We start from the raw sequence: 226550 nt of genomic DNA on the forward strand, positions 1-226550 counted from the left end.
GGCGCGGTAGACAGCCTCGCGTTCGGCTTGGGAAAAAGTGCTGTCTGTCATGGCCGATTCGCGAGCAGGCTCGCTCCCACACTGGCAGGCGTCGTACTGGAGGTCACACCATCCCCTGTGGGAGCGGGCCTGTTCGCGAAGGCTGCTTCTCGGTCCGGCGCAAACAAAGCGGCAATCGCCCTCGGATTGGACGGAAAATAAAAATGCACGTACGAAGCCGTCATCCGCCCTTGTCGGAAAACCGCCTCCGCCCCTCGCCCGCCATTGGGGCTATGCCCACGGGCAATCGGCTCAAGCGTGGTGCTGGTCAAGGAATGATGATAGGTATGCCCGCGCAGGTTGCCTTCCGGCAGATCCACCGATTGCAGCGCGAGGGCCGCCAAGCGTTTTTGCATCTGCGCATCGCCGCTCAGCATACCCAGCAGTTCGGCGCGCGTGCCTTCGACGTCGGTGAGTGAATCGAGCAGGTACAGCATGCCGCCGCATTCGGCGAGCAAGGGCTTATCGGATGCATGGTGGGCGCGGATCGCCGCCAGCATGGGCGCGTTTTGCGCCAGGGCAACGTGGTGCAGCTCGGGATATCCACCGGGTAGATAGAGGCTGTCCGCCTCGGGCAATTGGGTGTCGTGGATCGGCGAAAAGAAACTCAACTGCGCGCCCATGGCTTGCAGCAGATCGAGGCTGGCGCCATAAGTAAAGGCAAATGCCTCATCACGGGCCACGGCGATGCGGACGCCGTCGAGCCACCGCTCAACGGCCGTCAGTTCCGGCGCCGCGAACTCCACCGAAGGCGGCAATGCCACTTCACAACTGCCCGCCAGCGCCTCGGCGGCGGCATCGAGACGCACGTCCAGGTCATTCAATTCGCTGGCCTGCACCAGGCCAAGATGGCGGCTCGGCAGCTCGATGCCGGTTTCCCGCGAAAGCGCGCCGTACCAGCGCAAGCCTTCAGTCAGGCTCCCTTCGAGCAATTGCGCGTGGCGCAAGGTGCCGACCCGATTGGCCAAGACCCCGGCGAAGGGCAAATCCGGCTGATACCGTGCCAGGCCCAAGGCCAAGGCACCGAATGTCTGGGCCATGGCCGTGCCATCGATAACCGCCAGCACCGGCACGCCGAAATGCCGGGCCAGGTCGGCGCTAGACGGTGTGCCGTCGAACAGCCCCATCACGCCTTCAATCAAAATCAGGTCCGCTTCTGCGGCGGCTTCCCACAACAACCGGCGACTTTCCTGCTCTCCGACCATCCACATGTCCAACTGATAGACCGGCGCGCCACTGGCTCGCTCAAGGATCATTGGATCGAGGAAGTCGGGACCACACTTGAACACGCGCACCTTGCGCCCCTGGTTGCGGTGCAACCGGGCCAGAGCCGCGGTGACGGTGGTCTTGCCCTGGCCTGAAGCCGGGGCGGCAATCAAGACCGCCGGGCAATGGCGGCTGGCGGTCGACACTCGGCTCACAGTTCGACGCCTTTCTGCGCCTTTATCCCGGCCTGGAAAGCGTGCTTGATCATGCCCATTTCGGTCACGGTGTCGGCCAGCTCGATCATCTCGGGCTTGGCGCCGCGGCCTGTCACGATCACATGTTGCATGGGCGGACGAGCCTGCAGATCACTCAAGACCTGATCCAGGTCGAGGTAACCGTGCTTGAGGGCGATGTTCAGTTCGTCGAGCATCACCAGCCCAATGGACGGGTCGCTGAGCAACTCACGGGACACCGCCCACGCGGCTTCGGCGGCGGCAATGTCGCGCTGGCGATCCTGGGTTTCCCAGGTAAAGCCCTCTCCCATGACATGGAAGCGCACCTGCTCCGGGAAGCGGCGGAAAAACAGCTCCTCGCCGGTGCTGTTGCGACCCTTGATGAATTGCACCACGCCACATTGCATGCCGTGCCCCATGGCCCGGGCCAGCATGCCGAACGCAGAACTGCTCTTGCCCTTGCCGTTGCCGGTCAGCACCAGCAGAAGGCCGCACTCGTTGGGCGAATTGGCGATGCGCTCGTCAATCACGGCTTTCTTGCGCAGCATGCGCGCCAGGTGGCGTTCGTCGCGATCGGGCGTGTCGGTCATGGGGGAGCTCTCCGTTGGGACTGGATAACGGCGGGCGGGCATAAAAAAGGACGGCAACGAGCCTGGCATCGCCCACCGTGATGCCGTTGGATGAATCAGGCCGGTCTCCGGGCTCATGAGCGGCGTAACGCCTGGCTGTGCGCCTTCCCATGTCATGCGACACAGTGGCCTATACGCAGCCTTGACTCATTTACCGTTGCGGGGGCAGCGCCGGGTTTGTGTGCACGCACCGGCTTCCCTGTTTCACCCTATCGGCCATTGCCATAGAGCACCTGAAACAAGCCGCGAAGGTTAGAGGGTTGGGGGTTGAGCGTCAATTAAAGCCGCGATGGGCAGCGCAATGGATATTGGCCGGGATCAATAAGCTGACGTCAATCTTGTGTGATCCTGCGGCAAGTGATATCAAAGAGACACTACGACCCGATATCACAAGAACAAGAGGGCAAATGCGATGCAAGGCATGATCATCAGCAATCCGAAACTGGAATTCCTGCGCCCGGTGCTGGAACGCTGGTTCGATTGTATCGACCGCTACAACGCCGTGCGCGGCGATAACGACACACCCTATTGGCACAATGAAAAAGCCAATCTCGGTCTGCTGTCGGCCGCAGCCTGGATGGCGGAGATGGTCACGCTGCAGGACGCAGCGACTCGCAAGCAGAATGAAGAAGGCGAACGTAATGTCAGCGCCGATCTGTTGATTGCCAGCAGCGATGAACGCGCCTACATCCAGAGCACGCAGCGCTGGCCGAAGGTCAACAACCTGAACCTGACCCAACCGTTGCTGGAAGCCACCAGCGACGCCAAGCGGATCAGCTACGCCAGCGACCTGAAACTGGGTTGCCTGTTCATCGCCCCGCAAAAAGCCCAGCAAAGCGCGACGCCAGAAGAGTTGCAGGACATGATCGATGACCTGCAAAAGGAAAACACCTGCGCCGTGGCCTGGTACTTCCCTTATGCCTACCGCAAGTTGCGCAACGAGGCCGGACACTATCACCCAGGGGTCGCGGTGCTGTTCAAGCAGGCTCATGGTTGATTGTGGCAGCGAGCCTGCTCGCTAGACGGGGGAGCAACCCGCATTTCACTGCCAGGTTGACCTGCTTTCGCGAGCAGGCTCGCTCCCTCAGGAAATTCGTTTGCCAGGCGGGTCGCCCCACCGTTGAACCATCCCACGTCTACGCTTCTCTATGAGTAATCACATGCACTCATAGGGAAGTCCGCATGCTCAAGCCAAATCACCTGTTGATCGCCGCCCTTGCTACAGGGCTTGTCGCTTGCGGCGAGTCGTCGACATTGCAGGTTTCCGACGGCATCGGCCCGTCACCGAAACTCCCCAAGCCGAACAAGACCCTGATGCCCACGGTGAATATCGCTGAAGCCATCGGATGGCCGGACGGCGCCAAGCCAACCCCGGCCCCAGGCCTGAAGGTGGTTGCCTTTGCCGAAGGCCTGGATCATCCGCGCTGGCTTTACGTGCTACCCAACGGCGATGTGCTGGTGGCCGAAACCAACGCTCCCCCCAAGCCCGACGATACCCAAGGCATTCGTGGCTGGGTCATGAAGAAAGTCATGGACCGCGCCGGCGCTGGCGTCCCCAGCCCCAATCGCATCACCCTGCTGCGGGACGCCAATCACGACGGCGTCGCCGAAACCCGGACGATTTTCCTGGAAAACCTCAATTCCCCGTTCGGCATGACGCTGGTGGGCAGTGACCTCTATGTGGCCGACACCGACCGGTTGATCCGTTTCCCTTACAAGGAAGGCGATACGCAAATAAAGGCGCAACCCACCAAGGTTGTCGATTTGCCCGGCGGCCCCCTCAACCACCACTGGACCAAGAACGTCATTGCCAGCCGGGACGGTAGCAAGTTGTACGTCACGACCGGCTCCAACAGCAACGTCGCGGAAAATGGCATGGACGCGGAAGAAGGCCGCGCGGCCATCTGGGAGGTGGATCGGGCCACCGGCAGTCACCGCATCTTCGCCTCAGGGCTGCGCAACCCCAACGGCCTGGCCTGGGAGCCTCGCAGCGGCGCCCTGTGGACGGCGGTCAACGAACGGGATGAGATCGGCAGCGACTTGGTGCCGGACTACATCACCTCGGTGAAGGACGGCGGCTTTTATGGCTGGCCGTACAGCTACTACGGGCAGAACATCGACGTGCGCGTCGAGCCGCAAAATCCCGAACTTGTGGCCAAGGCCATTGCTCCCGACTATGCCGTCGGCCCTCATACGGCTTCATTGGGCCTGACCTTCGCCGAAGGCAGCACATTGCCCGCGCCGTTTACAGAAGGCGCCTTCATCGGGCAACACGGCTCCTGGAACCGCAAGCCCCACAGTGGTTACAAAGTAATCTTCGTCCCGTTCAATGCCGGCAAACCCGTGGACCAGCCCGTGGACGTGCTGACCGGTTTCCTCAACGCAGACGAAAAAGCCCAGGGGCGGCCGGTGGGCGTGGTGATCGATAAACAAGGTGGGTTGTTGGTGGCTGATGACGTAGGGAACAAGATCTGGCGGGTATCGAAAAATTAACGCTCAAACCGATCCCCGTGGCGAGGGAGCAAGCTACCTCGCCACAAGAGCGATCCAGCGTCGCAAAAAATCAATCGTCAGGGTCAGGGATTACGCGCCAGATGTTCCGGTTGCAACACCCGCTTGGCACCGAGGTAGGCCTTCTGCCAATAGGCCTTGGACAGACTGTCGAGCTTGACCGTGCCGCCGGTGGCCGGTGCGTGGACGAAACGTCCCTCCCCTACATAAATCCCGGCATGGCTGACCTGGGATCCACCATTGGTGGCGAAGAACACCAGGTCGCCCGTCTGCAACGCATCTTTGCCAACCTCTGGCGCGTGCATGCTGATCATTTCGCGGGTGGAACGCGGCAAAGAGATCCCGGCAGCGTCACGGTACACATAGCCGATCAAACCGCTGCAATCGAAACCTGAGTCCGGCGTGTTGCCACCCCAACGATAGGGCGTCCCCACCAAGCCCAGCGCACGGAAAAGCACGTCTTCAGCGGCGGGAGAAAAAGTCTGGGAGGGCGCGAATACCACTGGAGCCCGCACCGGCGCGGGCGGTGGGGTGCGACTGGCGCAGGCGCTGAGCAGCGCGGCAAGAACAATCAGAACGAGGCGGGCCGACGTCGACATATGCGGAACAATCCTGATCTGGATGCGGCTTTTCTGCCGTGGAGATGGAAACAAATCCGCCCGCGTAGTACGCAGGCGGATCGCCATCAATCAATGATCTAGGATTCTAGCGGCTATGGGACAAACTTCAAGTAAGACTTTAAGTTTGCCCTACAAACTGTGCGCTTACTTGCGAGCCGTGACCACGGTCGGTGCCATGGCAAGGGCACGCTTGGCTTCGATGAAGGTCTTGCTCCAGTAGCTGTCGCCCAGGCTGTCGATTCGCACCCCACCGCTGCGGCGGCTGCTGGAGTGGATGAACTGGTTGTCGCCCAGGTAGATACCGGCGTGACTGACCCGACCGCGACGACCATTGGTGCTGAAAAACAACAGGTCGCCAGGCTCAAGCTGGTTGCGAGCAACCAGCGGGGCATTTACGTTGATCATTTCGCGGGTGGAACGGGGCAGGTTCATGCCCGCCTCTTCACGAAACAGGTAACCGATGAAGCCACTGCAATCGAAGCCGGCCTCGGAGGTACCGCCAAAACGGTAACGAGTGCCGATCAAGGACATGCCGCGTTCCAGGATGCTGTCCGCCAGCACCGGAAGCTGATAAGGCTTGCTGCCGGCGAAGTCTGCCAGCTCTTTATCGGAGGCCACTTCTTCCTGGAACGCAACGGAGGAAGATTGGGCAGTTACAGAACTCTTGACTTGGGGTTGCTGCGCTTGCTGGGACACTGGAGAGTGGGCAGCGCAACCGAACAACAGGGTAACGAGTGCGAGAGGCACGAGGGGTGCGAAGCGACTGAGCATGGGCACGACCGTGGCTGAAGTAGTAAAGATGGCGAGACTATGCCTTCTATCAACCTCATTTGCAAATTCAATCGATGCAAATGTGACTTCTCGGTTTTGCGTTTACATCTAAGCGCTTAAGCCCATTTTGAACGGTGCCGAGGGAGCTTGCTCCCGCTGGGCCGGTCCGACGCCTCGGGCGCAGTGGCCCCTTTTATGAGCGCTCCGCAGCTCAAGCGGAAGCAAGCTCCCTCGCCACAAAAGATCTCGTCCAAAAAATTTTCACCACCCCAAGGTTTCTTTCAAAAAAGGAATCGTCAGCTTGCGCTGGGCCTGGAGCGATGCCTGGTCGAGGCGTTCGAGCAATTCGAACAATGCGCTCATGCTGCGCGTGCCGCGGGTGAGGATGAAATGACCAACCTCGTCGGTCAGGTGCAGGCCACGTCGCGAAGCACGCAGTTGCAATGCCCGTAGCTTGTCCTCATCGGAAAGCGCACGCATCTGGAAAATCAGCGCCAGGGTCAGGCGCGATTTCAGGTCCGCCAGCTTCACCGGCAATTCCCGTGGCGAGGTCGATGCGGCGATCAACAGGCGTCGGCCGCTGTCGCGCAGTCGGTTGAACAAATGAAACAGCGCCTCTTCCCAGTCCGCCTTGCCGGCAACGGCCTGCAGGTCATCCAGGCAGACCAGTTCGTACTGCTCGAGGTTGTCGAGGATTTCAACGCCGCGATCCATCAGCTCCGCCAACGGCAGGTAGACGGCCGGCTCGCCCAGCTGCTCGAACCGCAAGCAGGCGGCCTGCAAAAGGTGCGTGCGCCCTACTCCGTCCTTGCCCCACAGGTATATCAGGCTTTCGGTCCAGCCAGCGTCGGCTTCGCAAAGCCGCTCGACATAGCCGAGTGCAGCGGCATTGGCGCCTGGGTAGTAGTTGATAAAGGTGGCGTCATCACGCAGACGCACACCAAGGGGCAGCTGAATCGGTTTCATGCTGACTGAACGGCTCCAAAGGAACCATTAGTGGCCTCTGTGTAAAGTTTGCAAAGTTTATACCCGTGACGCAGACCGCACAATGCGCCGGACCACGAGCAAAATCAAAGGTTTGCAGCGACAAGGGAGCGAAGCGTCAGTTTCCCTGACGCCCTGCCCTGGATTTAACCTACAGTTCAGGGTCTTCAACGCCGCTGTAGATGTCCGAATCCTTGTACAGATCGTGCATATGCCGCACCAGCACCATGATCACCGCCGCCACCGGCAGCGCCAGCAGGATCCCGGTAAAGCCGAACAGCTCGCCCCCCGCCAGGATCGCAAAGATCACCGCCACCGGATGCAGGCCAATACGATCACCCACCAGCAACGGCGTCAGCACCATGCCTTCCAGGGCCTGCCCGACCATGAACACCGCCACGATACCAACCATGGGATACAGGTCCCCGCCAAACTGGAAGAGTCCGGCGATCAACGCCGCGCCAATTCCAATGACGAAGCCCATGTAGGGCACGATGGCCGCCAATCCGGCGATCATGCCAATCAGCAACCCCAGCTCCAGCCCTACCAGCATCAACCCCGCCGCATAAATAAAGCCCAGCGCGACCATGACCAGCAGTTGCCCGCGCACGAACGCCCCCAACACTTCATGGCATTCGCCGGTGAGCGTCATGATGCGTTCTTCACGGTGACGCGGCAGCAGGCTGCGGATCTTGGCCATCATCAGGTCCCAGTCGCGCAGCAGATAGAACGCTACCACCGGAATGAGCACCAGATTCGCCAGCCAGCCGATCAACGCCAGGCTCGAAGCCGTGGCCTGGCTCAACACCACGCCGACGATGTCGGTGGTCTGTCCCATATGTTCGCTGATGGCCGCCTTGACCTTGTCGAACTTCCAGAAGCCATCGGCCAGCCCCAGTTTCGACTGCACCCAAGGCACCGCGGTGTGTTGCAGCCAATCAAGCATCTGCGGCGCCAGCTCATACAGGCGCAACAGTTGCTTGGCGAGCATGGGGATCAATACCAGCAATAGGGCACTGACGATCAAGGTGAACAGCGCGAACACCGCCACCACGCCCCACGTCCTGGACAAGCCGAGTTTTTCCAGGCGATCCACCACCGGATCGAATAGATAGGCCAACAGCAGCGCAACCAGGAACGGCGTGAGAATCGGGTGCAGCAAGTAGATAAACGCAATCAGCAGGGCGACCCCACCCAACCAGAACCAACGCCGCGTATCGCCCATGAACCACTCCTGACTCTATAAAGGAAGAAATCCTACCAGCGAAACCGCAGGTTCGGGATCGGCGCCGGTGTTGGCTGCGCGGGCGAGATTGTTCCATCGGCAGCAGGCTGAGCCACGGTCGGCGGCGCGACAACCTCACCGGCGGGTACTTCCTGGAGTTTCGCCAAGGCCAGTTGTGCCTTCAACTGCTCGGCGCTGCCATTGACCTTGTAGACGATCACGTCGCCTTCGACCCGCTGCAACTGCCCACCGAACGGTTCGAGCAACCGCCCTAGCGCCGCGTAACGTTCGAGGTTCATGCCCTGTACTTCGAGCAATTGTTCCGTCGCCACCCCCGGCTTGGCCACGAAGCGCGGCGCCAGGCGCTGGCTCACCGCCAACATCACGGCGTCGGCCAGTGCGGCAGGATCGCCGCCCTGGGCACTGCCCTGCTCGCGCTGGTCGCCCAGCCACAGGCGCCACGTCGCTTGCCACTGCCCACCCTCTTCCTTGGCGTGGACCGCCAGCAACGCGTCGGAACCATAACGCTCCGACACCTCGCGCAACGGCGCCGGGTCGTTGCCTTCAAGGTTCGGCGCAGTGGCGACAATCTGCTCGCTCAAGTCCGCCAGCGGCAGGTGCAGCGGCAAGCCCCGGTGCTGGGCAGCGCGGCGCAACGGCGTGGCGCTGGCCTGTCCATCCCCCACCAGGCTGGAACCTTCTACCGAGTCGTTGAGCCACCAGCCCAGGATCGAGGGGCGATTCGCGCCCCACAGCGACAACCCCGCCGAACGCAACGCCCGGTCGGTGCTGGCGGGATCGAAATCCACCTGCAGACTTTCCGGCGGGCCGGCGTCGTAGCCGTATTGAAGAATGATTTGTTGCGGGTCCTTGCGGATCGCCGCCAGGCCAGGGTTCTGCGCGGCCTTGGTGTCGCCGGTCAGGCGCAGCACCAGGGTATCCAGCGCTCGCAAGGTTGCCTGGTTACGCTCGTCCGGTGCCTGGCTGCTGACCGGTTCACGTACCTGATAAAGGTTGTTGAGGGTTTCGGCATGGCTCGCCAGGCTGATCAGCGACAGGCAGCCAACAGACAAGAGTTTGAACAGACGCATGGAAAATTCCCGGACAAAACGGCTGGCACCGGCCGTGTGGAGAAGACTGAGCATGGCTGTGACACGGCGCCCGGCAAAACATTCAGCCGCCCGAGGCAAGTTTCGACACTGTCACAACCACAGTCGCTTACCGCTACACCTTATACAGACGCGCCGTGCAGTACCAACAGAAGAAATATCGGTTTTTTTGGCGGATATGACCCTGCCCGTCGGCGCGAGGATGGCCGCTGCCCCACAAGCCTGATAAAATCGCGCGCCTTCGCAGACCGGCAATGGCTGGGCATCCGGAATAATCGTACATCGGTTATCCAAGGGCCCCGGCGATCGGTCGTTACCCAGAATTCCCCCCTTTAAAGGCCTGGATCATGAGCAAGCAACCTTCCCTGAGCTACAAGGACGCCGGTGTGGACATCGACGCCGGTGAAGCATTGGTCGAACGCATCAAGAGCGTCGCCAAGCGCACTGCGCGCCCGGAAGTCATGGGCGGCCTGGGCGGTTTCGGCGCCCTCTGCGAGATCCCGGCCGGCTACAAGCAACCGGTACTGGTCTCGGGCACCGACGGCGTCGGCACCAAGTTGCGCCTGGCCCTGAACCTGAACAAGCACGACAGCATCGGCATCGACCTGGTGGCCATGTGCGTGAACGACCTGGTGGTCTGCGGCGCCGAGCCGCTGTTTTTCCTCGACTACTACGCCACCGGCAAACTGAACGTCGACACCGCTGCCCAGGTCGTGACCGGCATCGGCGCCGGCTGTGAGCTGTCCGGCTGCTCCCTGGTGGGCGGCGAAACCGCTGAAATGCCTGGCATGTATGAAGGCGAAGACTACGACCTGGCCGGTTTCTGCGTAGGCGTCGTGGAAAAAGCCGAAATCATCGACGGCTCGAAAGTTGCCGCCGGCGATGCCCTGCTTGCCTTGCCTTCTTCCGGCCCGCACTCCAACGGCTACTCGCTGATCCGCAAGATCATCGAAGTCTCGGGCGCGGACATCGAGAACACCCAGCTCGACGGCAAGCCGCTGGCCGACCTGCTGATGGCCCCCACCCGCATCTACGTCAAGCCGCTGCTCAAGCTGATCAAGGACACCGGCGCCGTCAAGGCCATGGCCCACATCACCGGTGGTGGCCTGTTGGACAACATCCCGCGCGTGCTGCCAAAAGGCGCCCAGGCCGTGGTCGACGTGGCGAGCTGGACCCGCCCGGCCGTATTCGACTGGCTGCAGGAAAAAGGCAACGTCGACGAAACCGAAATGCACCGCGTGTTGAACTGCGGCGTGGGCATGGTCATCTGCGTGGCCCAGGAGCACGTCGAGACTGCCCTGAACGTGCTGCGTGACGCAGGCGAACAGCCTTGGGTCATCGGCCAGATCGCCACCGCGGCCGAAGGCGCTGCGCAAGTCGAGCTGCAAAACCTTAAGGCACACTGATGTCCGCAACCTGTGACGTGGTGGTGCTGCTGTCCGGCACCGGCAGTAACTTGCAGGCCCTGATCGACAGCACGCGGACCGGCGACAGCCCGGTCCGTATTCGCGCGGTGATTTCCAACCGCGCAGATGCCTACGGCCTGCAACGTGCCACGGACGCAGGGATCGACACCCGCGTCCTGGATCACAAGGCATACGAAGGCCGCGAAGCCTTCGATGCCGCGTTGATCGAACAGATCGACGCCTTCAATCCGCAACTGGTGGTATTGGCCGGTTTCATGCGCATCCTCAGCGCCGGCTTCGTGCGTCATTACCAAGGCCGCCTGTTCAATATCCATCCTTCGCTGCTGCCCAAATACAAAGGGTTACACACTCACCAGCGGGCGCTGGAGGCCGGAGACACGGAGCATGGCTGCTCGGTGCACTTCGTCACCGAGGAACTCGATGGCGGACCACTGGTCGTACAGGCAGTAATACCGGTAGAGTTGCACGACACGCCGCAAAGCCTGGCGCAACGGGTCCATGCCCGCGAGCACCAGATCTACCCGATGGCCGTGCGTTGGTTTGCCGAAGGCCGGCTGGCCCTCGACGATCGGGGAGCCTCACTGGACGGCCAGTTGCTCGCCGCCAGCGGCCATTTGATTCGATACTAGGAGATTTTATGCGTCGCGCCCTGCTCTTCGCTTGCGCTCTGCTTGCCCTGCCCCTGGCACAAGCGGCAGACCTTCAACCGTTCTCCGCCAGCTACACCGCCGACTGGAAGCAGTTGCCCATGAGCGGCACCGCCGAACGCAGCCTGACCAAAGAGGCCAACGGCATCTGGAAGCTGAGCTTCAAGGCTTCGATGATGATCGCCAGCCTGACCGAAGAAAGCACCCTGACCCTGGACAAGGACACTCTCCTGCCACAGTCCTACCACTTCGAGCGCGGTGGTCTGGGCAAGGCAAAGAAGGCTGATCTGGACTTCGACTGGAACACCAAGATGGTCACCGGCACCGATCGCGGTGACGCGGTCAAGATCCCGCTGAACCGGGGCATGGTCGACAAATCCACTTATCAGCTCGCCCTTCAGCATGACGTCGCGGCCGGCAAGAAAAGCATGAGCTACCAGGTCGTTGATGATGGCGAAGTCGATACCTATGACTTCCGCGTGCTGGGCTCGGAGAAAGTCGACACCAAGGCCGGCCAGATCGACGCGATCAAGGTCGAGCGCGTGCGCGACCCGACACAGAGCAAGCGCATCACCGTGCTTTGGTTCGCCAAGGACTGGGACTACCTGCTGGTACGCCTGCAACAGGTCGAGACTGACGGCAAGGAGTACAACATCATGCTCCAGGACGGCACGGTCAACGGCAAGGCTGTTAAAGGCAGCTGATCCACATCAACAACACGAAGCCCCGCATACGCGGGGCTTTTTTTTGTTCGCTATTCCAAGCCCACCACCTACCCCTGTGGGAGCGAGCCTGCTTGACGACATGAAAACTTCTTCATGAAAAACCACCTGCGACCGAATGCCGCGCACCGCCTGGCCTCCAGGATCGTTGGACTTTCCATGAAAACTTCTTAACGAACCGAGGGATTTACCTAGCACGCTATCAAAATCTATAACAAAACCCTGCACACGCCTTGCTGCAGATAACAGAGATTGGAGCTTGCAAGATGACTGTGAAAGTAACTGAACGCGACGACGCCCACATGTCCCACGAAGGCATTGCCGCCGGCATCCGGATCTGGGATGTGCATCAACAGGATTTGCTGGTGGGGATGTTCCACTCCGAAACAGATGCCCGCAGCTATAAGGCCGAGCTGGAGCGAGAGGAACTGCAGCGCTTGCGTGAGACCGTGCAATCCTGAACCACACAAAACACCTGTGGGAGCGAGCTCGCTCGCGATAGCGTTGTATCAGTCAATGTCTCTGTCACTGATATACCGCTATCGCGAGCAAGCTCGCTCCCACAGGTTTTGTGTTTCAGCTCAATGGAATCGCGTCCCGCTTACCACATCAAATCATCAGGAATCTGATAAGCCGCGTACGGATCATCGGCATCGACTTCTTCAGTCTGGGTGTTGAGCTGGACGATGCGCTTGGGATCGCGCTCCTGGATTTTAAGCGCCGCTTCACGCGGGATCACTTCATAGCCGCCGGCGTGGTGGACGATCGCCAGGGAGCCGCTGCTCAGCTTGTTGCGCATCAGCGCGTTGACCGAGATGCGCTTGACCTTCTTGTCATCGACAAAGTTGTAGTAGTCGTCAGTGGTCAGCTTTGGCAGGCGCGAGACTTCAATCAATTGCTTGATCTGCGCCGCACGGGCTTTCTGCTCGGCCTTTTCCTGCTGCTGACGGTTGAGCTCCTGGTCGCGCTTGACCTTTTCGGCCATGGCTTCCTGAGCCGCCCGCTGCTGGGAATCATCCAGTTCGACCTGGCCTTTGTGGGCCAGGCGCTGCTGTTTCTGTTTCTCTTTGCCGACCTGCTTGGCCTGCTTTTGGTTGACCAGCCCTGCTTTGAGCAACTGGTCGCGAAGGGAAAGGCTCATGGTGCTTACTCACTTAGGCAACGGCCTCAGCCACAGCTGGGCAAATTCTTTTCCTGACGTTTGGCTTCGCCCCACAAGGCGTCCAACTCTTCGAGGGTGCAATTTTCCATGGGACGACGGGTGTCGCGCAATGCCTGTTCGATAAATCGGAACCGTCGCTCGAACTTTGCGTTGGCGCCACGCAGGGCAGTCTCGGGATCGACCTTGAGGTGTCGCGCCAGGTTGACCACGCTGAACAACAGGTCACCCACCTCGTCATTGATGGCAGCCGGATCATTGTCCGCCATGGCTTCGAGCACTTCGTCCAGCTCCTCGCGAACCTTGTCCAGTACCGGCAACGGCCCCGGCCAGTCGAACCCCACCTGTGCGGCACGCTTCTGCAACTTTGCCGAACGGGACAAGGCCGGCAGCGCCGCTGGCACATCGTCGAGCAGCGACAATTGCTCGGGCGCCGACGTCTTTTCAGCTCGCTCCTGTGCCTTGATTTCCTCCCAGCGCTGCTTCACCTGCTCTTCGCTCAGGCGCGGAATATCCACGGGCGCATACAACTCACCGGTGGGAAACACGTGGGGATGGCGACGGATCAGCTTGCGGGTGATGCTGTCGACCACGCCGGCGAATTCGAAACGGTTCTCCTCCCGGGCCAACTGGCTGTAATACACCACTTGGAACAGCAGGTCGCCCAACTCACCCTGCAAATGATCAAGATCGCCACGCTCGATCGCGTCAGCCACTTCATACGCTTCTTCCAGGGTATGGGGAACGATGGTGGCGTATGTTTGCTTGATGTCCCAGGGGCACCCGTACTGCGGGTCCCGCAGCCGGTTCATCAGGTGGAGCAGGTCTTCGAGGCTGTACATCAATCCGTCCCGTCACAAAAAAACATGTGGGAGCGAGCTCCCACATCAACCAAGACAACCAGCGATCAGCCCGGCGTCCGATTACGCCGGGTCTCGATGATGTTCGGCAACTGGGAAATCCGCCCCAGCAACCGCCCCAACGCGTCCAACCCCGGAATCTCGATGGTCAGGGACATCAGCGCGGTGTTGTCTTCCTTGTTCGAGCGGGTATTCACCGCGAGCACGTTGATGCGTTCGTTGAGCAATACCTGGGACACGTCACGCAGCAAGCCGGAACGGTCGTAGGCGCGGATGACGATGTCCACTGGATAAGTGAGCACCGGCACCGGGCCCCAGCTGACCTGGATGATCCGTTCCGGTTCGCGACCCGCCAATTGCAACACTGACGCACAGTCCTGGCGGTGGATACTCACGCCGCGACCCTGGGTGATGTAGCCGACGATCGCATCCCCCGGCAGCGGCTGGCAGCAACCGGCCATCTGGGTCATCAGGTTGCCCACGCCCTGGATCTGGATGTCGCCGCGTTTGCCCGGCTTGTAGCCGGTGGCCTTGCGCGGAATCAGCTCCAGTTGCTCGTTGCCCCGCTCCGGCTCCACCAGCTGCTGGGCCAGGTTGACCAGTTGCGCAAGGCGCAGGTCGCCGGCACCAAGGGCGGCGAACATGTCCTCGGCGGTCTTCATGTTGGCCTTTTCGGCCAGCTTGTCGAAGTCCACCTGCGGCAGGCCCAGGCGACTCAGCTCGCGCTCGAGCAAGGTCTTGCCGGCGGCGACGTTCTGGTCGCGGGCTTGCAACTTGAACCAATGGACGATTTTCGCCCGTGCCCGCGAGGTGGTGATGTAGCCCAGGTTCGGGTTCAACCAGTCGCGGCTCGGCGTGCCGTGCTTGCTGGTAATGATCTCGACCTGCTCACCGGTTTGCAGGCTGTAGTTGAGCGGCACGATCCGCCCGTTGATCTTGGCGCCACGGCAGTTGTGGCCGATCTCGGTGTGCACCCGGTAGGCGAAATCCAGCGGCGTCGCGCCTTTGGGCAAGTCGATGGCATGGCCGTCAGGCGTGAAGATGTAGACCCGGTCCGGTTCGATATCGACCCGCAATTGCTCGGCGAGGCCGCCGATGTCGCCCAGTTCCTCGTGCCATTCCAGCACTTGGCGCAGCCAGGAGATTTTTTCTTCGTAATGGTTGGAGCCGGACTTGACGTCGGTACCCTTGTATTTCCAGTGGGCACAGACCCCCAGCTCTGCTTCCTCGTGCATGGCGTGGGTGCGGATCTGCACTTCCAGCACCTTGCCCTCCGGGCCGATCACGGCGGTGTGCAACGAGCGGTAGCCGTTTTCCTTGGGGTTGGCGATGTAGTCGTCGAATTCCTTCGGAATGTGCCGCCACAACGTGTGGACGATACCCAGCGCGGTGTAGCAGTCACGCATTTCAGGGACCAGCACGCGAACGGCGCGAACGTCGTAGATCTGGCTGAATTCCAGGCCCTTGCGCTGCATTTTTCGCCAGATGGAATAGATATGCTTGGCCCGGCCGCTGATATCGGCTTCCACGCCGGTGGCCTGCAGCTCTTCGCGCAACTGGGTCATGACGTCGGTGATGAAGCGTTCGCGATCCAGGCGTCGCTCGTGCAGCAACTTGGCGATCTGCTTGTACTGGTCGGGCTCCAGGTAGCGGAAGGACAAATCCTCCAGCTCCCACTTGATGTGACCGATACCCAGTCGATGAGCCAGCGGCGCGTAGATGTCGAATACTTCCCGGGCAACGCGATTGCGCTTCTCGTCGTCGGCGGATTTCACGGCGCGGATCGCGCAGGTGCGCTCGGCGAGCTTGATCAGCGCGACACGCACGTCGTCGACCATGGCAACGAGCATCTTGCGCAGGTTTTCCACCTGGCCCTGGGTGCCCAGCACCATGGACTGCCGCGGGCTGAGGCTGGCGCTGATTGCCGCCATGCGCAGCACACCGTCGATCAGCTTGGCGACCACGGTGCCGAAGCGCTGGCTGACGACCGGCAGTTGGATCTGCCCTTCGCGCACGCCGCGGTACAGCACCGCGGCGACCAGCGAATCCTGGTCCAGCTTGAGGTCGGCGAGGATCTCGGCGATCTCCAGGCCCGTCTGGAAACTCGAGGTGCCTTCGGACCACAGGTTCTTCGCCGCATTGTGTTGCTGCTCCGCCTCTCGAGCGAACTCGCAAGCGGCCTTCAAGGCTTCGCGATCCAGTGCCGTGTCGATACTGACCGCGTGATCGAGCCAAGCCTCGAGATTGATACTGCCGTCAGTGTTGATCGGCTGGTGTGCTCTCACCTGTACCATCTTTACTTACCTTCCCTACGACGCAGATTCAATGCGTCAACATCGCTGACCTTCGTTGCCCGTGTTTCCGCCCAGGGCCGTGGCGGAGTGCACGAACGGGTCAGTCGGACAAGCCATCCTGGCTCGCTTCAAATAACGCCATGGCCTCGACATGCGCCGTCTGAGGAAACATATCGAGAATCCCGGCACGTTTTAACCGGTAGCCCTGCTTGATCAATTCGACCGTGTCCCGCGCCAAAGTTGCCGGGTTGCACGATACATAAACCAACCGTCTGGCACCCAGGGATGCCAGCTTGCGCACCACCTCGAAAGCACCGTCACGGGGTGGGTCCAAGAGTACCGCAGAAAAGCCTTCGCCGATCCATTCGGCACCCGCCAACGGCTGGGATAAATCGGCCTGAAAAAAAGCAGTGTTATGCAAATTGTTGCTGACGGCGTTGGCCGCGGCACGGTCGACCATGGTTTGCACGCCTTCCACCGCCACCATCTCGCGCACGCTTTTGGCCAGTGGCAAGGCAAAGTTGCCCAGGCCGCAGAACAGGTCCAGCACCCGCTCTTCGGAGCGAGGCGCTAGCCATTGCAAGGCCTGGACGACCATCGCTTCGTTGACGGCGGCGTTTACCTGGATGAAATCCCCTGGCCGGTAAGCCAGGTCCAGGTCCCAGGTTTCCAGGCGATAGCCCAGGGAGCGTCCCGGATCGACCGGTTGCGGCTCGCCTTCGCCATGCAGCCACAGTTGTGCTTCGTGGAACGCACAAAAATCCTTGAGGATCGTCAGGTCGGCTTCCGACAGTGGCGCCATATGCCGCAACAGCAGCGCGAGGGACGAGCCGGCGAACAATTCCACATGGCCCAGCGCCTGGGGCTTGCCCAGGCGACGAAGCATCTGGGGCAAGCGGCTCATGATCGGTTGCAAGGGCTGTACCAGCACCGGACATTGGTCGATGGCGACAATGTCCTGGCTGCCGACGGCACGCAAACCCACTTCGAGCTTCTTCGCTTTCTGATCCCAACGCACTGCCACCCGGGCTCGACGCCGGTAGCCAAACTCCGGCCCGCTCAAGGGCTCGGCCCATTCTTGCGGCTCAACGCCCGCCACCCGTGACAGCTGCTCGGCGAGCATGCGCTGTTTAAGGGCGAGTTGTTCGTTGTGGGGCAGATGCTGCACGCTGCATCCACCGCAGCGACCGGCATGGACACACGGCGCGGCACGACGCAGCTCGCTGGGCGAAAACACCCGTTCAGTGCGGGCCTCGACCACCTTGCCGTGGGCACCGAGCACCCGCGCCTCGACTTCTTCACCGGCCAGGGCGCCGATGACAAACCAGGTGCGCCCGTCGACAAACGCAATGCCCCGGCCATCGTTGGCCAGGCGTTCGATGGTCAAGCGCTGCTTTTTACCGGTGGGCACTTGCGGGGCCCGGCTTCCGCCGCTGGGCTGGAAGCGCAAGCCTCTTTCTTGCTTGGCCATCAGTTGGGCGCGTCGAAAATGCCGGTCGACAGGTAACGGTCGCCACGGTCGCAGATGATCGCGACGATCACCGCATTCTCGACTTCCCGGGACAGGCGCAGCATGCCCGCCACGGCACCGCCCGAAGACACGCCGCAGAAGATGCCTTCTTCCCGCGCCAGGCGCCGGGTCACGTCCTCGGCTTCGCTCTGGGCCATGTCGATGATGCGGTCCACGCGGTCGGCCTGGTAGATCTTCGGCAGATACTCTTCGGGCCAGCGGCGGATGCCGGGGATGGCCGAGCCTTCCATTGGTTGCAGGCCAACGATCTGTACGTTCGGGTTCTGTTCTTTCAAATAGCGCGACGTGCCCATGATGGTGCCGGTGGTGCCCATCGAGCTGACGAAATGGGTGATCGTGCCGTCGGTCTGGCGCCAGATCTCAGGGCCGGTGGTGGTGTAGTGGGCTTCTGGATTGTCGCCGTTGGCGAACTGATCCAACACTTTGCCACGCCCCTCGGCCTGCATGCGTTCGGCCAAGTCCCGGGCGCCCTCCATGCCTTCTTCCTGGGTTACCAGGATCAATTCGGCGCCATAGGCTGTCATCGCGGCCTTACGCTCGGCGCTGGAATTGTCGGGCATGATCAGGATCATCTTGTAGCCCTTGATCGCCGCCGCCATCGCCAGGGCGATGCCGGTATTGCCGGACGTCGCCTCGATCAGCGTATCGCCGGGCTGGATCTGGCCCCGCAATTCGCCGCGGGTGATCATCGACAGCGCCGGTCGGTCCTTGACCGAACCCGCCGGGTTATTCCCTTCGAGCTTGAGCAAAAGCGTATTGCTGGTCGCGCCAGGCAGGCGCTGCAGGCGAACCAGCGGAGTGTTGCCGACGCAATCGGCGATGGTTGGGTACTGCAAAGTCATGGCGTATTCGCAATCCGGACTGCGGGGGCGCCTATCATACCGGCAAACCGGGCGAGGCCATATCACGCAAAGTGAGGGGGTTATGGCTTAAGGGAATAAGCCTTTAGGAATCGGTGCAGTCCCGTGGCGAGGGAGCTTGCTCCCGCTGAGTGGCAAAGCCGCCCCAATCGGGACTTCGCGGTATTTCAGGCCGTTTGTAAGGGGCCACTTCGCGCCCCAGCGGGAACAAGCTCTCTCGGCACGTCGGCGGTGTGCGGCTCAACGGCCAGCAGCCGCAGATTCAAGCGCAACCCTCTCACGCCATTGTGCGCCCACACCCGCCCGCCTTGGCGCTCCACCGCGTTGCGAGCGATGCTCAACCCCAATCCAAACCCGCCGTTCCCTGGCCGGGAGCCATCCAGGCGGATGAACGGATCAAAGATGCGGTTGAGATCCTGCTCGGCCACGCCGCCGCCTTCATCTTCCAGCCACAGCAACCAGAACCCATCCTCACGCCGACCATCCAGGCGCACAATGCCGCCGGGCGGTGAATGGCGAATAGCGTTACGCAGGATGTTTTCCAAGGCCTGAGCCAAAGTATTGAGGTTGCCTTGCACCCAGCAGCTGGCGTCGACGGCGCATTGCAACTGGCTCGCCGGCCAGCCGGTTTCGTAGCAGGCGTTTTCGGTGAGCATTTCCCACAGCGCCTGGACCTGGATCGCCTCGGCGGGCAACGGCGCCCGGTCGGTATCGAGCCAGGCCAGTTGCAAGGTGTCTTCGACCAGCCCCTGCATGCAGTCGACTTCCCGGGCGACGCGCTCGCGCAGGCGAATCAGGTCCTGCTCACTGTCGCCCGCCACCTGCAAGCGACTCAAGGGCGTGCGCAATTCATGGGACAGGTCTCGCAGCAGTTGCTGTTGCAGGGCGACGGTGGATTGCAGGCGTTCGGACATTTGATCGAAAGCGCGGCCCAGTTCGCCCAGTTCGTCGGCTCGATCGGTGGTACGGGCAGGCAGGCGCACGTTCAACTGATCGGCGCGCCAGGCATTGGCCTGTTCGCGCAGCTGATTGAGCGGCACCACCAGCAAGCGATACAGCCCGACACACAGCAGCAGGGTAAACAGCCCAGGAATGACACCGTTGGTGATCACGCGCCAGAACACTCGATAACGTCCCGGCAGGAAACGCTCGGGCAGTTCGATCACCAAGCTGCCGATGGACGGATTCTCTGGGAAAGGCACCCGCAACCACGGCCGTCCCTTTTTGTGGATGGGCCAATCGAGGCCGCGCAGAAAGGTGAGGCGCTCGATTTCCCTGTCCGTGAGCGGGTGTTCGCTCAGTGACTGCAAGTCACCGCCAATCACCCCTACCCAGCTCGCTTCACGATATTGCATAGCGTAGACCCATCGATCAACGCCCATGCTTCCATCGGTCAGCCACGCCTGCTCAGCTTCGGCGGCGTATCGCGTGAGGGTGCCGCGGGCTTCGTCCGACAGGAACTGATTGCGCACTTCCATGTAGCGCCCCCAGGACCAGCTCAGCCAGATCATCAGCAAGCAGAACGCTACCAGCAGGCATGCCAGCTTCCAGAACAGCGAGTGCCTGCCGGGCAGGTCAGACCATTTCATCGACAACACTCAAGACATAGCCTTTGCCCCACACCGTGCGCAATTCGCGCTGGGTATAGCCGATGGCCTTGAGCTTGCGGCGTATCTGGCTGACATGCATGTCCAGGCTGCGATCGTGGGGGGCGTAACCGCGCTGTAACACGTGCTGGTACAGGAAGGCCTTGCTCAACACTTCTTCGCCGCTGCGGTGCAGCACGTCCAGCAAGCGATATTCGCTGCGCGTCAACCCCGCCCATTGTCCCTGGACCTGCACATCGCTGCGCTCTTCGTCGAAACCCAGATCCTGGCTCTGGCGCAGGATCGCCACCTGGGCCGGACGTCGGTCCAGCGCGACTCGCCGCAGGATGGCCTCGATGCGCACCCGTAGCTCCACCATGCTGAAGGGCTTGGGCAAGTAGTCGTCAGCACCAAGGCGAAAGCCACTGATGCGATCCGCTTCGGCGCCCAGCGCGGACATCAGCAACACCGGCGTCGCCTGGCGCTTGCGCAAATGCGTCAACACCGCGAGACCGTCCAGGCCGGGCAGCAGGATGTCCATCAACACGACGTCAAAAGCCTGCCGGCAGGCGATTTCCAGGCCTTCCTGGCCGTTCTGGCACCAAGTGACGTCGAACCCGCTGCGGCCCAGATGCTCATGAACATAAGCACCCAGTACGGGGTCGTCTTCTATGGAAAGGATACGGGGCGGCACGGTGGCGTGGGGGCTCATCAGTTTCTGCAAATAATTCTCAGTTGAGCAATTATTCAAGATCGCTTCCCTACAGGCAACCGCCGCGTATCGCCCCGCTCAATCCTGGCAGCGACGCGGATGCACGGCGACATGAATTTTACGGAGAAGGCTCGCCTGCAAATCGCTACACTGCGCAGGTGTTGCGTGCCGGATGCGCGCAAAGCTCAATCAGACCGCTGGATGCAGGAGACAAGGTGTGCTCAAGAAACTGGGAATCAAAGGCCGCGTGCTGTTGCTGACCCTGTTGCCAACCAGCCTGATGGCGCTGGTTCTGGGCGGCTATTTCACCTGGATGCAGCAATCGGACCTGCACGCCCAACTGCTGCAAAGGGGCGAAATGATCGCCGAACAGCTGGCGCCGCTGGTCGCCCCCGCCCTTAGCCGCCAAGACACCGAACTGCTGGAGCGCATCGCCACCCAGTCCCTCGAGCAAGCCGATGTCCGGGCCGTGACCTTCCTGGCCCCCGACCGCGCTCCGCTGGCCCACGCCGGCCCGACCATGCTCAACCGGGCACCGGAAGGCAACAGCAGTCAACTGCTGCAACGCACCGGCAACGACGCCACCCGCTACCTGCTGCCGGTGTTCGGCAAGCACCGCAACCTGGCCGGCGAACTGATCCCCGAAGAGGCCGACCGCCTGCTGGGCTGGGTCGAGCTGGAGTTGTCCCACAGCGGCATGTTGCTGCGCGGTTACCGCAGCCTGTTCGCCAGCCTGCTCCTGATCGCCGCCGGGCTGGGATGCACCGGGCTATTGGCCTTGCGCATGGGCCGCACCATCAACCGTCCGCTGAGCCAGATCAAGCAGGCCGTGGCGCAGCTCAAGGATGGGCACCTGGAAACCCGCCTGCCACCGCTGGGCAGTCAAGAGCTGGATGAATTGGCGTCGGGCATCAATCGCATGGCCGGGACCTTGCAGAACGCCCAGGAGGAATTGCAACACAGCATCGACCAGGCCACCGAAGACGTGCGCCAGAACCTGGAAACCATCGAGATCCAGAACATCGAGCTGGACCTGGCCCGCAAGGAAGCCCTGGAAGCGAGCCGGATCAAATCCGAGTTCCTGGCGAACATGAGCCATGAGATCCGCACGCCGCTCAACGGCATCCTGGGTTTCACCCATCTATTGCAAAAAAGCGAACTGACCCCGCGCCAGCTCGACTACCTGGGCACCATCGAAAAATCCGCCGACAGCCTGCTGGGCATCATCAACGAAATCCTCGACTTCTCGAAGATCGAGGCCGGCAAGCTGGTGCTCGACAGCATCCCGTTCAACTTGCGGGACCTGTTGCAGGACACCCTGACCATCCTCGCCCCCGCCGCCCATGCCAAGCAATTGGAATTGGTGAGCCTGGTCTACCGGGACACGCCGCTGTCGCTGGTGGGCGACCCGCTGCGTCTCAAGCAGATCCTCACCAACCTGGTGAGCAATGCCATCAAGTTCACCCGGGAAGGCACCATCGTCGCCCGCGCGATGCTCGAAGACGAGCACGAAGACAGCGTGCAGCTGCGCATCAGCATCCAGGACACCGGTATCGGCCTGTCCAGCCAGGACGTTCGCGCGTTGTTCCAGGCGTTCAGCCAGGCCGACAACTCCTTGTCCCGGCAACCCGGCGGCACCGGGCTGGGCCTGGTGATTTCCAAGCGGCTGGTGGAACAGATGGGCGGCGAGATCGGCGTGGACAGCACGCCAGGCGAAGGCTCGGAGTTCTGGATCAGCCTGCGCCTGCCCAAGACCCGCGACGACGCCGAGGATCTCCCCGGCCCGCCGTTGCTGGGCCGGCGGGTGGCCGTCCTGGAAAATCACGAGTTGGCGCGCCAGGCTTTGCAGCACCAGCTCGAAGACTGTGGCTTGCAGGTCACGCCGTTCAACACGCTGGAGAACCTGACCAACGGGGTCACGGTTGCTCACCAGACCGAACAGGCCATCGACCTGGCGGTGCTCGGCATCACCAGCAACGACATGCCACCCGAGCGCTTGAACCAGCACATCTGGGACTTGGAACACCTGGGCTGCAAAGTCCTCGTGCTGTGCCCTACCACCGAACAAACGCTGTACCACCTCTCCGTCCCGAACCCCCACAGCCAATTGCAGGCCAAGCCGGCCTGCACGCGCAAGTTGCGGCGGTCGCTTTCCGACCTGGTCAACCCGCGCCCAACGCGCAACGAACCCAATGAACCGGTGGCCAGCCGAGCGCCAAAGGTGCTGTGCGTGGACGACAACCCGGCGAACCTGCTGTTGGTGCAAACCCTGCTCGAGGACCTGGGCGCCCGGGTGCTGGCGGTGGAAAGCGGGTACGCCGCGGTCGAGGCGGTGCAACAGGAAACCTTCGACCTGGTCCTGATGGATGTGCAGATGCCCGGCATGGACGGTCGCCAGAGCACCGAGGCGATCCGCCAATGGGAAAGTGAGCGGCATTGCACACCGCTGCCGATCGTTGCCCTCACTGCCCACGCCATGGCCAACGAAAAACGCGCCCTGCTGCAAAGCGGTATGGATGACTACCTGACCAAGCCCATCAGCGAGCGGCAGCTGGCCCAGGTCGTGCTCAAATGGACCGGCCTGGCCTTGCGCAACCAGGTGCCGGACCGGGGCGCGGACGCCCATCGCAGCGGTGAGCTGCTGGTGCTCGATCATGAAGAAGGCCTGCGCCTGGCCGCCGGCAAGGCCGACTTGGCGGCGGATATGCTGGCGATGCTGCTGGCATCCCTCGAAGCCGACCGGGAAGCGATTCGCCAGGCCAGCGAAGCCAACGATCACAATGCCCTGATCGAGCGGGTCCACCGCCTGCACGGTGCCACGCGCTACTGCGGCGTACCGCAACTGCGCGCGGCCTGCCAGCGCAGCGAAACCCTGCTCAAGCAGAAGGATCCGAAGGCCGCGGCGGCCCTGGAAGACCTGGAGCTGGCCATCAATCGCCTGGCCAGCGAGGCTCGCATCAGTGCCTGACCCACGAAGCGTTGGCCGCCATCGCCACGACCACACTGGATAACATCGCAGCCTGGGCCGCCGGCGCGCCGCAGAACCTGATAGATAGCTGACTCGCCTTTCTTTGAAGCGAGCTTGCTCGCGATAGCAATGGATCAGCCAGCTTTGAAGTGACTGACACACCGCTATCGCGAGCAAGCTGGCTCCCACAGTGAATGGAGTTTCGTCGGCCAACCTTTCATCGAGTCCATGCCCCAGCCATGCCCCGTGCTAGCATGTCGCGCCTATTTGGAGGACCCATGGCCGAACACGATTTTCGCTACACCCTGATGAACCCGCAGCACACCTTGACCGAGGTCCGCGCCCTGGCGCCAGGCCGTTACCAGGTCACTGGCAATGGCGGTTCGATCCAGGCCAACGACGTATTGCTCGTGACCCTCAAGGGCAGCAAGGACCTGTCCATGCGCCTGACCGTGGACACCGTTCGCCATCTGCTCAAGCCAATGGGCCAGTGGACCGCCATGACTACCGGCCCGGTATTCGGCGAACTGGCGATCCACACCTGGCAGGTCAATTGCGACCGCTGCACCAAGGAACTGAGCTTCGAATTCGCCGTCGATGCCAAGCTCGGCACCAAGGCCCAGAAACCGGCCGCCACCGCGCGCATTGCCGAGCTGGGCTGGCAGACGGTCGGCGAGAGGCATCTGTGCCCCCAATGCCAGGAAGCCGCTTGATGAAACGCCTGTTCCTGGCCACGCTGGTCGGCGCTGGCCTGATGGGTTGCGCCGCCGATCCGGTGCAGCTGCAGCAAAACCGCAGCTATATTCTTGAATGGATCGGTGAGCGGCCATTGATGGACTACAGCCACCTGACCATCACCCTCGGCGATGATGGCCGGGCCTATGGCAATGCCGGCTGCAACCATTGGTTTGCGCCCTACACCCTGGAAGGCGACCGGCTGAGTTTCGGCAAGATCGGCAGCACCCGCAAACTCTGCCCCCCGGCAGTGATGGAGCAGGAGACGCGATTCTTGCAGGCGCTACAGAAAGTCGAACGCTGGGATGTTTCCCCCATCGAACAGATGCGTTTCTGGCCCGCCCAGGGCAAGCCGCTGCGCTGGTGGTTGGAGGAAGGCTGAAGCCTTGCCTGACCAGGCACTGGCGAGGGAGTTGCTCCCTCGCCACTGAACCCGCTATTTCAGCGCCTGCAACGCCTCCAGCTTCGCCATCACCGCCGCCGCCGTCTGCTCCCCAAGCAATTGCTCACGCACCTTGCCCTGGTTATCGATGATGTAGGTCACCGGCAATCCTTCGCTGCGAGGGATATCGAAGAATTCGGCCGGGTCCTGGGCCAATACGCTGAAGCGAATCCCCATTTTTTCGCTGGCGCTCCTGAGCTCTTCACCCTGTACCTGATCGAAGTTGACACCGAACACGCCCACGTTTCGACCCTTGAGCTGCTCGGCGAGCGCGTTGAATTCCGGAATTTCAGTGCGGCAGGGTGCGCACCATTCGGCCCAGTAATTGAGCACCACCCATTGTTTGTCCAACCGCTTCGAAGCGATTGGCTGGCCGTTCTGGTCCACCCCATAATCGTTTCCACAGCCGGCGAGCAATAGAATGCCGAAAAAAGCCAGTGCCGCCGCCAATCGCCTTGTCATGTGCCAATCCTTGTCTGAAATGTGAACGCTGGCCGCCCATCACGTGCTAGGCGCCGCGCTGCACAGTAGAATAGCCGCCACCTTACGCAAGATGCGACCTGCTCATGACTGATCTGACGCTTTATCACAACCCGCGCTGCTCCAAATCCCGCGGTGCGCTGGAACTGTTGGAGGCCCGCGGCCTGACGCCCACCGTCATCCGTTATCTGGAAAACCCGCTCGACGCCGCGCAGCTCAAGGGCTTGCTGGGCAAGCTTGGCATCAGCGCGCGGCAATTGCTGCGCACCGGCGAGGACGAGTACAAGGCGCTGGACCTGGCCAACGAGAACCTGGGCGAGAACGATCTGATCGCTGCCATCGTCGCCCATCCAAAGCTCATGGAACGGCCGATCCTCGAAGCCGGCGACAAAGCCGTGATCGGCCGTCCGCCGGAAAAGATTCTGGAGATCCTGCCGTGAGCGCGCCGTACATCCTGGTGTTGTATTACAGCCGCAGCGGCTCTACCAACGAAATGGCCCGGCAGATTGCCCGGGGCGTCGAGCAGGCCGGCCTGGAAGCGAGGTTGCGTACGGTGCCGGCGATCTCCGCCGAGTGCGAGGCGGTATCGCCGGACATTCCGGAACAAGGCCCGCTGTACGCCACGCTCGATGACCTGAAAAATTGCGCCGGCCTGGCCCTCGGCAGCCCGACCCGTTTCGGCAACATGGCCGCGCCGCTGAAATACTTCCTCGACGGCACCAGCAACCTTTGGCTCACCGGAGCCCTCGTCGGCAAGCCGGCCGGCGTGTTTACCTCCACCGCAAGCCTGCATGGCGGCCAGGAAACCACCTTGTTGTCGATGATGCTGCCACTGCTGCATCACGGCATGCTGATCACCGGCCTGCCCTACAGCGAGTCGGCCTTGATCGACACCCAGGGCGGCGGTACGCCCTACGGGCCGAGCCACCATGCTGGCGCCGATGGCAAAAGCGGCTTGAACGAACACGAAGTTGCCTTGTGCCGCGCCTTGGGATTGCGCCTGGCGAAAACCGCCCTGTTGCTGGAGAACGGCCGTGGCTAAGAAGCCGAAAATCCTGCCGCCCATCCAATGGCTGGAGCCACGCGTACGCATCGCCCGCGCCGTCAGCCTGCTGTGCTTTTTCGGCTTGGTGGGGTTGCTCAGCGCGTATTACCTGCTCATCGCCGACCTGCACGGCGCGCGCCCGTGGGTGATTTTGCTGATCGAATTGGTACCCCTGCTGATCCTCGCGCCGGGCATGCTCAGCGGCAGCGCCCGCGGGCATTCCTGGATGTGTTTCGTGGTCAATCTGTATTTCATCAAGGGCGCCCTGGCCGCCTACGATCCGAACCGGCATGTGTTCGGCTTGCTGGAAATGGCAGCGAGCGTGGCGGTGTTCTGCTCGGCGTTGCTGTACGTACGCTGGCGGTTTCAGTTGAATCGGCGGTTGGCTGGCGAAGGCGATATCGCCGTCGCCTGATACGCCGCCTTCGCGAGCAGGGCTCGCTCCCACAGTGGACTTGTAAACGCTGAAAATCCCCTGTGAAAGCGAGCTTGCTCCGGGCGGCGATCCGACGATGGCCGCAACCCGGTCTCAATGATTCACGGTATAAGCCAGCATCATCGAAATCTGCGACATCGGCCGCCCGCCACTCTCTTCGTGCCACTGGTTGAAAGCTGCCTGCACCGTCGCAAGATCCCGAAGGCTCGTGGGGGCTTTGTCGATGATGTCCTGGGCGTTGAGCGCCGCTACCACGTCATAACTGGGCACGAATGTGTCCTTGCCCATCATCCGCAGGAAACGCGGTGCCGACAGGCCGCCCAGTTGATGGCCGTGTTTCTTCAGATAAGTCCACAGGCCCACGATGTCAGTCACAGGCCAGTCGGCGACCAGCGCCCCAAAGCTGCCCTTTTCGTGGGCCACGTCCAGGATCAACTGCGCGTTGCGCGGTACGCTCTTGAGCTTGCCCAGGTGGCGAATGATCCGCGCGTCCTGCATCAGCCGCTCCAGGTGCTCGGCGCCCATCAGCACGACTTTCTCCGGATCAAATTTGAAGAACACCTCTTCAAACGCCGGCCACTTGGCGTCCACCAGGCTGTGCTTGAGCCCGGCGCGAAACACCCGCAGGGCCATGGTCGAGAGGTAGCGGTCGTCGCTGATCTTGCGCAGTTGCGCCGGGGTCTTGGGTACAGGCAGGTGGGCTTCCAGTTCAGCCGCCGAACCGAAGCGGTTCAGACAATACTCGTGCAGCCACTTGTAATCGCGCATGCCCTCTCCTGGTATTGAAAAAGAAACGGCGCTCGCAAGCGCCGTGGATAAAACCGGTTGGCAACCTTACAGGTTCACCACATTGACGAACCGCGGCGTGGCGTTTTCGTCGATGCGCAGGTTGGTGAAGTCGAACAGGTTGCGGTCCGCCAGTTGCGACGGGATGACGTTCTGCAAGCCGCGGAAAATGCTCTCGGTACGGCCCGGAGTCTTGCGCTCCCATTCCTGGAGCATTTCCTTGACCACCTGGCGCTGCAGGTTTTCCTGGGAGCCGCACAGGTTGCACGGGATGATCGGGAATTGCTTGAAATCCGAATAGGCCTGGATGTCCTTCTCGTTGCAATACGCCAACGGGCGAATCACCACGTTGCGCCCATCGTCGGCCCGCAGCTTGGGTGGCATGGCCTTGAGCGAGCCGTTGTAGAACATGTTGAGGAAAAAGGTCTCGACGATGTCGTCGCGGTGGTGACCCAGGGCCATTTTGGTCGCGCCAATCTCGTCGGCGAACGTGTAGAGCGTTCCGCGGCGCAAGCGTGAGCACAGCGAACAAGTGGTCTTGCCTTCGGGAATCAGTTCCTTGACCACCGAATAGGTGTCTTTCTCGACGATGTGGTACTCGACGCCCAGCGACTCGAGGTAGGCCGGCAGCACATGTTCCGGGAACCCAGGCTGCTTCTGGTCCATGTTGACCGCGACGATGTCGAACTTGATCGGTGCAACCTTCTGTAAATGCATCAGCACGTCGAGCAAGGTGTAGCTGTCCTTGCCGCCGGACAGGCAGACCATGACCTTGTCGCCGTCCTCGATCATGTTGTAGTCGGCGACCGCCTCACCGGCCAGGCGGCGCAGGCGCTTTTGCAGTTTGTTCTGGTTGACCGTAAGAGTGCCCATGACGCGAAATCCGTGAGGTGTGACGAAAGGCCGGCATTTTACGCAAAAAACTGGCTGTCGGCGAAGGCTGACGACAGGTGCCTTTATGGCGAGGGGATTTATCCCCGTCGGGTTGCGCAACCCTGCGCACAGACCTAACGGCGATTAGCGTTCCCCGCTACAGCGCGATTTGCTCTAAGCGCCCCATCCCCTTGAGGGCCACTCCTTCCTATACTGCGGCATAAGGTCGCACACACTTACAGACCTTTACTTACCTGGCCAATTGGCCCGTAGGCGCTCCGTTGGGGGGCGATGGCAATAACAAAGGAGTGACTGACTATGATCCATCATGTCGTGGGGCTCTTTACCCACCCTGATCAAGAATGGAAGGAAATCCGTGGCGATCAGGAGGAAAGCATCAGCCACATGTACCTCACCCACACGCTGATCCTGGCGGCCATCCCGGCGGTATCGGCGTTCATCGGTACCACGCAGGTAGGATGGGTCATCGGCAATCGTCCACCGGTCATGCTCACCCAGGAAAGCGCCCTGTGGATGACCATCATGTCTTACCTGGCCATGTTGGGCGGCGTGGCGGTGATGGGAGCGTTCATCCACTGGATGGCTCGCACCTATGACGCCAATCCGAGCCTGGCTCGCTGCGTCGCGTTCGCCACGTACACCGCGACACCGCTGTTCATCGGCGGCCTGGCGGCGCTCTATCCCCACATGTGGCTGGGGATGATCGTCGGGACCGCGGCGATCTGCTACACGGTCTACCTGTTGTACGTAGGGCTGCCGACCTTCATGAACATCCCTCAGGACGAAGGTTTCCTGTTTTCCAGTTCGGTGCTGGCCGTGGGTTTGGTGGTGCTGGTGGCGATCATGGCGTTCACGGTGATTGTCTGGGGGCTGGGCGTGGGCCCGGTCTATACCAATTGAAGGATTATTGAAGGATTAAGGCTCTCCAACCAAAATCGATCTGCCACCACAGGCCGCCGCAAGGCGGCCTTCCTCTGTGCGTGGTTCTGCCTGGACGACCGCTGGGCGCCTCAACGATTCGCAACGGCCAACGCTTGCGGCATACTCGGCTTTCTGGAGACCCGTAAAGCATGCTCGAGCAACTCAATACCCGCGTCGAAGAGTGTTATCAACAAGCTGAATCCTTTTTCAAACGTCCTTTCAAACGTCCGGTGGTCAGCCTCAAGTTGCGCGGCCAAAAGGCCGGTGTCGCGCACCTTCATGAAAATCTGCTGCGCTTCAATCCACAGCTGTACCAGGAGAACGCCGAGGATTTCCTCAAGCAGACGGTGGCCCATGAGGTCGCGCACCTGATCGCCCACCAACTGTTTGGCGACCGTATCCAGGCCCATGGAGAGGAATGGCAACTGATCATGCGTGGGGTCTACGAACTGCCACCCAACCGTTGCCACACCTACGAGATCAAACGCCGTACCGCAACCCGGTACATCTACAAATGCCCTTGCGACGGCAGCGACTTCCCATTCACGGCGCAACGCCACCGCCTGGTGCGCCAGGGGCGGCGGTACTTGTGCCGTAGCTGCCGCAATACTTTGGTGTTCAGTGGGGAGACGCGGGTCGAGTAGCTGTTTCTTGTAGTGTCCAGGCTGACGCTTTCGCGAGCAGGCTCGCTACCACGCTGGATTTTCGGCGTTCACAAATCACCTGTGGGAGCGAGCCTGCTCGCGATGAGGCCAGAAAGGACGCTACACAACGACCCTGTCATCACGCAGCCCGGCAATCCGCTCCTCACTGAACCCCAACTCCCCCAACACCTGGTCCGTGTGCGCTCCCAGCCTCGCGCCGATATGCCGAGGCTCGGGCAGTCCTTCGGAAAACTTCAACGGACAGGCCATCTGCGCCTGAGTCGAACCATCCCCTCGGGGCACCTGCTTGACCAATTCCCGAGCCTGCAATTGCGCATGCCCCACGGCCTCCTCCAGGCTCAGCACCGGCTCGACGCAGGCGTCGACCCTCGCGAACAAGCGGCACAGCTCGTCAAAGTCGTGTTTCTCGAACTCGGCTTGCAATGCCAGTTTGAGGGCCTGTTGCTGTTCAAGGTTGGGCGATAGCCCCTGGACCGCCAGTTCCGGCCGCCCCAGCGTCTCGCAAAGGGCCCGCATGAAGACCGGCTCCAGGCTGCCCACCGACATCCATCGCCCGTCGCGTGTACGGTAATAGTCATAGAAGCTGCCGCCGTTGAGCACATGATTCTCCCACCCAGGCATCACATCGCAGGCCAGGTAACCGGCGCCAGCCAGTGCGTTCAGGCTGAAGACGCAATCGGTCATGCTCACGTCCAAGTGCTGCCCCTGCCCGGTCTGCTGACGTGCAATCACCGCGGCCAACAGCCCGATCACCCCGTGCAAAGAGCCGCCGGCGATGTCGGCCACTTGCATCCCCAGCGGCAACGGCCCGCTGCCGACACGCCCGGTGTGGCTCGCCAGACCCGCCAATGCCAGGTAGTTGATGTCATGACCGGCACGCGCCTGATAGGGGCCGGTCTGGCCGTAGCCGGTAATCGACACATAGATCAGCCGCGGATTGATCGCCTTCAGGGCTTCATACCCCAACCCCAATCGCTCCATCACGCCGGGACGGAACTGCTCGAGCAGGATGTCATGGTCGTCCGACAGTCGCTTGATGATTTCCAGCGCCGCCGGTTGCTTGAGGTCCAGGGCCAGGCTGCGCTTGTTGCGGTTGAGGTAGGCATGGCTGGCCGAGACGTCCTGGTCATGGGGCGGCAGAATCCGCAACAGATCCGGACGGTCCGGCGACTCGATCCGCAGCACCTCGGCGCCCATGTCTGCCAGCAACAGCGAGGCGAACGGCCCCGGCAGCAGGGTCGAGAAATCCAGTACCTTGAGCGATGCCAGTGGGCCTTGCATGGAAAATCTCCGCTTCGGATGTGCATCCAAGACTAGGCAGGGGCTTGCGTTGAGGCAATTACCAAGCGTGTCGTTTAGGCTGACAAATCCGCTCAATCCAGAGGGCCGTCGTGGCGAGGGAGCTTGCTCCCGCTGGGCTGCGCAGCAGCCCCTTGCGTATTACGCGAAGCCCCTCAGTGGCAGGTACATCCTGGGGTCGCTCCGCAACCCAGCGGGAGCAAGCTCCCTCGCCACAAAAAGCACTTCACCCGGAAAGCACGGCCCAACAAAAAACCCGCCGAAGCGGGTTTCTTGTTACGGGCTGAAGCTTACTTGGTTGGCAGCGCGGTTTCGGCCGTTGCAACCGCGTCGTCGTCTTCACGCACGTCGGAGATACCGCGACCACCGGAGGCCAGTTCGGTCTGCAACTGGTCTTCGTCCAGCTCCTTGACCCACTTGGCGACCACGATCGTGGCAACGGCGTTGCCCACCAGGTTGGTCAGGGCACGGGCTTCGGACATGAAGCGGTCGATACCCAGGATCAGCGCCAGGCCCGCCACAGGCAGATGGCCCACGGCCGACAGGGTTGCCGCCAGCACGATGAAACCACTACCGGTCACGCCGGCAGCGCCTTTGGACGACAGCAGCAGGACCAGCAACAGGGTGATCTGATGCGTGATGTCCATTGGAGTGTCGGTGGCCTGGGCGATGAACACCGCGGCCATGGTCAGGTAGATCGAAGTACCGTCGAGGTTGAACGAGTAGCCAGTCGGGATCACCAGACCCACCACGGATTTCTTGGCACCCAGGCGCTCCATCTTGATCAGCATGCGCGGCAGGGCCGATTCCGAGGAGGAGGTACCCAGCACGATCAGCAGTTCTTCACGGATGTAGCGGATCAGCTTGACCACGCTGAAGCCGTGGGCGCGGCAGATGGCGCCCAGCACCACCAGCACGAAGACCACGCAGGTGATGTAGAAGCAGATCATCAGCTGGCCCAGTTGCACCAGCGAACCGACACCGTAGGCGCCGATGGTGAAGGCCATGGCGCCGAACGCACCGATCGGGGCCAGCTTCATGATCATGTTGATGATGATGAACATCACGTGGGCGAAACGGTCGATGAAGTCCAGCACCGGCTTGCCATAAGAACCCAGGCGATGCAGGGCGAAACCGAAGAGCACCGAGAACATCAGCACTTGCAGGATGTCACCGTTGGCGAACGCGCCGACGATGGTGTTAGGGATCACGTTGAGAATGAAGGCAACGATGCTCTGGTCTTTACCGGCATTGATGAAGCCGGCGATCTTGCTGGTGTCCAGGGTCGTTACGTCGATGTGCATGCCGTTGCCCGGTTGCACGACGTTGACCACGACCAGGCCGATCAGCAGGGCAATGGTAGAGACAATTTCGAAATACAGCAGCGCGTAGCCGCCGGTCTTGCCGACCGACTTCATGTTTTGCATGCCGCCGATACCACTGACGACGGTACAGAAGATGATCGGGGCGATGACCATCTTGATCAACTTGATGAACCCGTCACCGAACGGCTTGAGGGCAACGCCGGTCTGCGGGTAGAAGTGGCCGAGCAAAATGCCGATGGCAATGGCTACGATTACCTGGAAATACAGGGATTTGTACAAGGGCTGACGAGTCGTCATGGCAAACCTTCCTCAAGAGTCCCGTATGACAACATCCACCTGTTGTCCACGACACCTCAATTGCGAACCCTCCTGCACTGGAGGGATTTGTTTTGTCGGCTGCACGGGGCAGACCTGCACAGGACATCGCAAGGCCCGTGCCATTTTTAAGAAATGCCCTACAACCCGCGTCCCATAACGTTTTTGTTTATTCATCGTCGATTAAACAGGTGGCGAAGGATGGCGGATTCCCGCCAAGACTCCATTTCTCACTCCTGGATTTGGCGGATATCCGCCTTGTCCAGCGCAGACGCCCTGCTACCATCGCTCGCCTAACGGACGGATCTATGCCTCATGCGCCAACGCACAATTGCCAGCCATTTCGCCCGCGCAGCCCTGGGTGGCGCGCGCCGGCAAGGCTTTGACTATTCGTCGCTGCTGCAACAGCTGGGCATCAGCCCGGAGTTGCTCGACGAGCCGCGGGCACGCATCGCGCCCGAGCAGTTCGCCCGCCTGTTGCAGGCGCTGTGGGTGGCGTTGGGGGACGAATACCTGGGATTCGGCAGCGCCCCGAGTAAACCGGGGACGTTTGCCATGATGTGTCACACGTTGATCCACTGTCGGACCCTGGGCAAAGCCCTGCAACGCGGCCTGTTGTTCTACAGCCTGTTTCCCGATGCGCCGAGCCTGATCCTGGAGAGCGAAGGCGACCGGGTACGGTTGACCCTGGACGAGTCGACGCTACGCGACCCTGATCACTTCCTGGCGGAAAGCCTGCTGGTCATCTGGCATCGCCTCGGCAGTTGGCTGATCGGCCAACGGATCGGCCTGGAACAGGCCACCTTCAGCTACGCCAAGCCCAGCCACGGCGCAGAATACGACCTGCTGTTCCCTTGCCCGCTGGTCTTCGAGGCCCGACGCAGCAGCTTGTTATTCCATGGTCGCTACCTGGAAATGCCCTTGCTGCAGGACGAGCGAACCCTCAAGCATTTTCTCGAACGCTCCCCCGCCGACCTGCTGTCGCGCCCAGACGACGGCCACAGCCTGACCAGCCAACTGCGCCGCCTCCTCAGCCGCGACACGGCGCGCTGGCCCGACCTGAACACCGTCGCCGCACACCTGCACATCAGCGCCCAGACGCTGCGCCGGCACCTTCGCGAAGAAGGCACCAGCTTTCAGGAGCTCAAGGATCAGTTGCGGCGGGATATCGCCATCTACCATTTGGGCCGGGCGGATCTGTCGTTGCAGCAGATTGCCGAACAGTTGGGATTCTCCGAGCCGTCGGCGTTTCATCGGGCGTTCAAGAAGTGGACCGGGGTGACGCCGGGGGCTTATCGGGAGTTGGAAAACTGATGGGGGATATCCCACTTCTGTGGTGTGCTGCCCTGTGGCGAGGGGATTTATCCCCGCTGGGCTGCGAAGCGGCCCCCTGCATTCTGTCTGACACACCACCGCCACCCATTTGGGGCTACTGCGTAGCCCAGCGGGGATAAATCCCCTCGCCACAGGGGCTCGCGACACACTGAAACGCCACTCAAACCACCGGAAAAAGAATCCGAAACGCCGCGCCGCCCAACTCCGAATCCCCCAGGGTCAATCGCGCGCCGTAGCTTTCGATGATGTCCTTGACCACCGCCAACCCGATTCCCTGCCCCGGATGCTGGCGATCCAATCGCTCGCCCCGTTGGAGAATCCGCGCACGCTGGTCCGGTGGCACACCCGGGCCGTCGTCCTCGACGCTCAACTCCGTACCGCCGAGGGTCTGGTGCATGCTGACCCGAACCTCCCCCAGGCATAGCCGATAAGCGTTCTCCAAAAGATTGCCGAGCATCTCCAGGAGGGCGCCCTGTTCGATCGGCACCTGGCCCTGCTCAGGCAGATCGAAATCGACCCGAACGCGCTTGTCGCGATAGACCTTGTCGAGGGTGTCGCACAAGCTTTGCAGCACTGGACGCAAGGGCACCTGGTGCCGCACCAGACCGCTTTTACGCAGGCTGGCGCGCTGCAACTGATAGCCGATCTGCTGGCTCATGCGTTCGATCTGGGTTTGCAGCACCCACGCCTGTCCACGGTCCTGGGGGCGCCGGGCCATGTCTTCGCTGACACCTTGCAACACCGCCAGCGGGGTCTTCAGGCTGTGAGCCAGGTCATCGAGGGAGTCCCGATAACGGCTGCGCTGCTCGCGCTCGCTGTGCAACAGGCGGTTGAGGGAGCCGGTCAGGCGCAACAGTTCGCGGGGGTGGGCGGAGCTGAGGCTTTCGCGGGTGCCTGCTTCGATTTCATCCAGCTCCTGGCTCAGGCGCCGCAAGGCGCGCAACCCCCAGGTCAGGCCGATCCACAACAGCGCCAGCAATACCGCCAGGGCAGCGCCAAACCCCAGATAAAGATTGTCCCGCAGTCCTTGCAAGGTGACCTCATAGTCGCGCACCGGCTGCAGGGTAACGATACTGAACGCCGCGCTCTGGCCGCCCAACAACTTGACCTCGACGTCATAGACGAAGAACTCCTGGCCGTTATCCTCGCGGATACGCGCGAACTGGTTGCCCTGCCCGTCGTAGCGCGGCACGTAATTGATGCGCTCTTCCTGGGTCGCCTTCGAACGCCAGACCAGGCGTCCGTCGCGATCATAGATGTAGCCCAACAGCCGGGCATCGGCGAGGTTGTAGCGTTCGTCGGGCAGTTGCGCCGGCATCTTCAGTCGATTGTTTTCCACCCGGGCGGCGGAAATCAGCGTGGTCACATCCGACGCCAGGCGTTGCTCGATGGATTCCTGCAACGCCAGGCTGAACGCGCCTTGCATCGCCGGCAGCAATGCCAGCATAAACAACACCGCCAGGGTCATGGCGGCCAGCATCAAGCGCAGCCGCAGGGAACGAATCACTGGCAGCGCTCGTTGAACAGATAACCCAGGCCCCGCACGGTGTCGATCGGCTTGAAGCCGGCCGGGGCTTCCAGTTTGCGGCGCAAGCGGCCCACCAACACTTCGATGACATTGGGATCGCGCTCGTCGTCATCCGGGTACAGCTGCTCCATCAAGCGGTCCTTGGCGACGACCTGCTGGTGATGGCGCATCAGGTATTCGAGGATGCGGTATTCGTAGGCCGTCAGCGCCAGCGGTTCTTCATCGAGGGACGCCTGCTTGCGGTTGAGGTCGAGCAGCAATGGCCCGGCGACGATGGTCGACTGGGTGAAACCGCTGGAGCGGCGCAGCAGGGCGTTGAGCCGGGCCTCCAGCTCTTCGAACTGGAACGGCTTGACCACATAGTCGTCGGCCCCGGCGGCGAGGCCTTCGACCTTGTCCTGCCAGTTGCCGCGGGCGGTCAGGATCAGGATCGGGAAGGACTTGTCCTGGGAACGCAGGCGGCGAATCAGTTCCAGGCCGCTGATACCCGGCAGGCCCAGGTCGATCACCGCCAGGTCATGATTGAACTCGCGGACCTGATACAAGGCCTCTTCGGCATTGGCCACGGCCTGCACCACATGGCCGCTGTCGGTGAGACGGGTTTGCAGGTGATGACGCAACAGCGCTTCGTCTTCGACAACCAATAGTTTCATGGGCCTCTCCCAGGCGATTCAAGACAGCAAGTATCGAACAAGGCGCCGGGTCGTCTTGGGCCGACCCGGCTGCACGTCTCCATTGCCTGCCGCCTAGAACGTGTAGTTCGCGGACAGGTAAGTCTGGGCGCTGCTGGTCAGGTCCAGGGAGCCGACCTTCGCGCCCCCGTGCGGGCTCATCTCAGTGCTGGCATTGCTGCGCAGGTAACGGTACCCCAGTTCCACCGAGGTGTTTCGCGAAATTTGTTGCAGGACGCCGCCCTGCAAGCCAACGGCGTAGCCGATGTCCGTGTCGCGGCTGAAGCCCGGGGAGTCCTGGGTCAACTTGGTCAGCCCCGCCGTGCCACCGCCGAACAATTTGGTGCTGCTGGTCACTGGATAAAACACATCGTAGCTACCCAGCAGGTTTTCCTGGCGCAGCTTGATGCCGTTGTGGCTGCCCGACACGTTGTCATAGGTGGCGTAGTAGCGGCCTTGATCGTTCTGCCGGCCCAGGCGCAGGCCGTAGGTGGTGTCCTTGCCAATGACGCCATCGGCGTTCGGATTGCCCAGGTTCCGGTCCAGCGCGTTGGATTTCTTGACCTTGTCACTGGTCTGGCCGAGGGTCAGGCTGGCGAAATTGTCATCGGCATGGGCCATGGCAGTGGCACCCAATACAGTGAATGCAAGCAGCAGTTTTTTCATATGAGTCATGATCAGTTCCTTTTGAAGCAAGGGTTGTGTGAAGTCGCCGCCACGATAGCCATTGCTCCCTGAACCCTCCTTGAACGTTCTCTGAACCTGGGCTGAATGAATCGGCTAGTCTGTGTGCACCCACTTTTTTAAGGAGATCGATCATGCGCAGATTGCTTGCCGTTGTACTTCTGGCCTTGAGCAGCGCCAGCCACGCCGCCATCCAGACCCAGGAGATTCCCTACACCAGTGCCGACGGCACGAAGCTGATCGGCTATTACGCCTACGACGACGCGGTCAAGGGCCCGCGCCCGGGCGTGGTGGTGGTGCATGAATGGTGGGGACTGAATGATTACGCCAAGCGCCGCGCCCGCGACCTTGCCGGCCTGGGCTACAGCGCCCTGGCGATCGACATGTACGGTGACGGCAAGAATACCGAGCACCCCAAGGACGCCCTGGCCTTCATGCAGGCCGCGCTCAAGGACGGCAAGGCGGCCAGCGCGCGCTTCCAGGCCGGGCTCGACCTGCTGAAGAAACAACCTCAGACCGATCCGGACAAACTTGCCGCCATCGGCTATTGCTTCGGTGGCAAGGTGGTGCTGGACGCCGCTCGCCAGGGCGTCCCATTGGCTGGCGTGGTGAGTTTCCATGGCGCCCTCGTCACCAAAACCCCGGCCACCCCAGGCAGTGTCAAAGCCAAGATCCTGGTGGAGCACGGCGCGCTGGACAGCATGGTCACCGAAGACAACGTGACCGCGTTCAAGAGCGAGATGGACAAGGCCGGCGCCGACTATAAGTTCGTCAGCCTCGACGGCGCCAAGCACGGCTTCAGCAACCCCGACGCCGACCGCCTGAGCCATGGCGAGCATGGCGGGCCGGACATCGGCTACAACAAGGAAGCCGATGAGAAGTCATGGGCGGACATGCAGAAGTTCTTCAAGAAGATTTTCTGACACCCCGTGGCGAGGGGATTTATCCCCGCTGGGCTGCGAAGCGGCCCCTTCGTCAGGCCTGACACACTGCGGAGGCCGATCGATTGGGAGCGCTTCGCACTCCAGCGGGGATAAATCCCCTCGCCACAAACGACAGCCATGCTCCACACAAACGTCCCCACTACCCAGCCTCAAGCCAACCCGGCAAAATGCCGGGCATGAACCCACTCCCCGCCCTGCCCGCCTGCTGCTCGCCTCTGGATGAACAGTGGCTGCTGCCCGATGCCCTGGCCGATACGGTGCTGCTCAGTACGCGTTTCGATCCGCTGCTGCTCGTCGCCGCCGATTTCCCCAACAGCGCTATCGAGCCGCCAGCGAGCATCCAGCGCTCGGTGGCCAAGCGCCAGGCGGAGTTCCTCGCCGGGCGAGTCTGCGCCCGGGCGGCCTTGCATCGGCTTGATGGAATCGCCTGTATTCCCGCCATCGGCGAAGACCGCGCACCGGTGTGGCCCGCCCATGTCAGCGGTTCGATCACCCACAGTACCGGCCGGGCGGCCGCCATTGTCGCGAAGAAGCAGCGTTGGCAAGGGCTGGGCATGGACCTGGAAAACCTGCTCGACCCCGAACGCGCCGAGCGCCTGGCGGGCGAGATCCTCACGCCTGCGGAACTGCTGCGCATGGCGACCGTCTCGCGCGATGATCGTGCGCTGCTGGTTACGCTGACCTTCTCGGTCAAGGAAAGCCTGTTCAAGGCGCTGTACCCGATCGTTGGGCAACGTTTCTATTTCGAACATGCCGAGGTGCTGGAGTGGTCCCATGATGGGCAGGTGCGGCTGCGACTACTGACCGATCTTTCGCCCGAGTGGCGCCATGGCAGTGAGTTGCAAGGGCAGTTCGGGGTGAAGGATGGGCAGTTGTTGAGCCTGGTGGGGATCGAGGCCTGAGACCTCCAGTGCCTGCTCGCGAAGGGGCGGCATAGGCGCCGCACCTTTCAGGACCGATCCTGATGCCTCGGCCAACTCAAGCTGAAACACGCCCCGCCCAGGCTTTTGCTCTTGTTGATCAAGGCCCGGCCGTCATGCCAATGAATGATCCGGCGCACGATCGACAGCCCCAATCCATGGCCACCCGAGGCGCGGGCCCGGCTGTCGTCCAGGCGCAGGAACGGCTTGAATACCCGTTCCCACGCGGCCTCCGGCACTCCCGGCCCGTCATCCTCGACGTCGACCCGGCAGCGCAACTGGCCCACCTGGTAACTCACTGTCACCCGTGATCGGGCATGGCGCATGGCGTTGCCCACCAGATTCTGCAGGGCGCGATGCAGGAAGCGCGGCTCAGCCTCGACCCAGGCGTCGTCGCAATCGGCGGCCGACAGGCACAGGCCACGCTCCACCGTGATCCCGGCGCGTAAAGGTCCCAGTTCTTCTATGACCTGATTGACCAGCGCATCCAGATCCACCCGCTGGAAGTTCAACGCCGGCGACCCCTGCTCCAGGCGCGCATACGTCAGCATTTCATCCACCAACCGATCCAGGTCTTCGATGTCGTGGTCCATGCCCGCCAGGTATTTGTCCCGGGCCTCGGGCGTGCTGGCGCTGCCGAGCATTTCCAGGCCGAAGCGCAGGCGCGCCACAGGCGTGCGCAATTCGTGGGACACCGCGCGCACCAGCTCCCGCTGGATCGCCAACAACTGCTGCAAGTGCTCGGCCATTGCATTGAACGCAGCGGCCAGACGCCCCACCGAGTCAGCGCCCCTGGCCGGCACGCGGGTCTCCAGGCTGCCCTGGGCAATCTGGGTGGCGGCCGATTCCAGGCCGCGCAGCCGTCGCTCCAACTGGCGTACCAGCAGGTAGACGATCAAACCGATCAGGCTCAAGCCCAGCGCCGCGATCAGCACCAGCCATTCGGGCGGGTACGGATTCATCTGGTACAAGGGGCCGATTTCCAGGACCCACGGCGTGCCAACCATCCCGGCGAATACCCGGATCGAGTCGCCGCCCTTGCCCAGGGCCATCACCGTATCGCCCTCGGACACCCGACGACGCTGGTCTTCGTCCATGTCCGCCTGGTCGACGGTCATCAGGCGCAGGTCGAAACCGAAGCCCTTTTCCTGTTTGAGTTGTGCAAGCCGCTCGGGCTGCTCGGCCACCGGGTAACGCACCAGTTCGTCGGCCAGTAAATAGATTGTCGCCCGGGCCAATTGCTCACTGATCTGGCGAACCTCCCCTACCAATGTCAACTGCTCGCCGTCGCTGACCAGCCGATAGACCTTCGCCGCGTGGGGGCCGGTCTGTTCCACCAGGACCTGCCCGCGCAGCACGCGGGTGCGCTGGCCCAGGTCGAGGTCGGCCTGGCTGAGCGCCTGCAGTTCCAGCGGGATGCCCAGCAGGCGCGCCCACACCGCCAGGGCACGACGGCGCTCCGTGCCGTTCATCGGCCGCAGATTATCGGCCATCAAGGAAAACGTGCCATGGGCCAGGCGCTCGCGGTACTGCTCGGCACGCGTCTGGTTGAGCTGATGCAGCGCCAGTACGCCCAGTACCGCGACCAACACCAGGGCCGCGCACATGCCGCCATAGATGCGCAGGAAGATCGAGTTCACGGAGCGGCGTCTACGCAAGCTTCGGGAACGAACAGGTAGCCTTTGCTGCGAATGGTCTTGATCAACCGTGGATGGTCGGGGTCGTCACCGATCTTGGGGCGGATGCGCGAGATGCGCACGTCGATGGAGCGGTCCTGGCCGTCGTAGCCGATCCCGCGCAGGGCAGTGAAGATTTCCTCGCGAGACAGGATGCGCCCGGCATTGGACACCAGCAGCCACAGCAGGTCGAATTCGGCGCTGGTCAGCTCGATCCCCTTGTCCTGCAACCAGGCTTCGCGCAAGGCGTCGTCGACCACCAGCGGCCCGAACTCCAGGCGGCGCGGTTTCTGCGGCACGGACGGCTCCGGCTCGCTGCGCCGCAACAGAGCCTGGATGCGCGCCAGCAACAGGCGTGGCCGCACCGGCTTGCAGACATAGTCATCAGCCCCAAGGTCCAGGCCCTGGATCTGGTCGGTGTCGTCGGTACGCGCCGTCAGCATGAGGATCGGGCCGTCGTAGTGCTCGCGCACTTTGCGGCAGATGCTCAGGCCATCTTCGCCGGGCAGCATCAGGTCGAGGATCACCAGGTCCGGCTGCTCGTCGATGATCCGCTGCGCCGCGACCGCGCCGTTGCCCTCGATGGCGACGCGAAGGCCATTGCTTTCCAGGTATTCGCGGGTCAGCTCGGCCAGACGCTGGTCATCCTCGACAATCAATATCTGCCAGGCTTCTTGTTCCACTGGGGGCCTCTTATTGTTGTGGGGCACATGGAACTCTGTGGGAGCGAGCTTGCTCGCGATGGCGGTGGGTCAGCCAGCATCACCGTTACCGGTCCGACGCTATCGCGAGCAAGCTCGCTCCCACAATGCCCACCGCCCCTCCATCGTTTGTCATGTTAAAGGAGGATAAACACGCCCATGCACCGGCCGATTGTATAAACGCGGCTTGCGCAGAAAACAAGCGGACAAATGCGTTCGGTCGGGCTGGATTTGTGTGGTAACGTCCGCGCCCGCAAAAAACTCCGGCCGGTTTTCGAGTCGTCAGAATCGTTGAAAAAAGGCTCGCTCCAGCTAGGTCGCGGCCTACAGAGGAGTTCCTCGTTTCGCACACAAATTACGCACAGGCTTATCCACAGGCAGCACGTTGATTCATGTCCGAAAACGCATTATCTTGTAGCCCGCCGCGTAAAAAACCCTACATGTAGGGTTTTCGGCCAAAAACCAAACACAAGTCGGATAGAGAATTCAAGCGCTTTTCTCGCCTCTGTCCTTCTGCAACACCGCTGTTTCACAAGTCCAGACCGCCCCTGCGGATGGCAACCGTTTCCAAAGTCGAAAACGACCGGAACGGTACGGGTGTTGCAGTCCTTTGCTGCCACCTTGATAAACCAGGTTCCGAGCCCAGGCTCGCGATCCAAGAACTTCGGATGGACGCGACGCCGCAGGCCCGCGCCCTACTGTCCCGAAGTTGTTATACCCGGCGCCAGTCGGTTGTAGTGCTTCAGGACGGAACGGTGGGCACCGTGATGGTGCCCAAATAAACATAGAGAACGTGGAGACACCCATGCACACCGACACAACTCGCGAGAACCCGCAGGGCACCGCGCCGCTGGCCGCCGATTCGAGCCCGGATCTGTCCGCCACCGCGCCGGGCCAACTGCGCGTGATCAAGCGTAACGGCACTGTCGTTCCCTACACCGATGACAAGATCACCGTCGCCATCACCAAAGCGTTCCTCGCAGTTGAGGGCGGCACCGCTGCCGCCTCGTCGCGAATCCACGACACCGTCGCCCGCCTGACCGAACAGGTCACCGCGACCTTCAAGCGTCGCATGCCTTCGGGCGGCACCATCCACATCGAAGAAATCCAGGACCAGGTCGAACTGGCCCTGATGCGTGCCGGCGAGCAGAAAGTGGCTCGCGACTACGTGATCTACCGTGACTCCCGCGCCAAGGAGCGCGCCACCCGCGCGCCGGCCGACGCGCCGGTCCAGGCTCACCCTTCGATCCGCATCGCACGCGCCGACGGCAGCCTCGCGCCGCTGGACATGGGCCGGCTGAACACCATCGTCACCGAGGCCTGCGAAGGTCTGGAAGAAGTCGATGGCGACCTGATCCAGCGCGAAACCCTGAAGAACCTCTATGACGGCGTCGCCCTCAAGGACGTCAACACCGCCCTGGTGATGACCGCGCGGACCCTGGTGGAACGCGAGCCGAACTACTCGTTCGTGACCGCGCGCCTGCTGATGGACACCCTGCGCGCCGAAGGCCTGAGCTTCCTGGAAGTCGCCGAGAGCGCGACCCACCACGAAATGGCCGACCTGTACGCCAAGGCCCTGCCGGCCTATGTCGCCAAGGGGATCGAGTACGAATTGCTGAACCCTGTCCTGGCCGAATTCGACCTGGAAAAACTCGGCAAGGCGATCAACCACGAGCGTGACCAGCAATTCACCTACCTGGGCCTGCAAACCCTGTACGACCGTTACTTCATCCACAAGGATGGCGTGCGCTTCGAACTGCCGCAGGTCTTCTTCATGCGCGTGGCCATGGGCCTGGCGATCGAAGAGAAGCAGCGTGAAGACCGTGCGATCGAGTTCTACAACCTGTTGTCGTCCTTCGACTACATGGCCTCGACCCCGACCCTGTTCAACGCCGGCACCCTGCGTCCACAGCTGTCGAGCTGCTACCTGACCACCGTGCCGGACGACCTGTCGGGCATCTACGGCGCAATCCACGACAACGCCATGCTGTCCAAATTCGCCGGTGGCCTGGGCAACGACTGGACCCCGGTCCGCGCATTGGGCTCGTACATCAAGGGCACCAACGGCAAATCCCAGGGCGTCGTGCCGTTCCTCAAAGTGGTCAACGACACCGCCGTTGCGGTCAACCAGGGCGGCAAGCGCAAGGGCGCGGTCTGTGCCTACCTGGAAACCTGGCACATGGACATCGAAGAGTTCATCGAGCTGCGCAAGAACACCGGTGATGATCGTCGTCGTACCCACGACATGAACACCGCCAACTGGATCCCTGACCTGTTCATGAAGCGCGTCTTCGATGACGGCAAGTGGACCCTGTTCTCGCCGTCCGAAGTGCCGGACCTGCATGACCTGACCGGCAAGGCCTTCGAAGAGCGCTACGAGTACTACGAAGCCCTGACCGAGTACAACAAGATCAAGCTGTTCAAAGTCGTCCAGGCCAAAGACCTGTGGCGCAAGATGCTGTCGATGCTGTTCGAGACCGGCCACCCATGGCTGACCTTCAAGGACCCGTGCAACCTGCGCAGCCCGCAGCAGCACGTGGGCGTGGTCCACAGCTCGAACCTGTGCACCGAGATCACCCTGAACACCAACAAGGACGAGATCGCGGTCTGCAACCTGGGCTCGATCAACCTGCCGAACCACATCGTCGACGGCAAGCTGGACACCGCCAAGCTGCAACGCACCGTGAACACCGCCGTGCGCATGCTCGACAACGTGATCGACATCAACTACTACTCGGTGCCGCAAGCGAAGAACTCCAACTTCAAGCACCGTCCGGTCGGCCTGGGCATCATGGGCTTCCAGGACGCGCTGTACCTGCAGCACATCCCGTACGGTTCGGACGCTGCGGTCGAGTTCGCCGACAAGTCCATGGAAGCGGTCAGCTACTACGCGATCCAGGCTTCCTGCGACCTGGCCGACGAGCGCGGTTCGTACGAGACGTTCCAGGGTTCGCTGTGGTCCCAGGGCATCCTGCCGCTGGACTCGCAACAGATCCTGATCGCCCAGCGCGGCGAGAAGTACATCGACGTGGATCTGAAGGAAACCCTGGACTGGGCACCGGTTCGCGCCCGTGTGCAGAAAGGCATCCGTAACTCCAACATCATGGCCATCGCACCGACCGCCACCATCGCCAACATCACTGGCGTGTCGCAGTCGATCGAACCGACCTACCAGAACCTGTACGTGAAATCGAACCTGTCGGGCGAATTCACCGTGATCAACCCGTACCTGGTTCGCGACCTCAAGGCCCGCGGCCTGTGGGACTCGGTCATGATCAACGACTTGAAGTACTACGACGGTTCGGTGCAGCAGATCGAGCGCATCCCGCAAGAGCTCAAAGCGCTCTATGCGACCGCGTTCGAAGTGGACACCAAGTGGATCGTAGACGCCGCCAGCCGTCGCCAGAAGTGGATCGACCAGGCTCAGTCGCTGAACCTGTACATCGCCGGCGCCTCGGGCAAGAAGCTGGACGTGACCTACCGCATGGCTTGGTACCGTGGCCTGAAAACGACTTACTACCTCCGTGCCTTGGCCGCCACCAGCACCGAGAAGTCGACCATCAACACCGGCAAGCTGAACGCGGTTTCCGCTGGCGGCAACCACGGTGATGACTCAGTCCTGGCTGCTCCAGCAGGACCTGCGCCAGTGCCAAAAGCCTGCGCGATCGACGAGCCGGATTGCGAAGCTTGCCAATAAGCTGAGCGGGTGGGCGCGTAAAGGCGCCCGCTGAAAGAAGCCCCCGATAGACCGCTGGTTTATCGGGGGTTTTCTTTTGCCTGGCGAAAAGTAGGCGCCTGGGCCTGCCTCTTCGCGAGCCTGCTCGCGAAGAGGCAGGCCCAAGCAATACAAAACTGAAGCTCATGAAAAAGCCCCTCTTTCGAGGGGCTCCTTGTGCAGCTTTCAAGCGACCTTCGGCATCAAGCCATCTGAATGATGGTCTGCATGATGGTGCTCTGGGTAGAGATGGTCTTGGCGTTCGCCTGGTAATTGCTCTGCGCCTTGATCAGCTCGACCAGTTCGTTGGTCAGGTTGACGTTGGACTCCTCCAGGGAGTTGGAGACGATCGAACCCAGGGTGCCGGTCTGTGGAGCATCGTAGCCCGGGATACCCGAGGCGAACGTTTCCTTCCAGCTGGTGCCGCCTACTGGCTGCAGGCCTTGCTCGTTGGTGAAGCTGGCAAGGGCGATCTGGCCGATCGGCTTGGTCTGGTTGTTGCTGAAGTTGGCGAGCATCACACCGCTGCCATCGATGGTCAGGTTGGTGATCTGGCCGGTGGCATAGCCGTTCTGGGCAGGAATCGAACGAGCGGTGTCGGCGTTGAACTGAGTGGTGTTGCCCATCGAAATCGTGATGGTCGGTGCGCTGGCGGCGCCGTTGGCGGTCCAGGTTCCGTTGGTCACGGTGCCCGGAACCCAGCCGGTCAACACCAGATCGCTATTGACGGTCGCTGGCGGAGTGGTGACCGTGGTCAACTTGCCGCTCGAATCGAAGTTCATGGTCGAAGGAACAGGCGCGGTCGCACCGGTCGTGGTCGGCAAGCTGCCATCGAGGTTACGACCATCGATCAAGGTATAGACGTTCCAGGTATTGGAGCCTGTCTTGACCATGTATTGGTCCATCGAGTGCTGGTTACCCTGGGTGTCGTAGATCGGGGTGGTGAACTGCTTGGTAAAGGTCGCCGTGTCAGCCGGGTTGAACGCGGCAGTGATCGGCGTCGCCGTCGAGTTCAGGTTGATGGTCGACGAAACCAGGCTGGTGGCTTGCGGCGGCAGGTTCGAGGTGTCGATGCGCAGGTCGGTCAGGATACCGTTGAGGATCTTGCCGTTGGCATCCACGCCATAGCCCTGCAAACGAGCCGTGCCATCGCTGTTGGTGACGTAGCCTTCCTTGTCGGTCTTGAAAGTACCGGCACGGGTGTAGCTCAGGGAGCCGTCGTTGCTCAGGACAAAGAAGCCCTGGCCCTGGATCCCCATGTCCAGCACGTTGCCGGTGTTGTTCACGTCACCCTGGCCGAACTGCTGAGAAACGTTGGCCAGGCGCACTCCGTTGCCGACGGTCTTGCTGCCCGAACCCAGCTTGGTGGCCGAGTAGACGTCTTCGAATTCCGCGCGGGACGATTTGAAACCGGTGGTCGCCACGTTGGCGATGTTGTTGCCGGTCACGTCCAGCTGTTTGTTGGCTGCATAGAGACCGCTAAGGCCGATGTTGAAAGACATGTTGACTCCTTTTGCCGGTTAGTCGGCTCTACATACCAATAGTTTGTACTTTGGACAGGGCGATGCTGCCCAGCCCGGCCAGGTTGAGCATCAGCTCACCGCCCGTCTGGCTGATCGTCACGCTGCTGACCGTGGCCGGCAGGTTGGTGATCAGCGACGTGGCCTTGCCATCGATGGTGGTCGAGGCCGCGAAGGTGTACGTGCCCGACTCTACCGTCGTGCCCGCGTCGTTCTTGCCGTCCCAGATGAAGGCAGAGTTGCCCGACTTCTGGCTGCCCAGGTCGATGGTGCGGACGGTCTTGCCATCCTTGTCCATGATCTTGACGGTGAGGGAGGACACCGCCGCCGGAACCACCACGGTGCCGTTGAGGCTCTTGGAGGTGTCGACCACGGCCTTGTCACCCGGAGCGATCACCGAGCGGCCGACCAGGGACGAAGCCTGCAACGCTTGTGACGAGTTGTAGTTGCCGGCAATGCCGCTCACGGTTTCGTTGAGCGTGGTGATGCCTTCCAGGCTGCTGAATTGCGCCAGTTGGGCCACGAACTCACCGTTGTCCTGGGGTTCCAGCGGGTTCTGGTTTTTCAGCTGGGTCACGAGCAGTTGCAGGAACGCATCCTTGCCCAATTCCTGGTTGCCACTCGCCGCATTGGTCGCCGCACCCAGGCCATCGGCCTTGGTATTGGTCTTGACCGAGGAGTTGGCCAGAATCTCGTTGAGGCTCAAACCGCCTGTTGTATTGGTGACGCTCATATGAATCGCCCCTTATCACTGACCGAGGGTCAGGACCTTCTGCATCATGGTTTTGGCGGTGTTCATCATTTCGACGTTGGTCTGGAACGAACGACTGGCGGAAATCATGTCGGCCATTTCTTCGACGACGTTGACGTTCGGGTAATAGACATAACCCTTGGCGTCCGCGGCCGGATGGTTTGGCTCGTAACGTGCTTCGAGGTTGCTCTGGTCTTCAACGACGCCGAGCACCTGTACGCCCTGCCCCGCCGCGTCCTGGTCCTGGAACAGCGAATCGCTGCCGCCGGATTGGCCACCCTGGAACATGGTGGCGAACACCGGGTGACGGGCGCGGTAGGTCTGGTCGATGCTTGACGAAACGGTCTCGGCGTTGGCGATGTTACTGGCGACGGTGTTCAGGCGAGTGGTCTGGGCACTCATGGCACTGCCGGCGATGTTGAAAACGCTCGCGATCGACATGACTTACTCTCCACGCAGGGCCGATACCAGCCCTTTGAATTTACTGTTGAGCAGGGTGAAGCTGGCCTGGAAGTTCACGGAGTTTTCCGCGTAGTTGGACTGTTCCAGTTGAGCGTCCACGGTGTTCTGGTCGACCGAGGGCTGCATCGGCGTGCGATACATCAACGATTCGTCGCCGCTGCCTACGCCTTCGGCTTCGATATGACGGCTGTTGGTCATGTTCAAGGCGAAGTGGCCGTTCTTGGTCTTCTCGTTCTGCTCGGCGAGTACCTTGGAAAAGTCCAGGTCACGGGCCTTGTAGTTCGGCGTGTCGGCGTTGGCGATGTTGTTGGCCAGGACTTCGGCACGCTGGGCGCGGAAGCTCAGGGCCTGTTCGTGGATACCGAGCGCTTTATCGAAGCTGATGCTCATGTCGGAAACCTTTGGGTGACCAGAATGTACGTACGAAGGCTTTAGCAAGCGCCGTGCCACTTTCCGAAAGCCCGTAAACCGGGGCTTTGCGGGCAACGGCAAAGCGGCAATGCCAGAAAAGCGGCAATCGGTTTCCGCCGCATGCCGCTTTTCTGCCGCTTTCATCCAGGCAAAGGAAATCAAAATGTGGGAGCGAGCTTGCTCGCGATGGCGGTCTGTCAGTCAACGTTGATGTCGTCTGCAATACCGCTATCGCGAGCAAGCTCGCTCCCACAGGGGACAGTGGTGAATGAATATGAGCACGCAAAAAAAAACGGGAGCCCCTAGGGACTCCCGTTCTACCATCCAAGCCAATCACTTCGCCTGGTAAATGATCCCTGGGCTGCACTGGACCATCTGGTAATGGTCCGGCAAGCCGTTCAACGCCTCGGATGCACCCAGGAACAGATAACCACCCGGTTTCAGGGTGCTGTGGATGCGCGTCAGGATGTCCTTCTTCACCTCAGCGGAAAAGTAGATCAACACGTTGCGGCAGAACACGATGTCGAACTTGCCCAGGCTGGCGTAACTGTCCAGCAAGTTGAACGAGCGAAACTCCACGCGGCTCTTGATGGGCGCCTTGACCACCCATTTGCCCGGTCCCTTGGCGTCGAAATAACGTTGCAGGCGATCGGGCGACAGGCCGCGGCCGATGGCCAGGCTGTCGTACTCGCCGGTCTTGCAGTTGTTGAGCATGGTCCCGGACAGGTCGGTGGCGACGATCTGCACGCCGCCTTTCAACTGGCCAATGTTGGTGCGCTCGAACTCATCAATGGACATCGACAAGGAATAAGGTTCCTGCCCCGACGAACAGGCCGCCGACCAGATCCGCAGGCGCTGGCCCGGGCTGGCCTTGATGGCCGCCGGCAATACCTTGTTCTTCAATACCTCAAAGGGATAGGTGTCACGAAACCACAGGGTTTCGTTGGTGGTCATGGCGTCCACGACCATCTCGCGCAAGCCACTGCGCGGCTGGGTCTGGATACGCTGAACCAACTCGCCCAATGACTTGATGCCCTGTTGTTCCATCAACTTATTGAGACGGCTCGACACCAGGTACTGCTTGTTTTCACCAAGCAAGATGCCACAGGCTTTTTCCAGGAAGACCCGGAACTGTTCGAAATCCAAATTACCCGTAGACAAAATACCGCCTCTTTTCACTGTATTGACTTGCCGGGCGCACAACGCGCCCGACCTTTAGCCTGCTGACTTGATTCGCTCGACGACTCGGGAAGCGAGGTCATCGGGCCGGAACTTGGCCAGGAAGTCATCGGCGCCGACCTTCTTGACCATTGCCTGGTTGAACACCCCAGACAACGAAGTATGCAAGATGATGTGCAGCTTTTGCATGCGCGGGTCGCTGCGGATTTCCGATGTCAGCGTGTAGCCGTCCATCTCCGGCATCTCGATGTCGGAGATCATCATCAGGAACTCCTCTTCCGGCTTCTTGCCTTCGTCGACCAGGTTGCGCAGGTAATCCAGCGCTTGCCGCCCATCGTTCAGCGCAATCACTTCGACGCCGACCGTTTGCAGGCAACGTGTGACCTGCTTACGGGCCACCGAGGAATCGTCGACGGTCAGCACCCGCAGGGAAACCGCCTTGTGCTGGGTCTCGGCATCTATCACGCCAACGGAAATCGTTTCCGGGGTCGGCGCCACTTCGGCGAGGATTTTCTCCACGTCGATGATTTCCACCAACTGGTTATCGACCCGGGTCACCGCCGTGAGGTAGTGGTCGCGGCCGGTCCCCTTGGGTGGTGGATGGATCTCTTCCCAGTTCATGTTGACGATGCGCTCCACCGATCGCACCAGGAACCCTTGGGTCTTGGTGTTGTACTCGGTGATGATCACAAACGGATTGCTCTGGTCCAGCAGTCGGCCGGAACCGGTCGCCATCGCCAGGTCGAGAATCGGGATGGTCGCTCCCCGGATATTCGCCACACCGCACACGACGGGACTGGATTTCGGCATCAGGGTCAGCTTGGGGCATTGCAGCACCTCGCGAACCTTGAACACGTTGATCCCATACAATTGTCGGCCGTCAAGACGGAACAACAACAGCTCCAGGCGATTCTGACCTACCAGCTGTGTGCGCTGGTTTACCGAATCCATCACTCCCGCCATGCCCTGACTCCTACCTAACGCTAATGTGTCCGACGCGCATTCATCACTAAACGGCACGGGGCTTGCTATTGAACCGGCATGAACGCACAAACGACATTTTCTCGACGCCTGACCACTCACTGCCGCCACTGGCTCGGTGCACTGCTGGCTGCCTGCCTGCTCGCTTCGGGCGGTCCTGCCCTTGGTGCCGCTGCGGTAACCTTGCCTGATCTCCTTATCGGCGTCACTCAGGGCTTTCTTGAGTTCACCGTAGAAGACTATCTGGCAACCAGTCAAACCGAAGGTCGCTACGAGATTGAAGTCAACCAGCTCGACCCGCGCCTGCGGATGCCGATGTGCGACAAGGAATTGACTGCCTCGCTGGAGAGCCCGGCCAGGCCCCTGGGCCGCGTCACGGTGAAGGTTCGTTGCGATAGCGCCGCGCCCTGGACGGTGTTCGTGCCCGCTCAAGTGCGCCTGTACCGGGAAATTGTCACCACCACTCGCCCACTCAAGCGGGCCGGGATCGTCGAGCCGCAGGACGTGGTGCTGCGTGAGCGCGACGTCAGCCAGATCAGCCAGGGTTTCCTGACGTCCGTCGATGAGGCCATTGGGCAGAAACTTGTCCGACCAATGGTCGCCGACCAGGTGGTGACCCAGGTGCATCTGGAACAGGCCGAGGTGGTTCGCAAGGGCGACCAGGTGGTCATCACCGCTCGCAGCGGCACCCTGGCCGTGCGGATGCCCGGCGAGGCCCTGGCCAACGGTGGCATGCGCGAACAGATTCGGGTGAAAAACCTCAATTCCCAACGGGTCATCAAGGCACAGGTGATAGCGCCTGGCCAGGTGGAAGTGGCTATGTAGGAGGCTGTAAGGAGGGTAGACAGGCTGGCGCTTGACCTCGGTGTTCCCTAGACTGTGCCTTGTACGAAGGCAAGCGCGGACGTGCGCTCGTTCATTTGAAAAATGAGCCTAAAGTATTTTTGGGGATGGCCGAAAACATGGCAAGCGTCCAAATACCCAGAGGTTTTTTACCATGGTCATCGATTTCAATCGTTTAAACAGCTCCTCGCCCCTGACAGGCACTGCGCGCACCAGCGCCAGCAAGGAAACCGTCGAAACCGACAAATCCAAGCCAGCCGACCAGGCCGCCACTGTCAGCAACGGGGAATCGGTACACCTCAGCAATGAGGCTCAACAGTTGCAGAAGGTCACTGACAAGCTGCGCGATCAACCTGTCGTCGACAACGCCCGCGTGGCCGCGTTGAAAGCAGCAATCGCCGATGGCAGCTATCAAGTCGACAGCAACCGTGTAGCCAGCAAGCTGCTCAACTTCGAAGCCCAGCGCTAGGCCCCCGCCTGCGCCAGGCTTTTGGACGCTTAAGACCCAAGGCCAGCCATGCACGACACTCATTTATTGCAACTGATCATCGACGACTTTGCTCCAGCGCAACAATTGTTGGAGCTGTTGCAGACCGAAGCCCTGGCATTGCACGGGCGGGACATGCCCCTGCTGGAAAATATTCTGGCGCAAAAGCAGGCATTGATCATTTTGCTCGACCAGCATGGCCGCAAGCGCAGCGAAATCCTCGCCAGCCTCAACCTGCCCGTCGATAACAGTGGCCTTGAGCAATTGGCCAGCCAATCGTCGATCGGCGATCAGCTGTTGTCGCAAAGCGCCGTGCTCAACGACCTGCTCAACCAGTGCCAGGCCGCCAATGCTCGAAACGGCCAGTCTATCCTGATGCAACAGGCCGCCACCGCCAATCAGTTGCGTATTCTCAATGGCGGCGAAATCCCGACGCTCTATGACGCTCGCGGCTCGACCGCGAAAATGGTCAAGCACCGCCCGCTCAGCCAGGCATGAAGCGAACGATGCCGGAGCACTATCAACGCGCGATACATGCTGGCAAAATGCTGGCTCTTTGTAGTCGTATTTTGCCTGGAGATTGACCCACCGTGTTCAATGCCTCAAACGCGGATGATGCTCCGCAGCCGCCCAAGGTCCTCGCCACCCCTCTGGAAATCTCCGGCAATCTGCGGATGCTGCAAGACAGTCACGACCCGCTGATCATCACCTTCCACGAGCGCAGCCAGCGGTTCCAGAGTTACCTGGTGGATGTCGATCGCGAAACCAACACCATCGCCCTGGACGAAATGATTCCTCGGGACGGTGAACGTTTCCTACTGGCCGGCGAGCCGTTTCGCGTCGAGGGTTTCCATGACGGCGTGCGCATCGCGTGGGAGGGCAACGGCCCATTGACCATTCAGGAATCGAGCGATGGCCGCTGCTATCGCGGCGCCTTGCCTGAAGAAGTGGTTTATCACCAGCGCCGCAACGCCTTCCGGGCCGCATTGAAACTGGCGCAACTGGTGAACGTGGAGTTGGGTGGCGACAAGCTCAAATCACCGGTGAATGGCAAGCTGCTGGATATTTCCGCAACCGGCTGCAAGCTGCGCTTCGATGGCGATATCACTGAACGGCTGCAGCTGGGCCAGGTTTACGAGCGCTTCATCGCCGCCCTACCGTTTGGCAGCATGACCGCGCCGGTGGAGCTGCGCTACCTGCATTTCGAAGAGCGGATCAACACCACGTTCGCAGGCGTGCGCTTCCATAACATCAGCGGCCTGGTACAACGCCAGGTGGAACGCTTCGTGTATCAATTGCAGCGTGAAGCCCGTCGGTTCGATAAAGACGACTTCTGATTTCCGGCGCGCTATAAAAAAACGGGCAATCCCTTTGCAAGGATTGCCCGTTTTTTTTATGCCGGTCTCAGGGCCTGGCCTGGGTGAAATCGGACGGTGGCAGTTCGTCGTCGGCGCCTTCGGTGACCGGCTCCAATTCAGGTTGAGGCTCGGGCTCGACGTCCGGATTGGGCGAGGCCTGCATCTGCTCCTGCACCACTTGCTCGTCGACCCGCGGATCGAGGCACGCCACCAAGGGTGAACTGGTCATGTTGTCCGGCATGGCCACGTGATGCAGCGGCGCGTCGTCGACCTGGTGCAGGTTGGTGACCGCTTTCGGCCGGATCCGCCATACCAGCAGCAACGCAAACAGGGCAAAAAAGCCATAGAGCATCTGGCTGCCGTACAGCTTCATCAGCACCCCGGCCACCAACGGGCCGATGCTGGCGCCCACGCCGTAGGTCACTAGCAGCATCGCGGTGAGCGACACCCGGCGATCACCCTCGACGTGGTCATTGGAAAACGCGACCGCCAGCGGGTACAGGCAAAACTGCACCAACGAACAGCAGAAACCGGCGATGAACAATACTTCCAGCGGCGCCTTCGACAGGATGGCCAGCGGCAAGGCACACACCACCAGGGCCAGTGCGAAGCAGCGGATCAACAGGGCCCGATCGTAACGATCCGACAGCCAACCCAGCGGCCATTGCACCAGCAGGCCGGCAAAGATGCAGCAGCCCATGAACAAGCCGACCTGCTCGGTACTCAGGCCCTGCTGGGAGGCGTACAGCGGTGCCAGCCCGTAGAAGGAGCCGACGATCAGCCCGGAGCCCAACACCGTGGTCAACGATTGCGGTACGCGCTTGATAAAGAAGCGCGGCTCCATCGGCGCCGGATGCAACGGCGCCGGGTGAATCCGCCGGGTCAATGCCACCGGCACCAGGCACAGGGCGAAACACAACGCCACCAACATCAGCAATTCAAGGCCCAGAGCCGGATGCATGACCAGGATCAGTTGGCCCAGCACCAGCCCCAGGTAAGAAGCAATCATATAGCCGCTGAACACTACCCCGCGTTGCTTGGCATCGGCCTGCTCGTTGAGCCAGCTTTCGATAACCATGTACTGGCACATCATGCCCAGGCCGACAATCATCCGCAGCACGATCCAGGCCGGCAGCCAGTTCACCAGGCCATGGCCCAATACCGCCGCACCGACGATCCCGGCGCAAGCCGAATAGGCGCGAATATGCCCGACGCGGCCAATCAGCCGGTGGCCGATCTTGCCGCCCAGCACCAGGCCGAAATAGTTCGCCGCCATCAGCGCACCGACCCACAGGCTGTCCACGTTGTCGGCGGCCAGGCGCAGGGCCAGGTAAGTACTCAGAAGGCCTGAGCCGATGAGCATCATCAGCGAGGCGAAATAAAGCGCTCGAAAAGGTTTCCAGATTTGGCGCATCGGCGTTCCGAGCGGCTCCTTGAGGTAAGTAAGGGCTATCTTTGGAAGATAGCCCGAATGCGACGGTTCGTTATGCCTGGGCCGCCAAAACGCGCCGCTCCCAGGGCGTGATTTCGTCAAAGAAACTGGTCAGTTCCAGGGTTTTCGAGGCAACGTAACCTTCGATGAACTCGCTACCGAACAGTTCCTTCGCCAAGTGGCTACGCTTGAGACGTTCAAGCGCTGCATGCAAGGTACATGGCAAAGACAGATTCTCCGGCACCTCGAACTCGCCCTGGATCGCGGCACCCGGTTCCAGGCGATTCTCGATGCCATGGAGCCCCGCCGCCAGACTGGCGGCAATCGCCAGGTAAGGGTTGGCATCGGCTCCCGGCAAGCGGTTCTCGACCCGCCGGGCTACCGGCGCACTCGCAGGAATGCGCAGCCCGGCCGAACGATTGTCATGGGACCAACAGGCATTGTTTGGCGACGCGAATGGATGGCAGAGGCGGTGGTAGGAATTCACGTTTGGCGCGAACAGCGCGGTGAAATCCGCCATGCCGGCCTGCTGCCCGCCAATGAAGTGCCGGAACGTCGCGGTCGGCTCGCCCGCATCGTCGCTGAATACATTGCGCCCGCTGCCCAGCTCGACGACGCTCTGGTGAATGTGCATCGAACTGCCCGGCGTTCGCGCCAGCGGCTTGGCCATGCAGACCACCGTCAGGCCATGCTTGAGGGCCACCTCCTTGAGCAAATGCTTGAACAGGAACGTCTGGTCGGCCAACAGCAGAGCATCGCCGTGGAGCAGATTGATTTCAAACTGGCTGACGCCCATTTCATGCATGAACGTGTCGCGCGGCAGGCCTAGCGCCGCCATGCATTCATAGACTTCGGTGAAGAACGGTCGCAGGCCGTTGTTGGAACTGATGCTGAACGCCGATTGGCCATCTTCGCGACGACCATCCAGGCCCATCGGCGGCAGGAATGGCTGGGAAGGATCCGGGTTGGGCGCGAACACAAAAAACTCCAGCTCCGTCGCCACTACCGGCGCTAGCCCGAGCGTCGCATATCGAGCGATCACGGCCTTGAGCTGACCGCGCGTCGACAAAGGTGAGCTTTCGCCGCTGAGCTCATCGGCGTCGCAGATCGCCAAGGCGCGCGGCGGATGGCTCCACGGCAGCCGGTGGATCTGCTGTGGATCGGCCACCAACGCCAGGTCGCCGTCGTCACTGCCGTAAAAGCGCGCTGGCGGATATCCGCCCATGATGCATTGCAGCAGCACACCGCGCGCCATCTGCAACCGCCGGCCTTCAAGGAAGCCCTCGGCGCTCATTACCTTGCCCCTGGGTACGCCATTCAAATCCGGCGTGACACATTCAATCTCATCAATGCCCGTCAATCGCTGTGCGAGTGAACACTGGCCATCGGTCGTCATGACGCAATCCTTGTTATGTGCGAGCCGCGAACGGCAACCCGTACAAAATAGGCTCCGGCTGTTCGGAATATCAAGCATCCCGAGACAATAAACATCTGACGGGGATATGGACAGCTCAGGGCAGGTAAAGCCTGAACACCCCACCGCCCAGCACACCGCCATTGGCAATCTCGGTATGCCCGCTCAAGCCGCCACGCTGATGCAACCCGGCGATCCTGGCGGCGAAATACAGGCCAAGGCCGGTGCTGCCGGTGCTGTGGTTGATGCCCTGCACATACTCGGCCTGGCGCTCGATCATTTCGGCCGGGTAGCCTTCGCCGTCGTCATTGATGGTCAGCACCAATTGCCCAGCCTCGTCGCTCACGCTGATCAACAACGCCTGGCGCGCGTGGCGAATGGCATTGTTGATCATGTTGTCGAGCACCGACGCGATCAGCTCACGGTCGAAGAAACCCAGCGGGCTCAGCGGATCGACCTCATAGGTGGCCATGATCCCGCGACTGCGGAACACGTCCTGATGGCCGGCCAACTGCGCTTCGATGAAGTCATCCAGTTCGTGGTAGGCCGGATGCAGCGGCAATTGATTCACGCCCAGCTTGTATAACCCGAGCAACTGCACCAGCAGCCCATTGAGATGGGCAAACTCGAACTCCATCACGCCCTGCTCCGAGGTCTGCCGCGAAGGTTCCGGCAGGCGCTCGAGCCATTGCGTATGAGCCTGCATGAGCAGGGTCAGGGAGTTTTTCATGTCATGCACGGTAGACGCGATCACCGTGGAGAAATCGAGAGCTTGTTCGCTGTCATTCATCGCCAAATGCCTTGCTTCGCAGTTTCTGATAACGCGCAAAACGCGCATCGGTGTCGGGCATCATGCCCACCAGTTTCAGGCAGGCACGGCATTCCTGCAGCAGCTGCGATTCAACACTGGTATCGGTGCCGTGCAGCAGGGATTGCGCCATGTTCAGGGCAATACTGATGTTCTTCGGCTGCAGCTTCAGTGCACGCCGGAACAATTCCCGCGCCTCGGGTAACGCGCCGGTCTTGTAGACACGCACGCCTTCGCGATTCAGCTCGGCGGCGGCGTTGCCCTGGTTAAGGATATTCGGGTCGTCGGTGAGCTTGGCAATGCCCTGCATCACCGTCGGATCATCGCCATAGATCTCCGCGCAGTTCTTGAGCATCGATTCGCCGGCGCTGGTCTGGCCGAGCATCTGTAGCTGCTTGGCCACCAGCAGCGCGGCTTCGGCACTCATGAACTGTTCCATGCCGTCGAGACGCTGCAAGGCTTGCTCGGTGAGCTTTTCGGCGGTTTCGGCATCATTGAGCAACAGGCTCGTTGCTTTCATCAGCCGCGCCCGGACCTGCAGGCCCGGATCGCTGGGGTTATCTTTCGCCACCGCGCTAAGCGTGGTGTTGATTTCCAGCCTCGTCCGGGTGTCCAGGCCCTTCTCGCTGCCCTTGCTGATCAAGGCATGGGCCAGGCCAAGGTTGCTCTCCGGATCCTTGAATCGCGATTGCGCCCCCTGCCCGACCGCCTGGCGATAGGCTTTCGACGCGGTCTCGTAATCCTCGTTGGTCATCGCCAGCTTGCCCAGCAGTGACTGCCGACGCACCGCCAACGGCGACAACCGCACCGCTTCCTCCAATACGTTCTGGGCCTGCTTCGTGTCGCCTTCAGCCACCAACACGTCGGCCATGCCGTCGTACAGGGCCGGCATCATCGGAAAGACTTTCAGGGCCTTTTCATAGACAGCCTTGGCTTCGCCTATCTGCCCGCGCTTGAACAACAACTTTCCCAACCCCGCGTACGCCCACGGCAACGGGCGATCCGCGATGATGGAGTTGTACAACCGCTCAAGGGCCTCGTTCTGATTCAAGTCGCGCAGCGCATCGGCCCGATAACGCAGGCACAGTGGGCCGTAGCGCGGGTCCTGCTTGCACAGGGCGATGCAAGCATTGAGCACTTCCATCGGCTTGCCACGATCGAGCGCCTGCAGGATCGGTTTGAGCAACGTTTTGCGCTGCTCCAGGCGCTCCAACCGCTGGGCCAGGCCGGAGCGATTGAATGGTTTTGTCAGGTACGCATCCGGCTCATGTTCCAGGGCGCTGAGCACCATGGCCTGGCTGGTCTCGGCGGTCACCATGAGAAACACGCTCTCATGGCTGATCAACTTCTCGACCATCAGGTCTTCCAGCACCTGCTGGCCGTTCTTGCGCCCGTCGCCCAGGTGATAATCCTGCAAGATGAAGTCATAACGCTTCTGCGAACACATGCGCAGCGCTACTTCACCGGTATCGGCGGTGTCCACGTCCTTGACGCCCAACTCCCGCAACATCGACCGGACGGAGCTGCGGAAATCCGAGAAATCATCGACGATCAGAAAACTTTTTTGGTGGTACGCCAGCATCGAGGATGTCCAGGCAAATAAGAAAATGAACTCAATGGCAAAACAAACGAAACACCGCCTCCCTGCCGGCAAAGCGCGCAGATGATAGACAGCCGCGACGCATACCGCGAGCCGTTCCAGGACGCCGGGACGTCAGGAAAGGAGACTCATCGGGTTATCGGCCGCAAACGGGGTTCCGTTAGAAGATCGTGGGGACTTGCAGGGCTGCGGGATAATAATGGTGTCCCAGGGCAGGTTCGAACTGCCAACCTTCCCCTTAGGAGGGGGATGCTCTATCCAATTGAGCTACTGAGACACGGGTCGACCACGAGAAACGCGGTGCGTTGGACGGCGAGCATGTTAACGGCCACTCTCGCGTTTGTCATGTCGTCGCTGCCTATTAAGTGTAGGCAAATAGTACGACCCTTACGCCACGCCAAGGGAAGGCCGCCCAAATATGGCGCCATTCATCTATCCACAGCCTCCGGGCCTAGTAAATCGGCCTTTTGCCACTATCCTATACGTAACTAGAAACGCAGACGTTTAGTTGCGTATCGGTTATCCGCCCAACGGTATGGCACAACGACACGATGCAGTGGTCACAAAATGCGGAACCTGTGTGTTTTTCAAACCAGTCCGCATTTTTTGAGAAGAGTACTGGCATAACGCCTTTACCCGGATCAGAATTTGTCACAGAATTGGCGCCAATGATCTGGCAATTTTGAGGCATGATGCGGCCTCTAAACATTCAGGTTGAACATTTGGCAACGGGCCTTGTCCTATCGACATCCTGCGGCCAATCCCCAGAACCGCTCCCCTGAACTAACCGGTTAAATAAATATGCGCCCATTGAAACAGGCAATTTATTCCAGCCGTACGGCTGACAAGTTCGTCGTGCGTCTGCCAGACGGAATGCGGGAACGCATTGCCGAGGTGGCTCGTAATCATCACCGCAGCATGAACTCTGAAATCATCGCGCGCCTTGAGCAAAGCCTGATTCAGGAAGGTGCGTTGGGTGAAGAATTGAGCATGCGCCTGGACAGCCCGGAGCTGTCGCTGCATGAGCGCGAGTTGCTTCAACGCTTCCGACAGCTCTCCCATCGCCAGCAGAACGCCCTCGTTTCGCTGATTGCTCATGATGCCGAAATGGCCGCTGACGCGTCCTGATCGTGTCCAGGGTAATAAAGCCAGCTTAACGCTGGCTTTTTTTTCGCCCGGCGTTTGGCGACCTGGGGGGGCGGGGAAACCATCACCCAGAAAAAAACCCGCCAGTCAGGCGGGCTTCTTGATAAGCCACTCAGAGCAGGAAAATCGTCGCCAAGCCCAGGAAGATGAAAAACCCGCCGCTGTCCGTCATGGCGGTGATCATCACGCTCGCACCCATTGCTGGGTCGCGCCCCAGGCGCGCCAGGGTCATAGGGATCAAGACGCCCATCAGCGCGGCCAACAGCAGATTGAGCGTCATCGCCGCAGTCATGACCACGCCCAGCGACCAGCTGCCATACAGCAAGTACGCCACGACCCCGATCACCCCTCCCCAGATGACGCCATTGATCAACGCAACGGCCAGTTCCTTGCGCATCAAACGCGATGTATTGCCGGTACTGACCTGGTCCAAGGCCATGGCGCGGACAATCATGGTGATGGTCTGGTTGCCGGAGTTACCACCGATACCGGCAACGATGGGCATCAACGCCGCCAGTGCGACCAGCTTTTCGATGGAGCCTTCGAACAGGCCGATGACGCGGGACGCGACAAAAGCCGTGATCAGATTGATCGCCAGCCAGGCCCAACGGTTACGCAGGGACTTCCAGACCGAGGCGAAAATGTCCTCCTCTTCCCGCAGACCCGCCATGCTGAGGACTTCGCTTTCGCTTTCCTCACGGATCAAGTCCACCATTTCGTCGATGGTGAGACGGCCGATCAGCTTGCCGTTCTTGTCCACCACCGGCGCAGAAATCAGGTCGTAACGTTCGAATGCCTGGGCCGCATCGTAGGCGTTTTCGTCAGGATGGAAGCTCACAGGGTCGCTGGCCATCACCTCGGCCACTTGCTTCTCCGGATCGTTGACCAAAAGACGCTTGATAGGCAGAACGCCTTTGAGCACGCCGTCATAATCGACCACAAAGAGTTTGTCGGTATGGCCCGGCAATTCCTTGAGTCGCCGCAGATAACGCAAAACCACTTCAAGGCTGACGTCCTCGCGGATCGTCACCATCTCGAAGTCCATCAGCGCACCGACCTGCTCCTCGTCATAGGACAATGCCGAACGCACACGCTCGCGCTGTTGACCATCAAGAGCTTCCATCAGCTCATGGACAACGTCCCGTGGCAATTCGGGAGCAAGGTCGGCGAGCTCGTCGGCGTCCATCTCCTTGGCCGCTGCGAGAAGCTCATGGTCATCCATGTCTGCGATCAGGGTTTCACGAACCGAGTCGGACACTTCGAGCAGGATGTCGCCGTCGCGATCGGCCTGGACCAATTGCCAGACGGTCAGACGCTCTTCCAGCGGCAAGGCTTCAAGGATGTAGGCAACGTCGGCCGAGTGCAGATCATCGAGCTTACGTTGCAACTCGACGAGATTCTGCCGATGTACCAGGTTCTCGACCCGATCGGAATGCGGACCTTCCTGGCGATGCGTGAGGTCTTCCACGACGCGCTGGCGATGCAACAGCTCAACGACTTGAGCGAGGCGATCCTGAAGGCTTTCCTGCGTTTTTTTTACTTCTATTTCAGTCATAGGCGAACTCCACTCCCAGCAGTGGAGCACGCCGGAAGGATCAATCAGTTAATTCATGATTGGCAAAAAGAGATATTGAGTAACTACTGGGTAAGTCCATGAAGATATTCCAAAGCCCCGGCGGGGCTGACGGGCGCAATCATACACCGCTTGGCGCCGTAACACGTTAAAAAATCATGGCAAGAACAAGTGCTTGCGAGACAAACCTGAACACAGGCTGAACGTCTGTTTCTACGACGACTTATCCTGAAAAGAAAACACAGCCCCAGGGAGAAATGTCACAGCTATCCTTTTTTATTTACCGTCAAGGAGGACGGCAGCATGCCCGTAAGCCGCTATCTGTTTCTGCTCGCCACCCTGCCCTGCCTGCCTCTCTGGGCTGCCGATCACGTTGTGCACCGCTGCGAAAACAGTGCTGGGAAAATCACGTTCACAACCCTCAGTTGCGAGCCGGGAGAAACCCTGACAATGCAGCAGGTTCATACATACAGCCCACCCCCTATCGAGCCGATGCTGCCCGAAGCCGAAGGTCGGCAAACATCCAGCAACAAAACCAGACGCAAGGAACCGACCATTGTTGGCCAACTCGAGGACAGCTGTGGAAACCAGATCAACACCAACCAGCGCCGCGAAGCCATCCTGAAGCGACGAATCGTTGTCGGCATGAGCGAACAAGACGTCGTCAGCGCGCTTGGCAAACCGGATACGATCAAGGTTCGAAATTCGAGCACTCGGTACACCTACAAGACACAGAAAGGTCGGAGCGCAGAGGTCGTGTTCGACGAGAAGGGATGCGTGAAAGGCAAATCGTAGACAGCAAAAAGCCCGCGTTAAACGCGGGCTTCTTGGTGTATGGTGCACTCGACAGGATTCGAACCTGTGACCGCTCGGTTCGTAGCCGAGTACTCTATCCAGCTGAGCTACGAGTGCAAGTTGTGGTTTTATACCAGATCACAACTGGTTGAAGCCAAGTTATTTGCATTGCTGCAAGCAACTCTTAAATGGTGCACTCGACAGGATTCGAACCTGTGACCGCTCGGTTCGTAGCCGAGTACTCTATCCAGCTGAGCTACGAGTGCATTTGTTGCCGCGCATTATAGGTCGCCGAATCTTTTTGTAAAGCGCTTTTTTCAGTAATTTCAATCACTTACCGATCAAGCAAGATAACAGCGCACTAAACGAATAATGGCGGAGAACGGGGGATTCGAACCCCCGACACCCTTTTGAGGTGTACTCCCTTAGCAGGGGAGCGCCTTCGGCCACTCGGCCAGCTCTCCGCAACACGGGGCGTATATTAACCACCTTCATCCCCGTTTGCAAACATAAAAATCGATAAAAATTAATGGCTTGGTTCGTCGTCCTTCTCTTTCTTGATACGCAGGTAGATTTCCTCCCGGTGCACAGCGACCTCCTTCGGCGCATTGACGCCGATACGCACTTGGTTTCCTTTGACGCCGAGCACGGTCACGGTGATTTCGCCATCGCCAATAATCAGGCTCTCTGCGCACCGACGGGTCAGAATCAGCATACGTTTCTCCTCACGCGATTCAGTTCAGGAACAACAGTCTGCAAAAAAAGGGCATGGGTCCTACAACCGAAACGCTCGCGGCCCACAGGCCTAGTATTGACCAGCGGGTGCAAAAGAACAGTTTTGGAACATGCCATTCAGAAAAACAAAGGGCGCGGTCGAAGCCGCGCCCTCAGGCAACGCCTTACTCGCCCTGTCGGGCTGCGGCGTCGAGTTCAAAAGCCGTGTGCAGGGCGCGCACGGCGAGTTCCAGATACTTCTCCTCGATCACCACGGAAACCTTGATTTCCGAGGTGGAGATCATCTGGATATTGATGCTTTCCTTGGCCAGGGACTCGAACATGCGGCTCGCCACGCCCGCGTGGGAGCGCATGCCAACACCAACGATCGAGACCTTGGCAATCTTGGTATCGCCCACCACTTCCCGGGCGCCAATCTCGTCGGCCGTGTTCTTGAGCACGGCTTCGGCGGACTGGTAGTCGTTGCGGTGCACGGTAAAGGTGAAGTCGGTGGTGTTATCGTGCGCAACGTTCTGCACGATCATGTCGACTTCAATGTTGGCGGCACTGATCGGACCTAGAATCTTGAAGGCCACACCGGGGGTGTCTGGCACGCCACGGATGGTCAGCTTGGCTTCATCGCGGTTGAAAGCGATGCCGGAAATGATCGGCTGTTCCATGGATTCCTCTTCATCAATAGTAATGAGGGTGCCCGGACCCTCCTTGAAGCTGTGCAGGACGCGCAGCGGAACGTTGTACTTGCCGGCGAATTCAACCGCGCGGATCTGCAATACCTTGGAACCGAGGCTGGCCATTTCCAGCATCTCTTCGAAGGTAATCTTGTCCAGGCGCTGAGCCACGGGCACAACCCGTGGGTCGGTGGTATAGACGCCATCCACATCGGTGTAGATCTGGCACTCGTCAGCCTTGAGGGCTGCTGCCAGCGCGACACCAGTGGTATCGGAACCGCCACGACCAAGGGTGGTGATGTTGCCGTGCTCATCCACGCCCTGGAAACCGGCGACAACCACGACACGACCGGCCTTCAGGTCACCACGAATTTTCTGATCGTCGATTTGCAGGATACGCGCTTTGTTATGCGCGCTGTCCGTCAGGATACGGACTTGGTTACCGGTGTAGGACACCGCCGGCACGCCACGCTTGATCAGCGCCATGGCCAGCAAGGCGATGGTCACCTGCTCACCAGTGGAAACGATCACATCCAGCTCGCGGGGGACCGGTTGCTGGTCGCCGCTGATTTGCTTGGCCAGATCGATCAGACGGTTGGTCTCGCCGCTCATTGCCGACAGCACGACCACCAGGTCATCGCCAGCGTCACGGAATTTCTTAACCTTGTCGGCGACTTGTTCGATTCTCTCGACGGTGCCGACCGAGGTGCCTCCAAATTTCTGTACGATCAAAGCCATTTCAAAGCCGCCTCTGCCCGTGAAGGGCGCCCAAATAATCACTCAACAGCGGCCGGGTCCGCCTTGGCGAACCCGGGGCGCCGCCTTAAATACCCTGCTCTACAAATGCAACGGTCTGGGCCAATGCCGCGTCCAGGGCGCCGGCATCGGTACCGCCGCCTTGCGCCATGTCTGGACGACCACCGCCCTTCCCGCCCACTGCCGCAGCGGCCTGCTTCATCAAATCACCGGCTTTGAGTTGGCCAGTCAGGTCTTTGGTCACGCCTGCGACGAGAACGACCTTTTCCTCATGGACACCGCCGAGCAGGATCACTGCGCGGCCGAGTTTGTTTTTCAGTTGATCGACCAGCGCCAACAAGGCCTTGCCGTCTTGGCCGTCGAGACGCGCGGCCAGCACTTTCATGCCCTTGACGTCCACGGCCTGGGCCGACAGATCGTCGCCCGCGGCGCTGGCGGCCTTGGCCTGCAACTGCTCGAGTTGCTTTTCCAGCGCGCGGTTGCGCTCCAGCACAGCCGACAGCTTGTCGATCAGGTTGTCGCGACTGCCCTTGATCAGGCTGGCCGCTTCCTTGAGTTGTTCTTCCGCCGCGTTGAGGTACGCCAGCGCCGCTGCGCCAGTGACGGCCTCGATACGTCGCACGCCGGAGGCAACGCCGCCTTCGCTGATGATCTTCAGCAGGCCGATGTCGCCGGTGCGATTGGCATGGATGCCACCGCACAGCTCAACGGAGAAGTCGCCCATGCTCAGTACACGGACACTGTCGCCATACTTCTCGCCGAACAGCGCCATCGCGCCCTTGCGCTTGGCGGTCTCGATATCGGTTTCTTCGGTTTCTACCGGTGAGTTCTTGCGGATCTGCGCGTTGACAATGTCTTCCAGCGCCTTGATCTGCTCAGGCTTGATGGCTTCGAAGTGGCTGAAGTCGAAGCGCAGGCGCTGGCTGTCCACCAAGGAGCCTTTCTGTTGGACATGCTCGCCCAGCACCTGGCGCAACGCTGCGTGCAGCAAGTGCGTGGCGGAGTGGTTCAGGGAAGTCGCGTGGCGAACCTCGGCATCGACATGAGCGGCCACTGGGGCGGCGATCATCAGGCTGCCGGAAGCCAGCACGCCGTGGTGCAGGAAGGCACCGCCGGTCTTGGTGGTATCGCGTACATCGAAGCGCGAATTGCCCGCCTGCAGGTAACCGCTGTCGCCGATCTGGCCGCCGGATTCGGCGTAGAACGGTGTCTTGTCCAGCACGATCACGCCTTCCTGGCCTTCGCTCAGGATGTCGACCGACTGCCCATCCTTATAGATGGCGACGATCTTGGCCGAACCGGTGGTCGCGGCGTAGCCAGTGAACTCGGTCGCCACGTCAACCTTGACCAGGCTGTTGTAGTCCATGCCGAAGGAGCTCGCGGAGCGCGCACGCACACGCTGGGCTTCCATCTCGCGCTCGAAACCTTCCTCGTCGAGGGTCAGGTTGCGCTCGCGGGCGATGTCGCCAGTCAGGTCCATCGGGAAGCCGTACGTGTCGTACAGTTTGAACACCACATCGCCCGGGACCACGTTGCCCTTGAGTTCGGCCAGGTCCTGCTCGAGGATCTTCAGGCCTTGCTCCAGGGTCTTGGCGAACTGCTCTTCTTCGCCCTTGAGCACGCGCTCGATATGCGCCTGTTGGGTCTTGAGTTCCGGGAAGGCTTCGCCCATCTCGGCCACCAGCGCCCCGACGATCTGATAGAAGAAACTGCCCTTGGCGCCCAGCTTGTTGCCGTGGCGGCAGGCGCGGCGGATGATCCGGCGCAGCACATAACCGCGGCCTTCGTTGGAAGGCAGTACACCGTCGGCAATCAGGAAGCCGCAGGAACGGATGTGGTCAGCGACTACTTTCAGCGAAGCCTGGTTGTCGTTGGTGCAGCCGATGGCCTTGGCCGACGCGCTCAGCAGGCTCTGGAATAGGTCGATTTCGTAGTTGGAGTGAACGTGCTGCAGCACCGCGCTGATCCGCTCCAGGCCCATGCCGGTGTCCACCGACGGTGCTGGCAGCGGATGCAACACGCCATCGGCGGTGCGGTTGAACTGCATGAAGACGTTGTTCCAGATTTCGATATAGCGGTCACCGTCTTCTTCCGGCGAGCCCGGTGGGCCACCCCAGATGTCGGCGCCGTGATCGTAGAAGATCTCGGTGCAAGGGCCGCATGGGCCGGTGTCACCCATGGTCCAGAAGTTATCCGACGCGTAGGGCGCACCCTTGTTGTCGCCGATGCGCACCATGCGCTCAGCCGGGACACCGACGTCCTTGGTCCAGATGTCATAGGCTTCGTCGTCGGTGGCATAGACCGTTACCCAAAGTTTTTCCTTGGGCAGGTTCAGCCATTTGTCAGACGTGAGGAACGTCCAGGCAAAGGTAATGGCGTCACGCTTGAAATAATCACCGAAGCTGAAGTTGCCCAGCATCTCGAAGAACGTGTGGTGACGAGCGGTATAGCCGACGTTTTCCAGGTCGTTGTGCTTGCCGCCGGCGCGCACGCACTTCTGGCTGCTCACCGCACGGGTGTAGGCACGTTTTTCCTGGCCCAGGAAGCAGTCCTTGAACTGGTTCATCCCCGCGTTGGTGAACAGCAGGGTCGGGTCGTTGCCCGGAATCAAAGAGCTGGAGGCTACTCGGGTGTGGCCTTGCTCTTCGAAGAAGCGAAGGAAGGCTTCACGGATTTCTGCGCTTTTCATTAGGTTCTTCCACGGAGGCTGCGGCCAAAGGCCTGTGCAAAACGTCAACAGACGGAGCAACGGCAAAGGGCCGCATTATATCGGCCCTTCGCGTGGGGTACAGCGTGTTTATGCGATAGAAACTATCAATTACCCCGGTTCCCGGGTCATTGGCGGGAAAATTCGACGAAAGTGGTGATCACGTGAACGATTTGCGCCGCGCTCACGTCCATGTGCGTCACCATTCGCAGCCGTGAAGCCGCGCTGAGCTTGACGCCCCGCTCATCGGCAAACGCCTTGATCGCCTCGGCCCGCTCACCCATTTGCACGTAGACCATGTTGGTATGCACCGGCTCGACCTCGTAGCCCGCCGCGCGCAAGCCTTCGGCGAGCCTCTGAGCATTGGCGTGGTCATCAGCCAGGCGCTGGACGTTATGGTCCAGGGCATACAGCCCCGCCGCAGCGAGGATCCCGGCCTGGCGCATCCCCCCGCCAACCATTTTGCGCAGCCGGCGGGCCTTGCGGATCAGCTCGACCGTGCCGCACAGCACCGAGCCCACCGGAGCACCCAGCCCCTTGGACAGGCACACCGACACCGAATCGAAATGTTGGGTGATTTCCCGGGCATCGACATTCAGCTTGGCGGCGGCGTTGTACAACCGTGCCCCGTCCAGATGAAGGGCAAGCCCATGCTCCTGGGTAAAGCGCCGGGCTCGGGCCAGGTAATCCAGCGGCAGCACCTTGCCCTGCATGGTGTTTTCCAAGGCTAGCAGTCGCGTGCGGGCAAAGTGGAAATCGTCGGGCTTGATCGCCGCCGCGACGTGCGCCAGGTCTAACGAGCCGTCCGCCTGCACTTCGAGAGGTTGCGGCTGGATCGAACCAAGCACCGCCGCGCCGCCGCCCTCGTATTTGTAAGTGTGGGCTTGCTGGCCGACGATATATTCGTCGCCGCGCTCGCAATGGGCCATCAACCCCAGCAGATTGCTCATGGTGCCTGAGGGCACGAACAGTGCCGCGGCAAAACCCAAGCGCTCGGCGAGCTCGGCTTCGAGACGGTTGACAGTCGGGTCTTCGCCATACACATCGTCGCCGGTCGGCGCGCTGGCCATGGCATCCAGCATGCCGGCGGAGGGTTGGGTGACCGTGTCGCTGCGAAGATCGATAACACTCATGAATCTGGCCTCGGGTTCTGGTGGGGAAAATTCCCTTTCTAAGGGCAATTACTGCGGGCATGGCGCGGAATAATCAAGCCCAGGACCACACGGACCATCCAAATCACCTGTGGTAGCGAGCTTGCTCGCTCCCACAGGGGTTATGTGTTAAAAATCCTCCGCCGTCACAAAATGTGTCGGCAAAACGTTCTCAGGGCGGGGTGCGATTCCCCACCGGCGGTAATTGCGCGCAATGCGCATAGCCCGCGAGCGCTTGGCACTACACGGCTTTCGCGGTGCAGCGGCAAGGTCAGCAGACCCGGTTTGATCCCGGGGCCGACGGTCATAGTCCGGATGAAGAGAGAACGGGATCGACACCCAAGGGCCGACTGCGACTCTGTGCGCGGCGTACCCTCGAATCCCCTTCGATTCATGACGCCCTGTTTTTTACACAAACAGGAACCAGAACATGCAACCCACCGCAATCGACAGCAAGACCAAAACCCATCCGGGCGAGCGCGTCGCGTTCATCCAGGCCTGCTGGCACAAGGAAATCGTCGACCAGAGCCGCAAAGGCTTCGTCGCCGAAATGATCAGCCAGGGCTACCAGGAAAGCGACATCGACTTCTTCGAAGTCGGCGGTGCCTTTGAAATCCCGCTTCACGCCAAGTTGCTGGCCAAATCCGGCCGTTACGCCGGTATCGTCGCTGCCGGCCTGGTGGTGGATGGCGGGATCTACCGCCACGAGTTTGTCGCCCAATCGGTCATCACCGGCCTGATGCAGGTCCAGTTGGAAACCGAGGTACCGGTGTTCTCGGTCGTGCTGACGCCGCATCACTTCCATGCAGGCGAAGAACACCAGAAGTTTTTCTTCGAGCACTTCGTACACAAGGGTCAGGAAGCGGCGAAGACGTGTGCCGATACGCTGCATAAGACTCGGGCGTTGCGTCGCAGTGAGCAGCGGGCGGTAGCGGTTTAAAAGCCGCTAAAAAACCTGTGGGAGCGAGCTTGCTCGCGATAGCGGTGCTCCAGCCGACATCCTTGTCGCTGACACTCAGCTATCGCGAGCAAGCTCGCTCCCACAGGGGTTCAGCGGCGTGCGTGAGATTCGGGTCAGGCCAAGTTTTCGTCAGTCGCGGGCACGATCAGGATGCCGGCCCGCAAACCATTCTTCACCTTAGGGTTAGGGAAGATGATCCGGGCGCCCTCTTCTTCGATCACCCAGCGGGTCTGGGCGATGTCTTCGGCCAGCACATAGCCTTTATCCAGCTCCGAGAAATTCTCGATGTCCGCGGGCAGATTCAGGCGGAAGCTGTCGCTGTGCTTGATGATTTCCCGCGCCACGCTGAACAGTTGCAGGCCGTCCAGGCTGTCCTCCAGCTCGGGCTCATTGCCTTCGATGATCTGCTGCAGACGGGTTTCCAGCAAGTTGACGTTGACGCCGTCGTTTTGCCCGAACGGCCGGGCCTTGCCCAGTTCCAGGGTGAAGGACTCGGCACCGAGCTGGTCGTAGGTGTAGGCGCTGAATACGATGGAGGGCTTGTTCTGCAGCAACACTGCTTCCATGCCCGCCGCGCGCAGGCGCGCCAGTTCACGGCGTGAGTGCTGGCGGCCTTCTTTCCAGGGGTACAGGGCGAACTGCTCGATCCTCGAGCCGCGAATGGCGGTGTGCAGGTCGTAGTGCAGACGGCTGCGGTCCGGCACGCTGAAAAAACTTGCGGCCAGGCGCTCCAGCTCACAGGCGCGCAACGCCTCGGGCCCGCCACTCAACTCATGACGACCATTGAACAGCCGGTTGACGTCCTGCTCGACAAAGCGCTCGCCGCGACGGATTGCCTCGGGATTTCCGAACAGGAACAGAATGCGCGCCCGGGGCTTCAGGTCGCCACGGGCAATGTCATGCAACAGCCGGTCAAGCAATTCGATCGGCGCGGTTTCGTTGCCGTGAATACCCGCCGACAGCAGCAGGTCCAGGCCATTATCCCGGGCTTCGGGCGGCTTGACCTCCAGCGCGCCCTCGCTCAGCCAGCGCATCCGTACGCCTTCGACAGTCAGTTGAGTCTTCTCCGCCGGTTCACGGCCGGCGAGGGTCAGTTCAAGCAGTTTGCCGAGGGCGAGCATAATGCGGTTTCCTTAATGGTCGTGGCCGCAATCCGGGCCATGGACATGGTCATCGTCGCCGACGTCCGCCGGTTCCATTTCCAGTTGCAGGCTGACCAGGTTGGTCGCCAACGGACGCAACAGCAGGTTGGCGTATTCCTCGTCTCCTTCCTCCACGTCGACGCCGATCAGCAACTGACCACGGCCGTCCTGCTGGATCCACAGCTCCTTGCCCTGCCACATCACCGCGACGCGGGTGCAGGAGGTTTCCAGTTGCGTGCCGTCGGTGTCTTCAAGAATCAGCTGCAGGGTATCGCTCATGTTTTTACATTCTCGTCTGGGGATAAGGCAACGCGCCCTGCTTTGACTGTAGTCAGGTCGCGCGCGCTTTCAATTGATCTGGAAAGGATAGACCGAGCCAAGTTTAAGGATTTGTGTCAGCTCATCCAGGGCCGACCGGCATTCAAGCAGCAACTGCGGGTCCGCCAGGTCGTTTTCGGCCATGCGGTCGCGGTAGTGGCGCTCGACCCACTGGGTCAGCGAATCGTACAGCGGCGCGGTCATGATAACCCCTGGGTTGACGGCGGCCAGCTCGGTTTCGTTCAACGCCACGCGCAACCGCAGGCACGCCGGGCCGCCACCGTTCTGCATGCTTTGCTTGAGGTCGAAGACCTTCACTTCCCGGATGACCCCGCCAGAACCCGTCAGGCCTTGCAGGTACTGCCAGACGCGTTCGTTGCTGCGGCACTCTTCCGGCACGATCAACAGCATCGAGCCATCGGGACGCGAAAGCAATTGGCTGTTGAACAAGTAGGAACGCACCGCGTCATCCACGGTGACCGCCGAACGCGGTACACACACCGACTGAAATTTCCCACCAACCTTGGCGAGTTTGCAGCTCAGCTCGGCCAGCATCTTGTCGGTCTCGAGGAACGCATCCTCGTGATAGAACAACACCTCGCCATTGCCCACTGCGATCACGTCGTTGTGGAAAACCCCCTGGTCGATCACCGCCGGGTTCTGCTGGGCGTAGACCACGCCCTCTTCGCTCAAGCCGTGCAGGCGGGCGACGGCGCGGGACGCTTCGAGGGTCTGGCGCGCCGGGTATTTCTGTGGCGAAGGGAAACGGCTGTCGAATGCACTGCGACCGAACACGAAGAACTCGACACCGGCTTCGCCATAGGCGCGACAGAAACGCGTGTGGTTGGCCGCGCCTTCGTCGCCGAACTGTGCCACCGCCGGCAATGCGGCGTGGTGGGCGAAGTGTTGCGCGTTGGCAAACATCGCCCCCAGCACGCGACTGGTGGTCGGGTGTTCGATGCTGCGGTGGTATTTGCAGTTGAGGTTGGCGGCGGTGAAATGCACGCGACCGTCAGCCGTGTCGGCGCTCGGGCTGACGGTGGCGGCGTTGGCTACCCACATGCTCGAGGCCGAGCAACTGGCAACGAGCAACGGCATGGCTTCTTTGGCGGCCTGCTGGATGACCTGGGCATCGCTGCCGGCAAAGCCCAGCCGGCGCAAAGCCGCTACGTCCGGGCGCTCCTGCGGCGCCAGCACCCCTTGCTGGAACCCCATGTCCATCAGCGCTTTCATTTTCGCCAGGCCTTGCAATGCCGCTTCCTTGGGGTTGGAAGATTGCTGGCTGTTGCTCTGGGAGGCGACGTTGCCGTAGGAAAGCCCGCCGTAGTTATGGGTCGGCCCCACCAGACCGTCAAAGTTGACTTCATAGGATTTCATCAGCGAGGCTCCACGAGAATCTGTTTTTATAGGCATCAGTAAAGACCGCAGTGCGGGCTTCGTCGGATCGCCGCCCGGAGCAGGCTCGCTCCCACAATGGATTGTGCAAATCCCTGTGAGAGCGAGCCTGCTCGCGAAACGGACTACACCATTTTTACGCCAGGCGTCAGGCTCGCCGGCATGACCAGGCTCGGCGTTTCCAGGGAAGCCACCGGATACGCGCAATAATCCGCCGCGTAATAAGCGCTGGCGCGGTGGTTGCCCGAGGCACCGACACCGCCGAACGGCGCGCTGCTGGCGGCGCCGGTCAGTTGTTTGTTCCAGTTGACGATACCGGCGCGGCTTTGCAGCCAGAACTGCTCGTAGCGTTCCTGGGAATCCGAAAGCAAGCCGGCGGCCAGGCCATATTGAGTATTGTTGGCTTCGCTGATCGCGCCCGCGAAATCCTTGTAGCGAATGACCTGCAGCAACGGCCCGAACAATTCCTCGTCGGGGCGCTCGGCCACGGCAGTGACATCGAGGATCCCTGGCGTCAACAACGCAGCCTGGGGTTGCGGCTGGGTCATGGCCAGCAGCGGCACGGCGCCCTTGCCCAGTAAATGGTTTTGCGCATCCATCAGGGCCTTCGCGGCGGCAAGGGAAACCACAGAGCCCATGAACGGCGCCGGTTGCTGGTCGAAGGCCCCGACGTCGAGGGTCGAGCTGACCTGCACCAGGCGCGCCAGCAAGGCATCGCCCCAGGCGCCTTCCGGCACCAGCAGGCGGCGCGCGCAGGTGCAGCGCTGGCCGGCGGAAATGAATGCGGACTGGATGATGGTGTACACCGCCGCATCGACGTCGGCCACCTCATCGACCACCAACGGATTGTTGCCACCCATTTCCAGGGCGAGGATCTTGTCCGGGCGACCGGAGAACTGTTGGTGCAGAAGATTGCCGGTACGGCTGGACCCGGTGAAGAACAGCCCGTCGATCCCTGGTTCCGCCGCCAGGGCAATACCGGTTTCCCGCGCGCCTTGCACCAGGTTCAACACGCCTGCCGGCAGGCCCGCCTCCTCCCAGCACTTGACCGTCAACTCGGCGACTTTCGGCGTCAGCTCACTGGGCTTGAACAACACGCAATTGCCCGCCAGCAGCGCAGGCACAATGTGCCCGTTGGGCAAGTGACCAGGGAAGTTGTAAGGACCGAACACCGCCACCACACCGTGGGGCTTGTGGCGCAGCACGGCGGTAGCGTCGCCCAGAGGGCCGCTTTTCTCGCCGGTGCGCTCGCGGTAGCTCTGCACTGAGATGGCGACTTTGTTGATCATGCTGGTGACTTCGGTGGCGGCTTCCCACAAGGGCTTGCCGGTTTCCTCACCGATGCAACGGGCCAATTCGTCAGCGTGCGTCTTCAGGGTGTCGGCGAACGCTTCCAACACCTGGATGCGCTCATCCAGCGAGCGTCGCGCCCAGTCCGGGAATGCCTGGCGCGCCGCCTGCACGGCGGACTCCACCTGCGCCGCCGTCGCGCCTTTTCCAGACCACAGCACTTGCTGGGTCACCGGGTTCAACGACTCAAAGACGTCGCTCTGGCCTTCCAGCCAACTTCCAGCGATGTACAACGATTTCATTATTTCGACTCCCGAGCGGCAGACAACGCCACGGCACGCACCTGGTCGCCAGCGTTGAGTTGAAGACGTTTGGCGGTCAGTGGATCGACCACCAGGGTGCCCGCGGCGAAACGCGCCGGCGCCGCCGTGATGCGGCAGTCCTGGCATTTGCGGTTATGAATGAGAAATGGCGTGGCGTCATCGCCGGGCGTGCCAACGGCCAGAACCAGCGCCTGGCTGTCGCGGATCGCGCGGATCTTGCCGGTCTCGCACTCGATGGCCGGGCCAGCGTCGAAGATGTCGACGTAGCCCTGGTAACTGAATCCTTCGCTCTTGAGCATCGACAGCGCCGGCTCGGTGTCGGGATGGACCTGGCCGATCACGGCCCGGGCGTCCTCGGACAAGAAGCAGGTGTACAGCGGGAACTTGGGCATCAGCTCGGCGATGAACGCTTTGTTACCGACCCCGGTCAGGTAGTCGGCCTGGCTGAACTCCATCTTGAAAAAGTGCCGGCCCAGGCTTTCCCAGAACGGCGAGCGCCCGTTGTCGTCGGACATGCCGCGCATCTCGGCGATGATCTTGTTGCCGAACAGTTGTGGGAATTCGGCGATGAACAGCAGCCGCGCCTTCGCCAGCATCCGGCCATTGAGGCCATTGCGGTAGTCCGCGTGGAGGAACAGCGAGCACAGCTCGGAATTGCCCGTCAGGTCGTTGGCCAGGAACAACGTCGGGATCTCCCGATAGATGTTCAGCTCTTGGGAAGCACTGACTGTCAGGCCAACCCGGAAGTTGTACCAAGGCTCACGCAACCCCACGGCGCCTGCGATGGCGGAAATACCCACCACGCGACCGTCATCGTCTTCGAGCACGAACAGGTAGTCCGCGTCGCCACGCCCAGCTTCGCCGCGAAAGGTCTTTTCGGCCCAGCCAACCCGATGGGCCAGACGCTCTTCATTGGCCGGCAAGGTGGTCAGGCCGGTGCCGGTGCTGCGGGCCAGGGCGATCAGAGCGGGTAAATCGCTGCTGCGTACGGGACGAACGATCATGCTATCTCCTCGAACGGGCCGCTCATGCCACCCGCGAAAACTGCTGTTTAAACCGCTACCAGGCGCACGCTGGCGCCTTCGCCAACACCCAGGGCTTCGGCTGCTTCCATGTCCAGCGTCACAGGTTTGCCTGGCGCGTAGTCGAGGTCGAGCAACACGGCGCGGTAATCCTGGAGTTGGGCATTGGCCACCAGGTACTGCCGCCCGGCGCCCTTGACGGTTTCGCCGATCTTCACCGGCACCACGCGGCTCTGGGCGATCGAGCGGATCCCCGAGACGCGAGCGTGCAGGGTCGGGCCGCCGTCAAAGATGTCGATGTAGTGATCGGTCTCGAAACCCTCGCGCATCAGGATGTCGAAGGTGATCTGCGCGCGCGGGTGGACCTGGCCCATGGCTTCCTGGGCGGCATCCGGTAACAGCGGCACGTAGATCGGGTAATGCGGCATCAGCTCGGCGAGGAAGGTCCGGCTTTTCAACCCGCACAGGCGCTCGGCTGCGGCATAGTTGAGGTCGAAGAAGTTGCGACCGATGGCGTCCCAGAATGGCGAGTCGCCGTTTTCGTCGCTATAGCCGACGATCTCGGTCACCACCGAATCGGCGAAACGCTCCGGGTGGCTGGCGACAAACAGCAGACGCCCGCGCGAGTTCAGCTCCGACCACGGCGAACCCACCAGTTCCGGGACCACGTAGAAGCTGGTCAGCAAGCTATTGCCGGTCAGGTCGTGGCACTGGGAGAGTACGTGGATCTTGTTGTGGATCTTCAGCTCACGGGAAGCGTGGACGAAGGTCTCGTTGCGGAAGCTGTAGAACGGTTCGGAATAACCCGCCGAAGCGACAATGGCCGAACAGCCGGCCAATCTGCCGGTGGCGGTGTCTTCGAGAACGAAGAAATAACTTTCTTCACCATTGAAGCTGACTTCGGCGGCAAACGAGGCCTCGCTTGCGGCGATCTTGTCGCTCAAGCGTTCCACGTCATCCGGCAAGGAAGTGACACCGATCGGGCTGTCCGCAGCCAGACGCTGTACCTCGCCCAGATCAGCCATTTGCGCGGGGCGCATCACCAGCATGGTGTCACTCCTTAACTTGAAATAAAGGGTTCGACCGTAAGATCGATACACAGAAAAAAACTAAACGAATACCCTGGCCCATGACTACATTGCGGCGGTCTTCGATTTTTCAGCCACTGCAAGACTCCTGTGGGAGCGAGCTTGCTCGCGATAGCGGTGTGTCAGTCACTTTGATACTGGCTCATCCGCCGCCATCGCGAGCAAGCTCGCTCCCACAAGGGATCCAGTCCAGCTTCAGCCTTGGGTCAACTTCACCGCGGCCCGCTCGAAGCGGTCCAGGCCGGCGTCGATGTCGGCGTCTTCCACCACCAGGCTCGGAGCGAAGCGGATCACGTCCGGGCCGGCTTGCAGGATCATCAGGCCTTCCTGTTCGGCGGCGTTGAAGATGTCCTTGGCCTTGCCCTTCCAGGCGTCGTTCAGCACGCAACCGATCAGCAGACCCAGGCCGCGCACTTGGGTGAACAGGCCGTACTTCTCGCCGATCTGCAACAGCCGGGTCTTGAATTTGTCGTGCTTGGCCTTGACGCCATTGAGCACTTCAGGGGTATTGACCACATCGATTACCGCTTCGGCCACCGCGCAGGCCAGCGGGTTGCCGCCGTAGGTGGTGCCGTGGGTGCCGACGACAAGGTGCTTGGCCAGCGCTTCGGTGGTGAGCATCGCCGCGATCGGGAAACCGCCGCCCAGGCTCTTGGCGCTGGTGAGGATGTCCGGGACCACGCCGTAATGCATGTAGGCGAACAGCTCGCCGCTACGGCCCATGCCGGTCTGCACTTCGTCGAAAACCAGCAGTGCGTTGTGTGCATCGCACAGTTCACGGGCGCCCTGCAGGTAGGCCAACTCGGCCGGCAACACACCGCCCTCGCCTTGGATGGGTTCCAGCACCACGGCGCAGGTCTTGTCCGAGACCGCCGCTTTCAGAGCCGCCAGGTCGTTGTAAGGAACGTGGGTGATGCCAGTGATTTTAGGGCCGAAACCATCGGAGTACTTCGACTGTCCGCCTACGTTGACGGTGAACAGCGTCCGGCCGTGGAAACTGTTGAGCGCGGCGATGATTTCATATTTTTCGCTGCCGAACCGATCGAACCCGACCCGGCGGGCCAGCTTGAAAGCGGCCTCGTTGGCTTCGGCGCCGGAGTTGCAGAAGAATGCGCGCTCGGCGAAGGTCGCATCGACCAGTTTATGCGCCAGGCGCAGAGCTGGCTCGTTGGTGAACACGTTCGATACGTGCCACAACTTATTGGCCTGCTCGGTCAGTGCACCGACCAGCGCCGGGTGGGCATGGCCCAGTACGTTGACCGCGATACCGCCCGCAAAGTCGATCAGCTCGCGACCGGACTGGTCCCACACGCGGGAACCGGCACCACGCACAGGAATGAAGGCTGCAGGTGCATAGTTGGGAACCATCACCTGGTCGAAATCGGCGCGTTGTACCGCGGCTTGCTCAACGGACATCGGAGTCTCCTGAAGAGGAACACCCGCCTGGAACTGGCGAGCTTGGTAAGGATTGTAAGGACAGTTTTCAGCCCGGCCTTGCCGCCAAGCGACAACTTCTTATAGCGCCAACCCACGTTTTGCGCGGGTTTACGGCAATGCGACAAATAGCGTCGCAATGGCGCAGTTTAAACGTTGCCGGTGTATTTGAGGCACCTGCATCCACATTTCCGCTGCCAGGCACAAAACACCTGTGGGAGCGAGCTTGCTCGCGATGGCGCAGTGTCAGTCACCTTCAGCATTGACTGACACTCCATCATCGCGAGCAAGCTCGCTCCCACAGTTTTTGTGTTGACCGCTCTATCCGCAGTCTTACCATTAGCCGCGCTCGGACGGCACCGAAGACAATTCGAACGGGCTGCTGCTACGCCGCTGGTTGCGATCTTCCCGCGGTGTCGCGCCGAAGAAGTTGCGGTAGGCGCTGGAGAAGTGTGGCCCCGAGGAGAAACCACAGGACAGGCCGATCTGGATGATGGATTTGCTGGTCTGCATCAACATCTGCCGGGCCTTGTTCAGGCGCAGCTCCAGATAATACTGGCTCGGCACGCGATTAAGGTACTGCTTGAAGATCCGCTCCAGCTGCCGGCGGGACACGCACACATGTTGGGCGATCTCGTCGGTGGTCAACGGCTCTTCGATGTTGGCTTCCATCAACAGCACGGCCTGGGTGAGCTTCGGATGACTGGAACCCAAGCGGTTCTGCAACGGAATACGCTGGCGCTCGCCGCCTTCACGGATGCGCTCGACCACCAGTTCTTCCGACACCGCGCCAGCCAGTTCGGCGCCGTGGTCCCGGGCCAGCACCGCCAACAGCAGATCAAGCACCGACATGCCGCCGCAAGCGCTCAGGCGATCGCGGTCCCAATCAAACAAATGGCTGGTGGCGATGACCTTGGGGAAGCGCTCGGAGAAGTCATCTTGCCAGCGCCAGTGAACGGCAGCTCGATAGCCATCGAGCAAACCCAACTGCGCCAGCGGATAGACGCCAGCGGACAAACCGCCGATGACGCAACCTGCGCGCACCAATTGCTTGAGGGCGCTGCTCAGCGGCGAGGCCAGCGTCGTTGGTGGCTCGTCGGCCACCAGAAACAGTTTCTGAAGACCTTCGAGCTTGCCGACCCAGGATTCACCGGGTAACTGCCAAGCGCCCTCGGCCGGTGGCTCGGCTTGCAGGAACGACAATTCGTAGACCACGTCCGGATGCACGCGCTGGGCGACACGCAAGGCCTCCTCGGCCAGCGCCAGCGTCAAGGCTTTAGTGCTGGGCCAAATCAGGAAACCTATTCGATGGGCAGTCATGGCGGGCAATCCGAAGCGAAAACAGTGTTAAAGCCGAAAGCGGCTGCAACCAAACTAGACCATCTGGCGCATGGCGCGCAGCATGATCCAATCCGGTGCGTAACGGGAGCGATTACTTGAGGCTGCCCGACAGAAATTGTTGCAGGCGCTCCGATTGCGGGTTGACCAGCACTTCCCGTGGGTTGCCGCTTTCTTCAACGATGCCTTTGTGCAGGAATACCAACTGGTTCGACACTTCGCGGGCAAAGCCCATTTCATGAGTCACCACCACCATGGTCCGGCCTTCCTGCGCCAACGCCTGCATCACTTTGAGCACGTCGCCCACCAATTCAGGGTCGAGGGCCGAAGTCGGTTCATCGAACAGCATCACCTCCGGCTCCATCGCCAGCGCCCGGGCGATCGCCACGCGCTGCTGCTCGCCGCCGGACATGTGGCCTGGGTAGGCGTCCTTGCGATGGGCCACGCCGACCTTGTTCAGGTAGTGCTCGGCCTTCTCCCGCGCTTCGGCCTTGGCCACGCCCAATACATGCACCGGCGCTTCCATGATGTTTTCCAGGGCGGTCATGTGGGACCACAAGTTGAAGTGCTGGAACACCATCGACAACCGCGAACGCATGCGCTGCAGTTGCTTTGGGTCCGCGGCCTTCATGGCGCCGTCCTTGCCTGCTACGAGCTTCAACTCTTCGTTGTTGAGCAAGATCTTGCCGGCATGGGGTTGCTCAAGCAGGTTGATGCAACGCAGGAAGGTACTCTTGCCGGAGCCACTGGAGCCGATGATGCTGATCACATCGCCGGCGGCGGCTTTCAAGGACACGCCCTTGAGCACTTCATGACTGCCATAGCGTTTATGCAGGTCTTGGACTTCAAGCTTGTACATGCGGTCGGTTCTCACAAAACGTCAATCGTTGAGCAGTCGATCGGATCGATGCGTTATCAGTGCTTGCGCGGGGCCAGGTAACCCAGCCAGCGGCGCTCGGCCAGCTTGAACAGGCGCACCAGGATGAAGGTCAGGCACAGGTAGAACACGCCGGCCGTGATGTAGGCCTCGAACGGCAAGTAGTACTGCGCATTCACCGTGCGCGCGGCACCAGTGATGTCGATCAAGGTGACGATGGACGCGAGACTGGTGGTCTGCAGCATCATGATCACTTCGTTGCTGTATTGCGGCAGCGCCCGGCGCAGGGCCGAGGGCAGCAGGATCCGGCGATACAGCTTGTAGCGCGACATACCCATCGCCTTGGCCGCCTCGATCTCACCGTTGGGCGTGGCCCGCAGGCTGCCGGCGATGATTTCGGCGGTGTAGGCGCTGGTATTGATGGCGAACGCCAGGCACGCACAGAACGTCGCGCTGGACAGCCACGGCCAGAGGAAGCTTTCGCGCACGACGGCGAACTGCGCCAGCCCGTAATAGATCAGGAACAACTGCACCAGCATCGGCGTGCCGCGAATCACATAGGTGTAGAGCCACGCCGTCATGTTGACGACCGGCTGCTTGGACACCCGCATCAGCCCCAGGGGCAGCGCCGCCAACAGGCCGAAGAACAGCGACAAGGCCAACAGCTTCAGGGTGGTCAGCAAGCCGTTGAAGTACAGCGGCAAGGCTTCAATGATGACGTTGTAGTCGAAGATCATAGATCAGCCGCCCTTACGCCTACCGAGTAGCGCTTCTCAAGGTGACGCAATGCCAGCAACGAAACGCTGGTGATCACCAGGTACATCGCCGCCACTGCGAGGAAGAAGGTGAAAGGCTCGCGGGTGGCATCCGCCGCCTGCTTGGCCTTGAACATCATGTCTTGCAGGCCCACCACGGAAATCAGCGCGGTGGCCTTGGTCAGTACCAACCAGTTGTTGGTGAAGCCCGGGATCGCCAGTCGGATCATCTGCGGCACCATCACCCGGAAAAACACCTGGAACCCACTCATGCCGTACGCCATGCCCGCCTCCGCCTGGCCCTTGGGGATGGCCATGAACGCGCCGCGGAAGGTTTCCGACAGGTACGCGCCGAAGATGAAACCCAGGGTGCCGATACCGGCCGCCAGCGGATTCAGGTCGATGTAGTCGTCATAGCCAAGCATCGGCGCCACACGGTTGAGCAAGTCCTGGCCGCCGTAGAAAATCAGCAGGATCAACACCAGGTCCGGAATGCCGCGGATTACCGTCGAATACAGGTCGCCCAGCCACGCCAGCCAACGGACCGGCGAGAGGCGCAGCGCGACACCAATCAACCCCAGGACGATGGCCAGGGCCATGGACGACAAGGCGAGCTGAAGCGTCAACCATGCGCCATCGAGGATGACAGCCCCGTAGCCTTTCAACATGATTCAGGTCCTCGAAAGTGGGATGAAAAAATGGCGCAAACCGCAGAAATCCTGTTGCTTGCGCCATTTCGCCGCAGTGGCGGGACTTGTTACTTGCCGTAGATGTCGAAGGCGAAGTATTTATCCTGGATCTGCTTGTAGTTGCCGTTCTCGCGAATGGCAGCGATTGCAGTGTTGATCTTGTCTTTCAACGCGTCACCCTTGCGAACCGCGATACCCACGCCGTCACCGAAGTATTTGACATCGGTGAAGGCCGGGCCAACAAACGCAAAGCCTTTGCCCGCGTCAGTCTTCAGGAAACCGTCATCCAACAGCGTGGCGTCGGCCACGGTGCCGTCGAGGCGACCGGCGGAGACGTCCAGGTAGATCTCGTTCTGCGAACCGTACGGCTTGATCTCGGCACCCAGCGGGGCCAGGACTTCACGTGCGAAACGCTCGTGGATCGAACCGCGCTGCACGCCAATGTTCTTGCCCTTGAGCTCGGCCAGGCCGTCGCTGACCTGGGTGCCGGCCTTCATCACCAGACGGGCCGGGGTGTTGTAGTACTTGTTGGTGAAATCAACGGATTTCTTGCGATCTTCAGTGATCGACATCGACGACAGGATCGCGTCGATCTTGCGTACCTTGAGCGCCGGAATCAGGCCGTCGAACTCTTGCTCGACCCACACGCACTTGACCTTCATCTCTTCACACAGCGCATTGCCGATGTCGTAGTCGAAGCCGACGATGCTGCCGTCCGGAGCCTTGGAGGCAAACGGAGGGTAAGCGGCTTCGATACCGATTTTCAGGGGCTTCTCATCAGCGAAGGTCGGCAGGGACAGCACGGACAGTGCCAGGGCGCCAAGCAGCACAAGTTTCTTCATCTTGGGACTCCATCGGTAAAGGGCGAAAACGGCAGAGTGAGCAACAGCCCAATATGCGAATGGGTGGAACGAACTTTGGTGCTGCGTCCGACAAGCGCGCATTTTATTCAACGCAGGCCACGACGAGCGAGTGATCGGCATTCTAACGACAGGCCCGAAGCCGATATTTCTTCAATGCGACAACAAATTACAGAAGCACCGAGAAAGCTGTTCGAGCACATTGACAGCCCCGCAAATACATGCAAGAGCAAAGGAAAGGGAACCGATCCATGCTGCAAATAGCGGGCCCATTATTGGCAAACCCTTCTAATCCGGCAAGCACAGCGTGTCGGCTTGTTTTTCGAGATGCGTGAAAACGCCCTGCGACGGGGCTTGGCGTTTCACATCGCCCCGTTGTGGCGCCTTTGGTTACACATTTCGAAACACCGGTAACGTTCCGACGCTTCTTACATTGACGCCGATATTTATTCATCCATCAAACCCGTGGCGAGGGAGCTTTCTCCCGCTGGGCTGCGCAGCAGCCCCAAAAGCCAGGCACCGCGTTTGTTCAGGCATACCGCATTGACCGGTTTACGACTGCTGCGCAGCCGAGCGGGAGCAAGCTCCCTCGCCACAAAGGCACCACACTTCAAGCCCTCCCAGCGCGCCCATAAAAAAACCCCGCCCGGCAAATACCGGGCGGGGCTCTTGGGTACTACATGCGACCGTCAGGCGACGTTCATGGTCTTGTGCGTCTCGATCAGGTGCGCCACCACACCCGGATCGGCCAGGGTGGAAATATCACCCAAACCGTCGTATTCCGCCGTGGCAATCTTGCGCAGGATGCGGCGCATGATCTTGCCGGAACGGGTCTTCGGCAGGCCCGGCGCCCACTGAATGACATCCGGCGAGGCAATCGGACCGATCTCCTTGCGCACCCAGTTCTTCAGTTCCAGGCGCAGGGCCTCGCTGGTCTCTTCGCCGGCATTGAGGGTGACGTAGACATAAATGCCCTGCCCCTTGATGTCATGCGGCACACCCACGACCGCCGCTTCGGCGACTTTCGGGTGAGCGACCATTGCGCTCTCGATCTCGGCGGTGCCCATGCGGTGACCCGACACGTTGAGTACGTCATCCACCCGGCCGGTGATCCAGTAGTAGCCGTCCTCGTCGCGACGCGCACCGTCGCCGGTGAAATACATGCCGCTGAAGGTCTTGAAATAGGTATCGACAAAACGGTCATGGTCGCCGTACAGGGTACGCGCCTGGCCTGGCCACGAATCGAGGATCACCAGGTTGCCTTCGGCAGCGCCTTCGACCAGGTTGCCGAGGTTGTCCACCAGTGCCGGCACCACACCGAAGAACGGCCGAGTAGCGGAACCTGGCTTCAGCGCCGTAGCGCCTGGCAACGGGCTGATCAGCACACCGCCCGTTTCGGTCTGCCACCATGTATCGACGATCGGGCAACGCTCCTTGCCGACATTCTTGTGGTACCAATCCCACGCTTCCGGGTTGATTGGCTCACCCACCGAACCCAGCAGGCGCAGGCTGCTGCCATCGGCGCCTTCGACGGCGGCGGTGCCAGAGGCCATCATCGCGCGAATAGCGGTAGGCGCGGTGTAGAGAATATTGACCTTGTGCTTGTCGATCACCTTGGCCACCCGGGTGATGTCCGGGTAGTTCGGCACGCCCTCGAACAGCACCGTGGTCGCGCCGTTGGCCAGCGGGCCATAGACGATGTAGCTGTGGCCGGTGACCCAGCCCACGTCGGCGGTGCACCAGTAGATCTCGCCTGGCTTGTAGTCGAACACCCGCTCATGGGTCAGCGCGGCGTACAACAAGTAGCCAGCCGTGGTGTGCTGCACGCCCTTGGGCTTGCCGGTGGAACCGGAGGTGTAGAGGATGAACAGGGCCTCTTCGGCGCCCATTTCCTTCGGCGCGCATACGGTGCCGGCGACCTTCATCAGGTCCTCGTACCAGATGTCGCGGTGCTGGTTCCACTTGATGTTGCCCGCCGTGCGCTTGCACACGATGACTTTCTGGATGCTGCTGGTTTCCGGGTTGGTCAGCGCATCGTCAACGTTCGCCTTGAGCGGGATTTTCTTGCCAGCACGAATGCCTTCGTCGGCGGTGATCACCACTTTGGATTTGCAGTCGATGATCCGGCCGGCCAGTGCTTCAGGGGAGAAACCGCCGAACACCACCGAGTGAATCGCGCCGATGCGGGTACAGGCCAGCATCGCTACCACGGCCTCGGGGATCATCGGCATGTAGATGGTCACCACGTCGCCACGATGCACGTCCTGCCCGCGCAAGGCGTTGGCGAACTTGCAGACTTCTTCGTGCAGCTCGCGATAGGTGATATTGCGGCTCTCGGAAGGATCGTCGCCTTCCCAGATGATCGCGACTTGATCGCCGCGCTCGGCCAGGTGTCGGTCGAGGCAGTTATAGGAAACGTTCAAGGTGCCATCGGCAAACCACTTGATGTCGACATGGTGGTCGTCGAAAGAAGTCTGCTTCACCGTGGTGAAAGGCTTGATCCAATCGAGGCGCTTGGCCTGCTCGCGCCAGAAGCCGTCCGGGTTGACGACCGACTGCTGGTACATGGCCTTGTAGGTCGCCTCGTCAGTCAGCGTATTGGCCGCTACCTCGGGACGAACGGGATACACAGAAGCCGCACTCATCTTTCTTACCTCGGTGACAATAGTTGTTTTTGTATGATCCCGTTGTAGCCCGGGGCGGGCCTATAGAACCATTCGACGATGGTAGTAACAAGTCCCTACAAAATGTCGGTACTAACTGGCAAACGCACTTGAAGATATCTTCATGTGGCGAGCAAGCCTGCTCGCGAAGGCGCTGGGTCAGCCATCATCGATCCAACGAAAAGTCAGCCGATTGTTACCAGATCAACCAACAGTGTTTATCAAAACCGAGTCTGTTTGCCCCCGCCCCCAACTTCTAAAATCCACCTCGCCAACCGGCAAACACGATTGACGCAACACAGCCCCCACGAAGGCCGTTGATCCAACTTCCAAAACTCGCTCCACACGCAGCCCCAAAAAGGCTGCGTGCCCCCACTCGACCTCAACAAAGGTGAAATACAGATGAAAGCTTTATGGGTTCTGGTCCTCGGCAGCCTCTGCACCACCGCGATGGCTGACGAAACCCCGACCGATCTCGCGCAGCAAAAACCGGCTATCGAGGAGTACACCTACTCCAGCCACTTGGACATTGCCAAGGTCCTTTCCATGAGCACGATCCCGAACGTTTGCGAAGTGGTCCCGGCAACAATGGAATACGAAGACTCCAAGGGCCAACGCCACATCCTGCGCTACCGCGTCCTGGGCAACGGTTGTTCCGACAGCTGATCACAACCAGCAATCCCACGGCCCGATACCGATCGGGCCTGGTTGTGTCTGGAGCCACCAAAAAGCGCCAGAAAACACAACATGTAGTGCAAAAAGGTAAAAATCGATCATTTTGTGATCAAAAAAAGTCGTCGCCCTATCCATGCGAAAAAAAACTTCAGCGGCCAAAGCCTTGTAAACCCGCGCTCCCATGCGGATACGCCCCTCACCACCCCTCCCGTGAGCTATTTCGCCGCACCACGTAGGCAAAAAAGTCCTTATAATGCCGCCTTAAACGGGCCTGCAATATTCCCTTACAGGGATCACGCCAGCCTGGAGCCAACGCAGGGGGCAATCGCCTTCCCGCTCTACCGCCGCTCCGGAATGACCCGTACATTTTTCTGTTTATTGCCTGCGTCAGCTGCTGCAACAAACGATTTTTCAAGATCCACCGCGGCCAATAGGCCTTATCGGGCATCTGGCCCTCACGCAGGAGACGACACGTCATGCTGAGCTGGGACGAATTCGACAAAGAAGACGGCGAAGTTGCCGTAAAAGGCGCCAACGCCGGCCACGCTTCTGAAGCCAACATGGACCGCCTCGACAGCGCCGGCGGTGCCGCCGCCCTCGAAGCCCGCGCCGTGACGGCCAGCGACTCGGCCGCGATCATTCGCGCCAAGGCGGCCCTCGACAAACTCGACGTCGCCGAAGGCCTCGCCGAACTCGAAGGTGCCTCCGCCCGTGTCGCCGTCGATGAAAAGCGCATGATCAACTGCCGCGCCGACCTCAACCAGCTCGTGCCATTCAAATACGACTGGGCCTGGCAGAAGTACCTGGACGGCTGCGCAAACCACTGGATGCCGCAAGAAGTCAACATGACCGCCGACATCGCCCTCTGGAAAAACCCGGAAGGCCTGACCGACGACGAACGCCGCATCGTAATGCGCAACCTGGGCTTCTTCTCTACCGCCGACTCCCTGGTTGCCAACAACCTGGTCCTGGCCGTGTACCGCCTGATCACCAACCCGGAATGCCGCCAGTACATCCTGCGCCAGGCGTTCGAAGAGGCGATCCACACCCACGCCTACCAGTACTGCATCGAATCGCTGGCCATGGATGAAGGCGAAATCTTCAACATGTACCACGAGATCCCATCGGTCGCGAAGAAAGCCGCCTGGGGCCTGAAATACACCCGTTCGATCTCCGATCCGAAGTTCGAAACCGGCACCCCGGAAACCGACAAAGAGCTGCTGCGCAACCTGATCGCCTACTACTGCGTTCTGGAAGGCATCTTCTTCTATTGCGGCTTCACCCAGATCCTGTCCATGGGCCGCCGCAACAAAATGACCGGCGTCGCCGAGCAGTTCCAGTACATCCTGCGCGACGAATCCATGCACCTGAACTTCGGCATCGACGTGATCAACCAGATCAAAATCGAAAACCCACACCTGTGGGACGCCGAGATGAAGGAAGAAGCGACCCAGATGATCCTGCAAGGGACCCAACTGGAAATCGAATACGCCCGCGACACCATGCCTCGCGGCGTGCTGGGCATGAACGCGGCGATGATGGAGGACTACCTCAAGTTCATCGCTAACCGTCGTCTGTCGCAGATTGGCTTGAAAGAAGAATACCCAGGGACGACTAACCCGTTCCCTTGGATGAGCGAGATCATGGACTTGAAGAAAGAGAAGAACTTCTTTGAGACGCGGGTGATTGAGTATCAGACGGGTGGGGCTTTGAGCTGGGATTGATTCGAAAGGAAAATCCTAGGCTGCATGCGTCACTGAAAACCCCGTGAAAGCGGGGTTTTTTACATTCAAAACCAGGCTTGGTTCAGCGCCTCCGATTTGGGGCGCTTGATGAGCAAGCACCTCGATGAGCGCATGACCCGAAAGCTTGATCCTGTCCAGCGCCGGATCATGCTCGTGCATGTCCACGGCTTGACCGAAGAGCATCTGATGCTGAGCGAGTCGGGCGTCTAGCGTTACTGGTTTATCACTACTGCCCTGAGTATCGGTTGCTGCGTGAGTGGGTCACGCATCAGGTGGTGCCAACCCTGCGGGATGAACGCTACTCCCATAAGGTGGAACGGCCTAAATTGAGCGTGTTGGATTGGCCGAGGATGTCGCTCTGCATGCTGCACTGGCAGGATGAGCCATGGATTCGCTTGCGGGATATGCCGGCGGTGCTGGTGGATGATCCGTTTAGTCAGCATGAGTCTTGGTGGCGAAAAGCTTCTCGGTTTTTGCGAGGGTTTTGAGTATTCAATCATTAGCTGCCGTCCGTGTTCGGGCGGCGGTTTTTTTGTTGGGAATATTGAATTGGGGCTGCTGCGCAGCCCAGCGGGAGCAAGCTCCCTCGCCACGGGTGTAGGCTCTGAGAGCTTCAGCGTCTGTTGATAGAAAAGAATTGATGGGGATATGTAATGACGAAAAAGATAAGAAGTGAGGCCTTCGAGTCGATTCACAGCTCGGCCGAAGCGCTGCTGAAAATCGGCGCTATCAACGAGGTCACCATGCGAGAGTTCGACGAGGCGTGCATGGCTGAGGTATCTGCTGAAATCTCAGATCAAGAGGATTTACCTACAGTCAGAGCCGGCACTCAAAACCCTTGAGGATGTCCTCAGGGGTGCGGTCGAAATCCGCCGGCATCCGAATCTGCCCCTTTAACCGCCCAGGCTTGCGCGCCTGCGGTGTATCGACATGAGGCAGCAGATCCAGATAAGGCTTGCCGGCCTTGGTGATCACCACTCTGTCGCCCTGCCATGCACGCGCACCCAGTTGTAAGAGCTGGGACCTCGCTTCGTGCAGGGTTACTTGAACCTGTTCGCTCATACACCGTCTTCGCTCATTCGCCTGGGCCATTCTCGCCACCCTTTACCTTTTTAGTGGCTCTGAGAGTAGCAACTCTACCGGGCTGCTCTGTGGACTTTCGTTTAGGGTTGGCGCCGCGAGCGGGCGCTTTGGGGTCCGGTTTTTGCGGTCGGGGTGGCGGCGTGTAAAGAGGTACAGCAGCCATCAACCCCAAGCGCAGTCCAAACTTTCTCAGGATCGCGTCGAGGGTGCTGATGCTCGGATTACCCTTGTCCTTTTCGATCTGGTAGAGAGCCTTTGTCGACATCTTGCACATAACTGCGAAGGTCTCTTGGTCGAGACCAGTAACCTCAAGTCTCAGCCGGCGAATAGAGGTTCCCAGGGTTTGGGTCCCTGTCACATGTTGCATGACGATGTCGTCAATGATCGCCCTGCGTCGTTCACCCGTGTTCTCTTTCATCGCAATTCTATTTGTTGTTTCGGCAATATAATGCCGGTTATCCGGAAGGTCAGGCCATAACCGGTATTATGATACCGATTACGTCAATCTGGGACCGGAAAAGGGGCCGCTTCGCAGCCCAGCGGGAGCAAGCTCCCTCGCCACGGGTTGATGTCAGGACACAGGTGGGTAGCAAGTTTGATGGTCGGGTTGGTTTTGGGAATCGCGAGCAAGCTCTCCCACAGGAGCTTTGTGATGGGTTGAAACTTTGGGTGCAGCCCGCCACGTCCTTCGGTATTAATACACTTCCTCTCACGGACCCGAGCCCCGATGAAATTCGACACCGCCTATTGCCTCAGCCTCGATGCCAAGCTTTCGATCTATGACGTTCGGGACCTGAATTTCGACGAGACCATGGCCTTCGACTCGGCCAAGGAGCGCTTTCAGTGCCCCAACGATGCCTGTCGGGCGGCGTTTGATGAGGGGAATCGGCTGACGACGTTCAATGCCAAGAACGTCAATTACATCCGCACGCCGCATTTCAAGAATCAGCCGACGACCCAGCATATCGAAGGCTGCCCTTATGTCAGTCCGAAAACGCCAGGGCTTGATGCGCAAAGCGTTGAAGCAGATGACGACCGCGAGGAGCATTTTCCGTCGGAGTTGTTACTGACTCGGCGTCAGTACGTGCGCAAGCCGTCCGCCCCGTCTGACAACGTTGAAGCGAATCGGCCTACGCTCTCATCCGTATCTTCCCACGGTGGTAACGCTCATTCCGCGCAGGATTCAACACCGGACAAAACCAGTGTCTTCGCCCACCCGGTGGAATGTTTCGTTTCGAATTTCGATAACAAGGACCTGCTCAAGCGCATGCCGTTGAAGATTGGCGAGCACACGGCGCCCTACGGATCGTTCTTCAAGAAGATCGAGTATTTGCAGGACAATAAGGGCTTGATTTACTGGGGCAAGATCAAGGAGATAAAGGATTACACCCTGAGCTTTCGCATCGACTTCGAAGCAAAGGTCTGGTTCAAGCAGCCGGACGAGGCGAAGAAAAAACCTTACTCGGTCAACGCTTACCTGAGCAAGAAGCTGATCGATAACTACCGCAAGCGCAAGGCGTTCCTGGCAGAGATCAAGCACGCCATCGACAGTGATGCGCCGTTGTATTGCTTCTTTTATGGCGTCACGCCGGAGTTGAAGCAGGTGCCGAGCAAGAAGAACCCCGAAGAAACGTTCGGGGTGTTCAGTGCCAATATCGAGAACCTGGATCACTTCATTATTCGGGAAGCGCCGGGGTTGGCTGAAGACTGATCCGGCTGAAGGCCCGTACGAGCCTGCGTAAACCCATTGCCCTGGACCTGGGCTATGACAGCCCAGCGGCGTTTTCCACCATGTTTCGCCGGACGCTCGGCCATGCTCCGAGCACCTGGCTGGAGATGACCGCCGGTCATTGATCAAAAAAATGAGATTGATCGGGACTCAAAACAACTGTACAAAAACACAGTATTTTCGAATCCCATAGCTTTGGAGCACCCCATGGCCTCTCTCGCAATCAAAACCACCCTGGAACGCATCGCTGTCTATCAATTCACCCCCGCCCACAGTGCGCAGGCCCGAGCCATGCTGGGCTGGAGTGTCGAGGAGCTGTCCCGGCAATCCGGTGTATCGGTCCAGGCTATCCGCCGCTTCGAGGCTGGTGGCGAGTTGCTCGATGTGACCCGCTTGGCCTTGGCCTTTCGCCTGGAGGCCGAGGGCCTGGTGTTCTTCCCCGGCTTCGCACCGGGGCGCGGCATGAACATCAAGGGTGCGACGCCGGACCCGATGGGGCGGCCTGATTACGCGATGATCGAATAACACCGTTTGTGCAAGTGCTAGGCGATACCCGCTTGGTCCTGGTACGCCGAGGGTTCCACATCCAGCCACCAGGCACGGCCACGTTGCGGTTGCGTCAGGGTGAAGGCTTCGCCCATTTGCGGCGTGGTGATACAAACGTTGCGTTCCGCAGCCAGGGCCAGGATGCGATTGAAAGGCTCATACCAGGCATGCATCGCCAGGTCGAATGTGCCGTTGTGGATTGGCAGTAGCCAACGACCCTTGAGATCGATATGGGCCTGCAAGGTCTGCTCCGGCTGCATATGGACATGGGGCCAATCCACGTTATAGGCGCCGGTTTCCATCAGCGTCAGGTCAAAGGGGCCGTATTGCTCGCCGATGCGCTTGAAACCTTCGAAGTAACCGGTGTCGCCGCTGAAGAAGATTCGCGTGTCGCCATCGATCATTACCCATGAGGCCCACAAGGTGCTGTTGCTGTCGAACAGGCCTCGACCGGAAAAATGTTGGGAAGGCGTGGCGATGAAATTGATACCGTCCACCTCGGTGCCCTGCCACCAATCCAACTGGCGCACCTTGCCGGCGTCGACGCCCCATTTGACCAGAGTGTCGCCCACGCCCAGGGGCGCCAGGAAGTGACGGGTCTTGGCCGCCAGCTTGAGAATGGCTTGATGGTCGAGGTGGTCGTAATGATCGTGGGACAGGATCACCGCTTCGATCGGCGGCAATTCTTCCAGGCTGATGGGTGGTTGATGAAAACGCTTCGGGCCGGCCCATTGCACGGGTGAAGCACGCTCGGAGAACACCGGGTCGGTCAGCCAGAACTTGTCCCGCAGCTTGAGCAGCACCGTGGAATGACCGAGGCGGAAGGCGCTGTGGTTCGGCGCGGCCAGCAGCGCGGCTCGACTCAACGGTTGTACATCGATGGCGCCCGCAGGACGGGTGGAGCGGGGCTTGTGGAAAATCATGTTCCAGATGATGCGCAGGGTCGTGCCAAATCCTTCACGCGGCGTGAAGGCATGGTTGCGATATTTGCCCTGGTCTTGCCGCGAGGACTCATGGGCAGGAGGATGGTTGGTCGAACAAGAGGGATGGGTCATGGTGCGATAACTCCAAGGGCGTCCGCACGTATGCGCTTCGCCGTTGCGGGACGCTGAATGGCCGTTGCATGTACGCTCAGCCGCCTTATTCAAAACTACACCACTCGGTGTAGTTTCCAGATTGCATGAATCGAAAGAGCAAGTAAACTACCGAGTGTAATTTTCCTTTGCCGACGAACTGCCCATGACCGCACCGCAGCGCCTTACCGAGCGAAAACGCGAAGCCATTCTCCAGGCCGCGATTGCTGAATTCCGCAACAGCGGTTTCGAAATCACCAGCATGGACAAGATCGCGGCGACGGCAGGCGTGTCGAAGCGCACGGTGTACAACCACTTCCCAAGCAAGGAAGAACTGTTTGCCGAAATCCTGAATCGGTTATGGAACAGCATCACCGCAGAAGAGGACATGCCCTACAGCCCGCAAACGCCGCTACGGGAGCAGCTTCAAACGTTGCTGCAAGCCAAACTGCAATTGCTGGCGAACGAGAATTTTCTCGACCTGGCGCGCATCGCCATCGCCGCAACCATTCATTCCCCGGAGCGAGCCCAGGACATGGTGTCGCGCATGGGGCAGCGCGAGGAAGGCCTGACTGCCTGGATTCGCCAAGCCCAGGCCGATGGCCGCTTGAAACCCGTGGAGCCGGCATTTGCCGCCCAACAGATGCACGGGTTGCTCAAGACGTTTGCGTTCTGGCCACAGGTGTCGATGGGGCAACCGAGCCTGACCCAGGAGGAACAAACCCACGTGATCGAATCGGCCCTCGACATGTTCCTGAATCGGTACCAAGCCTGAACCTCAGCCCCACCGCAAATTGCGCCCCAATTCATCGAACAAGGTCACCACCGAGCGTAGGGCCCGGCAGTCCGGTCGGGTCAGGAGCCACAAAGCCGTGTCATAGCCCTTCAACGGTTCGCCAAGTGGGATCAGTCCTTTATCTTCATTGATCAGAAAGTCAGGCAGTGCCGCAATCCCCAGACCTGCCCTCACCAGTTCGGTGACCGACAGCATGCTGTTGCAGCGATAGGCAGGCACTACGCCGGGTAGATGCTGGCGACGCCAGGCCACCGTGGGGTGGTCGGGGAGGAAATCGTCCGGTGCGATCCAGGTCATGGCGGCCAGGTCATCCGCATACGCCGCGCGAAGATACGTAGCGCCGGCGCATACCCGGTAAGCCACATGGCCCAGGTTGCGACCGACCAGGTGTTCCGGCGGTGTACGGGTCAGTCGCAACGCAATGTCGGCATCGCGGCGGCTGAGGTTGGCGAAGTCGTTCGAAGTGCTCAACTCAAGACTCAACGCCGGATAAGCGGGCATGAAACGCGCCAGCGCCGGCAGCAACAACGTTTGCAGGACTGAGTCGCTGCAGGTCAGGCGTACCGTCCCGCTAATCACCTCACCGCCCTGCTCCACGCCCACTCGCGCCGCCTCCAACGCCTGCTCGGCGCGCTCGGCTTGTTCGGCCAACGCCTGGGCCAGGCTCGTGGGCAAATATCCAGAGCGGCTTTTTTCAAACAAGGGCAGGCCCAAGGCCGCCTCCAGCCGACGTACCGAACGAAACACCGTGGACACGTCCACCTGCAGGAGGCGAGCGGCCCGGGACAGCGAGCCGCCACGGACCAGCGCGAGGATCAGGGATAGATCGGGGTAGTCAAGACGATAGTGCGCCGCTGCATTGATCACTTGGGTGAACGCCAATATTGATTGCGTGAACGCCAATCTATAGTGGCCACCAGGAATCAACAAGCGGCGAGGCTCCCATGGATAAACAACGTCCTTTAAACATCGCCCTGATCGGCGATCACGACCCTCAAATCACCGCTCACCGGGCGATCCCCCTCGCACTCGAGCTCGCGGGCAAGCAAACCAGCCTTGAAATCCGCTTCCAATGGCTGGGAACGTCGCACATCACCAACACCGCCGTGCTGGAGGATTTCGACGGTGTCTGGTGCGTGCCCGGCAGCCCGTACCAACATGAAGAAGGGGCCTTACGGGCCATTCGTTTTGCCCGCGAACAGCATCGGCCTTTCCTCGGCACCTGCGGCGGTTTTCAACATGCGGTGCTGGACTACGCCCGCAACGTGATGGGCTGGGCCGACGCCGTCCACGGCGAAACTTCTCCCGAAGCTGAACGGGCACTGTTGACGCCGCTGAGCTGTGCGCTGGTGGAAACCATCGACAGCCTTCAACTCGATGCGGAGTCGTTGATTGCCAAGGCTTACGGCCGCCGGACGGTATCGGAGGGCTACCATTGCCGTTTCGGCGTCAACCCGGATTTGGAAAAGGATTTGTTGAATCAGCGGCTGCACGCCGTTGCCCGGGCTTCGGACGGCGGCCTGCGAGCGGTTGAACTTCAAGGCCATCCGTTTTTTGTCGCGACGCTGTTCCAGCCTGAACGCGCAGCATTGGAAGGCCGCGTGCCGCCGCTGGTAAGCGCGTTTGTCGAAGCCTGCGCGGAGCAAACGCCATGAGCGCCCATTATTACGCCGTGATTTTCACTTCCCTGCGTACCGCCGGAGACCAAGGCTACGCCGAAGCCGCCGAGCACATGTTGAACCTTGTCCAGGAGCAACCCGGATTTCTCGGCATCGAATCAGCCCGTGGCGACGAAGGCCTGGGAATTACCGTGTCCTATTGGCGCGATGAAGCTGCAATCCTGGCGTGGAAGCAGCATCCCGAACACAGCGCGATCCGTGAGCGAGGCCGCGCCACCTGGTATGCCCATTGCCAGACGAGGGTGTGCAAAGTCGAACGGGACTATGCCTTCCAACGCCAGACTTGATATCGGCCACAAAACCAGTGTGGGCGAGCTTGCTCGCGATGGCGGCGTGCCGGTCACGATGATGCTGGCTGGTCCACCGCTATCGCGAGCAGGCTCGCTCCCACACTATTCCCCGGGGGTGCACGCAGTCATTGGCCAGTACCAATTCCTAGTGGGAGCGAGCTTGCTCGCGATGGCGGCGTGCCGGTCACGATGATGCTGGCTGATCCACCGCTATCGCGAGCAGGCTCGCTCCCACACCATTCCCCGGGGTGCACGCAGTCATTGGTCAGTACCAATTCCTTGTGGGAGCGAGCTTGCTCGCGATGGCGGCGTGCCGGTCACGATGATGCTGGCTGGTCCACCGCTATCGCGAGCAAGCTCGCTCCCACACTATTCCCCGGTGGTCACACCTTCGTTGTTGAGCACCAATTCCTTGTGGGAGCGAGCCTGCTCGCGATGGCGGTGTGTCAGTCACGATGATGCTGGCTGATCGACCGCTATTGTGAGCTAGTGGCGTGGGAAAAATCTGCTTTACGCAGATCAATGTCGGTATGGCGATAGCGTCCGCAGCGTTCAGTTGTTAAAAGAGAGGTTTACAGAAACCTGCGAAAGGATCTCGAGCATGCCCCTCACCTTTACTCGTAGCGCCCTGATGTTGAGCCTGTTGCTCGGACTCGGTCCGACACATGCCGCCGAGGCGCCGCAACCCAAAGCCCTGGCGAACCGTCAGGGCATTCCACATCCAGCGGTCATCGCCCATCGCGGCGCATCGTTCGACGCACCGGAATCCACCGCCGCCGCCTACAAGTTGGCCCGCGACCTGGGTGCCGACTACCTTGAGCTCGACCTGCAACGCAGCAAGGACGGCGTTCTGTTCGTCTTGCACGACGACAGCCTGCTGCGCACCACCGATGTCGCGACCAAGTTTCCAGAACGCAAGGACAGCACCGCCAACGCCTTCACCATGGCCGAACTCAAGACGCTGGACGCCGGCAGCTGGTTCAACGCGGCCTACCCGGACCGTGCGCGGCCTTCCTTCGTTGGCTTGAAAATCCTTACGCTGGACGAAGTCATCAACATCGCCGAGGGCAACCCTCAGCAAAAGCCAGGGCTGTACATCGAGACGAAGGAGCCCAAGCTGTTTCCCGGCATCGAGCGCGACCTGAAGGATAAATTGCAGGACCGAGGCTGGCTGAGCCCATCCGGCTCCAAGCTGGCCAAGCGCGCCCTCGGCGTGGGCCAGGGCAAAGGCAAAGTGGTCTTGCAGACCTTCGAGAAAAGCAGCCTGGAACTGCTGCACAAGGAAATGCCGAAGGTTCCGAAAATCCTGCTGCTGTGGGTGGGCGAAGGCAACATCGAGCCTAAATCCAAAGTGACGTTCGGCGAGTCCGGTGAAACCGACAAAGCCGTGTACTACGCCAAGCAAGAGCCCAAGGACAAGGCCGAGTTCGAGCAATGGGTCCAGTACGCCAAGACCCACGGCGCCATCGGCACCGGCCCTTCGGCGGCGTTGACCCATGGCGGGAGCCAGAGCTATGCGGACCTGGTGAAACCGTGGATGAACCAGTACACCCACGACCAGGGTTTGCTGGTACATGTCTACACCGTGGATGAGCCGGTGGACTTCAAGAAAGTGATGGATGCCGGCGTGGATGGCATTTTCACCAATCGGGCCAGTGAGTTGCTCAAGTACTTCAAGCGTCCCGAAACAGGAACCGTGGCGCAACTACTGAAGAAGAACGGTTACTGAGCGAGTGCAGGATCAGGGTATTTAACAAAGTTTTTCGAATTAAGGATGAATTAAGTTGCCAGAGATAATCTGAACCCACTTAAACGACTCACCCTTTGACGACACCAAGGAAATACAACATGAAAACTTTGACTGCCCTGTTCACCGCTACTGCCCTGACCCTCACCGCTGGCCTTGCCCAGGCTGATGTTCGCGTCGACCAGATTCCTCAATTGGTAAAGGAAGGCAAGATCAAATCCCTGGAATCGATGAATGCCGAAGCCCTGAAGTTGCACCCGGGCGCGACCATCACCGATACCGATTTGGATAATCACTTCAACGGCTACGAATATGAAGTGGAACTGCGCGACGCCAAAGGTCAAGAATGGGATGTAGACTTTGACGCCACCACTGGTAAAGTTCTGAGCAACAAGCAAGATAATTAATCAGTCGCGAAAAGAGCCGCCCAACTTTCAAGTTGCGCGGCTTTTTCACGTACGTATGTAAAGCTGTGCCAGGCCGGGACGCCACAGCCCAACCGTCACAAAACCTTCAAAAATCCCTGCAATGATGCCGCTCAAGTGAACCTGTCGCCGCGACGGGCACTCCCCGCCAGCGAGCCTCAATGAACCACAGCATCGACCAAAGCCATCGCGACCCGGATCTGTTCGGCCTGCTCTACGGATTCAGCTTCCGCCCCGGCGAGCGCGGGCGAGAGATCGGTTCGGCCCAGGCCCTGCAAAGCCTGCAGCAACCCCAGGATCCTGATGAATTCCTCTGGTTGCACTTGAACCTCGCCCACGCCGCGTGCGAGCGCTGGATGAAAAATCACCTGGCCTTGCCCCAAGAGTTCTTCGAAGCCTTGCACGAAGGCTCGCGCTCGACCCGCATCGAGCACGTGGATTCGGCCTTGCTCGCGGTCGTGAACGACGTCGTATTCAACCTCAGCAACATGGTGTCTTCGGATGTGTCCACGTTATGGGTTTGCGTGAGCAGTCGGCTGATCGTCAGCGCACGGTTGCAGCCCTTGCACTCGGTCGACAAGCTGCGCTCATCGGTCAAGGCCGGGGAAAGCTTTCGCTCGCCACTGGAATTGCTCGTGCATTTGCTGCGCGACCAGGGCGAGGTACTGACCCAGATCGTGCGCAAGACCAGCCTCAGCGTCGACCAGATCGAGGACCAGTTGCTGTCTTCGCGGGTCTCGACCAACCGCGCCGAACTGGGCAGCCAACGCCGGGTGCTGGTGCGCCTGCAACGCCTGTTGGCGCTGGAACCGGGGTCGTTGCTGCGGCTGCTCAATCGCCCGCCGCAATGGTTGCAGAAAGAAGACGTCAAGGAGCTGCGCAAATCCACCGAGGAGTTCGCCCTGATCATCAACGACCTCACCGCGTTGGGCGAGCGGATCAAGCTGTTGCAGGAAGAAATCGCCGCCAACCTCAACGAACAAAGCAACCGCACACTGTTCACCCTGACGGTGGTCACGGTGCTGGCACTGCCGATCAACATCATCGCCGGTTTCTTCGGCATGAATGTCGGTGGCGTGCCGCTGGCGAGCGACCCCGAGGGTTTCTGGATCCTGGTGGCGCTGGTCGCCACCTTCACACTGTTCGCCGGCCGCTGGGCGTTTCGCAAGCGGCGCGATTATTGAACTGGTTCACTTCAAGTTTGCATGGAACCTTGTGGCGAGGGAGCTTGCTCCCGCTCGGCTGCGCAGCAGCCGTAACAGCGGTCACACCGCGGTGGATGGCTTTAGGGCTGCTATGCAGCCCAGCGGGAGCAAGCTCCCTCGCCACAGGTGGTGATTCACCGCAAGTGATCAGGCACTCAGCCGCGCCGTCACTTCGTTCAGTTGGCCCGACAACCCTTGCAAATCCCGACTGGCCGCTTCGGTACGCTGGACGTTATCCAGGTTGGTGCTGGCGATACAGGTGATTTCAGTCAGGTTGCGCGAGATGTCCTCAGCCACGGAGGTCTGCTCTTCGGCCGCCGTGGCAATCTGGCGGTTCATGTCGCGAATCGCTTCGACGGCCTGGGTAATGCGTTCGAGCATTTCGCCGGCCTGGGTCACTTGCTCGACACTTTCCTCGCTGCGCGACTGCCCGCTTTCAATGGCCTGGGCCGCGTCCACCGCACCGGTTTGTACCGTCTGGATGATCTGGTTGATCTCGATGATGGACGCCGCCGTACGCTGGGCCAGGCTGCGCACCTCATCGGCCACCACCGCAAAACCGCGCCCGGCTTCACCGGCCCGGGCCGCTTCGATGGCGGCGTTGAGGGCCAGCAGGTTGGTCTGTTCGGCGATCCCGCGAATCACTTCCAGCACCTTGCCGATGCGCCCGCTGTCGGTTTCCAGGCGACGGATCACCGTGGCGGTGTTCGCAATCTCGCCGCGCATCTGGGTGATGGTGTGGATGGTGCCGTGCATGACCTTCTCGCCCAACTGTGCCGAGTGATCGGCATCATCGGCCGCCCGCGCCGCGTCGGCGGCATGGCGGGCGACTTCCTGGGCGGTAGCGGACATTTCATTCATCGCGGTCGCCACTTGATCGGTGCGTTCGAATTGCTCGCTGGTGCCCTGGCTCATCAGGCTGGCGATGGCGTTGAGCTCGCCGCTGGCGCTGTCCAGCTCCGTGGCGCTGCGTTGCAGGCGGTTGAAGGTTTCAGCGAGGAAGTCACGCAGCGTATTTGCCGCGAGGGCCAGGTCGCCCAGTTCATCTTGACGCGTGCTCGACACACGCTCGGCGAAACGCCCACGGCTCAGTTGAGTCACGTATTCGATGAGGTTACGGATTGGCTGCACCAGGTTGCGGTTGACCAGCCAGAGACTCAGCATGCCGACCAGCAAAGCCGAGACCAGCATGATCACGGTGCCCAGCAGGATCGTGCGATCAGCACCGGCACTGATCAGCGCCGATTGCTCATTGCCCAATTTATGCAGCTCCACCACCAACTCGCTCATCTGGTCACTGGCGGCACGGTCGAAGCCCTTGACCGCCGCATCCCCCGCCGCGGCGTCTGCGCCAGAGGCGACAAACGCATCACGGCCTTTTTGATAGGCGGCGCCCAGTTGTGCGTGCTCGCTTTGCAGACGTTCGATGCGTGTCCTGATCGGTGCCGGAACACCGTCATGCTTGATCAACTCACCCAAAAGGTTCTGGACATCGCGCTGGCGATCGTCGAACTCCTTCCAGTATTTTTCCAACTCTGCCGGCTGCTTGCCGCGCAACAGAACGTTTTTCCACTCCTGGACCTGCACCTTGAATTGCAGGTTGGCCTCGTCGATCAACTGCGAGGCGCGCAAAGGGCCATCGATGAGGTTTCGATAATTGTGGATGCCATCGGAAAGAAAGTGAAAGGACGCCAGGGCGATCAACAGCATCGCCAGCAGGCTGCCGCTCAGGAGAGCCAGAATCTGGGCTCTCAGGGATTTTTGTACAAACATGGAATCGATCTCTTCGAATAAAAGGACGTCCATGTCCTGGGGCTGCTCTCGCAACTGCATGTGCAGAATTCCTAGACGAGATCGGCTTGAATGCCTTGTTCTTGAGCCTCGCCGACCACCGGTAGCAAGCTTGCTTTCGCTGGCTGGACATGACCTGTCCAGACAAGCCCATCGGTCGCTCCATCTGAATTTAAAAGTCTTTTTGTCATTTCTACTGGGGTATCCTGCCCAGGCTTTTTAAAAGCGCGGATCTACCAGATCTATCCAACAGACTTTGCGAGGAGCGCGATATGCACGAGATTCCTAATCTCCCCTTCCCTAGCCTGCACGAACCTGAGCAGACGACCCCGCTACAAGCCGGAGGGCAACCCGCCTCCCAGCAAACCGAGCCGCAGCAAGCCACTGAACGCCGTCAGGCCGACAGCGAAGACTGATCCACCCGCACCACCAGACTGTGTGGAAAGCGCTAAGATGCGCTTTCCACACCGCCTGAATCCGAGCCCCACCATGACCGACGAAACTTCCTCCTTCAGCCCGGCCCAGGCCAGCGTGTTGATCGGCACAGCCGAAAAAATGGTCGAGATCTGGACCCGCCTCTCTCCCGAGAAACAGGCCGCCCTGCTGGCGCGGTTCGGCACGCAGGAAAATGCCTTGGCCGCACTGGTCACCACGCACCTGGTCGCTGGCAAGACCACACCTGAATCTCCGTCCGGCAAATAGTTTTACTTTTCCACGCTCCATCCTGTCGGTCGCCGTTATCATAAGCAGCCTATCTATCCTGCTGCCCCGTGGACCTTCCCCCATGCCAGATTCCCAGCGCCCCATGGCGGTCACGCTGCAAGTCGTTTCCATTGTCCTGTTTACCTTCATCGGCTATCTGAACATCGGCATTCCCTTGGCCGTGTTGCCCGGATTCGTCCACGGTGAGCTGGGATTCGGCGCGGTGATCGCCGGACTGGTGATCAGCGTCCAGTATTTGGCTACTCTGCTCAGCCGTCCTTATGCGGGACGCATCATCGACAACCTCGGCAGCAAGCGCGCGGTCATGTTCGGCCTGGCCGGGTGTGGTTTGAGCGGCGTGTTCATGCTGGTTTCTGCCTGGACCGCCGGCATGCCGGTCCTGAGCCTGACCAGCCTGTTGATCGGTCGCCTGGTGCTGGGCAGCGCGGAAAGCCTGGTGGGCTCGGGCTCGATTGGCTGGGGCATCGGCCGGGTCGGCGCGGCGAATACCGCCAAGGTCATCTCGTGGAACGGCATCGCCAGCTACGGCGCGCTGGCGATCGGCGCGCCGTTGGGGGTTTGGCTGGTGAAATCCCTGGGGCTTTGGAGCATGGGCGTCAGCATCCTCCTGCTGGCCGTGCTCGGGCTGGCGTTGGCCTGGCCAAAAACCGCGGCCCCCATCGTCGTCGGCGAACGCCTTCCGTTCATGCATGTGCTGGGGCGAGTATTGCCCCACGGCTGCGGCCTGGCCCTGGGCTCCATCGGTTTCGGCACCATCGCCACCTTCATTACCCTGTATTACGCCACGCAGCATTGGGACAACGCGGTGCTGTGCCTGAGCCTGTTCGGTGCCTGCTTCATTGGTGCGCGCCTGCTGTTCGGCAATTTGATCAACCGCCTCGGCGGGTTCAGGGTCGCGATCGCCTGCCTGTCGGTGGAAACCCTGGGCTTGTTGCTGTTGTGGCTGGCGCCGGATGCGCAGTGGGCCCTGGCAGGCGCGGCGTTGAGCGGTTTCGGCTTTTCCCTGGTGTTCCCGGCGTTGGGCGTGGAAGCGGTCAACTTGGTGCCGGCCTCCAGCCGTGGAGCCGCGGTGGGGGCTTATTCGCTGTTCATCGATTTGTCGCTGGGCATCACCGGACCACTGGCCGGGGCAATCGCCGCCGGTTTCGGCTTTGTCTCGATTTTCCTGTTCGCTGCGCTGGCGGCCCTGGGTGGGCTGGGCCTGAGCGTCTACCTGTACCGGCAGGCCCCTCGCTACCGCGAAGAGCGGGAGAAGAACTAGAAATCCACCTTGCCGCGTCCGGCCTTGATCGAGCCGCGTTTGGTCTTGGATTCGAGGCGACGCTTTTTCGAGCCCAGGGTCGGTTTGGTCGGACGGCGTTTCTTTTCGATCTTGGTAGCGCTGAGGATCAGTTCGACAAGGCGCTCCAGTGCGTCCGCCCGGTTCTGTTCCTGCGTGCGGTACTGCTGGGCCTTGATGATCAACACCCCGTCGCTGGTAATGCGACTGTCGCGCAGGGCCAGCAGCCGTTCCTTGTAGAACTCGGGCAACGACGAGGCCGGAATATCGAACCGCAGGTGCACGGCGCTGGAAACCTTGTTGACGTTCTGCCCACCGGCGCCCTGGGCGCGAATGGCCGTCAGCTCGATCTCGGCGTCCGGGATGTGCACGGTATTTGAGATGACAAGCATGGAAAGTGTCCGGTGTCAGGGCCCACAGGATACCGCGAATTCCCAAGGCAACACCTGATCCCTGCCAGATACAACAAACCCGGCACTCGGCCGGGTTTGTCTTCTTTCAGCAGTGCTTACTTGGCGGCAGCCGCCACAGCGAGCTCATGCCGAGCCTCGCGCTTGTTCTTGATCACATAGCACACCCACATGAACACCACCCACACCGGAATCGCGTAGACCGAGATCTGAATGCCAGGGATGAGCAACATCACGCCGAGGATGAACACCACGAAAGCCAGGCAGACGTAGTTGCCATACGGATACCACAACGCCTTGAACAAAGGCGCCTGGCCAGTCTGGTTCATGTGCTGGCGGAACTTGAAGTGCGAGTAGCTGATCATTGCCCAGTTGATCACCAGCGTGGCGACCACCAACGACATCAACAACTCCAGCGCATGCTGCGGGATCAGGTAGTTCAGCAGAACCGCCACCAGCGTGATCGCCGCCGAAGCCAGGATCGAACGCACCGGCACGCCCCGCTTGTCGATTTTCGCCAGCGCCTTGGGCGCATCGCCCTGCTCGGCCATGCCCAGCAACATGCGGCTGTTGCAGTAGGTGCCGCTGTTGTACACCGACAGTGCAGCGGTCAGCACCACGAAGTTGAGGATGTGCGCCGCGGTGTCGCTGCCCAGCATCGAGAACACCTGCACGAACGGGCTGCCGCTGTAGGCGTCGCCCGAGGCGTTGAGCGTGGTCAGCAGGCTGTCCCATGGCGTCAGGGACAACAGCACCACCAAGGCACCGATGTAGAAGATCAGGATCCTGTAGATCACCTGGTTGATGGCCTTGGGGATCACGGTTCTCGGCTTGTCGGCTTCAGCCGCGGTGAACCCGAGCATCTCCAGGCCGCCGAAGGAGAACATGATGATCGCCATCGCCATGACCAGCCCGCTCACGCCATTGGGGAAGAACCCTCCGTGGGACCAGAGGTTGGTCACCGACGCTTGCGGGCCGCCGTCACCGCTCACCAGCAGATAGCTACCCAGGGCAATCATGCCGACAATCGCCACGACCTTGATGATCGCGAACCAGAACTCGGCCTCGCCGAAGACCTTGACGTTGGCCAGGTTGATCGCATTGATCAGGATGAAAAACGCCGCCGCCGACGCCCAGGTCGGGATATCGGGGGCCCAATAATGGATGTACTTGCCGACCGCGGTCAGCTCGGACATGCCCACCAGGATATACAGAATCCAGCAATTCCAACCCGACAGGAACCCGGCGAAACCGCCCCAGTACTTGTGGGCGAAATGGCTGAAGGAGCCGGCCACCGGCTCTTCGACGATCATTTCGCCCAACTGGCGCATGATCATGAAGGCGATGAAGCCGCAAATGGCATAACCGAGGATCATCGACGGGCCGGCTGATTTCAGCACCCCCGCCGAGCCGAGGAACAAGCCGGTGCCGATCGCGCCACCAAGGGCGATCAGTTGAATGTGGCGATTTTTCAGGCCGCGTTTCAGCTCGCCCGAATGCGAGTTTTGTCCACTCATGAAAAGGGTCTCACGCAAGGTTTGATGATGTTCGTTAGACGTTGCCGCTCGAATCGGATCTCAAGCAGCGCCGATCAAACCCCAGCGCAGGCACCAGGAATTCAGCGTTTTTACAACGGTCATGCGTCACCTGTTTGTTTTTATCTGTGACGAAATCGAACCCGACACGCTTGTGGCGTGGCGGAATGAACAAGGCGGATAACCTTGAAAATGCGTGGGTACGCGAAGGGTCACAGTAAAACGCGGCGCATTGTACACCGCTGACCCCCTGCTGCCAGACATCACCGGATCAGCGTGTCGTTTGCCGGGATCGCACGGGGCCGCCTCGAACGTGTCGGGCGGCTGCGAAAAGATGTCCGGGCTCTTGCGAGCCGTTGATGTGAGCGATGCAAAAAGCGTCACCACAGAAGAATGGAAACGGAGCTACGGCGTTCATTGCGCCTCCTTGTTGTTATTCGCCTGCACGACAGGCATGGGACGCATCTCACCCTTGAAGCGCCCGTGAAACAAGCGGCCCGGCGCCTTTCGAAATAGGAACGCCAAGCCGGCGCGGAAGTTTTTTCTTACAGCTGGGAGAAGCGCCGGGCATTGCCAGCGAGACGGGCAATCTCCGTAAGCATTTCTTTACAAGCCGTAACGCAAACTTTCCGTTCGGGAGGTTTTCGGAAGCTGACTGCAAATTGACGGTAGATAGCTGCCTAACCAAAAAGGAATGCCAGTCGGCTGTTTTGAAAGGGGTAAACCGGGTCGCAGAAAATGGAACAAAAAGTTCAAACGAAAAAAATAAAATAATTTTTTGCATTCCAAAAAACCGTCGACTAGGTTTTCAGCCACTTGCCAAGGCATCTTGCCGGCGAGTTTTTGCGGTGCCGATTCCGCCGGGCATGGCTCGCCGGATCGGCCCGCGTTTTCCGCAAAAGTCATCTAGGAGATTCACTATGCAAGCACTGGACAAAGACTTGGAAACCGAACTGCAACTGGACGAATGGTTCGAGGCACCGACCCATGAAGCCGCCGTTGAAATGATGCAAGCCGATGCCGTCGTTCCGTTCGGCACGGCGATGTGGCCTCTGTAAGCGATACCCGGCGGAGCTGATCCGGCCGGTCGGCTCCGCCACTTGCTGTCAGGACGCCAAATCAATCGTCAGGGAAGAATAAGCATGGACACACAACGAGCCATCTCACATTTCCTTTACTACCTCGAACATCATCCCGCCCTGGCCGGTATCCAGTCCGCCAAGGTCTTGCTCGGCCACACCGCAGACTACGAAGCGCTGGTCGCCAGCATCTCCGAACAGGCCGGCGCCTCGCCGTTCCGGTTCAGCACCATGCGCCTGGATCTTGAAACCACCGAGCGGCTGTCCCAAGCCATTGCCGACAGCGATCTGTACATTTTCTTCTACGACTCATCCACCCTTCCCAACCCGCGCCCCGATGGCCCGGACTTCGTCCGCGCATTGCAGGGAGTGATGGCGGACAACTGGAAGAAATCGCTGCTGTTCAAGGACTACGGCGAGTACTTCCATGACACCTTCAGCGTTATTCCCCAGCGCATCGCCGGGCTCAACAGCCACCTGATCCGCCGCATGTCCCAGGCCACCACGTTGAGCTTCGAGGACCACCACGGATCGTATTTCGACACCCCACTGAACAGTGTCAAGAAGTGGACGGACATCAACGGCGTCGGCAACTACGACCTTGCGCCTGGTGAAATCGCCACCCACAGCGACACCATCAATGGCCGTGTGAAGTTCGTCGGGACCTTCCTCAGCACGATCCCATTCGCCCGCAAATACGGCGTGCTGCAATCGCCATTGGAGCTGTGGATCGAAGATTCCACGATCCAGAAAATCGCCACCGATGTCCCAGGCCTGGAACACGATTTCAACCGGTACCTGGACGCCAATCCTTCCAACCGGCGCATCGAGGAACTGGGGATCGGCACCAACGAAGGGGTCAAGAGCCTGTACGCCCGCAATGCGGGTTTCGAGGAGCGCCATTGCGGCTTGCACCTGGGCCTCGGTGGAGGGGCCAAGGGTAGCCATCATCTGGATCTGATTTTCGAAGGCGGTGTGCTGGCGCTGGATAACGAGCCGATGTTCGACGGGCGGTTTGTGCTTTAGGCTGAAATTGATCGTGGGGCTGCTGGCGCCATCGCGAGCAAGCTTGCTCCCGCAGTTGATCATCAATGAACCATGGGGCTGTGCTCGACGCGGTCCTTGTGGTAGCGAGCCTGCTCGCGAAGGCTGACTCAAAGGCATCACATCACTAAAAGCCAGGCAAAAAAAAACGCCAACCCAACGGTTGGCGTTTTTCCTTGCAGCTAAAAGCCAGAAGCCCGCAGCTGTTTTACTCCGGCTTACGACGCCCAAACCCCGGACGCTGTCCCGAACCCGCCGGCGCACCACGACGCTTGCCCGACGGTGCATCGCGATCGGCCAGGATGATGCCCGGACGCTTTTTCGGCGCAGGCTTGGCCGGACGCTTGGTGTCGGCCGGGCGATCCGCGACGGGCGTACCACGGCCAGCCGGGGCGCGGCCTTCGCCACGCTCGGTACGACCGTTGGCCGGACGCGGTGCGCGAGGGCCACGCTCGCCGTCCTGGCGAGGTGCTGGCTTGCGTGCGGGGCGCTCGCCTTCGATCTGCGGCTCGCGAGAAGGACGCGGGCCGGTCGCTACGCCGTCGGCCGCCGGGCGCAGCGTACGCACGCGCTCGGTCTTGCCCATCGGACGCGAGGATTTGCGCTGCATCCGCTCCAGCTTATCCTTGCTCTTGGCGGTCATCTGCGGCATCGCCACAGGCTTGAGCCCCACTTCGGCCGCCAGGATGTCGACTTCCTGTTGGGTCATTTCACGCCAGCGACCCATCGGCAGGTCGGAGTTGAGGAACACCGGGCCGAAACGCACGCGCTTCAGGCGGCTGACCACCAGTCCCTGGGATTCCCACAGCCGCCGCACCTCACGGTTGCGACCTTCCATCACCACGCAGTGGTACCAATGGTTGAAACCTTCACCGCCCGGCGCCTGCTTGATGTCGGTGAAACGCGCGGGACCGTCTTCCAGCACGACGCCGGCCTTGAGGCGCTCGATCATCTCGTCGTCGACTTCGCCACGCACACGCACGGCGTATTCGCGGTCCATTTCGTAGGAAGGGTGCATCAGACGGTTCGCCAGCTCACCGTCAGTAGTGAACATCAGCAAACCGGTGGTGTTGATGTCCAGGCGGCCGATGTTGATCCAGCGGCCTTCCTTGGGGCGGGGCATCTTGTCGAACACGGTCGGACGGCCTTCCGGGTCGTCACGGGTGCAGATTTCGCCGTCGGGTTTGTTGTACATGATCACGCGGCGCACCGTTTCGGCGGCCTCTTCACGCTTGATCACCTTGCCATCGATGGTGATGGCGTCGTGCATGTCGACGCGCAGGCCCAAGGTGGCGTCTTTGCCATTGACCTTGATGCGGCCCTGGGTGATCCACGCTTCCACGTCACGGCGCGAACCGACGCCGATGCGGGCAAGGACCTTCTGCAGCTTTTCGCCTGCTGGGCCGATTTCCTGGCTGTCGTTCTGGTCTTGGTCGTTCATTTCTGGGCACCTCCCGGTGTGGTCGAGCCAGGCTTGGCCTGGCACTTGAAAACAGGTCGTTCGGCGAAGGGATCGCCAAAGGGTCGCGAATCATACGCTCGTTGAGGTGATTGCGCATCAGAGACTAGCTGATCTGAATGCACGCAGCGTTTTTTCCGCTGATCGGTGGTGTGCAGGTCGGTGGAGTCTCATCGCTCCCACAGGGTGACAGCGGTGTGTCAGTCGATAGATTCAATCCTCAAACTGACGCCGTTCGTTTTCGATCGCTTCAGCCAGGGCGCGGGCTTCGGCCTCCTCCTCGCTCAGTTCGGGTTCCGGCGGCGCAAGGGCGGCGACGGCGGCCAGCAGTTTTTCCCGGGCCTCGGCAACGCCGAGAATGTCCCCTTGGGGCTCTGGCTGCGGCGCGTGCTCGGTTTCACTCAACAGCGGCGTCGGTTCATCCGTCTCCTCCTCAGGGGCCGGACCTTCACGCAGCAGGTCGTCGAAGTCGGTCTTAAGGCCCTCCTCCATGCTGTCCAGTTCCAGGAGCAACGAATGGAAACTGGTCTCTTCCTTCGGTTCCTCCGGCTCGGCACTGGCATCGGCCAATTCCTGCAGGCCCTGGGGCACTGGAGCATCGTCGAATTCCAGCATCGGCTCGGGTTCCAGCTCACGCAATTCGGCCAGCGGCGGCAAGTCGTCGAGGTTCTTCAAGTTGAAATGATCGAGAAAAGCCTTGGTGGTGGCGAACATTGCCGGCTTGCCCGGCACGTCGCGATAGCCGACGACGCGGATCCACTCGCGCTCCAGCAACGTCTTGACGATGTTGCTGTTGACCGCCACGCCGCGCACGTCCTCGATCTCGCCGCGCGTGATCGGTTGGCGATAGGCGATCAGCGCCATGGTTTCTAGCAGCGCCCGGGAATAACGCTGAGGCCGCTCTTCCCACAGGCGCCCTACCCACGGGGCAAATTTCTCACGGATTTGCAGGCGGTACCCGGACGCCACCTCCTTAAGCTCGAAAGCCCGACCCTCGCAGGATTTGCCCAACAGCGTCAGGGCTTTTTTGAACACGGCGGGCTCGGGCCGCTCGCCTTCTTCGAAGAGTTCGAACAGCCGCTCCATCGATTGCGGCTTTCCAGAGGCCAACAGGAAAGCTTCAAGCAACGGCGCCAGCTCGCGGGGTTCAGTCAGGTTCATTGATTTGCTCGTTATTCGGCTCGGGCTCGCACATGGATCGCTGCGAACGGCTCATTCTGCACCAGCTCGACCAAGGATTCCTTGACCAATTCCAGGACTGCCATAAACGTTACCACCACGCCCAGCCGCCCCTCTTCGGCGGTGAACAGCTCGACGAAGGGCACAAAACCGCCGCCCTTGAGCCGCTCCAGCACATCGCTCATGCGCTCGCGGGTGGACAGCGCCTCGCGGCTGACCTGGTGACTTTCAAACATATCGCCCCGGCGCAGAACCTCGGCCATGGACATCAACAACTCTTCGAGGCTGACGTCGGGCAACAACTTGCGCGCCCGCGCCTCGGGGGCATCGAGCTTGGGCACCACCACATCGCGCCCCACCCGGCTCAAGCCGTCGATGCCTTCGGCGGCCGCCTTGAAGCGTTCGTATTCCTGCAAGCGGCGGATCAGCTCGGCCCGGGGATCGTCTTCTTCCTCTTCGACCTCGGCCGAGCGCGGCAGCAGCATGCGTGACTTGATCTCGGCCAGCATCGCCGCCATCACCAGGTATTCCGCCGCCAGCTCCAGACGCACCGATTGCATCAACTCGACGTAACCCATGTACTGGCGGGTGATTTCCGCCACGGGAATGTCGAGGATATTGATGTTCTGTTTGCGGATCAGGTACAGCAGCAGGTCGAGCGGGCCTTCGAAGGCTTCAAGGAAAACCTCCAGCGCATCCGGCGGAATGTACAGGTCCAACGGCATTTCCATGACCGCCTGGCCGTAGACCATGGCGAACGGCAACTCCTGCTGCGCGCCGGCCTGGCTGTCTACGCTGTCGACAACCGTTTCCACCACCGACATTCAGGCCTCGACCATGAACGGCGTCGGATCACCGCAACCGACGCGCACCACTTGCGGCTCGCCGTCAGCCAGATTGATCACGGTGGACGCTTTCATGCCACCGGAACCGCCGTCGATGATCAGGTCGACCTGGTGTTCGAGCAACTGGCGAATCTCGTAGGGGTCGGTCAACGGATCGGTCTCGCCGGGCATGATCAGTGTCACGCTCATCAAGGGCTCACCCAGCTCCGCCAACAGCGCCAGCGCAATGGGATGGCTTGGCACCCGAAGGCCGATGGTGCGCTTTTTCGGGTGCAGCAGCAGCCGCGGGACTTCCCGCGTGGCATTGAGAATGAAGGTGTACGGTCCCGGTAAATGGGCCTTGAGCAAGCGGAAGGTGCCGGTATCGATCTTGGCGAACAACCCCAACTGTGAAAGATCGCTGCAGATGAGCGCGAAGTTGTGCTTGTCATCCAACTGACGCAGGCGTCTTACCCGCTCGACGGCGTTTTTATCGCCGATCTGGCAACCAATGGCGTAGGACGAGTCGGTGGGATAAACCACTACGCCACCGCTACGGATGATTTCCACCGCCTGTTTGATCAGGCGCGCTTGCGGGTTTTCCGGATGAATCTGGAAAAATTGACTCACGTGTTCTACCTGTTCAGACGTCAGCGATAACGGGATCATGTTTGAATCTACACCATAGTGGTGGCAGATCTTCCGGCAAGGGGCGGTATTCGCCAATCTCGGACCAGCCCCCCGGGCCATGGAAATCGCTGCCGGCGCTCACCAGCAGTCCAAACTCCCGGGCGAGGATCGCCAGGCTGCCGACCTGTTCGGCCGGCTGATGGCCATTGACCACTTCGATGGCATGGCCCCCTGCTTGAATATAGTCGGCTATCAGGCGCCGGCGTTTGCTGCGGGTGAAATCGTAGTGCCAGGGATGCGCCAGGCTGATCCAGGCTCCGGCGGCCCGCAGCGTCCCGACCGTTTCCTCGAGCGTCGGCCAATGCTGCTTGACGTCCCCCAGCTTGCCGGCCCCCAGCCATTTGCGAAAGGCTTCGGCGCGGTCCTTGACGAAACCTTCGCGCACCATCCAGTCGGCAAAATGTGGCCGGGCCGGCGCGTTGCCGCTATCGCCCAGCTCTTGCTGGATCTGCCGGGCGCCTTCCAGCGCACCGGGCATGCCCTTGAGGGCGAGCTTGCGGCTGATTTCTTCGGAACGCAGCCAACGACCGTCGCGCAGCTCGACAATGGCCTGGACCAGGGACGGTGCGTTGACATCAAAACCGTAGCCCAGCACGTGGATGGTCGCTCCGCCCCAGGTACAGGACAATTCGACCCCGTTGACCAACTGCATGCCCAAGGCGGTCGCGGCGCTACGCGCCTCATCGAGGCCTTCCAGGGTATCGTGGTCGGTCAGGGCCAGGACTCGCACGCCGTGCTCGTACGCCCGCGCCACCAGAACCGCAGGCGCCAGGGCGCCATCGGAGGCCGTGCTATGGCAGTGCAAATCAACATTCACGAGACTTTGTTACCTCAAATCAGCTGGCCCTATCGCGGCCAAGGATGTTTGTTATTATGCCGCCACATCCTGCTCCTGGCTGCCACTGTGAAACAATTCATCGATTTCATCCCGCTCCTGCTGTTTTTCATCGTCTACAAGCTTGATCCTCGAACCGTCGACATTGCCGGTCACTCCTTGACTGTAGGTGGTATCTACAGCGCCACCGCGGTGTTGATCATCAGCTCCCTGGTGGTCTACGGCGCGCTGTTCATCTCCCAGCGCAAGCTGGAGAAAAGCCAGTGGCTGACCCTGATTGCCTGCCTTGTATTCGGCAGCCTGACCTTGGCCTTTCACAGTGAGACCTTCCTTAAATGGAAAGCCCCGGTGGTCAACTGGCTGTTTGCCCTGGCCTTCATCGGCAGTCACTTCATCGGTGATCGCCTGTTGATCAAGCGCATCATGGGGCACGCCATCAACCTGCCAGAAGTGATCTGGACCCGCTTGAACATCGCCTGGATCGCATTCTTCCTGTTCTGCGGCGCCGCCAATCTGTTCGTTGCGTTCACGTTCCAGGCGTACTGGGTCGACTTCAAGGTCTTCGGCAGCCTGGGCATGACGTTGCTGTTCCTGATCGGCCAGGGGATCTACCTGTCCCGCCATCTGCACGATGCCGACCCCACCACGCCAAAAACCGAGGACTGACATGCTCTACGCAATCATTGCTACCGATGTTGCCGATTCCCTGGAAAAACGCCTGGCCGCCCGCCCCGAGCACCTGGAGCGCCTGCAAAAGCTCAAGGCCGAAGGTCGCGTCGTGCTGGCCGGGCCGCACCCTGCGGTGGACAGCAACGACCCAGGCGCCGCCGGTTTCACTGGCAGCCTGATCGTGGCGGAGTTCGACTCGCTGGCCGCCGCGCAAGCCTGGGCCGAGGCCGACCCGTTCGTGACGGCCGGCGTCTATGCCAATGTCATGGTCAAGCCGTTCAAGCAAGTCCTGCCGTAACCCTCCGGGCGCGATGAGCCGTCCTGGCTCATTGCGCTCATTTGCTCATTCGCTCATTGTTCTCGTCGGCCTGCCGACAACCTGTCTAATCAGCCTAATCTCGATTGGAATTCAGGAGTTGCAATGCGCAAAGGTCCGTTGTGCCTGTTGTTGGTCACGTTAGCGATCGGGGCGCCCGCCCACGGCGAGGAAAGCACGGAGGCCGCTCATTCGGCGCCCTTGTCCTTGAGCGCGGGTGGCCATATCACCGAACTGCAGCAACGCTTGAAAGACAGCGAGCGCATGCGTGAAGAACTGACTCAACAACTGCAGAACGCCAACGGCGAGCGCGAAACCGCGCTGGTGGGACGGCTGCGTCAGGAAAACCAGCGCCTGAGGCTGCAACTCAAGGAAGCCCAGGCCAACCCCCTGCCACGCCTGCTGACTGACCAACAGCAATGGTTCGTCATTGGCGCCGGGGTAGCGCTATTGGCCCTGCTCTGCGGTATCTTTGCCAGCGGTGGACGTAGACAACGTCGGCAATGGCTAAATTGAGTGAGTCATGAGCGAGCTGTTACTGATAGATGATGACCAGGAGCTGTGTGAGCTCCTTGGCAGTTGGCTGGGCCAGGAAGGTTTCCAGGTCCGTGCTTGCCACGATGGCCTGAGCGCCCGCAAGGCCCTGGCCGAAACCGCCCCCTCGGCGGTGGTGCTGGATGTGATGCTGCCCGACGGCAGCGGCCTGGAACTGCTCAAGCAACTGCGCAACGATCACCCGGAGCTGCCGGTGCTGATGCTCTCGGCCCGTGGCGAGCCGCTGGACCGCATCCTTGGCCTGGAGCTGGGCGCTGACGATTACCTGGCCAAGCCCTGCGACCCACGGGAACTGACCGCCCGCCTGCGGGCCGTGTTGCGTCGCAGCCATCCGGCGGCGGTTTCCAGCCAGATCGAACTGGGTGACCTGACCTTCAGCCCTGTGCGGGGGGTGGTCAACATCGATGAACAGGAACAAACCCTCACCGTATCTGAAAGCCGCCTGCTCGAAGCGTTGCTCAAGCAGCCGGGCGAGCCCCTGGACAAGCAGGAGCTGGCGCAGATCGCCCTGGGCCGCAAGCTGACCCTGTACGACCGCAGCCTCGACATGCACGTAAGCAACCTGCGCAAGAAAATCGGCCCCCACCCCGACGGCAGGCCGCGCATCGTGGCCCTGCGTAGCCGGGGGTATTACTACAGCCTTTGAACACGGCTTGAACCAAGAGACATGGCTAACCCTGTGGCGAGGAAGCTTGCTCCCGCTCGGTTGCGCAGCAACCGCAAGATCTTTGGAGCCGCTTCGCCCGAAGCGTCGGACCGGCCCAGCGGGAGCAAGCTCCCTAGCCACGGGGATTATGTTCAGACTCCGAGATTTGTCAGGTCTGCACAAAAACGTCTTTACCCAAGCTTTACCCACCCCTGACCGCCGCTGACCTTGATCTCCGTAATCTGCACACATCCGGAACTGACCGGGAATGAGACAAGGAGAGACACCATGCGCAAGACCCTTACCGCCCTGCTGTTCGCCGCTGCCCTGCCGACCGTCGCCATGGCCATGCCCGAAGGTCCAGGCCCGATGGGCCCGATGGATGGCCCGCGCTACGGCGGCCAGATGCACGATAAAGGCCCGTACAGCCAACTGGACCTGAGCCGTGAACAACGCCAGCAGATCCGCCAGATCATGGGCGAGCAACGCCACGAGCAACGGGAACTGGTGGACAAATACCTGGCCAAGCTCTCGCCAGCCGACCAGAAAGCCATGAAAGATGAAATGGACGCTCGGCATCAGAAAGTCGATGCGCAGATCCGCGGTCTGTTGAAACCCGAGCAGCAAAAGGCGTTTGATGCGCTCCAGAAAAAACGCGCCGAACGTCGGGCCGAGTGGGCCGAATTCAAGGCCTGGAAAGCGCAACAGCCGCAAAAAGCGCAATAATGCACTGAAGCACCATCAGCCCAACGGCACATCGCCGTTGGGCTTTCTTTGTTTTCGAGGATAACTCCGTGCGTTCATTGTTCTGGCGCGTCCTGGCCAGCTTCTGGTTGGCCATCGCTCTGGTGGCGGGACTTTCGATTCTCTTGGGCCATATGTTGAACCAGGACGCCTGGATCCTCAGCCGCCATCCGGGCCTCAACACCCTGGCCGAAGAGTGGACGCAGACTTACGAAAGCCAGGGCGAAGATGCCGCCCAGGACATCCTCAAACAACGCAAGCGCGAGTATCACGTCGATGTCCAGGTGCTCAACGAAAGCGGCGACCCGGTGGTGCGCGGCACGTTCCCACATCGGGCCGCTGCCTTCGAGGCGCGACAGAACAACGACGAACGCCGCCTGCCCTGGCGGCGCCTGACCGACGAATTCACCAGCGCCAAGACCGGCGACACCTATCTGTTCATCTATCGCATTCCCCACCCCGAATTGGACGCCTGGCATCGCGACAGCCTGCTCTGGCCCCTCAGCGCCTTGGCGATTGCGCTGGTGGTGCTGACCCTGTTCAGCCTGCTGGTGACGCTTTCCATCACCCGGCCGTTGAGCCGGCTGCGCGGCGCGGTGCACGATCTGGGACAAGCGACCTACCAGCAGAACAGCCTCGCCAAGCTGGCCAACCGACGGGACGAGTTTGGCGTGTTGGCCACCGATTTCAACCGCATGGGTGCGCGCCTGCAGAGCCTGATCGCCAGCCAGCGCCAATTGCTGCGCGACGTGTCCCATGAACTGCGCTCGCCCTTGGCCCGACTGCGCATCGCCCTGGCGCTGGCGGAGCGGGCCAGCCCCGAAGAGCGCGAAAAACTCTGGCCGCGCCTGACCCGCGAATGTGATCGCCTGGAAGCGCTGATCAGTGAAATCCTGGTTCTGGCGCGGGTCGATGCCGACAACGCCAGCGCCGAAGAAGTTGATCTCAACGGTCTGCTGATCAACCTGCAAAAAGACGCCCAGATGGCTTCACCGGAGCAGATCGTGCAGTTGGAAACGGAACCGGGCCTGACCCTCAAGGGCTGGCCGACCATGATCGAGCGGGCCGTGGACAACCTGTTGCGCAATGCACAGCGCTTCAGTCCCAACGGGCAGCCCGTTGAAATGCGCGCGGTGCGCCAGGGGGAACGAATTCTTATCAGCGTGCGCGATCACGGGCCTGGCGTGGAGGCGGAGCATCTGGGCCAGTTGGGCGAACCGTTCTACCGCGCCCCCGGCCAGACCGCCGCTGGCCACGGCCTGGGCCTGGCGATCGCCCGCCGCGCCGCCGAGCGCCATGGCGGCACGCTGGGACTGGCCAACCATCCCGAGGGCGGATTCATTGCGACGCTGGAATTGCCGTTGGTGCCAGGGGCGGTGGTCTCCCCTACAGAACAACAGTGAACCCGTGGCGAGGGAGCTTGCTCCCGCTCGGCTGCGCAGCAGTCGCAAACCGGTTGGCTGGATTTACCTGTTGCACCGCGGCGCCTGGTTTTGGGGCTGCTTCGCACCCCAGCGGGAGCAAGCTCCCTCGCCACAGGAATCAAGTGCACCCCGATCAAACCAAACGATAATTCCTCTTATTCAAACTGCCCCGCCCTGTTAGACTTTGCGCCCGCGTTTCACTCGTCCCGCAGGATTTCCGATGTTGTCGTTGCCTCTTCGCTTATGCGCTCTGTTCCTGGCCCTGGGCCTGAGTGCCTGCGATGACGCCCCGCGTTTCACCCAGGCCGAACCCGGCGAAGCCAAGTCCGGCGGCGGCGCGACGGTGCGCAAGGCTGATCAGAACGCGTTCTCCCTGCCTTCGGCCAACCTGCCCCCCTCGCGACGCGTGGATTTCAGCGTCGGTAACAGTTTCTTCCGCAGCCCGTGGGTGATTGCGCCCTCGACCACGACCGCCCGCGACGGCCTCGGACCGCTATTCAATACCAACGCCTGCCAGAATTGCCATATCAAGGATGGACGCGGCCATCCACCGGCACCCGATGCGAGCAGCGCGGTATCGATGCTGGTGCGCCTGTCGATTCCTGACGCGCCCCCCTACGCCAAGGTCATCGAGCAGCTCGGCGTCGTGCCGGAGCCGGTCTATGGCGCGCAATTGCAAGACATGTCGGTTCCTGGCGTCGCGCCGGAGGGCAAGGTACGAGTCGACTACACCCCGGTGCCGGTGCGTTTTGCCGACGGCACCGTCGTGGAGCTGCGCAAGCCGGCCTTGCAGATCACTCGATTGGGTTATGGCCCGATGCACCCCGACACGCGTTTTTCGGCCCGCGTCGCCCCGCCCATGATCGGCCTGGGTTTGCTCGAGGCCATCCCTGAAGACGCCATCCTGGCGAATGCCCAGGCTCAGGCGCGGGCGAAAAACGGTATCGCCGGCCGTCCGAACATGGTCTGGGACGATGTCCAGCAAAAGGCCGTGCCGGGGAGGTTCGGCTGGAAGGCCGGCCAGCCGAACCTCAATCAACAGAACGTTCATGCATTTTCCGGGGACATGGGCCTGACAACCAGTCTGCGGCCGTTCGACGATTGCACCGAGGCCCAGGCCGATTGCAAACGCGCGCCCAACGGCAACGGCCCACAGGGCGAGCCGGAAGTCAGCGATAACATCCTGCGCCTGGTGTTGTTCTACAGTCGCAACCTCGCGGTGCCGGCCCGCCGCGATGTGGATTCGCCCCAGGTGCTGGCGGGCAAGAATCTGTTTTTCCAGGCGGGCTGCCAATCCTGCCACACCCCCAAATACACTACGTCCGCCAATGCTGCCGAACCGGAGCTGGCGAACCAGGTCATCCGCCCCTACACCGACCTGCTGCTGCACGACATGGGCGAAGGCCTGGCTGACAACCGCAGCGAGTTCAAGGCCAGCGGTCGTGACTGGCGGACCCCGCCGCTCTGGGGCATCGGCCTGACCGAGACCGTCAACGGCCATACCCAATTCCTGCATGATGGTCGCGCCCGCAACCTGCTCGAAGCCGTGCTGTGGCATGGCGGCGAAGCCCAGGCGGCGCAGCGACAGGTTCTAGCATTCAATGCCGAGCAGCGCGCTGCGTTGTTGGCTTTCCTGAATTCTCTTTAAACTTGATTTCCGAAACGGGAGCCCGACATGTTCCGTCCCAAGCTGTTATTCACCAGTCTCGCCGCCATCGCCCTCGGCGCTTGCTCGCCCCAGGACCCGCAGGCGGTCACGTCGGCCGCCATTGCCAAGCAGGTGATCCTGCCGACCTACAGCCGCTGGGTCGAAGCTGACCGGCAGTTGGCGACCAGCGCCCTGGCGTTCTGCCAAGGCAAGGAAAACCTGGAAACCGCGCGCGCCGATTTCCTCAAGGCGCAAAAAGCCTGGGCAGAGCTGCAACCGCTGCTGATCGGTCCGCTGGCCGAGGGCAACCGCGCCTGGCAGGTGCAATTCTGGCCCGACAAGAAGAACCTGGTCGGTCGCCAGGTCGAGCAATTGGTCAACAGCCAGCCGCAGATCGACGCCGCCGGCCTGGCCGAGTCCAGCGTGGTCGTGCAAGGGCTCTCGGCCTATGAATACCTGTTGTTCGACGCGAAAATCGACATGGCCGACAGCGCTCAGAAAGCCAAGTACTGCCCGCTGCTTACCGCCATCGGCGAACGTCAGAAGCAACTGGCCGAAGGAATCCTGTCGGGCTGGAACAGCAACGACGGCATGCTCGCCCAGATGAGCAAGTTTCCCAACCAACGCTACGCCGATTCCCACGAAGCGATCGCCGATCTGCTACGGGTCCAGGTCACTGCGCTGGACACCCTGAAGAAAAAACTCGGTACGCCGATGGGCCGCCAGAGCAAGGGCGTGCCGCAACCATTCCAGGCCGACGCCTGGCGCAGCCAGTCTTCGCTGCAAGGGCTGGAAGCCAGCCTGAAAGCCGCCAGGACCGTGTGGGCCGGCGTCGACAACAAAGGCCTGCGCGGCCTGCTGCCAAGCGACCAGAAACCGCTGGCCGACAAAATCGACGCTGCCTACGACGCGTCGCTGAAGCTTTTTGCCAGCAGCCAACGCTCGCTTACCGAAATGCTCGGCGACGACGCCGGGCGCCAGCAACTCAACGAGTTGTACGACAGCCTCAACGTCGTCCACCGCCTGCATGAAGGCGAATTGGCCAAGGCGCTGGGCATTCAACTGGGCTTCAACGCCAACGACGGTGACTGATCATGTTTCGACGTCAGGCTCTGGCGCTCGGCAGCTTGCTGCTGGGCGCGGTTACCCTGGGCGGCTGGACGCTGTTCAAGCAAAAGGACAAGAGTCCGCTGCTGCTTTCGGCACGGGACGATGGTGAAGGCAATCACTTCGCCGTCGGCTATCGATTGGACGGCACCCGGGTGTTCGCCACCCAGGTCGGCCAGCGCTGCCATGACATCATCAATCACCCGACGCTGCCGATCGCGTTTTTCGTTGCCCGCCGTCCAGGCACCGAAAGCTATCTGATCGAGCTGCGCGACGGCAGGCTGCTACAAACCATCGCCTCGCGGCCGAACCGGCATTTCTACGGCCATGCGGTGATCCACAAGGGTGGCGAATGGTTGTACACCACGGAGAACGACACTCGCGATCCGGGCCGCGGCCTGCTGGGCATGTACCGCTTCGAAGGCGAGCGGCTGGTGCACAGCGGCGAAATTCCAACCCATGGCATCGGTCCTCATCAGGTGTCGTGGATGCCCGACGGCGAGACGCTGGTGGTGGCCAACGGCGGCATCCGCACCGAGGCCGAGAGCCGGGTCGAGATGAATCTCGATGCCATGGAACCCAGCCTGGTGCTGATGCAGCGCGACGGCACGTTGTTGAGCAAGGAAACCCTCCCTCAGCAAATGAACAGCGTGCGCCATTTGGGCATTGCCAGCGACGGGACCATCGTCTCCGGCCAGCAATTCATGGGGGCGGCCCACGAGCCGTCGGAACTGCTGGCGATCAAGCGCCCGGGCCAACCCTTCAAGGCGTTCCCGGTGCCCGAATACCAATTGCAAGCCATGGGGCACTACACCGCCAGCGTCGCCGTGCACAGCGAACTGCGCCTGGTGGCCCTGACGGCTCCACGGGGCAACCGCTTTTTCATTTGGGACCTGGATAGCGGCGAGGTTCGCCTGGACGCGCCTTTGCCGGATTGCGCCGGAGTCGGCGCGGTGGCCGACGGCTTCGTCGTGACGTCGGGCCAGGGGCGCTGCCGCTACTACGATTGCCGTCAATCACAATTGGTTGCAAAACCGCTGGACCTGCCGGCAGGGCTCTGGGACAACCATTTGCACCTGGCCTGAGCGAGGGAGCGAAGGGCGTCGGTGCAAGGCGCCCTGATTTTTCGGAACAATCCTACACCCCACCGACCCTAGAGCATCTGGAATACCCCGCGCACTCAGAGTAATGTGCCCGCCTATCTGTATTTTCTCTCAGCTCTTTTCCAAGGAAGTGGAACATGCTGCGACGCCGCATGCTGATCATGTTGGGTGTTGTCCTGCTGGTGGTGCTGTTGCTGGCAGGCTACAAGGCCTTCTCCATCTACCAGCAAATCCAGATGTTTTCTGCCCCGAAACCACCAGTCAGCGTTGCGGTGGCCAAGGCCACCGAGCAGCCCTGGCAGTCTCGCCTGCCCACCGTCGGCAGCCTCAAGGCCTCGCAAGGCGTTGACCTGAGCCTGGAAATTGCCGGGACCGTACAAAAGCTTCAGTTCGAATCGGGGCAGAAGGTCAAGGCCGGCCAACCGCTCCTGCAACTGGACACCGAAGTCGAAAGCGCCCTGCTGGAAACCGCCCAGGCGGACCTTGGCCTGTCGCAGCTGGATTTCGGCCGGGGCCGGCAACTGGTAGGCAGCCAGGCGATTTCCAAGGGTGAGTTCGACCGGCTCTCAGCCCAGTTGAAGAAAAACCAGGCCACGGTCAACCAGCTCAAGGCCTCGCTGGCAAAGAAACACATCGTCGCGCCGTTCAGTGGCACCATCGGCATTCGCCAGGTGGACATCGGCGATTACCTGGCCAGCGGCACGGTGATCGCCACCCTGCAGGACCTCAGCAGCCTGTATGTGGATTTCTATGTCCCGGAACAGTCGGTGCCTCGACTCGCCGTGGCCCAACCCGTCAATGTCAATGTCTCGGCCTACCCAGGCCAGACGTTCGTCGGCACCATCAGCGCCATCAATCCCAAGGTCGAGGACAGCACCCGCAACGTGCTGGTGCGCGCGACCCTCGCCAACCCCGACGGCAAGCTGCTGCCCGGCATGTTCGCCGACCTGCAGGTGATCCTGCCGGACGTGGCTGCCGGGATCGTCGTACCGGAAAGCGCCGTGACCTACACCCTCTACGGCAACTCCATGTACGTAGTGACCCAGAAGAAAGCCGCCGACGGCAATGTCGAGAAAGATGACAAGGGCCAGCCGGTCCTGATTGCCGAGCGCCGCTTCGTCGAAACGGGAGAGCGCCGGGACGGGCAAGTCCTGGTGACCAAGGGCCTGCAAAGTGGCGAGGAAGTGGTCATCGGCGGCCAGATCAAGCTGGACAACGGTACGCCCGTCGCCATCAGTGACGACAAGACCCTGACCGAACAGAACAGCTCGCCGCGCGCGGACTGATCAAGGAACCCCCATGGCTTTTACCGATCCGTTCATCCGCCGCCCGGTGCTCGCCACCGTGGTCAGCCTGTTGATCGTGCTGCTGGGCTTCCAGGCCTGGAGCAAACTGCCCCTGCGTCAGTATCCACAAATGGAAAACGCGCTGATCACGGTGACCACCGCCTATCCCGGCGCCAACGCCGAGACCATCCAGGGCTACATCACCCAGCCGATGCAACAGAGCCTGGCCAGTGCCGAGGGCATCGACTACATGACCTCGGTCAGTCGGCAGAATTTCTCGGTGATCTCGGTCTATGCCCGCATTGGCTCCAACAGCGACCGGCTCTTCACCGAACTGCTGGCCAAGGCCAACGAAGTCAAGAACCAGTTGCCCCAGGATGCCGAGGACCCGGTGCTCAGCCGTGAGGCTGCCGATGCCTCGGCGCTGATGTACATCAGTTTCTTCAGCAAGGAACTGAACAACCCGCAGATTACCGACTACCTGTCGCGGGTGATCCAGCCGAAGCTGGCGACACTGCCCGGCATGGCCGAAGCGGAGATCCTCGGCAACCAGGTCTTTGCCATGCGCTTGTGGCTGGACCCGGTCAAGCTCGCGGGCTTTGGCCTGACCGCCGCCGACGTGACCAACGCCGTGCGCCAGCACAACTTCGTCTCCGCCGCCGGCGAGGTGAAAGGCGAATACGTCGTCACCAGCATCAACGCCAACACCGAACTCAAGTCCGCCGAAGCCTTCGCAGGCATACCCCTCAAGACCGACGGCGACAGCCGCGTCTTGCTACAGGACGTGGCGCGGGTGGAGATGGGCGCCGAAAACTACGACACCATCAGTTCCTTTGGCGGCACGCCCTCGGTGTACATCGGCATCAAGGCCACGCCCGGCGCCAACCCGCTGGATGTGATCAAGGAAGTTCGCAAGATCATGCCGGAGATGGAAGCCCAGCTTCCGACCAACCTCAAGGCCGAGATCGCCTACGACGCCACGCTCTTCATCCAGGCCTCCATCGACGAGGTGGTAAAAACCCTGTTTGAGGCGGTCCTGATCGTCATTGTCGTGGTGTTCCTGTTCCTCGGCGCCTTGCGTTCGGTGCTCATCCCGGTGGTGACCATTCCCCTGTCGATGATCGGGGTCATGTTCTTCATGCAGTTGATGGGCTATTCCATGAACCTGCTGACACTGCTGGCCATGGTGTTGGCGATCGGCCTGGTGGTGGATGATGCCATCGTGGTGGTGGAGAACATCCATCGACATATGGAGGAAGGCAAGACCCCGTTCGACGCTGCCATAGAAGGCGCCCGGGAAATCGCCATGCCGGTGGTTTCGATGACCATCACGCTGGCGGCGGTTTACGCGCCTATCGGCCTGCTCGAAGGCCTGACGGGCGCGCTGTTCAAGGAGTTCGCCCTGACCTTGGCCGGGGCGGTGGTGATATCCGGCATCGTCGCCCTGACCCTGTCGCCGATGATGTGCGCGATGCTGCTGCGCCATGACCAGAATTCCTCGGGGCTGGCCCATCGGCTGGACGTAATCTTCGAACGCCTGAAGAACCGTTACCAGCGCATGCTTCATGCCACGCTCGAAACCAGGCCCGTGGTGCTGGTGTTTGCGGTGATCGTGCTGCTGTTGATACCGGTATTGATCATGTTCACCAAGTCCGAGCTGGCGCCAGACGAAGACCAGGGCATCATATTCATGATGGCCAATGCACCAAAGACGACCAACCTCGATTACCTGAACGCCTATACCGATCACTTCATCACGATCTTCAAGGAATTCCCTGAGTACTATTCTTCCTTTCAGATCAACGGCTATAACGGCGTGCAGTCGGGCATCGGCGGGTTCCTGCTCAAGCCCTGGAACGAACGCAACCGCACCCAGATGGAGATCTTGCCGGAGGTCCAGGCCAAGCTGGAAAGCATCCCGGGCCTACAGATCTTTGGCTTCAACCTGCCCTCGCTGCCGGGCACGGGCGAAGGGTTGCCCTTCGAGTTCGTCATCAATTCGCCGAAGGACTACACGACGCTTCTGCAAATTGCCGAGCGAGTCAAGAAACGGGCGCTGGAGTCCGGCAAGTTCGCCTTCATGGACATTGACCTGGCTTTCGACAAGCCCGAGGTCGTGGTGGATATCGATCGGGCCAAGGCTGCCCAGATGGGTGTTTCCATGCAGGACCTGGGCGGAACCCTGGCGACGTTGCTGGGTGAGTCGGAGATCAACCGCTTTACCCTGGAAGGACGCAGCTACAAGGTAATAGCCCAGGTCGAACGACCGTTCCGGGACAATCCGGACTGGCTGAACAACTACTACGTCAAGAATGCCCAGGGTGAATCGCTCCCGCTCTCGACGCTGATCAAGGTCAGCGACCAGGCACGACCGCGGCAACTGAACCAGTTCCAGCAGCTCAACGCCGTGACGATCTCGGGTTTCCCCACGGTGAGCATGGGCGAGGCCATCGAGACGGTCCGCCAGATCGCTCGCGAGGAAGCACCGGTGGGGTTCGCCTTCGACTACGCAGGGGCTTCACGCCAATTCGTACAAGAAGGCAGCGCGTTGTGGGGAACCTTCGCCCTGGCCCTGGCGATCATTTTCCTGGTGCTGGCGGCGCAGTTCGAGAGCTTCCGGGATCCGCTGGTAATCCTGGTGACGGTGCCCTTGTCAATCTGCGGCGCATTGATCCCGCTGTTCCTCGGCTGGTCGAGCATGAACATCTATACCCAGGTAGGCCTGGTGACGTTGATCGGGCTTATCAGCAAGCACGGCATCCTGATCGTCGAGTTCGCTAACCAGCTGCGCAAGGAACAAGGGCTGAGCCCGCGCGAGGCCGTGGAACAAGCCGCATCGATTCGTCTGCGGCCAGTGTTGATGACCACTGCGGCGATGGTATTCGGCATGGTGCCGTTGATCCTGGCCACCGGTGCCGGGGCGGTGAGCCGCTTCGACATCGGCACAGTGATCGCCACGGGAATGTCGGTGGGTACCTTGTTCACACTGTTCGTATTGCCTTGCGTCTACACCTTGCTGGCAAAACCGCAGAAGCGGTAACACAGGCTGCCGGAACAATGCTGACCTAAAAAAACAAAGGCCTCGCAAATGCGAGGCCTTTGTTTTAAGTCATGAAACTCAACTTTGCGGCTTCATGCCTTGAGACAGGCCAAACATGAACAACAGCAGATCGTTGTCCGGTTGGATCGCCTCGCTGGCCTTGGCAATCCGAGGCACAGGGCAATGGGCGCCCACCGTGGAGGCACTGAGAATCTGCGAGCGCGGCTGTTCCCATACCGCCACCGCCATTGACGTAACTGCCAGGGCTCCGATCAAGAACAAACCTCTAGCAATTTCTACTTTCATCGCTATAAACCTTTGATAGCGCTGCCAAACGCCGTTGTATAAAAGTAGACGAGTTTTTTCCAGTCGCCATCGTGGAACGACGAATGGCGCCGCAGCTGCCTCATGTCGTGGGCGGCCGCGCTGCGGGCAGTCAGGCGTTGACGGCATTTTTCCAGGTCCAGCAGTGCGATTTCAGCCTTGGCCGACTCGCCCTCCCCTGTTACACGCACGAATACGTGCTTGATATAAAGACAGCCATGCTGCCATCGCCCTTTGTGCATGCGAGCCAGGTTTTCGGCCAACGCCTGGAGGATACGGTCATGCACCGCCTCGCCATGACGTTCGCGCCCACCCGCGGCGTACCATTGTTCGATTTCCTCGAAACCGTCCAACGCTTGGGTAACCAACAGCGCGCGCCATTTATGTACCGGGTCCCTCTGCGCACCGCAGAAAACCACCCGAGGCACCGTGACATTGAGTTCTGTCAGGGCCACCAAGGCTCGCTCTTCGCGCAAGACAGTCGGACGGCCGAAGGGGTGCAACAAGCTGCGGTAGATATGGCCGGTCTGGCGCTTGGAATAGAGCAATCCGTCGCCGTCGTTGATCCGTTGCACACCGCTTTCACCGCCCCGCCGCGTGTTGGGTTCCTCTACCCAGTCACCCCTTTGATTCCAAAAATGATCAAAGCAACTGCGAGAAGCCGCCGGGGCTTCTACTGCTTGTACAACCATGCCCATTACCCCTTGCGTAATACATAAACTCGCCACATGGCATAGAGCGGTAGGAAATCCAGTTGTTCCTGGATGCGGAAGCCAGCTTGTCGAAATTCGGCCTCCACTGTAGCAACCGGTAACACAAATCGGTTCTGGTAGTCTTTCTGCCCACGGGTTCGCTCAAGACGCTTGCGTTTCCAAGCCTTGAAATTGCCATCGACCCACAATGAAACGATGACGCTGTCGCGGCTGACACGCCCGAATTCACGCAGGATTGCCAGGCGATGCGCGGGTTCACCGATGTGGTGCAACAAACGCATGCAGAAAATGCTGTCAACGGCGTTATCAGGCAAGGCGATGTCGAACGCAGAAGTGTGCAAAGGTTGTACCCGTTTTACGACATCGGCGGGTTGGACGCTCATTGCGGTTTGCAGCATGGCTGCGGAATTGTCCGCGCCGATGATGACCCGGTTCGATTTCTCGGCCAACAAGGGCCAGAAACGTCCGGCGCCACAAGGAAGGTCCAGTACCAGGCCAGGGTCACCGGCCAGGGCCAAGGCGCGGCGCGCCAGTTGCTGGTCGCGCCGATTGGAGAGGCGGCGGCTGAACCCGCTGCGGTGTTTATGGAAATATTGCCTGGCGTGTTGCTCGTCGTACTTTTCGGAAAAATCCAGCTTGATGGCTTTGGACATGGGGGCCCCTCCGTTATTGATGGGCCCAGCCTATGAACAGATGTGTCATCGCCTCGTGAAAAAACCGTCATGGATCTGAGCGAATCATTTCAAGGCTTTTCCGGGACGCACTTCAACCCTTTGGATTCAGCTCCACCTCGAAACGGCAACCGTTGGGCTCCATCGTACTGAGGCTCACTGTCCAGCCCTGGTCCTCGCAGATTCGCTGTACCAGCGAAAGGCCCAGCCCCAAGCCCTCGCCACGCTTTTCATTACCTCGCACGAATGGCTCGAACATCGCCTCGCGCTTCTCTTCGGGGATGCCCACGCCGCTGTCCTCGACCATGAACCCAGTGACCGTCAGGGAGACGCGGATAAACCCCTGGTCGGTGTAATGCAAGGCATTACGCAGCAAGTTGCCCATGACGGCGGTCAGGAATGTGGCGTTGTACAGCGTATCGGTCGTTTGCCCGGGCTCGAAGATCAACGTCAAACCTTTGGACTCGATCGGCGCGCGCCAGACACCGAGCAGGTTGTCCGCTACCTGTCCAAGGGTCGAGCGAGGGGAGATTCCATTGTCTTCGCGCTGGGCCCGGGCAAGCATGAGGAAGGTCTGCACCAACTCACGCATCTCCTCACTGGCCCGGTTGATGCGTTCAACCTGGGTACGCCCCCGCTGGTCAAGCGCCGGGTTTTCCAACAGCAATTCGCAAGACGTGGCAAGGACCATCAACGGCGTGCGCAATTCATGGCTGACGTCGCTGGTGAATAAACGCTCACGGGTCAAGGCTTGGCGTAATCGGCCCAACGTAGCGTCGAACGCCACGGCCAGCTCGCCCACTTCGTCGGCGGCATAGTCCGGCGCGAGCGGCGGGGCAAGTCCAAGGAGCTGGTCGCGATGCCGCACTTGGCGAGCCAGACGCACTACAGGTGCCATCACTCGACGTGCCAGCACCCATCCGAGGAATACCGCCAGCGCCAGGCTGAGCACGAAGCCCACCAACACCACGGCGAACAATACCCGTTCGCGCTCCTCGAAATCGCTCTGGTCTTGCAGCAATACGTAATGGCGACCGTCAACGATTTCCACCATCGCGTGGTAGGACAGTTGCTCACGAAACACTTCATGAAAGCCCCGATCCAGGTGACGCAGGTCCTTGGGCAACTCGAAGTCACCCGGACCGCCGCTGAAATAGAACAACTGATCGGGTTCAGGCCGATGACTCCAGTCGGAGACGCTGTCCATCAGCAGCAGACGTTGCAGGTCACCGCCAAGGCCGGCGGAAATCAGTTTTTCCTCCACCAGGTGAACGGTTGCCACGATGCCCAGGGCAAATGCGCCCGCCACCAACGCGCTCATCAAGGCGAACGCGATGATGATCCGTTGGGCAAGGCTCTGCTTAAACTCCATCCCGGCCCTCGGCCAAGCGGTAACCGACGCCATGCACCGTGTGCAGCAGTGGTTTCTCGAACGGTTTGTCGATCACCTGGCGCAGTTGGTGGACGTGGCTGCGCAGGCTGTCGCTGTCCGGGCAATCATCGCCCCACAGGGCTTCTTCGAGGATTTCCCGGCGCAGCACGTGGGGGCTTTTCTGCATCAGTACCGCGAGCAACTTGAGGCCAACGGGGTTGAGCTTGAGCAACCGGCCCTCACGGGTCACTTCCAACGTGTCGAGGTCGTAGCTCAGGTCGCCGACCTGCAACGCGCGACGCCCGCCACCCTGGGCCCGACGCATCACCGCTTCGATCCGCGCGGCCAATTCCGACAACGCAAAAGGCTTGACCAGGTAATCGTCAGCCCCGGACTTGAATCCCTGCAGGCGGTCGTCCAGCTGGTCCCGCGCGGTGAGCATGATCACCGGCGTATCACGCCGGGCGTCTTCACGCAGGCGCTTGCACAAGGTGTAGCCATCGATGCCTGGCAGCATGATGTCGAGCACGATCAGGTCGTAGTGCTCGGTCGCGGCCAGGTGCAAACCCGACAAACCATCCTGGGCACAATCGACGGTATAACCCTTGAGTCCCAGGTAATCGGCCAGGTTGGCCAGGATGTCGCGGTTGTCTTCGACCAATAGAATTCGCATGGGCATCTCTCCTGCACACGTAGGCGATCGTCGTGGCCCGCGCAGCTTAAGGCCAAGCGTGTTCCGCGGCTAGGGTTGTCTCGGCTGGGGTTGGGGCATTGACGAGTTTTTCACCCCGCATTCACGCCTGCCCAACGCGACGCGGACGAGACTGGGCGCAACCTGCTGCTCAAGAACATCCACAAAAGGTACTGTCCATGGTTTGCGCTAGCCTTCGCCCTGTTTCAAGGCCATTGAATTTCGGAATCGCGCTGGGGGTGCCTGTAGTTGTTGCGCTGATCCTGGTGGTGCTGGAACTGACTACGCTTGACATGGACCTTGCCAGTCTTTTTTACAGTGCGGCCGAGGGCGGATTCATCGGACGGCATAGTTTTTTTCTCGAAGACATCCTGCACGACCGGGCCAAGCAGATGGTCATCGTCTTCTGCATCCTGGCGGTCGCGGGGTTCATCGCTTCGTTTTTTGTCGATCGCCTCACACCGTTCAAGCGTGAACTCGGTTGCCTGGTCTTATCGCTAGCGCTGGCAACGGCGTTTGTCACGCCGCTGAAGGCCGTGACGGCGGTGCAATGCCCTTGGAGCCTGAAGGAGTTTGGCGGCAAGGAAACCTACAGTGAATTGCTGAGCCCGCGCCCGGCCACTGACAAGCCCGGCCGTTGCTGGCCCGGCGGACATGCCGCAACGGGGTTCACGCTGTTTGCGCTGTTCTTCGTATTACGCGACCGCCGTCCCCGCCTGGCCCGTCAATCACTGGTATTTGCCTTCGCACTGGGCACCGTTTTCTCCGTGGGTCGGATGATGCAAGGGGCGCATTTTTTCTCCCATAACGTGTGGACAGCGGTGTTCTGTTGGCTGATCTGCCTGGGGTGTTACTACTTCGTGCTGTATCGACCGGCTGCCATGGCTGATCGCGCAGCGCTGAACCAACCCGCTAACGCCTGAGCATGGAATAACCCTGTGGGAGCGAGCTCGCTCGCGATTGCGGTGTGTCAGTTTCCATATCTGGCACTGATGTACCGTCATCGCGAGCAAGCTCGCTCCCACAGGTCCCCCCAGGAAAAATGCGCCCCCGCGTCAAAATCCAAGGCAATAAAAAACCCCGCTTGCTTTCGCAGGCGGGGTTTTTCGCTACAGGGGTAAGGCTGGCTTACATCATGCCGCCCATGCCACCCATGCCGCCCATGTCTGGCATGCCGCCGCCAGCTGGAGCGTCTTCCTTGATTTCAGCGATCATCGCCTCGGTGGTGATCATCAGGCTGGCAATCGACGAAGCCGCTTGCAGAGCCGAACGAGTCACTTTGGCTGGGTCCAGGATACCCATTTCGATCATGTCGCCGTATTCGCCGGTAGCAGCGTTGTAACCGTAGTTACCCGAACCCTGCTTGACCTTGTCGACCACTACGCTTGGCTCGTCGCCGGAGTTGGCAACAATCTGACGCAGAGGTGCTTCGACAGCGCGACGCAGCAGTTGGATACCGACGTTCTGGTCGTCGTTGTCGCCTTTCAGCTCGCTGATGGCTTGCAGAGCACGAACCAATGCCACGCCGCCGCCAGGTACCACGCCTTCTTCAACGGCTGCGCGGGTTGCGTGCAGGGCGTCTTCAACGCGGGCTTTCTTCTCTTTCATTTCAACTTCGGAACCGGCGCCAACCTTGATCACCGCAACGCCGCCGGACAGTTTGGCCAGACGCTCTTGCAGTTTTTCACGGTCGTAGTCGGACGAGGTCTCGGCCACTTGTGCACGGATCTGGGTCACACGAGCCTGGATATCGGCATCGTTGCCAGCACCGTCGATCACGGTGGTGTTTTCCTTGGACAGGATCACGCGCTTGGCGTTACCCAGATGCTCCAGGGTGGTGCTTTCCAGGCTCAGGCCGATCTCTTCGGAGATAACGGTACCGCCGGTCAGAACGGCGATGTCCTGCAGCATGGCCTTGCGACGGTCGCCGAAGCCTGGAGCCTTGACGGCTGCAACCTTAACGATGCCACGCATGTTGTTCACAACCAGAGTCGCCAGGGCTTCGCCTTCGACGTCTTCAGCCACGATCAGCAGTGGGCGGCCGGCTTTGGCAACGGCTTCCAGCACTGGCAGCATTTCGCGGATGTTGGAGATCTTCTTGTCGACCAGCAGGATCAGCGGGCTGTCCAGCTCGGCAACCATGGTATCTGGCTTGTTGACGAAGTACGGGGACAGGTAGCCACGGTCGAACTGCATGCCTTCAACAACCGACAGTTCGTTTTCCAGGCCCGAGCCTTCTTCAACGGTGATCACGCCTTCCTTGCCGACTTTTTCCATGGCTTCGGCAATGATGTCGCCGATGGAGTTGTCGGAGTTGGCGGAAATGGTACCAACCTGGGCGATCGCCTTGGAGTCAGCGCAAGGCTTGGCCAGACCCTTCAGTTCCTTGACGATGGCGATGGTCGCCTTGTCGATGCCGCGCTTGAGGTCCATCGGGTTCATGCCGGCAGCGACGGCTTTCAGGCCTTCGTTGACGATCGACTGGGCCAGTACGGTCGCGGTGGTGGTACCGTCACCAGCGTCATCGTTGGCACGGGAGGCAACGTCTTTGACCAGTTGCGCGCCCATGTTTTCGAAGCGGTCCTTGAGCTCGATTTCCTTGGCTACGGAAACGCCGTCCTTGGTGATGGTCGGAGCGCCGAAGCTCTTCTCGATGATCACGTTACGGCCTTTCGGGCCCAGGGTCGCTTTTACTGCGTCAGCCAGGACGTTGACACCGGCGAGCATTTTCTTGCGGGCGGAATCGCCGAATTTAACTTCTTTAGCAGCCATGATCGATATTCCTTAAATACTTTGTAGTAGCGGGAAAATGAGCGGGGAAATCAGCCTTCGAGAACAGCGAGGATTTCGTTCTCGCTCATGACCAACAGGTCTTCGCCGTCGACTTTCACAGTGTTGCTGCCGGAGTAAGGGCCAAACACAACCTTGTCACCCACTTTCACGGCCGGCGCACGTACTTCACCGTTTTCCAGTGCCTTGCCTGGACCTACAGCGAGAACTTCACCGTGGTTGGCTTTTTCAGCAGCCGAACCTGGCAGGACGATACCGCCAGCGGTTTTCTTCTCTTCTTCGCTGCGACGGATGACGACGCGGTCATGCAGAGGACGAAGCTTCATTGTCGATCTCTCCTAATTTTGGTTTTCATCGGCCGGTGTAGTCCCGGCGGGTTTAACAAAAGCCGGCGGAGCCGGGGTGCGGTTCGTCAAGCGAACCGCGGAAGTCTGTCCAGTGTCGCCACCGGAAACCTTGCGGTGACCCATACATAAGGGCGTGCAAGTCGATTACAAGGGGCGGCGATGAAAATTTTTGCTTTACGAAGGCTCAAACGGACACGGCACCCGAAGGTGCCGTGCTGCTCGATAGTTGCTTGGGAAAGTTGATTGAAGGGTCACTTGGGATCGCGATGTTCGAATTCGCCTTCGATCACGTTCGGCTCGCGACCTACGGGCTCCCTGGGGGCCGGGCCGCCCCGGGACTGAAGATCATCGGCGAACGCTCGCTGGCGCATCGCCTGCTCTTCGGCACGCTGGCGCATCTTGTTGGCGAGCAAGCGGCGGGTGAACGGCAACAACATGACCAGGCCCAGCACGTCGCTGATAAAACCAGGCAGGATCAACAGGCCGCCACCCAAGGCCAGCATCAGTCCTTCCAGCATGGTCTGCGCAGGCAGCTCGCCACGGTTCAGGCTTTCACGGGCACGCAACGCCGTGGCGAGGCCGGCGATGCGCAACACGAAGACGCCGAGCATCGAGCCGAGAATGACCAGCAACAGCGCCGGGAAGAACCCGATCGCACCGCTGACCTTGACGAATACGAACAGCTCCAACACCGGGAACAGCAGAAAGAGCAATAAAAATGGGCGCATCAAAGGGTTCCTCAACGCAAGAAGACCTTGCTATGAAAACCTAAATGACGTCGCCCTTTCGTGAATTCAAGCATCGACCTCGGCATTTTTTGGCCATTGCTCGGCGTGAGCCAGATAAACCAAGGCTTCGCGCACTTGTGTCGGCGTGTTGCAAGGGTTCGGAAACGCCAGCCAATACAGCCCTTGTCCGATGCGCAAGTGCATACCTTCGCTGTCGATGCCGACCAAACGCGCCGGTTCGTTTTTCGGCAGGCCGCTCAACTCCACGTAATGGGCGATGGCCTTGGCGTGATCAGCGTTCATATGGTCGATCATGCTGGTTTCAGCCTTGCCGGCGAACGGGTTGGAGAGGGTTACCTGATCGATCCAGTGAATGGCGCCGAAACCCCCGATGTAGCGATGGCGCACCGGATCGAGCACCCAGAAGTCGAAGTCGTGGGCCTTGTGATAGTTCTGCGACTCGGGAAAGTAGCGGTAATAACGCTCGGCGGCGGCATCGATGGCAACGCTATCTTCGAGTTTACGGGCCTCGGCCATGTAGGTCAGGCGCCCCACGGCCTGTACATCCTCAGCGCCCCGCTCGCCCACCAGCATGGAACACTTGGGGTCTTTTTGCAGGTTGTGAGTGTGCTGGGCGATACGGCTGATCAAGACCAGCGGCCGGCCCTGGTCGTCCAGGCAATAGGGGACCACGGAGCCGAACGGAAAGCCGGGCATGGATTTGGAATGGGTGGAGAGCACTCCACGGTACTCCTTGAGCAACAGTTCCCGGGCATGCTTGGCTGCTTCGACGCTCAATTTATGACTCCTTTAATGAAATCCGTCTAGAAAACGATCAGGCGAGTGGAGTAATGTTCCGACACCTCTGGACTGTCTCGCTTGCAGCCGGGCCAAACCCGCAAATCGAGCGCTACCTAAACAGTCCCTCCACCGCTGCGCCATCTGGACATGAGAATGCAACTCACTGACAAAGTAATCATTATCACTGGCGGTTGCCAGGGCCTGGGGCGTTCCATGGCCGAGTATTTCGCCGGCAAGGGCGCGAAGCTGGCGCTGGTCGACCTCAATCAGGAGAAACTCGACCAAGCGGTCGCCGCCTGCGCCGCCAAGGGCGTCGAGGCTCGCGCCTACTTGTGCAACGTCGCCAATGAAGACCAGGTGATCGACATGGTGGCCCGCGTTGCGCAGGACTTCGGCGCGATCCATGGGCTGATCAATAACGCTGGCATCCTGCGCGATGGCCTGTTGCTCAAGGTCAAGGACGGCGAAATGACCAAGATGAGCCTGGCCCAGTGGCAGGCCGTGATCGACGTGAACCTTACAGGTGTGTTCCTGTGCACCCGTGAAGTGGCGGCCAAGATGGTCGAGCTGAAGAACAGCGGCGCGATCATCAATATCTCGTCGATCTCCCGCGCCGGCAACATCGGCCAGACCAACTACTCGGCCGCCAAGGCCGGCGTGGCCGCTGCCACCGTGACCTGGGCCAAGGAACTGGCGCGCTACGGCATCCGTGTGGCGGGCATCGCACCGGGGTTCATCGAAACCGAAATGACCCTGGGCATGAAACCAGAGGCCTTGGAACGAATGACTTCGGTGATCCCGCTCAAGCGCATGGGCAAGCCTGAGGAAATCGCGCATTCGGCGGCCTACATCTTCGAAAACGACTACTACACCGGTCGGATCCTGGAGATGGATGGTGGAATGCGGATCTAAACCCACCGCCTAGCAAAATGTGGGAGCGAGCTTGCTCGCGATGGCGCCGGGTCAGCTTGCATCAATGTTGGATGTCAGACCGCTATCGCGAGCAGGCTCGCTCCCACAGTGGATAGGGTTTCACTCTATCAATCGTCGCTGACGGTGATGTTCGGCATCACAGGCGACGCGGCTTCCTGCAATACGATCCGCGCGCCGACGTGGCGAGCCAGCTCCTGGTAGACCATGGCGATCTGGCTGTCCGGTTCGGCGATGACGGTTGGCTTGCCACCGTCTGCCTGTTCGCGGATCACCATCGACAACGGCAGCGAGGCCAGCAGTTCGACGCCGTACTGGGTTGCCAGTTTTTCCCCACCGCCTTCACCGAACAGATGCTCGGCGTGCCCGCAGTTCGAGCAAATGTGCACGGCCATGTTCTCCACCACGCCCAGCACCGGGATGTTCACCTTGCGGAACATCTCCACGCCTTTTCGCGCATCCAGCAAGGCCAGGTCCTGGGGCGTGGTGACGATCACCGCGCCGGCCACCGGGACTTTCTGCGCCAGGGTCAGCTGAATATCGCCGGTGCCTGGTGGCATGTCGATGACCAGGTAATCCAGGTCGCCCCAGGCGGTTTGCGTGACCAACTGCAACAAGGCGCCGGACACCATCGGCCCGCGCCAGACCATGGGGGTGTTGTCGTCGGTCAGGAACGCCATGGACATGACTTCGACGCCGTGTGACTGGATCGGCACGAACCATTTCTGATCTTTTATCTGTGGGCGAGTACCCTCGGCGATGCCAAACATGATGCCCTGGCTCGGACCATAGATATCCGCATCGAGAATCCCGACCTTCGCACCTTCACGGGCAAGCGCCAGCGCCAGGTTGGCGGCAGTGGTGGACTTGCCCACGCCGCCCTTGCCCGAGGCGACCGCGATGACATTCTTGACGTTCGCAAGTCCAGGCACTTGGGCCTGGGCCTTGTGAGCGGCAATGACGCTGGTCACTTCGACCTTGGCGGCCGTGACACCGTCCAGCCCCTCGATGGCCATTTGCAGCATTTGCGCCCAACCCTTCTTGAACAGATCGGCGGCGTAGCCGATTTCCAGATGGACAGTGACGCGATCGCCCTGGATATCGAGGGCCCGCACGCATCCGGCGCTGACCGGGTCCTGGTTCAGGTAAGGGTCGGTGTACTGGCGAAGGACGGCTTCCACCGCTGCGCGATTGACGGCGCTCATGGGCAACTCCGATAGCAAGACTTGAAAACAGGCCGCTATCCTACGCCGCACATGCTTTTGTGGCGACCCGATTACCATTCGAACGCTGACCTTCTTTGGCGAGGGGATTTATCCCCTCGCCAAAGGTTGGGCCTGTGCTCTCCAGCAATGCATCTGGAAACAGGCCCGTGGGGTGAAATATATTTCCCGGCGCTTTATAGTGGCCGACCTCCGTTTCATCAAGTAGCCGAGCCCCATGTCCGAGCCACGCAAGATCCTCGTCACCAGCGCCCTGCCCTACGCCAATGGTTCGATCCACCTTGGCCACATGCTGGAATACATCCAGACCGATATGTGGACGCGCTTCCAGAAACATCGCGGCAACCAATGCATTTATGTCTGCGCCGACGACGCCCACGGCTCGGCCATCATGTTGCGCGCGGAAAAAGAAGGCATCACCCCGGAACAACTGATCGCCAACGTCCAGGCTGAACACAGCGCCGACTTTGCCGAGTTCCTGGTGGACTTCGACAACTTCCACTCCACCCACGCCGAAGAAAACCGTGAGCTGTCGAGCCAGATCTACCTGAAGCTGCGTGACGCCGGGCATATTTCCACCCGGTCGGTGACCCAATATTTCGACCCGGAAAAGAAAATGTTCCTGGCCGACCGCTTCATCAAGGGCACCTGCCCGAAATGCGGCACCGAGGACCAGTACGGCGACAACTGCGAAAAATGCGGCGCCACCTACGCCCCGACCGACCTGAAAGACCCGAAATCGGCGATTTCCGGTGCAACCCCGGTGCTCAGGGACTCCCAGCATTTCTTCTTCAAGCTGCCGGATTTCCAGCAGATGCTGCAGACCTGGACCCGCAGCGGCACGCTGCAGGACGCGGTTGCCAACAAGCTCGCCGAGTGGCTCGACTCGGGCCTGCAGGAGTGGGACATTTCCCGCGATGCGCCGTACTTCGGCTTCGAGATCCCTGGCGAGCCAGGCAAGTATTTCTATGTGTGGCTGGACGCGCCCATTGGCTACATGGCCAGTTTCAAGAACCTCTGCGACCGCACCCCGGGGCTGGACTTCGACGCCTTCTGGGCCAAGGATTCCACCGCCGAGGTGTATCACTTCATCGGCAAGGACATCGTCAATTTCCACGCGCTGTTCTGGCCCGCCATGCTCGAAGGCGCCGGTTTCCGCAAACCGACCGGCATCAACGTCCACGGCTACCTGACCGTCAACGGCCAGAAGATGTCCAAGTCCCGCGGCACGTTCATCAAGGCGCGGACCTACCTGGACCACCTGTCGCCGGAATACCTGCGTTACTACTACGCCGCCAAGCTCGGCCGTGGCGTCGACGACCTGGACCTGAATCTCGAAGACTTCGTGCAGAAGGTCAACTCCGACCTGGTGGGCAAGGTCGTCAACATTGCCAGCCGTTGCGCCGGTTTCATCCACAAAGGCAACGCTGGCGTGCTGGTTGCCGGTAACGCCGCGCCGGAACTGACCGACGCCTTCCTCGCCGCCGCGCCAAGCATCGCCGATGCCTATGAGAGCCGCGACTTTGCACGCGCCATGCGCGAGATCATGGCCCTGGCCGACCGCGCCAACGCGTGGATCGCCGACAAGGCACCCTGGTCGTTGGCCAAGCAGGACGGCAAGCAGGATGAAGTCCAGGCGATCTGCGCCCTGGGCATTAACCTGTTCCGCCAACTGGTGATTTTCCTCAAGCCGGTGCTGCCGCTGCTGGCCGCCGATGCCGAAGCGTTCCTCAACGTCGCGCCCCTGTCCTGGAACGATCACCAGACCCTGCTGAGCGATCATCAGTTGAACGAGTTCAAGCCGCTGATGACCCGCATCGACGCGACCAAGGTGCAAGCGATGATCGACGCCTCCAAGGAAGACCTGGCCGCCAGCCAGACCGACACCGGCGGCCCGAGCGGCAACGGCGAACTGGCCAAGGACCCGCTGTCGCCTGAAATCGACTTCGACGCCTTCGCGGCGATCGACCTGCGCGTGGCGCTGATCGTCAAGGCTGAAGCGGTCGAAGGGGCCGACAAGCTGTTGCGCCTGACCTTGGACATCGGTGACGAGCAGCGCAACGTGTTCTCCGGCATCAAGAGCGCCTACCCTGACCCAGCCAAGCTTGAAGGCCGGCTGACGATGATGATCGCCAACCTCAAGCCACGCAAAATGCGTTTCGGTATTTCCGAGGGCATGGTGATGGCGGCGGGCCCCGGCGGCGAAGAGATCTACCTGCTAAGCCCCGATAGCGGCGCCAAGCCGGGCCAGCGGATCAAGTAACGCAACTGCACGCGGCACCGATCCCACAGTCGCTAACGAGTGACTGTGGGATTTTCATATCTGGCTCGCCGTCACGGTGTGCCGGATAATGCCCATCCTGTCACAGGCCCTATCGCCCCATAGCCATGACCGAAATCCTCTTATCCCTGTTGAGCGCGGCCCTGATCAACAACCTGGTGTTGCATTGGCCGCTGGGCGTCGATCCGTTGCTGGCAGCCAAGGGTCGAAGCCAGGTGCATGCCCTGGGCCTGGCGACGGCGTGCCTGATGCTCTGTGTCGGGAGCGTGGGCTATCTGATCGACCAATGGTTGCTGGTCCCGGCCGGCCTGGCGTCAATGCGGCTCTTGCTATGGCTGCCCCTGAGTGTCTTGCTGATCAGGCCGGTGCTGGGGCTGCTGAAGCACTGGCTGCCCATGCTGCCGCTTGCTGGCTTGTGGCCGCTGCTACTCGGCAATGTCGGCATATTGGGCGTCACGCTGCTCAATAGCCGGGAGGCCACCGGCCTGGGCCACGCCATGTCCTTGAGCCTGGGGGGTGGACTGGGTTTCTGGCTGGTGTTAAGCCTGTTCGAAGACTTGCGACAGCGAATCCACGACAACGATATTCCCATGCCCTTGCGGGGGCTGCCGATCCAACTGATCAGCGCCGGCCTGATGGCAGTGGCGTTTCTCGGATTGCGCGGGCTGGTCAAGACATGAACCTGATTCAACACATCGATGTCCTGCTTCCGCAAACTCAATGCGGCAAGTGCGGTCACCCCGGGTGTAAGCCCTATGCCGAAGGGATCGCCCAGGGTGAGCCGATCAACAAATGTCCGCCTGGCGGACGGGAAACCATCGCAGCCTTGGCCGAACTGATGCGGGTGCCGGCCTTGGAGCTGGACGCCAGTCGCGGCGCGGCACCGGCGCAAATCGCGTTTATCCGGGAAGCCGAATGCATCGGCTGCACCAAGTGCATCCAGGCCTGCCCGGTGGATGCGATTGTCGGCGCGGCAAAGCTGATGCACACCGTTCTCATCGACGAATGCACCGGCTGTGATCTTTGCGTGGCGCCTTGCCCGGTGGATTGCATCGAGATGCGGCCATTGCCGGTGGCGACGGTAACGCCGATCGTGGGAGGACTCGCCTCCAGCGACGAGGAGCGGCAAGCGCGAGCCGCCAAGCGCAATCACGCTCGTCAGCGTTTCGAGCAACGCAACGCGCGCTTGCGTCGTGAAGATGAGGCGCGCCAAGCCGAGCGCCTGGCCAGAATCCAGCGGAACGCCCAACCGGCCCGGGCGCAGCCACTCGATCCCGTGCAGGCAGCATTGGAGCGAGTGCGCGCGCAGAAAGCCGCCACTGCGGATGCCGCCCTGAAGAAAGCCAAGGTCGATTTGGCCATGAGTCGGGCACAGTTGCACAAGTCCTTGAGAGCGTTCGGCCATCCGCCGACCTACGAGCAACAGTCACGGCTGATCGTGCTGCAACGTCAGTTCGAAGCGGCAGAACAGGCATTGGCCCAACTGGAAAGCGCTGCGTCGCCCGCCACGCCGGCACCGGTGCCGGCAAATGACGCCGAACTGAAGCGGGCCAAGATTCAGCTGGCGATGCGTCGCGCCGAACTCAGCAAGGCCCGGGCGGCCGCTGCCTCTGCGGAGCAGCTTCAAGCATTGGAGCAAGCCGTCAAGGACGCCGAGCGGCAGGTGGATGTCCATGCCGCTCGCTGATCCGCTGGACGAACGGCTGCGCCAGGCGATGCGGCGTGTACTGCTGGCGACGTTGCCCGGCGTTCTGGCCTCGATGTGGTTCTTTGGTTGGGGTGTGTTGCTGAACCTGTTGTTGTCCGGGCTGACCGCGCTGGCGATCGAGGCGCTGATATTGCGTTTGCGGCGACGACCCATCAAGCCAGACCTGGGCGACGGCAGCGCATTGGTCAGTGCCACCTTGCTGGCCCTGGCCTTGCCAGCGTATTGCCCTTGGTGGCTGACCGTCACGGCGGTCGCCTGCGCCTTGTTGTTTGGCAAGCACCTTTGGGGTGGGGTCGGCAGCAATCCGTTCAATCCAGCGATGCTCGGGTATGCCCTGGTATTGATGGCGTTCCCCCAATACATGAGCCAATGGCCAACGACCCATGGCCTGGGCCTGATGGACGGTTTGCGCCTGGTCGCCGACATGGGCCAGCCCCCCGATGGCTGGGCCGGCGCCACCGCGTTGGACAGCCTGCGGGTAAACACCAGCCTGACCATCGACGAGCTGTTTGCCAGCGACCCGGCGTTCGGCCGCTGGGGCGGACACGGTGTGGAGTGGATCAACCTGGGGTTCCTTGCCGGCGGCCTGTTCCTGTTGCAACAACGGATTTTCACGTGGCACGCCCCCGTGGGCATGCTGGCCAGCCTGTTCACCGTCAGCCTGTTGTTCTGGAACGGTTCGGGCTCGGATTCCCACGGTTCGCCACTGTTTCATCTGCTGACCGGCGCAACCATGCTCGGCGCGTTTTTCATCGTGACCGAACCCGTGTCGGGCGCCAAAGCCCCGTTTGCCCGGCTGTTGTTCGGCGTAGGCGCGGGGCTGCTGGTCTACGTGGTCCGCGCCTGGGGTGGGTTGCCGGACGGCATAGCGTTTGCGGTGTTGTTGATGAATCTCGGCGTGCCGGCCCTGGAGCGCTTCGTCGAGGCACGACAAAGGCGCCCGCTGACATGAAAAAAATCGCCGGCGTTGCGATCCTGGTGTTGCTTGGCGGCCTTGCCATCGGCGCCACGTACCTGGTGCAAACCGGCACCGCCGGGCGCATCGAGGCGCAGCGCCAAGCCATCGCCAACCGGACCTTGCTCGACATACTGCCGCCCGACCGTTACGACAATCAGCCGATGGCGCAACCGCTCATCGCGGCTCCGGTGGCGCTGCCCCGCAGCACATTGCTGGGCGCTTACCTGGCAACTCGCGACGCAGTGCCCAGCGCCGTGTTGCTAAGCAGCCAGGTACAGGGCTACGAGGGCAGCATCGAGCTACTGATCGCCGTGGATCCGACAGGACGCGTATTGGGCGTAAAAATCCTGCGCCAGTCGGAAACTCCCGGCCTCGGCGCGGCGATAGCCGGCTGGCCGAATGCCTGGCTGCAAACCTTCGAGGGCAAGTCGAGCCAGGTGCCTGCCGATGAGAGTTGGGCGTTGAAAAAGGATCACGGCCAGTTCGACCAGTTGGCTGGCGCGACGGTCACATCCAGGGCGGTGCTCCAGGCTGTCCACGATGCGTTGCGTTACTTCGACGGGCATAAGACGCAGCTGACGGGAGCGATCAGTCATGAATAACTCCATACCCTGGTCCCGCGGCCTCGTGCTCGTTCCTCTGGTGGGAGCCAGCGACTCGCTGGTGAATGCGCTGGTCCTGTGGCTCGCCTGGGTCTTGATCAGCCTCGCCCACGGCTCGACACTGGCATTGCTGGGGCCGCGCCTCACGGACCGCCAGCGACTCATCGCATCCTGCGTCGTGGCCGCCGCCATGACCGCCTGCGCCGACCTCCTCGTCCAGGCCTGGATGTTGGAGCGCCATGGCGCGCTGAGCATGTACACCGCATGGATCGCACTGAGCTGCGTGACCCTGGAACAAACCGCTGTCGTCGAGCGCCGCTGGCTTGCTCACCTCAGGTTGGCGGCGCAGTTCGGCCTCTTGATCGTCAGCCTGGGCGCTTTGCGCGAGCTGATCGGCAGAGGCGTGCCAATGGCCCTGCTCGCCCCCGGCGGATTCATTCTGCTCGGCCTGCTGCTCGCCGCCTATCAAGCCTGGACAGGCATCAAACCCCGTTCGACCCAAGAGGAAACGCCGCGCCCATGAACGCCGCAAAACGTCTGGAAATCTTTCGTCGTTTTCATGAAGACAACCCCGAGCCAAAGACCGAACTGGCCTACTCTTCCCCTTTCGAGTTGCTGATCGCGGTGATTCTATCGGCCCAATCCACCGACGTCGGTGTCAACAAAGCCACGGCCAAGCTTTTTCCCGTAGCCAATACACCGCAGGCGATCCTTGCCTTGGGCGTCGAAGGGCTGTCCGAGTACATCAAGACCATCGGGCTTTTCAACAGCAAGGCGAAAAACGTGATCGAGACCTGTCGCCTGCTGATCGAGCGTCACGGCGGTGAGATTCCCCAGTCCCGCGAAGCGCTGGAAGCTCTTCCAGGTGTCGGTCGCAAGACCGCCAATGTGGTTCTCAATACCGCATTCCGTCAATTGACGATGGCCGTCGACACCCACATTTTCCGCGTCAGTAACCGGACTGGGCTGGCGCCGGGCAAGAACGTGGTGGAAGTGGAAAAGAAGCTCATGAAATTCGTCCCCAAGGATTACCTTCTGGATTCACACCACTGGCTGATCCTGCATGGGCGTTACGTCTGCCTGGCCCGCAAGCCCCGTTGCGGGAGCTGCCGGATCGAAGACCTATGTGAATATAAGCACAAGACATCGGACGATTGATGCGCTATTGCTTTTACGCATCCGCCGATTGAAAAAATCTTTTTTACCCGCCGGTTGTTTATCGATATAAGGAGCGCCAATGGCAGTCTTAGCCTGGAGTCGACCCCATGAGTACTGGCAAAGAACAACTGGATGTAGTGGAAGACGATTTCGTCGCCGTTGAAGGTGACGATGCGGAACCTGTTGTCGTGGAAGTGGCAAAAACCAACCTGAGTAAACGCCGCACCATCGACAACCTGTTGGAAGAGCGTCGTCTCCAAAAGCAACTCGCCGATTACGATTTTGATCTCTGACACGTAAAAGCCTCCCAGATGGAGGCTTTTTACTGTACGCGTGCCCGATTCAGACCAGTCCATTTCGTTGTGCCAGTTCAATCAGGTCCACCAGCGAACGGGCATTGAGCTTCAACAACAAGCGGGTTTTGTAGGTGCTGACGGTCTTGTTGCTCAGGAACATCCCATCCGCGATCTCTTTGTTGGTCTTACCGCGAGCCAGTTGCTGCAGCACCATCATCTCTCGCCCGGACAAACGTTCCACCATATCCGACTCGCTGGCATTGCCAAGGCTTGAACGCACCGTGTGCAATGCCTGGTTGGGAAAATAGCTATAGCCCGACAGCACCGCTTTTATCGCACTCAACAGTTCGGTCAGGTCCTGCTGTTTGCATACATAGCCGGCGGCCCCCGTTTGCATGCAGCGCATCGAAAAATGTCCAGGGGCCTGGGAAGTCAGCACCAGCACTTTCAATGGCGAAGGATTGATGGTCAGGCGAGCGATAACCTCCAATCCATCCAACTTCGGAATTCCAATATCGAGAATAACGATGTCGGGCATTTGTTCCCGGGCAATCTGCAATGCATCGACGCCGTTATCCGTTTCGGCAATAACTTCATATCCATGACGCTCCATCAGCAAACGTACAGCAAGACGAATGACGGGATGATCATCCACGATCAGCACTTTATTCATGGGCAAATCCAACTTCGCTGTTCGAATTTTTAGAGCACGCACAATAGCCTAGTCATTTCTTCCTTGGCATGTCGTCCCCCCTTACCGCTCGCAGCGAAAGACGCAACCTACAAGCAACGCAGAAAAATCCTACAAATAACCTTCCAAATAATGTGCCATGAATTTTCCCGAGGGGTGCGAACGGCAATTCTCACGCGTCGAACACCCTATGAATAATGCGCCTTCTCGTCAAAAACCTGATTACCTGCCACCCAGGGAAAAGCATTTCCCTCATAAAAAGTTACCGATTTATTTATAGACAAACCGCAAAAGTTTAGCTCGGAAGATTCAGTTTTCTGTATAAAAAAGACTCCACTTACCAGCACACGAAAGAGAACGCTGCCCGATCGCAGGGTTATTCTAGCGGCCCGGCAATTTCATTATTCGATCAACTCAAACATTCGAGCACACTATTACTTATGAGCACTCACCATGAAAAGATCATTAAGAACCATCGCCAACCCCCTGACACTGATCGCTGTATTCGCAACGATCTCCGAAACTTCCGCAGCTATTTCCCTGCCGTTTCTGGATGATGAAGAGCGAGAGTACTATGTATGGTTCCTCATCAGCTTCCCGTTTTACCTGTTATTTCTTTTTTTTATCACGCTCAACTTCAACTACCGTTCCTTGTACTCGCCCTCGGATTTCCACAAGACCAAGCACTTCATAAGGGGTGCGGCTGAGTCATCCTGTCGGCGTAGACGTAGATCACGCCAAGGAAGCAAGGCTGATTTCCTGTCGCAGTTTTATCAATGGAATAAGTGCACGGCTCTGGACGATGCGTTCAAGCACACTTCATCCCACCCGTCGGTCGACATGTATTGGGCTAAGGACTCGGGACGGCGTCTTGAGGGCAAGACCATCATCGTCTTCGTTGTTTACAACGGGAACGGCGCAGGGACACTGCCGGATAAACAGGCGGGGTGAGCCATAAGGGAAACGGCTGCAGCGACACACGGGACGGGGAAATAACAGAAAACGGCCTGCCATGCGGCAGGCCGTTTTCGGATTGCATCAGAACAGCTTGCGACCCTTGTTCGCCGCGATGCGCATGCGCAGGGCGTTGAGCTTGATGAAGCCGGCCGCGTCGGCCTGGTTGTAGGCACCACCGTCTTCTTCAAAAGTGGCGATGTTGGCATCGAACAGCGAGTCGTCGGACTTGCGCCCGGTCACGATCACGTTGCCCTTGTACAGCTTCAGGCGCACGACACCGTTCACGTTGACCTGGGAGGCATCGATCATCTGTTGCAGCATCAGACGCTCAGGGCTCCACCAGTAGCCGGTGTAGATGAGGCTGGCGTACTTGGGCATCAACTCATCCTTCAAGTGAGCCACTTCGCGATCCAGGGTGATCGATTCGATCGCCCGGTGGGCGCGCAGCATGATGGTGCCGCCTGGGGTTTCGTAGCAACCACGGGACTTCATACCGACATAGCGGTTCTCGACGATGTCGAGGCGACCGATGCCGTGTTCGCCACCGATGCGGTTCAGGGTCGCCAGCACAGTGGCCGGGCTCATTTCCACGCCATCGAGCGCAACGATGTCGCCATTGCGATAGGTCAGTTCCAGGTATTGCGGGGTATCGGGAGCCTTCTCGGGGGAGACGGTCCAACGCCACATGTCTTCTTCGTGCTCGGTCCAGGTGTCTTCCAGCACGCCGCCTTCATAGGAGATGTGCAACAGGTTGGCATCCATCGAGTACGGAGATTTTTTCTTGCCATGACGCTCGATCGGGATCGCGTGCTTCTCGGCGTAGTCCATCAGCTTTTCACGGGACAGCAAGTCCCACTCGCGCCATGGAGCAATGACCTTCACGCCCGGCTTGAGGGCATAGGCACCCAGCTCGAAACGTACCTGGTCGTTGCCCTTGCCGGTCGCCCCATGGGAAATGGCATCGGCACCAGTTTCGTTGGCGATTTCGATCAAGCGCTTGGCAATCAGCGGACGGGCGATGGACGTGCCCAGCAGGTATTCGCCTTCGTAAACAGTGTTGGCGCGGAACATCGGGAAGACGAAGTCGCGGACGAATTCTTCGCGCAGGTCATCGATATAGATCTCTTTGACGCCCATGGCCTGGGCCTTGGCGCGTGCAGGCTCGACTTCCTCGCCCTGTCCCAGGTCAGCGGTGAAGGTCACCACTTCGCAGTTATATGTGTCCTGCAGCCACTTGAGGATCACCGAAGTGTCCAGGCCGCCGGAATACGCCAGAACGACCTTGTTTACGTCCGCCATGCCATCACTCCACGGGTTGTACGGAAAGCCGGCAAGTCTAACGTCCACCGCGGATAATTTACAGAGGCGCGACAGCTTATGACGACGAAGCGACAGATTATGTCAGCTGCGCGACGATCAAGGCGCGATCAGGAAGTGCGCGCAGTAGCCGCAGCAGGCGTAGCCGCCTTGGCCGGGGCCACTGGCGTCGCCGGCTTGCCCGGCGCGGCAGCGGGCGCCACGGCAGGCACCGCAGGCGTTGTCGCAGGGGTTGGCGGCTGTGGGGCCGAGGCCGGTGCGGCGCCCCGCTCCAGTTTTACCAGCACACGACGGTTCTTGGCCCGATTGGCGGCGTTGGTATTGGGCACCAGCGGATAACGCTCGCCATGGAAGCGAACGGTGAACTGGGACTCCTGGAAGCCGTTGGCCTTGAAGAAGTCCTGGACGGCCAGGGCCCGGCGGCGCGACAGCTCGCGGTTGGTCAGGCGGTTGCCACTGTTGTCGGAGTGGCCGTCGAGTTCGACATGATTGACGCTCGGGTCAGCCTTGATGAAGTCAAGCATGACCTGCAACTGAGCCTTGGCCTGGGCGTCGAGCTCGATGCCTTCGCCGGGAAAACCGATCTGGGTTTGCTTGATCTGTTCGAAGTTCTTCGGCAACAGCTTCGCGACACAGCCCTGGTAATCGCTGAACGCCTTGTTGAAGCGCACGGGCAACAACCGGACTTCCGACACCCGCCCATCGTCGGTGTTACGCCGCACCACGGGGCTGCGACCTTCCATCAGCCCGCTGATCAAGCGGCCCGCCTGCACCTGGGAGCTGTTGAACAGCACATCGCCGCTACCGATCCTGACCGAGCCCAGGTTGATATCGCCTCGTCCTGGCTGCCAGGGCGCCGCCGCCGCCAGCAACGTCGCGGAGCCGCCACCGAGCATCGGGTTATAGGCCTTGAGCCGGAACGTGGCCTGCTCGCCCGCCTTGCGCACGAATTCGCCGCTGCCAAAATCGGTGATCGGCTGACTCAGCCGACACTCGAACTTATCGCCTTCGACCGTCCACTCAATGCTCTCCAGACGGGTCTGGAAAGTGAGCGCCATCGCAGGAAGGCTGGCAAACACACTGAGCAAGGCTAGATAACGCTGGCGCACGGGAGGCTCCACTGGCTTTTATACGGAAATCGAAAAACGCTGGGCATGCCGCTTGGCCTAGACACTGCACGCAATCGTGGCACACCTGAAGGGGCTATCGGTAACTTGCGGCAAAACTTGATAGCGGGTGCCCGGATCGGTCTTTTCCGGTAGCATTCGCCAGAGATTTACCCGCCTGGAAGCCCCCCATGTCCGACCGCCTGACCCTGCTGCGTCCCGACGACTGGCATATTCATCTTCGCGATGGTGCTGTGTTGACCCATACCGTCGCCGATGTCGCGCGCACTTTTGGCCGCGCCATCATCATGCCTAACCTGGTTCCGCCCGTGCGTAACGCTGCCGAGGCCGATGGCTATCGCCAGCGCATCCTGGCTGCACGCCCGGCTGGCAGCCGCTTCGAACCGCTGATGGTGCTTTACCTCACCGACCGCACCCAGCCCGAAGAAATACGCGAGGCCAAGGCCAGTGGTTTCGTCCACGCGGCCAAGTTGTACCCCGCTGGCGCCACCACCAACTCGGATTCCGGTGTCACCAGCATCGACAAGATCTTCCCTGCGCTGGAGGTCATGGCCGAAGTCGGCATGCCATTGTTGATCCATGGCGAGGTCACCCGGGGCGACGTCGATGTGTTCGACCGCGAGAAGATCTTCATCGACGAACACATGCGTCGCGTCGTCGAACGCTTCCCGACGCTGAAGGTGGTGTTCGAGCACATCACCACCGGCGATGCCGTGCAATTCGTCAACGAGGCCTCGGCCAACGTCGGCGCGACCATTACCGCACACCACCTGCTGTACAACCGCAACCACATGCTGGTGGGCGGGATCCGGCCGCATTTCTACTGCCTGCCGATCCTCAAGCGCAACACCCATCAGGAAGCCTTGCTGGACGCCGCCACCAGCGGCAGCGCCAAGTTCTTCCTGGGCACCGACTCGGCGCCCCACGCCCGTCACGCCAAGGAAGCCGCCTGCGGTTGCGCCGGCTGTTACACCGCCTACGCCGCCATCGAGATGTATGCCGAGGCATTCGAGCAGCGCAACGCCCTGGACAAGCTCGAAGGTTTCGCCAGCCTGCATGGCCCACGCTTCTATGGCCTGCCGGTGAACACCGATCGTATTACCCTGGTTCGCGATGAGTGGACCGCCCCTGCCAGCCTGCCGTTTGGCGAGCAGACTGTCATCCCGCTGCGCGCCGGTGAAAAACTGCGCTGGCGCCTGCTGGAGGAAAACGCGTGAGTGAAGATCATTTCGATGACGAACTGGACGGCAACGGCGGCTCAGGCGGCCCGCGCCATCCAATGGCGGCTCGCTTCCGGGGTTATCTGCCGGTCGTGGTCGATGTAGAAACCGGCGGTTTCAACTCGGCCACCGATGCGCTGCTGGAAATCGCCGCGACGACCATCGGCATGGACGAGAAAGGCTTCGTCTTCCCCGACCACACCTATTTCTTCCGGGTCGAACCGTTCGAAGGCGCCAACATCGAAGCGGCTGCCCTGGAGTTCACCGGGATCAAGCTCGATCATCCGCTGCGCATGGCCGTCAGCGAAGAGACCGCGCTGACCGACATCTTCCGTGGTGTGCGCAAGGCGCTGAAGGCCAACGGTTGCAAGCGAGCGATCCTGGTTGGCCACAACAGCAGCTTCGACCTGGGCTTCCTCAATGCCGCCGTGGCGCGCCTGGACATGAAGCGCAACCCTTTCCATCCGTTCTCCAGCTTCGACACGGCCACCCTTGCAGGCCTGGCGTATGGCCAGACCGTGTTGGCCAAGGCGTGCCAGGCAGCCGACATCGATTTCGATGGCCGTGAAGCCCATTCGGCCCGCTACGACACCGAGAAAACCGCCGAGCTGTTTTGCGGCATCGTCAACCGGTGGAAGGAAATGGGTGGCTGGCAGGATTTCGACGACTGACATCAGCCTGGCTCTTTGTGGCAAGGGATCTGTGCTGCGCCAAGAAACGTCCATAAAAAACCGGCCCATCGAGGGCCGGTTTTTTTTATGCATGGGTGCGCTTACAGCTTGTCGCTGTGCTCGCCCAGGTACGCAGCTACGCCTTCAGGCGATGCGGTCATGCCCTTGTCGCCTTTTTTCCAGTTGGCCGGGCAGACTTCGCCATGCTCTTCGTGGAACTGCAGGGCGTCAACCAGACGGATCAGCTCTTCCATGTTACGTCCCAGCGGCAGGTCGTTGATGATCTGCGAACGGACCACGCCTTTGTCGTCGATCAGGAACGCGCCACGGAAGGCCACGCCGCCTTCGGACTCAACGTCGTAGGCCTTGGCGATTTCGTGCTTCATGTCGGCAGCCATGGTGTATTTCACCGGGCCAATGCCACCGGCATTGATGGCGGTGTTGCGCCAGGCGTTGTGGGTGAAGTGCGAGTCGATCGAAACGGCGACCACTTCAACGTTGCGCGCCTTGAAGTCGTCCATGCGGTGATCCAGTGCGATCAGCTCGGACGGGCAAACGAAAGTGAAGTCCAGCGGGTAGAAGAACACCAGGCCGTATTTGCCTTTGATGGCCGAGGACAGGGTGAAGCTGTCGACGATTTCGCCATTGCCGAGGACGGCGGGAACGGTGAAGTCAGGGGCTTGTTTGCCTACGAGTACGCTCATTGGATATCTCCTGGTGTAGTAACGTGAAAACAAGGTCCGCGCCAGCCTGCCACCCTCAGGCGACAGCCCTGTGACACGAACCCGCTTTGCAAGGACCGACCATCATACACCGCACGTTTGGCCTGTCCTCAACGGTTTTTTGGCGGCCCTGGAAATCCGATGCCCGCTTGATGGCAGGCGCTCGACACCGTTCGTCAACCAGCGCAGGAAACCACTTTGACAATCATTCTCGTTAACATTAAGATCCGTCTCAATTGAGTCACAACCAGCGACGGTTCTCACTTATGTATGTATGCCTCTGCACTGGCGTCACCGACGGACAAATCCGCGAAGCGATCTATGAGGGTTGCTGCAGCTACCGGGAAGTCCGCCAGGCCACCGGCGTAGCCAGCCAATGCGGCAAATGCGCCTGCCTCGCCAAGGAAGTGGTGCGTGAAACCCTCGCCAAAGTTCAGACCGTGCAAGCCTCGATCCCTTATCCGGCAGAATTTACGGCCGCATAAATCCAGATATTCAAAGAACCGGACTCAATGTCCGGTTTTTTTATGCCTGTAAATCAAATGGTTAGCTTCCAGACGCGGAACACAAACATTCTTATTCCGATTAATTTTCATTTATTATTCAATAACTTAGGTTTGACACTCGTAATAGCTCGGCTCAAACTCCGCCTTAATACACAGTTATCAGGGCAGGCCCTCATCATGAAAGGCGACATTACAGTCATCCAGCATCTCAACAAGATCCTTGCCAATGAGCTGGTCGCGATCAATCAGTACTTCTTGCATGCACGCATGTACGAGGATTGGGGCCTGAACAAGCTGGGCAAGCACGAGTACCACGAATCCATCGATGAAATGAAACATGCGGACAAGCTGATCAAGCGAATCCTGTTTCTCGAAGGCCTGCCGAACGTCCAGGACCTGGGCAAGCTGCACATCGGCGAACATACTCGTGAAATGCTCGAGTGCGACCTGCGCATCGAGCGCACCGGCCACGCCGACCTGAAAGCCGCCATTGCCCATTGCGAAAGCGTTGGCGACTTCGGTAGCCGCGAACTGCTGGAAGACATTCTCGAATCCGAGGAAGAGCACATCGACTGGCTCGAAACCCAGCTGGGCCTGATCGACAAGATCGGTCTGGAAAATTACCTGCAATCGCAGATGGGCGAAGAATAAGCGCCCTCGAAAGCAAGCCACTAAAAAGCCCCGCCCTCTTTCGAGGTGCGGGGCTTTTTATTGCCTGGATGGCCAGGCTCCTACAGTACTGCGGTCGATCAGGCTTCGGACTTGTTAGCCGCCGCTGCTTCCACAGCTGCCTTGATCGTAGACTGCAACGAACCGTCGGCGGCCATCTCAGTCATGATGTCACTGCCGCCGATCAGCTCACCGCCAACCCACAACTGTGGGAAGGTTGGCCAGTTGGCGTACTTGGGCAGGTTGGCGCGGATTTCCGGGTTCTGCAGGATGTCCACGTAGGCGAACTTCTCGCCACACGCCATCACCGCCTGAGCAGCCTTGGCCGAGAAGCCGCACTGTGGGGCGTTCGGCGAGCCTTTCATGTAGAGCAGGATGGTGTTGTTGGCAATCTGTTCTTTGATCGTTTCGATGATATCCACGGAGCACCTCGGCTTGAACTTTTGCGACTACAGATGTCGACACGGTGGCGCATTGTAACGGAAAGCCGAGCACCTTGCTCGGTCCGCCCCGGGGACAATTTTACGCAGCCGCCACCTTCACCGGAACACCGTTCAGCGCCGCGTTGCCGGATAACTCATCGAGCTGGCGCTCATCGGTCAGGTCGTTGGCGCTGGACCCAGGCTGTCCGCTGGCGATGGTCATCTGCACGCCAGGACGAGCATGCCCCCAACCGTGAGGAAGGCTGACCACGCCTTTCATCATGTCCGGGCTGCTCTGGACCTCCACTTCAATCACGCCGACCCGGGAGCTGACCTTCACGCGCTGCCCATCGACAAGCCCCCGGCTGGCAAGGTCTTGCGGATGCATCAGCAATTGATGACGCGGCTTGCCTTTCACCAGCCGGTGGAAATTATGCATCCATGAGTTATTGCTGCGCACATGGCGCCGGCCAATCATCAGCAACTCGTCCGCTGCCGGCGCTCGCAACGCGGCAAAGCGCGCCAGGTCGGCGAGGATGACGGCGGGCGCAGCCTGCACGCGGCCATTTTCGGTTTTCAACCGGGCCGTCAGATTGGGCTTGAGCGCTCCGAGATCGATACCGTGGGGATGATCGAACAGCGTTGCCAAGGACAACCTGTAGGGCGAAGCATCGCCATACATCCCGGCTCGCAGGCCGAAATCGATCATCTGCGCCGGCGGCATCGTCGGCTTGAGCTCCTTGCCGGTCCGGGCGGCAAAAGCCTTGGCCAGGCCGACAAAAATCTCCCAATCGTGCAGCGCTCCCTCGGGCTTGGGCAGGATGGCCCGGTTGAAGCGGCTGACGTTACGCACGGCGAACAGGTTGAACGTGGTGTCGTAATGATCATTTTCCAGGGCCGAGGTCGACGGCAGGATCAAGTCGGCGTAGCGCGTGGTTTCGTTGATGTACAAGTCGATGCTGACCATGAACTCAAGCCCATCCAGCGCTTGCTCGAGCTGCCGTCCGTTAGGCGTGGACAGCACGGGGTTGCCGGCCACGGTGACCAGCGCACGGATCTGCCCTTCGCCCCCGGTGAGCATTTCTTCGGCGAGGGTCGATACAGGCAACTCGCCCGCATATTCGGGACGCCCGGATACACGGCTTTGCCAGCGATTGAAGTGCCCGCCCGAAGTGGTCGCCACCAAATCCACCGCTGGCTCGGTGCACAGTGCCCCGCCTACTCGATCAAGATTGCCGGTCACCAGGTTGATCACCTGGATCAGCCAGTGGCACAGCGTGCCGAAAGCCTGGGTCGAAACACCCATCCTGCCATAGCACACGGCCGACGGCGCGGCAGCGAAATCACGGGCCAATTGGCGGATCTGCGGGGCAGGCACCCCACAAAGCGGGCTCATGGCCTCTGCGGTGAAAGGTGCAACGGCCTGGCGCACCTCTTCGAGGCCGTCCACCGGCAAATGACTGTCACGCGTCAGTCCTTCGCTGAACAAGGTGCCAAGCAAGCCAAACAGCAGCGCGGCATCGCCGCCGGGGCGTACGAATACATGCTGGTCGGCGATGGCCGCCGTCTCGCTGCGCCGCGGATCGACCACCACCACCCGGCCGCCCCGGGACTGGATTGCCTTCAGCCGTTTCTCCACATCCGGCACGGTCATGATGCTGCCATTGGAAGCCAGCGGATTACCCCCCAGGATCAGCATGAAATCGGTGTGATCGATGTCCGGTATCGGCAGCAGCAAGCCGTGACCGTACATCAAGTGACTGGTCAGGTGATGGGGCAATTGATCAACCGAAGTCGCCGAAAAGCGGCTGCGGGTTTTCAACAAGCCGAGGAAATAGTTGCTGTGGGTCATCAATCCATAGTTGTGCACGCTGGGGTTGCCCTGATAGACCCCCACCGCGTTCTGGCCGTGGCGCTCCTGGATCGCCGCAAGGCGTTCGGCCACCAAGGCAAAGGCGTCGTCCCAGGCGATGGGCTGCCACTCGCCGCCGACTCGTTGCATGGGCTGGCGCAGGCGGTCCGGATCGTTCTGGATATCCTGCAACGCCACGGCCTTGGGGCAGATGTGCCCACGACTGAAACTGTCCAGCGGATCACCCTTGATCGAGGTGATCGCCAGGCCTTGGCCTTCGGTTTCGGTGGTTTCGAGAGTCAGGCCACAGATGGCCTCGCACAGATGGCACGCACGGTGATGGAGGGTCTTGGTCATGGCCAGCCTCTGTTTTATTCGTAGCGGGCACTTTGGGCCGCGGGAACAAAACTATGGCGCGGGATGCCCGGTAGCGCCAGCGACGTTCGTCCTGTGAATCGCCAGGCATCAGGCCCGCCGATGTGTCGCTGTCAAGGCTGCTCGGGAGGAGGCGCCAGCAGTTGGATTTCCTCGATGGTCTGCACTTCCTCCTGGGCCATGGGCACCCCGGTCAACTCGCCAATCAAGCGCCAGTGCTCATCGAGACCACCGCTGATCGTGGCCATCCGATCGATCATGCGGCGCCCCGCCGCCTTGGTCACTTCGTCATCGCTGCGCAGCAATTCGAATGACATGGACGTCACCGAAGCGGTCAGGTGGGTCAGGGTGCGTGCCGTCAGCCCCAACAGTTCCATCAGTCGTTGCTCTTTCGAATCCATTTCGGGGCTCCTGCGGCTAGGGGTTCATTTATAACTCAGGGTCCTGCATTAGGAAATATTTCACATTTGGCAACAGACCGACGACCCGGGCCAGCGGGTCAAAAACCGACCGCCAACCACCCGATGCCCGCCCTGCTCGATTGCCAAGCGACGCAACGCCAGTGTACAAATGAACCCGCTGCTGTCAGGAAACCGGCCTCAACCACGCCAATGCAACTCTGCATTGGCCTCGCTGAAATCCCTCATAACCGTAGCCCTATTGGTAAGACGCGACATTTAATGTCAATATCGCGCCTTTCCCCTATTTCGTCGCCCCGTGCGGCTTTTGCCGCAGGTCTCGCCCGTTTTTCCATGAAACAAGGCTCTGAGCATCTGCGGTCCGTTACAAAAAGGTAGTCAATCATGAGCGCAAGGCACTTTCTCTCCCTGATGGATTTCACGCCCGATGAGTTGCTCGCCGTGATCCGTCGAGGCGTTGAGCTCAAGGACCTGCGTAAACGCGGCGTACTGTTCGAGCCCTTGAAAAACCGTGTGCTGGGGATGATTTTCGAGAAGTCATCCACGCGCACGCGCATCTCTTTCGAAGCCGGCATGATCCAGCTTGGCGGCCAGGCGATTTTCCTGTCGCCCCGCGACACTCAACTGGGACGTGGCGAGCCGATCAGCGATTGCGCCATTGTCATGTCGAGCATGCTCGACGCCGTGATGATCCGTACCTTTGCCCACAGCACCCTGACCGAATTCGCCGCCTATTCCCGCGTGCCGGTGATCAACGGCCTATCCGACGATCTGCACCCTTGCCAGCTGTTGGCCGACATGCAGACCTTCCTCGAGCACCGCGGCTCGATCCAGGGCAAAACCGTTGCCTGGGTCGGCGATGGCAACAACATGTGCAACAGCTATATAGAAGCGTCGATGCAATTCGACTTCCAGCTACGGATCGCTTGCCCTGAAGGCTATGACCCGGATGCAGAACTGCTCGCCAAGGCCGGGGACCGGGTGTCGCTGGTCCGTGATCCGAAGCTGGCCGTGGCCGGCGCGCACCTGGTGAGCACCGACGTCTGGACCTCCATGGGCCAGGAAGAGGAAGCCGCCAAGCGCGTCAAGCTGTTCGCGCCGTTGCAAGTCACACGGGCCCTGCTCGACCTGGCGGACGCCGAGGTGCTGTTCATGCATTGCCTACCCGCCCATCGCGGCGAGGAAATCAGCCTCGACCTGCTGGAAGACCCGCGATCCGTCGCTTGGGACCAGGCAGAAAACCGTCTCCACGCACAGAAGGCCCTGCTCGAATTCCTCGTCGAGCCGGCGTATCACCACGCATGAGTCACTCCTTGTTACTGAATCTGCATAACCTGGCCTGCGGGTACCAGGACCAGCGAGTCGTCCAGAACCTCAACCTGCACCTCAATGCGGGCGACATCGGCTGCTTGCTGGGCTCGTCCGGGTGCGGCAAGACCACGACCCTGCGGGCCATCGCCGGTTTCGAACCGGTACACGAAGGCGAGATCCAGTTGGCCGGGGAAATCATTTCCCGCGCGGGTTTCACCTTGGCCCCGGAAAAACGTCGCATCGGCATGGTATTCCAAGACTATGCACTGTTCCCGCACCTCAGCGTCGCCGAGAACATGGCATTCGGCATTCGTAAACACCCTGGCAAGAACCGTGTGGTCGAAGAGCTGCTGGAACTGGTCAACCTGAAGAACCTCGGTAAACGTTTTCCCCATGAGCTCTCCGGAGGCCAGCAACAACGCGTGGCGCTCGCCAGGGCATTGGCGCCCGAGCCGCAATTGCTGCTGCTCGACGAGCCCTTCTCCAACCTCGATGGCGAGCTGCGACGCAAGCTCAGCCATGAGGTGCGGGACATCCTCAAGGCTCGCGGCACCAGCGCGATTCTGGTGACCCATGACCAGGAAGAAGCCTTCGCCGTGAGTGATCATGTCGGCGTATTCCGGGAGGGTCGGCTGGAACAGTGGGATACGCCCTACAACCTTTACCACGAACCCCTGACGCCTTATGTCGCCAGCTTTATCGGCCAGGGCTATTTCATCCGAGGCCAGCTCGACAGCCCGGAATCAGTGCAGACCGAATTGGGGACGCTACGGGGAAACCGGGCCTATACCTGGCCCATCGGCAGCGCCGTGGATGTGCTGCTGCGCCCGGACGATATCGTCTACGCGCCTGACAGCCCGCTCACGGCTACCATCGTCGGTAAGACTTTTCTGGGCGCTTCGACCTTGTATCGCCTGCAATTGCCGACGGGTGCGCAACTGGAATCGATTTTCCCAAGCCACGCCGACCATCAGGTCGGGGCGACTGTCGGTATTCGCGTGGCCGCCGAACACCTGGTGCTGTTCCAGGCCTCGGGCAGTACGGCAGCGCATTTGCCGTCGATAGACAGCGGCGTGCGACGGCATAGCGTCGCCAACTGACGCTACACCCTGTGGGAGCGAGCACGCGCGCCCCCACAGAACCTCATTGACCTCAACCGACTGATAGGGTCCCGCTGGCCACCAACGTGGCATGCCCACCGATCTTCACCCGGTCACCTTCCAGCCGGCAGAACAATGCCCCTCCCCTTGCCGAGCATTGATACGCCGTCAGCCCGAGCTTGTTCAGCCGCTTGGACCAGTAGGGAATAAGGCTGCAATGAGTCGACCCGGTGACCGGATCCTCATTGATACCAATCGCCGGAGCAAAATAGCGCGAGACGAAATCGTGCTTGCTTCCCGGCGCGGTCACGATCGCGCCAGGCCATGGCAGTTTCGCGAGGGCCGCCATGTCCGGCTTGCATTCGAGCACCGCCTGCTCCGACTCCAATACCACGAACAATTCGTTGGAACTCAGCACATCCACCGCCTCGACACCCAAGGCACTCTGGACCGCCAGGGACGCGCCCAATTCAGCCGGCACGATGGCAGGGAAATCCAACCACAGCCGTTCGCCCTCGCGCGTGACGCTCAGCGCTCCGGATTTGCAGATGAAGTCCAGCCGCTCCACGGTTTCGTGATAGACCTCGAACAACACATAAGCGCTGGCCAACGTGGCATGACCACACAAGGGCACCTCGGTGGTCGGGGTGAACCAGCGGATATGCCAGTGCTGGTTTTCGCGCACCAAAAACGCGGTTTCAGCCAGGTTATGTTCGGCGGCAATCTTTTGCATCAGGTCATCGGCAAGCCAGGCATCGAGCCGATAGACCATCGCCGGGTTACCGCCAAAGGGCCGGTCACTGAACGCATCGACCTGATGAAACGCAAGCTGCATGGCACATCTCCTTTTTTATGATGCGTGAGCATGAGCTGCGCAGGCACCGTTTATCCAGTGACAGATCGACACAATTTTCGCCTTACACATTGAAAGGTTGGACGCCTGGACGGTTGGAAAGATTCATCCTGGCAGAGGCGCTTGCTCCTCACCCGCGGCCAATATCCGCAAACGCCGCTCCGGTATGCTCCGCCAGCAACGCGGGCGCCAACTCCACCTCCAGGCCTCGTCTTCCCGCGCTGACGAACACAGTGGGGAACGGCTGTGCGGATGAGTCGATAAACGTGCGCAGGCGCTTCTTCTGTCCCAGCGGACTGATGCCCCCCAGCAAATAACCTGTCGAACGCTGCGCGGCGGCTGGATCGGCCATCTCGACTTTCTTTACCCCGGCCGCATGGGCCAGCGCTTTGAGGTCCAAACTCCCGGCGACCGGCACCACCGCCACCAGCAATTCACCTTTCTCGCTCGCGGCCAACAGCGTCTTGAACACTCGCGCCGGTTCCAGAGCCAGTTTCTCTGCGGCTTCCAGACCATAGGACGCGGCCTTGGGGTCATGTTCGTAACTGTGAATACGATGTTCGGCACGCACTTTTTTCAGCAGATCCAATGCGGGGGTCATGACCGCTCCTGACAGGGAAACAACAAAAAGAGTGGCGAGAATTCTAAGCGATCCCCAGGCAAAAGGCTGCGCAGACCGCCGATGTCGACGCCGCGCCACGCCGGAAAAATTCATTCATGGAACGAATAATCCTAATATGACCGACGGTTCACTTTCGACCTTTGACAGCGGCGTTTCTTGTCTATATTTTTTCGAAACTGAAAGCAGAAACGCGTGTCTCAAGCAACACCCCGAGCGCAGGATGGGGATCCGGCACTCGGCGAAAAGGCGACGACGGGTTGTTTTCCGCCGCGCAGGACAACAAAAAGAACCGAGGTTTGAATGACGACTGCTTTACAACAACCTTCGCTCTCCAGCCAATGCCTGGCGGAGTTCCTGGGTACGGCCCTGTTGATTTTTTTCGGCACCGGTTGCGTTGCAGCGCTCAACGTCGCGGGCGCCAGTTTCGGCTTGTGGGAAATCAGCATCATCTGGGGCGTCGGTGTCAGCATGGCGATTTATCTCAGCGCGGGCATTTCCGGCGCACACCTGAATCCCGCCGTCAGCATCGCCCTGTGCATTTTCACTGACTTCGAAAAACGCAAACTGCCTTTCTATATCGTTTGCCAAGTGACCGGCGCGTTCTGCGGCGCACTGCTGGTCTACACGCTGTACAGCAATTTGTTCTTCGATTTCGAACAGTCCCGCCACATGATCCGGGGCACCGTGGCCAGCCTCGAACTGGCGTCGGTATTCTCCACCTACCCCCACCCGGCACTGTCCACCGGCCAAGCTTTCCTGGTCGAGATGATCATCACCGCCATCCTGATGGGCGTGATCATGTCCCTGACCGATGATAACAACGGCCTGCCGCGCGGCCCGCTGGCGCCGCTGCTGATCGGCTTGCTGATCGCCGTGATCGGCAGTTCGATGGGACCACTGACAGGTTTCGCGATGAACCCGGCGCGGGATTTCGGTCCGAAATTGATGACTTTCTTCGCTGGCTGGGGTGAAATTTCACTCACCGGGGCGCGTGACATTCCATACTTCCTCGTACCGATTTTTGCGCCGATCCTTGGCGCATGCCTGGGTGCTGCTGCTTATCGCGGGCTCATCGCTCGCCACCTGCCCAGCGCCGTGGTTGCTGCAAAGGAGCCAGAGCCGGCCATTGATGGCAAGCCCAGAACGTCCTGAAACAGTCGGCGCGGGCGCCTGCCATTCGAGCCCCCGCCCTGGCCTCTTCCTTAATTACGTTACCTAAGTCCCAAGGCAATCGACATGACCGACATTGAGAATAAGAACTACATCATTGCCCTCGACCAGGGCACGACCAGCTCACGTGCCATTATTTTCGACCGTGACGCCAACGTGGTCTGCACGGCCCAACGAGAATTCGTCCAGCATTACCCACAGCCAGGCTGGGTCGAACACGATCCGATGGAGATCTTCGCCACCCAGAGCGCGGTCATGGTCGAAGCGCTTGCCCAGGCCGGGCTGCATCACGACCAGGTCGCCGCCATCGGCATCACCAACCAGCGCGAAACCACGGTGGTCTGGGACAAGTCGACCGGCAGGCCGATCTACAACGCCATTGTCTGGCAATGTCGGCGCAGCACTGAAATCTGCCAGCAGCTCAAGCGTGACGGCCATGAGCAATACATCAGCGAAGCCACCGGCCTGGTCACCGATCCGTATTTTTCCGGCACCAAGCTCAAGTGGATCCTGGATAACGTCGAAGGCAGCCGCGAGCGCGCACGCAACGGCGAGTTGCTGTTCGGCACCGTGGACAGCTGGCTGATCTGGAAATTTACCGGCGGCAAGGTCCATGTCACCGACTACACCAACGCCTCGCGCACCATGCTTTTCAACATCCATACGCTTGAGTGGGACGCGAAGATGCTCGACATCCTCAACATCCCTCGGGAAATGCTGCCGGAGGTCAAATCGTCCTCACAAATCTACGGCCGCACCAAGAGCGGCATCGCCATCGGCGGTATCGCCGGTGACCAGCAGGCCGCCCTGTTCGGCCAGATGTGCGTGGAACCGGGCCAGGCGAAAAACACCTACGGCACCGGCTGTTTCCTGCTGATGAATACCGGTGACAAAGCGGTCAAATCCAATCACGGCATGCTCACCACCATCGCCTGCGGCCCTCGCGGTGAAGTGGCCTATGCCCTGGAGGGCGCAGTGTTCAATGGCGGGTCTACCGTCCAATGGTTGCGCGATGAACTGAAGATCATCAACGATGCGCTCGACACCGAGTACTTCGCCAACAAGGTCAAGGACAGCAATGGGGTGTATCTGGTCCCGGCGTTCACTGGGCTGGGCGCGCCGTACTGGGACCCTTATGCCCGTGGCGCGCTGTTCGGCCTGACCCGTGGCGTGCGGGTCGATCATATTATCCGGGCCACGCTGGAATCCATCGCCTACCAGACCCGCGATCTGCTCGACGCCATGCAGCAAGACTCCGGCGAGCGCCTCAAGTCTTTGCGCGTGGACGGCGGCGCGGTGGCCAACAACTTCCTCATGCAATTCCAGGCGGATATCCTTGGCACCCAGGTCGAACGCCCAAAAATGCGCGAAACCACTGCCCTCGGTGCAGCGTACCTGGCCGGCTTGGCGTGCGGTTTCTGGAGCAGCCTGGAAGAACTGCGCGGCAAAGCGGTAATCGAGCGTGAGTTCGAACCGCAACTGGACGAGCAAGCCAAGGAAAAACTCTACGCCGGCTGGAAAAAAGCCGTCAGCCGCACCCGCGATTGGGAGCCCCACGAAGACGCCGAATAAGGCCCGTTAAAGTTCTGAAACTGGTCGGGAGGGGATTCCTGCGGCATCATGGGCAAATTTTGAATGGCAGCCCAAAGGAAGCCCCATGAATCTGCCTCCCCGCCAGCAACAAATCCTCGAACTGGTCCGCGAACGCGGCTATGTCAGCATCGAGGAAATGGCGCAATTATTCGTCGTCACCCCACAGACCATCCGCCGCGACATCAATCAATTGGCGGAAGCGAATCTGTTGCGCCGCTATCACGGCGGCGCGGCTTACGATTCAAGCGTGGAAAACACCGCCTACGCCATGCGCGCGGACCAGATGCGCGATGAGAAGCAACGCATCGCCGAAGCCATCGCCGCCCAGATTCCCGATCACGCGTCGCTGTTCATCAACATCGGCACCACCACCGAATCCATCGCCCGGGCGCTGCTCAATCACAACCACCTCAAAGTCATCACCAACAACCTGCACGTGGCGTCGATCCTCAGCGCCAAGGATGATTTCGAAGTCCTGATCGCCGGGGGCAATGTGCGACGCGACGGCGGCGTGGTTGGCCAGGCCAGTGTCGACTTCATCAGCCAGTTCAAGGTCGACTTCGCCCTGGTGGGCATCAGCGGCATCGATGAGGACGGAAGCCTGCTGGACTTCGATTACCAGGAAGTGCGGGTGTCCCAAGCCATCATCGCCAACGCTCGGCAGGTGCTGTTGGCAGCAGATTCCAGCAAATTCGGGCGCAACGCCATGGTCCGCCTGGGCCCGATCAGCCTGATCGATTGCCTGGTAACCGACCAGCAGCCCGTGCCAGCCCTGGCGCATCTGCTGACCCAGCACAAGATTCGATTGGAAGTGGTCTAGCTCCGCGCCCCATGCCCAGAACCCTGGTGGCGAGGGGGTCTATCCCCTCGCCACAGAAGCATTCCGCAATTCTCTTTTTGTTCGAAAATTTTCCTTTCGGCGGCATTCGATCAGTATTTTCAATCGAATCCAACTGGCCGTTGCCGTTTTTATGGGCTAGTATTTTTCGCAAATGAACATTAATGTTCGAATTCAAATATTTCGAAAAGAGCCCGAGGCCAGCCGATGCCCACTACCACCTTGCCTACGCCCCCTCTCGCAGAGATCTATGACATCGCCGTTATAGGCGGCGGCATCAATGGCGTGGGGATCGCTGCGGACGCGGCCGGTCGCGGCCTTTCGGTGTTCCTTTGCGAAAAGGACGACCTCGCCAGCCATACTTCTTCAGCCAGCAGCAAGCTGATACATGGCGGCCTGCGCTATCTCGAACATTATGAATTCCGCCTGGTGCGCGAAGCGCTGGCCGAGCGCGAAGTCCTCCTGGCCAAAGCCCCACACATCGTCAAGCAGATGCGCTTCGTGCTGCCCCATCGGCCGCACCTTCGCCCCGCCTGGATGATCCGCGCCGGCCTGTTCCTTTACGATCATCTGGGCAAGCGCGAGCAGCTCGCCGGCTCCAGGAGTTTGAAATTTGGCGCTGACAGCGTACTGAAAAGCGAAATCACCAAGGGCTTCGAATACTCGGACTGCTGGGTTGACGACGCCCGGCTGGTGGTACTCAACGCCATGGCGGCGCGGGAAAAAGGCGCCCACGTACATACCCGCACCCGCTGCGTCAGCGCCCGTCGCAGCAAGGGCCTTTGGCAGTTGCATCTGGAGCGTGCCGACGGCAGCCTGTTTTCGATCCAGGCCAAGGCCCTGGTCAACGCCGCCGGCCCGTGGGTGGCCAAGTTCATTCGTGACGACCTGAAGATGGAATCGCCTTACGGTATCCGCCTGATTCAGGGCAGCCACTTGATCGTTCCGAAACTCTACGAAGGCGAGCATGCGCATATTCTCCAGAACGAGGACCAGCGCATTGTCTTCACTATCCCCTACCTGAACCAGTTCACCCTGATCGGCACGACAGATCGCGAATACACCGGCGATCCGGCGAAGGTCGCGATTACCGAAGGCGAAACCGATTACCTACTGAAAGTGGTCAACGCCCACTTCAAGAAACAGGTCAGCCGCGACGACATCCTGCACAGTTATTCCGGCGTCCGGCCGTTGTGCAACGACGAGTCCGACAACCCTTCCGCCGTAACCCGGGATTACACCCTGGCGCTTTCTGCCGCAGGTCAAGAGGCGCCACTGCTTTCGGTATTCGGTGGCAAGCTGACCACTTACCGCAAGCTGGCCGAATCGGCGATGGCGCAACTGGCGCCATACTTTACGCAGATGCGTCCAAGCTGGACCGCCCTGGCAACCTTGCCGGGGGGCGAAAACATGACGACCCCGCAGGCGCTGTGCTCGGCGATTCGCGACAAGTTCGACTGGCTGCCGACCGACATCGCCCGCCGCTGGGCCACCACGTACGGCAGCCGCACCTGGCGCATGCTCGAAGGCGTACACAACCTCGTCGACCTGGGCGAGCACATCGGCGCAGGCCTCTACACCCGCGAAGTCGATTACCTGTGCAGCGACGAGTGGGCCATCGATGCCCAGGACATCCTCTGGCGCCGCAGCAAGCTGGGCTTGTTTACCACCGCCGCCGAGCAGGACAAGCTCCAGCAGTATCTGCAAAAGGTCGAGCACAATCGGCGCAAGATTGAAGCGGCGTGACAGTACCCGCAAGACCAAAAGCCCCTGAATCTACGATCTAGGGGCTTTTTGCATTTTGGAACACACCGCCTATCCCACGGATTAGTGGGGCTCAAGCCATTCGGTTTTCCGAACACGACCCAGCGGTCAGTTCGGCAAACCGGATAAACAAAAGACCAAAAAGCTGAAACAAAACCTTAATTTCCTTTAAAAACAACATGATAGTGATAGGCCACTGGCCTGGCACGAGTCATGCTCTACACTCGTGGAGACGAACGCCTGTTACGCCAACACAACAGGAGCTTTCAGGCATTCGAAGCACTCAGGGCCGGTGAACCGGCCGAATACAAAAAAAACAATGTCGAGGAAACATCGATGCGCATCGTTCCCCATCTCCTGGGCGCAGCCGTTGCTGCCGCTCTGATCAGCACTCCGGTTTTCGCAGCCGAACTGACCGGCACGCTGAAAAAGATCAAAGAGTCCGGCGTCATCACGCTCGGCCACCGCGACGCCTCCATTCCGTTTTCCTATATCGCGGACGCTTCCGGCAAGCCCGTCGGCTACTCCCATGACATCCAGCTGCAAGTCGTCGAAGCCCTGAAAAAAGAGCTGGACGTGCCGAACCTGCAGGTCAAGTACAACCTGGTCACCTCGCAGACCCGCATCCCACTGGTGCAGAACGGCACCGTGGACCTGGAGTGCGGCTCCACCACCAACAACGTCGAGCGTCAGCAACAAGTCGCCTTCTCGGTTGGCATCTTCGAGATCGGCACCCGGCTGCTCTCCAAGAAAGATTCCAAATACAAGGATTTCGACGATCTCAAGGGCAAGAACGTCGTGACCACCGCCGGCACCACGTCCGAGCGCATCCTCAAGGCGATGAATGCCGACAAGCAAATGGGCATGAACGTCATCTCCGCCAAGGACCACGGCGAATCCTTCCAGATGCTGGAATCGGGCCGTGCCGTCGCGTTCATGATGGATGACGCCCTGCTGGCCGGCGAAGCCGCCAAGGCCAAGAGGGCGACCGACTGGGAAGTAACCGGTACTCCCCAATCCTACGAAATCTATGGCTGCATGATGCGTAAGGGCGACGAGCCGTTCAAAAAGGTTGTCGATGACGCCATTGTCGCCAGCTACAAGTCTGGCGAGATCAACAAGATCTACGACAAATGGTTCACCCAACCTATCCCGCCTAAAAATCTGAACCTGAACTTCCCGATGAGCGACGAGCTCAAGGCTTTGATCGCCAACCCGACCGATAAAGCGGCTGACGATAAGAAATCCTGATTTCTGACTAACCTTACCTCCTGGAAGGGCGCGGCCCTTTCCAGGAGTGTGTCATTCCCTGCTGGAACCAAAGGAAACACTCGCAACGGTAAGTCGAGCCGTGAGTGTGTGCCCGATCCTCAAGATTGGGCGGGAAAGGATTTCCCCCTGCAGATACTTGTACATCGAACGATCTGAGGGGAGACCCTAATGAATTACAACTGGGACTGGGGCGTGTTCTTCAAGTCCACCGGCGTGGGCAGCGAGATTTATCTCGACTGGTACGTGGCCGGCCTGGGCTGGACCATCGCCATCGCCGTCGTCGCCTGGATCATTGCCCTGCTGCTGGGCTCGATCCTGGGTGTGATGCGTACCGTGCCGAACCGGCTGGTATCGGGCATCGCGACTTGCTACGTGGAACTCTTTCGTAACGTGCCACTGCTGGTTCAACTGTTCATCTGGTACTTCCTGGTGCCGGACCTGCTGCCCGCCGACATGCAGGAGTGGTACAAGCAGGACCTGAACCCGACCACCTCGGCCTACCTGAGCGTCGTCGTGTGCCTGGGCCTGTTCACCGCCGCGCGGGTCTGCGAACAGGTGCGCACCGGCATCCAGGCGCTGCCGCGCGGCCAGGAATCCGCTGCCCGGGCCATGGGCTTCAAACTGCCGCAGATCTATTGGAACGTGCTGCTGCCCCAGGCCTACCGGATCATCATTCCGCCGCTCACCTCGGAATTCCTCAACGTCTTCAAGAACTCCTCCGTGGCGTCGCTGATCGGCCTGATGGAGCTGCTCGCGCAGACCAAGCAGACCGCCGAATTCTCGGCCAACCTGTTCGAAGCCTTTACCCTGGCGACGCTGATCTACTTCACGTTGAACATGAGCCTGATGCTGCTCATGCGCATGGTCGAGAAGAAAGTCGCGGTGCCCGGCCTGATCTCCGTGGGGGGTAAATAATGGAATTCGACTTCACAGGCATCATCCCGGCCATTCCCGGCTTGTGGAACGGCATGGTGATGACCCTCAAGCTGATGGCCCTGGGTGTCGTCGGTGGGATTATCCTGGGGACGATCCTGGCGCTGATGCGCCTGTCCCACAACAAGCTGATCTCCAACATCGCTGGCGCCTACGTCAACTACTTCCGCTCGATCCCGCTGCTGCTGGTCATCACCTGGTTCTACCTGGCGGTCCCGTTCGTGCTGCGCTGGATCACTGGCGAAGACACGCCGATCGGCGCGTTCGGCTCCTGCGTCGTGGCGTTCATGATGTTCGAGGCGGCGTACTTCTGCGAAATCGTCCGGGCCGGCGTGCAGTCGATCCCCAAGGGCCAGATGGGCGCGGCACAGGCACTGGGCATGAATTATGGCCAGGTCATGCGCCTGATCATCCTGCCCCAGGCGTTCCGCAAGATGACCCCGCTGTTGCTGCAACAGAGCATCATCCTGTTTCAGGACACCTCGCTGGTCTACACGGTCGGTCTGGTGGACTTCCTCAATGCTTCGCGAGCCAATGGCGACATCATCGGCCGCTCCAATGAGTTCCTGATCATCGCAGGTCTCGTGTACTTCACAATCAGCTTTGCCGCCTCGCTGCTGGTCAAGCGTCTGCAAAAAAGGTTCGCCGTATGATCTCTATCAAAAACATCAACAAGTGGTATGGGGACTTCCAGGTACTGACCAATTGCAGCACCGAGGTCAGCAAAGGCGAGGTTGTGGTGGTGTGCGGGCCGTCGGGTTCGGGCAAGTCCACGCTGATCAAGTGCGTGAACGCCCTTGAGCCCTTCCAGAAAGGCGACATCGTGGTCGATGGCACGTCCATCGCCGACCCGAAGACCAACCTGCCAAAACTGCGTTCGCGGGTGGGCATGGTGTTCCAGCACTTCGAACTGTTCCCGCACCTGACCATCACCGAAAACCTGACCATCGCGCAGATCAAGGTGCTGGGCCGCAGCAAGGAAGAAGCCACCAAGAAAGGCCTGCAACTGCTAGAGCGCGTCGGTCTGTCGGCCCACGCCCACAAGCACCCGGGCCAGCTCTCCGGCGGCCAGCAGCAGCGCGTGGCGATCGCCCGTGCGCTGGCGATGGACCCGGTGGTAATGCTGTTCGACGAACCGACCTCGGCGCTTGACCCGGAAATGGTCAACGAAGTGCTCGACGTGATGGTGCAACTGGCCCACGAAGGCATGACCATGATGTGCGTGACCCACGAAATGGGCTTCGCCCGCAAAGTGGCGAACCGGGTGATCTTCATGGATCAGGGCCAGATCATCGAAGACTGCCCGAAAGAAGAGTTCTTCGGCGACATCAGCGCCCGCTCCGAACGTGCACAGCATTTCCTTGAGAAGATTCTGCAGCACTAAGCATCGCCTTTTCTAGGCGCGCTTGTCCTTGTGGCGAGGGAGCTTGCTCCCGCTGGGTCGCGCAGCGGCCCTAAACCGGAAATGCAATGTCTCTGGCATACCGCATGAACCGTTTTGCGGCTGCTTTGCAGCCGAGCGGGAGCAAGCTCCCTCGCCACAGGACCGCGTTCGAAGGACGACCGCCGCCACACTGGTTGACCCAAGGCTTCTGTGATGAAATGCGACCCCACTCTTTATCGCGCCGCGCCGCCATCACTCGCCGTGAAACCCCGCCTGATCCGCCATCTGTTCCTGCCGCCGCTGGTCATTGCGTTGATGATAGGCCTGGGTTACCTCGGCTTCTGGATCAGCGAGCACTATGGCATTCGCGGCCTCGCCGAGAATGGCGAGCGCCAGTTGGAGCTGCACGCCCGCGCGGTGGAGAGCGAAATCAGCAAATACACCTATTTGCCCAGCCTGCTGGAACTTGAATCCAGCGTCTCGAAATTGCTCGACGACCCGACGCCCGAGCATCGCAAGACCGTCAACGAATACCTTGAGGGCCTGAACCGGCGCAGTCGCAGCCGGGCCATCTACGTCATGGACACCACCGGCCGCGTCATGGCCACCAGCAACTGGCGCGACGTCGACAGCTACCTGGGGGAAGACTTGTCTTTCCGCGCCTATTTCCAGAACGCCGTGCGCGGCCAGCCGGGGCGCTTCTATGGGATCGGCAGCACCAGCGGCGAACCCGGTTATTACCTGGCACATGGCCTGGAGCAACAAGGCAAGATCATCGGCGTGGCCGTGGTCAAGGTCCGCCTCGAAGCCATGGAGGAGCGCTGGCAGCGGGCCCGCCTGGAAGCCTTCGTCAGCGATGAGAACGGCATCATCATCCTCTCCAGCGATCCGGCGCGGCGGCTCAAATCGGTGCGTCCGCTGAGCGACGAAACCAAGGAGCGCCTGGCCCGCAGCCTGCAATATTACTGGTTCCCGCTCAACGAGCTGATCCCTCTGGCGCGGGAACGGCTGGCCGAGGGCATGGAGAAGCTGACTTTCCCCGCCAACACCGAAATAGCGGCTGACCAGCGCGCCACCAGCTACCTTTCCCAGACCCGGCCGCTGAGCGACACACCGTGGAATTTCACGTTACTGACCCCGCTCGAAGACCTGCGCCGCCAAGCGATCAACCAAGGCATCCTGGTGGCCGTGGCGTTTGCCCTGGTGGCTTTCCTGCTGATCGCCTGGAACGAACGTCGTAAAGTCATCGCGACCCGCCTCGCCGCTCGCGAAGCGTTGCAAGAGGCCAACAATCAGCTCGAACGTCGGATTACCGAACGCACCACCGACCTGCGGGCCAGCAACGAACGGCTCAAGGGCCAGATTCGCGAACGACGGCAGGCCGAAGAGACCTTGCGGCGCGCCCAGGACGAACTGGTGCAAGCCGGCAAGCTGGCGGCCATCGGCCAGATGTCCACCAGCATCGCCCATGAACTCAACCAGCCTTTGGCCGCCCTGCGCACCCTGTCGGGCAATACCGTGCGCTTTTTGGAAAGGGGCCAGCTGGATATCGCCAGCGCCAATCTCAGGACCATCAACGACCTGATCGATCGCATGGGTCGGATCACCGCCAGCCTGCGCGCCTTCGCCCGGCGCGGCGACGACAAGGGCCGGGCGAGCCTGGGCAAGGCTGTCGGGGCCGCGCTGCAATTGCTGGGCGCGCGCCTTGAAAAACTCGACATCCAGATCCACACGGCATTCGAAGACGTTCAGGTCCAGATCGACCAGACGCGCCTGGAACAGATCCTGGTGAACCTGATCGGCAATGCCCTTGACGCCATGCAGCTGCAACCCGCGCCGAAGCTGTGGCTCGAAGGCCAAGGCAGCGATGGCAAATATCGCCTGCGGGTGCGGGATAATGGCCACGGCATCGACCCGGAGGCTCGCAAGCATCTGTTCGAACCGTTCTTCACCACCAAACCCGGCGAACAAGGCCTGGGCCTTGGCTTGACGCTTTCGGCAAGCCTGTGTGCCGCCGCCGGCGGACATTTGGGAGTCGAGCATCCGGAGGATGGTGGCACCACGTTTATCCTCAGTTTACCGTTGGTAAGCCTTTTACCTGCCGAGCCGCTATGAACAACGACCTGAGCGTATTGATCGTCGAAGACGACCCCCACGTCCTGCTGGGCTGCCAGCAGGCCTTGAGCCTGGAAGATATTCCCTGCATTGGCGTGGGCAGCGCCGAAGAGGCCCTTGAGCGGGTCGGCGAAGATTTTGCCGGCATCGTCATCAGCGACATCCGCCTGCCGGGCATCGACGGCCTGGAACTGCTGACCCGCCTCAAAGCCCGGGACCGCAGCCTGCCGGTGGTGTTGATCACCGGCCACGGCGATATTTCCATGGCCGTAGGCGCGATGCAGAAAGGCGCCTACGATTTCATGGAAAAACCGTTCTCCCCCGAGCGCCTGGTGGACGTTGCACGCCGCGCCCTGGAACAGCGCAGCCTGGCCCGGGAAGTTTCTTCGCTGCGCAGGCAACTGGCCGAGCGTGATTCCCTGGAAGGCCGCATCATCGGCCGCTCGCCGGCCATGCAGCACCTGCGCGAGCTGATCGCCAACGTCGCCGACACCTCAGCCAACGTGTTGATCGAAGGCGAAACCGGCACCGGCAAGGAATTGGTCGCCCGTTGCCTGCATGATTTCAGCCGGCGCCACGACAAGCAGTTCGTCGCGCTGAACTGCGGTGGCCTACCGGAGAACCTGTTCGAAAGCGAGATTTTCGGCCACGAGGCCAACGCTTTCACTGGCGCGGGCAAGCGCCGGATCGGCAAGATCGAGCACGCCGATGGCGGCACGCTGTTTCTCGATGAAGTGGAGAGCATGCCCCTGCCCTTGCAGATCAAGCTATTGCGCGTGTTGCAGGAACGCACCCTCGAACGCCTGGGGTCGAACCAGAGCGTGTCCGTGGATTGCCGAGTGATTGCCGCCACCAAGTCCGACCTGGACGAAATGGGTCGGACCGGGCAGTTCCGCAGCGACCTGTATTACCGCCTCAATGTGGTGACGCTGGAGCTGCCGCCCCTGCGGGAGCGGCGCGAAGACATCCTGCAACTGTTCGAACATTTTCTCCAGCAATCGTCCCTGCGCTTCGACCGTACCGTGCCGGAGCTGGACAACCACACTCTGTCGAACCTGATGAGCCACGATTGGCCGGGCAACGTGCGCGAGCTGCGCAACGTCGCCGAACGTTACGCCCTGGGCTTGCCGGCGTTCAAGAAAGCCGGCACCAGCACCGGTAGCCAAGGCCTGGCCTTCGCCGAAGCGGTTGAAGCCTTCGAGCGCAACCTGCTGGTGGATGCGTTGCAACGCAGCGGCGGCAACCTGACCCAGGCCAGCCAGGAACTGGGCATGGCCAAGACCACGCTCTTCGACAAAGTCAAAAAATATGGCCTGAGCCACTGACCTGGGACATGAACCTGTGGATCTTATTTTCAAGGCCGCGCTCGGCGCAGCCGTTGTCGTCATCCTGGCGATGCTCGCCAAGACCAAGAACTATTACATTGCCGGGCTGGTGCCGCTGTTTCCGACCTTTGCGCTGATTGCCCACTACATCGTCGGCAAGGGCCGCTCGGTGGATGACCTGAAGACCACCATCGTGTTCGGCATGTGGTCGATCATTCCGTATTTCGTCTATCTCGCGACGCTGTACGTGATGGTCGACCGGATGCGCCTCGAAGCGTCATTGGCCGTGGCTGCCGTCGCCTGGTTGATGGCGGCGACGGTGCTGGTCAGTGTCTGGGTGAGGATCCACGGGTGATTCGCTGCACGGATCGATGGCTCAATAGCCGACAGTGAACCGCGTCCGCGAAAACTGCGGCGCCTGGACCTCATCGATCATCGCAATGGCGTAGTCGGCGAAGCCGATCCAACTGCGCCCGGCGTTATCGAACAGCAAGTGATCCTTGCCGACGCGGAACTGGCCGGTGCGTTCGGTTTCGACGAACTCCGCCGAGGGCGAAAGGAAGGTCCAATCGAGGTCCTGCTCCTTTCCCAGCACGTCCAGGAACAACGCTCCGGCCGTGGCTTCGGCCAGGTATTCCTCCGGGAAGCCTTTGCTGTCGATCACGCGGCTGTTATCCGGCAACAACAACGAACCGGCACCGCCCACAACCAGCAGGCGCTTGACTCCGGCGGCCTTCACCGGTGCGACAACCTTGTCGGCTGGCACCGTAGCGAAATGCGCGGCACTGATGACCACGTCGTGGCCTGCTACCGCTGCGGTCAGTGCCTCGCTGTCCAGTACGTCCAACTGCTTGCTGACCACTCCCGCCCGTGTGCCGATTTTTCCGGTGTTGCGGGCAATGGCCGTCACGCTGTGACCACGGCGCAAGGCTTCTTCCAGCAGTTGGCTGCCGGCCCGGCCTGTAGCGCCGATGATTGCGATGGTGCTCATGGGATTCTCCTATGGTTATTCGTAGTGATTACTTCAACGCGTTCTAGAACCATGAACACGTTCGTGGCGAGGGAGCTTGCTCCCGCTGGGCTGCGCAGCAGACCCAGTATTTTTGCGACGGCTTCGCAGCCGAGCGGGAGCAAGCTCCCTCGCCACAAAAGCGTCCAGATCAAAGTTCGGGTTTCACCACCTCATTTCGCCCTTCGCCACCTTGGCGCTCAGCTCCAGGGAACTGTCCTCCCCCAGCTGTGGATAGCGTAGTTTCATGGCGGCGATCAGTGCGGCGGAATTCTTGGCCTTGGCGGTTTCTTCGTCGAAGGCCTTGATGTAATCGGCGGTGAAGCGCACTGGCGCCAGGGAACGAGCGCTTTCGCCCAGGTAATGGCCAGGGATGACGGTGGTCGGTTGTAGCTTTTGCATGTTATCCAGCGTCGCCAGCCAATCCCGGTGGGATTGCGGCGTCTGGGTATCGGCCATCCAGACGTGAATGTTCTCCGCCACCACCACACCTCCCACCACCGCCTTGATCGACGGAATCCACACGAAACTGCGGTCCGGCTGAGGGCCGTCAAGGCCGATGACCTGCAAGCGCTTGCCTTCCAGCGTCAAGCTGTCGCCCTTGAGCACTTGGGGCACCAGCGTCTTGGACGGCGCGTCGGTCTTCAGGATCGGCCCCCAATATTTCAACTTGCCATCGGCAGTGGCCTTGATGTGCTCCACGGTTGGCGCGGATGCGAGGACTTTGGCTTCCGGGAAAGCGGCTACCAGGGTTTGCAGGCCAAAATAGTAGTCGGGGTCGCCGTGGCTGATGTAGATCGTGGTCAACCGCTTGCCACTGGCGCGGATTTTTTCCACGACCTGCTCGGCCTGGGTTTTGCCAAATTGGGCGTCCACCAGGATCGCCTCTTTTTCACCGCTGACCAATACCGAAGTCACCGGGAAAATCGCCGCCGCGCCGGGGTTGTAGACGTCGAGCGTCAAGTCGGCGGCCCAGGCCTGGGCCGTGATGGCCAGCGCTGCGGTCGCCAGCGACAAGCGTTTTAGAAGAGTGAAACCGGTCATGAGGTGCTCCGTTGTGCAATGGCCCGCAAGGGAATGAACGGAGCTTAGTTGCCAGACTCAGTACAAAAAATGCGATGCTGGGACATAGTTTGTTTCTAAAATCGGGCAGATCATGGATCGTCTACAAGCAATGCGAGTGTTCGTCACCGTGGTGGACCTGGGCAGCCAGTCGGCGGCGGCCGAGCACCTGGACCTGTCGCGGCCGGTGGTATCGCGCTATCTGGCGGAGCTGGAAGATTGGGTCGGTGCCCGGCTGATGCACCGCACCACGCGCAAGCTGAGCCTGACGGCCGCAGGCACGGAGACCCTGCCCCGCTGTCGGCAGATGCTGGAGCTGTGCGGCGACATGCAAGCGGCCGTCAGCACGCCCGAAGACGCGCCACGGGGCATGCTGCGCATCAGCGCCAGCCCCTCGTTCGGCCAGTCGCAATTGGCGAGTGCGATGGCCGAATACGTCCAGCGCTACCCGGGCGTGAGCGTTGACCTGCAAATGCTCGATCGCACCGTCAACCTGGTGGACGAACGCATCGACCTGGCGATCCGCATGAGCAACGATCTCGATCCGAACCTGATCGCCCGGCGTCTCACGGTCTGCCGTTCGGTCATCTGCGCCTCCCCCCGCTACCTGCGCGAACATTCGACACCGCAACGGGTGGAAGACCTGAGCCAGCACAACTGCCTGACCCATTCCTACGTAGGCAAAAGCCTCTGGCATTTCGAGCAGGACGGCGAACAGCTGTCGGTGCCGGTGCAGGGCAACATCAGCGCCAACGAAGCCAGCACCTTGCTCCAGGCAACGATAGCCGGCGCCGGTGTGGCGATGCTGCCCAGCTACCAGGTCGGCCCTCATATCCAGAACGGCGAACTGGTGCGCCTGCTGCCCCACGCCGAACCGCGCCGGATGAACATGTATGCGGTGTATGCCTCACGCAAGCACATGCCCTCGGCGTTGCGCAGCCTGCTGGATTTTCTGGTGCTCAGGTTTCCCGAAACACCGGAGTGGGATGTGGGGTTGTAGCTACCTCTGCGGGAACCTTTGTGGGAGCGAGCTTGCTCGCGATAGCGGTGTATCAGTCAATAAAAGGGTGGCTGACACTCAGCCATCGCGAGCAAGCTCGCTCCCACAAGGGATCTCTGTACAGCCTTAAGCCTTGCGCCAGGATTTCACCATTAGCCCGCCCCAAGGCATACTTGCCACCCTCCGCATTCCAGAACCCAAAGCCGCCCCATGCGTATCCACGTCAGTTTCATCGACCGCGTCGGCATCACCCAGGAAGTCCTGGCCTTGCTTGGTGGGCGCAATCTCAACCTGGATGCGGTGGAAATGGTCCCGCCCAACGTCTACATCGACGCCCCGACTCTCAGCCCACAGGTGCTGGATGAGTTGCGCGAGGCGCTGTTCAGCGTGCGCGGCGTGCAGGCGGTCACGGTGGTGGACATCCTGCCGGGCCAGCGCCGGCACTTGCAGCTCGATGCCTTGCTCGCCGCCATGACCGACCCGGTGCTGGCCCTGGACAGCGCCGGCAAGGTGTTGCTCGCCAACCCGGCGCTGATCGCCCTGTATGGTCGTGAACCGGCCGGGGAAAGCGTCGCGGAGCTGTTCGATGACGCGGCGCTGCTGGACGCGCTGTTGGAAAACGGTTTTCGCTTGCCGCTGCGGGAAATCACCGTCAACGGCCAGACGCTGCTCCTCGACGCCACGCCCATCACCGATGCCGGGGCGCTGCTGACGCTCTACCAGCCCAACCGTATCGGCGAACGCCTGTCGGCGCTGCACCACGATCACGCCGAAGGCTTCGACGCGCTGCTGGGCGAATCCCCGGCGATACGCACCCTCAAGGCCCGCGCCCAACGGGTCGCGGCCCTGGATGCACCGCTGCTGATCCAAGGCGAGACGGGCACCGGCAAGGAACTGGTGGCCCGCGCCTGCCACGCCATCAGTGCCCGACACAGCGCACCGTTCCTGGCCCTCAACTGTGCGGCACTGCCAGAAAACCTGGCCGAAAGTGAACTGTTCGGCTACGCCCCGGGCGCCTTCACTGGCGCGCAACGGGGCGGCAAGCCCGGGCTGATGGAGCTGGCGAACCAGGGCACGGTATTCCTCGATGAAATCGGCGAAATGTCGCCGTACTTGCAAGCCAAGCTGCTGCGTTTCCTGAACGATGGCAGCTTCCGCCGGGTCGGCGGCGACCGGGAAATCAAGGTCAACGTGCGGATTCTCAGCGCGACCCACCGTAACCTGGAGAAAATGGTCAACGAAGGCTCGTTCCGCGAAGACTTGTTCTATCGCTTGAACGTGCTCAATGTCGAAGTCCCGCCGCTGCGTGAACGCGGCCAGGACATCCTGCTGCTGGCGCGGTATTTCATGCAGCAGGCCTGCGCGCAGATCCAGCGCCCGGTCTGCCGCCTGGCCCCTGGCACTTACCCGGCCTTGCTGGGCAACCGCTGGCCGGGCAACGTGCGGCAATTGCAGAACGTGATCTTCCGCGCCGCCGCCATCTGCGAAAGCAGCCTCGTGGATATCGGCGACTTGGACATCGCCGGCACCTCCGTGGCGCGTCAGGGCGACGTCGAAGTCGAAAGCCTGGAGCAGGCGGTGGAAAGCTTCGAGAAGCATCTGCTCGAAAGCCTCTACGCCAATTACCCTTCTACTCGCCAGCTCGCCAGCCGACTGCAGACCTCCCATACCGCAATTGCCCATCGGTTGCGCAAGTACGGGATTTCCGGGAAGCCGTAGCTTTACTCGGCTACCTGTGGGAGCGAGCCTGCTCGCGAAAGCGGTATATCAGCCAACATCATCATTGACTGAAAAACTGCTTTCGCGAGCAGGCTCGCTCCCACATTGGTCTGAGGCGTATTTGAAAGTTAGTCAAAAACGACCTCCATCTGTACTGAAAGCGCTACAGCGGAACGATATCGCTACACCCCGCGCTGACCTGCTCTGCGCAAGGCTTTGATCCCGCAACGATTTTTTCCAGGCGCCTAGCTGTAGCGTTTTCGCTACAGCTTGTAATAGCGAGCGCGCTGGAAAACCATCCAATGCATTGATAAACAAAGACTTTTAAACATTGGCCACGTTCTTGCTAAAGGTTTAACCATTCGGCCGGGCCAAGCCCCGCGCCTTTCTTCGCGTCCACCAGACGAGTCTGGCCCCAGGAGTTTCCATGAGCGAGTTGCGTTTCACTGAAGATCACGAATGGCTGCGCGCCGAAACCGACGGCAGCGTCACCGTAGGCATTACCGCTTTCGCGCAGAACGCGTTGGGCGACGTGGTTTTTGTGCAACTGCCTGAATTGCAGGCCTACGCCAAAGGCGACGAGGCCTCCACCGTGGAATCCGTCAAGGCCGCCAGCGGCGTGTACATGCCACTGGACGGTGAAGTGCTGGAAGTGAATGAAGCACTCGGCGACAGCCCGGAGCTGGTCAACGAAGATCCGATGGGCGAAGGCTGGTTCTTCCGTTTTAAACCGACCGACGCCGATGCAGTGGCTAAGCTGTTGGATCAAGACGCCTACGACCGCCTGATCAAAGCCAACGCCGAAGCCTGAGGAGCGCACCATGACCGTTAATCTCGGCACCGCCAACGAATTCATCGCCCGCCACATCGGCCCGCGTGCAGGCGACGAGCAAGCCATGCTCGAACGCCTGGGCTACGACTCCCTGGAAGCCCTGAGCGCCAGCGTGATCCCGGAAAGCATCAAAGGCACCAGCGTCCTGGACATGGGCGACGGCCAGAGCGAAGCCGATGCACTGGCCTCGATCAAGGCCATCGCCGGCAAGAACCAACTGTTCAAGACCTACATCGGCCAGGGCTACTACAACTGCCATACGCCGGCACCGATCCTGCGCAACCTGCTGGAAAATCCGGCCTGGTACACCGCCTACACCCCTTACCAGCCGGAAATCTCCCAGGGCCGTCTCGAAGCACTGCTGAACTTCCAGACCTTGATCAGCGACCTCACCGGCCTGCCGATCGCCAACGCCTCCCTGCTGGACGAAGCCACCGCCGCCGCCGAAGCCATGACCTTCTGCAAGCGCTTGAGCAAGAACAAGGGCAGCAATGCGTTCTTCGCCTCCGTGCACAGCCACCCGCAGACCCTCGACGTGCTGCGCACCCGTGCCGAGCCCCTGGGCATCGACGTGGTCGTGGGCGACGAGCGCGAACTGAGCGACGTCAGCAGCTTCTTCGGCGCACTCTTGCAGTACCCGGCCAGCAATGGCGACCTGTTCGACTACCGCGAGCTGACCGAACGCTTCCACGCCGCCAATGCCCTGGTGGCCGTGGCCGCCGACCTGCTGGCCCTGACCCTGCTGACCCCTCCGGGTGAGTTCGGTGCCGACGTTGCCATCGGCAGCGCCCAGCGCTTCGGCGTTCCCCTGGGTTTCGGCGGTCCGCACGCGGCCTTTTTCTCCACCAAGGATGCGTTCAAGCGCGACATGCCGGGCCGGCTGGTCGGCGTTTCCGTGGACCGTTTCGGCAAGCCGGCCCTGCGCCTGGCGATGCAGACCCGCGAGCAACACATCCGCCGCGAGAAAGCCACCAGCAACATCTGCACCGCCCAGGTTCTGCTCGCCAACATCGCCAGCATGTACGCTGTGTACCACGGTCCCAAGGGCCTGGTGCAAATTGCCAACCGCATCCATCACCTGACCGCGATCCTTGCCAAGGGTCTGGGCGCAATGGGTCTGAAGGTCGAGCAAGAAAGCTTCTTCGACACCCTGACGCTGCACACTGGCGCGCAAACCGCCGCGCTGCACGACAAGGCCCGCGCCCAGCGCATCAACCTGCGTGCAGTGGACGCCGAACGCCTGGGCCTGTCCCTGGACGAAACCACCAACCAGGCTGACATCGAAGCACTGTGGAGCCTGTTGGCCGACGGCAAGCCTGTGCCGGACTTCACCGCACTGGCCACCAGCATGCAAAGCCGCATCCCGGCCGAGCTGGTGCGCCAATCGGCGATCCTCAGCCACCCGGTGTTCAACCGCTACCACTCCGAAACCGAGCTGATGCGCTACCTGCGCAAGCTCGCCGACAAGGACCTGGCGCTGGATCGCACCATGATCCCGCTGGGTTCCTGCACCATGAAACTCAACGCCGCCAGCGAAATGATCCCGGTGACCTGGGCAGAGTTCGGCGCCCTGCACCCGTTCGCCCCGGCCGAGCAAAGCGCCGGCTATCAGCAACTGACCGACGAGCTCGAAGCCATGCTCTGCGCCGCCACCGGCTATGACGCGGTGTCGCTGCAACCCAACGCCGGTTCCCAGGGTGAATACGCCGGCCTGCTGGCGATCCGCGCCTATCACCAGAGCCGTGGCGAAGACCGTCGCGACATCTGCCTGATCCCGTCTTCGGCCCACGGCACCAACCCGGCCACCGCCAACATGGCCGGCATGCGCGTGGTCGTGACCGCCTGCGATGCCCGTGGCAACGTCGACATCGAGGACCTGCGGGCCAAGGCCATCGAGCACCGCGAGCACCTCGCCGCGCTGATGATCACCTACCCGTCCACCCACGGCGTGTTCGAGGAAGGCATCCGCGAGATTTGCGGCATCATTCATGACAACGGCGGCCAGGTGTACATCGACGGCGCCAACATGAACGCGATGGTCGGCCTCTGCGCCCCCGGTAAATTCGGCGGCGACGTCTCGCACCTGAACCTGCACAAGACCTTCTGCATTCCCCACGGCGGTGGCGGCCCGGGCGTCGGCCCGATTGGCGTCAAGTCGCACCTGGCGCCGTTCCTGCCGGGCCACGCCAACATGGAACGCAAGGAAGGCGCGGTGTGCGCGGCGCCGTTCGGCAGTGCGAGCATCCTGCCGATCACCTGGATGTACATCCGCATGATGGGCGGCGCGGGCCTCAAGCGCGCTTCGCAGCTGGCGATTCTCAACGCCAACTACATCGCCCGTCGCCTGGAAGAGCATTATCCGGTGCTCTACTCCGGCAGCAACGGCCTGGTGGCCCACGAATGCATCCTCGACCTGCGCCCGCTCAAGGACAGCAGCGGCATCAGTGTCGATGACGTGGCCAAGCGCCTGATCGACTTCGGTTTCCACGCCCCGACCATGTCGTTCCCGGTGGCCGGCACGTTGATGATCGAGCCGACCGAAAGCGAATCCAAGGAAGAGCTGGACCGCTTCTGCGACGCCATGATCTGCATCCGCGAAGAAATCCGCGCGGTGGAAAACGGCAGCCTGGACAAAGACGACAACCCGCTGAAGAACGCCCCGCACACCGCGGCGGAACTCGTCGGCGACTGGACTCACCCCTACAGCCGCGAGCAGGCGGTGTACCCGGTGGCGTCGTTGATCGAAGGCAAATACTGGCCGCCCGTAGGCCGGGTCGACAACGTGTTCGGCGACCGCAACCTGGTCTGCGCCTGCCCGTCGATCGAAAGCTACGCTTAAGGTAAGTGGAGGGCGGTCCATCCGCCCTCCGAATCTTCCCCTGTGGGAGCGAGCCTGCTCGCGAAGGCGATATGTCAGCCAATCAGATGTCAACTGACACGCCGCCTTCGCGAGCAGGCTCGCTCCCACAGGAAATCTGTTTTCAAATCTCGTAAATCGTCGATCCCATAAAAAGAAACCGGAGAAACACCATGTCGTTAAGCGTGTTCGACCTGTTCAAGATCGGCATCGGTCCTTCCAGCTCCCACACGGTCGGTCCGATGCGTGCCGCGGCCCGTTTCGTCGAAGGGTTGCGTCGTGATGAGTTGCTCAATACCACTGCCAGCGTCAAAGTCGAGCTGTACGGCTCGCTCGGTGCCACCGGCAAGGGCCACGGCAGTGACAAGGCCGTGCTGCTGGGCCTGGAAGGCGAGCACCCGGACACCGTGGACACCGAAACAGTGACCGCCCGGCTCCAGGAGATCCGCAGCAGCGGTCGCCTGAACCTGCTCGGCGAACACACCATCGAATTCAATGAAAAACTGCACCTGGCGATGATCCGCAAACCGTTGGCCTACCACCCCAACGGCATGATCTTCCGCGCCTTCGACGCCGCCGGCCTGCAAGTGCGCAGCCGCGAGTACTACTCGGTGGGCGGCGGCTTCGTCGTGGATGAAGACGCCGCCGGCGCCGACCGTATCGTCGAAGATGCCACGCCCCTGACCTTCCCGTTCAAGAGCGCAAAAGATCTGCTGGCCCACTGCAGCACCTACGGTCTGTCCATCAGCCAGGTCATGCTGACCAACGAAAGCGCCTGGCGCCCCGAAGCCGAGACCCGCGCCGGCCTGCTGAAGATCTGGCAGGTCATGCAGGATTGCGTGGCGGCGGGCTGTCGCAACGAGGGGATCTTGCCGGGCGGCCTCAAGGTCAAGCGCCGGGCTGCGGCGTTGCATCGCCAGTTGTGCAAGAACCCTGAAGCGGCCTTGCGCGATCCGCTGTCCGTGCTGGACTGGGTCAACCTGTATGCCTTGGCCGTCAACGAAGAAAACGCCTTCGGCGGCCGTGTCGTCACCGCGCCCACCAACGGTGCGGCGGGCATCATTCCGGCCGTGCTCCACTACTACATGCGCTTCATTCCCGGGGCCAACGAAGATGGCGTGGTGCGATTCCTGCTGACCGCCGCCGCCATCGGCATCCTCTATAAGGAAAACGCCTCCATCTCCGGTGCTGAAGTCGGCTGCCAGGGTGAAGTTGGCGTGGCCTGCTCCATGGCCGCCGGTGCGCTTTGCGAAGTGCTGGGCGGTACCGTGCAACAAGTGGAAAACGCCGCCGAAATCGGCATGGAACACAACCTCGGGCTCACCTGCGACCCCATCGGTGGCCTCGTCCAGGTGCCCTGCATCGAACGCAATGCCATGGGCTCGGTAAAGGCCATCAATGCGGTGCGCATGGCCATGCGCGGCGATGGTCATCACTTCGTCTCCCTCGACAAAGTCATCCGCACCATGCGCCAGACCGGCGCCGACATGAAAAGCAAATACAAGGAGACCGCCCGCGGCGGTCTGGCGGTCAACATCATCGAATGCTGATGCGTGCCCCTTTCATTTTCCAGGAGCTGATATGTCCACCGAACAACTGTTGAAAACCCCGCTGCACGCGCTGCACCTCGAACTCGGCGCCCGCATGGTGCCATTCGCCGGCTACGACATGCCGGTGCAATACCCCTTGGGCGTGATGAAAGAACACCAGCACACCCGGGATCAGGCCGGGCTGTTCGATGTGTCCCACATGGGCCAGATCCGCCTGACCGGCGCGGGTGCGGCCAAGGCACTGGAGACGCTGGTGCCGGTGGACATCATCGACTTGCCCGTGGGCATGCAGCGCTACGCCATGTTCACCAACGACAACGGCGGCATCCTCGACGATTTGATGGTCGCCAACCTGGGCAATGATGAGCTGTTTTTGGTGGTCAACGCGGCGTGCAAGGATCAGGACCTGGCCCACCTGCAAGCGAACATCGGCGGTCAGTGCAGCATCGAGCCGCTGTTCGAAGCCCGCGCCCTGCTCGCGCTGCAAGGCCCAGCGGCCGTGACCGTGCTCGCGCGTCTGGCGCCGGAAGTGGCGAAGATGACCTTCATGCAATTCCAGCGCGTCACTCTGCTGGGCGTGGATTGCTTTGTCAGCCGTTCGGGCTACACCGGTGAAGACGGTTTCGAGATTTCCGTGCCAGCCGCCGATGCGGAGAAACTCGCCCGCGCCCTGCTGGCCGAACCGGAAGTCGCCGCCATCGGCCTTGGCGCCCGTGATTCCCTGCGCCTGGAAGCGGGCCTGTGCCTCTACGGCCACGATATGAACACCGAAACCACACCCATTGAAGCCAGCCTGCTGTGGGCGATTTCCAAGGTCCGCCGCGCCGATGGCGCGCGCGCCGGGGGCTTCCCCGGAGCGGAAACTGTTTTTGCCCAGCAACAGCAAGGCGTGAAGCGCAAACGTGTCGGCCTGCTGCCCCAAGAACGCACACCGGTGCGTGAAGGCGCGGAGATCGTCAACGAAGCCGGCGAGATCATCGGCACGGTTTGCAGCGGCGGGTTCGGGCCGACATTGGGCGGTCCATTGGCGATGGGTTATCTGGACAGCGCCTTCGTCGCCTTGGACACGCCGGTCTGGGCCATTGTGCGTGGGAAAAAAGTGCCTTTGCTTGTAAGCAAAATGCCATTCGTTCCGCAGCGCTACTACCGTGGTTGATTGGTTGTTTCTATAAGTAACGCGGTTTCGTTATACGTGCACTAATGTGTAACGCAACCGCCATAAAAAGGTGCATGTAGTGATATTCAACCGGGCTTATAACGCTACGGAACTATCGGACTAGCCTTTTGAATAAGCCCCCTCCCGCAAAACATCTAAAACGCCAGCAAGCTGAGCAAATCCGGGGCCTTCAGGGGGGTTGTTTTTTCCTTGGAAGTTGGCGTAGAGTTTCGTCACTGTGTTTGCATGGGTCGCTTGGATCGTGACCTGGGCAGTAGCCTAAGAAGTTAGCTACAACCCGTTCGACGTCATCTTACTTTCCTGCAACCCAGCCCCAGTACTCTTTCGTCTGGAAAGAGGCTGTCATTAATTTAGCGTCAAGGAAATAAGAAAATGGCTGAACGTCAGAGCGGTACCGTCAAGTGGTTCAACGACGAAAAAGGTTTTGGTTTCATCACTCCTGAAAGCGGTCCGGATCTGTTCGTGCACTTCCGCGCCATCCAGGGCAACGGCTTCAAGAGCCTGAAAGAAGGCCAGAAAGTCACTTTCGTTGCCGTGCAAGGCCAGAAAGGCATGCAGGCTGACGAGGTTCAAGCCGAAGCCTAAGGCTTTCGCAAACTAAAAAGCCCCTGATTGATATCAGGGGCTTTTTTATGGGCGTAAATCCGTAAAATGGCTTCTTTTTGGTTCGAGGCCGTCATGTCCAAACACCTGCTCACCCCACAGGGTGACTTCCCTCCCGCCGGCCTGGGCCGTCGCCTGGCCGCGATGTTCTATGATTTTTTGCTGTGCACGGCGCTGCTGATCGTCACCGGTGGCGTGTACAAGATGATCCAGATGATGATCATCGGCGAAGAAAAGATGCGTGCCCTTACCGACGCCGGCGCGCTGGATGGCGATCCGCTGCTGTCCACGGTGTTGCTGTTCGTGCTGTTCGGCTTCTTCGCCAAGTTCTGGACCCACAACGGCCAGACCCTGGGCATGCAGGTCTGGTGCATCCGCGTGCAGAACACCGATGGCACCGCCATTAGCTTGTGGCAGGCGTTGTTGCGATTCGTGGTGTCGATTGCGTCATTGCTGCTGGTGGGGCTGGGCTTCATCTGGGCGCTTTTCGACAAGCGCAAGCGGGGCTGGCATGACATCTATTCGGATACGCAGTTGGTGCGGATTCCCAAGAAGACCAAGTAGGAACTCACTACAACCCCGTGGCGAGGGAGCTTGCTCCCGCTCGGCTGCGCAGCAGTCGTAATCCAGCCAATGCGGTATGACTGAATAACCCCGCAGTGTCTCGTTTGGGGCTGCTTCGCAGCCCAGCGGGAGCAAGCTCCCTCGCCACAAAAAGCCCGGCAGGCCTCAAATCTGTTCAGCGTCAGGCATTACCCGCTAACTTCATCCGCGCCGCCTGGGTGAAGTCCAGCATGCGCTTGAGCGGGCGAATCGCCTGGGGGATCAATGCCGGGTCGACGAATATTTCGTTGCTGCCTTCCTTGAGCGCCTGAAGCGTGCGCTCCAGCGTGTTCATCGCCATCCATGGGCAGTGCGCGCAACTGCGGCATGCCGCGCCGTTGCCGGCGGTAGGGGCTTCGATGAAGACCTTGTCCGGGCACAGCTGCTGCATTTTGTAGAAAATGCCGCGGTCGGTGGCGACGATCAGCGTCTTGTTCGGCAAAGTCTGGGCGGCGGCAATCAACTGGCTGGTGGAACCCACGGCATCCGCCAGTTCGATCACCGACGCCGGTGACTCCGGGTGCACCAGGATGGCGGCGTCCGGGTACAGCGCCTTCATATCTTCCAACTGCTTGGACTTGAACTCTTCGTGGACGATGCAGGCGCCGTCCCAGAGCAACATGTCGGCGCCGGTCTTGCGCTGGATGTAAGTGCCCAAGTGCTTGTCCGGACCCCAGATGATCGTCTCGCCGTTGTCCATCAGGCTCTCGACGATTTCCAGGGCACAGCTGGACGTCACCACCCAGTCCGCACGGGCCTTCACGGCCGCCGAAGTGTTGGCATACACCACCACGGTGCGCTCCGGATGCTGGTCGCAGAACGCCGAGAATTCATCCACCGGGCAACCCAGATCGAGGGAGCAAGTGGCTTCCAGAGTCGGCATCAGCACGCGTTTTTCTGGGTTGAGGATCTTGGCGGTCTCGCCCATGAATTTGACCCCGGCCACCACCACGGTCTTGGCCGGATGGGCGTTGCCAAAGCGGGCCATTTCCAGGGAGTCGGAGACACAGCCCCCAGTCTCCTCGGCCAGGGCCTGAATGACCGGGTCACAATAGAAATGCGCAACCAGCACCGCGTCCTGAGCCTTGAGCTCGGCGGCAATGGCGGCGCGGTACCAGGCCTCTTGCTCGGCGGACAGCGGCTTGGGCTGCTTGGCATCGAGGTGAGCCTGGACCAGAAGGCGTTCGGAAATCTGCGTCATGTTCGCAAGACCTATAGGCGCGTTTAGCGCGAAAGTCGAGTATACACCCGGCTCCGGACCACTCGGGTACCGCCGGGAAAGTGAGTGTCATCAGGCACGGGACAGCGTGAAGCCGGCAAGGCTACAGAATATCCCGCCGTTGCAAAAGATCATTCTGACCTGTGCCCCGGCAGACGACTTTGCGCCTGCGCCTGTGGTTCTGAGCGTGACGTATTTAATTATTCAATTCCCCCAGCCAGTTTTCAGTTTGCCGAGCCCAACGCGGCCGGGCCTAAATGGCGCTTTCTTCCCCGCCAAGGCCTTGTCATGGAAAACGTTCAAGCCTCAAGTACCCGCGTATTCTGGCTGATGACCAGCATCGTATGCGTGGCGCTGAATCTGCGCCCTTCGATGGCGGCGGTCGGGCCTTTGCTATCCGCCATTCGGGGCGAAGTGCCCCTGACGTTCAGCATGGCATCGTTGCTGACGATGTTGCCGGTCATGGCCATGGGCTTGGCAATGTTCCTGGGCCTGCGAGTCGCCCTGCGCATTGGCGAACACCGCACCATTGTCCTGTCGCTGGTAGTCATCGGCCTTGCCACGGTCTCGCGCCTGTACCTGGATAGCGCCGAAGCGTTGATCATCAGCGCCGTTTTGGCCGGCATCGGCATCGCCCTGATCCAGGCGGTGCTGCCAGCCCTGATCAAGTCGCGGCTTGGCGATAACGTCTCGTTGTTCATGGGGCTGTACGTCACGTCGATCATGGGTGGCGCGGCCATCGCGGCGTCATTTTCCCCGTTCGTCCTGGCGCAGACGGGCAGCTGGCGCATCGGCCTGGCGATCTGGGCATTGCTGGTGCTGGTCGCGCTGGGCTGCTGGCACGCTCAACGCTCGGTCGTCATGCCATTACCCAGAGCACCGGGACGACAACAGGGCTCGTTCTTTGCCAACCGCCGGGCTTGGCTGCTGGCCCTGTTCTTCGGCCTGGGCACCGCGTCCTATACGTGCGTACTGGCCTGGCTGGCGCCGTATTACCTGGAAAAAGGCTGGAGCGAACAGCAGGCCGGCCTGGTCTTGGGGTTCCTCACAGCGATGGAAGTGTTGTCCGGCCTGGTCACCCCGGCAATCGCCAACCGCAGCCAAGACAAACGCCCGATACTGACGGTACTGCTGACATTGATCATGGCTGGCTTCTGCGGCTTGATCCTCAGCCCGGATCGCTTCAGCCTGCTGTGGCCATGCTTGCTGGGGCTCGGTATCGGCGGTCTGTTCCCGATGAGCCTGATCGTCTCCCTCGACCACCTGGACGACCCGCGCCGGGCCGGCGCGTTGACGGCATTCGTGCAAGGCATCGGTTACCTGATCGCCGGCCTGTCGCCATTGATTGCCGGAGTGATCCGTGACCAATCGGGCAGTTTCGAATGGGCCTGGTGGTCGCTTGCGGTGGTGATGGGGCTGATGATCCTGATGGTGTTGCGCTTCAACCCCAGGCAATACGCGCGGCATATTGGCTAGTCTTCGCTGTCGTAGCAAAACATCTACCCTGCCGAAAGATAAACGGCCAAGGCTCCTGTATAAAGGAGACCTTCGTGGGAACAGGATGTTACGCAAGGATGGCGCCGAGATTAGCTGATGCTCATTAGTAACCTGCTTCGAAAGCTGGATATGCAAGACCTGATGGTGTTCGTCGCCGTGTTCGAACAGCGCAGCGTCACCCAGGTTTCCGAAGCCCTGTGTGTCAGCCAGTCGACCGTCAGCTATTGCCTGAAAAAACTGCGCACCAGCTTCGAAGACGAACTGTTCACCGTGACACGCGCAGGCATGAGCCCCACTCAGAAGGCCATCGTCATGTATGGCCAGGTGCTGGGGGTGCTTAACACGATCAACCAATGCCACTCCGGCATCCAGCCATTCGATCCACGTCAGGAAGAGATCACATTCAACCTCTGCGCGCCGGAATACTTCGAACTCCTGATCCTTCCGAACCTGGTCAAGCGCTTCATCGGCAACCGTGTTCCGGTGGTGATCAACACCACGAAGTTCCAGCGCGATATTCCGGTCGACGCGCTGAGGGACGATCGCTTCGATCTTGCAGTGGGTTTCGGCCCGCATTTCCATGGCGATACCAACGGCCTGCAATCACGGGTATTGCTGACGGATGAGCTGGTGTGCGTGGTGGATAAACATTTCCCCGGCCCTGGGCAAGCGTTCAGCCTCGACGCATTTGTCGCGGGGCAGCATGTATTTCCGACCCCTTGGACATCCGACACCAACATGATCGATGGCTGGCTCGCTCGCCAGGGCTCCAGGCGACAGATCGTCGCGCGCGCCAACAGCTACGTGACAGCCTTGGCCCTGGTCACCGGAACCGACTATATCCTGACCCTGCCCAAACGCATCCAGGCATTGCTTTGCGACGACCAACGATTCGGCGAGCGCCAGCCGCCACCGGGGCTGCCGGGCTTTACGCTTGAGATGATGTGGAGCGAAAAAGCGAGCCAGGACAACCGGAACACCTGGTTGCGCCAGCAGGTCATGGACGTTTGCGCCGAGGTCGGCCAGCGCTGACCACGGCATCGATCCGACTTTTTCGCGGGCAAAAAAAAATCCGGAAATCCTCACTTTCGTGGGCCTTCCAGACTTTTAAAACTACAGAAAATGGTGGGTCGTGTGGGATTCGAACCTACGACCAATTGGTTAAAAGCCAACTGCTCTACCAACTGAGCTAACGACCCTCTGTGTGGTGGCGCGTATAATACTGATTTTTAAGGACTATTCAACACCTAATTTCAAAAAAATCAAAAATAAGGTGTTGGATCGCTCACACCCGCCGCAGCGAAGCCTTCGGCACGCAGCCGGCAGCTGTCGCACTTGCCGCAAGCGCGCCCTTGATCGTCGGCCTGATAGCACGAAACGGTAAGCCCATAGTCGACGCCAAGGCTCACGCCCGCCTTGACGATTTCGGCCTTGCTGAGGTTTTGCAGCGGCGCCAGGATGCGGAAACCCTGTCCCTCTACACCGGCCTTCGTCGCCAGGTTGGCCATGCGCTCGAACGCCTCGACGAACTCCGGTCGACAATCCGGATAACCGGAATAGTCCACCGCATTGACGCCGATGAAAATATCCCGCGCCTCCAGCACCTCGGCCCAGCCCAGCGCGAGGGACAGAAACACGGTGTTGCGCGCCGGCACGTACGTCACCGGGATACCTTCGCTCGGCGCTTCGGGAACGTCGATGGCGCTGTCGGTCAGGGCCGAACCGCCAATGCCGTTGAGGTTCAGGCCGATGACTTTGTGCTCGACCACGCCCAGATCCCGGGCGACCCGTTCAGCGGCCTGCAATTCTGCACGGTGGCGCTGGCCGTAATCGAAACTCATGGTGTAGCAGCGATAACCTTCGGCACGAGCCATGGCCACGACGGTTGCCGAGTCCAGGCCGCCCGACAGCAGGATGACCGCGCGTTTTTCAGCAGTGGTTGAATGTTCAGTCATGTCAGCGCCCCGGCTCGTCGTTCCAAAGATATTTATGCAACTGCAATTGCAGGCGCACCGGCAAATTGTCCGCCACCACCCAATCCGCCAGATCCCGCGCATTGAGGTCGTGATGACTTGGCGAAAACAACACCTCGCCGGCTCGCTGGTCGAGTCCATGCTGGATCAGCTTGGACACCGCCCAGTCATAGTCTTCCCGGGAGCAGATGACAAACTTGACCTGGTCGTTGCGGGTCAACAGTTCAATGTTCTCGTAGCGGTTGCGATGGGCTTCCTTGGAACCAGGCGTTTTGAGGTCCACGACGCGACTGACGCGGGGATCGACCGCCGAGATATCCAGCGCACCGCTTGTTTCCAGGGAGACCTCATAGCCGGCGTCGCACAGCTGCTTGAGCAAAGGGATGGCATTGGGCTGCGCCAATGGCTCGCCCCCAGTGACGCAAACATAGCGCGGACGGAAGCCGGCCACTTGTTCGAGAAGATCGTCGAGGGTTCGCATTGTGCCGCCGCTGAAGGCATAGGCGCTGTCGCAGTACTGGCAACGCAACGGGCAGCCGGTGAGGCGCACAAAAACAGTGGGCAGCCCGGCCGTTCGCGTTTCACCCTGCAAAGAGTAAAAAACTTCGGTAATTCTCAATGTGTCTTGCATAGTCGCCACGGGCGTAACAGCTAAACAGGCTGTCCGCCTCCGTCAGGCACTTCGAGGAACCCCGCCAACGCGTAGATCCCAGGAAGCGTGTTTCATAAAAAGGGCGTGAATTCTAACGAAAAAACCCGCGACAGGCGCGGGTTTCTTCAAAGCAGGTCAAACAGCCTTACATGCGTTGCAGATCACGCTGGGCCAACTGGGCGGCGGAAGTCCCCGGATACTGGGCCACCACCTGCTGCAGAATGCCCTTGACCTTGTCGGTGTGACCGAGGCGGCGTTCTACGTCAGCGAGCTTGTACAGCGAATCCGGCACCTTGGCGTGCTTGGGATACAGCTGCGAAACCTTGGCGAACGCCTGGCCGGCGCCTTGCAGGTCGCCCTTGGCGAGGTTCACTTCGCCCAGCCAGTATTGGGCGTTACCCGAATATTGACTGTTGGGGTATTTGCGCAAGAAAGCGGTAAAGGCCTGGCTGGCCTTGTCGAAATCCTTGGCCTTGATCAGGTCGAAGGCAGCATCGTAATAGAGCTTTTCCTTCGCCGGATCCGCCGGTTCGCCACCGGCTGCAGGTGCTGCTGGAGCGCTAGCCCCAGCGCCTGCGGCTGCACCGGGGGCGTTCAAGTCGCCACCGGCTGGAGAATTCTCAGGAGTCGCGGCAGGTGCAACGCCGGTTCCTATGCGCCGATCAAGATCCTGGTATCGCTCCAGGCTTTCCTGCTTCATGCGCGACACTTCATTTTGCAGAACTTCAATCGCGCCTTGTTGGCGTGACAGTTGATCCTGCATTTGCTGCAGTTGGTTGAACAGCTCGCCCTGTGCCGAGACAGGGGCCGAAACCCCTCCCCCGGCATAGGCGCCGTTCGTACCGTAACCCGCAGGCGGATAGCTGCTCCCGCTATTGTTATAGCCGGAGTCGTTATCGACCACAGGAACCGCAGCCCACGCCGCAAGCGGCGCGAGGCTGAGAGCCAGGACAGTTACAGCACGACGGCACGTTCGCATGACGAATTACTTACGCAGTTCGACGCGACGGTTTTGAGCCCAGGACTGCTCGTCGTTGCCGGTAGCAACTGGACGCTCTTCGCCGTAGGAAACCAGTTCCAGCTGAGCTGGGGAAACACCTTGCAGAACCAGGTAGCGTTGAACGGCTTTCGCACGACGCTCGCCCAGTGCCATGTTGTACTCACGAGTACCACGTTCGTCGGTGTTGCCTTCCAGAACAACGCGAGCGCCGTTACCTTTCAGGTCTTTGGCGTGAACATCCAGAGCGCGCATGGCTTCTGGCTTCAGGTCCGAGCTGTCGTATTCGAAGTAGAAGGTGGTGATTGCGCGCAGAGCAGCTTCTTCGCTCAGGGAGCCGTCAACTGCACCAGTGTTAGCGCCGTAACCAGCGTTTGGATCAACAGCGCCTTCACCGGCGTTGTCGCCGCCTTTGGACGAGCAACCTACAGCTACAGCCATGGCCAGAGCCAGCGCAGCAAATTTACCAAACTTCAGCATTTCCATCGTGAAACTCCTAATGAACCCCAGTGTGTTAAGTAAAACGTATTGCGCCGCGTCAGTTCAGGTAAGGGGACCAGGACGGTTCTCTGACTTCGCCTTGAGCGGTAGGAAGCGGGAGCCTCACGCGTCCATTAATGGACACGAGCATCAAGACTCCCCGGCCCTGCTGGCGGGTGGCGTAGATTACCATGGTGCCGTTGGGCGCAACAGTAGGTGACTCGTCCAGAGTGCTATCAGTTAGGATTTTTACGCTACCGCGCTGCAAATCCTGGGCCGCCACCTTGAAATTGGTGAAACCGTCCTGGCGATGGATCATCACCAGGGTCTTTTCGTCCGCCGACAATTTAGGGTTGGCGTTGTAGTTGCCGACGAAAGTCACGCGCTCGGCACCACCGCCACCGGCGCTGGTCTTGTAGATCTGTGGCTTGCCACCGCGGTCGGAGGTGAAGTAGATGGTCGAACCATCCTTGCCCCAGAACGGTTCGGTGTTGATGCCAGGGCCATTGGTCACGCGCGAGATCGAGCGCGAAGCCAGGTTCATCACGTAGACGTCCGGGTTGCCGTCCTTGGACAGTACGAACGCCAGGCGCGAACCGTCCGGCGACCAGGCTGGCGCGCCGTTCAGGCCTTCGAAGTTGGTGATCTGCTCACGGCGACCGGTGTCGATGTGTTGCACGAAGATACGCGGACGCTTCTGCTCGAACGATACGTAGGCGATGCGCTTGCCATCGGGGGCAAAACGCGGCGACAGGATCGGCTCGCGCGATTGCAGCAAGGTCACCGCGCGCGCGCCGTCATAGTCGGAGCGTTGCAGGGTGTAGCGGGTGTTGTTCTCGGAGAAGCGCTCGGCCGTCACGTAAAGCATGCGGGTAGAGAACGCGCCCTTGATGCCGGTGAGTTTTTCGAACGACTGGTCGGAGATGTAGTGGGCCATGTCGCGCAGTTGGTCGACACTGCCCGATACGCTGCCGGTCAGCACTTGCTGCTCGGTGGCGACGTTGAACAAGGCGTACTGCACCTGCAGGCGACCGCCCGCCGGAACGATGCTGCCGACCATGATGTACTGGGCGCCCAGCGCCTTCCAGTCACGGTAGATGACTTCGCTGGCCTGGGTCGGCAGGCTGATCATGTTCTGCTTCGGAATCGGCGCGTAGTAACCGGAGTTACGCAGGTCGTTGCCGATGATCTCAGCCATGTCATCCGGCAAGACACTGCCGCCCTGCCAACCGAACGGAACGACGGCGATCGGCGTCGCCCGGTCGCTGCCGCTGGTGACCAGGATGTTCTTTTCCTCTGCTACCGCTATCCCTGCCAAGCAGCAGATAACGACGAGCATTGATCGAAGAAGGTTTCTCACAAGGCTAGATCCTCAGGTGTGAATGTCATCTTGAACGAACGATACGGAGCAAAATCGCTCGGCTTCATCCCTTGCATTTCCGTCAATCGCCCAATGTTCTTGACCGCCGCGACCGCCGAAGCGTCGAACGGACCATCGCCACTGGACTTGGCTACGCTGACCGAGGTAACCGTACCGTCGGGCAACATGCCAATTTGCAATACAACTGTCATGCCTTTGCGCGCCGAAGGTGGACGAGCCCAGCCTTCCGCCGCCCGGGCGCGAATCAGATCGTCGAAGCTACCGGCGACTTCATCGCCCTGCTCGTCGGCCAATGCCTGCTCGCGTTCCGGCGTGTCGGAAAGCAAATCTGCCAGGGCCTGGGCCTTTTTCTCTTCGGCGGATTTACGCGCTGCGTCCTGGGCCTTTTTCTTGGCGGCGTCGGCGGCGGCTTTCTTCTTCGCGTCTTCGGCGACTTTCTTCTTCGCCTCTTCAGCTTCAGCTTTCTTCTTGGCGTCCTCGGCCGCTTTTTTCTTCGCGTCCTCGACAATCTTTTTCTTCGCTTCTTCAGCGGCCGCTTTCTTGGCCTCTTCTTCAGCGGCTTTCTTGGCTTCTTCTTCGGCTTTCTTCTTGGCTATATCAGCCAATTGTTTCTCTTCTGCCTTCTTGGCCTCGGCGGCTTTCTTCGCGTCATCGGCTTTCTTGGCTTCGTCTGCCTTTTTAGCCTCGTCCGCTTTTTTTGCCTCATCGGCCTTTTTCGCTTCTTCGGCCTTTTGAGCAGCTTCCTCTTTCTTTTGTTCCGCTGCCCTTACGGCTTCCTGCTCGACCTTTTTCTGCTCCATCTGCTCGACTTCGGTCTGGCGCGCAGCGGATTTCTTCGCCTCGCCGGCAAGCTTCTGGTTGGTCTGCGTGGTGGCCTGGCTTTTTGACTTGAGCTGGTACAGGGTCGCCTGCACGATCGGCTTGGCCGGCGGCAGCTCCGGGGTCATGGCAAAGCTGACAAACAGCATGCCGAACACCAGCACATGCAGGCCGATTGCCAGAACACTGGGCCAGAAGTAGCTTTCCGAGGCGGACGGCTCTCGCTGTTGCTGCATCAGGGGGCCTCGGTGATCAAGCCAACATTACCGACTCCGGCTTTCTGCAGGCCGCCCATGGCGCCCATCACGGCGCCGTAGTCGACAGTCTTGTCGCCGCGAATGAAGACCTGGGTACGCTTGCCATTGCTGTTGCCGGCATTGATGATCTTGGTCACCGCGTCGGTCATCTGCGGCAAGGTCATGGCCCGGTCCTGCTGCTTCTCGGTGTCCACTTCGCTGCCAAGATTCCAGTAGTAGGTCTTGTCAGCCTTGATCGAAATGGTCAGTACCTGGGTGTTGTTGTCCTGCGGCAAGGCTTCGCTGGAAACCTTGGGCAGATCGACCTTCACGCCCTGATTGAGCATGGGCGCGGTCACCATGAAGATGACCAGCAGCACCAGCATCACGTCGATGTAGGGCACTACGTTCATCTCGGCAACCGGCTTGCGCTTGTTTCGGGCTCGAGCGATTAAAGCCATCGGGAAATACCTGCTTATTCTTCGCTGGTGTGCACTTTGCGGTGCAGGATCGCCTGGAATTCATCGGCGAAGGTGTAGTAGCGGCTGGTCAGCGTTTCGCTGCGGGCAGCGAAACGGTTGTAGGCGATAACGGCCGGGATCGCCGCGAACAGGCCGATGGCGGTGGCGATCAGTGCCTCGGCGATGCCCGGGGCCACGGTGGCCAGGGTCGCTTGCTGGGCGGATGCCAGGCCACGGAAGGAGTTCATGATCCCCCAGACGGTACCGAACAGGCCGATGTACGGGCTGACCGAACCGACGGTCGCCAGGAACGGCAAACCTTGTTCGAGCTTTTCTTCTTCGCGGGAGATGGCCACGCGCATCGCACGGGCCACGCCTTCCATCACCGCTTCAGGGTCGACGCCCGGTTGCTGGCGCAGACGGGAGAACTCCTTGAAGCCGGCGCGGAAGATCTGCTCGACGCCCGAATCCGGGTCCGGGTTGCTGCCGGCCTGGCGGTACAGCTTGGACAGGTCGATACCGGACCAGAAGCGCTCTTCGAAGCTCTCCAAGGCACGGCGACCGGCGCGCAGCATGTTGCTGCGCTGAAAAATCATGATCCATGAGGTCACCGATGCGGCTACCAGGGTCAGCATTACCAGTTGCACCACGACGCTGGCATTGCTGACCAGGCTCCACATGGAGGAATGGTCGACGACGTTAGCTTCCACGCTTTATCTCCTGCTCTGAGTGTGTACCCGCGCCGCTCACGCCGGCAAAGGCCGCGCGTAGAGCTTCGGGAATGGCCCGGGGTTTCAAACTATGGGTGCGCACACAGGCCACCAAAAACTGCCCTTCGCAGAGCAGCACATTATCCGCAGCGCGCCTGACCTGCTGCTTGAAGCGCAGGCTGACGCGGTTCAATTCGATGACATCGGCAGTCACCACAAGCTCGTCGTCCAGTCGCGCCGGCGCGTGGTAGCGCGCTTCGCTGGAATGCACGACGAATAACAGGTCCTCCCCTGCCAGCGCGGATTGGGCGAAACCCAGTTCCCGCAGCCGTTCGGTTCGAGCCCGTTCCATAAACTTGAGGTAATTGACGTAGTAAACGATGCCGCCGGCATCGGTGTCCTCGTAATAAACGCGACAGCGATGTGCGAACGACTCCAGCCCGTTTTGCGCGCGCATACTCTAGTGCTTACTCCTCAGGTTGCCAATCCGGCCAGGCAACTGTTTTTTCATTCTCGAACGCATTGACGCTCCAGGCGTGGTCTGGGACAGCACGAACTGAAAAAAAGTCGTCGTACAGCGCGCGCTCAATCGTCTACCGCATCGAGGAACTCGTCTACCACCGGCATCTCCCCCATTCGTGTCGGGATGTTTAAGCCGAAGTGCAGATAAGCATGACGCGTCACCACGCGCCCGCGTGGGGTGCGCATGATATAGCCCTGTTGGATCAGGTAGGGTTCCAGCACGTCTTCAATGGTGTGACGCTCTTCGCTGATGGCGGCCGCCAGGCTGTCCACGCCCACCGGGCCACCGTCGAATTTCTCGATCATGGTCAACAGCAGGCGCCGGTCCTGATGATCGAAACCGCGCTCGTCGATGTCCAGCAGGTTCAAGGCCAGGTCCGCGATCGGCTTGGTGATGTGGCCCTTGGCCCGGACTTCGGCAAAGTCCCGGACCCGACGCAGCAGGCGGTTGGCGATACGCGGTGTACCCCGGGCGCGCCGGGCGACTTCGTACGCACCGTCCGGGTCCAGCGGTAACCCGAGGATGCCGGCCGAGCGGCTGACAATCGTTGCCAGGTCGGCGTTGCTGTAGAACTCCAGGCGCTGGACGATGCCGAAACGGTCCCGCAACGGATTGGTCAGCATGCCGGCGCGGGTGGTGGCGCCCACCAGGGTAAAAGGTGGCAAGTCGAGCTTGATGGAGCGCGCCGCAGGCCCCTCGCCGATCATGATGTCGAGCTGAAAATCTTCCATGGCCGGGTACAGCACTTCCTCGACGATCGGCGACAGCCGGTGGATTTCGTCGATGAACAGCACGTCATGGGGCTCCAGATTGGTCAGCAGCGCCGCAAGGTCGCCTGGCCGCTCGAGCACCGGCCCGGACGTGCTCTTGATCGACACACCCATCTCCTGGGCAATGATATTGGCCAGGGTGGTCTTGCCCAAGCCCGGCGGGCCGAAGATCAGGGTGTGGTCCAGCGATTCGCTGCGCCCACGGGCTGCCTGGATGAACAGCTCCATCTGCTCGCGCACGGTCGGCTGGCCGATATAGTCGGCCAGGCTGACGGGGCGAATCGCGCGGTCCTGGACTTCCTCGCGGTCTCGGGGCGCGCCCGTGGCGGCAATCAGACGATCGGCTTCAATCACTTAAATCATTCCCTTCAGGGCGCGGCGAATCATGTCTTCGGTACTCAAGCCTTTTTCCTTGATCGCGGAAATCGCCTTGCTGGCTTCTTGAGGCTTGTAGCCCAGGGATATCAGCGCGGTGACCGCATCGTTTTCAGCACTGGCTGCCGGTGCGGGCGCATCCGGCTGGTTCGGAACGAGCGCGAACATTGCCGGCACGGCTTCCCAGGCCTTGAAGCGGTCCTTGAGCTCCACCAATAAACGCTCGGCGGTTTTCTTGCCGACCCCTGGCACCTTGGTCAAGGCCGAGGTGTCCTGGGACTGCACGCAACGAATCAGCTCGTCGACTTCCAGGCTCGACATCAAGGCCAGGGCCAGTTTCGGGCCAACACCGTTGAGACGGATCAACTCGCGGAAGAAATCGCGCTCGCGTTTGCCGACGAAGCCATAGAGTAACTGCGCATCCTCGCGCACGACCAGATGAGTGTGCAGCGTCAGCGGCTCACCGACCGACGGCAAGCGATACAGCGTGGTCATCGGCACCTCGAGCTCATAGCCCAGGCCGTTTACATCCAGAATCAGGTGCGGCGGCTGTTTTTCAGCCAGGGTGCCGCGCAAGCGTCCAATCACGTTTCAGATCCTTGGGCGTTGGCCAGCCACTGGCTGGCGAATAACAACACGAGCAGAAGGCCGACGACACAGGCGCAATTCGCTCGGGCTCATGAATGAAGCGCTGATGCTATCAGAGACGCAGGCGCCCGCCACGACTGCGTGCGGTTCCCAGGCCATGGGGCACCAGGCTGGAACGGGTGTGGGCATGGCAAATGGCGATGGCCAGGGCGTCAGAGGCGTCTATCTGCGGCTTGCTGACCAGTTTCAACAAGTGCATCACCATCATCTGCACCTGCTCCTTGTTCGCCGCGCCAGTGCCGACGACCGCCTGCTTGACCTGGGTCGCCGTGTATTCGGCAATCTCCAGGCTTTCCTCGGCGCCCGCCACAATGGCCGCCCCCCGGGCCTGCCCCAACTTCAGGGCGGAGTCGGCATTGCGGGCCATGAAAACCTTTTCGATGCCCATCGTCACCGGACCGTAGGTCTGGATGACTTCGCGCACGCCGCGATAAACAATCTGCAAGCGCTCGTGCAGCTCGCCCGCGCCGGTGCGGATGCAACCAGAGGCGACGTACACGCAGCCGCGACCGGTGTCGCGAACCACGCCATAGCCGGTGATGCGCGAACCAGGGTCGATACCAAGGATTAAAGTCATAACGCCTGCGGTTTGAAGGGGGTTACCTGGGCCTGTGGGAGCGAGCTTGCTCGCGATGGCGTCGGGTCAGCAAACATAGCGTTGGGTGATCTACCGCTATCGCGAGCAAGCTCGCTCCCACATTGATGATCGTGCAGTTACAACGAACCTATCAGCCTAGTTGTTCAGCCACCGACTCAGGAATATCAGCGTTGGAATAAACGTTCTGCACGTCATCCAGGTCTTCCAGCATGTCGATCAGCTTGAGCACTTTCTCGGCGCCTTCCAGGTCGAGTTCGGCGCTGGTGGTCGGTTGCATCACGATTTCCGCGTCGGCAGGCTTGAAACCGGCCGCCTCAAGGGCGTTGCGCACGGCATAGAAGCTGGCGAACGACGTGAACACGTCGAACGAACCGTCCTCGTGACCGACCACATCATCGGCATCGGCCTCCAGGGCCGCTTCGGTCAGGGCATCCTCATCAATACCCGGCGCGAAGCTGATCTGCCCCTTGCGCTCGAACAGATAAGCCACCGAACCGTCAGTGCCCAGGTTGCCGCCGCATTTGCTGAATGCGTGGCGCACGGCCGCGGCGGTGCGGTTGCGGTTGTCGGTCATGCATTCGACCATCACCGCCACGCCGCCCGGGCCGTAGCCTTCATAAGTCAGCTCCTCGACATTGTCGGCCTCGGTCGCACCGGCGCCACGGGCGATCGCTCGGTCGATGATGTCGCGACTCATGTTCGCGCCCAAGGCCTTGTCCAATGCCAGGCGCAAGCGCGGGTTGGAGCCCGGATCGCCGCCACCCTGGCGGGCCGCGACTGTCAATTCACGGATCCACTTGGTGAAGATCTTGCCTCTCTTGGCATCCTGACGTTCTTTGCGGTGCTTGATGTTCGCCCACTTGGAATGACCTGCCATAACTCGCTCCGGTTTTTCTCTGGAACATTGCCCGCCCCCGCGCATGCGCGGTAGCCGACAAGCAAAAATATCGACCCCAATGAAAAGGCGCATCCGAAGATGCGCCCTCTCAAGAGCCAGCCTTACTCAGCCTTTGGCTGTTCACGCAGACGAATGTGCAACTCGCGCAATGCCTTGGCATCCACGACGCCAGGCGCCTGGGTCATGACATCCGCCGCGCTCTGGGTTTTCGGGAACGCGATGACTTCGCGGATCGACTGGGCGCCGGTCATCAGCATCACCAGGCGATCCAGGCCGAAGGCCAGGCCACCATGGGGCGGCGCGCCGTACTTCAAGGCGTCCAGCAGGAAGCCGAACTTCTCTTCCTGTTCCGCTTCATCGATACCCAACAGGCGGAACACGGCCTGCTGCATTTCCTTGCGGTGGATACGGATCGAACCGCCACCCAGCTCGGTGCCGTTAAGGACCATGTCGTAGGCACGCGACAGGGCGGTGGCCGGGTTGGCCTCCAGCTCTTGTGGCGAGCACTTCGGCGCGGTGAACGGGTGGTGCAGCGCGGAGAAGCTGCCGTCGTCGTTTTCTTCGAACATCGGGAAATCAACGACCCACAGCGGAGCCCACTCGCAGGTCAGCAGCTTCAGGTCGTGACCCAGCTTGATGCGCAATGCGCCCAAGGCTTCGCTGACGATCTTGGCTTTGTCGGCGCCGAAGAACACGATGTCGCCATCGACCGCGCCCACGCGATCGAGGATCACGTTGAGGTTGTCCTGCGGGATGTTTTTCACGATCGGCGATTGCAGGCCATCGACACCCGCCGCGCGCTCGTTGACCTTGATGTAGGCCAGGCCCTTGGCACCGTAGATGCCGACGAACTTGGTGTAGTCGTCGATCTGCTTGCGCGGCATGCTCGCGCCACCGGGAACGCGCAGGGCAGCGATACGGCATTTCGGATCGTTGGCCGGGCCGCTGAATACCTTGAACTCCACTTCCTTGAGCTGATCGGCCACGTCCACCAGCTCCAGCGGAATACGCAGGTCTGGCTTGTCGGAACCGTAGCGGCGCATGGCTTCTTCGAAGGTCATGTGCGGGAAATCGCCGAATTCCAGGTCCAGCACTTCCTTGAACAGGTTGCGGATCATGCCTTCGGTCAGGCCCATGATGTCTTTTTCATCGAGGAAGCTGGTCTCGATGTCGATCTGGGTGAACTCAGGCTGACGGTCGGCACGCAGGTCTTCGTCGCGGAAGCATTTGGCGATCTGGTAGTAGCGATCGAACCCGGCCACCATCAGCAGTTGCTTGAACAGCTGTGGCGATTGCGGCAAGGCGAAGAAGCTGCCGGGGTGGGTACGGCTCGGCACCAGGTAATCGCGGGCGCCTTCCGGCGTGGCGCGGGTCAGGATCGGCGTCTCGACGTCGAGGAAGCCGTTCTCGTCCAGGTAACGACGGATGCTGGTGGTCATGCGCGAACGCAGGCGCAGCTTCTCGGCCATTTCCGGACGACGCAGGTCGATGAAACGATAGCGCAGGCGGGTTTCCTCGCCTACGTCGGAATATTCGTTGAGCGGGAACGGCGGGGTTTCCGCCTCGTTGAGCACTTCCAGCTCGTAGCCCAGCACTTCGATCATGCCGGACGCCATATTGGCGTTGCCAGCGCCAGCCGGGCGCAGGCGCACCTTGCCGGTGATCTTGACGACGTATTCGCTGCGCACGCGGTCGGCGGTGGCGAAGGTTTCGGCGCGGTCAGGATCGAACACTACCTGGGCCAGGCCTTCACGATCACGGATATCGAGGAAAATCACCCCGCCATGGTCACGGCGACGATGGACCCATCCGCAAAGAGTAACTTCCTGACCTTCCAGGCTTTCGTTCAGTTGGCCGCAATAATGGCTGCGCATCATGGTAGTGGTTTCACTTCTCGTAATTCGAAATTCGGTTGGAGGCCCTGCCCGTGCAAGAACCCGCGCGTGTTCAACTCAGTCAGCCTTGTCGCCACCGGCCAGGTTCTTCTTGGCGCCGGTCTTGAAGTCGGTTTCATACCAGCCCGTGCCGCCGAGGCGGAAACCAGGCATGGACAGCATCTTTTTCAGCTCCGGCGCTTGGCAGGCGGGGCAATCGACCAGCGGTGCCGCGCTGATTTTTTGAATGGCTTCCATCTGATGACCACAGGAAGCACATTGATAGTCGTACATCGGCATGGGGGTTGTCTCGGCGATCAGGTTATTCACGCAAAGCCCGGCTTTGCGGCAAAGAGCGGGATTATATCCATTAAATGCGGCCTGTGCAGCCGTAAGACCGCACAGTCATTGCCGATAATATCGTTCAGCCAAGACCTGGATCACTCCCGTGCATTTCCTTCAGGCTGTGAACCACGCAGACAACGCGCACCAGCCCACTGAAATTACGCACGCCGCCATGACGCAGGTGGACCTCCCTGTCCACATGGGACAGCAAGGTGCTGACGGAGCAGCTGTTGAGCTGCGCCAGGTCACCGAGAATATCCCAATAGACCTGCTCCAGCCGCAGGCAGGTGGCGAATCCGTTGAGTCGGATGGAGCGGGCCAGCGGCCGCGCCAGTTGCATGTCAAAACCACTGACGAACGGGTCGATCTTCACGGACTGCGGTCGTCCGCGCACACTTTCCCTGGGGTCTTTTCCTTGGATCATACCGTTGACACTCCTTTGCCATACGAACCTCAGTCGGAACAACCGATCTGTGGTGCTATGGAAGCTCAACTGGATCGCCAGTTCCAGATGACTTTTTGACCATCAACGTAGGACAAGCCAACAGGGCGCTGGCGATGAATCATGCGTTCCTACACGCAGTGGCGGGCGATGACGCCAACGGCAGCACCATCGCCGGCCCGGGGCTTAGCGATCTTCCAGCAACGAACGCAACATCCACGCGGTTTTTTCGTGAACCTGCATACGCTGCGTCAACAGGTCGGCGGTGGGCTCGTCGCTGACCTTGTCCAATAAAGGAAAGATACCGCGAGCGGTGCGCGTCACCGCTTCCTGCCCCTCGACCAATTGCCGGATCATATCCTCTGCCGCCGGTACGCCCTCTTCCTCCTTGATGGAAGACAAACGCGCATACACCGAATAAGCGCCAGGCGCCGGGAAGCCGAGCGCACGGATTCGCTCGGCGATCGAATCCACCGCCAGCGCCAGCTCGTTGTATTGTTCTTCGAACATCAGGTGCAAGGTGCGGAACATCGGCCCGGTAACGTTCCAGTGGAAGTTGTGGGTCTTGAGGTACAGCACATAGGTGTCCGACAGCAGCCGCGAAAGTCCGTCGACGATGGACTTGCGATCTTCTTCGCTGATACCGATATCAATTGCCATGGTTGATCTCCTGACGATGGTGAATTCACTCTAGCGGGTGTCGCGGTCGATATCCTGCGACAAATCGCCAGCCATCCTGAACCGACAAGCTGGGACGTCGGACGGTTCCGGCAAGACGGTGAGAATTCAACATCCATTGCCCGTCGCCGGCAAGCGTCCCTCCCATGCCCCTGGCCGACGAACAGCGTGCCGCGCCTCTGTAACACGTTTGAGAAGGCCCCGGCTTTGCTGTTAAATAGGCAGTGTGTCGCTACGCCTATTTTTCAGGGCGTCGCGCATAGGCTGATCCGGGTGCGTGTTCCTACGCCTCTCATTTCTGGAGCGAACCGCCCCCGACCAGCTCTTCCTTGTGATCTGTCTTAACCGTGAGCCATCAAAATGTTGAAAATCGTCCACTTGCTAATGGGCGCAGCTGCCCTGCTGCTGTCCTTCATCCCTAGCCTGGGTTCCGAAGCCACACCTTACCTGCAACATCCCGACGCGCTGTACCTGGCCTTTTTCGGCCTGCTCAACCTGACCCTGGCACCCGTCATCCCTTACTGGAACAAAGGTCCACGTCATCAACTGCAAAACCTTGTCAGCGGCTTGCTGGTACTGGCTGTTGCCTTGCAAACCCTGTCCCTGCTGGCGCCCATGCCGGAAATCGGCGGCCAACCCGCCATCCTGTCCAGCCTGGCCGCGGCATTGCTCGCTGTCTTGCTGCACCTGGCCGTCAGCTTCTACAAGAAGTCGTCGCCAGCGGCCGCATCACAGAACTACGACATGTCCAACCGCGATACCGGCACCGTGAAGTGGTTCAACACCTCCAAGGGGTTCGGCTTCATTTCCCGCGACTCCGGCGATGACATTTTTGTGCATTTCCGGGCCATTCGTGGCGAAGGCCACCGCGTTCTGGTCGAAGGCCAGCGCGTGGAGTTCTCGGTGATGCATCGCGACAAGGGCCTACAGGCCGAAGACGTGATCGCCGCGCTGCCGCGCCGCTGATCCGGGCGTAAAAAAACCGCGACGCAGCCTGGCTGCTCGCGGTTTTTTATCGACTGCCGTTCGGACCGATCAGTAATGCGGCGGTGGCGCGTCTTCCTCGAAGGATTCGAACTGCCCGGCCATTTCCTCCTGGCGCTTGAGTAGCGCCGCCATCTGCAGCTGCAAACGCTCAACGACTCGTTGCTGCTCCACCAGCACGTCATTCAATGCCTGGATAGTGTCATCCTGAAACGCCAGGCGGCTTTCCAGGTCTGTTACGCGCTCTTCAAGATTCATGGTCTCAGCCCTCCAGAAACTTGAAATCATCGGTCAACACCGCTCGCAACCGTTCGCGGATGGCCGCTACCTGCCCGGCATCATAAGGCTGGGCCGGGTGCTTGCCCCAGACCGGCGCCGGCCAGGCGGCATCCTCTCGCTTGCGTACGATCACATGCATGTGCAATTGACTGACGACGTTACCCAAGGTTGCAACATTCAGCTTGTCGGCATCGAACGAGTCCTTGAGCGTTTCAGCCAGTGCCGTGGTTTCTTTCCACAACTGCGACTTATCAGCGTCATCCAATTGAAACAATTCACTGATATTTTCCCGTCGCGGCACGAGGATGAACCACGGGTAGTTCGAGTCATTTGACAGGAGCAAGCGGCACAGCGGGAAATCGCCGATGGGCAATGTGTCTTGTTGCAATCGTGGATCTAAGGCAAACACCGGCGTACTCCTCGCTCGTTGATCGATGGCCCGATGCGACGCCCTTCGGGCTGCCACCGGACGCAGGCCGCCAGCATACCTGTGAACGGCGCAACGTTCACTGCGCACCAATACCGGGCGCCCGGAATCGTAAAAGCGCATTTTGCAGCTAGCTGGCACAAGCGCTGTTCTCTTTTCGTCCAGCGTTGAGAATTTTTGCACCAAAACAGCACAATGCGTCTACGCTTTGTGATCGTGGCATCCGTGTTTTACCCACTGACGGGGTGAACCGGTAACGTTTTTGGTTGTCCCGCGAGGTTTATCGGCTTCAAACATGTCAGCTGCCCAGCAGTCAACCCCATTTAAAACAAGGCCTTTGGAGCCCGGTTTCATGAGGTTTCGCCGCAACCGCAGCTAAAATGTGAAAAAAATGTGAACGAAAACCGGGTTTGTGCATGCTTGTTGCATTCATGCCCATATCGCCTACAGGGCATCGCCGGACGCGAAACCTGCAGGCATGAGAATTAAAGTGGCAAGGCTGCCCTCAGGAGCTTCAAGCGTTGTACTTATGGACTCTTTACGCCGATGGTGGAAAAAAGAGCAACTTGAAGTTGTCTTCCACCTACCTCGGAGCAGCTGAATTACGACATGGATCGAGCCATTGGCGACATGGTCGTAAAGAAGCTGAAAGGTTGAATGGGCAAGTATCGCCAAAGAATGTCGGCGTGATATAAGTTTGCGCCGACACAAAAAGAAAGAGCCGCCCAGATAATAAAACAGGTGGGACGGCAGTACTCTTAAAACCAAAGGAGCAAATCACGATGCGCGTGATGAAGTGGAGCATGATCGCACTGGCCGTTGCTGCAGCAGCCAGTACTCAAATGGCTACGGCCGCACCTTTCGTAAGTGACCAGTCTGAAGCCAAAGGCTTTGTCGAAGACGCAAAGTTCGACTTGCTGCTGCGCAACTATTACTTCAACCGTGATAACAAAAACGGTGGCGACGACCAGAAAGACTGGACCCAGGGTATCTGGGGCAACTTCAGCTCCGGCTACACCCAAGGTACTGTTGGCGTCGGCGTCGATGCATTCGGTTACCTGGCATTGAAACTGGACGGTGGCGACGGCACCGGCGGCACCGGCAACATGAGCCGCGACGCCGATGGCGATGTAAACGACAGCCAGGGCAAGGCCGGCGCAGCGATCAAATTCCGCGTCTCCAAGACCGAGCTGAAAGTCGGTGACATGCAGCCAAGCACTGCTCCAGTGTTTGCCGTTGGCGGTTCCCGTATCCTTCCTCAAACTGCCAGCGGTTTCCAACTGCAGAGCAGCGAAGTCAAAGACCTTGACCTCGAAGCCGGTCACTTCTACTCGGGTACCAGCCAGGATCGTAACTCCCGCAACGGCGGCCTGTACGCAACCTACGCTGGCGTCGAAGCCAACACCATCGACTACCTGGGCGGCAAATACGCGATCAGCGACAACCTGAGCGCATCGCTGTACGGCGCCAAGCTGGAAGACATCTGGAACCAGTACTACGCCAACCTGAACTACACCATCCCAATGGGTGGCGATCAGTCGTTGAACCTGGACGGTAACATCTACCGCACCACCGATGCCGGCAGCGCCGAAGCCGGTGACATCAGCAACACGACGTTCTCCCTGGCAGCTGCTTTCTCGTTCCTGAAAGCACACACCATCACCGTGGCCTTCCAGAAGGTCAACGGCGACACGCCGTTCGACTACATCGGCGTGGGCAAGAACAACCGCGGCGGCGACTCGATCTTCCTCGCCAACTCCATCCAGTACTCCGACTTCAACGCGCCTAACGAGAAATCTGCCCAGATCCGTTATGACCTGAAAATGGCTGAGTACGGCGTTCCTGGTCTGAGCTTCATGACCCGCTACGTTAAGGGTTGGGACATTGATGGTACCGATCTGCCTGCTAACAGCGTATACCGCGACGAGGACGGCAACCCTCTGTACGGCAATAACGGCAAGCACAACGAAACCAACTTCGAAGCCAAGTACGTTGTCCAGTCTGGCCCAGCGAAAGACCTCTCCTTCCGCATTCGTCAAGCTTGGCACTACGCTAACGAAGACGAAGGCGAAGGCGACGTGAAAGAGTTCCGCCTGATCGTTGACTACCCGATTTCGGTTCTGTAATTGCCGAAAGTCAGTTTGCGGTAATCAAAAAAAGGCCCATCTTCGGATGGGCCTTTTTTATGCTCGCTACTTTTGGATGCCTGGTCGGGTCCGACAAGCGAAGCGGTTACGCCGACGTGGATTCATGAACCATCCGAATCACCCGCTGCGGAAACGGAATATCAATGCCCGCCTCCTTCAAGCGGTCCCGCGCCTGTTCGTTAAGCATGAACATCACGTTCCAGTAATCCGCGGTCTTGACCCAGATACGCAGGGAAACCGTGATCGAGCTATCGCCCAAGGTCGAAATCACCGCTTCTGGCGCAGGATCAGCCAATACGCGCTCGTCCTTGGCCAACTCCAGCAATACTTCCCGAGCCTTTTGCAGGTCGGCCTGATAATCCACGCCCACGTCGAACACGACTTTGCGGGTGGGCTGGCGATTGGTGTTGGTGATGATGCCGTTCGACAGGTTGCCGTTCGGCACGATAACTGTCTTGTTGTCACCGGTACGCAGCACCGTGTGGAATATCTGGATACTGTCGACCGTGCCGGCCACGCCTTGGGCTTCGATCCAATCGCCAATGCGGAACGGACGGAACAGCAAAATCAGCACGCCGCCGGCGAAGTTCGCCAGGCTGCCCTGCAAGGCCAGGCCAATCGCCAGGCCTGCCGCACCAATGGCCGCTACGAACGACGTGGTTTCCACGCCAATCATCGACGCGACGCTGACGATCAGCAATATCTTGAGGATGATGTTTGCCAGGGTACCGATGAACCCTTGCAAGGCGAGGTCGGCGTTGCGCAAAGCCAAAAGCGCCCCGAGTTTCTGCGTAACCTTGTTGATCAGCCACCAACCGATGGCCAGGGTAACGATTGCCAGCAGTACACGACTGCCGTACTCCATGATCATCGGTATCCAAGCCTGGGAGGCCTTGACCAGGTGGTCCACTTCAGCGTTCAAGTCCATCGTGTTCTCCTTTTTTCCCGTTGCACGCAACACCCGTGCAAACACTGTGTGGCCAAACATCGCCTCCGTTGGTTACCCAGCAGCGCCTTTTTGATGGGTCGCTGCCTTACCGGCGGGAGCAGCATCGGGCCACTGTCATTGCGAACAGCCTGGTGTCAGTCGCGGAAGTTATTGAACTGTAGCGGCATGCCGAACTCCTTGCCGCGCAGCGCGGCGATGGCTTCCTGCAAGTCGTCACGCTTCTTGCCGGTCACCCGCACCTGCTCGCCCTGGATGGCGGCCTGGACCTTGAGCTTGGCGTCCTTGATGTGGGCAACGATCTTCTTTGCCAGTTCCTTGTCGATGCCTTCCTTGAGCACGGCTTCCTGCTTCATCAGCTTGCCCGACGCATAGGCGTCCTTAACTTCAAGGCACTGCACATCGATCTTGCGCTTGACCAGCGCCAGCTTGAGGATTTCGATCATCGCCTCGAGCTGGAAGTCGGCCTCGGCGGTCAGGTTGACAGTCAGATCCTTTTCCTTGAACTCGAAGCTGCCCTTGCCCTTGAGGTCATACCGACGGTCGAGTTCCTTGACGGCGTTTTCAACGGCGTTGGTGACTTCGTGCTTGTCCAGTTCGGATACCACGTCGAATGACGGCATGTAGTGTTCTCCAAATAAAAAGGCGCGCTCATGACAAAGGCGCGCACTTGGCTTGTGGTTAAAATCGGGCTCATTATAACGGGTCTTTTCCCGCCTTTACCGCGAGCCCTTCAGATGCCTGCGCCAAACCGAGTAAAAAACTGATGTCCACCACCTGGCATGTCCTGGGAGCCGGCAGCCTCGGCACGTTATGGGCGACGCGCCTGGCCCGGGCCGGCCTGCCGGTGCGGCTGGTGCTGCGCAATGAAAAGCGGTTGCAGGCTTACCGCGAGGCCGGCGGCCTGACCTTGGTGGAACAAGGCCAGGCGCAGTGCTACCCGGTGCCCGGCGAAACCGCGCAAGGCACCGAGCCTGTTCAGCGGCTGCTCCTGGCGTGCAAGGCCTACGACGCGGAAGCAGCCGTGGCTTCGATTGCCCATCGACTGGGCGCCGAGTCGGAACTGATCCTGTTGCAGAACGGCCTCGGCAGCCAGGACGCCGTGGCGAACCGCGTGCCCCAGGCCCGCTGCATCAGCGCTTCCAGCACCGAAGGCGCGTTTCGCGATGGCGATTGGCGCGTGGTGTTCGCCGGCCACGGCTTCACCTGGCTGGGCGATCCGGCCCAGCCGGTGGCACCGGTCTGGCTGGATGACTTGGCCGCCGCCGGCATCCCCCATGAATGGAGCGCCGATATCCTCACCCGCCTTTGGCGCAAACTGGCCCTCAACTGTGCGATCAACCCACTCACGGTACTGCACCATTGTAAGAACGGTGGCCTGCAGGACCACCGCTGCGAAGTGGCGACCCTTTGCGCCGAACTCACCGACCTGCTTGAACGCTGCGGCCAGCCTGCGGCGGCCGAAGACTTGCAGACGGAAGTCGAACGGGTGATCCAGGCCACCGCCGCCAATTATTCCTCGATGTACCAGGACGTGGCCAACCAGCGGCGCACCGAAATCAGCTACCTGCTCGGCCATGTCTGCGCGGTCGCCCAGCGGCATGGCGTGGCGGTGCCGCATCTCGGACAAATGCGCGAGCGACTGATCGCCCACCTGCACAACCTTGGATTGCCCAGCGACTGAGCAGCGGCTACGCTGGCCCTCGTGTTCCTTGTTAGCGACGAGTCCGATGCCATTGCGCCAGCGCCTTGAAAATCTACCGGTCGGCCAGAAACTGCTGGCGGCCCTGTTGGTGTTGTTGACCACCGTTTTGCTGGTGGCCAACCTGACCTTCATCAGCGCGGCCTATTACATTTCCCAGGAAAGCATGGCCCCCCAGGCGTTGCAGACCATTGGCCGGCTGGTGGCCAACCCGAGCCTGATCGCCGACGCGCTGCAATCGCCGCAAAGCGCCCAACGCCTGCTCGATGAGCTCAACAGCTACGCCCCACTGCGAGCAGCGGCACTCTACGATGGGCAAGGCGAACGGCTGGCCCAGCTGCAACAGGGCGAAAAACTCAGGCTGCCGGAACATTTCCGCCACATGCAAACCTGGCAGGCCGGCGAGTTCCGCAGCAACCAGGTCATTACCCTGCCCCGTCCCGGCACCACGCCGGGCCATCTCTTGCTGGTCGCCAGCAGCGAATTGCCCACCGCGTTCTACACCGGCACGTTGACCGCCAGCCTCGGCATCCTCATCTTCAGCGTGCTGCTGTGGCTGGTCATTGCCCAGCAGATCAAGCGGCTGATCACCCAACCGATCCACCAGCTCGAAGAGTTGTCGCGCCAGGTGACCCGCGAGGAAAACTATTCCCTGCGCGCCGCCCGGGGCAACCACGACGAAATCGGCAGCCTGGCCGAGGCGTTCAACACCATGCTGTCGCGCATCGAAGCCCGCGAACAGCAACTCAAGCGAGCCCGTGACGATTCCCAGGCCGCCTATGACCAGGCCCAGGGGCTTGCGGAGGAAACCCGCCACACCAACCGCAAGCTGGAACTGGAAGTCCAGGTGCGCAGCAAGATCGAGAAAAAACTCACCGGCTTCCAGAACTACCTCAACAGCATCATCGACTCCATGCCGTCGGCCCTGATCGCCCTCGACGAACAGCTCTACGTCACCCAATGGAACCAGGAAGCCAGCGCGCTCTCCGGCACACGATTGGACGAAGCGCTGAACCAGCCGATCTTCCTCGCCTTCGAACCGCTCAAGCCCTATCTGCCACAGCTCAAGCAGACGGTCGAACAGCACACGGTGGCCAAGATCGAACGTGTCACCTGGACCAAGGACGACGAAGCCCGGCACTACGCCCTCACGTTCTATCCGTTGATGGGCGGTGCCGGGCGGGGCGTGGTGATCCGTATCGATGACATTACCCAGCGCTTGTCGCTGGAAGAAATGATGGTGCAATCGGAGAAGATGCTCTCGGTCGGTGGCCTCGCGGCGGGCATGGCCCATGAGATCAATAATCCGCTCGGAGCGATCCTGCATAACGTGCAGAACATCCGCCGACGCCTGTCGGCGGAACTGCCGAAGAACCTCGAACAGGCCGAGCAGTTGGGCATCGAGTTGCCGGTGATCTACCGTTACCTGGAGAGCCGGGAAATCCCGCAACTGCTCGACGGCATCCAGCAGGCCGGTGCCCGGGCCGCGAAGATCGTCACCCACATGCTCAGCTTCAGTCGACGCAGCACCCGGCAGATGGCCCCCTGCGACTTGCCCGCTTTGATCGACCAGGCCGTCGAGATTGCCGGCAACGATTTCGACCTGGCGATCGGTTTCGACTTCAAGGGCCAGGCCATCATCCGTCAGTTCGACCCGAACCTGGGGCCGGTGCCCGGCACCGCCAACGAACTGGAGCAGGTGCTGCTCAACCTGCTGAAAAACGCTGCCCAGGCCATCCATCAGCGCCAGGACGACGGCGAGCCCGGCCGTATTATCCTGCGTACCCGGCTGAATCCACCGTGGGCGGAAATCCAGGTCGAGGACAACGGCATCGGCATGAGCGAGAACGTGCGCAAACGCACCTTCGAACCGTTCTTTACCACCAAGGAAATCGGCCAGGGCACGGGCCTCGGGCTGTCGGTCTCGTATTTCATCATCACCAACAACCACAAGGGCCAGATGGAAGTGCAATCCGCGCCAGGCCAGGGCACTTGCTTCACCCTGCGCCTGCCGCTGGCGGGCACTTCGATCGTGGCCCAGGAACACAAGCAAGTGGAGCGCTGAACAATGGGTTTTCGCCTGTCGAAGATTTACACCCGCACCGGTGACAAAGGTGAAACCGGGCTGGGGGATGGTCGCCGCGTGGCGAAGGACCACCCGCGGGTCGAGGCGATCGGCGAAGTGGATACGTTGAACAGCCAGTTGGGCCTGTTGCTGGCCGGTCTGGCCGAGGAAACGGCCCGGCATCCCGCGCTGGAAGACGTCATCACGGTGTTGGCGCCATGTCAGCACCGCTTGTTCGACCTAGGCGGTGAATTGGCGATGCCCGCCTATCAAGCGCTTAACGTGGCGGAAGTCGAACGGCTGGAAGCGGCGATTGACAGATGGAACGAGGAATTGGGTCCGCTGGAGAACTTCATCCTACCCGGCGGCTCGACGCTGATCGCCCAAGCCCACGTCTGCCGAAGCATGGCCCGCAGCGCCGAGCGTCGTTGCCAGCAATTGAACGCAGTGGAGCCGCTGGCCGGGCCGGGGCTGGCCTACATCAATCGATTGTCGGATCTGTTGTTCGTGGCCGCGCGGGTCATTGCCCGGCGCCAAGGGGTGGCTGAGGTACTTTGGGAGGCGGCGGCCAAGCCTGGGGGCTGATCTGTCAGTCCGCCATCGCGAGCAAGCTCGCTCCCACAGGGGTTTTGTGACCGCCTAAAATCCAATGTGGGAGCGAGCTTGCTCGCGATGGCGTCAGTTGTTGCACACTCTCACGCCTCAGGCCAAAACGCCCGAATCCCCGCCACGCCCTGGGCCCCGGCGTCCCATGCCTTTTGCCGCTCATCCGGCCCTACTCCGCCCAACAGGTAGACCGGCCTGTCGAAGCCCTCGATCAACCGCGCCGCTTCGTCCCATCCCAGCGGCTTGGCATCGGGATGGGTCTGGGTCGGCTGCACCGGCGAGAGCGTCACGAAATCCACATCCATCTGCTGCGCCAGGGACAGCTCTTCTGCGTTATGGCACGAGGCTGCCAGCCAGCGATCCTTGCCGAACGGTCGACCGGCCGCCGCATGCTTGTGCAGTTGTGCGGCGGTAATGTGCCAGCCGGCCGACGGGAAATCCCCCAGCCATTCGAACGGCCCCTTGAGCATCAGCTGGGCCTTGCCGGCACACAGCCCCACCGCGTCCACCGCCAGATCACGGTATTGCGGATCGTAGCCGTTGGGCGCGCGCAGTTGGACCAGCTTGATCCCACCCCCGATCGCCTTCTGCAAGCCGCGCAGCAACGCCGGCGTTTCGAGGCCTTCGGGCGTAATCAGGTACTCGCCCGGCAAACGGGCCGCCGCGACGATCGGCTGATTGGCCGCCGGAAATTCATAATTCGTCAACTCACGGGCCGTCACCCAGGCCAACGGCTGGCCTTCGGAACCGTGGGGCTCGCCACTGAACGCCGAGACTTCCCAGACGTCCAGCAACACCTGCTTGTCCGGGTAGTCATGACGCACCTTGATCAGCGGCCGAGCGGCGCCGACAACGATGCCCAATTCTTCATGAAGCTCCCGGGCCAGGGCGGTCTCGACGGATTCATCCGCCTCGACCTTGCCGCCAGGAAACTCCCACAGGCCACCTTGGTGCTGGGTATCGGCCCGCCGGGCGATCAGGATTCTGCTGGCGGCATCGCGAATGACCGCCGCCGCTACGTGGATTCGTTTCACCGCGCTATTCCTCAGCGTTGATGGAGTCGGTTCCGGCCCATCGCGAGCAAGCTCGCTCCCACACGAACGACACTGTTGCCCTGTGGGAGCGAGCTTGCTCGCGATAGGAGCGCCTCGGTCTTAAGTCCGATACTCAGCGTTGATCTTTACGTACTCGTGGGACAGGTCAGTGGTCCAGATGGTTTCGCTGCAATCACCCCGTCCCAGCTCGATGCGGATAGTGATCTCTTCCTGCTGCATCACGGCCGCGCCCTGGGCTTCGGTGTAGGTTGCGGCGCGGGCGCCCTGGCTGGCGATGCACACTTCGCCAAGGAACACGTCGATCTTGCTCACGTCCAGCTCAGGCACGCCGGCACGGCCGACAGCGGCGAGGATACGGCCCCAGTTCGGGTCGGAGGCGAACAATGCGGTCTTGATCAGTGGCGAGTGCGCCACGGTGTAGCCGACGTCCAGACATTCCTGGTGATTGCCCCCGCCGTTGACCTGCACGGTCACGAACTTGGTCGCGCCTTCGCCGTCACGGACGATGGCCTGGGCCACTTCCATGCACACTTCGAACACCGCCTGCTTGAGGGCCATGAACAGCGGGCCGCTGGCCTCGGTGATCTGCGGCAGGTTGGCCTTGCCAGTGGCGATCAGCATGCAGCAGTCATTGGTAGACGTGTCGCCGTCGATGGTGATGCGGTTGAACGACTTGTTGGCGCCGTCGAGCATCAGGTCTTGCAGCACCTGGCGCGAAACCTTGGCGTCGGTGGCGATGTAGCCTAGCATGGTCGCCATGTTCGGGCGGATCATGCCGGCGCCTTTGCTGATGCCGGTGACCGTGACGGTGACGCCGTCGTGCTGGAACTGGCGGCTCGCGCCCTTGGGCAGGGTGTCAGTGGTCATGATGCCGGTGGCGGCGGCGGCCCAGTTGTTTTCCGAGAGGTCATCAAGGGCGGCTTGCAACGCGCCTTCGATTTTCTCGACCGGCAGTGGTTCGCCGATTACACCGGTGGAGTAAGGCAGTACCTGGTTGGCGTCGACGCCCGTCAGTTCAGCCAGCTTGGCGCAGGTGCGCTCGGCGGCGGCCAGGCCTGGCGCGCCGGTGCCGGCATTGGCGTTACCGGTGTTGGTCAGCAGGTAACGCACCGGTCCCTGCACGCGTTGCTTGGCCAGGATCACCGGCGCGGCGCAGAACGCATTGAGGGTAAACACGCCCGCGACCGTCGAACCCTCGGCGCAACGCATCACCACCACATCCTTGCGCCCGGGGCGCTTGATGCCCGCCGAGGCGATACCGAGTTCAAAACCGGCAACCGGGTGCAACGTTGGCAACGGACCAAGACCAACAGCCATGAATGCGCTCCTTAATAGATAAATCGACGCCGTCTTCATCGAAACGGCGAATCAAATGGCAAAACGCCGCGACAGGGGTTACCTGTCGCGGCGCGGGTCGTTCAGCGTTGAAACGGGATTATTGAATCTGCCCGTGGCAATGCTTGTATTTCTTGCCCGAGCCGCAATAGCACAGCTCGTTACGGCCCAGCTTCTGCTCGTTGCGCACCGGCGCGGTGGCCAGTGCAACATCCACGTCGACACCTTCTTCCATCGCCTGGGCCACTTCCAGCCCTGGCGCTTCGGCGTGTTCGAACTGCATGCGGGCAGCCAAGGCTTCGGCTTCCTGGCGCAGGCGAGCTTCTTCTTCAACCGGGTCTTCGCGGCGAACCTGAACGTGGGACAGCACACGAATCGAGTCGCGCTTAATGGAATCCAGCAGCTCGGAGAACAGCGTGAAGGACTCGCGCTTGTATTCCTGCTTCGGGTTCTTCTGGGCGTAGCCGCGCAAGTGAATACCGTGGCGCAGGTGATCCATGGTCGACAAGTGGTCTTTCCACAGGTCGTCCAGCACGCGCAGCACGATCTGCTTCTCGAAGGAACGCAGCGCCTCGGCGCCGGCCTGGTCTTCTTTTTCGTTGTACGCGGCGATCAGTTCGGCCAGCAGCTTCTCGCGCAGGGTTTCCTCGTACAGGTGGTCGTCTTCGTCGAGCCACTGCTGGATCGGCAACGACACGCCAAAATCGCTGCGCAGGGAGGCTTCCAACCCAGCGACGTCCCACTGTTCCGGCAACGATTGCGGCGGGATGTGGGCGCTGATGGTCGCGTCGAGTACTTCACGACGGAAATCGGCGATGGTTTCGCCAATGTCGTCGGCGGCCAACAAGCTGTTGCGCATGTGATAGATCACTTTACGCTGCTCGTTGTTGACGTCGTCGAACTCCAGCAATTGCTTGCGGATATCGAAGTTGCGGCCTTCGACCTTGCGCTGGGCCTTTTCGATGGCGTTGGTCACCATGCGGTGCTCGATCGCCTCGCCTGGCTGCATGCCCAGGGCCTTCATGAAGTTCTTCACCCGGTCAGAGGCGAAGATGCGCATCAGGCTGTCTTCCAACGACAGGTAGAAGCGGCTGGAGCCTGCGTCACCCTGGCGACCGGCACGGCCACGCAGCTGGTTGTCGATACGGCGGGATTCGTGACGCTCGGAAGCGATCACCTGCAAGCCGCCGGATTCGAGCACTTGCTGGTGACGCTTCTGCCAGTCGGCCTTGATCTGCGCGATCTGCTCGGGGGTCGGGTTTTCCAGGGAAGCGACTTCCACTTCCCAGTTGCCGCCCAGCAGGATGTCGGTACCACGGCCGGCCATGTTAGTGGCGATGGTCAACGCACCCGGGCGACCGGCCTGGGCGATGATCTCGGCTTCCTTCTCGTGGAACTTGGCGTTCAGGACCTTGTGCTCGATGCCTTCCTTGGTGAGCAGGTTGGACATGTGCTCGGAGGTCTCGATGGTGGCGGTACCCACCAGGATAGGACGGCCCTGGGCCATGCCTTCCTTGATGTCATTGATGATCGCCGCGTATTTCTCTTCGGCGGTCAGGAACACCAGGTCGTTGTAGTCTTTGCGCGCCAGCGGCTTGTTCGGCGGAATCACCACCACTTGCAGGCCGTAGATCTGGTGGAACTCGAACGCTTCGGTGTCAGCGGTACCGGTCATGCCGGACAGCTTGTTGTACAGGCGGAAGTAGTTCTGGAAGGTAGTGGAGGCCAGGGTCTGGCTCTCGGCCTGGATGTTCAGACCTTCCTTGGCCTCGATGGCCTGGTGCAGGCCTTCGGACAGGCGACGGCCCGGCATGGTGCGGCCGGTGTGCTCGTCCACCAGCACGACCTGGCCGTCCTGCACGATATATTCGACATTGCGGTGGAAAAGCTTGTGGGCACGCAAGCCGGCATAGACGTGGGTCAGCAGGCCCAGGTTATGGGCCGAGTACAGGCTTTCGCCTTCTGCCAGCAGGCCGACGCGGGTCAGCATCTCTTCGATGAACTGGTGGCCGGATTCGTTGAGCTCGACCTGGCGGGTCTTCTCGTCGACGGTGTAGTGACCGGCCTGAGTGACTTCGCCCTCGACTTCTTCCACGTGCAGCTTGAGCTGCGGGATCAACTTGTTGATCTCGATGTACAGCTTGGAGCTGTCCTCGGCCTGACCGGAAATGATCAGCGGGGTACGGGCTTCGTCGATGAGGATGGAGTCGACTTCGTCGATGACGGCAAAGTTGAGTTCACGCTGGAATTTTTCTTCCATGCTGAACGCCATGTTGTCGCGCAGGTAATCGAAGCCGAATTCGTTGTTGGTGCCGTAGGTGATGTCCGAGGCGTAGGCGGCGCGTTTCTCTTCCGGCGGCTGGAACGGCGTGACGACGCCGACGGTCAGGCCGAGGAACTCGTAGAGCGGGCGCATCCAGTTGGCGTCGCGGCGGGCCAGGTAATCGTTGACCGTGACCACGTGTACGCCCTTGCCGGACAATGCATTGAGATACACCGCCAGGGTCGCCACGAGGGTCTTGCCCTCACCGGTACGCATTTCGGCGATCTTGCCTTCGTGCAAGGTCATGCCGCCGATCAACTGGACGTCGAAGTGACGCATGCCCATGACCCGCTTGCCGGCTTCGCGGCAGACCGCAAAGGCTTCGGGCAGGATCTGGTCAAGGGTCTCACCCTTGGCGATGCGGTCCTTGAATTCGGCGGTCTTGGCGCGTAACTGATCGTCCGAAAGGGCCACCATTTGCTCTTCGAAGGCATTGACGATCTGTACCGTCTTGAGCATGCGCTTGACTTCACGCTCATTCTTGCTTCCAAAAAGTTTCTTTAACAAAGGCGCAAACATATCGGCAGGATCTTCCACACTAAAGGGATGGAGGGCGGCCCCGTGAGTCGCCCGTGCAGCCCTCATGGCCGCATGCGAACGAGCATTCTACCCGGAAACGATGGTGAGGAAAGTGGCGTTATTCCACGATGCTGGCACAGCGCTGTGACGGGGCCTCCCTAAAATAAGGGCTTTTGCGCGAACTTCAACCCACAAAGCGCATAAGTTACTTATTGATTGTGTGGGATAAAAGCCGCTGGGCGACAGGGCGGCGGGGCGACCGGTGCTTCTGCTACCATGGCGCCTCTGTCATTTTGCGGTATTCAACCATGGCCTTCCGCCCTCTTCCAGCCAAGGCGCCCGCCGTTCTGCTGCGCGAAGCCAAGCCGCTGAAAGCCATTTTCGGCCACGCCAGGCGCCTCGGTCATCTGCAACGGCTGGTGGACAGCCAGTTGCAGCCCGCCGCGCGTGAGCATTGCCACGTAGCCTCCTGGCGCGAAGGCAGCTTGTTGCTGATCGTCACTGACGGCCATTGGGCCACGCGCCTGCGCTACCAACAGAAGCGCCTGCTGCGTCAATTGCAGGCATTCGATGAATTCGCCAACCTGACGCGGATCCTGTTCAAGGTCCAGCCGCCGACCATACAGGCCGGCGCCAAGGGACATACCCTGGACCTGTCCACCGACGCGGCCGCGACCATCCAGGCCACCGCCGAGGGCATCAGCGACCCTAACCTGAAGGCGGCGCTGGAGCGGTTGGCGGCGCATGCGCGGCCCAAGGATTGAGATTTCCGGCGCCTGTTAGATAGCTATCGCGAGCAAGCTCGCTCCCACAGGGGATCTGGCGAACACAAATTTTGTATCTGGCAGAAACCTACTGTGGGAGCGAGCCTGCTCGCGATGGGCGCGACTCGGTCTCGACTACCGCCGCTTACTGCCACCCAACAACGACCCCATCAACCCCCGCACCAACTGCCGACCCAGTTGATTGGCCGCCTGGCGCATCGCTGATTTCAAGGCCTGGCCCGCCGCGGTGCCAAGGAACTCCCCGGCCTTTTCGGTAAAGCTTGGCTCTTCAGCGGTGGGCTTGCCCGGTGTCGCTTCGGCTTGCGGTTCCAGCCCCTTGCGGCCCATCAGCACTTCATAGGCCGACTCGCGATCAATAGGCTTGTCGTAACGTCCCTGCAACGGTGAACTGGCAATCAACCCGGCCCGCTCGGCCTCGCTCAGCGGCCCGATACGCGACTGCGGCGGCGCCACCAGCACGCGCTGGACGATTTCCGGCGTGCCTTTTTCTTGCAGAGTGCCGACCAGGGCTTCACCGATGCCCAGTTCGGTGAGTACCGCCAAGGCATCGAATTGCGGGTTCGGTCGGAAACCCTCCGCCACCGCCCGCAAGGACTTGTGTTCCTTGGCGGTAAAAGCCCTCAGGCCGTGCTGGATGCGCAATCCCAACTGTGCCAGCACATCGTCCGGCAGATCCCCCGGCGACTGGGTCACGAAATACACCCCGACGCCCTTGGAGCGGATCAGTCGCACCACTTGTTCCAAGCGATCCTGCAGCGCCTTGGGCGTGCCGGCAAACAACAGGTGCGCCTCGTCGAAGAACAGCGCGAGCAAGGGTTTGTCCGCGTCGCCGCGCTCGGGCAGTTGCTCGAACAGCTCGGCCAGCAGCCACAGCAGGAATGTCGCGTAGACCTTCGGCGCTTCATGGACCAGGCGGCTGGCGTCCAGCAGATGAATACGGCCGCGACCATCGCTGGCCGGTTGCAGAATGTCCTCCAACTGCAACGCCGGCTCACCGAACAAGGCGTCGGCCCCTTGCTGTTCCAGCGTGGACAAGCGTCGCATCAGCGCCTGGCTGGAACCCGTGGTCATCAAGGCGGCATCGTCCCCTAGCAATTCGGGGTTGTCCTTGAGGTGGTTGAGCAGCGCCTTCAAGTCCTTGAGGTCCAGCAGCAACAGGCCTTCCCGATCAGCGACCTTGAACGCCGCGTACAACGCCGATTGCTGGCTGTCCGTCAGTTCCAAAAGGCTGCCGAGCAACAACGGGCCCATTTCACTCAAGGTAGTGCGCAGCGGATGACCCGATTGGCCGTGAATGTCCCACAGCGTCACCGGATAAGCCTGGGGCTTGTGGCCAAGCCAAGGCATGCCGGCGATACGCTCGGCGATCTTGCCCTGGGGAGCGCCGGCAGCACCGAGGCCGCACAAGTCGCCCTTGATGTCTGCCGCGAAGACGGCCACGCCGGCATCGCTGAACATCTCGGCCAGGCGCTGTAGAGTAACGGTCTTGCCCGTGCCGGTGGCACCCGCCACCAGTCCATGGCGGTTCGCCAGGCGCATGGCCTGGGCGACAGGTTGGCCGGCAAGGTCGGCCCCGATGATCAGTTGCGATGAGTCAGGCATTTCGTCACCCGTGGTGTTTGCGATATGACGCCATTTTGCGCGTTTATATAAGAGCATGCCTGGGCATTAGGGCGTTGGCAGCAGGAATAATAGCTGCGAATCAGGGCGGGCCCTATCGCGAGCAAGCTCGCACAGGGTTGTGGTACGCACAGGTCCCATGTGGCAGCGAGCTTGCTCGCGATGAGGCCTTGTCAAACCCAGCAATACTCCACTGACAACCCGCCCTCACAACCCCAACCGAACATCTATTCTTACTAAAGGTCAACACAGGAGAACACAGACCGGAGGGACGTTCATCGTGCATATAGCGGACATAACCATGTTCTACGCCCCCGCCAGCGGTGGCGTGCGCACTTATCTGGATGCCAAGCACCGGCGCCTGGGCAATCGGCCCGGTATCCGCCATAGCCTCTTGATTCCTGGCGCTCACCTGAGTGAGCAGGACGGAATCTATAAAGTTCCAGCCCCTCCGCTTCCCTTTGGCAAGGGTTATCGCTTCCCGCTTCGCCTGGCGCCCTGGCGTAATGTCCTGCGCGACTTGCAGCCTGATCTCATTGAAGTAGGCGATCCCTATCTCACCGCCTGGGCGGCCCTCGATGCCCGGCGCCAGCTCGATGTGCCTGTCATCGGTTTTTATCATTCAGACTTGCCGCTGCTGGTCAGCAACCGCATGGGAAGCTGGTTCACGCCCAACATCGAGGCCTACGTCAGCAAGTTGTACGGCAACTTCGACCGAGTCCTGGCCCCCAGCCAGGTCATGGCCGACAAACTGACCGGGCTGGGCGTCAAGAACGTCTATGTACAGCCCTTGGGGGTAGACCTCCAGACCTTCAACCCCGCCGCCCGCGACCCCGAATTGCGGGCGGAGCTGGGCATCGCCGAAGACGCGCGATTGCTGATCTTCGCCGGTCGCGGCTCCAAGGAAAAAAACCTGCCGGTGCTGCTCAAGTGCATGAAACGCCTGGGCGAGCGCTACCACTTGTTGTTGGTCGGTTCTTCGATGCCCGCCCTGGTGCCGGACAATGTCACCGTCATCGACGAATTCTGCCCGGCGCCCCAGGTCGCCCGGCTGATGGCCAGCGCCGACGCGTTGCTACATGCTGGCGACCAGGAAACCTTTGGCCTGGTGATCCTCGAAGCGATGGCCAGCGGCATCCCGGTGGTAGCGGTCGCCGCCGGCGCGTTCAGCGAAATCGTCCAGGAGGACTGCGGTCTGCTGTGCACACCTGACAATCCGCAGGCCATGGCCAATGCCGTTCGACAGCTGTTCGCCGAAGGTTGCGAGCAACGTGGCGCCAGGGCTCGGCGACACGTAGAGCGTCATTACGCCTGGGACACGGTGGTCAATAGCCTGTTGGGCCATTACTACAGTGTGCTCGGCGCAGAGATGCCGCTGCTGGCCAATGGTTGAGGCGACGTCGATGGCAATGAATCCCACCCCCAGCCTGCTGTTGGTGCTCCATGACGTCGCGCCCCAGACCTGGCCCGACTACCAGCCCTTCGTTGAAGCCGTCGACGCCCTTGGCCAGGTGCCGATGACCTGGCTGGTGGTGCCGGATTTCCATCATGCCAATGCGCTGGACGATCACCCCGGCTTCAGGCGCTTGCTGGACGGCCGGGTCGAGCGCGGCGATGAATTGGTCTTGCACGGTTACTACCATTGCGACGACGGCCCGCCCGCCCTTCATCCCAAGGACTTTTTCATGCGGCGGGTCTACACCCACGAAGGCGAGTTCTATGGATTGTCCGAAGAGGCCGCCCTCGCTCGCCTACGAGCCGGTATCGAAATCTTCCAGCGGTACCAATGGCCGCTCCAAGGTTTCGTCGCGCCCGCCTGGCTGATGAGCGAAGGCACCCGGCAAGCCTTGCGCCAGCTGCCTCTGAGTTACACCAGCGATACCCAACACCTTTACCGTTTGCCCGAGTTCACCCAGATCGATGCGCCGGGCCTGGTCTGGAGCGCGCGCAGCGCCTGGCGCCGGGGCCTGTCGAAAATCATCAGCGACCAGCGCGAACAGCGCTGGCGCCAGGCACCTGTGATTCGCCTGGGGCTGCACCCGGTGGACATGCGCCACGGTTTTTCCCGGGATTATTGGCTACGCACCCTGCAGCGCCTGCTTGAGGACGGACGTGTGCCGATGACCAAGGCCGGCTGGCTGGCAACCCAGGGCCTGCGGGTCAGTAACGCCGCATGAAGCGATTGATCTGGCTGGTCGCCGCCCTGCTCATCGCGCTTGTGGTGCCGATGCTGGTGGGCGGTGGGGAAATGTGGTCGCGGGTGCAGCGCTTTCCGTTGTCGCTGCTGTTGGTCATGCTCGGCATGATTGTGCTGTGCTGGGCGCTGAACTCGATGCGCCTGCGTTTGCTGCTGGGCGAGCACCGTGGGCGCATCGGCGCGGTCAAAAGCATGGGCGTGGTGATGTCCACCGAGTTCGCCATGTGCGCGACGCCCGGCGGCAGCGGCGGCCCCTTGACGCTGATGGCCCTGCTGGCGCGCAACGGCGTGCGCCCGGCCCATGGCAGCGCCGTATTCGCGATGGATCAGTTGAGCGATCTGCTGTTTTTCCTGTGTGCCTTGCTGGGCATCCTGTTCTACGCGCTGTTCCAGAACCTCAGCCAGCGCATGGAATGGATGCTGGCGTTGAGCGCGATTTCGATGTTCGGCGGCCTGGCCTGCTGCGCCCTGGTCGCGCGCTACCATCGCCGGCTGATTCTGCTGGGTGCCCGAGTGCTGCGCCACCTACGGGTGAAAACCAGCACTCGCCGGCGTTGGGGACGCAAGATCCTCAATTTCCTGGCGGCGTTCACCGATACGTTGAAGTTGCCCCGAATGACACTTTTCCAAGTGTTCGGCTTGACCTGCCTGCACTGGGCGCTGCGCTACAGCGTGCTTTATCTGGCATTGAAAGGGCTGGGGGCGGATTTGCAATGGGCGTGGAGTTTCCTGATCCAAATGCTCTCTCTGAGCGCGGGGCAGTTCAGCCTGCTGCCGGGCGGCGCCGGAGCGGCGGAGTTGACCTCGGCGGCGCTACTGGCGCCCATGGTAGGAAAATCCACCGCGGCGGCGGCGATTCTGATCTGGCGAGCGGTGACCTATTACTTCTATCTGCTGGCCGGAGGGCCAGTGTTTTTCCTGATGGTCGGGCGACCATTGATCAAGAAGCTGATCAGGCTCAGGCAGGCCTGACCCTTTATTGATTGGGTTCGGAGTCGCCCTGAGGCTTGTCGTTCAGCTCGTCCCAGAGCTTCGCGGCGTCGGGAAACTCAGTGCCGTCCTCGGGGCTCAACGCGTCGGGATCGTAGCGGCTCAGGCAGCCCTCGCCCACGGTTGGCGGAGCTTTGGCGGTGGCTTTGTCCAAGGGATCGGTCATGGTCCATGCCCTCTCAAGGCTAATCGTGGCGAGGGAGCTTGCTCCCTCACCGGATTCTGCGTTGGATCAGAATACGACGGTCTTGTTGCCGTGTACCAACACGCGGTCTTCCAGGTGATAACGCAAGCCGCGCGCCAGCACCATCTTCTCCACGTCGCGACCGAATCGCACCATGTCTTCAATGCTGTCGCTGTGGCTGACACGCACCACGTCCTGCTCGATGATCGGGCCGGCGTCCAGCTCTTCGGTCACGTAGTGGCACGTTGCGCCGATCAGTTTCACGCCGCGCATCGATGCCTGGTGGTACGGCTTCGCGCCGACGAAAGACGGCAGGAAGCTGTGGTGGATATTGATGACCTTGTGCGCGTATTCGCTGCACAGCGATGGCGGCAGGATTTGCATGTAGCGGGCCAGCACCACCACTTCAGCGTCATGCTGCTTGACCAGCCGCGAGACTTCAGCGAACGCCGGCTGCTTGTCCTGCGGATTGACGGGGACGTGGTAATAAGGAATGCCGTGCCACTCCACCATGCTGCGCAAGTCGTCATGGTTGGAAATGACGCACGCGATGTCGCAATCCAGCTCATCGCTGTGCCAGCGGTGCAGCAAGTCAGCCAGGCAATGAGACTCGCGGCTGGCCATCAGCACCACGCGCTTTTTCTGCGCGGTGTCGGTGATACGCCAATCCATCGAGAACTCTTCAGCAATCGGGGCGAACGCCTCGCGAAAGGCTTCGAGGCCAAAGGGCAGCGAGTCGGCGCGGATCTCGTGACGCATGAAGAACCAGCCACTTTGGTTGTCCGAGTGATGGCTCGCTTCAGTGATCCAGCCATTATGGGACGCCAGAAAGTTACTGACTTTAGCAACGATACCGACGCGGTCCGGGCAAGCGATCACCAGCCGAAAAGTGCGCATGAGGGGAACTCCAGAACTTCGCAAAAAGGCGGCCATTCTAGCCATTGCGTAGCAAAACTGCAGTATCGATCGCACACCCTGCCCGTCCGGGACCACCGAGGCTGCGCGCGACGTGGCCTGTGGCTGCGCCGCAATTGTGTGAACGGATATGAAGACAGCATCGAGTATTTATTTGCGATGCCCATTTCCATGGCACCCGCACTATTTAACTAAATAAACACGGCTTAAATGTTTACTTGATGAAACTGTCTGATTACTATTGCTTCACTGTCTCCTTGTCACCAGCGTCCTACATAAGGTAGTCCCCATGTCTCTGATCACCGAATACAACGCCACAAAACAAGCTATTGAAGAATTGCAACAACGTCTGGCCGACCTCTCCAAAGACGACAAACTGCAAAAAGAATTGGAATTCGAAGGCAAACTGCGCACGCTGATGGGCGAATATTCCAAGTCCCTGCGCGATATCATTGCCCTGCTGGATCCAGAAGCCAAGTCGGGTAAAGCACCCCGCGGCGCGGTAAAAACGACCGGCACCAAACGTGCTCGTAAAGTTAAGCAATACAAAAACCCGCACAATGGCGAAGTCATCGAAACAAAAGGTGGCAACCACAAGACGTTGAAAGAGTGGAAAGCCAAGTGGGGCGGTGACGTGGTAGAAGGCTGGGCAACCCTGCTGGGCTAAGCCTCGCCAGCGGCGCCGCGCGTTAAGAGGTGGAGCCTGCAAGCAGAAACGCCAGCGATTTGCTGGCGTTTTTTTATGCCTGGGTTTTTACCCTGGCTTTCAATAGCTGCGTGGCAGTTTAGAGGCTAAAACGTTTGCGCAATTGTTGGCTGTAGCCCTGCCATTGCATCAGCACATCGCGCTGCAACGGCGAAGATAGGTCCATCCATTCTGTCATCGCCTCATCAAAATTGCTCAGCGTATTCGGCGCGCCCCATTCAGGCAAAGACAGGCGTTGCTGGCAAAAAAGTGTCCAACGCTGTTGTTCCGCTGGATCCAAGGTCTCCGGAAAGTTGCGCGCACGATATCGAAACAATAATTCCGGCAGGCGTTCATCGTCGAATGGCCACTGCTGTTGGGCCAAATCAGACGGATCCGCCATGCGAACTTGTTCACATAAACGGCGATCACGATCACCGAGAAACCCTGCATATAATTGCTGCTCGGGATCTTCGCTGGCAGTAAAGTCTTCTTGCCCGTAAATAGCCTGGAGTTTGTCTTGCCAGACGTGTTGTGCGTCACTTAGCCGCAGCGCCCGCTGATGCACGCCCTCCATGTCCAGCTGCAGCCGTAGTTGGTCCTCGGCGCGCAAGACAGCCAGCGGCGCAACCACCGGGCATTTGTTGATGTGGATGAGTTTAAGGGGGACCGGCAGCTCACCGTCGAGCAAGTCTTCGCGGCGGGTGTACAACCGCTGGCGCAAAAGCTGCGCGTCATGGTCAAGCAAGCCCTGGGGATCCAGGTGTAAGTCACAGACGATCAAGGCGTTGCGGTTCTTCGGGTGCCAGGCCAGCGGCAGCACCACGCCAATGTAGTTTCGCGCCGCCGAGAAGCGCCCGGATATATGCACCATCGGCTGCAACAGGCGGATCTGGTCCATCACCTTCTGCTTGCCGCGCAACTGGAACAACCAGTCGTAGAGCCGGGGTTGTTTTTCGCGGATCAACCGGGCCAGGGCGATGGTCGCGCGCACGTCCGACAGCGCGTCATGGGCCTGGCCATGGTCGATGCCGTTGGCGGCCGTCAGGCGTTCGAGCTTGAGGGTGACGCGGCCATCCTCCTGCGGCCAGACGATGCCCTCGGGACGCAGCGCATAGGCGGCGCGCACCAGGTCGATGAGGTCCCAGCGGCTATTGCCCCCCTGCCATTCCCGAGCATACGGATCGAAGAAATTGCGATACAGGCTGTAGCGAGTCATTTCGTCGTCGAAGCGCAAGGTGTTGTAGCCGGCACCACAGGTCCCAGGCGCAGCCAATTGCGCATGGACGCGTGTCATGAAGTTGGCTTCGCTCAAGCCCTTTTCCGCCAGGCACGCGGGCGTAATGCCGGTGATGGCACAGGCCGCCGGGTGGGGCAGGATGTCATCGCTGGGCCGGCAATACAGGTTCACCGGCTCGTCGATTTCGTTGAGGTCGAAATCGGTACGTATTCCCGCCACCTGCAAGGGGCGGTCGCATCGTGGGTTGATGCCGGTGGTTTCGTAGTCGTACCAGAAGATGGAAGTCACGGGGTGTTCCTGGGCTGAGGACTGGCGAAGTCTAGGCGTTCGTACCCTGCGCCCGCCAGCCTTCGCGCCTTTAATCCTGTTGCAGGCCATGAAATGACATACACGGCCATATCGTGCGCCCGCCCGAAGACTGATAGGCTCTGTACGAAATGTATCCGCACTCGCCCATACTGCGTTGAAACGGGGCTCGGAATGCTCATGTACTCCTGTACATTCCACTTCCTCCCCCGTTTCGCCTTGTCTGGCCTTCCGCGAACACATTCATACAGACCCTAGCATCTGCGCCGAGATCGAACGTTCGAACGGCCATCACAGGTTGCCCATGCTCGAGACACCAGCACTGCAAAGGAACGCGCCGCTACCGCCGCCACTGGACACACGTTACCAGGTCGAAACGCCCGAAGGCATCGACCTGCCACTGCGCCCGGCGGGGCTGATGCCTCGTGCGCTGGCCTTCGCCATCGACCTGGTGATACGCGGGCTGGTGCTCGGCCTGTTCTTTGTCGTCCTGGCGTTCTTCGGCGAACTGGGGATCGGCCTGGGCTCGATCCTGCTGTTCATCGTCAGCTGGTGGTACATGGTGTTGTTCGAGGTGCTGAACCAGGGCCGCTCCCCCGGCAAGCAGATCATGGGGTTGCGCGTGGTGCAGGATGATGGTCGGCCGATCGGCTGGTCTGCCTCGTTGATCCGCAACCTGCTGCGCTTCGTCGATATGTTGCCGTTCGGCTACACCTTTGGAGCGCTCTGCTGCCTGCAACACCCGACCTTCAAGCGCTTGGGCGACCTGGCCGCTGGCACGCTGGTGGTTTATCGCGAGCAACCGGTCAAGCGTCCCGAACTGCCAATGGCCCGGCCGCTACGCCCGCCCTTTGCCCTGGCCCTGGTGGAACAACGCGCCGTGCTGGGTTTCGCCGAGCGCCAGGCACAATTGTCCGACGCCAGGGTCACCGAACTGGCGGCAATCCTGGCCGCGCCATTGAAGGTGCACCCCACCGGGGCCGTGGCTGAACTCAATGGCATCGCCCGCGGCCTGTTGGGGCCGACATGAAGCAAAGCCTGTTCGAAAGCCGCCACCAAGGGGAATGGGAACACCTGTCCCGCCTGCTCGACCAACTGGAGCGCCGCCGCAATGTCCCCCAGAGCAGCGACTTTCCCCACGCCTATCGACAGCTCTGCCAACACCTGGCGCTGGCCCAGGCCCGGGGCTACAGCAGCTTGCTGGTGGATACCTTGCAGCAACTGGCGCTGCGCGGACACCAGCAACTTTACCGGGACCGCAGCCACCCCTCGACCGGCCTGTCGACTTTTATCCTGGCCGGCTTCCCCCGCCTGGTGCGCGAACAATGGCGATTCGTACTGGTGGCCGGCCTGATGTTCATCGGCAGCCTCGTCGGCGTCGGCTTGCTGGTGTACCTGTTCCCCGAGCTGGTCTACAGCCTGCTGAGCGTCGAGGAAGTCAGCCAGATCCGCGGCATGTACGACCCGGCGGCGGGGCACCTGGGGCGCTCGATCGAGCGGGCCGCCAGCGAGGATTGGGTGATGTTCGGCTACTACATCATGCACAACATCGGGATTGCCTTTCAGACATTCGCCAGTGGTTTGCTGTTCGGCCTGGGCAGCGCGTTCTTCCTGTTCTTCAATGGCCTGACCATTGGCGCGGTGGCCGGGCACCTGACCCAGATCGGCTCGGGCGCAACGTTCTGGTCGTTCGTCATTGGCCATGGCGCTTTCGAATTGACTGCCATCACCCTGGCCGGTGCCGCGGGCCTGCAACTGGGCTGGGCGCTGATTGCGCCGGGACGCCTCACGCGGGGCGAAGCCTTGCGACTGGCCGCCGGCAAAAGCGTGCTGATCATCGCCGGGGTGATCCTCTTCCTGCTCATTGCAGCGTTCGTCGAGGCCTATTGGTCCTCCAGCGCCGCGACACCCTCCACCAAATACACCATCGGCGCGCTACTGTGGCTGCTGGTGATCGGTTACCTGCTGTTCGCCGGGCGAGGCCAGCATGCGCCTGAGTGACGTCACGGTAGCGATCCGCCCACGCACCACCTGGGAAGCCATGGACCTCGGCGTACTGATGACCCAGCAGCACCGGCGGCTGCTGATGGCCAGCTGGGCCATCGTCACACTGCCGGTGTATGCGCTACTGACCTTGTTGCTGTGGGACTCGCCCTCCTTGGTGGTGTTTATATTCTGGTGGCTGAAACCGGCCTTCGAACGCCTGCCCCTGTACATCTTGTCCAAGGCGCTGTTTGGCGAGACGCCGACCTTGAAACAGGCCTTGCGCCAATGGCCGACGCTGCTCAAGCCACAATTGCTGGCCAGCCTGACCTGGCGCCGGCTGAGCCTGAGTCGCAGCTTCCTGATGCCCGTCGTACAACTCGAAGGGCTCGCCGGCGAGGCACGAGAGCAGCGCTTGCGCGTGCTGCTGCAACGCAACGGCGGCGCCGCGCAATGGTTGACCATCCTCGGCGTGCACCTGGAGACCGTCTTGTGGTTCGGCCTGATGGCCTTGTTCTATCTATTCGTGCCGCAACAAGTCGAACTGGAATGGGACTGGCAAACCCTGATCGCCGTCGCCGAACACGATTGGCTGTGGCTCGAACACCTGCTCAATGTCCTCTATCCGCTGCTGCTGATTGTCTGGGAGCCGATCTACGTCGCCTGCGGCTTCAGCCTCTACCTGAATCGACGCACCCTGCTGGAAGCCTGGGACATCGAGCTGGTGTTCCGCCGCCTGCGCCAACGCCTGGGCACCGTAGCGCCTGCCCTGGCGCTGCTCGCCCTGACCCTCCTGCCGCTGGCGCCACCCGCATGGGCCGATGACAACAGCAACGCACCCCAGAGCCCTCGCCTGCTCAACCAACCCGTCACCAGCCAAGCCTCCCGCGAGAGCATCAAGGCAATCCTTGACGCACCCCCTTTCAAGAATCCGGAAACCGTGACGCGCTATCGATTCGGCAAAGAAGCCACCGAATCGGCCGAAACCGATGAAGCCCCCGGCTGGCTGAAATCGATGCTCAACTGGAGCGCCAAACGCTTCGAAACGATCGCTGCGCTGATCCAGGCGCTGCTCTGGGCCACGCTGGTGGGCGCGATCGTCTGGCTGGCCTGGCGCTATCGTGAACGGCTCAAGGCGCTCGCCAACTACCGGCCAACGAAACGCCTGCCGGCGGAGCGCCCCGCGCCGGCACGCATGTTTGACCTGGATATCCGCGAAGAGAGCTTGCCAAACGATGTCGCGGCCAGCGCCGAGCAGTTGTGGTCCGACTCGCCACGCGAGGCGTTGGGCCTGTTGTACCGAGCGCTGCTCAGCCGCTTGCACCATGAGTTCAACATGCCCCTCAAGCCGGCCGACACCGAAGGCCAGGTGTTGCAACGGGTTGAACAGCTCCAGCACGAACCGCTGATGGCCTTCAGCAGGCACCTGACCCTGCATTGGCAGAACATTGCCTATGGACACCGCCCTCCGCCCGCCCATCTGCAACAGCAGTTGTGCAATGGCTGGCGCGAATTGTTCGGCCCCGGAGCGTCCCGATGAGCCAGCGCACGGGGTGGGTGATCGGCGCAGTCGGTGCCGCGTTGACCTGTGCGTTGGCGGTGTACCTGTACCTCAAGGCCGTGCCCTATCAGGAAACCATCGAGCACGGCCCCTCCCCCGAAGCCCAGGCCAACCCGTACCTGGCCGCCGAACGATTCTTGCGCCAGCAAGGCATCAATGTTGAACACGCCAACAGCCTGGACGTGCTGCCCACGCTCGAACCGCACCAACGCAGCCTGTTGCTGTTGGGCGAACGCAGCAACATGACGCCACGGGACGTCGACCAGTTGATGAACTGGACCCGCGCCGGCGGGCGCCTGCTGTTCGTCGCCGAGGCCTTGTGGGACGACAGCACGAACAGCAGCGGCGACCTGCTGCTGGACCGCGTGCGCCTGCGCCAACTTTTGAGCAAGGACCTCAAGGCACCGGAGCCGGAGCTGATCAAGGATCCCTACCCCGAATTGACCAAACTGTACCTGGAAGACGAAGAGGCGCCGGCCTACATCGGCTTCGACACCGACTTTCACCTCGAAGACCCGCTGAACCTCGCCCAGGCCTGGGCCAACAGCGCGGCGGCGACTCACCTGATGCAGCTGAACCACGGTCTGGGCACGATCACCGTGCTGACCGACGCCGAGCTGTGGAAGAACGACCAGATCGACCAGTACGACAACGCCTGGCTGCTCTGGTACCTGAGCGCCGATACCGACGTCACGCTGCTGTTCAATACCGACCACGACAACCTGCTGACCCTGCTGCTGCGCTACTTCCCTCAGGCCATCGTGGCGCTGCTGGCCTTGATCGCCCTTTGGCTGTGGCGGTCGGCGGTGCGCCATGGCCCGCTGCAACAACCGGCGCCCAAGGCGCGACGCCAACTGCAAGAACACCTGCAAGCCAGCGCCGCCTTCCAGTTGCGCCACAACGGCCAGCAACACCTGTTGCACAGCCTGCAACAGGACGTGCTGCGCCGGGCGCGCCAGCTTCATCCGGGTTTCGAACAACTGGTGGTCGCCGAACAATGGCAAGTGCTAGCACGTCTGACGCGCCAACCCACGCGAACCATCAGCCAGGCCCTCAGCCCCCGGCCGAAACGACGCCTGTCCAGCGCCGACTTCTGCCGTCAGGTCGGCCTTTTGCAAACCCTTAGGAATGCCTTATAAACCGTTAGGAGAACGCCAGAATTGACGACTGAACAGAACGAGCCCTCAGACAGCCAGGCCCACGCCGCCCAGCAACGCCAGCGCGCCAGTCAACTGGCCCAGGCGATCCGCACCGAGCTGCATAAGGCCGTGGTCGGCCAGGCAGCCGTGATCGATGATGTGCTCACGGCGCTGATCGCCGGCGGTCATGTCCTGCTCGAAGGCGTTCCCGGGCTGGGCAAGACGTTGCTGGTGCGCGCCCTGGCCCGCTGTTTTGGCGGGGAGTTCGCGCGTATCCAGTTCACCCCGGACTTGATGCCCAGCGACGTCACCGGACATGCGGTGTACGACTTGCAGAGCGAGCAGTTCAAGTTGCGCAAGGGGCCGGTGTTCACCCACCTGCTGCTCGCCGACGAAATCAACCGCGCACCGGCCAAGACCCAGGCGGCGTTGCTCGAAGCCATGCAGGAGCGCCAGGTCACCCTCGAAGGCCGCGCGCTGCCGATCGCCCAGCCATTCATGGTGCTCGCGACCCAGAACCCGATCGAACAGGAAGGCACCTACCCGTTGCCGGAGGCCGAGCTCGACCGTTTCATGCTCAAGGTGCGCATGGACTACCCCGACGCCGATCAGGAATTGAACATGGTGCGCCAGGTCAGCCGCTCGACCCGCGCCGACATGCTCGACGTTCAGCCGTTGCGCACGGTGTTGCAAGCCAAGGACGTGCAAGCGCTGCAACGCATCGCCAGCGAGCTGCCGATGGACGACCAGGTGCTCGACTACGCCGTGCGCCTGGCCCGCGCCACCCGCACCTGGCCGGGCCTGACCCTGGGGGCCGGGCCTCGGGC

Annotated in this window: 219 protein-coding genes, 5 tRNA genes, 4 pseudogenes and 2 riboswitches (2 of these 230 cut by a window edge); of the genes and pseudogenes, 107 read left to right on the forward strand and 121 right to left on the reverse strand. The window is 60.7% G+C overall.

The window, feature by feature from the left end:
- The 3 genes in view from bluB to cobO are tightly spaced (each overlapping or abutting the next) and all read right to left on the reverse strand, a layout consistent with a single transcriptional unit that may run on beyond the window.
- Nucleotides 1–51 carry the beginning of a 5,6-dimethylbenzimidazole synthase gene (gene bluB, locus J3P92_RS18630; RefSeq protein WP_434607278.1) on the reverse strand. 600 nt of this gene lie to the left of the window's left edge, so the window shows 51 of its 651 coding nt (coding positions 1–51); its start codon is at nt 49–51; the stop codon falls past the left edge of the window.
- On the reverse strand, nt 48–1460 hold the full coding sequence (locus J3P92_RS18635) for a cobyrinate a,c-diamide synthase (RefSeq protein ID WP_434648651.1): 1413 nt from the start codon (nt 1458–1460) through the stop codon (nt 48–50). Before J3P92_RS18635 ends, bluB begins: the two co-directional genes overlap by 4 nt.
- Nucleotides 1457–2068: a cob(I)yrinic acid a,c-diamide adenosyltransferase gene (cobO, locus tag J3P92_RS18640; protein ID WP_434648652.1), complete on the reverse strand. Its 612-nt coding sequence runs from the start codon at nt 2066–2068 to the stop codon at nt 1457–1459. Before cobO ends, J3P92_RS18635 begins: the two co-directional genes overlap by 4 nt.
- Nucleotides 2069–2149: 81 nt before the next feature.
- Nucleotides 2150–2359, reverse strand: a riboswitch (cobalamin riboswitch).
- 160 nt (nt 2360–2519) lie between these two features.
- Here cobO and J3P92_RS18645 point away from each other — a divergent pair.
- Both J3P92_RS18645 and J3P92_RS18650 read left to right on the forward strand, forming a co-directional pair.
- Nucleotides 2520–3104, forward strand: coding sequence for a hypothetical protein (locus J3P92_RS18645; RefSeq protein WP_434560187.1), 585 nt, complete (start codon nt 2520–2522; stop codon nt 3102–3104).
- A 185-nt stretch (nt 3105–3289) separates the two neighbouring features.
- On the forward strand, nt 3290–4600 hold the full coding sequence (locus J3P92_RS18650) for a PQQ-dependent sugar dehydrogenase (protein WP_434648653.1): 1311 nt from the start codon (nt 3290–3292) through the stop codon (nt 4598–4600).
- An 83-nt stretch (nt 4601–4683) separates the two neighbouring features.
- Here J3P92_RS18650 and J3P92_RS18655 read toward each other — a convergent pair whose 3' ends face one another.
- From J3P92_RS18655 to J3P92_RS18675, 5 genes are all read right to left on the reverse strand, one after another.
- Complete coding sequence (locus J3P92_RS18655) at nt 4684–5217, reverse strand: C40 family peptidase (RefSeq protein WP_434560191.1); 534 nt, start codon at nt 5215–5217, stop codon at nt 4684–4686.
- A gap of 165 nt (nt 5218–5382) precedes the next feature.
- Complete coding sequence (locus J3P92_RS18660) at nt 5383–6009, reverse strand: C40 family peptidase (protein WP_420767446.1); 627 nt, start codon at nt 6007–6009, stop codon at nt 5383–5385.
- 261 nt (nt 6010–6270) lie between these two features.
- A complete protein-coding gene (hda, locus tag J3P92_RS18665) occupies nt 6271–6975 on the reverse strand; it encodes a DnaA regulatory inactivator Hda (protein ID WP_420767447.1) in 705 nt (234 codons plus the stop codon).
- A 169-nt stretch (nt 6976–7144) separates the two neighbouring features.
- The gene (locus J3P92_RS18670) at nt 7145–8218 is read right to left on the reverse strand and encodes an AI-2E family transporter (RefSeq protein ID WP_420767448.1); all 1074 of its coding nucleotides are present in this window, start codon (nt 8216–8218) and stop codon (nt 7145–7147) included.
- 32 nt (nt 8219–8250) lie between these two features.
- The gene (locus J3P92_RS18675; RefSeq protein ID WP_434648654.1) at nt 8251–9309 is read right to left on the reverse strand and encodes a DUF2066 domain-containing protein; all 1059 of its coding nucleotides are present in this window, start codon (nt 9307–9309) and stop codon (nt 8251–8253) included.
- Nucleotides 9310–9674: 365 nt separating this feature from the next.
- Here J3P92_RS18675 and purM point away from each other — a divergent pair, with 365 nt between their 5' ends.
- From purM to J3P92_RS18695, 4 genes are all read left to right on the forward strand, one after another.
- On the forward strand, nt 9675–10733 hold the full coding sequence (gene purM, locus J3P92_RS18680; RefSeq protein WP_420767450.1) for a phosphoribosylformylglycinamidine cyclo-ligase: 1059 nt from the start codon (nt 9675–9677) through the stop codon (nt 10731–10733).
- Entirely contained in the window at nt 10733–11383 is a 651-nt protein-coding gene (gene purN, locus J3P92_RS18685; protein WP_434560195.1) for a phosphoribosylglycinamide formyltransferase, read from the forward strand. The genes purM and purN overlap by 1 nt, the downstream gene beginning before the upstream one ends.
- 8 nt (nt 11384–11391) lie before the next feature.
- Complete coding sequence (locus J3P92_RS18690; protein WP_420767452.1) at nt 11392–12105, forward strand: DUF3108 domain-containing protein; 714 nt, start codon at nt 11392–11394, stop codon at nt 12103–12105.
- Nucleotides 12106–12389: 284 nt separating this feature from the next.
- On the forward strand, nt 12390–12584 hold the full coding sequence (locus J3P92_RS18695; protein WP_434648655.1) for a hypothetical protein: 195 nt from the start codon (nt 12390–12392) through the stop codon (nt 12582–12584).
- Nucleotides 12585–12724: 140 nt separating this feature from the next.
- Here the strand turns inward: J3P92_RS18695 and J3P92_RS18700 are convergent, their stop codons facing one another.
- The 7 genes from J3P92_RS18700 to J3P92_RS18730 form a co-directional block, all read right to left on the reverse strand.
- On the reverse strand, nt 12725–13264 hold the full coding sequence (locus tag J3P92_RS18700; RefSeq protein ID WP_420767454.1) for a DUF2058 domain-containing protein: 540 nt from the start codon (nt 13262–13264) through the stop codon (nt 12725–12727).
- Between the two features lie 26 nt (nt 13265–13290).
- A complete protein-coding gene (gene mazG / locus J3P92_RS18705; RefSeq protein WP_434648656.1) occupies nt 13291–14124 on the reverse strand; it encodes a nucleoside triphosphate pyrophosphohydrolase in 834 nt (277 codons plus the stop codon).
- A 65-nt stretch (nt 14125–14189) separates the two neighbouring features.
- On the reverse strand, nt 14190–16436 hold the full coding sequence (gene relA, locus J3P92_RS18710) for a GTP diphosphokinase (protein ID WP_030142406.1): 2247 nt from the start codon (nt 16434–16436) through the stop codon (nt 14190–14192).
- Between the two features lie 100 nt (nt 16437–16536).
- A complete protein-coding gene (rlmD, locus tag J3P92_RS18715) occupies nt 16537–17907 on the reverse strand; it encodes a 23S rRNA (uracil(1939)-C(5))-methyltransferase RlmD (RefSeq protein WP_434648657.1) in 1371 nt (456 codons plus the stop codon).
- Nucleotides 17907–18809, reverse strand: coding sequence for a cysteine synthase CysM (gene cysM / locus J3P92_RS18720; RefSeq protein ID WP_420767457.1), 903 nt, complete (start codon nt 18807–18809; stop codon nt 17907–17909). The genes rlmD and cysM overlap by 1 nt, the downstream gene beginning before the upstream one ends.
- 185 nt (nt 18810–18994) lie before the next feature.
- A complete protein-coding gene (locus tag J3P92_RS18725; RefSeq protein WP_434648658.1) occupies nt 18995–20416 on the reverse strand; it encodes a histidine kinase sensor domain-containing protein in 1422 nt (473 codons plus the stop codon).
- Complete coding sequence (locus J3P92_RS18730) at nt 20403–21125, reverse strand: response regulator transcription factor (protein ID WP_434611645.1); 723 nt, start codon at nt 21123–21125, stop codon at nt 20403–20405. The genes J3P92_RS18725 and J3P92_RS18730 overlap by 14 nt, the downstream gene beginning before the upstream one ends.
- 217 nt (nt 21126–21342) lie before the next feature.
- On the opposite strand from J3P92_RS18730, the gene J3P92_RS18735 reads away from it, so the two are divergent.
- From J3P92_RS18735 to J3P92_RS18750, 4 genes and pseudogenes are all read left to right on the forward strand, one after another.
- Entirely contained in the window at nt 21343–24093 is a 2751-nt protein-coding gene (locus tag J3P92_RS18735; protein ID WP_434560203.1) for a response regulator, read from the forward strand.
- Nucleotides 24078–24185 (forward strand): annotated as a pseudogene (locus J3P92_RS18740) (2-hydroxyacid dehydrogenase); the annotation flags it as partial. The gene J3P92_RS18735 and the pseudogene J3P92_RS18740, both read left to right, overlap by 16 nt.
- A gap of 186 nt (nt 24186–24371) precedes the next feature.
- Entirely contained in the window at nt 24372–24806 is a 435-nt protein-coding gene (locus tag J3P92_RS18745; protein WP_434607300.1) for a hypothetical protein, read from the forward strand.
- Complete coding sequence (locus tag J3P92_RS18750; protein ID WP_420767461.1) at nt 24806–25210, forward strand: META domain-containing protein; 405 nt, start codon at nt 24806–24808, stop codon at nt 25208–25210. The genes J3P92_RS18745 and J3P92_RS18750 overlap by 1 nt, the downstream gene beginning before the upstream one ends.
- A 54-nt stretch (nt 25211–25264) precedes the next feature.
- On the opposite strand, the gene J3P92_RS18755 is transcribed toward J3P92_RS18750, so the two are convergent.
- A complete protein-coding gene (locus tag J3P92_RS18755) occupies nt 25265–25732 on the reverse strand; it encodes a TlpA family protein disulfide reductase (protein ID WP_434560205.1) in 468 nt (155 codons plus the stop codon).
- A gap of 104 nt (nt 25733–25836) precedes the next feature.
- Between J3P92_RS18755 and arsC the strand changes: the two genes are divergently transcribed.
- From arsC to J3P92_RS18770, 3 genes are read left to right on the forward strand one after another with little or no spacing between them, the layout of a single operon-like run.
- Nucleotides 25837–26190, forward strand: coding sequence for an arsenate reductase (glutaredoxin) (arsC, locus tag J3P92_RS18760; protein WP_434648659.1), 354 nt, complete (start codon nt 25837–25839; stop codon nt 26188–26190).
- On the forward strand, nt 26187–26792 hold the full coding sequence (gene wrbA, locus J3P92_RS18765; protein WP_434560207.1) for an NAD(P)H:quinone oxidoreductase: 606 nt from the start codon (nt 26187–26189) through the stop codon (nt 26790–26792). Before arsC ends, wrbA begins: the two co-directional genes overlap by 4 nt.
- A complete protein-coding gene (locus J3P92_RS18770; RefSeq protein ID WP_434560209.1) occupies nt 26785–27210 on the forward strand; it encodes a DUF2069 domain-containing protein in 426 nt (141 codons plus the stop codon). The genes wrbA and J3P92_RS18770 overlap by 8 nt, the downstream gene beginning before the upstream one ends.
- A gap of 114 nt (nt 27211–27324) precedes the next feature.
- Here J3P92_RS18770 and J3P92_RS18775 read toward each other — a convergent pair whose 3' ends face one another.
- Together J3P92_RS18775 and ttcA are read right to left on the reverse strand one after the other, a co-directional pair.
- A complete protein-coding gene (locus J3P92_RS18775; RefSeq protein ID WP_420767466.1) occupies nt 27325–27999 on the reverse strand; it encodes a DNA-3-methyladenine glycosylase I in 675 nt (224 codons plus the stop codon).
- 66 nt (nt 28000–28065) lie between these two features.
- On the reverse strand, nt 28066–28890 hold the full coding sequence (ttcA, locus tag J3P92_RS18780; protein ID WP_030142418.1) for a tRNA 2-thiocytidine(32) synthetase TtcA: 825 nt from the start codon (nt 28888–28890) through the stop codon (nt 28066–28068).
- Nucleotides 28891–29208: 318 nt separating this feature from the next.
- Between ttcA and J3P92_RS18785 the strand changes: the two genes are divergently transcribed.
- Nucleotides 29209–29811 (forward strand): Yip1 family protein, encoded by a 603-nt coding sequence (locus tag J3P92_RS18785; RefSeq protein ID WP_039591896.1) that lies wholly within the window; start codon nt 29209–29211, stop codon nt 29809–29811.
- A gap of 170 nt (nt 29812–29981) precedes the next feature.
- Nucleotides 29982–30476 carry a SprT family zinc-dependent metalloprotease gene (locus J3P92_RS18790; RefSeq protein WP_030142420.1) on the forward strand — a complete coding sequence of 165 codons (495 nt, stop codon included), beginning with the start codon at nt 29982–29984 and terminating at the stop codon, nt 30474–30476.
- 120 nt (nt 30477–30596) lie between these two features.
- Here the strand turns inward: J3P92_RS18790 and J3P92_RS18795 are convergent, their stop codons facing one another.
- Together J3P92_RS18795 and J3P92_RS18800 are read right to left on the reverse strand one after the other, a co-directional pair.
- The gene (locus J3P92_RS18795; RefSeq protein ID WP_434648661.1) at nt 30597–31778 is read right to left on the reverse strand and encodes a CaiB/BaiF CoA transferase family protein; all 1182 of its coding nucleotides are present in this window, start codon (nt 31776–31778) and stop codon (nt 30597–30599) included.
- A 308-nt stretch (nt 31779–32086) separates the two neighbouring features.
- Entirely contained in the window at nt 32087–33418 is a 1332-nt protein-coding gene (locus J3P92_RS18800; RefSeq protein WP_420767470.1) for a dicarboxylate/amino acid:cation symporter, read from the reverse strand.
- 333 nt (nt 33419–33751) lie between these two features.
- On the opposite strand from J3P92_RS18800, the gene J3P92_RS18805 reads away from it, so the two are divergent.
- Nucleotides 33752–34750: an AraC family transcriptional regulator gene (locus J3P92_RS18805; RefSeq protein WP_434648663.1), complete on the forward strand. Its 999-nt coding sequence runs from the start codon at nt 33752–33754 to the stop codon at nt 34748–34750.
- 181 nt (nt 34751–34931) lie between these two features.
- On the opposite strand, the gene J3P92_RS18810 is transcribed toward J3P92_RS18805, so the two are convergent.
- The 3 genes from J3P92_RS18810 to J3P92_RS18820 all read right to left on the reverse strand — a co-directional run bounded on the left by J3P92_RS18810 (nt 34932) and on the right by J3P92_RS18820 (nt 37645).
- Nucleotides 34932–36278 (reverse strand): ATP-binding protein, encoded by a 1347-nt coding sequence (locus J3P92_RS18810; protein WP_434560213.1) that lies wholly within the window; start codon nt 36276–36278, stop codon nt 34932–34934.
- The gene (locus J3P92_RS18815; RefSeq protein ID WP_434560215.1) at nt 36275–36952 is read right to left on the reverse strand and encodes a response regulator; all 678 of its coding nucleotides are present in this window, start codon (nt 36950–36952) and stop codon (nt 36275–36277) included. Before J3P92_RS18815 ends, J3P92_RS18810 begins: the two co-directional genes overlap by 4 nt.
- A gap of 93 nt (nt 36953–37045) precedes the next feature.
- Nucleotides 37046–37645, reverse strand: a complete 600-nt coding sequence (locus J3P92_RS18820) for a hypothetical protein (RefSeq protein WP_420767474.1) — start codon at nt 37643–37645, stop codon at nt 37046–37048.
- A gap of 143 nt (nt 37646–37788) precedes the next feature.
- Here J3P92_RS18820 and J3P92_RS18825 point away from each other — a divergent pair, with 143 nt between their 5' ends.
- Nucleotides 37789–38577 carry a dienelactone hydrolase family protein gene (locus J3P92_RS18825; RefSeq protein WP_434560219.1) on the forward strand — a complete coding sequence of 263 codons (789 nt, stop codon included), beginning with the start codon at nt 37789–37791 and terminating at the stop codon, nt 38575–38577.
- A gap of 197 nt (nt 38578–38774) precedes the next feature.
- Complete coding sequence (locus J3P92_RS18830) at nt 38775–39500, forward strand: 4'-phosphopantetheinyl transferase family protein (protein WP_434648665.1); 726 nt, start codon at nt 38775–38777, stop codon at nt 39498–39500.
- Nucleotides 39501–39547: 47 nt separating this feature from the next.
- Here J3P92_RS18830 and J3P92_RS18835 read toward each other — a convergent pair whose 3' ends face one another.
- Both J3P92_RS18835 and J3P92_RS18840 read right to left on the reverse strand, forming a co-directional pair.
- A complete protein-coding gene (locus J3P92_RS18835) occupies nt 39548–41158 on the reverse strand; it encodes an ATP-binding protein (RefSeq protein WP_420767477.1) in 1611 nt (536 codons plus the stop codon).
- Nucleotides 41155–41877 carry a response regulator gene (locus tag J3P92_RS18840; RefSeq protein ID WP_420767478.1) on the reverse strand — a complete coding sequence of 241 codons (723 nt, stop codon included), beginning with the start codon at nt 41875–41877 and terminating at the stop codon, nt 41155–41157. Before J3P92_RS18840 ends, J3P92_RS18835 begins: the two co-directional genes overlap by 4 nt.
- Before the next feature lie 823 nt (nt 41878–42700).
- Between J3P92_RS18840 and J3P92_RS18845 the strand changes: the two genes are divergently transcribed.
- Nucleotides 42701–45592, forward strand: coding sequence for a ribonucleoside-diphosphate reductase subunit alpha (locus J3P92_RS18845; protein ID WP_420767479.1), 2892 nt, complete (start codon nt 42701–42703; stop codon nt 45590–45592).
- A gap of 221 nt (nt 45593–45813) precedes the next feature.
- Here the strand turns inward: J3P92_RS18845 and flgE are convergent, their stop codons facing one another.
- The 6 genes from flgE to J3P92_RS18875 all read right to left on the reverse strand — a co-directional run bounded on the left by flgE (nt 45814) and on the right by J3P92_RS18875 (nt 50896).
- Nucleotides 45814–47112, reverse strand: a complete 1299-nt coding sequence (gene flgE, locus J3P92_RS18850) for a flagellar hook protein FlgE (protein WP_420767480.1) — start codon at nt 47110–47112, stop codon at nt 45814–45816.
- A 28-nt stretch (nt 47113–47140) separates the two neighbouring features.
- Nucleotides 47141–47863: a flagellar hook assembly protein FlgD gene (flgD, locus tag J3P92_RS18855; protein ID WP_420767481.1), complete on the reverse strand. Its 723-nt coding sequence runs from the start codon at nt 47861–47863 to the stop codon at nt 47141–47143.
- A 15-nt stretch (nt 47864–47878) separates the two neighbouring features.
- The gene (gene flgC, locus J3P92_RS18860; protein ID WP_039591882.1) at nt 47879–48322 is read right to left on the reverse strand and encodes a flagellar basal body rod protein FlgC; all 444 of its coding nucleotides are present in this window, start codon (nt 48320–48322) and stop codon (nt 47879–47881) included.
- A 3-nt stretch (nt 48323–48325) separates the two neighbouring features.
- Nucleotides 48326–48733, reverse strand: coding sequence for a flagellar basal body rod protein FlgB (gene flgB / locus J3P92_RS18865; protein ID WP_420767482.1), 408 nt, complete (start codon nt 48731–48733; stop codon nt 48326–48328).
- Nucleotides 48734–49087: 354 nt separating this feature from the next.
- Nucleotides 49088–49915 (reverse strand): protein-glutamate O-methyltransferase CheR, encoded by an 828-nt coding sequence (cheR, locus tag J3P92_RS18870; RefSeq protein WP_434607332.1) that lies wholly within the window; start codon nt 49913–49915, stop codon nt 49088–49090.
- 54 nt (nt 49916–49969) lie between these two features.
- The gene (locus J3P92_RS18875; protein WP_420767484.1) at nt 49970–50896 is read right to left on the reverse strand and encodes a chemotaxis protein CheV; all 927 of its coding nucleotides are present in this window, start codon (nt 50894–50896) and stop codon (nt 49970–49972) included.
- A 78-nt stretch (nt 50897–50974) separates the two neighbouring features.
- Between J3P92_RS18875 and flgA the strand changes: the two genes are divergently transcribed.
- The 4 genes from flgA (at nt 50975) to J3P92_RS18895 (ending at nt 53581) form a co-directional block, all read left to right on the forward strand.
- A complete protein-coding gene (gene flgA, locus J3P92_RS18880) occupies nt 50975–51739 on the forward strand; it encodes a flagellar basal body P-ring formation chaperone FlgA (RefSeq protein WP_420767485.1) in 765 nt (254 codons plus the stop codon).
- Between the two features lie 172 nt (nt 51740–51911).
- A complete protein-coding gene (gene flgM / locus J3P92_RS18885; protein ID WP_420767486.1) occupies nt 51912–52226 on the forward strand; it encodes a flagellar biosynthesis anti-sigma factor FlgM in 315 nt (104 codons plus the stop codon).
- Nucleotides 52227–52274: 48 nt separating this feature from the next.
- Nucleotides 52275–52742, forward strand: a complete 468-nt coding sequence (locus J3P92_RS18890) for a flagella synthesis protein FlgN (RefSeq protein ID WP_434648667.1) — start codon at nt 52275–52277, stop codon at nt 52740–52742.
- Nucleotides 52743–52834: 92 nt separating this feature from the next.
- A complete protein-coding gene (locus J3P92_RS18895) occupies nt 52835–53581 on the forward strand; it encodes a flagellar brake protein (RefSeq protein ID WP_420767488.1) in 747 nt (248 codons plus the stop codon).
- A gap of 67 nt (nt 53582–53648) precedes the next feature.
- Here the strand turns inward: J3P92_RS18895 and J3P92_RS18900 are convergent, their stop codons facing one another.
- The 5 genes from J3P92_RS18900 to J3P92_RS18920 all read right to left on the reverse strand — a co-directional run bounded on the left by J3P92_RS18900 (nt 53649) and on the right by J3P92_RS18920 (nt 59133).
- Nucleotides 53649–55016 (reverse strand): MFS transporter, encoded by a 1368-nt coding sequence (locus J3P92_RS18900; RefSeq protein ID WP_420767489.1) that lies wholly within the window; start codon nt 55014–55016, stop codon nt 53649–53651.
- Nucleotides 55017–55086: 70 nt separating this feature from the next.
- The gene (locus J3P92_RS18905; protein ID WP_434651155.1) at nt 55087–56328 is read right to left on the reverse strand and encodes a glutamine synthetase family protein; all 1242 of its coding nucleotides are present in this window, start codon (nt 56326–56328) and stop codon (nt 55087–55089) included.
- Nucleotides 56329–56545: 217 nt separating this feature from the next.
- Nucleotides 56546–57238, reverse strand: a complete 693-nt coding sequence (locus tag J3P92_RS18910) for a sensor histidine kinase (RefSeq protein ID WP_434648669.1) — start codon at nt 57236–57238, stop codon at nt 56546–56548.
- Entirely contained in the window at nt 57231–58838 is a 1608-nt protein-coding gene (locus J3P92_RS18915; RefSeq protein WP_420767491.1) for a response regulator, read from the reverse strand. The genes J3P92_RS18910 and J3P92_RS18915 overlap by 8 nt, the downstream gene beginning before the upstream one ends.
- Before the next feature lie 218 nt (nt 58839–59056).
- Nucleotides 59057–59133, reverse strand: a tRNA-Arg gene (locus tag J3P92_RS18920).
- Between the two features lie 524 nt (nt 59134–59657).
- Between J3P92_RS18920 and J3P92_RS18925 the strand changes: the two genes are divergently transcribed.
- Nucleotides 59658–59984: an Arc family DNA-binding protein gene (locus J3P92_RS18925; protein ID WP_003178899.1), complete on the forward strand. Its 327-nt coding sequence runs from the start codon at nt 59658–59660 to the stop codon at nt 59982–59984.
- A 130-nt stretch (nt 59985–60114) separates the two neighbouring features.
- Here the strand turns inward: J3P92_RS18925 and mgtE are convergent, their stop codons facing one another.
- Nucleotides 60115–61557: a magnesium transporter gene (mgtE, locus tag J3P92_RS18930; RefSeq protein ID WP_420767492.1), complete on the reverse strand. Its 1443-nt coding sequence runs from the start codon at nt 61555–61557 to the stop codon at nt 60115–60117.
- Between the two features lie 321 nt (nt 61558–61878).
- Between mgtE and J3P92_RS18935 the strand changes: the two genes are divergently transcribed.
- Nucleotides 61879–62370 (forward strand): cell envelope protein SmpA, encoded by a 492-nt coding sequence (locus J3P92_RS18935; RefSeq protein WP_434560227.1) that lies wholly within the window; start codon nt 61879–61881, stop codon nt 62368–62370.
- A gap of 40 nt (nt 62371–62410) precedes the next feature.
- Here the strand turns inward: J3P92_RS18935 and J3P92_RS18940 are convergent.
- The 7 genes from J3P92_RS18940 to ltaE form a co-directional block, all read right to left on the reverse strand.
- Nucleotides 62411–62487: transfer RNA gene (locus J3P92_RS18940), tRNA-Arg, on the reverse strand.
- 72 nt (nt 62488–62559) lie between these two features.
- Nucleotides 62560–62636: transfer RNA gene (locus tag J3P92_RS18945), tRNA-Arg, on the reverse strand.
- A gap of 107 nt (nt 62637–62743) precedes the next feature.
- Nucleotides 62744–62834, reverse strand: a tRNA-Ser gene (locus J3P92_RS18950).
- Between the two features lie 62 nt (nt 62835–62896).
- Entirely contained in the window at nt 62897–63085 is a 189-nt protein-coding gene (gene csrA, locus J3P92_RS18955; protein WP_003178872.1) for a carbon storage regulator CsrA, read from the reverse strand.
- A 184-nt stretch (nt 63086–63269) separates the two neighbouring features.
- Nucleotides 63270–64511, reverse strand: coding sequence for an aspartate kinase (locus J3P92_RS18960; protein WP_434648671.1), 1242 nt, complete (start codon nt 64509–64511; stop codon nt 63270–63272).
- A gap of 85 nt (nt 64512–64596) precedes the next feature.
- Nucleotides 64597–67218 carry an alanine--tRNA ligase gene (gene alaS, locus J3P92_RS18965; protein WP_434648673.1) on the reverse strand — a complete coding sequence of 874 codons (2622 nt, stop codon included), beginning with the start codon at nt 67216–67218 and terminating at the stop codon, nt 64597–64599.
- Nucleotides 67219–67364: 146 nt separating this feature from the next.
- The gene (gene ltaE, locus J3P92_RS18970) at nt 67365–68369 is read right to left on the reverse strand and encodes a low-specificity L-threonine aldolase (RefSeq protein ID WP_434648674.1); all 1005 of its coding nucleotides are present in this window, start codon (nt 68367–68369) and stop codon (nt 67365–67367) included.
- A 182-nt stretch (nt 68370–68551) separates the two neighbouring features.
- Nucleotides 68552–68719, forward strand: a riboswitch (FMN riboswitch).
- Nucleotides 68720–68817: 98 nt separating this feature from the next.
- Between ltaE and J3P92_RS18975 the strand changes: the two genes are divergently transcribed.
- Nucleotides 68818–69327, forward strand: coding sequence for a 6,7-dimethyl-8-ribityllumazine synthase (locus J3P92_RS18975; protein WP_434607346.1), 510 nt, complete (start codon nt 68818–68820; stop codon nt 69325–69327).
- A gap of 134 nt (nt 69328–69461) precedes the next feature.
- Here J3P92_RS18975 and astE read toward each other — a convergent pair whose 3' ends face one another.
- The 13 genes from astE to acs all read right to left on the reverse strand — a co-directional run bounded on the left by astE (nt 69462) and on the right by acs (nt 84524).
- Nucleotides 69462–70469: a succinylglutamate desuccinylase gene (gene astE / locus J3P92_RS18980; RefSeq protein WP_434648676.1), complete on the reverse strand. Its 1008-nt coding sequence runs from the start codon at nt 70467–70469 to the stop codon at nt 69462–69464.
- Nucleotides 70470–70481: 12 nt separating this feature from the next.
- The gene (locus J3P92_RS18985) at nt 70482–70769 is read right to left on the reverse strand and encodes a hypothetical protein (RefSeq protein WP_003178862.1); all 288 of its coding nucleotides are present in this window, start codon (nt 70767–70769) and stop codon (nt 70482–70484) included.
- 69 nt (nt 70770–70838) lie between these two features.
- A complete protein-coding gene (gene astB, locus J3P92_RS18990; RefSeq protein WP_434648678.1) occupies nt 70839–72185 on the reverse strand; it encodes an N-succinylarginine dihydrolase in 1347 nt (448 codons plus the stop codon).
- Between the two features lie 143 nt (nt 72186–72328).
- A complete protein-coding gene (astD, locus tag J3P92_RS18995; protein ID WP_434651157.1) occupies nt 72329–73798 on the reverse strand; it encodes a succinylglutamate-semialdehyde dehydrogenase in 1470 nt (489 codons plus the stop codon).
- A complete protein-coding gene (astA, locus tag J3P92_RS19000; RefSeq protein WP_420767500.1) occupies nt 73795–74820 on the reverse strand; it encodes an arginine N-succinyltransferase in 1026 nt (341 codons plus the stop codon). The genes astD and astA overlap by 4 nt, the downstream gene beginning before the upstream one ends.
- Nucleotides 74821–74867: 47 nt before the next feature.
- Entirely contained in the window at nt 74868–75887 is a 1020-nt protein-coding gene (gene aruF / locus J3P92_RS19005) for an arginine/ornithine succinyltransferase subunit alpha (RefSeq protein WP_420767501.1), read from the reverse strand.
- Between the two features lie 234 nt (nt 75888–76121).
- Complete coding sequence (locus J3P92_RS19010) at nt 76122–77342, reverse strand: aspartate aminotransferase family protein (RefSeq protein ID WP_420767502.1); 1221 nt, start codon at nt 77340–77342, stop codon at nt 76122–76124.
- A gap of 357 nt (nt 77343–77699) precedes the next feature.
- Nucleotides 77700–78680 carry a transcriptional regulator ArgR gene (argR, locus tag J3P92_RS19015; RefSeq protein ID WP_420767503.1) on the reverse strand — a complete coding sequence of 327 codons (981 nt, stop codon included), beginning with the start codon at nt 78678–78680 and terminating at the stop codon, nt 77700–77702.
- 112 nt (nt 78681–78792) lie between these two features.
- Nucleotides 78793–79557 (reverse strand): ABC transporter ATP-binding protein, encoded by a 765-nt coding sequence (locus J3P92_RS19020; RefSeq protein ID WP_434560239.1) that lies wholly within the window; start codon nt 79555–79557, stop codon nt 78793–78795.
- Between the two features lie 56 nt (nt 79558–79613).
- Nucleotides 79614–80312 (reverse strand): ABC transporter permease, encoded by a 699-nt coding sequence (locus tag J3P92_RS19025; protein WP_420767505.1) that lies wholly within the window; start codon nt 80310–80312, stop codon nt 79614–79616.
- Entirely contained in the window at nt 80309–80998 is a 690-nt protein-coding gene (locus tag J3P92_RS19030; RefSeq protein WP_420767506.1) for an ABC transporter permease, read from the reverse strand. Before J3P92_RS19030 ends, J3P92_RS19025 begins: the two co-directional genes overlap by 4 nt.
- A gap of 89 nt (nt 80999–81087) precedes the next feature.
- Nucleotides 81088–81861 carry an ABC transporter substrate-binding protein gene (locus tag J3P92_RS19035; RefSeq protein WP_434648680.1) on the reverse strand — a complete coding sequence of 258 codons (774 nt, stop codon included), beginning with the start codon at nt 81859–81861 and terminating at the stop codon, nt 81088–81090.
- Between the two features lie 707 nt (nt 81862–82568).
- A complete protein-coding gene (gene acs, locus J3P92_RS19040; protein ID WP_420767508.1) occupies nt 82569–84524 on the reverse strand; it encodes an acetate--CoA ligase in 1956 nt (651 codons plus the stop codon).
- A 420-nt stretch (nt 84525–84944) separates the two neighbouring features.
- Between acs and J3P92_RS19045 the strand changes: the two genes are divergently transcribed.
- The 3 genes and pseudogenes from J3P92_RS19045 to J3P92_RS19055 form a co-directional block, all read left to right on the forward strand.
- Nucleotides 84945–85208 carry a DUF2790 domain-containing protein gene (locus J3P92_RS19045; RefSeq protein ID WP_420767509.1) on the forward strand — a complete coding sequence of 88 codons (264 nt, stop codon included), beginning with the start codon at nt 84945–84947 and terminating at the stop codon, nt 85206–85208.
- Between the two features lie 485 nt (nt 85209–85693).
- Nucleotides 85694–86941 carry a ribonucleotide-diphosphate reductase subunit beta gene (locus J3P92_RS19050; protein ID WP_024776511.1) on the forward strand — a complete coding sequence of 416 codons (1248 nt, stop codon included), beginning with the start codon at nt 85694–85696 and terminating at the stop codon, nt 86939–86941.
- Nucleotides 86942–87004: 63 nt separating this feature from the next.
- Nucleotides 87005–87450 (forward strand): annotated as a pseudogene (locus J3P92_RS19055) (BRO-N domain-containing protein); the annotation flags it as partial.
- Nucleotides 87451–87778: 328 nt separating this feature from the next.
- On the opposite strand, the gene J3P92_RS19060 reads toward J3P92_RS19055, so the two are convergent.
- Nucleotides 87779–88024 carry a type II toxin-antitoxin system Phd/YefM family antitoxin gene (locus J3P92_RS19060; protein ID WP_434560241.1) on the reverse strand — a complete coding sequence of 82 codons (246 nt, stop codon included), beginning with the start codon at nt 88022–88024 and terminating at the stop codon, nt 87779–87781.
- Between the two features lie 13 nt (nt 88025–88037).
- Nucleotides 88038–88463 (reverse strand): helix-turn-helix transcriptional regulator, encoded by a 426-nt coding sequence (locus J3P92_RS19065; protein WP_434560243.1) that lies wholly within the window; start codon nt 88461–88463, stop codon nt 88038–88040.
- A 309-nt stretch (nt 88464–88772) separates the two neighbouring features.
- Between J3P92_RS19065 and J3P92_RS19070 the strand changes: the two genes are divergently transcribed.
- The 3 genes and pseudogenes from J3P92_RS19070 to J3P92_RS19080 all read left to right on the forward strand — a co-directional run bounded on the left by J3P92_RS19070 (nt 88773) and on the right by J3P92_RS19080 (nt 90299).
- Nucleotides 88773–89756: a hypothetical protein gene (locus J3P92_RS19070; RefSeq protein ID WP_434648682.1), complete on the forward strand. Its 984-nt coding sequence runs from the start codon at nt 88773–88775 to the stop codon at nt 89754–89756.
- A 35-nt stretch (nt 89757–89791) separates the two neighbouring features.
- Nucleotides 89792–89899, forward strand: a pseudogene (locus J3P92_RS19075) (AraC family transcriptional regulator); the annotation flags it as partial.
- 82 nt (nt 89900–89981) lie between these two features.
- Nucleotides 89982–90299, forward strand: a complete 318-nt coding sequence (locus tag J3P92_RS19080; protein WP_060740988.1) for a helix-turn-helix domain-containing protein — start codon at nt 89982–89984, stop codon at nt 90297–90299.
- A gap of 17 nt (nt 90300–90316) precedes the next feature.
- Here the strand turns inward: J3P92_RS19080 and J3P92_RS19085 are convergent, their stop codons facing one another.
- Entirely contained in the window at nt 90317–91375 is a 1059-nt protein-coding gene (locus J3P92_RS19085) for an MBL fold metallo-hydrolase (protein WP_434648683.1), read from the reverse strand.
- 184 nt (nt 91376–91559) lie between these two features.
- Between J3P92_RS19085 and J3P92_RS19090 the strand changes: the two genes are divergently transcribed.
- Nucleotides 91560–92168 carry a TetR/AcrR family transcriptional regulator gene (locus J3P92_RS19090; RefSeq protein ID WP_434648685.1) on the forward strand — a complete coding sequence of 203 codons (609 nt, stop codon included), beginning with the start codon at nt 91560–91562 and terminating at the stop codon, nt 92166–92168.
- Between the two features lie 3 nt (nt 92169–92171).
- Here J3P92_RS19090 and J3P92_RS19095 read toward each other — a convergent pair whose 3' ends face one another.
- Nucleotides 92172–93119 (reverse strand): LysR family transcriptional regulator, encoded by a 948-nt coding sequence (locus J3P92_RS19095; RefSeq protein ID WP_434648687.1) that lies wholly within the window; start codon nt 93117–93119, stop codon nt 92172–92174.
- Between the two features lie 14 nt (nt 93120–93133).
- On the opposite strand from J3P92_RS19095, the gene J3P92_RS19100 reads away from it, so the two are divergent.
- The 5 genes from J3P92_RS19100 (at nt 93134) to J3P92_RS19120 (ending at nt 97514) form a co-directional block, all read left to right on the forward strand.
- Nucleotides 93134–93844, forward strand: coding sequence for a CTP synthase C-terminal region-related (seleno)protein (locus tag J3P92_RS19100; protein ID WP_434648689.1), 711 nt, complete (start codon nt 93134–93136; stop codon nt 93842–93844).
- Nucleotides 93841–94155 carry an antibiotic biosynthesis monooxygenase family protein gene (locus J3P92_RS19105; RefSeq protein WP_434648691.1) on the forward strand — a complete coding sequence of 105 codons (315 nt, stop codon included), beginning with the start codon at nt 93841–93843 and terminating at the stop codon, nt 94153–94155. Before J3P92_RS19100 ends, J3P92_RS19105 begins: the two co-directional genes overlap by 4 nt.
- Before the next feature lie 604 nt (nt 94156–94759).
- Complete coding sequence (locus tag J3P92_RS19110; protein ID WP_434648693.1) at nt 94760–95887, forward strand: glycerophosphodiester phosphodiesterase; 1128 nt, start codon at nt 94760–94762, stop codon at nt 95885–95887.
- A 119-nt stretch (nt 95888–96006) separates the two neighbouring features.
- Nucleotides 96007–96312, forward strand: coding sequence for a PepSY domain-containing protein (locus J3P92_RS19115; RefSeq protein WP_434648695.1), 306 nt, complete (start codon nt 96007–96009; stop codon nt 96310–96312).
- A 179-nt stretch (nt 96313–96491) separates the two neighbouring features.
- Nucleotides 96492–97514 (forward strand): transporter, encoded by a 1023-nt coding sequence (locus J3P92_RS19120; protein WP_420765180.1) that lies wholly within the window; start codon nt 96492–96494, stop codon nt 97512–97514.
- Between the two features lie 168 nt (nt 97515–97682).
- Here the strand turns inward: J3P92_RS19120 and J3P92_RS19125 are convergent, their stop codons facing one another.
- Together J3P92_RS19125 and J3P92_RS19130 are read right to left on the reverse strand one after the other, a co-directional pair.
- Nucleotides 97683–98450, reverse strand: a complete 768-nt coding sequence (locus J3P92_RS19125) for a methyl-accepting chemotaxis protein (protein WP_420765413.1) — start codon at nt 98448–98450, stop codon at nt 97683–97685.
- A 165-nt stretch (nt 98451–98615) separates the two neighbouring features.
- Nucleotides 98616–99368, reverse strand: a pseudogene (locus J3P92_RS19130) (methyl-accepting chemotaxis protein); the annotation flags it as partial.
- A 230-nt stretch (nt 99369–99598) separates the two neighbouring features.
- On the opposite strand from J3P92_RS19130, the gene J3P92_RS19135 reads away from it, so the two are divergent.
- The 3 genes from J3P92_RS19135 (at nt 99599) to J3P92_RS19145 (ending at nt 101310) form a co-directional block, all read left to right on the forward strand.
- A complete protein-coding gene (locus J3P92_RS19135; RefSeq protein ID WP_420765181.1) occupies nt 99599–99742 on the forward strand; it encodes a hypothetical protein in 144 nt (47 codons plus the stop codon).
- A 37-nt stretch (nt 99743–99779) separates the two neighbouring features.
- On the forward strand, nt 99780–100028 hold the full coding sequence (locus J3P92_RS19140; protein ID WP_434560259.1) for a hypothetical protein: 249 nt from the start codon (nt 99780–99782) through the stop codon (nt 100026–100028).
- Nucleotides 100029–100110: 82 nt separating this feature from the next.
- On the forward strand, nt 100111–101310 hold the full coding sequence (locus tag J3P92_RS19145) for an MFS transporter (RefSeq protein WP_434648697.1): 1200 nt from the start codon (nt 100111–100113) through the stop codon (nt 101308–101310).
- Here the strand turns inward: J3P92_RS19145 and arfB are convergent.
- Entirely contained in the window at nt 101307–101720 is a 414-nt protein-coding gene (arfB, locus tag J3P92_RS19150) for an alternative ribosome rescue aminoacyl-tRNA hydrolase ArfB (protein ID WP_420765184.1), read from the reverse strand. The genes J3P92_RS19145 and arfB overlap by 4 nt on opposite strands.
- Before the next feature lie 116 nt (nt 101721–101836).
- Nucleotides 101837–103255: an amino acid permease gene (locus J3P92_RS19155; protein ID WP_420765185.1), complete on the reverse strand. Its 1419-nt coding sequence runs from the start codon at nt 103253–103255 to the stop codon at nt 101837–101839.
- 938 nt (nt 103256–104193) lie between these two features.
- On the opposite strand from J3P92_RS19155, the gene J3P92_RS19160 reads away from it, so the two are divergent.
- A complete protein-coding gene (locus tag J3P92_RS19160) occupies nt 104194–104331 on the forward strand; it encodes a hypothetical protein (protein ID WP_003178782.1) in 138 nt (45 codons plus the stop codon).
- Nucleotides 104332–104415: 84 nt separating this feature from the next.
- Nucleotides 104416–105378 carry a leucyl aminopeptidase gene (locus J3P92_RS19165; RefSeq protein WP_434607375.1) on the forward strand — a complete coding sequence of 321 codons (963 nt, stop codon included), beginning with the start codon at nt 104416–104418 and terminating at the stop codon, nt 105376–105378.
- A gap of 226 nt (nt 105379–105604) precedes the next feature.
- On the opposite strand, the gene rluB is transcribed toward J3P92_RS19165, so the two are convergent.
- The 5 genes from rluB to J3P92_RS19190 form a co-directional block, all read right to left on the reverse strand.
- Entirely contained in the window at nt 105605–106837 is a 1233-nt protein-coding gene (rluB, locus tag J3P92_RS19170) for a 23S rRNA pseudouridine(2605) synthase RluB (RefSeq protein ID WP_420765188.1), read from the reverse strand.
- Nucleotides 106838–107068: 231 nt separating this feature from the next.
- Entirely contained in the window at nt 107069–108016 is a 948-nt protein-coding gene (gene scpB / locus J3P92_RS19175; RefSeq protein WP_420765189.1) for an SMC-Scp complex subunit ScpB, read from the reverse strand.
- Nucleotides 108017–108027: 11 nt separating this feature from the next.
- Nucleotides 108028–108726 (reverse strand): segregation and condensation protein A, encoded by a 699-nt coding sequence (locus J3P92_RS19180; protein WP_186706403.1) that lies wholly within the window; start codon nt 108724–108726, stop codon nt 108028–108030.
- Nucleotides 108727–108858: 132 nt separating this feature from the next.
- Complete coding sequence (locus J3P92_RS19185; protein WP_039591791.1) at nt 108859–109488, reverse strand: L-threonylcarbamoyladenylate synthase; 630 nt, start codon at nt 109486–109488, stop codon at nt 108859–108861.
- A gap of 13 nt (nt 109489–109501) precedes the next feature.
- Entirely contained in the window at nt 109502–110365 is an 864-nt protein-coding gene (locus tag J3P92_RS19190; protein WP_434607379.1) for a PHP domain-containing protein, read from the reverse strand.
- A gap of 87 nt (nt 110366–110452) precedes the next feature.
- On the opposite strand from J3P92_RS19190, the gene J3P92_RS19195 reads away from it, so the two are divergent.
- The 11 genes from J3P92_RS19195 (at nt 110453) to J3P92_RS19245 (ending at nt 122921) form a co-directional block, all read left to right on the forward strand.
- Nucleotides 110453–111049 carry a septation protein A gene (locus J3P92_RS19195; protein WP_420765191.1) on the forward strand — a complete coding sequence of 199 codons (597 nt, stop codon included), beginning with the start codon at nt 110453–110455 and terminating at the stop codon, nt 111047–111049.
- Nucleotide 111050: 1 nt separating this feature from the next.
- Nucleotides 111051–111350 carry a YciI family protein gene (locus J3P92_RS19200; protein ID WP_420765192.1) on the forward strand — a complete coding sequence of 100 codons (300 nt, stop codon included), beginning with the start codon at nt 111051–111053 and terminating at the stop codon, nt 111348–111350.
- 123 nt (nt 111351–111473) lie between these two features.
- The gene (locus J3P92_RS19205; protein WP_420765193.1) at nt 111474–111884 is read left to right on the forward strand and encodes a translation initiation factor 2; all 411 of its coding nucleotides are present in this window, start codon (nt 111474–111476) and stop codon (nt 111882–111884) included.
- A gap of 7 nt (nt 111885–111891) precedes the next feature.
- Nucleotides 111892–112569 carry a response regulator transcription factor gene (locus J3P92_RS19210; protein WP_434560269.1) on the forward strand — a complete coding sequence of 226 codons (678 nt, stop codon included), beginning with the start codon at nt 111892–111894 and terminating at the stop codon, nt 112567–112569.
- Between the two features lie 288 nt (nt 112570–112857).
- Nucleotides 112858–113295, forward strand: coding sequence for a Spy/CpxP family protein refolding chaperone (locus J3P92_RS19215; protein ID WP_434648699.1), 438 nt, complete (start codon nt 112858–112860; stop codon nt 113293–113295).
- A gap of 68 nt (nt 113296–113363) precedes the next feature.
- Nucleotides 113364–114716 carry a sensor histidine kinase gene (locus J3P92_RS19220; protein ID WP_434560271.1) on the forward strand — a complete coding sequence of 451 codons (1353 nt, stop codon included), beginning with the start codon at nt 113364–113366 and terminating at the stop codon, nt 114714–114716.
- Nucleotides 114717–114957: 241 nt separating this feature from the next.
- On the forward strand, nt 114958–116385 hold the full coding sequence (locus tag J3P92_RS19225; protein WP_434560273.1) for a di-heme oxidoredictase family protein: 1428 nt from the start codon (nt 114958–114960) through the stop codon (nt 116383–116385).
- A 27-nt stretch (nt 116386–116412) separates the two neighbouring features.
- On the forward strand, nt 116413–117477 hold the full coding sequence (locus J3P92_RS19230) for an imelysin family protein (protein WP_434648701.1): 1065 nt from the start codon (nt 116413–116415) through the stop codon (nt 117475–117477).
- A 2-nt stretch (nt 117478–117479) separates the two neighbouring features.
- Nucleotides 117480–118577 (forward strand): DUF1513 domain-containing protein, encoded by a 1098-nt coding sequence (locus J3P92_RS19235; RefSeq protein WP_434648702.1) that lies wholly within the window; start codon nt 117480–117482, stop codon nt 118575–118577.
- Nucleotides 118578–118732: 155 nt separating this feature from the next.
- Complete coding sequence (locus J3P92_RS19240; RefSeq protein WP_420765200.1) at nt 118733–119881, forward strand: efflux RND transporter periplasmic adaptor subunit; 1149 nt, start codon at nt 118733–118735, stop codon at nt 119879–119881.
- 13 nt (nt 119882–119894) lie between these two features.
- Nucleotides 119895–122921: a multidrug efflux RND transporter permease subunit gene (locus tag J3P92_RS19245; RefSeq protein ID WP_420765201.1), complete on the forward strand. Its 3027-nt coding sequence runs from the start codon at nt 119895–119897 to the stop codon at nt 122919–122921.
- A 78-nt stretch (nt 122922–122999) separates the two neighbouring features.
- Here the strand turns inward: J3P92_RS19245 and J3P92_RS19250 are convergent, their stop codons facing one another.
- The 5 genes from J3P92_RS19250 to colR all read right to left on the reverse strand — a co-directional run bounded on the left by J3P92_RS19250 (nt 123000) and on the right by colR (nt 126674).
- The gene (locus J3P92_RS19250) at nt 123000–123227 is read right to left on the reverse strand and encodes a hypothetical protein (protein WP_420765202.1); all 228 of its coding nucleotides are present in this window, start codon (nt 123225–123227) and stop codon (nt 123000–123002) included.
- A gap of 2 nt (nt 123228–123229) precedes the next feature.
- Complete coding sequence (locus tag J3P92_RS19255) at nt 123230–123937, reverse strand: lipopolysaccharide kinase InaA family protein (protein WP_434648704.1); 708 nt, start codon at nt 123935–123937, stop codon at nt 123230–123232.
- 5 nt (nt 123938–123942) lie between these two features.
- On the reverse strand, nt 123943–124611 hold the full coding sequence (locus J3P92_RS19260) for a class I SAM-dependent methyltransferase (protein ID WP_420765204.1): 669 nt from the start codon (nt 124609–124611) through the stop codon (nt 123943–123945).
- Nucleotides 124612–124723: 112 nt separating this feature from the next.
- Nucleotides 124724–126001 (reverse strand): sensor histidine kinase, encoded by a 1278-nt coding sequence (locus tag J3P92_RS19265; RefSeq protein WP_434648706.1) that lies wholly within the window; start codon nt 125999–126001, stop codon nt 124724–124726.
- Nucleotides 125991–126674: a two-component system response regulator ColR gene (gene colR, locus J3P92_RS19270; protein WP_039591775.1), complete on the reverse strand. Its 684-nt coding sequence runs from the start codon at nt 126672–126674 to the stop codon at nt 125991–125993. The genes J3P92_RS19265 and colR overlap by 11 nt, the downstream gene beginning before the upstream one ends.
- 197 nt (nt 126675–126871) lie before the next feature.
- Between colR and J3P92_RS19275 the strand changes: the two genes are divergently transcribed.
- Nucleotides 126872–127615 carry a phosphatase PAP2 family protein gene (locus tag J3P92_RS19275; RefSeq protein WP_434648708.1) on the forward strand — a complete coding sequence of 248 codons (744 nt, stop codon included), beginning with the start codon at nt 126872–126874 and terminating at the stop codon, nt 127613–127615.
- Between the two features lie 205 nt (nt 127616–127820).
- Here J3P92_RS19275 and groL read toward each other — a convergent pair whose 3' ends face one another.
- The 4 genes from groL to J3P92_RS19295 form a co-directional block, all read right to left on the reverse strand.
- A complete protein-coding gene (gene groL / locus J3P92_RS19280) occupies nt 127821–129464 on the reverse strand; it encodes a chaperonin GroEL (protein WP_030142514.1) in 1644 nt (547 codons plus the stop codon).
- A 50-nt stretch (nt 129465–129514) separates the two neighbouring features.
- Entirely contained in the window at nt 129515–129808 is a 294-nt protein-coding gene (locus tag J3P92_RS19285) for a co-chaperone GroES (protein WP_039591772.1), read from the reverse strand.
- A gap of 272 nt (nt 129809–130080) precedes the next feature.
- Nucleotides 130081–130557, reverse strand: a complete 477-nt coding sequence (locus J3P92_RS19290) for an FxsA family protein (protein ID WP_420765208.1) — start codon at nt 130555–130557, stop codon at nt 130081–130083.
- Between the two features lie 66 nt (nt 130558–130623).
- Entirely contained in the window at nt 130624–131355 is a 732-nt protein-coding gene (locus tag J3P92_RS19295; protein ID WP_434648709.1) for a HugZ family protein, read from the reverse strand.
- 156 nt (nt 131356–131511) lie between these two features.
- Here J3P92_RS19295 and J3P92_RS19300 point away from each other — a divergent pair, with 156 nt between their 5' ends.
- Entirely contained in the window at nt 131512–132270 is a 759-nt protein-coding gene (locus J3P92_RS19300; RefSeq protein ID WP_434560281.1) for an SDR family oxidoreductase, read from the forward strand.
- A gap of 128 nt (nt 132271–132398) precedes the next feature.
- On the opposite strand, the gene apbC is transcribed toward J3P92_RS19300, so the two are convergent.
- Entirely contained in the window at nt 132399–133493 is a 1095-nt protein-coding gene (gene apbC, locus J3P92_RS19305) for an iron-sulfur cluster carrier protein ApbC (protein WP_420765211.1), read from the reverse strand.
- Between the two features lie 235 nt (nt 133494–133728).
- On the opposite strand from apbC, the gene metG reads away from it, so the two are divergent.
- The 8 genes from metG to J3P92_RS19345 all read left to right on the forward strand — a co-directional run bounded on the left by metG (nt 133729) and on the right by J3P92_RS19345 (nt 140511).
- Entirely contained in the window at nt 133729–135774 is a 2046-nt protein-coding gene (gene metG / locus J3P92_RS19310; RefSeq protein ID WP_420765212.1) for a methionine--tRNA ligase, read from the forward strand.
- Between the two features lie 125 nt (nt 135775–135899).
- Nucleotides 135900–136472 carry an Rnf-Nqr domain containing protein gene (locus J3P92_RS19315; RefSeq protein WP_420765213.1) on the forward strand — a complete coding sequence of 191 codons (573 nt, stop codon included), beginning with the start codon at nt 135900–135902 and terminating at the stop codon, nt 136470–136472.
- Nucleotides 136469–137479 (forward strand): electron transport complex subunit RsxB, encoded by a 1011-nt coding sequence (rsxB, locus tag J3P92_RS19320; RefSeq protein ID WP_434648711.1) that lies wholly within the window; start codon nt 136469–136471, stop codon nt 137477–137479. Before J3P92_RS19315 ends, rsxB begins: the two co-directional genes overlap by 4 nt.
- Complete coding sequence (locus J3P92_RS19325; RefSeq protein WP_434648713.1) at nt 137466–138452, forward strand: RnfABCDGE type electron transport complex subunit D; 987 nt, start codon at nt 137466–137468, stop codon at nt 138450–138452. The genes rsxB and J3P92_RS19325 overlap by 14 nt, the downstream gene beginning before the upstream one ends.
- Entirely contained in the window at nt 138449–139060 is a 612-nt protein-coding gene (locus J3P92_RS19330) for an RnfABCDGE type electron transport complex subunit G (protein WP_434648714.1), read from the forward strand. Before J3P92_RS19325 ends, J3P92_RS19330 begins: the two co-directional genes overlap by 4 nt.
- Nucleotides 139053–139583 (forward strand): Rnf-Nqr domain containing protein, encoded by a 531-nt coding sequence (locus J3P92_RS19335; RefSeq protein ID WP_434607407.1) that lies wholly within the window; start codon nt 139053–139055, stop codon nt 139581–139583. The genes J3P92_RS19330 and J3P92_RS19335 overlap by 8 nt, the downstream gene beginning before the upstream one ends.
- Nucleotides 139580–140218 (forward strand): endonuclease III, encoded by a 639-nt coding sequence (gene nth / locus J3P92_RS19340; RefSeq protein WP_420765218.1) that lies wholly within the window; start codon nt 139580–139582, stop codon nt 140216–140218. Before J3P92_RS19335 ends, nth begins: the two co-directional genes overlap by 4 nt.
- Nucleotides 140219–140325: 107 nt before the next feature.
- Nucleotides 140326–140511: a PA3496 family putative envelope integrity protein gene (locus J3P92_RS19345; protein ID WP_420765219.1), complete on the forward strand. Its 186-nt coding sequence runs from the start codon at nt 140326–140328 to the stop codon at nt 140509–140511.
- Nucleotides 140512–140560: 49 nt separating this feature from the next.
- Here J3P92_RS19345 and J3P92_RS19350 read toward each other — a convergent pair whose 3' ends face one another.
- Nucleotides 140561–141187 carry a response regulator gene (locus tag J3P92_RS19350; protein WP_420765220.1) on the reverse strand — a complete coding sequence of 209 codons (627 nt, stop codon included), beginning with the start codon at nt 141185–141187 and terminating at the stop codon, nt 140561–140563.
- A gap of 471 nt (nt 141188–141658) precedes the next feature.
- Between J3P92_RS19350 and J3P92_RS19355 the strand changes: the two genes are divergently transcribed.
- On the forward strand, nt 141659–142156 hold the full coding sequence (locus J3P92_RS19355; RefSeq protein ID WP_434648715.1) for a hypothetical protein: 498 nt from the start codon (nt 141659–141661) through the stop codon (nt 142154–142156).
- 87 nt (nt 142157–142243) lie between these two features.
- Here J3P92_RS19355 and J3P92_RS19360 read toward each other — a convergent pair whose 3' ends face one another.
- Both J3P92_RS19360 and J3P92_RS19365 read right to left on the reverse strand, forming a co-directional pair.
- Nucleotides 142244–143461 (reverse strand): argininosuccinate synthase, encoded by a 1218-nt coding sequence (locus J3P92_RS19360; RefSeq protein WP_024779511.1) that lies wholly within the window; start codon nt 143459–143461, stop codon nt 142244–142246.
- Between the two features lie 128 nt (nt 143462–143589).
- Complete coding sequence (locus J3P92_RS19365; RefSeq protein ID WP_434560295.1) at nt 143590–144588, reverse strand: flagellar protein MotY; 999 nt, start codon at nt 144586–144588, stop codon at nt 143590–143592.
- A 188-nt stretch (nt 144589–144776) separates the two neighbouring features.
- Here J3P92_RS19365 and pyrC point away from each other — a divergent pair, with 188 nt between their 5' ends.
- Together pyrC and rnt are read left to right on the forward strand one after the other, a co-directional pair.
- Nucleotides 144777–145823, forward strand: a complete 1047-nt coding sequence (pyrC, locus tag J3P92_RS19370) for a dihydroorotase (RefSeq protein ID WP_420765223.1) — start codon at nt 144777–144779, stop codon at nt 145821–145823.
- The gene (gene rnt, locus J3P92_RS19375; RefSeq protein WP_420765224.1) at nt 145820–146497 is read left to right on the forward strand and encodes a ribonuclease T; all 678 of its coding nucleotides are present in this window, start codon (nt 145820–145822) and stop codon (nt 146495–146497) included. The genes pyrC and rnt overlap by 4 nt, the downstream gene beginning before the upstream one ends.
- A gap of 101 nt (nt 146498–146598) precedes the next feature.
- On the opposite strand, the gene J3P92_RS19380 is transcribed toward rnt, so the two are convergent.
- Complete coding sequence (locus J3P92_RS19380) at nt 146599–147201, reverse strand: peroxiredoxin (protein ID WP_039591751.1); 603 nt, start codon at nt 147199–147201, stop codon at nt 146599–146601.
- A 284-nt stretch (nt 147202–147485) separates the two neighbouring features.
- On the opposite strand from J3P92_RS19380, the gene J3P92_RS19385 reads away from it, so the two are divergent.
- Entirely contained in the window at nt 147486–147704 is a 219-nt protein-coding gene (locus J3P92_RS19385) for a bacterioferritin-associated ferredoxin (RefSeq protein WP_434648716.1), read from the forward strand.
- A 198-nt stretch (nt 147705–147902) separates the two neighbouring features.
- Nucleotides 147903–148376 (forward strand): bacterioferritin, encoded by a 474-nt coding sequence (gene bfr, locus J3P92_RS19390; protein WP_053124544.1) that lies wholly within the window; start codon nt 147903–147905, stop codon nt 148374–148376.
- 98 nt (nt 148377–148474) lie between these two features.
- On the opposite strand, the gene grxD is transcribed toward bfr, so the two are convergent.
- From grxD to J3P92_RS19405, 3 genes are all read right to left on the reverse strand, one after another.
- Complete coding sequence (gene grxD, locus J3P92_RS19395) at nt 148475–148816, reverse strand: Grx4 family monothiol glutaredoxin (RefSeq protein WP_186569763.1); 342 nt, start codon at nt 148814–148816, stop codon at nt 148475–148477.
- Between the two features lie 100 nt (nt 148817–148916).
- Nucleotides 148917–151025, reverse strand: a complete 2109-nt coding sequence (locus J3P92_RS19400; RefSeq protein ID WP_434648718.1) for a molybdopterin oxidoreductase family protein — start codon at nt 151023–151025, stop codon at nt 148917–148919.
- Nucleotides 151026–151156: 131 nt separating this feature from the next.
- Nucleotides 151157–151444 (reverse strand): hypothetical protein, encoded by a 288-nt coding sequence (locus J3P92_RS19405; RefSeq protein WP_420765227.1) that lies wholly within the window; start codon nt 151442–151444, stop codon nt 151157–151159.
- 402 nt (nt 151445–151846) lie between these two features.
- Between J3P92_RS19405 and argF the strand changes: the two genes are divergently transcribed.
- Nucleotides 151847–152767, forward strand: coding sequence for an ornithine carbamoyltransferase (gene argF / locus J3P92_RS19410; protein WP_434560299.1), 921 nt, complete (start codon nt 151847–151849; stop codon nt 152765–152767).
- Nucleotides 152764–153873, forward strand: coding sequence for an ABC transporter ATP-binding protein (locus tag J3P92_RS19415; protein ID WP_434560301.1), 1110 nt, complete (start codon nt 152764–152766; stop codon nt 153871–153873). Before argF ends, J3P92_RS19415 begins: the two co-directional genes overlap by 4 nt.
- 52 nt (nt 153874–153925) lie before the next feature.
- On the opposite strand, the gene J3P92_RS19420 is transcribed toward J3P92_RS19415, so the two are convergent.
- Together J3P92_RS19420 and ybaK are read right to left on the reverse strand one after the other, a co-directional pair.
- A complete protein-coding gene (locus tag J3P92_RS19420; protein ID WP_420765230.1) occupies nt 153926–154708 on the reverse strand; it encodes a PhzF family phenazine biosynthesis protein in 783 nt (260 codons plus the stop codon).
- Between the two features lie 148 nt (nt 154709–154856).
- On the reverse strand, nt 154857–155327 hold the full coding sequence (gene ybaK, locus J3P92_RS19425) for a Cys-tRNA(Pro) deacylase (RefSeq protein WP_420765231.1): 471 nt from the start codon (nt 155325–155327) through the stop codon (nt 154857–154859).
- Nucleotides 155328–155648: 321 nt separating this feature from the next.
- On the opposite strand from ybaK, the gene J3P92_RS19430 reads away from it, so the two are divergent.
- The 11 genes from J3P92_RS19430 (at nt 155649) to J3P92_RS19480 (ending at nt 168097) form a co-directional block, all read left to right on the forward strand.
- On the forward strand, nt 155649–156500 hold the full coding sequence (locus J3P92_RS19430; RefSeq protein ID WP_434648720.1) for an MIP/aquaporin family protein: 852 nt from the start codon (nt 155649–155651) through the stop codon (nt 156498–156500).
- A gap of 84 nt (nt 156501–156584) precedes the next feature.
- A complete protein-coding gene (gene glpK / locus J3P92_RS19435; protein ID WP_420765234.1) occupies nt 156585–158090 on the forward strand; it encodes a glycerol kinase GlpK in 1506 nt (501 codons plus the stop codon).
- Between the two features lie 85 nt (nt 158091–158175).
- Complete coding sequence (locus tag J3P92_RS19440) at nt 158176–158931, forward strand: DeoR/GlpR family transcriptional regulator (RefSeq protein WP_420765235.1); 756 nt, start codon at nt 158176–158178, stop codon at nt 158929–158931.
- 225 nt (nt 158932–159156) lie between these two features.
- The gene (gene glpD, locus J3P92_RS19445; protein WP_420765236.1) at nt 159157–160695 is read left to right on the forward strand and encodes a glycerol-3-phosphate dehydrogenase; all 1539 of its coding nucleotides are present in this window, start codon (nt 159157–159159) and stop codon (nt 160693–160695) included.
- 354 nt (nt 160696–161049) lie between these two features.
- The gene (locus J3P92_RS19450) at nt 161050–161964 is read left to right on the forward strand and encodes a glutamate/aspartate ABC transporter substrate-binding protein (protein WP_420765237.1); all 915 of its coding nucleotides are present in this window, start codon (nt 161050–161052) and stop codon (nt 161962–161964) included.
- 189 nt (nt 161965–162153) lie between these two features.
- Nucleotides 162154–162900 (forward strand): amino acid ABC transporter permease, encoded by a 747-nt coding sequence (locus tag J3P92_RS19455; protein WP_053124568.1) that lies wholly within the window; start codon nt 162154–162156, stop codon nt 162898–162900.
- On the forward strand, nt 162900–163571 hold the full coding sequence (locus J3P92_RS19460) for an amino acid ABC transporter permease (RefSeq protein ID WP_030140772.1): 672 nt from the start codon (nt 162900–162902) through the stop codon (nt 163569–163571). The genes J3P92_RS19455 and J3P92_RS19460 overlap by 1 nt, the downstream gene beginning before the upstream one ends.
- Nucleotides 163568–164302: an amino acid ABC transporter ATP-binding protein gene (locus tag J3P92_RS19465; protein ID WP_018614195.1), complete on the forward strand. Its 735-nt coding sequence runs from the start codon at nt 163568–163570 to the stop codon at nt 164300–164302. The genes J3P92_RS19460 and J3P92_RS19465 overlap by 4 nt, the downstream gene beginning before the upstream one ends.
- Before the next feature lie 213 nt (nt 164303–164515).
- On the forward strand, nt 164516–166417 hold the full coding sequence (locus J3P92_RS19470; protein WP_434560307.1) for a sensor histidine kinase: 1902 nt from the start codon (nt 164516–164518) through the stop codon (nt 166415–166417).
- A 44-nt stretch (nt 166418–166461) separates the two neighbouring features.
- Nucleotides 166462–167742 carry a sigma-54-dependent transcriptional regulator gene (locus tag J3P92_RS19475; protein ID WP_434651159.1) on the forward strand — a complete coding sequence of 427 codons (1281 nt, stop codon included), beginning with the start codon at nt 166462–166464 and terminating at the stop codon, nt 167740–167742.
- 25 nt (nt 167743–167767) lie between these two features.
- The gene (locus J3P92_RS19480; protein WP_212800569.1) at nt 167768–168097 is read left to right on the forward strand and encodes a GlpM family protein; all 330 of its coding nucleotides are present in this window, start codon (nt 167768–167770) and stop codon (nt 168095–168097) included.
- 21 nt (nt 168098–168118) lie between these two features.
- Here the strand turns inward: J3P92_RS19480 and J3P92_RS19485 are convergent, their stop codons facing one another.
- Entirely contained in the window at nt 168119–168733 is a 615-nt protein-coding gene (locus J3P92_RS19485; protein WP_420765240.1) for an NAD(P)-dependent oxidoreductase, read from the reverse strand.
- Between the two features lie 183 nt (nt 168734–168916).
- On the reverse strand, nt 168917–169795 hold the full coding sequence (locus J3P92_RS19490) for an MBL fold metallo-hydrolase (RefSeq protein ID WP_434648722.1): 879 nt from the start codon (nt 169793–169795) through the stop codon (nt 168917–168919).
- A 112-nt stretch (nt 169796–169907) separates the two neighbouring features.
- Between J3P92_RS19490 and J3P92_RS19495 the strand changes: the two genes are divergently transcribed.
- The 8 genes from J3P92_RS19495 (at nt 169908) to J3P92_RS19530 (ending at nt 180115) form a co-directional block, all read left to right on the forward strand.
- Nucleotides 169908–170813 (forward strand): LysR family transcriptional regulator, encoded by a 906-nt coding sequence (locus J3P92_RS19495; protein WP_420765242.1) that lies wholly within the window; start codon nt 169908–169910, stop codon nt 170811–170813.
- Nucleotides 170814–171023: 210 nt separating this feature from the next.
- Nucleotides 171024–172532, forward strand: a complete 1509-nt coding sequence (locus J3P92_RS19500) for a sigma-54-dependent transcriptional regulator (RefSeq protein ID WP_420765243.1) — start codon at nt 171024–171026, stop codon at nt 172530–172532.
- Between the two features lie 427 nt (nt 172533–172959).
- The gene (gene gcvH, locus J3P92_RS19505; RefSeq protein WP_420765244.1) at nt 172960–173343 is read left to right on the forward strand and encodes a glycine cleavage system protein GcvH; all 384 of its coding nucleotides are present in this window, start codon (nt 172960–172962) and stop codon (nt 173341–173343) included.
- A gap of 10 nt (nt 173344–173353) precedes the next feature.
- On the forward strand, nt 173354–176203 hold the full coding sequence (gene gcvP, locus J3P92_RS19510; protein ID WP_434648724.1) for an aminomethyl-transferring glycine dehydrogenase: 2850 nt from the start codon (nt 173354–173356) through the stop codon (nt 176201–176203).
- Between the two features lie 191 nt (nt 176204–176394).
- The gene (locus J3P92_RS19515; protein ID WP_434607430.1) at nt 176395–177771 is read left to right on the forward strand and encodes an L-serine ammonia-lyase; all 1377 of its coding nucleotides are present in this window, start codon (nt 176395–176397) and stop codon (nt 177769–177771) included.
- Nucleotides 177772–177802: 31 nt separating this feature from the next.
- Nucleotides 177803–178927 carry a glycine cleavage system aminomethyltransferase GcvT gene (gene gcvT, locus J3P92_RS19520; protein ID WP_434607432.1) on the forward strand — a complete coding sequence of 375 codons (1125 nt, stop codon included), beginning with the start codon at nt 177803–177805 and terminating at the stop codon, nt 178925–178927.
- Between the two features lie 393 nt (nt 178928–179320).
- Complete coding sequence (locus J3P92_RS19525; RefSeq protein ID WP_027902257.1) at nt 179321–179533, forward strand: cold-shock protein; 213 nt, start codon at nt 179321–179323, stop codon at nt 179531–179533.
- Nucleotides 179534–179626: 93 nt separating this feature from the next.
- A complete protein-coding gene (locus J3P92_RS19530; RefSeq protein ID WP_434607434.1) occupies nt 179627–180115 on the forward strand; it encodes an RDD family protein in 489 nt (162 codons plus the stop codon).
- Nucleotides 180116–180296: 181 nt separating this feature from the next.
- On the opposite strand, the gene nadA is transcribed toward J3P92_RS19530, so the two are convergent.
- Nucleotides 180297–181355: a quinolinate synthase NadA gene (gene nadA / locus J3P92_RS19535; RefSeq protein ID WP_434648726.1), complete on the reverse strand. Its 1059-nt coding sequence runs from the start codon at nt 181353–181355 to the stop codon at nt 180297–180299.
- 306 nt (nt 181356–181661) lie between these two features.
- Here nadA and J3P92_RS19540 point away from each other — a divergent pair, with 306 nt between their 5' ends.
- Together J3P92_RS19540 and J3P92_RS19545 are read left to right on the forward strand one after the other, a co-directional pair.
- On the forward strand, nt 181662–182849 hold the full coding sequence (locus J3P92_RS19540; RefSeq protein WP_434560323.1) for a cyanate transporter: 1188 nt from the start codon (nt 181662–181664) through the stop codon (nt 182847–182849).
- Nucleotides 182850–182966: 117 nt separating this feature from the next.
- Nucleotides 182967–183902 (forward strand): LysR family transcriptional regulator, encoded by a 936-nt coding sequence (locus tag J3P92_RS19545; protein WP_434607440.1) that lies wholly within the window; start codon nt 182967–182969, stop codon nt 183900–183902.
- A 91-nt stretch (nt 183903–183993) separates the two neighbouring features.
- Here J3P92_RS19545 and J3P92_RS19550 read toward each other — a convergent pair.
- The 18 genes from J3P92_RS19550 to J3P92_RS19635 all read right to left on the reverse strand — a co-directional run bounded on the left by J3P92_RS19550 (nt 183994) and on the right by J3P92_RS19635 (nt 197712).
- Nucleotides 183994–184069 (reverse strand) — tRNA-Lys (locus J3P92_RS19550).
- Between the two features lie 63 nt (nt 184070–184132).
- Entirely contained in the window at nt 184133–184825 is a 693-nt protein-coding gene (gene queC, locus J3P92_RS19555; RefSeq protein WP_420765252.1) for a 7-cyano-7-deazaguanine synthase QueC, read from the reverse strand.
- A 1-nt stretch (nt 184826) separates the two neighbouring features.
- Nucleotides 184827–185474 (reverse strand): 7-carboxy-7-deazaguanine synthase QueE, encoded by a 648-nt coding sequence (gene queE / locus J3P92_RS19560; RefSeq protein WP_420765253.1) that lies wholly within the window; start codon nt 185472–185474, stop codon nt 184827–184829.
- A 166-nt stretch (nt 185475–185640) separates the two neighbouring features.
- Nucleotides 185641–186474 (reverse strand): tol-pal system protein YbgF, encoded by an 834-nt coding sequence (ybgF, locus tag J3P92_RS19565; protein WP_420765254.1) that lies wholly within the window; start codon nt 186472–186474, stop codon nt 185641–185643.
- A 6-nt stretch (nt 186475–186480) separates the two neighbouring features.
- Nucleotides 186481–186978, reverse strand: coding sequence for a peptidoglycan-associated lipoprotein Pal (gene pal, locus J3P92_RS19570; RefSeq protein ID WP_042121796.1), 498 nt, complete (start codon nt 186976–186978; stop codon nt 186481–186483).
- A gap of 52 nt (nt 186979–187030) precedes the next feature.
- On the reverse strand, nt 187031–188332 hold the full coding sequence (gene tolB / locus J3P92_RS19575; protein WP_039591701.1) for a Tol-Pal system beta propeller repeat protein TolB: 1302 nt from the start codon (nt 188330–188332) through the stop codon (nt 187031–187033).
- On the reverse strand, nt 188329–189408 hold the full coding sequence (tolA, locus tag J3P92_RS19580) for a cell envelope integrity protein TolA (protein ID WP_045156747.1): 1080 nt from the start codon (nt 189406–189408) through the stop codon (nt 188329–188331). Before tolA ends, tolB begins: the two co-directional genes overlap by 4 nt.
- Nucleotides 189408–189860 (reverse strand): protein TolR, encoded by a 453-nt coding sequence (gene tolR, locus J3P92_RS19585; RefSeq protein ID WP_162254906.1) that lies wholly within the window; start codon nt 189858–189860, stop codon nt 189408–189410. The genes tolA and tolR overlap by 1 nt, the downstream gene beginning before the upstream one ends.
- 23 nt (nt 189861–189883) lie before the next feature.
- Entirely contained in the window at nt 189884–190579 is a 696-nt protein-coding gene (gene tolQ / locus J3P92_RS19590; RefSeq protein ID WP_030140798.1) for a protein TolQ, read from the reverse strand.
- Nucleotides 190569–191036, reverse strand: coding sequence for a tol-pal system-associated acyl-CoA thioesterase (gene ybgC / locus J3P92_RS19595; protein ID WP_030140799.1), 468 nt, complete (start codon nt 191034–191036; stop codon nt 190569–190571). The genes tolQ and ybgC overlap by 11 nt, the downstream gene beginning before the upstream one ends.
- Before the next feature lie 128 nt (nt 191037–191164).
- A complete protein-coding gene (gene ruvB / locus J3P92_RS19600; RefSeq protein WP_175363048.1) occupies nt 191165–192226 on the reverse strand; it encodes a Holliday junction branch migration DNA helicase RuvB in 1062 nt (353 codons plus the stop codon).
- Nucleotides 192227–192835: a Holliday junction branch migration protein RuvA gene (ruvA, locus tag J3P92_RS19605; RefSeq protein ID WP_039591695.1), complete on the reverse strand. Its 609-nt coding sequence runs from the start codon at nt 192833–192835 to the stop codon at nt 192227–192229.
- 112 nt (nt 192836–192947) lie between these two features.
- Entirely contained in the window at nt 192948–193472 is a 525-nt protein-coding gene (gene ruvC / locus J3P92_RS19610) for a crossover junction endodeoxyribonuclease RuvC (RefSeq protein ID WP_434648728.1), read from the reverse strand.
- Nucleotides 193473–193623: 151 nt separating this feature from the next.
- Nucleotides 193624–194370 carry a YebC/PmpR family DNA-binding transcriptional regulator gene (locus J3P92_RS19615; RefSeq protein ID WP_434560327.1) on the reverse strand — a complete coding sequence of 249 codons (747 nt, stop codon included), beginning with the start codon at nt 194368–194370 and terminating at the stop codon, nt 193624–193626.
- A gap of 122 nt (nt 194371–194492) precedes the next feature.
- Nucleotides 194493–196268 carry an aspartate--tRNA ligase gene (aspS, locus tag J3P92_RS19620; protein ID WP_420765257.1) on the reverse strand — a complete coding sequence of 592 codons (1776 nt, stop codon included), beginning with the start codon at nt 196266–196268 and terminating at the stop codon, nt 194493–194495.
- Between the two features lie 75 nt (nt 196269–196343).
- On the reverse strand, nt 196344–196565 hold the full coding sequence (locus J3P92_RS19625; protein ID WP_003178589.1) for an FmdB family zinc ribbon protein: 222 nt from the start codon (nt 196563–196565) through the stop codon (nt 196344–196346).
- Between the two features lie 124 nt (nt 196566–196689).
- Nucleotides 196690–197034, reverse strand: coding sequence for a ribbon-helix-helix domain-containing protein (locus tag J3P92_RS19630; protein ID WP_434560329.1), 345 nt, complete (start codon nt 197032–197034; stop codon nt 196690–196692).
- A 204-nt stretch (nt 197035–197238) separates the two neighbouring features.
- Nucleotides 197239–197712: a Dps family protein gene (locus tag J3P92_RS19635; RefSeq protein WP_039591690.1), complete on the reverse strand. Its 474-nt coding sequence runs from the start codon at nt 197710–197712 to the stop codon at nt 197239–197241.
- Between the two features lie 378 nt (nt 197713–198090).
- Here J3P92_RS19635 and J3P92_RS19640 point away from each other — a divergent pair, with 378 nt between their 5' ends.
- Nucleotides 198091–198696, forward strand: coding sequence for a cold shock domain-containing protein membrane protein (locus J3P92_RS19640; protein ID WP_420765259.1), 606 nt, complete (start codon nt 198091–198093; stop codon nt 198694–198696).
- A gap of 69 nt (nt 198697–198765) precedes the next feature.
- Here the strand turns inward: J3P92_RS19640 and J3P92_RS19645 are convergent, their stop codons facing one another.
- On the reverse strand, nt 198766–198972 hold the full coding sequence (locus J3P92_RS19645; RefSeq protein WP_420765260.1) for a SlyX family protein: 207 nt from the start codon (nt 198970–198972) through the stop codon (nt 198766–198768).
- 4 nt (nt 198973–198976) lie between these two features.
- A complete protein-coding gene (locus J3P92_RS19650; RefSeq protein ID WP_434648730.1) occupies nt 198977–199402 on the reverse strand; it encodes an HIT domain-containing protein in 426 nt (141 codons plus the stop codon).
- Nucleotides 199403–200202: 800 nt separating this feature from the next.
- Between J3P92_RS19650 and J3P92_RS19655 the strand changes: the two genes are divergently transcribed.
- Nucleotides 200203–201546 carry an OprD family porin gene (locus J3P92_RS19655; RefSeq protein ID WP_434648732.1) on the forward strand — a complete coding sequence of 448 codons (1344 nt, stop codon included), beginning with the start codon at nt 200203–200205 and terminating at the stop codon, nt 201544–201546.
- 106 nt (nt 201547–201652) lie between these two features.
- On the opposite strand, the gene J3P92_RS19660 is transcribed toward J3P92_RS19655, so the two are convergent.
- Both J3P92_RS19660 and J3P92_RS19665 read right to left on the reverse strand, forming a co-directional pair.
- Nucleotides 201653–202495 carry a mechanosensitive ion channel family protein gene (locus tag J3P92_RS19660; protein WP_420765263.1) on the reverse strand — a complete coding sequence of 281 codons (843 nt, stop codon included), beginning with the start codon at nt 202493–202495 and terminating at the stop codon, nt 201653–201655.
- Between the two features lie 155 nt (nt 202496–202650).
- Entirely contained in the window at nt 202651–203136 is a 486-nt protein-coding gene (locus tag J3P92_RS19665; RefSeq protein WP_003205057.1) for a YajQ family cyclic di-GMP-binding protein, read from the reverse strand.
- A 143-nt stretch (nt 203137–203279) separates the two neighbouring features.
- On the opposite strand from J3P92_RS19665, the gene J3P92_RS19670 reads away from it, so the two are divergent.
- The 3 genes from J3P92_RS19670 to J3P92_RS19680 are packed head-to-tail and all read left to right on the forward strand — an operon-like array spanning nt 203280 to nt 206865.
- Complete coding sequence (locus J3P92_RS19670; RefSeq protein WP_434648734.1) at nt 203280–204197, forward strand: putative 2-dehydropantoate 2-reductase; 918 nt, start codon at nt 203280–203282, stop codon at nt 204195–204197.
- Between the two features lie 46 nt (nt 204198–204243).
- A complete protein-coding gene (locus J3P92_RS19675; RefSeq protein WP_434648736.1) occupies nt 204244–206280 on the forward strand; it encodes a sensor histidine kinase in 2037 nt (678 codons plus the stop codon).
- Nucleotides 206281–206283: 3 nt separating this feature from the next.
- On the forward strand, nt 206284–206865 hold the full coding sequence (locus tag J3P92_RS19680; RefSeq protein ID WP_434648738.1) for a cob(I)yrinic acid a,c-diamide adenosyltransferase: 582 nt from the start codon (nt 206284–206286) through the stop codon (nt 206863–206865).
- Nucleotides 206866–206975: 110 nt separating this feature from the next.
- On the opposite strand, the gene J3P92_RS19685 is transcribed toward J3P92_RS19680, so the two are convergent.
- From J3P92_RS19685 to secA, 3 genes are all read right to left on the reverse strand, one after another.
- Entirely contained in the window at nt 206976–207920 is a 945-nt protein-coding gene (locus J3P92_RS19685) for a Nudix family hydrolase (RefSeq protein WP_434648740.1), read from the reverse strand.
- Nucleotides 207921–208040: 120 nt separating this feature from the next.
- Nucleotides 208041–209258: a bifunctional glutamate N-acetyltransferase/amino-acid acetyltransferase ArgJ gene (gene argJ, locus J3P92_RS19690; RefSeq protein WP_420765268.1), complete on the reverse strand. Its 1218-nt coding sequence runs from the start codon at nt 209256–209258 to the stop codon at nt 208041–208043.
- A gap of 118 nt (nt 209259–209376) precedes the next feature.
- Entirely contained in the window at nt 209377–212118 is a 2742-nt protein-coding gene (gene secA, locus J3P92_RS19695; protein ID WP_420765269.1) for a preprotein translocase subunit SecA, read from the reverse strand.
- Between the two features lie 308 nt (nt 212119–212426).
- Here secA and J3P92_RS19700 point away from each other — a divergent pair, with 308 nt between their 5' ends.
- Complete coding sequence (locus J3P92_RS19700) at nt 212427–212882, forward strand: DUF721 domain-containing protein (protein WP_434607456.1); 456 nt, start codon at nt 212427–212429, stop codon at nt 212880–212882.
- A 135-nt stretch (nt 212883–213017) separates the two neighbouring features.
- Here J3P92_RS19700 and J3P92_RS19705 read toward each other — a convergent pair whose 3' ends face one another.
- Complete coding sequence (locus J3P92_RS19705) at nt 213018–214505, reverse strand: helicase HerA-like domain-containing protein (RefSeq protein ID WP_434648742.1); 1488 nt, start codon at nt 214503–214505, stop codon at nt 213018–213020.
- Nucleotides 214506–214824: 319 nt separating this feature from the next.
- Between J3P92_RS19705 and J3P92_RS19710 the strand changes: the two genes are divergently transcribed.
- From J3P92_RS19710 to J3P92_RS19720, 3 genes are read left to right on the forward strand one after another with little or no spacing between them, the layout of a single operon-like run.
- Nucleotides 214825–215916, forward strand: a complete 1092-nt coding sequence (locus J3P92_RS19710; protein WP_420765272.1) for a glycosyltransferase family 4 protein — start codon at nt 214825–214827, stop codon at nt 215914–215916.
- A 10-nt stretch (nt 215917–215926) separates the two neighbouring features.
- Nucleotides 215927–216700 carry a DUF2334 domain-containing protein gene (locus J3P92_RS19715; RefSeq protein WP_434648744.1) on the forward strand — a complete coding sequence of 258 codons (774 nt, stop codon included), beginning with the start codon at nt 215927–215929 and terminating at the stop codon, nt 216698–216700.
- Complete coding sequence (locus J3P92_RS19720) at nt 216697–217692, forward strand: lysylphosphatidylglycerol synthase transmembrane domain-containing protein (protein ID WP_420765274.1); 996 nt, start codon at nt 216697–216699, stop codon at nt 217690–217692. The genes J3P92_RS19715 and J3P92_RS19720 overlap by 4 nt, the downstream gene beginning before the upstream one ends.
- A gap of 4 nt (nt 217693–217696) precedes the next feature.
- On the opposite strand, the gene J3P92_RS19725 is transcribed toward J3P92_RS19720, so the two are convergent.
- Both J3P92_RS19725 and purU read right to left on the reverse strand, forming a co-directional pair.
- Nucleotides 217697–217876 carry a hypothetical protein gene (locus J3P92_RS19725; RefSeq protein WP_420765275.1) on the reverse strand — a complete coding sequence of 60 codons (180 nt, stop codon included), beginning with the start codon at nt 217874–217876 and terminating at the stop codon, nt 217697–217699.
- 66 nt (nt 217877–217942) lie between these two features.
- Nucleotides 217943–218791, reverse strand: coding sequence for a formyltetrahydrofolate deformylase (purU, locus tag J3P92_RS19730; protein WP_420765276.1), 849 nt, complete (start codon nt 218789–218791; stop codon nt 217943–217945).
- A gap of 307 nt (nt 218792–219098) precedes the next feature.
- Here purU and mvaT point away from each other — a divergent pair, with 307 nt between their 5' ends.
- Nucleotides 219099–219476 (forward strand): histone-like nucleoid-structuring protein MvaT, encoded by a 378-nt coding sequence (gene mvaT / locus J3P92_RS19735; RefSeq protein ID WP_420765277.1) that lies wholly within the window; start codon nt 219099–219101, stop codon nt 219474–219476.
- A 118-nt stretch (nt 219477–219594) separates the two neighbouring features.
- Here mvaT and sbcB read toward each other — a convergent pair whose 3' ends face one another.
- On the reverse strand, nt 219595–221022 hold the full coding sequence (sbcB, locus tag J3P92_RS19740; RefSeq protein ID WP_434648746.1) for an exodeoxyribonuclease I: 1428 nt from the start codon (nt 221020–221022) through the stop codon (nt 219595–219597).
- Between the two features lie 322 nt (nt 221023–221344).
- Here sbcB and J3P92_RS19745 point away from each other — a divergent pair, with 322 nt between their 5' ends.
- The 5 genes in view from J3P92_RS19745 to J3P92_RS19765 are tightly spaced (at most 21 nt apart) and all read left to right on the forward strand, a layout consistent with a single transcriptional unit that may run on beyond the window.
- Nucleotides 221345–222070: an RDD family protein gene (locus tag J3P92_RS19745; protein WP_420765279.1), complete on the forward strand. Its 726-nt coding sequence runs from the start codon at nt 221345–221347 to the stop codon at nt 222068–222070.
- A complete protein-coding gene (locus tag J3P92_RS19750) occupies nt 222067–223041 on the forward strand; it encodes a stage II sporulation protein M (RefSeq protein WP_434648748.1) in 975 nt (324 codons plus the stop codon). The genes J3P92_RS19745 and J3P92_RS19750 overlap by 4 nt, the downstream gene beginning before the upstream one ends.
- Nucleotides 223028–224563 (forward strand): DUF4129 domain-containing protein, encoded by a 1536-nt coding sequence (locus J3P92_RS19755; RefSeq protein ID WP_434607468.1) that lies wholly within the window; start codon nt 223028–223030, stop codon nt 224561–224563. The genes J3P92_RS19750 and J3P92_RS19755 overlap by 14 nt, the downstream gene beginning before the upstream one ends.
- On the forward strand, nt 224560–225723 hold the full coding sequence (locus J3P92_RS19760; protein ID WP_434607471.1) for a DUF4350 domain-containing protein: 1164 nt from the start codon (nt 224560–224562) through the stop codon (nt 225721–225723). The genes J3P92_RS19755 and J3P92_RS19760 overlap by 4 nt, the downstream gene beginning before the upstream one ends.
- Nucleotides 225724–225744: 21 nt before the next feature.
- Nucleotides 225745–226550: the 5' portion of an AAA family ATPase gene (locus J3P92_RS19765; protein ID WP_434607474.1), read on the forward strand. It continues 202 nt past the right edge of the window; 806 of the gene's 1008 nt are visible here — the first part of the coding sequence; its start codon is at nt 225745–225747; its stop codon lies off the right edge, out of view.

Source organism: Pseudomonas sp. D3-27 (assembly GCF_051132165.1).
Classification (GTDB): domain Bacteria; phylum Pseudomonadota; class Gammaproteobacteria; order Pseudomonadales; family Pseudomonadaceae; genus Aquipseudomonas.

Bases quoted from the DNA above. Each gene is read 5' to 3' on its own strand.
- cobO (WP_434648652.1), bottom strand. From the start codon at position 2,068: ATGACCGACACGCCCGATCGCGACGAACGCCACCTGGCGCGCATGCTG.
- J3P92_RS18645 (WP_434560187.1), top strand. From the start codon at position 2,520: ATGCAAGGCATGATCATCAGCAATCCGAAACTGGAATTCCTGCGCCCG.
- J3P92_RS18650 (WP_434648653.1), top strand. From the start codon at position 3,290: ATGCTCAAGCCAAATCACCTGTTGATCGCCGCCCTTGCTACAGGGCTT.
- J3P92_RS18655 (WP_434560191.1), bottom strand. From the start codon at position 5,217: ATGTCGACGTCGGCCCGCCTCGTTCTGATTGTTCTTGCCGCGCTGCTC.
- J3P92_RS18660 (WP_420767446.1), bottom strand. From the start codon at position 6,009: ATGCTCAGTCGCTTCGCACCCCTCGTGCCTCTCGCACTCGTTACCCTG.
- hda (WP_420767447.1), bottom strand. From the start codon at position 6,975: ATGAAACCGATTCAGCTGCCCCTTGGTGTGCGTCTGCGTGATGACGCC.
- J3P92_RS18670 (WP_420767448.1), bottom strand. From the start codon at position 8,218: ATGGGCGATACGCGGCGTTGGTTCTGGTTGGGTGGGGTCGCCCTGCTG.
- J3P92_RS18675 (WP_434648654.1), bottom strand. From the start codon at position 9,309: ATGCGTCTGTTCAAACTCTTGTCTGTTGGCTGCCTGTCGCTGATCAGC.
- purM (WP_420767450.1), top strand. From the start codon at position 9,675: ATGAGCAAGCAACCTTCCCTGAGCTACAAGGACGCCGGTGTGGACATC.
- purN (WP_434560195.1), top strand. From the start codon at position 10,733: ATGTCCGCAACCTGTGACGTGGTGGTGCTGCTGTCCGGCACCGGCAGT.
- J3P92_RS18690 (WP_420767452.1), top strand. From the start codon at position 11,392: ATGCGTCGCGCCCTGCTCTTCGCTTGCGCTCTGCTTGCCCTGCCCCTG.
- J3P92_RS18695 (WP_434648655.1), top strand. From the start codon at position 12,390: ATGACTGTGAAAGTAACTGAACGCGACGACGCCCACATGTCCCACGAA.
- J3P92_RS18700 (WP_420767454.1), bottom strand. From the start codon at position 13,264: ATGAGCCTTTCCCTTCGCGACCAGTTGCTCAAAGCAGGGCTGGTCAAC.
- mazG (WP_434648656.1), bottom strand. From the start codon at position 14,124: ATGTACAGCCTCGAAGACCTGCTCCACCTGATGAACCGGCTGCGGGAC.
- relA (WP_030142406.1), bottom strand. From the start codon at position 16,436: ATGGTACAGGTGAGAGCACACCAGCCGATCAACACTGACGGCAGTATC.
- rlmD (WP_434648657.1), bottom strand. From the start codon at position 17,907: ATGGCCAAGCAAGAAAGAGGCTTGCGCTTCCAGCCCAGCGGCGGAAGC.
- cysM (WP_420767457.1), bottom strand. From the start codon at position 18,809: ATGACTTTGCAGTACCCAACCATCGCCGATTGCGTCGGCAACACTCCG.
- J3P92_RS18725 (WP_434648658.1), bottom strand. From the start codon at position 20,416: ATGAAATGGTCTGACCTGCCCGGCAGGCACTCGCTGTTCTGGAAGCTG.
- J3P92_RS18730 (WP_434611645.1), bottom strand. From the start codon at position 21,125: ATGAGCCCCCACGCCACCGTGCCGCCCCGTATCCTTTCCATAGAAGAC.
- J3P92_RS18745 (WP_434607300.1), top strand. From the start codon at position 24,372: ATGGCCGAACACGATTTTCGCTACACCCTGATGAACCCGCAGCACACC.
- J3P92_RS18750 (WP_420767461.1), top strand. From the start codon at position 24,806: ATGAAACGCCTGTTCCTGGCCACGCTGGTCGGCGCTGGCCTGATGGGT.
- J3P92_RS18755 (WP_434560205.1), bottom strand. From the start codon at position 25,732: ATGACAAGGCGATTGGCGGCGGCACTGGCTTTTTTCGGCATTCTATTG.
- arsC (WP_434648659.1), top strand. From the start codon at position 25,837: ATGACTGATCTGACGCTTTATCACAACCCGCGCTGCTCCAAATCCCGC.
- J3P92_RS18775 (WP_420767466.1), bottom strand. From the start codon at position 27,999: ATGCGCGATTACAAGTGGCTGCACGAGTATTGTCTGAACCGCTTCGGT.
- ttcA (WP_030142418.1), bottom strand. From the start codon at position 28,890: ATGGGCACTCTTACGGTCAACCAGAACAAACTGCAAAAGCGCCTGCGC.
- J3P92_RS18785 (WP_039591896.1), top strand. From the start codon at position 29,209: ATGATCCATCATGTCGTGGGGCTCTTTACCCACCCTGATCAAGAATGG.
- J3P92_RS18790 (WP_030142420.1), top strand. From the start codon at position 29,982: ATGCTCGAGCAACTCAATACCCGCGTCGAAGAGTGTTATCAACAAGCT.
- J3P92_RS18795 (WP_434648661.1), bottom strand. From the start codon at position 31,778: ATGCAAGGCCCACTGGCATCGCTCAAGGTACTGGATTTCTCGACCCTG.
- J3P92_RS18800 (WP_420767470.1), bottom strand. From the start codon at position 33,418: ATGACGACTCGTCAGCCCTTGTACAAATCCCTGTATTTCCAGGTAATC.
- J3P92_RS18805 (WP_434648663.1), top strand. From the start codon at position 33,752: ATGCGCCAACGCACAATTGCCAGCCATTTCGCCCGCGCAGCCCTGGGT.
- J3P92_RS18815 (WP_434560215.1), bottom strand. From the start codon at position 36,952: ATGAAACTATTGGTTGTCGAAGACGAAGCGCTGTTGCGTCATCACCTG.
- J3P92_RS18820 (WP_420767474.1), bottom strand. From the start codon at position 37,645: ATGACTCATATGAAAAAACTGCTGCTTGCATTCACTGTATTGGGTGCC.
- J3P92_RS18825 (WP_434560219.1), top strand. From the start codon at position 37,789: ATGCGCAGATTGCTTGCCGTTGTACTTCTGGCCTTGAGCAGCGCCAGC.
- J3P92_RS18830 (WP_434648665.1), top strand. From the start codon at position 38,775: ATGAACCCACTCCCCGCCCTGCCCGCCTGCTGCTCGCCTCTGGATGAA.
- J3P92_RS18845 (WP_420767479.1), top strand. From the start codon at position 42,701: ATGCACACCGACACAACTCGCGAGAACCCGCAGGGCACCGCGCCGCTG.
- flgE (WP_420767480.1), bottom strand. From the start codon at position 47,112: ATGTCTTTCAACATCGGCCTTAGCGGTCTCTATGCAGCCAACAAACAG.
- flgD (WP_420767481.1), bottom strand. From the start codon at position 47,863: ATGAGCGTCACCAATACAACAGGCGGTTTGAGCCTCAACGAGATTCTG.
- flgC (WP_039591882.1), bottom strand. From the start codon at position 48,322: ATGTCGATCGCGAGCGTTTTCAACATCGCCGGCAGTGCCATGAGTGCC.
- flgB (WP_420767482.1), bottom strand. From the start codon at position 48,733: ATGAGCATCAGCTTCGATAAAGCGCTCGGTATCCACGAACAGGCCCTG.
- J3P92_RS18875 (WP_420767484.1), bottom strand. From the start codon at position 50,896: ATGGCGGGAGTGATGGATTCGGTAAACCAGCGCACACAGCTGGTAGGT.
- flgA (WP_420767485.1), top strand. From the start codon at position 50,975: ATGAACGCACAAACGACATTTTCTCGACGCCTGACCACTCACTGCCGC.
- flgM (WP_420767486.1), top strand. From the start codon at position 51,912: ATGGTCATCGATTTCAATCGTTTAAACAGCTCCTCGCCCCTGACAGGC.
- J3P92_RS18890 (WP_434648667.1), top strand. From the start codon at position 52,275: ATGCACGACACTCATTTATTGCAACTGATCATCGACGACTTTGCTCCA.
- J3P92_RS18900 (WP_420767489.1), bottom strand. From the start codon at position 55,016: ATGCGCCAAATCTGGAAACCTTTTCGAGCGCTTTATTTCGCCTCGCTG.
- J3P92_RS18905 (WP_434651155.1), bottom strand. From the start codon at position 56,328: ATGAGCGCCGAGGGCTTCCTTGAAGGCCGGCGGTTGCAGATGGCGCGC.
- J3P92_RS18910 (WP_434648669.1), bottom strand. From the start codon at position 57,238: ATGAATGACAGCGAACAAGCTCTCGATTTCTCCACGGTGATCGCGTCT.
- J3P92_RS18915 (WP_420767491.1), bottom strand. From the start codon at position 58,838: ATGCTGGCGTACCACCAAAAAAGTTTTCTGATCGTCGATGATTTCTCG.
- J3P92_RS18925 (WP_003178899.1), top strand. From the start codon at position 59,658: ATGCGCCCATTGAAACAGGCAATTTATTCCAGCCGTACGGCTGACAAG.
- mgtE (WP_420767492.1), bottom strand. From the start codon at position 61,557: ATGACTGAAATAGAAGTAAAAAAAACGCAGGAAAGCCTTCAGGATCGC.
- J3P92_RS18935 (WP_434560227.1), top strand. From the start codon at position 61,879: ATGCCCGTAAGCCGCTATCTGTTTCTGCTCGCCACCCTGCCCTGCCTG.
- csrA (WP_003178872.1), bottom strand. From the start codon at position 63,085: ATGCTGATTCTGACCCGTCGGTGCGCAGAGAGCCTGATTATTGGCGAT.
- J3P92_RS18960 (WP_434648671.1), bottom strand. From the start codon at position 64,511: ATGGCTTTGATCGTACAGAAATTTGGAGGCACCTCGGTCGGCACCGTC.
- alaS (WP_434648673.1), bottom strand. From the start codon at position 67,218: ATGAAAAGCGCAGAAATCCGTGAAGCCTTCCTTCGCTTCTTCGAAGAG.
- ltaE (WP_434648674.1), bottom strand. From the start codon at position 68,369: ATGAGTGTTATCGATCTTCGCAGCGACACGGTCACCCAACCCTCCGCC.
- J3P92_RS18975 (WP_434607346.1), top strand. From the start codon at position 68,818: ATGCAACCCACCGCAATCGACAGCAAGACCAAAACCCATCCGGGCGAG.
- astE (WP_434648676.1), bottom strand. From the start codon at position 70,469: ATGCTCGCCCTCGGCAAACTGCTTGAACTGACCCTCGCCGGCCGTGAA.
- J3P92_RS18985 (WP_003178862.1), bottom strand. From the start codon at position 70,769: ATGAGCGATACCCTGCAGCTGATTCTTGAAGACACCGACGGCACGCAA.
- astB (WP_434648678.1), bottom strand. From the start codon at position 72,185: ATGAAATCCTATGAAGTCAACTTTGACGGTCTGGTGGGGCCGACCCAT.
- astA (WP_420767500.1), bottom strand. From the start codon at position 74,820: ATGATCGTTCGTCCCGTACGCAGCAGCGATTTACCCGCTCTGATCGCC.
- aruF (WP_420767501.1), bottom strand. From the start codon at position 75,887: ATGCTGGTGATGCGCCCCGCGCAAATGGCTGATCTGGGCGAGGTACAG.
- J3P92_RS19010 (WP_420767502.1), bottom strand. From the start codon at position 77,342: ATGTCCGTTGAGCAAGCCGCGGTACAACGCGCCGATTTCGACCAGGTG.
- argR (WP_420767503.1), bottom strand. From the start codon at position 78,680: ATGACTGCCCATCGAATAGGTTTCCTGATTTGGCCCAGCACTAAAGCC.
- J3P92_RS19020 (WP_434560239.1), bottom strand. From the start codon at position 79,557: ATGTACAAGCTTGAAGTCCAAGACCTGCATAAACGCTATGGCAGTCAT.
- J3P92_RS19025 (WP_420767505.1), bottom strand. From the start codon at position 80,312: ATGATCTTCGACTACAACGTCATCATTGAAGCCTTGCCGCTGTACTTC.
- J3P92_RS19030 (WP_420767506.1), bottom strand. From the start codon at position 80,998: ATGTTGAAAGGCTACGGGGCTGTCATCCTCGATGGCGCATGGTTGACG.
- J3P92_RS19035 (WP_434648680.1), bottom strand. From the start codon at position 81,861: ATGAAGAAACTTGTGCTGCTTGGCGCCCTGGCACTGTCCGTGCTGTCC.
- acs (WP_420767508.1), bottom strand. From the start codon at position 84,524: ATGAGTGCGGCTTCTGTGTATCCCGTTCGTCCCGAGGTAGCGGCCAAT.
- J3P92_RS19045 (WP_420767509.1), top strand. From the start codon at position 84,945: ATGAAAGCTTTATGGGTTCTGGTCCTCGGCAGCCTCTGCACCACCGCG.
- J3P92_RS19050 (WP_024776511.1), top strand. From the start codon at position 85,694: ATGCTGAGCTGGGACGAATTCGACAAAGAAGACGGCGAAGTTGCCGTA.
- J3P92_RS19060 (WP_434560241.1), bottom strand. From the start codon at position 88,024: ATGAGCGAACAGGTTCAAGTAACCCTGCACGAAGCGAGGTCCCAGCTC.
- J3P92_RS19065 (WP_434560243.1), bottom strand. From the start codon at position 88,463: ATGAAAGAGAACACGGGTGAACGACGCAGGGCGATCATTGACGACATC.
- J3P92_RS19070 (WP_434648682.1), top strand. From the start codon at position 88,773: ATGAAATTCGACACCGCCTATTGCCTCAGCCTCGATGCCAAGCTTTCG.
- J3P92_RS19080 (WP_060740988.1), top strand. From the start codon at position 89,982: ATGGCCTCTCTCGCAATCAAAACCACCCTGGAACGCATCGCTGTCTAT.
- J3P92_RS19085 (WP_434648683.1), bottom strand. From the start codon at position 91,375: ATGACCCATCCCTCTTGTTCGACCAACCATCCTCCTGCCCATGAGTCC.
- J3P92_RS19090 (WP_434648685.1), top strand. From the start codon at position 91,560: ATGACCGCACCGCAGCGCCTTACCGAGCGAAAACGCGAAGCCATTCTC.
- J3P92_RS19100 (WP_434648689.1), top strand. From the start codon at position 93,134: ATGGATAAACAACGTCCTTTAAACATCGCCCTGATCGGCGATCACGAC.
- J3P92_RS19105 (WP_434648691.1), top strand. From the start codon at position 93,841: ATGAGCGCCCATTATTACGCCGTGATTTTCACTTCCCTGCGTACCGCC.
- J3P92_RS19110 (WP_434648693.1), top strand. From the start codon at position 94,760: ATGCCCCTCACCTTTACTCGTAGCGCCCTGATGTTGAGCCTGTTGCTC.
- J3P92_RS19115 (WP_434648695.1), top strand. From the start codon at position 96,007: ATGAAAACTTTGACTGCCCTGTTCACCGCTACTGCCCTGACCCTCACC.
- J3P92_RS19120 (WP_420765180.1), top strand. From the start codon at position 96,492: ATGAACCACAGCATCGACCAAAGCCATCGCGACCCGGATCTGTTCGGC.
- J3P92_RS19125 (WP_420765413.1), bottom strand. From the start codon at position 98,450: ATGAGCCAGGGCACCAGCGAGCAATTCGAACGCACCGATCAAGTGGCG.
- J3P92_RS19135 (WP_420765181.1), top strand. From the start codon at position 99,599: ATGCACGAGATTCCTAATCTCCCCTTCCCTAGCCTGCACGAACCTGAG.
- J3P92_RS19140 (WP_434560259.1), top strand. From the start codon at position 99,780: ATGCGCTTTCCACACCGCCTGAATCCGAGCCCCACCATGACCGACGAA.
- J3P92_RS19145 (WP_434648697.1), top strand. From the start codon at position 100,111: ATGCCAGATTCCCAGCGCCCCATGGCGGTCACGCTGCAAGTCGTTTCC.
- arfB (WP_420765184.1), bottom strand. From the start codon at position 101,720: ATGCTTGTCATCTCAAATACCGTGCACATCCCGGACGCCGAGATCGAG.
- J3P92_RS19155 (WP_420765185.1), bottom strand. From the start codon at position 103,255: ATGAGTGGACAAAACTCGCATTCGGGCGAGCTGAAACGCGGCCTGAAA.
- J3P92_RS19160 (WP_003178782.1), top strand. From the start codon at position 104,194: ATGCAAGCACTGGACAAAGACTTGGAAACCGAACTGCAACTGGACGAA.
- J3P92_RS19165 (WP_434607375.1), top strand. From the start codon at position 104,416: ATGGACACACAACGAGCCATCTCACATTTCCTTTACTACCTCGAACAT.
- rluB (WP_420765188.1), bottom strand. From the start codon at position 106,837: ATGAACGACCAAGACCAGAACGACAGCCAGGAAATCGGCCCAGCAGGC.
- scpB (WP_420765189.1), bottom strand. From the start codon at position 108,016: ATGAACCTGACTGAACCCCGCGAGCTGGCGCCGTTGCTTGAAGCTTTC.
- J3P92_RS19200 (WP_420765192.1), top strand. From the start codon at position 111,051: ATGCTCTACGCAATCATTGCTACCGATGTTGCCGATTCCCTGGAAAAA.
- J3P92_RS19205 (WP_420765193.1), top strand. From the start codon at position 111,474: ATGCGCAAAGGTCCGTTGTGCCTGTTGTTGGTCACGTTAGCGATCGGG.
- J3P92_RS19210 (WP_434560269.1), top strand. From the start codon at position 111,892: ATGAGCGAGCTGTTACTGATAGATGATGACCAGGAGCTGTGTGAGCTC.
- J3P92_RS19215 (WP_434648699.1), top strand. From the start codon at position 112,858: ATGCGCAAGACCCTTACCGCCCTGCTGTTCGCCGCTGCCCTGCCGACC.
- J3P92_RS19225 (WP_434560273.1), top strand. From the start codon at position 114,958: ATGTTGTCGTTGCCTCTTCGCTTATGCGCTCTGTTCCTGGCCCTGGGC.
- J3P92_RS19230 (WP_434648701.1), top strand. From the start codon at position 116,413: ATGTTCCGTCCCAAGCTGTTATTCACCAGTCTCGCCGCCATCGCCCTC.
- J3P92_RS19235 (WP_434648702.1), top strand. From the start codon at position 117,480: ATGTTTCGACGTCAGGCTCTGGCGCTCGGCAGCTTGCTGCTGGGCGCG.
- J3P92_RS19240 (WP_420765200.1), top strand. From the start codon at position 118,733: ATGCTGCGACGCCGCATGCTGATCATGTTGGGTGTTGTCCTGCTGGTG.
- J3P92_RS19245 (WP_420765201.1), top strand. From the start codon at position 119,895: ATGGCTTTTACCGATCCGTTCATCCGCCGCCCGGTGCTCGCCACCGTG.
- J3P92_RS19250 (WP_420765202.1), bottom strand. From the start codon at position 123,227: ATGAAAGTAGAAATTGCTAGAGGTTTGTTCTTGATCGGAGCCCTGGCA.
- J3P92_RS19255 (WP_434648704.1), bottom strand. From the start codon at position 123,937: ATGGTTGTACAAGCAGTAGAAGCCCCGGCGGCTTCTCGCAGTTGCTTT.
- J3P92_RS19260 (WP_420765204.1), bottom strand. From the start codon at position 124,611: ATGTCCAAAGCCATCAAGCTGGATTTTTCCGAAAAGTACGACGAGCAA.
- J3P92_RS19265 (WP_434648706.1), bottom strand. From the start codon at position 126,001: ATGGAGTTTAAGCAGAGCCTTGCCCAACGGATCATCATCGCGTTCGCC.
- colR (WP_039591775.1), bottom strand. From the start codon at position 126,674: ATGCGAATTCTATTGGTCGAAGACAACCGCGACATCCTGGCCAACCTG.
- J3P92_RS19275 (WP_434648708.1), top strand. From the start codon at position 126,872: ATGGTTTGCGCTAGCCTTCGCCCTGTTTCAAGGCCATTGAATTTCGGA.
- groL (WP_030142514.1), bottom strand. From the start codon at position 129,464: ATGGCTGCTAAAGAAGTTAAATTCGGCGATTCCGCCCGCAAGAAAATG.
- J3P92_RS19285 (WP_039591772.1), bottom strand. From the start codon at position 129,808: ATGAAGCTTCGTCCTCTGCATGACCGCGTCGTCATCCGTCGCAGCGAA.
- J3P92_RS19290 (WP_420765208.1), bottom strand. From the start codon at position 130,557: ATGCGCCCATTTTTATTGCTCTTTCTGCTGTTCCCGGTGTTGGAGCTG.
- J3P92_RS19300 (WP_434560281.1), top strand. From the start codon at position 131,512: ATGCAACTCACTGACAAAGTAATCATTATCACTGGCGGTTGCCAGGGC.
- apbC (WP_420765211.1), bottom strand. From the start codon at position 133,493: ATGAGCGCCGTCAATCGCGCAGCGGTGGAAGCCGTCCTTCGCCAGTAC.
- metG (WP_420765212.1), top strand. From the start codon at position 133,729: ATGTCCGAGCCACGCAAGATCCTCGTCACCAGCGCCCTGCCCTACGCC.
- J3P92_RS19315 (WP_420765213.1), top strand. From the start codon at position 135,900: ATGACCGAAATCCTCTTATCCCTGTTGAGCGCGGCCCTGATCAACAAC.
- rsxB (WP_434648711.1), top strand. From the start codon at position 136,469: ATGAACCTGATTCAACACATCGATGTCCTGCTTCCGCAAACTCAATGC.
- J3P92_RS19325 (WP_434648713.1), top strand. From the start codon at position 137,466: ATGCCGCTCGCTGATCCGCTGGACGAACGGCTGCGCCAGGCGATGCGG.
- J3P92_RS19330 (WP_434648714.1), top strand. From the start codon at position 138,449: ATGAAAAAAATCGCCGGCGTTGCGATCCTGGTGTTGCTTGGCGGCCTT.
- J3P92_RS19335 (WP_434607407.1), top strand. From the start codon at position 139,053: ATGAATAACTCCATACCCTGGTCCCGCGGCCTCGTGCTCGTTCCTCTG.
- nth (WP_420765218.1), top strand. From the start codon at position 139,580: ATGAACGCCGCAAAACGTCTGGAAATCTTTCGTCGTTTTCATGAAGAC.
- J3P92_RS19345 (WP_420765219.1), top strand. From the start codon at position 140,326: ATGAGTACTGGCAAAGAACAACTGGATGTAGTGGAAGACGATTTCGTC.
- J3P92_RS19350 (WP_420765220.1), bottom strand. From the start codon at position 141,187: ATGAATAAAGTGCTGATCGTGGATGATCATCCCGTCATTCGTCTTGCT.
- J3P92_RS19355 (WP_434648715.1), top strand. From the start codon at position 141,659: ATGAAAAGATCATTAAGAACCATCGCCAACCCCCTGACACTGATCGCT.
- J3P92_RS19360 (WP_024779511.1), bottom strand. From the start codon at position 143,461: ATGGCGGACGTAAACAAGGTCGTTCTGGCGTATTCCGGCGGCCTGGAC.
- pyrC (WP_420765223.1), top strand. From the start codon at position 144,777: ATGTCCGACCGCCTGACCCTGCTGCGTCCCGACGACTGGCATATTCAT.
- J3P92_RS19380 (WP_039591751.1), bottom strand. From the start codon at position 147,201: ATGAGCGTACTCGTAGGCAAACAAGCCCCTGACTTCACCGTTCCCGCC.
- J3P92_RS19385 (WP_434648716.1), top strand. From the start codon at position 147,486: ATGTATGTATGCCTCTGCACTGGCGTCACCGACGGACAAATCCGCGAA.
- bfr (WP_053124544.1), top strand. From the start codon at position 147,903: ATGAAAGGCGACATTACAGTCATCCAGCATCTCAACAAGATCCTTGCC.
- J3P92_RS19400 (WP_434648718.1), bottom strand. From the start codon at position 151,025: ATGACCAAGACCCTCCATCACCGTGCGTGCCATCTGTGCGAGGCCATC.
- J3P92_RS19405 (WP_420765227.1), bottom strand. From the start codon at position 151,444: ATGGATTCGAAAGAGCAACGACTGATGGAACTGTTGGGGCTGACGGCA.
- argF (WP_434560299.1), top strand. From the start codon at position 151,847: ATGAGCGCAAGGCACTTTCTCTCCCTGATGGATTTCACGCCCGATGAG.
- J3P92_RS19415 (WP_434560301.1), top strand. From the start codon at position 152,764: ATGAGTCACTCCTTGTTACTGAATCTGCATAACCTGGCCTGCGGGTAC.
- J3P92_RS19420 (WP_420765230.1), bottom strand. From the start codon at position 154,708: ATGCAGCTTGCGTTTCATCAGGTCGATGCGTTCAGTGACCGGCCCTTT.
- ybaK (WP_420765231.1), bottom strand. From the start codon at position 155,327: ATGACCCCCGCATTGGATCTGCTGAAAAAAGTGCGTGCCGAACATCGT.
- J3P92_RS19430 (WP_434648720.1), top strand. From the start codon at position 155,649: ATGACGACTGCTTTACAACAACCTTCGCTCTCCAGCCAATGCCTGGCG.
- glpK (WP_420765234.1), top strand. From the start codon at position 156,585: ATGACCGACATTGAGAATAAGAACTACATCATTGCCCTCGACCAGGGC.
- J3P92_RS19440 (WP_420765235.1), top strand. From the start codon at position 158,176: ATGAATCTGCCTCCCCGCCAGCAACAAATCCTCGAACTGGTCCGCGAA.
- glpD (WP_420765236.1), top strand. From the start codon at position 159,157: ATGCCCACTACCACCTTGCCTACGCCCCCTCTCGCAGAGATCTATGAC.
- J3P92_RS19450 (WP_420765237.1), top strand. From the start codon at position 161,050: ATGCGCATCGTTCCCCATCTCCTGGGCGCAGCCGTTGCTGCCGCTCTG.
- J3P92_RS19455 (WP_053124568.1), top strand. From the start codon at position 162,154: ATGAATTACAACTGGGACTGGGGCGTGTTCTTCAAGTCCACCGGCGTG.
- J3P92_RS19460 (WP_030140772.1), top strand. From the start codon at position 162,900: ATGGAATTCGACTTCACAGGCATCATCCCGGCCATTCCCGGCTTGTGG.
- J3P92_RS19465 (WP_018614195.1), top strand. From the start codon at position 163,568: ATGATCTCTATCAAAAACATCAACAAGTGGTATGGGGACTTCCAGGTA.
- J3P92_RS19470 (WP_434560307.1), top strand. From the start codon at position 164,516: ATGAAATGCGACCCCACTCTTTATCGCGCCGCGCCGCCATCACTCGCC.
- J3P92_RS19485 (WP_420765240.1), bottom strand. From the start codon at position 168,733: ATGAGCACCATCGCAATCATCGGCGCTACAGGCCGGGCCGGCAGCCAA.
- J3P92_RS19490 (WP_434648722.1), bottom strand. From the start codon at position 169,795: ATGACCGGTTTCACTCTTCTAAAACGCTTGTCGCTGGCGACCGCAGCG.
- J3P92_RS19495 (WP_420765242.1), top strand. From the start codon at position 169,908: ATGGATCGTCTACAAGCAATGCGAGTGTTCGTCACCGTGGTGGACCTG.
- J3P92_RS19500 (WP_420765243.1), top strand. From the start codon at position 171,024: ATGCGTATCCACGTCAGTTTCATCGACCGCGTCGGCATCACCCAGGAA.
- gcvH (WP_420765244.1), top strand. From the start codon at position 172,960: ATGAGCGAGTTGCGTTTCACTGAAGATCACGAATGGCTGCGCGCCGAA.
- gcvP (WP_434648724.1), top strand. From the start codon at position 173,354: ATGACCGTTAATCTCGGCACCGCCAACGAATTCATCGCCCGCCACATC.
- J3P92_RS19515 (WP_434607430.1), top strand. From the start codon at position 176,395: ATGTCGTTAAGCGTGTTCGACCTGTTCAAGATCGGCATCGGTCCTTCC.
- gcvT (WP_434607432.1), top strand. From the start codon at position 177,803: ATGTCCACCGAACAACTGTTGAAAACCCCGCTGCACGCGCTGCACCTC.
- J3P92_RS19525 (WP_027902257.1), top strand. From the start codon at position 179,321: ATGGCTGAACGTCAGAGCGGTACCGTCAAGTGGTTCAACGACGAAAAA.
- J3P92_RS19530 (WP_434607434.1), top strand. From the start codon at position 179,627: ATGTCCAAACACCTGCTCACCCCACAGGGTGACTTCCCTCCCGCCGGC.
- nadA (WP_434648726.1), bottom strand. From the start codon at position 181,355: ATGACGCAGATTTCCGAACGCCTTCTGGTCCAGGCTCACCTCGATGCC.
- J3P92_RS19540 (WP_434560323.1), top strand. From the start codon at position 181,662: ATGGAAAACGTTCAAGCCTCAAGTACCCGCGTATTCTGGCTGATGACC.
- J3P92_RS19545 (WP_434607440.1), top strand. From the start codon at position 182,967: ATGCTCATTAGTAACCTGCTTCGAAAGCTGGATATGCAAGACCTGATG.
- queC (WP_420765252.1), bottom strand. From the start codon at position 184,825: ATGACTGAACATTCAACCACTGCTGAAAAACGCGCGGTCATCCTGCTG.
- queE (WP_420765253.1), bottom strand. From the start codon at position 185,474: ATGCAAGACACATTGAGAATTACCGAAGTTTTTTACTCTTTGCAGGGT.
- ybgF (WP_420765254.1), bottom strand. From the start codon at position 186,474: ATGCGAACGTGCCGTCGTGCTGTAACTGTCCTGGCTCTCAGCCTCGCG.
- pal (WP_042121796.1), bottom strand. From the start codon at position 186,978: ATGGAAATGCTGAAGTTTGGTAAATTTGCTGCGCTGGCTCTGGCCATG.
- tolA (WP_045156747.1), bottom strand. From the start codon at position 189,408: ATGCAGCAACAGCGAGAGCCGTCCGCCTCGGAAAGCTACTTCTGGCCC.
- ybgC (WP_030140799.1), bottom strand. From the start codon at position 191,036: ATGCGCGCGCAAAACGGGCTGGAGTCGTTCGCACATCGCTGTCGCGTT.
- ruvC (WP_434648728.1), bottom strand. From the start codon at position 193,472: ATGACTTTAATCCTTGGTATCGACCCTGGTTCGCGCATCACCGGCTAT.
- J3P92_RS19615 (WP_434560327.1), bottom strand. From the start codon at position 194,370: ATGGCAGGTCATTCCAAGTGGGCGAACATCAAGCACCGCAAAGAACGT.
- aspS (WP_420765257.1), bottom strand. From the start codon at position 196,268: ATGATGCGCAGCCATTATTGCGGCCAACTGAACGAAAGCCTGGAAGGT.
- J3P92_RS19625 (WP_003178589.1), bottom strand. From the start codon at position 196,565: ATGCCGATGTACGACTATCAATGTGCTTCCTGTGGTCATCAGATGGAA.
- J3P92_RS19630 (WP_434560329.1), bottom strand. From the start codon at position 197,034: ATGATCCAAGGAAAAGACCCCAGGGAAAGTGTGCGCGGACGACCGCAG.
- J3P92_RS19635 (WP_039591690.1), bottom strand. From the start codon at position 197,712: ATGGCAATTGATATCGGTATCAGCGAAGAAGATCGCAAGTCCATCGTC.
- J3P92_RS19640 (WP_420765259.1), top strand. From the start codon at position 198,091: ATGTTGAAAATCGTCCACTTGCTAATGGGCGCAGCTGCCCTGCTGCTG.
- J3P92_RS19645 (WP_420765260.1), bottom strand. From the start codon at position 198,972: ATGAATCTTGAAGAGCGCGTAACAGACCTGGAAAGCCGCCTGGCGTTT.
- J3P92_RS19655 (WP_434648732.1), top strand. From the start codon at position 200,203: ATGCGCGTGATGAAGTGGAGCATGATCGCACTGGCCGTTGCTGCAGCA.
- J3P92_RS19660 (WP_420765263.1), bottom strand. From the start codon at position 202,495: ATGGACTTGAACGCTGAAGTGGACCACCTGGTCAAGGCCTCCCAGGCT.
- J3P92_RS19665 (WP_003205057.1), bottom strand. From the start codon at position 203,136: ATGCCGTCATTCGACGTGGTATCCGAACTGGACAAGCACGAAGTCACC.
- J3P92_RS19670 (WP_434648734.1), top strand. From the start codon at position 203,280: ATGTCCACCACCTGGCATGTCCTGGGAGCCGGCAGCCTCGGCACGTTA.
- J3P92_RS19675 (WP_434648736.1), top strand. From the start codon at position 204,244: ATGCCATTGCGCCAGCGCCTTGAAAATCTACCGGTCGGCCAGAAACTG.
- J3P92_RS19680 (WP_434648738.1), top strand. From the start codon at position 206,284: ATGGGTTTTCGCCTGTCGAAGATTTACACCCGCACCGGTGACAAAGGT.
- argJ (WP_420765268.1), bottom strand. From the start codon at position 209,258: ATGGCTGTTGGTCTTGGTCCGTTGCCAACGTTGCACCCGGTTGCCGGT.
- secA (WP_420765269.1), bottom strand. From the start codon at position 212,118: ATGTTTGCGCCTTTGTTAAAGAAACTTTTTGGAAGCAAGAATGAGCGT.
- J3P92_RS19700 (WP_434607456.1), top strand. From the start codon at position 212,427: ATGGCCTTCCGCCCTCTTCCAGCCAAGGCGCCCGCCGTTCTGCTGCGC.
- J3P92_RS19705 (WP_434648742.1), bottom strand. From the start codon at position 214,505: ATGCCTGACTCATCGCAACTGATCATCGGGGCCGACCTTGCCGGCCAA.
- J3P92_RS19710 (WP_420765272.1), top strand. From the start codon at position 214,825: ATGTTCTACGCCCCCGCCAGCGGTGGCGTGCGCACTTATCTGGATGCC.
- J3P92_RS19715 (WP_434648744.1), top strand. From the start codon at position 215,927: ATGGCAATGAATCCCACCCCCAGCCTGCTGTTGGTGCTCCATGACGTC.
- J3P92_RS19720 (WP_420765274.1), top strand. From the start codon at position 216,697: ATGAAGCGATTGATCTGGCTGGTCGCCGCCCTGCTCATCGCGCTTGTG.
- J3P92_RS19725 (WP_420765275.1), bottom strand. From the start codon at position 217,876: ATGACCGATCCCTTGGACAAAGCCACCGCCAAAGCTCCGCCAACCGTG.
- purU (WP_420765276.1), bottom strand. From the start codon at position 218,791: ATGCGCACTTTTCGGCTGGTGATCGCTTGCCCGGACCGCGTCGGTATC.
- mvaT (WP_420765277.1), top strand. From the start codon at position 219,099: ATGTCTCTGATCACCGAATACAACGCCACAAAACAAGCTATTGAAGAA.
- J3P92_RS19745 (WP_420765279.1), top strand. From the start codon at position 221,345: ATGCTCGAGACACCAGCACTGCAAAGGAACGCGCCGCTACCGCCGCCA.
- J3P92_RS19750 (WP_434648748.1), top strand. From the start codon at position 222,067: ATGAAGCAAAGCCTGTTCGAAAGCCGCCACCAAGGGGAATGGGAACAC.
- J3P92_RS19755 (WP_434607468.1), top strand. From the start codon at position 223,028: ATGCGCCTGAGTGACGTCACGGTAGCGATCCGCCCACGCACCACCTGG.
- J3P92_RS19760 (WP_434607471.1), top strand. From the start codon at position 224,560: ATGAGCCAGCGCACGGGGTGGGTGATCGGCGCAGTCGGTGCCGCGTTG.